The 230686-nt window shown below is 71.6% G+C and carries 188 protein-coding genes, 3 tRNA genes, 10 pseudogenes and 1 riboswitch (1 of these 202 cut by a window edge); of the genes and pseudogenes, 115 read left to right on the top strand and 86 right to left on the bottom strand.

The window, feature by feature from the left end; genetic code table 11:
* The 6 genes and pseudogenes from AC5WRT_RS01005 to AC5WRT_RS00980 form a co-directional block, all read right to left on the bottom strand.
* Positions 1 to 3727, bottom strand: the 5' portion of a protein-coding gene (locus tag AC5WRT_RS01005) for a DUF6531 domain-containing protein (protein WP_496099838.1). It extends 560 nt beyond the left edge of the window; the window shows 3727 of its 4287 coding nt (coding positions 1–3727); its start codon is at positions 3725 to 3727; its stop codon lies beyond the left edge, outside the window.
* Entirely contained in the window at positions 3717 to 4082 is a 366-nt protein-coding gene (locus AC5WRT_RS01000; protein WP_496091671.1) for a hypothetical protein, read from the bottom strand. Before AC5WRT_RS01000 ends, AC5WRT_RS01005 begins: the two co-directional genes overlap by 11 nt.
* Before the next feature lie 219 nt (positions 4083 to 4301).
* A pseudogene (locus tag AC5WRT_RS00995) lies at positions 4302 to 4604 on the bottom strand (glycosyltransferase); the annotation flags it as partial.
* Between the two features lie 284 nt (positions 4605 to 4888).
* Entirely contained in the window at positions 4889 to 5023 is a 135-nt protein-coding gene (locus tag AC5WRT_RS00990) for a hypothetical protein (RefSeq protein ID WP_496091670.1), read from the bottom strand.
* 159 nt (positions 5024 to 5182) lie between these two features.
* Positions 5183 to 6808 carry an IclR family transcriptional regulator domain-containing protein gene (locus tag AC5WRT_RS00985; RefSeq protein ID WP_496099837.1) on the bottom strand — a complete coding sequence of 542 codons (1626 nt, stop codon included), beginning with the start codon at positions 6806 to 6808 and terminating at the stop codon, positions 5183 to 5185.
* Positions 6809 to 6935: 127 nt separating this feature from the next.
* Positions 6936 to 8168: a M6 family metalloprotease domain-containing protein gene (locus AC5WRT_RS00980; RefSeq protein WP_496091668.1), complete on the bottom strand. Its 1233-nt coding sequence runs from the start codon at positions 8166 to 8168 to the stop codon at positions 6936 to 6938.
* 479 nt (positions 8169 to 8647) lie between these two features.
* On the opposite strand from AC5WRT_RS00980, the gene AC5WRT_RS00975 reads away from it, so the two are divergent.
* Positions 8648 to 9295, top strand: a complete 648-nt coding sequence (locus tag AC5WRT_RS00975) for a TetR/AcrR family transcriptional regulator (RefSeq protein WP_496091667.1) — start codon at positions 8648 to 8650, stop codon at positions 9293 to 9295.
* A 233-nt stretch (positions 9296 to 9528) separates the two neighbouring features.
* Positions 9529 to 11073, top strand: coding sequence for an MFS transporter (locus AC5WRT_RS00970; protein WP_496091666.1), 1545 nt, complete (start codon positions 9529 to 9531; stop codon positions 11071 to 11073).
* A gap of 214 nt (positions 11074 to 11287) precedes the next feature.
* On the opposite strand, the gene AC5WRT_RS00965 is transcribed toward AC5WRT_RS00970, so the two are convergent.
* Positions 11288 to 11797, bottom strand: coding sequence for a MarR family winged helix-turn-helix transcriptional regulator (locus AC5WRT_RS00965; protein WP_496091665.1), 510 nt, complete (start codon positions 11795 to 11797; stop codon positions 11288 to 11290).
* Positions 11798 to 11896: 99 nt separating this feature from the next.
* Here AC5WRT_RS00965 and AC5WRT_RS00960 point away from each other — a divergent pair, with 99 nt between their 5' ends.
* Positions 11897 to 12685, top strand: a complete 789-nt coding sequence (locus AC5WRT_RS00960) for a dioxygenase family protein (RefSeq protein WP_496091664.1) — start codon at positions 11897 to 11899, stop codon at positions 12683 to 12685.
* Positions 12686 to 12731: 46 nt separating this feature from the next.
* Here the strand turns inward: AC5WRT_RS00960 and AC5WRT_RS00955 are convergent, their stop codons facing one another.
* Positions 12732 to 13250 carry a GNAT family N-acetyltransferase gene (locus tag AC5WRT_RS00955; protein WP_496091663.1) on the bottom strand — a complete coding sequence of 173 codons (519 nt, stop codon included), beginning with the start codon at positions 13248 to 13250 and terminating at the stop codon, positions 12732 to 12734.
* Positions 13251 to 13442: 192 nt separating this feature from the next.
* Here AC5WRT_RS00955 and AC5WRT_RS00950 point away from each other — a divergent pair, with 192 nt between their 5' ends.
* The gene (locus AC5WRT_RS00950) at positions 13443 to 14441 is read left to right on the top strand and encodes a sigma-70 family RNA polymerase sigma factor (protein WP_496091662.1); all 999 of its coding nucleotides are present in this window, start codon (positions 13443 to 13445) and stop codon (positions 14439 to 14441) included.
* 852 nt (positions 14442 to 15293) lie between these two features.
* Positions 15294 to 16031: a TetR/AcrR family transcriptional regulator gene (locus tag AC5WRT_RS00945; RefSeq protein WP_496099836.1), complete on the top strand. Its 738-nt coding sequence runs from the start codon at positions 15294 to 15296 to the stop codon at positions 16029 to 16031.
* Positions 16032 to 16367: 336 nt separating this feature from the next.
* Here the strand turns inward: AC5WRT_RS00945 and AC5WRT_RS00940 are convergent, their stop codons facing one another.
* Positions 16368 to 17357, bottom strand: coding sequence for a helix-turn-helix transcriptional regulator (locus AC5WRT_RS00940; RefSeq protein ID WP_496091661.1), 990 nt, complete (start codon positions 17355 to 17357; stop codon positions 16368 to 16370).
* Positions 17358 to 17419: 62 nt separating this feature from the next.
* On the opposite strand from AC5WRT_RS00940, the gene AC5WRT_RS00935 reads away from it, so the two are divergent.
* The 5 genes from AC5WRT_RS00935 (at position 17420) to AC5WRT_RS00915 (ending at position 23544) form a co-directional block, all read left to right on the top strand.
* Positions 17420 to 18928 (top strand): MFS transporter, encoded by a 1509-nt coding sequence (locus AC5WRT_RS00935; protein ID WP_496091660.1) that lies wholly within the window; start codon positions 17420 to 17422, stop codon positions 18926 to 18928.
* A 205-nt stretch (positions 18929 to 19133) separates the two neighbouring features.
* On the top strand, positions 19134 to 19895 hold the full coding sequence (locus AC5WRT_RS00930; RefSeq protein ID WP_496091659.1) for a DeoR/GlpR family DNA-binding transcription regulator: 762 nt from the start codon (positions 19134 to 19136) through the stop codon (positions 19893 to 19895).
* Positions 19892 to 20839: a 1-phosphofructokinase gene (pfkB, locus tag AC5WRT_RS00925; protein WP_496091658.1), complete on the top strand. Its 948-nt coding sequence runs from the start codon at positions 19892 to 19894 to the stop codon at positions 20837 to 20839. The genes AC5WRT_RS00930 and pfkB overlap by 4 nt, the downstream gene beginning before the upstream one ends.
* A 166-nt stretch (positions 20840 to 21005) precedes the next feature.
* Complete coding sequence (locus tag AC5WRT_RS00920; RefSeq protein ID WP_496099835.1) at positions 21006 to 23177, top strand: PTS fructose transporter subunit IIABC; 2172 nt, start codon at positions 21006 to 21008, stop codon at positions 23175 to 23177.
* 115 nt (positions 23178 to 23292) lie between these two features.
* Positions 23293 to 23544 carry a hypothetical protein gene (locus tag AC5WRT_RS00915; protein WP_496091656.1) on the top strand — a complete coding sequence of 84 codons (252 nt, stop codon included), beginning with the start codon at positions 23293 to 23295 and terminating at the stop codon, positions 23542 to 23544.
* A 124-nt stretch (positions 23545 to 23668) separates the two neighbouring features.
* On the opposite strand, the gene AC5WRT_RS00910 is transcribed toward AC5WRT_RS00915, so the two are convergent.
* The 4 genes and pseudogenes from AC5WRT_RS00910 to AC5WRT_RS00895 form a co-directional block, all read right to left on the bottom strand.
* Positions 23669 to 24415 (bottom strand): DUF6227 family protein, encoded by a 747-nt coding sequence (locus tag AC5WRT_RS00910; RefSeq protein ID WP_496091655.1) that lies wholly within the window; start codon positions 24413 to 24415, stop codon positions 23669 to 23671.
* Positions 24416 to 24572: 157 nt separating this feature from the next.
* A complete protein-coding gene (locus AC5WRT_RS00905) occupies positions 24573 to 25790 on the bottom strand; it encodes a L,D-transpeptidase (RefSeq protein ID WP_496091654.1) in 1218 nt (405 codons plus the stop codon).
* Positions 25791 to 25939: 149 nt separating this feature from the next.
* Positions 25940 to 26965 carry a P1 family peptidase gene (locus AC5WRT_RS00900; protein WP_496091653.1) on the bottom strand — a complete coding sequence of 342 codons (1026 nt, stop codon included), beginning with the start codon at positions 26963 to 26965 and terminating at the stop codon, positions 25940 to 25942.
* 37 nt (positions 26966 to 27002) lie between these two features.
* A pseudogene (locus tag AC5WRT_RS00895) lies at positions 27003 to 27340 on the bottom strand (low temperature requirement protein A); the annotation flags it as partial.
* 269 nt (positions 27341 to 27609) lie between these two features.
* On the opposite strand from AC5WRT_RS00895, the gene AC5WRT_RS00890 reads away from it, so the two are divergent.
* Positions 27610 to 27786 carry a hypothetical protein gene (locus AC5WRT_RS00890; protein ID WP_496091652.1) on the top strand — a complete coding sequence of 59 codons (177 nt, stop codon included), beginning with the start codon at positions 27610 to 27612 and terminating at the stop codon, positions 27784 to 27786.
* A 191-nt stretch (positions 27787 to 27977) separates the two neighbouring features.
* Here the strand turns inward: AC5WRT_RS00890 and mscL are convergent, their stop codons facing one another.
* From mscL to AC5WRT_RS00860, 6 genes are all read right to left on the bottom strand, one after another.
* Positions 27978 to 28433 (bottom strand): large conductance mechanosensitive channel protein MscL, encoded by a 456-nt coding sequence (mscL, locus tag AC5WRT_RS00885; RefSeq protein WP_496091651.1) that lies wholly within the window; start codon positions 28431 to 28433, stop codon positions 27978 to 27980.
* A gap of 138 nt (positions 28434 to 28571) precedes the next feature.
* Positions 28572 to 29261: a hypothetical protein gene (locus AC5WRT_RS00880; RefSeq protein ID WP_496091650.1), complete on the bottom strand. Its 690-nt coding sequence runs from the start codon at positions 29259 to 29261 to the stop codon at positions 28572 to 28574.
* A gap of 119 nt (positions 29262 to 29380) precedes the next feature.
* Positions 29381 to 30214, bottom strand: coding sequence for an S-methyl-5'-thioadenosine phosphorylase (locus AC5WRT_RS00875; RefSeq protein WP_496091649.1), 834 nt, complete (start codon positions 30212 to 30214; stop codon positions 29381 to 29383).
* A gap of 102 nt (positions 30215 to 30316) precedes the next feature.
* Positions 30317 to 30619: an FmdB family zinc ribbon protein gene (locus AC5WRT_RS00870; protein WP_496091648.1), complete on the bottom strand. Its 303-nt coding sequence runs from the start codon at positions 30617 to 30619 to the stop codon at positions 30317 to 30319.
* Between the two features lie 67 nt (positions 30620 to 30686).
* Positions 30687 to 31985 carry an MFS transporter gene (locus AC5WRT_RS00865; RefSeq protein ID WP_496099834.1) on the bottom strand — a complete coding sequence of 433 codons (1299 nt, stop codon included), beginning with the start codon at positions 31983 to 31985 and terminating at the stop codon, positions 30687 to 30689.
* Positions 31986 to 32264: 279 nt separating this feature from the next.
* Positions 32265 to 33770, bottom strand: a complete 1506-nt coding sequence (locus tag AC5WRT_RS00860) for a potassium/proton antiporter (RefSeq protein WP_496091998.1) — start codon at positions 33768 to 33770, stop codon at positions 32265 to 32267.
* A gap of 266 nt (positions 33771 to 34036) precedes the next feature.
* On the opposite strand from AC5WRT_RS00860, the gene AC5WRT_RS00855 reads away from it, so the two are divergent.
* Complete coding sequence (locus tag AC5WRT_RS00855) at positions 34037 to 36880, top strand: penicillin acylase family protein (RefSeq protein WP_496091646.1); 2844 nt, start codon at positions 34037 to 34039, stop codon at positions 36878 to 36880.
* 64 nt (positions 36881 to 36944) lie between these two features.
* Here AC5WRT_RS00855 and AC5WRT_RS00850 read toward each other — a convergent pair whose 3' ends face one another.
* Positions 36945 to 37565 carry a 5-formyltetrahydrofolate cyclo-ligase gene (locus tag AC5WRT_RS00850; protein ID WP_496099833.1) on the bottom strand — a complete coding sequence of 207 codons (621 nt, stop codon included), beginning with the start codon at positions 37563 to 37565 and terminating at the stop codon, positions 36945 to 36947.
* A 94-nt stretch (positions 37566 to 37659) separates the two neighbouring features.
* Between AC5WRT_RS00850 and galU the strand changes: the two genes are divergently transcribed.
* The 7 genes from galU to AC5WRT_RS00815 all read left to right on the top strand — a co-directional run bounded on the left by galU (position 37660) and on the right by AC5WRT_RS00815 (position 43270).
* Positions 37660 to 38571, top strand: a complete 912-nt coding sequence (galU, locus tag AC5WRT_RS00845) for a UTP--glucose-1-phosphate uridylyltransferase GalU (protein WP_496091644.1) — start codon at positions 37660 to 37662, stop codon at positions 38569 to 38571.
* A complete protein-coding gene (gene glp / locus AC5WRT_RS00840; protein WP_496091643.1) occupies positions 38568 to 39890 on the top strand; it encodes a molybdotransferase-like divisome protein Glp in 1323 nt (440 codons plus the stop codon). The genes galU and glp overlap by 4 nt, the downstream gene beginning before the upstream one ends.
* A 133-nt stretch (positions 39891 to 40023) precedes the next feature.
* Positions 40024 to 40536 (top strand): cyclic pyranopterin monophosphate synthase MoaC, encoded by a 513-nt coding sequence (gene moaC / locus AC5WRT_RS00835; protein WP_496091642.1) that lies wholly within the window; start codon positions 40024 to 40026, stop codon positions 40534 to 40536.
* The gene (locus AC5WRT_RS00830) at positions 40533 to 41033 is read left to right on the top strand and encodes a MogA/MoaB family molybdenum cofactor biosynthesis protein (protein WP_496091641.1); all 501 of its coding nucleotides are present in this window, start codon (positions 40533 to 40535) and stop codon (positions 41031 to 41033) included. The genes moaC and AC5WRT_RS00830 overlap by 4 nt, the downstream gene beginning before the upstream one ends.
* Before the next feature lie 20 nt (positions 41034 to 41053).
* Complete coding sequence (locus AC5WRT_RS00825; protein WP_496091640.1) at positions 41054 to 41686, top strand: GNAT family N-acetyltransferase; 633 nt, start codon at positions 41054 to 41056, stop codon at positions 41684 to 41686.
* 198 nt (positions 41687 to 41884) lie between these two features.
* Entirely contained in the window at positions 41885 to 43105 is a 1221-nt protein-coding gene (gene sepX, locus AC5WRT_RS00820; protein WP_496091639.1) for a divisome protein SepX/GlpR, read from the top strand.
* Between the two features lie 91 nt (positions 43106 to 43196).
* A tRNA-Ala gene (locus AC5WRT_RS00815) sits at positions 43197 to 43270 on the top strand.
* Between the two features lie 49 nt (positions 43271 to 43319).
* Here AC5WRT_RS00815 and AC5WRT_RS00810 read toward each other — a convergent pair.
* Positions 43320 to 43796 carry a GNAT family N-acetyltransferase gene (locus AC5WRT_RS00810; protein WP_496091997.1) on the bottom strand — a complete coding sequence of 159 codons (477 nt, stop codon included), beginning with the start codon at positions 43794 to 43796 and terminating at the stop codon, positions 43320 to 43322.
* Positions 43797 to 43885: 89 nt separating this feature from the next.
* Here AC5WRT_RS00810 and AC5WRT_RS00805 point away from each other — a divergent pair, with 89 nt between their 5' ends.
* Positions 43886 to 44680 carry an exodeoxyribonuclease III gene (locus AC5WRT_RS00805; protein ID WP_496091996.1) on the top strand — a complete coding sequence of 265 codons (795 nt, stop codon included), beginning with the start codon at positions 43886 to 43888 and terminating at the stop codon, positions 44678 to 44680.
* A gap of 602 nt (positions 44681 to 45282) precedes the next feature.
* Here the strand turns inward: AC5WRT_RS00805 and AC5WRT_RS00800 are convergent.
* Positions 45283 to 45903 carry a MerR family transcriptional regulator gene (locus tag AC5WRT_RS00800; RefSeq protein WP_496091995.1) on the bottom strand — a complete coding sequence of 207 codons (621 nt, stop codon included), beginning with the start codon at positions 45901 to 45903 and terminating at the stop codon, positions 45283 to 45285.
* A 189-nt stretch (positions 45904 to 46092) separates the two neighbouring features.
* Here AC5WRT_RS00800 and AC5WRT_RS00795 point away from each other — a divergent pair, with 189 nt between their 5' ends.
* The 4 genes from AC5WRT_RS00795 to AC5WRT_RS00780 all read left to right on the top strand — a co-directional run bounded on the left by AC5WRT_RS00795 (position 46093) and on the right by AC5WRT_RS00780 (position 49846).
* Positions 46093 to 47661, top strand: coding sequence for a flavin-containing monooxygenase (locus tag AC5WRT_RS00795; protein WP_496099832.1), 1569 nt, complete (start codon positions 46093 to 46095; stop codon positions 47659 to 47661).
* Positions 47658 to 48659 (top strand): alpha/beta fold hydrolase, encoded by a 1002-nt coding sequence (locus AC5WRT_RS00790; protein WP_496091637.1) that lies wholly within the window; start codon positions 47658 to 47660, stop codon positions 48657 to 48659. The genes AC5WRT_RS00795 and AC5WRT_RS00790 overlap by 4 nt, the downstream gene beginning before the upstream one ends.
* Positions 48656 to 49540, top strand: coding sequence for an SDR family oxidoreductase (locus AC5WRT_RS00785; RefSeq protein WP_496091636.1), 885 nt, complete (start codon positions 48656 to 48658; stop codon positions 49538 to 49540). Before AC5WRT_RS00790 ends, AC5WRT_RS00785 begins: the two co-directional genes overlap by 4 nt.
* A gap of 93 nt (positions 49541 to 49633) precedes the next feature.
* Positions 49634 to 49846 (top strand): hypothetical protein, encoded by a 213-nt coding sequence (locus AC5WRT_RS00780; protein WP_496091635.1) that lies wholly within the window; start codon positions 49634 to 49636, stop codon positions 49844 to 49846.
* A 93-nt stretch (positions 49847 to 49939) separates the two neighbouring features.
* Here AC5WRT_RS00780 and AC5WRT_RS00775 read toward each other — a convergent pair whose 3' ends face one another.
* On the bottom strand, positions 49940 to 53443 hold the full coding sequence (locus tag AC5WRT_RS00775) for a S41 family peptidase (protein ID WP_496091634.1): 3504 nt from the start codon (positions 53441 to 53443) through the stop codon (positions 49940 to 49942).
* A gap of 230 nt (positions 53444 to 53673) precedes the next feature.
* Here AC5WRT_RS00775 and AC5WRT_RS00770 point away from each other — a divergent pair, with 230 nt between their 5' ends.
* From AC5WRT_RS00770 to AC5WRT_RS00755, 4 genes and pseudogenes are all read left to right on the top strand, one after another.
* Positions 53674 to 54279, top strand: a complete 606-nt coding sequence (locus AC5WRT_RS00770; protein ID WP_496091633.1) for a TetR/AcrR family transcriptional regulator — start codon at positions 53674 to 53676, stop codon at positions 54277 to 54279.
* Positions 54280 to 54399: 120 nt separating this feature from the next.
* A pseudogene (locus AC5WRT_RS00765) lies at positions 54400 to 55101 on the top strand (MMPL family transporter); the annotation flags it as partial.
* 419 nt (positions 55102 to 55520) lie between these two features.
* A complete protein-coding gene (locus tag AC5WRT_RS00760) occupies positions 55521 to 56417 on the top strand; it encodes an NAD(P)-dependent oxidoreductase (protein ID WP_496091632.1) in 897 nt (298 codons plus the stop codon).
* Between the two features lie 83 nt (positions 56418 to 56500).
* On the top strand, positions 56501 to 56776 hold the full coding sequence (locus AC5WRT_RS00755) for a DUF1876 domain-containing protein (protein ID WP_496091631.1): 276 nt from the start codon (positions 56501 to 56503) through the stop codon (positions 56774 to 56776).
* 43 nt (positions 56777 to 56819) lie between these two features.
* On the opposite strand, the gene AC5WRT_RS00750 is transcribed toward AC5WRT_RS00755, so the two are convergent.
* A complete protein-coding gene (locus AC5WRT_RS00750; protein WP_496091630.1) occupies positions 56820 to 57980 on the bottom strand; it encodes a serine hydrolase domain-containing protein in 1161 nt (386 codons plus the stop codon).
* Positions 57981 to 58053: 73 nt separating this feature from the next.
* Positions 58054 to 58161, bottom strand: a pseudogene (locus AC5WRT_RS00745) (organic hydroperoxide resistance protein); the annotation flags it as partial.
* A gap of 302 nt (positions 58162 to 58463) precedes the next feature.
* Between AC5WRT_RS00745 and AC5WRT_RS00740 the strand changes: the two are divergent.
* Positions 58464 to 58802, top strand: a complete 339-nt coding sequence (locus AC5WRT_RS00740; protein ID WP_496091629.1) for an SsgA family sporulation/cell division regulator — start codon at positions 58464 to 58466, stop codon at positions 58800 to 58802.
* On the opposite strand, the gene AC5WRT_RS00735 is transcribed toward AC5WRT_RS00740, so the two are convergent.
* The 3 genes and pseudogenes from AC5WRT_RS00735 to AC5WRT_RS00725 form a co-directional block, all read right to left on the bottom strand.
* On the bottom strand, positions 58803 to 60473 hold the full coding sequence (locus tag AC5WRT_RS00735) for a penicillin-binding transpeptidase domain-containing protein (RefSeq protein WP_496099831.1): 1671 nt from the start codon (positions 60471 to 60473) through the stop codon (positions 58803 to 58805).
* A gap of 1055 nt (positions 60474 to 61528) precedes the next feature.
* A complete protein-coding gene (locus tag AC5WRT_RS00730) occupies positions 61529 to 63040 on the bottom strand; it encodes a chymotrypsin family serine protease (protein ID WP_496091627.1) in 1512 nt (503 codons plus the stop codon).
* A gap of 231 nt (positions 63041 to 63271) precedes the next feature.
* Positions 63272 to 63844, bottom strand: a pseudogene (locus AC5WRT_RS00725) (tyrosine-type recombinase/integrase); the annotation flags it as partial.
* Between the two features lie 192 nt (positions 63845 to 64036).
* Here AC5WRT_RS00725 and AC5WRT_RS00720 point away from each other — a divergent pair.
* Positions 64037 to 65218: a PP2C family protein-serine/threonine phosphatase gene (locus tag AC5WRT_RS00720; protein WP_496091626.1), complete on the top strand. Its 1182-nt coding sequence runs from the start codon at positions 64037 to 64039 to the stop codon at positions 65216 to 65218.
* Positions 65219 to 65389: 171 nt separating this feature from the next.
* On the opposite strand, the gene AC5WRT_RS00715 is transcribed toward AC5WRT_RS00720, so the two are convergent.
* Complete coding sequence (locus AC5WRT_RS00715; RefSeq protein ID WP_496099830.1) at positions 65390 to 67138, bottom strand: dolichyl-phosphate-mannose--protein mannosyltransferase; 1749 nt, start codon at positions 67136 to 67138, stop codon at positions 65390 to 65392.
* Between the two features lie 143 nt (positions 67139 to 67281).
* Here AC5WRT_RS00715 and rsmI point away from each other — a divergent pair, with 143 nt between their 5' ends.
* The 6 genes from rsmI (at position 67282) to AC5WRT_RS00685 (ending at position 73411) form a co-directional block, all read left to right on the top strand.
* Entirely contained in the window at positions 67282 to 68130 is an 849-nt protein-coding gene (gene rsmI / locus AC5WRT_RS00710) for a 16S rRNA (cytidine(1402)-2'-O)-methyltransferase (protein ID WP_496091624.1), read from the top strand.
* A gap of 334 nt (positions 68131 to 68464) precedes the next feature.
* Positions 68465 to 68863 carry a hypothetical protein gene (locus tag AC5WRT_RS00705; RefSeq protein ID WP_496091623.1) on the top strand — a complete coding sequence of 133 codons (399 nt, stop codon included), beginning with the start codon at positions 68465 to 68467 and terminating at the stop codon, positions 68861 to 68863.
* 46 nt (positions 68864 to 68909) lie between these two features.
* A complete protein-coding gene (locus AC5WRT_RS00700; protein WP_496091622.1) occupies positions 68910 to 69854 on the top strand; it encodes a TatD family hydrolase in 945 nt (314 codons plus the stop codon).
* A 282-nt stretch (positions 69855 to 70136) separates the two neighbouring features.
* Positions 70137 to 71462 carry a resuscitation-promoting factor gene (locus tag AC5WRT_RS00695; protein ID WP_496091994.1) on the top strand — a complete coding sequence of 442 codons (1326 nt, stop codon included), beginning with the start codon at positions 70137 to 70139 and terminating at the stop codon, positions 71460 to 71462.
* Positions 71463 to 71630: 168 nt separating this feature from the next.
* On the top strand, positions 71631 to 72521 hold the full coding sequence (gene rsmA, locus AC5WRT_RS00690) for a 16S rRNA (adenine(1518)-N(6)/adenine(1519)-N(6))-dimethyltransferase RsmA (protein ID WP_496099829.1): 891 nt from the start codon (positions 71631 to 71633) through the stop codon (positions 72519 to 72521).
* Positions 72518 to 73411, top strand: coding sequence for a 4-(cytidine 5'-diphospho)-2-C-methyl-D-erythritol kinase (locus AC5WRT_RS00685; RefSeq protein ID WP_496091620.1), 894 nt, complete (start codon positions 72518 to 72520; stop codon positions 73409 to 73411). The genes rsmA and AC5WRT_RS00685 overlap by 4 nt, the downstream gene beginning before the upstream one ends.
* A gap of 5 nt (positions 73412 to 73416) precedes the next feature.
* Here AC5WRT_RS00685 and AC5WRT_RS00680 read toward each other — a convergent pair.
* A pseudogene (locus tag AC5WRT_RS00680) lies at positions 73417 to 74008 on the bottom strand (Uma2 family endonuclease).
* 156 nt (positions 74009 to 74164) lie between these two features.
* On the opposite strand from AC5WRT_RS00680, the gene AC5WRT_RS00675 reads away from it, so the two are divergent.
* The 4 genes from AC5WRT_RS00675 to AC5WRT_RS00660 all read left to right on the top strand — a co-directional run bounded on the left by AC5WRT_RS00675 (position 74165) and on the right by AC5WRT_RS00660 (position 80808).
* A complete protein-coding gene (locus AC5WRT_RS00675; protein WP_496091619.1) occupies positions 74165 to 75973 on the top strand; it encodes an ABC-F family ATP-binding cassette domain-containing protein in 1809 nt (602 codons plus the stop codon).
* Between the two features lie 330 nt (positions 75974 to 76303).
* Positions 76304 to 78073, top strand: a complete 1770-nt coding sequence (locus AC5WRT_RS00670; protein ID WP_496099828.1) for an outer membrane protein assembly factor BamB family protein — start codon at positions 76304 to 76306, stop codon at positions 78071 to 78073.
* A gap of 82 nt (positions 78074 to 78155) precedes the next feature.
* A complete protein-coding gene (locus AC5WRT_RS00665; RefSeq protein ID WP_496091617.1) occupies positions 78156 to 79892 on the top strand; it encodes an outer membrane protein assembly factor BamB family protein in 1737 nt (578 codons plus the stop codon).
* 232 nt (positions 79893 to 80124) lie between these two features.
* Positions 80125 to 80808: a helix-turn-helix transcriptional regulator gene (locus AC5WRT_RS00660; protein ID WP_496091616.1), complete on the top strand. Its 684-nt coding sequence runs from the start codon at positions 80125 to 80127 to the stop codon at positions 80806 to 80808.
* A gap of 111 nt (positions 80809 to 80919) precedes the next feature.
* Here the strand turns inward: AC5WRT_RS00660 and AC5WRT_RS00655 are convergent, their stop codons facing one another.
* A complete protein-coding gene (locus tag AC5WRT_RS00655) occupies positions 80920 to 81279 on the bottom strand; it encodes a hypothetical protein (protein ID WP_496099827.1) in 360 nt (119 codons plus the stop codon).
* A 21-nt stretch (positions 81280 to 81300) separates the two neighbouring features.
* Positions 81301 to 82992, bottom strand: coding sequence for a sodium:solute symporter family protein (locus tag AC5WRT_RS00650; RefSeq protein WP_496091614.1), 1692 nt, complete (start codon positions 82990 to 82992; stop codon positions 81301 to 81303).
* Positions 82993 to 83172: 180 nt separating this feature from the next.
* Here AC5WRT_RS00650 and galT point away from each other — a divergent pair, with 180 nt between their 5' ends.
* From galT to AC5WRT_RS00630, 4 genes are all read left to right on the top strand, one after another.
* Positions 83173 to 84234, top strand: a complete 1062-nt coding sequence (gene galT / locus AC5WRT_RS00645) for a galactose-1-phosphate uridylyltransferase (protein WP_496091613.1) — start codon at positions 83173 to 83175, stop codon at positions 84232 to 84234.
* Positions 84231 to 85193: a UDP-glucose 4-epimerase GalE gene (gene galE, locus AC5WRT_RS00640; RefSeq protein ID WP_496091612.1), complete on the top strand. Its 963-nt coding sequence runs from the start codon at positions 84231 to 84233 to the stop codon at positions 85191 to 85193. Before galT ends, galE begins: the two co-directional genes overlap by 4 nt.
* Entirely contained in the window at positions 85193 to 86347 is a 1155-nt protein-coding gene (galK, locus tag AC5WRT_RS00635; protein WP_496091611.1) for a galactokinase, read from the top strand. Before galE ends, galK begins: the two co-directional genes overlap by 1 nt.
* 343 nt (positions 86348 to 86690) lie before the next feature.
* Entirely contained in the window at positions 86691 to 87458 is a 768-nt protein-coding gene (locus AC5WRT_RS00630) for a LuxR C-terminal-related transcriptional regulator (RefSeq protein ID WP_496091610.1), read from the top strand.
* Here the strand turns inward: AC5WRT_RS00630 and tamR are convergent.
* Positions 87417 to 87914, bottom strand: a complete 498-nt coding sequence (tamR, locus tag AC5WRT_RS00625) for a MarR family transcriptional regulator TamR (protein ID WP_330339505.1) — start codon at positions 87912 to 87914, stop codon at positions 87417 to 87419. The two genes, AC5WRT_RS00630 and tamR, sit on opposite strands and share 42 nt — an antisense overlap.
* Before the next feature lie 89 nt (positions 87915 to 88003).
* Between tamR and AC5WRT_RS00620 the strand changes: the two genes are divergently transcribed.
* Both AC5WRT_RS00620 and AC5WRT_RS00615 read left to right on the top strand, forming a co-directional pair.
* Positions 88004 to 88816, top strand: a complete 813-nt coding sequence (locus tag AC5WRT_RS00620; RefSeq protein WP_496099826.1) for a trans-aconitate 2-methyltransferase — start codon at positions 88004 to 88006, stop codon at positions 88814 to 88816.
* Positions 88817 to 88818: 2 nt separating this feature from the next.
* Entirely contained in the window at positions 88819 to 89181 is a 363-nt protein-coding gene (locus AC5WRT_RS00615) for a VOC family protein (RefSeq protein ID WP_496091608.1), read from the top strand.
* Between the two features lie 11 nt (positions 89182 to 89192).
* On the opposite strand, the gene AC5WRT_RS00610 is transcribed toward AC5WRT_RS00615, so the two are convergent.
* Entirely contained in the window at positions 89193 to 89870 is a 678-nt protein-coding gene (locus AC5WRT_RS00610) for a TetR family transcriptional regulator (protein ID WP_496091607.1), read from the bottom strand.
* Positions 89867 to 90874 carry an acyl-CoA desaturase gene (locus tag AC5WRT_RS00605; protein WP_496099825.1) on the bottom strand — a complete coding sequence of 336 codons (1008 nt, stop codon included), beginning with the start codon at positions 90872 to 90874 and terminating at the stop codon, positions 89867 to 89869. Before AC5WRT_RS00605 ends, AC5WRT_RS00610 begins: the two co-directional genes overlap by 4 nt.
* A 303-nt stretch (positions 90875 to 91177) precedes the next feature.
* On the opposite strand from AC5WRT_RS00605, the gene ppc reads away from it, so the two are divergent.
* Positions 91178 to 93910, top strand: a complete 2733-nt coding sequence (ppc, locus tag AC5WRT_RS00600) for a phosphoenolpyruvate carboxylase (protein WP_496091605.1) — start codon at positions 91178 to 91180, stop codon at positions 93908 to 93910.
* A 71-nt stretch (positions 93911 to 93981) separates the two neighbouring features.
* On the opposite strand, the gene AC5WRT_RS00595 is transcribed toward ppc, so the two are convergent.
* The 8 genes from AC5WRT_RS00595 to AC5WRT_RS00560 form a co-directional block, all read right to left on the bottom strand.
* Positions 93982 to 94698 (bottom strand): LPXTG cell wall anchor domain-containing protein, encoded by a 717-nt coding sequence (locus AC5WRT_RS00595; RefSeq protein ID WP_496091604.1) that lies wholly within the window; start codon positions 94696 to 94698, stop codon positions 93982 to 93984.
* 125 nt (positions 94699 to 94823) lie between these two features.
* Positions 94824 to 95339, bottom strand: coding sequence for a hypothetical protein (locus AC5WRT_RS00590; protein ID WP_496091603.1), 516 nt, complete (start codon positions 95337 to 95339; stop codon positions 94824 to 94826).
* A 52-nt stretch (positions 95340 to 95391) separates the two neighbouring features.
* Complete coding sequence (pth, locus tag AC5WRT_RS00585; RefSeq protein ID WP_496091602.1) at positions 95392 to 95997, bottom strand: aminoacyl-tRNA hydrolase; 606 nt, start codon at positions 95995 to 95997, stop codon at positions 95392 to 95394.
* Between the two features lie 77 nt (positions 95998 to 96074).
* Entirely contained in the window at positions 96075 to 96671 is a 597-nt protein-coding gene (locus AC5WRT_RS00580; RefSeq protein ID WP_496091601.1) for a 50S ribosomal protein L25/general stress protein Ctc, read from the bottom strand.
* 198 nt (positions 96672 to 96869) lie between these two features.
* Positions 96870 to 97850 (bottom strand): ribose-phosphate diphosphokinase, encoded by a 981-nt coding sequence (locus tag AC5WRT_RS00575; protein WP_496091600.1) that lies wholly within the window; start codon positions 97848 to 97850, stop codon positions 96870 to 96872.
* Between the two features lie 154 nt (positions 97851 to 98004).
* Positions 98005 to 99453, bottom strand: a complete 1449-nt coding sequence (gene glmU / locus AC5WRT_RS00570) for a bifunctional UDP-N-acetylglucosamine diphosphorylase/glucosamine-1-phosphate N-acetyltransferase GlmU (protein WP_496091599.1) — start codon at positions 99451 to 99453, stop codon at positions 98005 to 98007.
* A 131-nt stretch (positions 99454 to 99584) separates the two neighbouring features.
* Positions 99585 to 99660: transfer RNA gene (locus tag AC5WRT_RS00565), tRNA-Gln, on the bottom strand.
* 15 nt (positions 99661 to 99675) lie between these two features.
* Positions 99676 to 100536: a hypothetical protein gene (locus AC5WRT_RS00560; protein WP_496091598.1), complete on the bottom strand. Its 861-nt coding sequence runs from the start codon at positions 100534 to 100536 to the stop codon at positions 99676 to 99678.
* 167 nt (positions 100537 to 100703) lie between these two features.
* Between AC5WRT_RS00560 and AC5WRT_RS00555 the strand changes: the two genes are divergently transcribed.
* On the top strand, positions 100704 to 102005 hold the full coding sequence (locus AC5WRT_RS00555) for a sensor histidine kinase (protein ID WP_496091597.1): 1302 nt from the start codon (positions 100704 to 100706) through the stop codon (positions 102003 to 102005).
* Positions 102006 to 102014: 9 nt separating this feature from the next.
* On the opposite strand, the gene AC5WRT_RS00550 is transcribed toward AC5WRT_RS00555, so the two are convergent.
* The gene (locus AC5WRT_RS00550) at positions 102015 to 102560 is read right to left on the bottom strand and encodes an SUKH-3 domain-containing protein (protein WP_496091596.1); all 546 of its coding nucleotides are present in this window, start codon (positions 102558 to 102560) and stop codon (positions 102015 to 102017) included.
* Between the two features lie 52 nt (positions 102561 to 102612).
* A complete protein-coding gene (locus AC5WRT_RS00545) occupies positions 102613 to 103128 on the bottom strand; it encodes a YwqJ-related putative deaminase (protein WP_496091595.1) in 516 nt (171 codons plus the stop codon).
* 263 nt (positions 103129 to 103391) lie between these two features.
* Here AC5WRT_RS00545 and AC5WRT_RS00540 point away from each other — a divergent pair, with 263 nt between their 5' ends.
* The 4 genes from AC5WRT_RS00540 (at position 103392) to AC5WRT_RS00525 (ending at position 109256) form a co-directional block, all read left to right on the top strand.
* The gene (locus AC5WRT_RS00540) at positions 103392 to 104387 is read left to right on the top strand and encodes an SMI1/KNR4 family protein (protein WP_496099824.1); all 996 of its coding nucleotides are present in this window, start codon (positions 103392 to 103394) and stop codon (positions 104385 to 104387) included.
* Positions 104388 to 104397: 10 nt separating this feature from the next.
* Entirely contained in the window at positions 104398 to 107193 is a 2796-nt protein-coding gene (locus AC5WRT_RS00535) for an SUKH-4 family immunity protein (RefSeq protein ID WP_496091593.1), read from the top strand.
* Positions 107194 to 107258: 65 nt separating this feature from the next.
* Positions 107259 to 108179 (top strand): dihydrofolate reductase family protein, encoded by a 921-nt coding sequence (locus AC5WRT_RS00530; protein WP_496091592.1) that lies wholly within the window; start codon positions 107259 to 107261, stop codon positions 108177 to 108179.
* A gap of 189 nt (positions 108180 to 108368) precedes the next feature.
* Entirely contained in the window at positions 108369 to 109256 is an 888-nt protein-coding gene (locus AC5WRT_RS00525; protein ID WP_496091591.1) for a DivIVA domain-containing protein, read from the top strand.
* A 16-nt stretch (positions 109257 to 109272) separates the two neighbouring features.
* Here the strand turns inward: AC5WRT_RS00525 and AC5WRT_RS00520 are convergent, their stop codons facing one another.
* The 3 genes and pseudogenes from AC5WRT_RS00520 to AC5WRT_RS00510 form a co-directional block, all read right to left on the bottom strand.
* Positions 109273 to 110853, bottom strand: a complete 1581-nt coding sequence (locus AC5WRT_RS00520) for a sodium/solute symporter (RefSeq protein ID WP_496099889.1) — start codon at positions 110851 to 110853, stop codon at positions 109273 to 109275.
* 59 nt (positions 110854 to 110912) lie between these two features.
* Complete coding sequence (locus AC5WRT_RS00515) at positions 110913 to 111392, bottom strand: DUF485 domain-containing protein (protein ID WP_496091590.1); 480 nt, start codon at positions 111390 to 111392, stop codon at positions 110913 to 110915.
* Positions 111393 to 111593: 201 nt separating this feature from the next.
* Positions 111594 to 112031: pseudogene (locus AC5WRT_RS00510) on the bottom strand (MFS transporter); the annotation flags it as partial.
* A gap of 395 nt (positions 112032 to 112426) precedes the next feature.
* On the opposite strand from AC5WRT_RS00510, the gene AC5WRT_RS00505 reads away from it, so the two are divergent.
* From AC5WRT_RS00505 to AC5WRT_RS00490, 4 genes are all read left to right on the top strand, one after another.
* Positions 112427 to 113215: an ABC transporter ATP-binding protein gene (locus AC5WRT_RS00505; RefSeq protein WP_496091589.1), complete on the top strand. Its 789-nt coding sequence runs from the start codon at positions 112427 to 112429 to the stop codon at positions 113213 to 113215.
* On the top strand, positions 113212 to 115794 hold the full coding sequence (locus AC5WRT_RS00500; protein ID WP_496091588.1) for an ABC transporter permease: 2583 nt from the start codon (positions 113212 to 113214) through the stop codon (positions 115792 to 115794). Before AC5WRT_RS00505 ends, AC5WRT_RS00500 begins: the two co-directional genes overlap by 4 nt.
* Positions 115795 to 116083: 289 nt before the next feature.
* Positions 116084 to 119617, top strand: a complete 3534-nt coding sequence (mfd, locus tag AC5WRT_RS00495) for a transcription-repair coupling factor (protein WP_496091587.1) — start codon at positions 116084 to 116086, stop codon at positions 119615 to 119617.
* Between the two features lie 225 nt (positions 119618 to 119842).
* A complete protein-coding gene (locus AC5WRT_RS00490; RefSeq protein ID WP_496091586.1) occupies positions 119843 to 120559 on the top strand; it encodes an HNH endonuclease family protein in 717 nt (238 codons plus the stop codon).
* Between the two features lie 90 nt (positions 120560 to 120649).
* On the opposite strand, the gene AC5WRT_RS00485 is transcribed toward AC5WRT_RS00490, so the two are convergent.
* A complete protein-coding gene (locus tag AC5WRT_RS00485) occupies positions 120650 to 121369 on the bottom strand; it encodes a hypothetical protein (protein ID WP_496091585.1) in 720 nt (239 codons plus the stop codon).
* A gap of 170 nt (positions 121370 to 121539) precedes the next feature.
* The gene (locus tag AC5WRT_RS00480; RefSeq protein ID WP_496099823.1) at positions 121540 to 122250 is read right to left on the bottom strand and encodes an Rv1352/Rv1906c domain-containing protein; all 711 of its coding nucleotides are present in this window, start codon (positions 122248 to 122250) and stop codon (positions 121540 to 121542) included.
* 189 nt (positions 122251 to 122439) lie between these two features.
* On the opposite strand from AC5WRT_RS00480, the gene AC5WRT_RS00475 reads away from it, so the two are divergent.
* From AC5WRT_RS00475 to AC5WRT_RS00410, 14 genes are all read left to right on the top strand, one after another.
* Positions 122440 to 124842, top strand: a complete 2403-nt coding sequence (locus AC5WRT_RS00475; protein ID WP_496099822.1) for an N-6 DNA methylase — start codon at positions 122440 to 122442, stop codon at positions 124840 to 124842.
* Positions 124843 to 125008: 166 nt separating this feature from the next.
* The gene (locus tag AC5WRT_RS00470) at positions 125009 to 125644 is read left to right on the top strand and encodes a hypothetical protein (protein ID WP_496099821.1); all 636 of its coding nucleotides are present in this window, start codon (positions 125009 to 125011) and stop codon (positions 125642 to 125644) included.
* 38 nt (positions 125645 to 125682) lie between these two features.
* The gene (locus AC5WRT_RS00465; RefSeq protein ID WP_496099888.1) at positions 125683 to 127176 is read left to right on the top strand and encodes a protein kinase domain-containing protein; all 1494 of its coding nucleotides are present in this window, start codon (positions 125683 to 125685) and stop codon (positions 127174 to 127176) included.
* A 63-nt stretch (positions 127177 to 127239) separates the two neighbouring features.
* On the top strand, positions 127240 to 128067 hold the full coding sequence (locus tag AC5WRT_RS00460; protein WP_496091581.1) for a glycoside hydrolase domain-containing protein: 828 nt from the start codon (positions 127240 to 127242) through the stop codon (positions 128065 to 128067).
* 146 nt (positions 128068 to 128213) lie between these two features.
* Positions 128214 to 128867, top strand: coding sequence for a SurA N-terminal domain-containing protein (locus AC5WRT_RS00455; protein ID WP_496091580.1), 654 nt, complete (start codon positions 128214 to 128216; stop codon positions 128865 to 128867).
* Between the two features lie 85 nt (positions 128868 to 128952).
* Positions 128953 to 130014: a nucleoside triphosphate pyrophosphohydrolase gene (locus AC5WRT_RS00450; RefSeq protein WP_496099820.1), complete on the top strand. Its 1062-nt coding sequence runs from the start codon at positions 128953 to 128955 to the stop codon at positions 130012 to 130014.
* 134 nt (positions 130015 to 130148) lie between these two features.
* Positions 130149 to 131381 (top strand): cytochrome P450 family protein, encoded by a 1233-nt coding sequence (locus tag AC5WRT_RS00445; RefSeq protein WP_496091991.1) that lies wholly within the window; start codon positions 130149 to 130151, stop codon positions 131379 to 131381.
* Positions 131382 to 131548: 167 nt separating this feature from the next.
* Positions 131549 to 132628, top strand: a complete 1080-nt coding sequence (locus AC5WRT_RS00440) for a transglycosylase family protein (protein WP_496091578.1) — start codon at positions 131549 to 131551, stop codon at positions 132626 to 132628.
* A 177-nt stretch (positions 132629 to 132805) separates the two neighbouring features.
* Positions 132806 to 132978, top strand: a riboswitch (cyclic di-AMP (ydaO/yuaA leader).
* 4 nt (positions 132979 to 132982) lie between these two features.
* On the top strand, positions 132983 to 133669 hold the full coding sequence (locus AC5WRT_RS00435) for a transglycosylase family protein (protein WP_496091577.1): 687 nt from the start codon (positions 132983 to 132985) through the stop codon (positions 133667 to 133669).
* 348 nt (positions 133670 to 134017) lie between these two features.
* The gene (gene eno / locus AC5WRT_RS00430) at positions 134018 to 135304 is read left to right on the top strand and encodes a phosphopyruvate hydratase (protein ID WP_496091576.1); all 1287 of its coding nucleotides are present in this window, start codon (positions 134018 to 134020) and stop codon (positions 135302 to 135304) included.
* 136 nt (positions 135305 to 135440) lie between these two features.
* Positions 135441 to 135917: an FtsB family cell division protein gene (locus AC5WRT_RS00425; RefSeq protein WP_496091575.1), complete on the top strand. Its 477-nt coding sequence runs from the start codon at positions 135441 to 135443 to the stop codon at positions 135915 to 135917.
* Positions 135918 to 135969: 52 nt separating this feature from the next.
* Complete coding sequence (locus tag AC5WRT_RS00420; protein WP_496091574.1) at positions 135970 to 137532, top strand: DUF501 domain-containing protein; 1563 nt, start codon at positions 135970 to 135972, stop codon at positions 137530 to 137532.
* A 445-nt stretch (positions 137533 to 137977) separates the two neighbouring features.
* The gene (locus tag AC5WRT_RS00415) at positions 137978 to 139357 is read left to right on the top strand and encodes an NAD(P)/FAD-dependent oxidoreductase (protein WP_496099819.1); all 1380 of its coding nucleotides are present in this window, start codon (positions 137978 to 137980) and stop codon (positions 139355 to 139357) included.
* A gap of 234 nt (positions 139358 to 139591) precedes the next feature.
* Positions 139592 to 140884, top strand: coding sequence for a class I SAM-dependent methyltransferase (locus tag AC5WRT_RS00410; protein ID WP_496091572.1), 1293 nt, complete (start codon positions 139592 to 139594; stop codon positions 140882 to 140884).
* Positions 140885 to 141097: 213 nt separating this feature from the next.
* On the opposite strand, the gene AC5WRT_RS00405 is transcribed toward AC5WRT_RS00410, so the two are convergent.
* Both AC5WRT_RS00405 and AC5WRT_RS00400 read right to left on the bottom strand, forming a co-directional pair.
* A complete protein-coding gene (locus tag AC5WRT_RS00405) occupies positions 141098 to 143626 on the bottom strand; it encodes an ABC transporter permease (RefSeq protein WP_496099818.1) in 2529 nt (842 codons plus the stop codon).
* The gene (locus AC5WRT_RS00400) at positions 143626 to 144396 is read right to left on the bottom strand and encodes an ABC transporter ATP-binding protein (RefSeq protein WP_496091570.1); all 771 of its coding nucleotides are present in this window, start codon (positions 144394 to 144396) and stop codon (positions 143626 to 143628) included. Before AC5WRT_RS00400 ends, AC5WRT_RS00405 begins: the two co-directional genes overlap by 1 nt.
* Before the next feature lie 438 nt (positions 144397 to 144834).
* On the opposite strand from AC5WRT_RS00400, the gene AC5WRT_RS00395 reads away from it, so the two are divergent.
* Positions 144835 to 144921 (top strand) — tRNA-Leu (locus AC5WRT_RS00395).
* A 33-nt stretch (positions 144922 to 144954) separates the two neighbouring features.
* Here AC5WRT_RS00395 and AC5WRT_RS00390 read toward each other — a convergent pair.
* Both AC5WRT_RS00390 and AC5WRT_RS00385 read right to left on the bottom strand, forming a co-directional pair.
* Positions 144955 to 145206 carry a hypothetical protein gene (locus AC5WRT_RS00390; RefSeq protein WP_496091569.1) on the bottom strand — a complete coding sequence of 84 codons (252 nt, stop codon included), beginning with the start codon at positions 145204 to 145206 and terminating at the stop codon, positions 144955 to 144957.
* 142 nt (positions 145207 to 145348) lie between these two features.
* Positions 145349 to 145756, bottom strand: coding sequence for a helix-turn-helix domain-containing protein (locus AC5WRT_RS00385; RefSeq protein WP_496091568.1), 408 nt, complete (start codon positions 145754 to 145756; stop codon positions 145349 to 145351).
* A 232-nt stretch (positions 145757 to 145988) separates the two neighbouring features.
* Here AC5WRT_RS00385 and AC5WRT_RS00380 point away from each other — a divergent pair, with 232 nt between their 5' ends.
* The 5 genes from AC5WRT_RS00380 (at position 145989) to AC5WRT_RS00360 (ending at position 151389) form a co-directional block, all read left to right on the top strand.
* Positions 145989 to 146204, top strand: a complete 216-nt coding sequence (locus AC5WRT_RS00380) for a hypothetical protein (protein WP_496091567.1) — start codon at positions 145989 to 145991, stop codon at positions 146202 to 146204.
* A gap of 98 nt (positions 146205 to 146302) precedes the next feature.
* Positions 146303 to 148234: a zinc metalloprotease gene (locus AC5WRT_RS00375; RefSeq protein WP_496091566.1), complete on the top strand. Its 1932-nt coding sequence runs from the start codon at positions 146303 to 146305 to the stop codon at positions 148232 to 148234.
* A 59-nt stretch (positions 148235 to 148293) separates the two neighbouring features.
* Positions 148294 to 148983, top strand: a complete 690-nt coding sequence (locus tag AC5WRT_RS00370; RefSeq protein ID WP_496091565.1) for a hypothetical protein — start codon at positions 148294 to 148296, stop codon at positions 148981 to 148983.
* Positions 148984 to 149148: 165 nt separating this feature from the next.
* Positions 149149 to 150363: a 4-hydroxybenzoate 3-monooxygenase gene (locus AC5WRT_RS00365; RefSeq protein WP_496091564.1), complete on the top strand. Its 1215-nt coding sequence runs from the start codon at positions 149149 to 149151 to the stop codon at positions 150361 to 150363.
* A 165-nt stretch (positions 150364 to 150528) separates the two neighbouring features.
* Positions 150529 to 151389 carry a Bax inhibitor-1/YccA family protein gene (locus AC5WRT_RS00360; RefSeq protein WP_496091563.1) on the top strand — a complete coding sequence of 287 codons (861 nt, stop codon included), beginning with the start codon at positions 150529 to 150531 and terminating at the stop codon, positions 151387 to 151389.
* A 58-nt stretch (positions 151390 to 151447) separates the two neighbouring features.
* Here AC5WRT_RS00360 and AC5WRT_RS00355 read toward each other — a convergent pair whose 3' ends face one another.
* Positions 151448 to 151678 carry a DUF4287 domain-containing protein gene (locus AC5WRT_RS00355; protein WP_020940491.1) on the bottom strand — a complete coding sequence of 77 codons (231 nt, stop codon included), beginning with the start codon at positions 151676 to 151678 and terminating at the stop codon, positions 151448 to 151450.
* A gap of 99 nt (positions 151679 to 151777) precedes the next feature.
* Here AC5WRT_RS00355 and AC5WRT_RS00350 point away from each other — a divergent pair, with 99 nt between their 5' ends.
* Complete coding sequence (locus tag AC5WRT_RS00350) at positions 151778 to 152089, top strand: hypothetical protein (protein ID WP_496091562.1); 312 nt, start codon at positions 151778 to 151780, stop codon at positions 152087 to 152089.
* A gap of 22 nt (positions 152090 to 152111) precedes the next feature.
* On the opposite strand, the gene AC5WRT_RS00345 is transcribed toward AC5WRT_RS00350, so the two are convergent.
* The 3 genes from AC5WRT_RS00345 to AC5WRT_RS00335 all read right to left on the bottom strand — a co-directional run bounded on the left by AC5WRT_RS00345 (position 152112) and on the right by AC5WRT_RS00335 (position 155551).
* Complete coding sequence (locus AC5WRT_RS00345) at positions 152112 to 152894, bottom strand: hypothetical protein (protein ID WP_496091561.1); 783 nt, start codon at positions 152892 to 152894, stop codon at positions 152112 to 152114.
* A gap of 283 nt (positions 152895 to 153177) precedes the next feature.
* Positions 153178 to 154398: an acetyl-CoA C-acetyltransferase gene (locus AC5WRT_RS00340; protein WP_496091560.1), complete on the bottom strand. Its 1221-nt coding sequence runs from the start codon at positions 154396 to 154398 to the stop codon at positions 153178 to 153180.
* 136 nt (positions 154399 to 154534) lie between these two features.
* Positions 154535 to 155551, bottom strand: coding sequence for an SGNH/GDSL hydrolase family protein (locus AC5WRT_RS00335; protein ID WP_496091559.1), 1017 nt, complete (start codon positions 155549 to 155551; stop codon positions 154535 to 154537).
* 161 nt (positions 155552 to 155712) lie between these two features.
* Here AC5WRT_RS00335 and AC5WRT_RS00330 point away from each other — a divergent pair, with 161 nt between their 5' ends.
* Complete coding sequence (locus tag AC5WRT_RS00330; protein WP_496091558.1) at positions 155713 to 157104, top strand: cystathionine beta-synthase; 1392 nt, start codon at positions 155713 to 155715, stop codon at positions 157102 to 157104.
* Between the two features lie 706 nt (positions 157105 to 157810).
* Here the strand turns inward: AC5WRT_RS00330 and AC5WRT_RS00325 are convergent.
* Positions 157811 to 158242, bottom strand: a complete 432-nt coding sequence (locus tag AC5WRT_RS00325; RefSeq protein WP_496091557.1) for a hypothetical protein — start codon at positions 158240 to 158242, stop codon at positions 157811 to 157813.
* 580 nt (positions 158243 to 158822) lie between these two features.
* On the opposite strand from AC5WRT_RS00325, the pseudogene AC5WRT_RS00320 reads away from it, so the two are divergent.
* From AC5WRT_RS00320 to AC5WRT_RS00310, 3 genes and pseudogenes are all read left to right on the top strand, one after another.
* Positions 158823 to 159329: pseudogene (locus AC5WRT_RS00320) on the top strand (histidine ammonia-lyase); the annotation flags it as partial.
* The gene (locus tag AC5WRT_RS00315; protein ID WP_496091556.1) at positions 159326 to 160195 is read left to right on the top strand and encodes a MurR/RpiR family transcriptional regulator; all 870 of its coding nucleotides are present in this window, start codon (positions 159326 to 159328) and stop codon (positions 160193 to 160195) included. The pseudogene AC5WRT_RS00320 and the gene AC5WRT_RS00315, both read left to right, overlap by 4 nt.
* Before the next feature lie 99 nt (positions 160196 to 160294).
* A complete protein-coding gene (locus AC5WRT_RS00310; RefSeq protein WP_496091555.1) occupies positions 160295 to 160879 on the top strand; it encodes a hypothetical protein in 585 nt (194 codons plus the stop codon).
* On the opposite strand, the gene AC5WRT_RS00305 is transcribed toward AC5WRT_RS00310, so the two are convergent.
* From AC5WRT_RS00305 to AC5WRT_RS00285, 5 genes are all read right to left on the bottom strand, one after another.
* Positions 160880 to 161254 (bottom strand): roadblock/LC7 domain-containing protein, encoded by a 375-nt coding sequence (locus AC5WRT_RS00305; protein ID WP_496091554.1) that lies wholly within the window; start codon positions 161252 to 161254, stop codon positions 160880 to 160882. It lies immediately after the preceding gene.
* Between the two features lie 10 nt (positions 161255 to 161264).
* Positions 161265 to 161756, bottom strand: a complete 492-nt coding sequence (locus tag AC5WRT_RS00300; RefSeq protein WP_496091553.1) for a roadblock/LC7 domain-containing protein — start codon at positions 161754 to 161756, stop codon at positions 161265 to 161267.
* A gap of 31 nt (positions 161757 to 161787) precedes the next feature.
* Positions 161788 to 162579 (bottom strand): transcriptional regulator, encoded by a 792-nt coding sequence (locus AC5WRT_RS00295; protein ID WP_496091552.1) that lies wholly within the window; start codon positions 162577 to 162579, stop codon positions 161788 to 161790.
* On the bottom strand, positions 162576 to 162959 hold the full coding sequence (locus AC5WRT_RS00290; protein ID WP_496091551.1) for a roadblock/LC7 domain-containing protein: 384 nt from the start codon (positions 162957 to 162959) through the stop codon (positions 162576 to 162578). Before AC5WRT_RS00290 ends, AC5WRT_RS00295 begins: the two co-directional genes overlap by 4 nt.
* Positions 162960 to 163137: 178 nt before the next feature.
* Entirely contained in the window at positions 163138 to 164577 is a 1440-nt protein-coding gene (locus AC5WRT_RS00285) for a type III PLP-dependent enzyme domain-containing protein (protein ID WP_496091550.1), read from the bottom strand.
* 107 nt (positions 164578 to 164684) lie between these two features.
* On the opposite strand from AC5WRT_RS00285, the gene hutU reads away from it, so the two are divergent.
* The 4 genes from hutU (at position 164685) to hutI (ending at position 170261) form a co-directional block, all read left to right on the top strand.
* The gene (gene hutU / locus AC5WRT_RS00280) at positions 164685 to 166349 is read left to right on the top strand and encodes a urocanate hydratase (protein ID WP_496091549.1); all 1665 of its coding nucleotides are present in this window, start codon (positions 164685 to 164687) and stop codon (positions 166347 to 166349) included.
* Between the two features lie 179 nt (positions 166350 to 166528).
* Complete coding sequence (locus AC5WRT_RS00275; protein WP_496091990.1) at positions 166529 to 167731, top strand: allantoate amidohydrolase; 1203 nt, start codon at positions 166529 to 166531, stop codon at positions 167729 to 167731.
* The gene (locus AC5WRT_RS00270; RefSeq protein WP_496099817.1) at positions 167728 to 169065 is read left to right on the top strand and encodes a formimidoylglutamate deiminase; all 1338 of its coding nucleotides are present in this window, start codon (positions 167728 to 167730) and stop codon (positions 169063 to 169065) included. Before AC5WRT_RS00275 ends, AC5WRT_RS00270 begins: the two co-directional genes overlap by 4 nt.
* 20 nt (positions 169066 to 169085) lie before the next feature.
* On the top strand, positions 169086 to 170261 hold the full coding sequence (gene hutI, locus AC5WRT_RS00265; protein WP_496091547.1) for an imidazolonepropionase: 1176 nt from the start codon (positions 169086 to 169088) through the stop codon (positions 170259 to 170261).
* Between the two features lie 52 nt (positions 170262 to 170313).
* Here hutI and AC5WRT_RS00260 read toward each other — a convergent pair whose 3' ends face one another.
* Positions 170314 to 171861, bottom strand: coding sequence for an RICIN domain-containing protein (locus tag AC5WRT_RS00260; RefSeq protein WP_496099816.1), 1548 nt, complete (start codon positions 171859 to 171861; stop codon positions 170314 to 170316).
* Positions 171862 to 172169: 308 nt separating this feature from the next.
* The gene (locus AC5WRT_RS00255; protein ID WP_496091989.1) at positions 172170 to 173066 is read right to left on the bottom strand and encodes an RNA polymerase sigma factor SigF; all 897 of its coding nucleotides are present in this window, start codon (positions 173064 to 173066) and stop codon (positions 172170 to 172172) included.
* Between the two features lie 246 nt (positions 173067 to 173312).
* On the opposite strand from AC5WRT_RS00255, the gene AC5WRT_RS00250 reads away from it, so the two are divergent.
* From AC5WRT_RS00250 to AC5WRT_RS00220, 7 genes are all read left to right on the top strand, one after another.
* Positions 173313 to 173690: an STAS domain-containing protein gene (locus AC5WRT_RS00250; RefSeq protein ID WP_496091545.1), complete on the top strand. Its 378-nt coding sequence runs from the start codon at positions 173313 to 173315 to the stop codon at positions 173688 to 173690.
* A gap of 502 nt (positions 173691 to 174192) precedes the next feature.
* Complete coding sequence (locus AC5WRT_RS00245; protein ID WP_496099815.1) at positions 174193 to 174762, top strand: ATP-binding protein; 570 nt, start codon at positions 174193 to 174195, stop codon at positions 174760 to 174762.
* 411 nt (positions 174763 to 175173) lie between these two features.
* On the top strand, positions 175174 to 175431 hold the full coding sequence (locus AC5WRT_RS00240; RefSeq protein WP_496091988.1) for a hypothetical protein: 258 nt from the start codon (positions 175174 to 175176) through the stop codon (positions 175429 to 175431).
* A 186-nt stretch (positions 175432 to 175617) separates the two neighbouring features.
* Entirely contained in the window at positions 175618 to 176304 is a 687-nt protein-coding gene (locus tag AC5WRT_RS00235; RefSeq protein ID WP_496091543.1) for an LPXTG cell wall anchor domain-containing protein, read from the top strand.
* A 53-nt stretch (positions 176305 to 176357) separates the two neighbouring features.
* A complete protein-coding gene (locus AC5WRT_RS00230) occupies positions 176358 to 177269 on the top strand; it encodes a COG1470 family protein (RefSeq protein ID WP_496091542.1) in 912 nt (303 codons plus the stop codon).
* A gap of 14 nt (positions 177270 to 177283) precedes the next feature.
* A complete protein-coding gene (locus AC5WRT_RS00225) occupies positions 177284 to 178348 on the top strand; it encodes a hypothetical protein (RefSeq protein WP_496099887.1) in 1065 nt (354 codons plus the stop codon).
* Positions 178345 to 179619, top strand: coding sequence for a hypothetical protein (locus AC5WRT_RS00220; protein ID WP_496091541.1), 1275 nt, complete (start codon positions 178345 to 178347; stop codon positions 179617 to 179619). The genes AC5WRT_RS00225 and AC5WRT_RS00220 overlap by 4 nt, the downstream gene beginning before the upstream one ends.
* 181 nt (positions 179620 to 179800) lie before the next feature.
* Here the strand turns inward: AC5WRT_RS00220 and AC5WRT_RS00215 are convergent, their stop codons facing one another.
* On the bottom strand, positions 179801 to 181306 hold the full coding sequence (locus tag AC5WRT_RS00215; RefSeq protein ID WP_496091540.1) for a peptide MFS transporter: 1506 nt from the start codon (positions 181304 to 181306) through the stop codon (positions 179801 to 179803).
* A 540-nt stretch (positions 181307 to 181846) separates the two neighbouring features.
* Here AC5WRT_RS00215 and AC5WRT_RS00210 point away from each other — a divergent pair.
* Both AC5WRT_RS00210 and AC5WRT_RS00205 read left to right on the top strand, forming a co-directional pair.
* Positions 181847 to 182524, top strand: a complete 678-nt coding sequence (locus AC5WRT_RS00210; RefSeq protein WP_020940464.1) for a response regulator transcription factor — start codon at positions 181847 to 181849, stop codon at positions 182522 to 182524.
* 50 nt (positions 182525 to 182574) lie between these two features.
* A complete protein-coding gene (locus tag AC5WRT_RS00205; protein WP_496091539.1) occupies positions 182575 to 183846 on the top strand; it encodes a sensor histidine kinase in 1272 nt (423 codons plus the stop codon).
* A gap of 26 nt (positions 183847 to 183872) precedes the next feature.
* On the opposite strand, the gene AC5WRT_RS00200 is transcribed toward AC5WRT_RS00205, so the two are convergent.
* A complete protein-coding gene (locus tag AC5WRT_RS00200; RefSeq protein WP_496091538.1) occupies positions 183873 to 184379 on the bottom strand; it encodes a GtrA family protein in 507 nt (168 codons plus the stop codon).
* A gap of 182 nt (positions 184380 to 184561) precedes the next feature.
* On the opposite strand from AC5WRT_RS00200, the gene AC5WRT_RS00195 reads away from it, so the two are divergent.
* From AC5WRT_RS00195 to AC5WRT_RS00185, 3 genes are read left to right on the top strand one after another with little or no spacing between them, the layout of a single operon-like run.
* Positions 184562 to 185701, top strand: a complete 1140-nt coding sequence (locus AC5WRT_RS00195; RefSeq protein ID WP_496099814.1) for a 5-(carboxyamino)imidazole ribonucleotide synthase — start codon at positions 184562 to 184564, stop codon at positions 185699 to 185701.
* The gene (gene purE / locus AC5WRT_RS00190) at positions 185698 to 186219 is read left to right on the top strand and encodes a 5-(carboxyamino)imidazole ribonucleotide mutase (protein WP_496091536.1); all 522 of its coding nucleotides are present in this window, start codon (positions 185698 to 185700) and stop codon (positions 186217 to 186219) included. The genes AC5WRT_RS00195 and purE overlap by 4 nt, the downstream gene beginning before the upstream one ends.
* 5 nt (positions 186220 to 186224) lie before the next feature.
* Positions 186225 to 187412 (top strand): dipeptidase, encoded by a 1188-nt coding sequence (locus AC5WRT_RS00185; RefSeq protein ID WP_496091535.1) that lies wholly within the window; start codon positions 186225 to 186227, stop codon positions 187410 to 187412.
* 387 nt (positions 187413 to 187799) lie between these two features.
* Here the strand turns inward: AC5WRT_RS00185 and AC5WRT_RS00180 are convergent, their stop codons facing one another.
* On the bottom strand, positions 187800 to 188192 hold the full coding sequence (locus AC5WRT_RS00180; RefSeq protein ID WP_496091534.1) for a VOC family protein: 393 nt from the start codon (positions 188190 to 188192) through the stop codon (positions 187800 to 187802).
* Between the two features lie 20 nt (positions 188193 to 188212).
* Complete coding sequence (locus AC5WRT_RS00175; protein WP_496091533.1) at positions 188213 to 188584, bottom strand: VOC family protein; 372 nt, start codon at positions 188582 to 188584, stop codon at positions 188213 to 188215.
* Between the two features lie 83 nt (positions 188585 to 188667).
* Here AC5WRT_RS00175 and AC5WRT_RS00170 point away from each other — a divergent pair, with 83 nt between their 5' ends.
* Positions 188668 to 189174 carry a CGNR zinc finger domain-containing protein gene (locus AC5WRT_RS00170; RefSeq protein ID WP_496091532.1) on the top strand — a complete coding sequence of 169 codons (507 nt, stop codon included), beginning with the start codon at positions 188668 to 188670 and terminating at the stop codon, positions 189172 to 189174.
* 99 nt (positions 189175 to 189273) lie between these two features.
* On the opposite strand, the gene AC5WRT_RS00165 is transcribed toward AC5WRT_RS00170, so the two are convergent.
* Positions 189274 to 190617 carry a UDP-glucose dehydrogenase family protein gene (locus tag AC5WRT_RS00165; RefSeq protein WP_496091531.1) on the bottom strand — a complete coding sequence of 448 codons (1344 nt, stop codon included), beginning with the start codon at positions 190615 to 190617 and terminating at the stop codon, positions 189274 to 189276.
* A 181-nt stretch (positions 190618 to 190798) separates the two neighbouring features.
* On the opposite strand from AC5WRT_RS00165, the gene AC5WRT_RS00160 reads away from it, so the two are divergent.
* Complete coding sequence (locus tag AC5WRT_RS00160) at positions 190799 to 191956, top strand: acyl-CoA dehydrogenase family protein (protein WP_496099813.1); 1158 nt, start codon at positions 190799 to 190801, stop codon at positions 191954 to 191956.
* Positions 191957 to 192256: 300 nt separating this feature from the next.
* On the opposite strand, the pseudogene AC5WRT_RS00155 reads toward AC5WRT_RS00160, so the two are convergent.
* Positions 192257 to 192439, bottom strand: a pseudogene (locus AC5WRT_RS00155) (hypothetical protein); the annotation flags it as partial.
* A 626-nt stretch (positions 192440 to 193065) separates the two neighbouring features.
* On the opposite strand from AC5WRT_RS00155, the gene AC5WRT_RS00150 reads away from it, so the two are divergent.
* Positions 193066 to 193428: a four-helix bundle copper-binding protein gene (locus AC5WRT_RS00150; RefSeq protein WP_496091529.1), complete on the top strand. Its 363-nt coding sequence runs from the start codon at positions 193066 to 193068 to the stop codon at positions 193426 to 193428.
* A gap of 61 nt (positions 193429 to 193489) precedes the next feature.
* Here AC5WRT_RS00150 and AC5WRT_RS00145 read toward each other — a convergent pair whose 3' ends face one another.
* Entirely contained in the window at positions 193490 to 194818 is a 1329-nt protein-coding gene (locus tag AC5WRT_RS00145; protein ID WP_496091528.1) for an LCP family protein, read from the bottom strand.
* A 118-nt stretch (positions 194819 to 194936) separates the two neighbouring features.
* Between AC5WRT_RS00145 and AC5WRT_RS00140 the strand changes: the two genes are divergently transcribed.
* Positions 194937 to 195485, top strand: coding sequence for an acyl-CoA thioesterase (locus tag AC5WRT_RS00140; RefSeq protein WP_496091527.1), 549 nt, complete (start codon positions 194937 to 194939; stop codon positions 195483 to 195485).
* A gap of 86 nt (positions 195486 to 195571) precedes the next feature.
* On the opposite strand, the pseudogene AC5WRT_RS00135 reads toward AC5WRT_RS00140, so the two are convergent.
* Both AC5WRT_RS00135 and AC5WRT_RS00130 read right to left on the bottom strand, forming a co-directional pair.
* Positions 195572 to 195823: pseudogene (locus AC5WRT_RS00135) on the bottom strand (helix-turn-helix domain-containing protein); the annotation flags it as partial.
* 119 nt (positions 195824 to 195942) lie between these two features.
* Positions 195943 to 197481, bottom strand: coding sequence for an LCP family protein (locus AC5WRT_RS00130; protein ID WP_496091526.1), 1539 nt, complete (start codon positions 197479 to 197481; stop codon positions 195943 to 195945).
* 128 nt (positions 197482 to 197609) lie between these two features.
* Here AC5WRT_RS00130 and AC5WRT_RS00125 point away from each other — a divergent pair, with 128 nt between their 5' ends.
* Positions 197610 to 198632: a glycosyltransferase family 2 protein gene (locus AC5WRT_RS00125; protein WP_496091525.1), complete on the top strand. Its 1023-nt coding sequence runs from the start codon at positions 197610 to 197612 to the stop codon at positions 198630 to 198632.
* A 400-nt stretch (positions 198633 to 199032) separates the two neighbouring features.
* Here the strand turns inward: AC5WRT_RS00125 and AC5WRT_RS00120 are convergent, their stop codons facing one another.
* From AC5WRT_RS00120 to AC5WRT_RS00105, 4 genes are all read right to left on the bottom strand, one after another.
* Positions 199033 to 200673, bottom strand: coding sequence for an LCP family protein (locus AC5WRT_RS00120; protein ID WP_496091524.1), 1641 nt, complete (start codon positions 200671 to 200673; stop codon positions 199033 to 199035).
* Between the two features lie 83 nt (positions 200674 to 200756).
* Positions 200757 to 202505, bottom strand: coding sequence for an LCP family protein (locus AC5WRT_RS00115; protein ID WP_496099812.1), 1749 nt, complete (start codon positions 202503 to 202505; stop codon positions 200757 to 200759).
* A gap of 229 nt (positions 202506 to 202734) precedes the next feature.
* Positions 202735 to 203925, bottom strand: coding sequence for an LCP family protein (locus AC5WRT_RS00110; RefSeq protein WP_496091522.1), 1191 nt, complete (start codon positions 203923 to 203925; stop codon positions 202735 to 202737).
* Between the two features lie 141 nt (positions 203926 to 204066).
* A complete protein-coding gene (locus tag AC5WRT_RS00105) occupies positions 204067 to 204822 on the bottom strand; it encodes a TIGR03089 family protein (RefSeq protein ID WP_496099811.1) in 756 nt (251 codons plus the stop codon).
* A 902-nt stretch (positions 204823 to 205724) separates the two neighbouring features.
* Here AC5WRT_RS00105 and manB point away from each other — a divergent pair.
* Positions 205725 to 206807, top strand: coding sequence for a mannose-1-phosphate guanylyltransferase (manB, locus tag AC5WRT_RS00100; RefSeq protein WP_496091520.1), 1083 nt, complete (start codon positions 205725 to 205727; stop codon positions 206805 to 206807).
* A gap of 326 nt (positions 206808 to 207133) precedes the next feature.
* Here the strand turns inward: manB and AC5WRT_RS00095 are convergent, their stop codons facing one another.
* From AC5WRT_RS00095 to AC5WRT_RS00080, 4 genes are all read right to left on the bottom strand, one after another.
* Positions 207134 to 208153: a DNA-3-methyladenine glycosylase family protein gene (locus AC5WRT_RS00095; RefSeq protein WP_496091519.1), complete on the bottom strand. Its 1020-nt coding sequence runs from the start codon at positions 208151 to 208153 to the stop codon at positions 207134 to 207136.
* A gap of 87 nt (positions 208154 to 208240) precedes the next feature.
* Entirely contained in the window at positions 208241 to 209524 is a 1284-nt protein-coding gene (locus AC5WRT_RS00090) for a coenzyme F420-0:L-glutamate ligase (RefSeq protein ID WP_496091986.1), read from the bottom strand.
* Between the two features lie 188 nt (positions 209525 to 209712).
* On the bottom strand, positions 209713 to 210672 hold the full coding sequence (gene cofD / locus AC5WRT_RS00085) for a 2-phospho-L-lactate transferase (protein ID WP_496091518.1): 960 nt from the start codon (positions 210670 to 210672) through the stop codon (positions 209713 to 209715).
* A gap of 33 nt (positions 210673 to 210705) precedes the next feature.
* Positions 210706 to 211200, bottom strand: coding sequence for a cysteine dioxygenase (locus tag AC5WRT_RS00080; protein ID WP_496091517.1), 495 nt, complete (start codon positions 211198 to 211200; stop codon positions 210706 to 210708).
* A gap of 604 nt (positions 211201 to 211804) precedes the next feature.
* Between AC5WRT_RS00080 and AC5WRT_RS00075 the strand changes: the two genes are divergently transcribed.
* From AC5WRT_RS00075 to AC5WRT_RS00065, 3 genes are all read left to right on the top strand, one after another.
* Positions 211805 to 212068: a WhiB family transcriptional regulator gene (locus AC5WRT_RS00075; protein ID WP_003975777.1), complete on the top strand. Its 264-nt coding sequence runs from the start codon at positions 211805 to 211807 to the stop codon at positions 212066 to 212068.
* Between the two features lie 193 nt (positions 212069 to 212261).
* A complete protein-coding gene (locus AC5WRT_RS00070) occupies positions 212262 to 215930 on the top strand; it encodes a glycosyltransferase (protein ID WP_496099810.1) in 3669 nt (1222 codons plus the stop codon).
* Positions 215927 to 217471 (top strand): DUF5719 family protein, encoded by a 1545-nt coding sequence (locus AC5WRT_RS00065; RefSeq protein ID WP_496091515.1) that lies wholly within the window; start codon positions 215927 to 215929, stop codon positions 217469 to 217471. Before AC5WRT_RS00070 ends, AC5WRT_RS00065 begins: the two co-directional genes overlap by 4 nt.
* 242 nt (positions 217472 to 217713) lie before the next feature.
* Here the strand turns inward: AC5WRT_RS00065 and AC5WRT_RS00060 are convergent, their stop codons facing one another.
* Positions 217714 to 218166, bottom strand: a complete 453-nt coding sequence (locus tag AC5WRT_RS00060) for a metallopeptidase family protein (protein WP_496091985.1) — start codon at positions 218164 to 218166, stop codon at positions 217714 to 217716.
* A 431-nt stretch (positions 218167 to 218597) separates the two neighbouring features.
* Between AC5WRT_RS00060 and AC5WRT_RS00055 the strand changes: the two genes are divergently transcribed.
* From AC5WRT_RS00055 to AC5WRT_RS00030, 6 genes are all read left to right on the top strand, one after another.
* Complete coding sequence (locus AC5WRT_RS00055) at positions 218598 to 219020, top strand: DUF3499 domain-containing protein (RefSeq protein WP_078967596.1); 423 nt, start codon at positions 218598 to 218600, stop codon at positions 219018 to 219020.
* 127 nt (positions 219021 to 219147) lie between these two features.
* Positions 219148 to 220512, top strand: coding sequence for a phosphomannomutase/phosphoglucomutase (locus AC5WRT_RS00050; protein ID WP_496091514.1), 1365 nt, complete (start codon positions 219148 to 219150; stop codon positions 220510 to 220512).
* A gap of 220 nt (positions 220513 to 220732) precedes the next feature.
* Positions 220733 to 220903, top strand: coding sequence for a Trm112 family protein (locus tag AC5WRT_RS00045; RefSeq protein ID WP_405821024.1), 171 nt, complete (start codon positions 220733 to 220735; stop codon positions 220901 to 220903).
* A 68-nt stretch (positions 220904 to 220971) separates the two neighbouring features.
* Positions 220972 to 222099 (top strand): SIS domain-containing protein, encoded by a 1128-nt coding sequence (locus AC5WRT_RS00040; RefSeq protein WP_496091513.1) that lies wholly within the window; start codon positions 220972 to 220974, stop codon positions 222097 to 222099.
* A gap of 98 nt (positions 222100 to 222197) precedes the next feature.
* On the top strand, positions 222198 to 223349 hold the full coding sequence (gene manA, locus AC5WRT_RS00035; protein ID WP_496099809.1) for a mannose-6-phosphate isomerase, class I: 1152 nt from the start codon (positions 222198 to 222200) through the stop codon (positions 223347 to 223349).
* 184 nt (positions 223350 to 223533) lie between these two features.
* A complete protein-coding gene (locus tag AC5WRT_RS00030; protein WP_496091511.1) occupies positions 223534 to 224514 on the top strand; it encodes a cation diffusion facilitator family transporter in 981 nt (326 codons plus the stop codon).
* A 37-nt stretch (positions 224515 to 224551) separates the two neighbouring features.
* Here AC5WRT_RS00030 and lepB read toward each other — a convergent pair whose 3' ends face one another.
* Positions 224552 to 225220, bottom strand: coding sequence for a signal peptidase I (lepB, locus tag AC5WRT_RS00025; protein WP_496091510.1), 669 nt, complete (start codon positions 225218 to 225220; stop codon positions 224552 to 224554).
* A 729-nt stretch (positions 225221 to 225949) separates the two neighbouring features.
* On the opposite strand from lepB, the gene ahcY reads away from it, so the two are divergent.
* Both ahcY and AC5WRT_RS00015 read left to right on the top strand, forming a co-directional pair.
* Positions 225950 to 227407, top strand: a complete 1458-nt coding sequence (gene ahcY, locus AC5WRT_RS00020; RefSeq protein ID WP_496091509.1) for an adenosylhomocysteinase — start codon at positions 225950 to 225952, stop codon at positions 227405 to 227407.
* 199 nt (positions 227408 to 227606) lie between these two features.
* Entirely contained in the window at positions 227607 to 228221 is a 615-nt protein-coding gene (locus AC5WRT_RS00015) for a hypothetical protein (protein WP_496091508.1), read from the top strand.
* Between the two features lie 87 nt (positions 228222 to 228308).
* Here AC5WRT_RS00015 and AC5WRT_RS00010 read toward each other — a convergent pair whose 3' ends face one another.
* Positions 228309 to 229235 (bottom strand): RDD family protein, encoded by a 927-nt coding sequence (locus AC5WRT_RS00010; protein WP_496091507.1) that lies wholly within the window; start codon positions 229233 to 229235, stop codon positions 228309 to 228311.
* 142 nt (positions 229236 to 229377) lie between these two features.
* Here AC5WRT_RS00010 and AC5WRT_RS00005 point away from each other — a divergent pair, with 142 nt between their 5' ends.
* Entirely contained in the window at positions 229378 to 230385 is a 1008-nt protein-coding gene (locus AC5WRT_RS00005) for a stage II sporulation protein M (protein WP_496091506.1), read from the top strand.
* The last annotated feature ends 301 nt before the right edge of the window (positions 230386 to 230686 follow it).

Below are 230686 nucleotides of genomic sequence, written 5' to 3'. Positions count from 1 at the left end.
GGGGGGTACCCCACACGCTGGTACGACGCTGCCAGACCAGATCGCCTGTGACGGAGACCAGCTCTGTGGGCGTACCGAGGGAGTCGGTGACGACGGCGTGGAACTGAGCGCCTCGCTCGGGATGTGATTCCGCTGCCAACTGCGCCAGGAACGACGTATTGGCGGCTGCCGCGGTCGGTTTGTGGCGCGTCTGGGCGACTGGGCGAGGGCTGTCCGGCGCGTAGTCCCAGGTTGTCACCCAGCCGTCTGCTGTGGTCTGCTCGGCCAGGCACAGGTCATCCCAGACGAAGTCCGTACGGTCGGCCACGGAGCCGTCGTCGGCGACCCGGTGTTTGGAGATGCGTCGCCCGAGCGGGTCGTACGCGTACTGCCACTGAGTTCCGTCTGGGGCGATCACCTCCGTGAGACGGTCCTCGGCGTTCCACGTGTAGGTCCAGGTACGGGTCTGGCCGTTCAGAAGCTTGCGGGTCCTGCGCACTAGGCGGCCTTCGCCGTCATGCTCATAGGAGGTGCGACCGGCCGAGCGGACGAGCGTGCCCTCGAACCGCAGCTCACCGGGTGTCTCATGGGCAGGCGACGCGGCGTGCGTCAGGTGGCCTGCCGGGGCGTACGCGTACGTCTCGCTCCAGCCGTGGGCGCGCGTCCGGGTGACGCGGCCCATGCCATCCAGGTCGAAACGACGGGTGCCCGACGTCAGCTCCCGGATTTCGGTGAGGTAGCCGTCGGCTCGGTGCGAGTACGTCCGATGCTGGAGGAGGCGGTCAGGGGAGGTGGCGGTCAGGGTCTGCCCGGTCAGTAGACCCGCCGCGGTCCACGTCTGGGTGAGCGTCACCTCCGTACCGAGGTTGCGCTGCGTCTCACGGCCGACAGCGTCGTGGGAGAAGTACAGCGCGCCATCGGACGATCGCAGGGTGAGCGGGTGCCCCGCCAGGTCGTAGGTCCATTCGGAGACCAGCCCTGAAGGTGTCGTACGTCGGGTCCGGCGGCCGACGGCATCGTGGACATAGGTGGTCGTCTGGCCGTTCACGGTCTCCGACAGCACTCGGCCGAGCGGGTCACGCTCCAGTGTGACCTCGGCATCCGCGTTTGCCGCACGGCACAGGTTGCCGTCGGAGCCGTAGGCGAAGGTGGTGACGTCACCGGTGTCGGCGTGCTGTTCCACTACCCGGCCGAGCGGGTCCCGCACGAAGCGCAGCGTCTGTCCGGCGCCGTTGGTGCGCGTGGCCAGGCTGCCAGCAGCATCGCGGGTATAGGTGAGGGTACGACCGTTGAAGTCCGTTTCCTCTGTCGTCCAGCCCGCGTCGTCATAGGTGTACGTCCAGGTCATGCCCTGCGGGTTCGCGACGGAGGTCAGACGGAGTTCGGTGTCGTAGCCGAACGCGTACCGCGTGCCGTCGGGATCGGTACGGGTGGCCGGCACGCCGAAGTGGCCCACCGAATGGTGGGTTGTGTTCCCAGCGACGTCCGTATGGCAGAGCAGGTTGCCCTCGGCGTCCCAAGTCCAGGACTCACGCGTCCCGTCGGTCATTTCGCGCCAGGCCGGCTTGCCCTCCGTGGTCCACCCCAGGCGGGTGGTGTGGCCGAGAGGGTCGGTCGCCTCGACGACCCGACCGAAGGGATCGCGGCGGACCGTTGTCGTGTGGCCCAGTTCATCCGTCAGGACGATGGGCAGGCCGGCGTCGTCGTACGCCACCGTGCGGGTGTGGCCGAGCGCGTTCGTGATCGCCGTCGGACGGCCCGCATCGTCGTACACGTACCGGGTTTCGGCGCCGGTCGGGTCAACCGTCGTCAGCAGGTTGCCCCGCTCGTCGTACGTGTGCCGCCAGACCGCCCCTCCTGACTCGACCACCTCGGTCGGGAGGCCGAGTGCGTTGTACTCCGCCCGGGCCGCAGTGCCGTCGGGGAGAGCGAGGCCGGTGAGGTTGCCGGCGTCGTCGTACGTGTACCGCGTGGTGTGGCCCAGCGGGTCCGTCACCGCGAGTGGCCGGGCCCCGTGCTCGTCCCATTCTGTGCGGGTGACATGCCCGAGCGGATCCGTCTCTTCCACCACCCGGCCCCCGGCGTTGTACCGGTGGACCGAGACATGACCCTGCGAGTCCGTGTAGGTCGTCGTGCGGGCGGTGTCGTCGTAGGTCAGGCTGCCGGAGAGGATGCCGTCGACGCCCTCTGTGCGGACGACCCGGCCGCGCTCGTCGTAGACATAAACGAACCAGGTGCCGTTGCGGTCGGTCCAGCGGGTGACGCGGCCCTCGGCGTCGTAGGTGAACCGCAGGGGCTCGCCGCTGGAGTTGATGACCTCGGCGAGGTTGCCGGCAGCGTCGTATCCGTAGCGCATCACGACCGTGCCCTCGTCCGGCGCGGCGCCGGGGCGGTAGCGGGAGGGCGGCTCGTCCAGCAGGCGCAGGGCCGTGATGCGCGGGCCCTGGGTGTCGACGGCGACGTAGTAGCCAGCGGAGTGGCGGATGCCGAAGGGGACGCCTTCGTCGTCGCGTTCGACGTCGACGTGGTTGCCGTTTCGGTCGGTCCAGGAGTCCAGGGCCAGGTGGAAGACGCCGAAGGATGGGGAGGGGACGGGCGCGGCGAAGGTGCGGGTCACGCCCGTCGCCGGGTCGGTGACCGTCATCGCGCCGTCCGGCTTGCCGTCCCACTCCAGCGGCCAGCGGGCACCCTTCACCGGCATCGTGGGGACGCCTGGTTCGGGGATCGGGTAGACCAGGCGCATGCCGTCGGCCGCGGCGAAGACGACGCCCTCTCCGTCGATCTGGAGACACTCATCCAGGGTGGATATCCAGGTCGGGCCGAAACGGACGCCGCCCCGGTACGAGGAGAGGTGGGTGCGGGTGAACTCGAAGGGGAGCGCGGCCGGCAGGGTGAGGTCCGTCTGGGTCATCAGCATGGCGCCGGTCGCCACGTCGATGGGTTCGCCCACGCAGGGGGTGTCGTCGGCGTTGCGTGCCGCCGGGCCCAGATCGACCAGATCGGGTCGGAGCGACGGCGGGCGCAGCAGCAGCGGGGTGGTGTCGGTGAGCCCGCCTTCCATGCTCGCCTTCAGCAGGCCGCCGCCCGCTCCCAGGGCTCCGCCGAAGATCATGCCGTCCTTGGCGGCCTGGTTGACCTCGTCCAGGCTGAAGCCGTGCTGCAGGCCGGTCGCCATCTGCAGCGGCTGGGCGATGGCGAGGTCGACGGTGATCGACTCCACCCCGCCGAACGCGGCGGCGACGAAGGCACCTCCGATGATGTCGGCCACCACGGCGGAGACCCCGACGCCGATCGTGGCGCCGAACTCGATGACCGCGTCCGCCGCAGCTGCCGCCGCACCCGAGGCGATGCCCGCGGTCATGATGGCCAGCGCCACGCCACCCGCGATCACGGCCGCGTCGATGGCTATCCGCGTCCACAGCTTGTTGATCGCGTCGTCGATGGCGTCGGCGAACTTCTCCAGCGCGCCGGCCATCTCCCGCGAGGACTTCGCCAGATCGCTCAGCCAGCCGCCGTCCTTGCCCTGGGCGTAACGGCCCCAGAACTTGCGGAACGCCTCGACTGACTCACCCGTGTTGTTGTGGATGATCCCGGACGCGCTGCGGTGCACGGGAGCGCGCACGTCGTCCACGGACTCGGCGAACGCACGCCACGCCTTCGCCGCGTCCCGCAGCTTGCCGGAGTCTGCCTCCGGCCACCACAGGCCCATGTCGAGAAGGATGTGGCGGGCCTTGTCCTCAATGCTCACCGGAACCGCCGCCCTGCTTGCCGGTCTTCACTTCCGTGAACATGCCCGCGACCAACTCGTCGTGATCCACGTGCCCGTCGGCCATGTCGACCAGGGCCTCGTGAATGCTCGTCAGGCCGAGCACCAGGATGCCTGCCGCGCTCTCGATCTTCTTCTGGTGCGGCTTGTAGACGCCGCCGAACTGGTTGCCCTGCTTGTCGTGGCCCCAGGGCTCGCCGAGGCCGTCCAGGGTTTTGATGAGAGTGGTCAGGGCTTTGCTCAGATCGATGGCGCCCTGTTGGAAGGCCGGCGCCGCTGCCTTGATGTCGGCGGTCTTGATGTCCAACACCTTGCCGGGGACCTTGCCGTCGCCCATTGATACCCCCGCCCCGTTCGCAGCTGCGGCTTCCGACCCTAGGGCTGCAAGTTCAAGGAAGACCCATGCCAGGGTAATTCCGCAGTAACGCTCCCCTGTTAGGCGTGACTTAAGGCCAAGGTATCGACCGTCGCCGACCACTACGCGATCTCCGGTGGCATGCGCCTCGGGTCCCCGTAGTCGCTGCGACGCGGCCCGTGTGAGGTGCAACCCCCGGATTCAAGTGGTGGTCACGTTCAGCGACACCTCCGCCAAGCGGTCGGCGGCATCCGGGCGTCCCAGGGATCGGGCCTGCTGTGCCGTGCGCTGGCGCTCATCAGGTGAGGAGATGAGCGGGGCGACTGCGGCCCGCAGCCCTTCAGGCGTGACCGTGTCCCCCAAGAGGGCGACGGCTGCTCCGGCCTCCTGAAGGTGCAGGGCGTTGTGCTCCTGCTCGTTGCCCGCCGACGTCGCGAGCGGGATCAGGACGGACGGCTTGCCCATGGCCGTCAGCTCGGCGATCGTGCCAGCGCCGCTGCGGGAGGAGAAAGTCGCCCAGGCTGTCCAGCAACTGGACCACCGAAGGGCAGGTCATCATCCCTTGATCGGGGGCGTGCCCGGCCGAGTCCGCCGTGCCGAGGTCCCCGGTGACGGTCATGTCGCCCGGATCGAACCCGCTGGCGTCGCCCTGGCCGGGCCGTACGGTGAACTGCACGGTGATCACCGGATGTAGATCTCTTGCGCGGGATGAAGATGTTGACGTGCTTCCCGTCCGCCCAGTCGACGATGGGCCGATGCCTTGTGGGTCGGTGATCCCGGTCGACTCCTCAGCCCACGTCCCCCCAAACGGCTTGCAGGTCCTTGCAGCGGACGGTGATCGACGCGTCGGTGAGCGCGATCTCGTGCACGCAACCCCCGTCTTCGCCCGGGAGGATCTCGTCGAGGAGCAGGTCGACGTACAACCCGCCGTCGTTCCCAAACGGCTGTCACGTACCTCACGAGATGTCTTCGGTTCCCTTCGGGCCGATGCGGCCGACTTTCCGCAACTCGTAGATGACTCGTCCCTTGGTGGCATGTGTGTAGTGGGTGGGCGTCTCGGTACGGCAGGGTGCGGGGACGGGTCAGGAGGTGGGGACGGGGGTGAAGCGGGCGGCCGTGTGGAGGTCGGACTCGATGTGGGCGGCGGTCGCGCGCAGGGCGGGGAGGACGTCGTGGACGCAGTCGTCGAGTGTGCGGCGGGCCGCGTGGGTGGCGACGTTCAGCGCGGCGACCGCGCGGCCGGTCCGGTCCCGTACCGGTACGGCGATGGAGCGCAGGCCCGACTCCAGTTCCTCGTCGACCAGGGCGTACCCCTGGGTGCGGATCTCGGCGAGGGCCGGGGGAAGGGGAGCGCCGGTGTCGGCCAGGAGGACTCGGCCGAGGGAGGTCTGCGCGGCGGGCAGGCGCGCGCCCACCGTGATGTGCACGGTCAGGACGCGGCTCGTGCCCGCCCCGGCCGTGTACTGGATCTCCGCGCCGTCGGGGGTGAGGACCGCCAGTGCCGTCGGCTCGTGCAGCCGGGTCGCCAGCGCGCGGAGGTGGGGCTCGGCGAGGCGCGGCAGGGTGGTGCGGGACAGCGGCGGGAAGCCGAGGTCCAGGACACGCGGGGTCAGGGCGAAGGTGCGGTCGGGGCGACCCCGTACCAGGCCGAGGTGCTCGAGGGTGAGCAGGGCGCGGCGAGCCGTCGCCCGGGCCAGGCCGGTCGCCTGTGCCACCTCGCTCAGGGACAGCGCCGGGCGGCCCTCGCCGAACGCGGTCGGCACGGTCAGTCCCCGGGCCAGGGATTCCACGAAGTCCCGGCCCAGCTGGTGCTTGGACGCCGTCGTCCAGGCCGCCAGGCCCGACGGCGGCGGGCCTGGCCGCGGTGGTGGCGCGGTGCGCAGCTCGGTCTCCATCGCCGTGACCGCCGTACGAAGGCGGGGCAGCAGGCTCGTGCGCAGGTCGGCCGCGGAGTGCCGACTGGTGTGGCTGACCACACTCGCGACGCAGGCCAGGCGGCCGGTGCGCGGATCCCGTACCGGCACGGACACGGCGACCAGGCCGGGTTCGATCAGCTGGTCGTCCACCGCCCAGCCGTCCCGGTGCGCCCGTTCCACCCGCCGCGCGAAGGCGGGTGAGTCGACCGCCGGTCCCTCGGCCGTCGGCCGGCGGGGCGGGACGGCGGGAAAGGCCGCGTCCGTGGGATCCGTCGCGCGGCGGGTGTGCCAGCGGGTCCAGTCCGGTTCGGTCCACTCGGTCGCGAACAGTGCGCCCGGCGCGGTGCGTTCGGCCGGGAGCAGGTCGCCGATGCGGAAGCTCACGGACATCGCGCGGCGGCGGGTGGCCTGGTGGATGAAGCGGATGCCGTCGAGGTCGCCGACCGCGAGCGACACCGATTCGTCGAGCTCGTCGGCGAGGGCGTCGGCGTGCGCGCCGAGCAGTTCGGGCAGGCGGAGGGCGGCCAGGTAGGCGTTTCCCAGTTCCATCGCGCGAGGGGCGAGGACGACGTCCCGGCCGTCGAGGCGGACGTAGTCCATGCGGGCCAGGGTCGCGGTGATCCGGTCGACCGTGGAGCGGGCCAGTCCGGTGGCCCGTTCCAGCGCGCTCGGGCTCAGCGTGCCGCCCGCCTCGGTCAGCCGCCGCAGCACCCCGACCCCGCGCAGCAACGGCCCGACCGTTTCCCCCGCCTCGACAGGGGCGTCGGTCTCCACTGCGCTCTTCGCGGGCATGGGCTCTCCGGTACGGCAATCAGGCACGCCTACGGTAAACCCCGCCCGGTGTCGCCCTTGCCGGAAAGCGTCCGGCGGGGTCTGCGGTTCCGGGCGGTAGCGCACCCGCGGGCGCCTTCCCCGCCGCCTACTCCCGGGAAACCCGCACCCGGTAGGCCCCCTCCTCGTCCCGGCTGACCACCTGGACGGTGATCCCGTGGCGGGGGTCCCTGAAGGTCTCGCCCGGGGCGAAGGGGGCGTCGGAGAGTTCGGCCTGGACGTTGGGGCTGTGGGTGCAGCCGCCGCTGTGGGGGTGGCTGTCGTAGACGGTGATCGGGCCGCGGCCGGTGTCGATGCCGCCGTCCACCTTGTAGATCAGCAGGCCCGGCCGGCAGACCAGTTCGTCGTTGCCGCCCTGCTCCCGCACCTCGAGGGCGTACGTGCTCCGGGCGTTGAGCGGGATGAGGATCAGTTTGCCGCCGCCCGGCCGGTACAGCGGTGTCAGCTGGTACTCGACGGTGCCCCGGGCGGCCACGCAGCCCACTTGGGAGCCGTCCAGCCAGCCCAGCTTCCACTTGTGCCAGCCGAGCAGGTCGTTGCCGGCCCCCCAGTCCTCGCTCATGATGTCCCAGTGCCCCACCGCGCCCCCGCCCTCCTGCGTGTACAGGTCGGGAAGGCCGAAGGTGTGGCTGTTCTCGTGCGGCAGCACCCGGTAGCCGGTGCGGGAGTAGGAGCCGGAGCCGTCGTCCTGCCGGGAGTAGACGAAGGACGCGTTGGCGATGGGGACGCCGTCGGCGACCGGGGCCTCGCCGTTGCCCGCGAAGGTGACGGACAGGACCGTGTCCAGCGCGGAGGGGCCGGCGTTCGGGGTGACCAGGACGTTGAGGATGTCGTAGTCGCGGAAGTTCACCATCGGGTCGGCGGTGGTCACGATGTCCTGCACCAGCTGCCGGTAACCGGGTTCGAAGGGTGCGCCGCGCTGTATGCCGTACCCCTTGAAGGGTCTCGGCATCCGCAGCCAGGTGGCGATCGGTGCCTCCGGCCGGTAGTCCAGGCGGCCGTACGACGCGGTGCGGAACCACTCCTGGGTCCGCGGGAAGAACTCGTGGAAGCGGTTCATCGCGCTGCCTCGACCGGGCGCGTCGGAAAAGTCGATCATCAGGGTCAGGGCGCGCAGCGCGCCCGTGGAGCGGGCGTAGCCGTGCGGGGTGGGCATGCCCTCGGTCATCTGCACGTCGACACTGCCGTGGACGGCGCAGGGGACGAGGACGGAGCGGGCCGAGCCGATGGGGCCGGCGGTGGTGGGCGCCGTCAGGTGTCCGGTCCCGGCCGAGGTGCCGACCGCAAGGGTCAGTGCGGTCACCACGGCGAGGGCGGCCACCCGGCGCCGGCGTATGCGACGGCGTGCGCGCCGGCACACTTCGCCCCCTTCACACCCCTCGGCCCCTTCGCTCTTGTCGCGGCCCGCTCCGCCCGTGCAGCGCCCGCCGCGCACATCGCGCGCGAAGCCGCCTCGGAGGGCTCCTGTGGGAAGGGATGTGCGGCGGGGCGGCTGCGGCTGCATGCATGGACCCTTCGCTCCACGGCAGCCGCAGGTCTCCGGCTGCACCCTTGCGCTCACCCTGTGTCGGCGGGATGCGGGGCCGCGCGCTGGAGGAGACCGATCGTGGGAATCCGGACCTGCACCGGGGTGAATCCCGGCGGGACGTGAATGTGTCTCAGGTCACAGGAGTTCTTCTCCGGGGTGGGAAATAACCGGGGACCGTTTCCCCGTTTGGACCTGTGTCCGAGCGAAACGGGGACTGCTTCCCCGGATCCTCAGGGCGCCATGCCATCAGCCCCACACCCGAGGAGTACGCCGTGCCGACCGCGACCACCCCCGCACCGCGCAAGGTGTCCCGGCCCCGTGCCGACGCCGTGCGCAACCGGGAGCGGATCGTCACCGCAGCCCGGGAGATGTTCGTCGAGCACGGCCCGGACGTGCCGCTGGACGAGATCGCCCGCCGGGCCGGTGTCGGCAACGCCACGGTGTACCGCAACTTCCCCGACCGCGACGCCCTCGTCCGCGAGGTCGTCTGCTCCGTGATGGACCGTACGGCCGAGGCGGCCGAGGTGGCCCTCGCGGAGACCGGGGACGCCTTCTCCGCACTGGAGCACTTCGTGCACGCCGCCGCCGACGAGCGGATCAGCGCGCTGTGCCCGATGGTCTCCAGTACCTTCGACCAGCACCACCCGGACCTGGAGGCCGCCCGCGAGCGCTGCGAGAAGCTCGTCGAGGAGGTCATGGGCCGGGCCGTGGCGGCCGGGCAGCTGCGGGCCGACGTCGGGGTCGGCGATCTGCTCATCGCCGTCGCCCAGTTGAGCCGGCCCCCGGCCGGCACGGACTGCCTGCGCGGCGACCGCTTCGTCCACCGCCACCTCCAGCTCTTCCTCGACGGCCTGCGGGCCCCCGCCCGCTCCGCCCTGCCGGGCAGGGCCGTCACCGTCCAGGAGTTGCGCGCGTGCTGACCGATTAGTTCGGCCCCCGACCCGAGTCCACCCCTGTGCCCGGCTGCCGGCCGTCAGTGTCGACGAGCCACCGAGCCGGTGCGCCGCTGCCCGTCCACCGCCGATCGCCGGCCGCTGGTCCGCCGCCGTTCGCCGCTGACCCACGTCCATCGATTCATCCGACCGGTCCGATCTCTCCGTCACGACGTCCCGATCCGACTTTTCCGTCACGAAGTCCCGAAGTGGGTACCTCCATGTCCGAAACAGCCCTCAAGGCTCCCGGCGCCGTCGCACCGAGCGGCGACGCCAACCGCTGGAAGGCGCTCGTCTTCATCGCGCTGGCCCAGCTGATGGTCGTCCTCGACGCCACCATCGTGAACATCGCCCTGCCCTCCGCCCAGACCGACCTCGGCATATCCGACGGCAACCGGCAGTGGGTCGTCACCGCCTACGCCCTCGCCTTCGGTGGTCTGCTGCTCTTCGGCGGACGCATCGCCGACAAGTGGGGCCGCAAGCGCGCCTTCGTCACCGGCCTGGCCGGCTTCGCCCTCGCCTCGGCGCTGGGCGGCGCCGCCACCTCCGGCCCGATGATGTTCGGCGCCCGCGCTCTCCAGGGCGTCTTCGGCGCGCTGCTCGCCCCGGCCGCCCTGTCGCTGCTCGCGGTGATGTTCACCGACGCCAAGGAGCGCGCCAAGGCGTTCGGCATCTACGGCGCGATCGCCGGTGGCGGCGGTGCCGTCGGCCTGATCCTCGGCGGTTTCCTCACCGAGTACCTGAACTGGCGGTGGACCTTCTTCGTCAACGTCCCGTTCGCCGTCGTCGCCGCGGCCGGCGCCTACTTCGTCATCCGTGAGCCCGAGGGCGGCCGCAACCGCTCCCCGCTCGACATCCCCGGCGTGGTCCTGTCCTCCCTCGGCCTGATCGCCCTGGTCTACGGCTTCACCCGCGCCGAGTCCGACGGCTGGGGCGACGGCGTCACCGTCTCGATGTTCGTGGCCTCGGCGGTGCTGCTGACCGCCTTCGCCTTCGTCGAGTCCCGGGTCAAGGCTCCGCTGCTGCCGCTGCGCGTGGTGACCGACCGCAACCGCGGCGGGATCTACCTCTCCCTCGGCCTCGCGATCATCGGCATGTTCGGCCTGTTCCTGTTCCTGACCTACTACCTGCAGGTCGTGAAGGGCTACTCGCCGGTCAAGACCGGCTTCGCGTTCCTGCCGATGGTGGCCGGCATGATCACCGGCTCCACCCAGATCGGCACCCGTCTGATGACCCGGATCCCGGCCCGCTTCCTGATGGGCCCCGGCTTCCTGGTCGCCGCGCTCGGCATGCTGATCCTGACCCAGCTGAAGACCGACTCCTCGTACGGCACCCAGCTGCTGCCCGCGATGGTGCTGCTCGGCCTCGGCATGGGTACGGCCTTCATGCCGGCGATGTCCCTGGCCACGGCGGGCGTCCAGCCCCGGGACGCCGGTGTCGCCTCCGCGATGGTCAACACCTCGCAGCAGGTGGGCGGCGCGATCGGCACCGCCCTGCTGAACACCATCGCCGCCTCGGCGACCACCTCGTACGTCAAGGACCACATCGCCGCGGCCGCCACCAAGCCGCAGCAGCAACTGGTCGGGCTCCAGGGCATGGTGCACGGCTACAGCACCGCGATCTGGTTCGCCGTCGGCATCCTCGGCCTCGCCTCCCTGATCGCCTTCACCTTCGTCAACGCCGGCCGTCCGGGCTCCACCACGGTGGCCTCCGGCCGGGGCGAGGACATCGAGGACCAGGTGCCGGTGCCGGTGGTGGCCCACTGAGCGGCCGTACGGTGAACTGGTGCCGCAACAGGCGACGTTCGCCCCGTCGCGACGCCCGGCACGCTCCCCCACTGCCTCAAGGGCGTGGGAGGTGCCCCCACTCGCCGCACCGGGCACAGACCCAAGTACCTCCAGTACGAGGGCTTGCACCCGGCACGCCGAGAGCGCACACCGGACGCCGCTCCTCGACGGGCAAACGTTGCCTGCCGCGGCACTAGCGGAGCCAGGGCAGGTCCGCACCCGCTTCCTCGGGCTGGAGGCCCTCGGCGACGATCTCCATGATCGCGCCGAGGGCCTTCTGCTGTTCCGGGGTCAGCCGGTCGAACAGCGCCTGGCGTACGGCGGTCACATGGCCGGGCGCGGTGCGCCGCAGCACCTCGGCGCCCTCGTCGGTGAGCACCGCGAACTGGCCGCGCTTGTCGGACGGGCAGTCCTCGCGGCGTACCCAGCCGTTCTTCTCCAGCCGCGCGATCGCGTGCGACAGCCGGGAGCGGGTGATCTTCGCCTGCATCGCCAGCTCGGTCATCCGCAGCCGGCGCCGGGGCGCCTCGGCGAGGCCGACGAGCAGGCCGTAGTAGATGTGCGGCATGCCCGCGTCCCGCTGCAACTGCCGGTCGAGGTGGTCCTCCAGCAGGGTGGTGGCGTGCAGATAGGCGTGCCAGACGCGCTGTTCCTCGTCGGTGAGCCAGCGGTCCTGCGCGGCGGGTTCCGGTGCCGTGTTCATGTGTTCCACTGTACGAGGCGGCTCCTTGAAAATTGAACAAGTCTGGCGTAGTCTCGACGGAAAGCTTGAGAGTTAAAGCAATGGAGCAGGGGAGCCGTCATGACCGACACCGGGGAGCGCATGCCCGCCCTGTACCTCAGCCACGGCGCCCCGCCGCTCGCCGACGACCCCGTCTGGCCCGGTCAGCTCGCCGCCTGGTCCGCGGAGCTGCCCCGGCCGAAGGCGATCCTCATGGTCTCCGCCCACTGGGAGGAGGCTCCCCTCGCGCTGGGCGCGGTGGAGACCGTCCCGCTCGTTCATGACTTCTGGGGCTTCCCGGAGCACTACTACCGCGTCCGCTACGCCGCCCCCGGTGCCCCCGAGCTGGCCGATTCCGTGCGCAAGCTGCTGCGCGCGCCCGGGACCCCCGTGCAGGACCTCCCCGGCCGCGGCCTCGATCACGGTGCCTACGTCCCCCTCGTCGAGATGTTCCCCGACGCCGACGTCCCCGTGCTGCAGATCTCCATGCCCACCCTCGACCCGGTGCGCCTGATGGACATCGGCCGCAGGCTCGCCCCGCTGCGCGACGAGGGCGTGCTGATCGTCGGATCCGGCTTCTTCACCCACAACCTGGCCGCCCTGCGCTATGCGGGGCAGGGCGTGCCCGGCTGGTCCGCCGAGTTCGACGACTGGGGCCGGCGCGCCCTGGAGGCCCGTGACTGGGACGCCCTGCTGGACTTCCTGGACAAGGCCCCGGCCGGCCGTTACGCCCACCCGCGCACCGAGCACTTCGCCCCGCTCTTCGTCACCATGGGCGCGGCGGAGGCGGGCGGCGAGCAGGACGCGCAGAAGTCCGTGATCGACGGGTTCTGGATGGGCCTGGCGAAGCGCTCCGTGCAGTTCGGGTGACCGGGTCCGGGGTGAGCGGTCCGAGTGGGCCATGGAGCCCCGCGGGTCACAGCTCCTTCTCGAACCAGGCCACGTCCCAGTAGCGGCCGAACTTGCGGCCCACCTCGCGGTACGTGCCGACGTGCCGGAAGCCGAAGCGGGCGTGCAGCCGCTCGGAGGCCTCGTTGGGCTGGGCGATCCCGGCGTAGGCGCGGTGCACGTCCTCGCCCGCGAGCGCCTTGAAGAGGGCGTCGTAGAGCAGTGTGCCGACGCCGCGCCGGCCCGCGTCCGGGCCGACGTACACCGAAGTCTCCACGGAAGTGACGTACGCGGGCTTCGTCCGGTAAGGGCTTGATGTGGCGTAGCCCAGAATCTGCTGTGACCGGGCGTCCGTGGCAACCATCAGGCGGTGCGGGCCGTCTTCCGGGTGGGAGAGCAGCCAAGGGCGGCGCTCCTCCGGAGTGAAGATCGCGGTATCGAATGTGATGGCCGTCTCACGTACATAGTGGTTGTAGATCGCCGTGAGGGCGTCGAGATCTTTCTCGATTCCCGGCCTGACCTGCACTTCTGTACGTTGCGTCGGCATCACGCCTCCCCGTGTGGCGGACAGGGTACTGCATGATCAGAAAAATTGGGGGGCGGGTTGGGAATTCTGTCCGGATTCCAGTCGTTGTTTCCCACGGATGCAGGGCACTCGGAGAGAGTCCCAGAGACCCTCCCCTCGGTGCCGAGCGTTCAGCAGGACCACCCGCCAGCCCACCATCGCAAGGGAGCACGCATGGCAACCCGTGCCGTCGCCCGTCGTCAGTCCGCCACCGGCGAGACGGTCGACTCGGCAAGCAGTGTTCGCGCTCATGGCGGCGAGATCGCGGACCGCGACCTGGTCGGCATGTACCTCGACGAGATCGCGCGTACGCCGCTGCTCGACGCCGCAAAGGAGGTCGAGCTGTCCCAGACCATCGAGGCGGGTGTGTTCGCGCAGCAGATCCTCGACGGTGAGGAGGAGTCGGCCTCGGACGCCTCCCGCGAGGAGCTGGAGGCCCTGGTGGCCGCCGGTGAGCGGGCCAAGGATGTCTTCATCCGCTCCAACCTCCGGCTGGTCGTCGCGGTGGCCCGGCGCTACCCGCGCAGCGGTCTGCCCCTGCTCGACCTGATCCAGGAGGGCAACGCCGGCCTGGTGCGCGCGGTCGAGAAGTTCGACTACCGCAAGGGCTTCAAGTTCTCGACGTACGCCACCTGGTGGATCCGTCAGGCCATCACCCGTTCCATCGCCGACCAGTCCCGCACCATCCGGCTCCCCGTCCACCTGGTGGAGGAGCTGGGCCGTATCCGCCGCGTGCAGCGCGAGTTCAACCGTGAGAACGGCCGCGACCCGGAGCCCGCGGAGATCGCCAAGGAGCTGGGCGCGACGCCGGAGCGCGTGATCGACGTGCTCGACTGGGCCCGTGACCCGGTCTCGCTGAACATGTCGGTGGACGACGAGGGCGAGACCCAGTTCGGCGACCTGCTGGAGGACACGTCCGCGGTCAGCCCCGAGCAGTCCGTCCTCACCCTCCTGCGCAGTGAGGAGCTGGACGACCTGATCGGCCGCCTGGACCAGCGCACGGCCTCCATCATCAAGATGCGGTACGGCATCGAGGACGGCCGCGAGCGCACCCTGACCGAGGTCGGCAAGGAGCACGGCCTCACCCGCGAACGCATCCGCCAGATCGAGAAGCACGCCCTCCTCGAGCTGAAGAAGCTGGCCCGCCAGACCGGCTTCGACGCGGCGGCGTAGCGCGGGAGAGCCGGGCCCTTCCCGGCGCGGGTGAGGTGTGAGGGGTTCGGCGCGCTCGGGGGCGCGGCCCCAGGGCGCAGGGCGTCAGGGGGCGCGACGCCTGGGGCCTCCGGGTCCCCGTGGTGCGACGGCGCCCAGGGGCACGTGATGCCGCCGGGTGTACGGCGTCCGGGGCGGGTGTTGCCCGTGAGCGTAGGGTGTCCGGGGCGGGTGTTGCCCGTGAGCGTAGGGTGTCCGGGGGAGGCGCACGCCGGTGGCGGAAGACGGCGCAAAGTGGCGCAGTCCCGTCGCTTCAAGTGCCGGGCCCGCGGGAACAACCCTTCCGGGCCCCACGCAGCAGCCAGGCCCGGGAACCGCACTCCCCACGCACCGCACCGACTGGGCCGACCCCACGCGCCCACACCGCACCACCCAGGTCACAGAGCCAGGTCCCGCCGCACATCCCCCCCGGCGCCGGGACCTTCCCTGCCGGGTCTCGGCACCTATCCCCCCCGGGTGCCGAGGCCCGGCTTCATCGTGGACCCGCCGCCGGGCCGTTTCGGCGCGGCTGAACCACCGACTGCCGTTCGCCGCCTGACACTTGGGCCTCACTGATCGCGCGCCGCGGGCTGTCGGTCGACCGCGTGGTGCACCCCGGGACGTTCACATCAGGCCAGCGCCCGCGACAGCGGCACCGCGGTGGCCGGTCACCGTGGTCATCGGCTCGCAGCGGTGGGCCCCCCTTCGCGGAGGCCCGGTTCCGCGCGGGCGGTACAGGTGCGGCGCGTCGTGGAACGACGGCCCACCCCGTACCTGAACCCCGGGGTGGACCGTCGGATGGCAGAGTCTGCCACATGGGCATAGCCTGACGGGATGAGCACCACCCCCGGCCCCACCTCCGGCACCTTTGATCAGCCGCATTCCGTCCCCGCACCGGTCTCGCTGACCGAACGCCGGAAGGCCGAGACCCGGATGGAGATCGCTCGGGCGGCGGCCGCCCTGTTCGTCCGCCAGGGCCTGCGGGCGACCCGCGCCGAGGACATCGCGCAGGCCGCGGGCATCGCACCGCGCACGTTCTACCGCTACTTCGCCACCAAGGAGGAAGCGGTCGCCCCTCTCTACGCGGCAGGCGCCCAGCGCTGGGCGGAAGCGGTCCGCTCCGCCCCGGCCCGTCTCGGCGTTCCCGAGGCCCTGGAACACGCCGCCCGGCACACCTTCAGCGCGGGTGCCGTCTCGGCGGCGTCCTGGGAATGGGTCCGCACCCTGATCCGCCTCGCCGACGCCAGCCCCGCCCTGCGCAAGGTGTGGGCCGAGGTGTGCCAGGCATCGGAGCGCACGCTGGCCGAGATCCTCGCGATCCGGCTCGCGTCGAGCAGGGAGCACGGGGGGCACGGAGGTCGTGACAGTGATGTCCCGGCGCCTGCGCCTCCCGCACCGTCCACCCCTGACCTCCGCTTCGCCGCGGCCGTCGCCGGTGCCGCCGTCCGCGTGGCCGTGGAGTCCTGGGCCGCCACCTCCTCCCCGCCCACCGGGCCGGACGGCCCCGCGGCTCTGGCGCTGCGCAACCTCGCCTCTCTGCGGAACTTCCGCTGGGACGGCGAGCAGGACTAGTGCCGCAACAGGCAACGTTCGCCCCGTCGCGACGCCCGGCATGCTCCCCCACTGCCTCAAGGGCGTGGGAGGTGCCCCCACTCGCCGCACCGGGCACAAACCCAAGTACCTCCAGTACGAGGGCTTGCACCCGGCACGCCGAGAGCACGCACCGGACGCCGCTCCTTGACGGGCAAACGTTGCCTGCCGCGGCACTAGAGAGCCTGGCTGACAATTCCCGTCTGCCGCGCGACGCCGTGCACGCACTCTCGCCGGCACCCCGAGAGCACGCACCTGACGCCGCGCGGCCGCCCTTCGGGCAACGACGCGAATGGTCGGAAGACCCTGGCTGAGCCGTCACCCGACAGTCGCCTGCCCGGCCTCGCCCGCCCCCGCCCGGCTCAGCCGCCCACCCAATTCCCCTGCACACGCCACCAGTTCATCCGGCCCCCGGACCGCGAACTCGTACCCCGCCATCGCCAGCCGTACCGCCAGCCACTCCATGGGACCGTCGAAGGCGCCCCGCAGCACGCAACCTCCCTCCCCGTCGTCCTCCGGTGCTCCGAGCCATGCCGGCACCCGCGCGGAGACCTGCTCCGCCGAGGCGGCGAACCGCACCGCGAACTCGTAGGTCTCCTGCCGCCCCCGGATGGAGCGCCGCAGATACTCCGCGGCGCTCCCGGTCGGCAACTCCCGTGGTGCGAACCGGACTCCGGTCGCGAACGGCTCGCTCACCCGGTCCACCCGGAAGGTCCGCCAGTCGGCGCGGTCGAGGTCGTAGGCGACGAGGTACCACCGCCGTCCGGTCGACACCAGCCGGTGCGGCTCGGTCAGCCGCCGCGACGCACCGCCGTCCTTGTCGCGGTAGGCGAACCGCAACCGCTCGTGCCCCGCCACCGTCGAGGCCATCACGGTCAGCGTCTCCGGGGCGATGCTCGGCCCGTCGCCGCTGGTCAGCGCCGTGGTCGCCGTCTGTAGCGTGGACACCCGGCGGCGCAGCCGGGAGGGCAGCACCTGCTCCAGCTTGGCCAGTGCCCGCACCGAGGCCTCGTCCACCCCCTCCACGGCATGCCCGGCGCCGGCCCGCAGCCCCACCGCGATCGCCACCGCCTCCTCGTCGTCCAGCACCAGCGGCGGCAGCGCCTTGCCCGCGACCAGCCGGTACCCGCCGTCGGAGCCCTTCGTGGCCTGCACCGGATAGCCCAGCTCACGCAGCCGGTCGATGTCCCGCCGCACGGTCCGCCGCGACACCCGGAGCCGCTCGGCCAGCTCGCCGCCGGGCCACTCACGGGGTGTCTGGAGGAGGGAGAGAAGCTGCAGCAGCCGTGCCGGTGCGTCCGTCGTCATGTCGTCGAGGATGCCGCACCTCTAGGACGTGTTCTGTCCTAAGGCCGCCCTAGCCTCAGGGCATGACCTCCACGGAACAGACCCTCAGTGCTCACCAGGACCCCGGTGACCGCCGCCGCTGGTTCGCCCTGGCGATCGTCATGGCCGCCGCGTTCATGGACCTCGTCGACGTCACGATCGTCAACATCGCCATCCCCTCCATCGAGCGGACCGCCCACGCCTCGGTCAGCCAGATCCAGTGGACAACCGCCGGCTACGCCCTGGCCTTCGCCGCGGGTCTCATCACCGGTGGCCGTCTCGGCGACATCCACGGCCGCAAACGGCTGTTCCTGCTCGGTGTCGGCGGCTTCACCCTCGCCTCCGCCCTGTGCGGCTTCGCCGCGAACCCGGAGATGCTGGTCGCCTCCCGCATCCTGCAGGGCGGCATGGCGGCGATGATGGTGCCGCAGGTGCTGTCGATCGTGCACGCCACCTTCCCGGCGCACGAACGCGGCAAGGTCTTCGGTCTGTTCGGCGCGATCGTCGGCCTCGGCGCGGTCTCCGGGCCGCTGCTCGGCGCCCTGCTGACGGAGTGGAACCTGTTCGGCCTCCAGTGGCGGCCCGTCTTCCTCATCAACCTCCCCGTGGGTGTCCTGGCCTGGCTGCTCGGACGCCGTTTCATCACCGAATCGAAGGCCCCCAGGGCGTTGAAGCTGGACCTGGTCGGTGTCGCCCTGGTCTCACTGGGCCTGCTGATGCTGCTGTACCCCCTCACCCGCGGGCGGGAGCTGGGCTGGCCGTTGTGGGGCCACCTCTGCATGGCCGGAGCGCTCGTGGTCTTCGCCGTCCTGGTGTCGTACGAGAAACGGAAGGCAGCCAAGGACGGTTCCCCGCTCGTCGAGTTGTCCCTCTTCCGGGTGAAGAGCTTCGCCGCGGGCATCGCCGTACAGACCGTCTTCGGTGTCGCGCTCGGCATCTTCTTCCTGGTCTGGACGCTGTACATGCAGATCGGTCTGGGCTGGAGCCCGCTGCGGGCCGGGCTGACCGGTGTGCCGTTCTCGCTTGCGGTGTCCACGGCGGCCGGGTTGTCGGTGCAGAAGCTGGTCCCGAGGTTCGGGCGGAAGGTGCTTCAGGCAGGCGCGCTGATCATGGCCGTGGGCGTCCTGCTCTATCTGTGGGAGGCGCACCGGTACGGCCTCGCCGTCGCGTCCTGGCAGATGGCCCTGCCGCTGGTCGTCATGGGTGCGGGGATGGGGCTGATCGTCGCCCCGCTGACGGACGCGGTGCTCTCGGAGGTGCCGCGCGAGCACGCGGGCTCCGCGTCCGGGCTGATCAACACGGTGCAGCAGATGGGCAACGCGCTCGGCCTGGGTCTGGTGTCGGTGGTGTTCTTCGGTGAGATCGGCGACCGGCTCGCCCCGGCCCAGGTCGGCCCGGCCTTCGTGCACGCCTTCCAGCTCGCGCTGTGGTGGGTCGCCGGCATCATGGCCGCGATCTTCCTGCTGATGTCCGCCCTGCCGAAGCGGCCGGCGCAGCAGATGGAGGGAGCGGGGGCTCGGACGCCGGCGAGGGAGCCGGAGCCGGTGCACTGAAAACCGCGCCCCGTCAGGGCCCGGCATCCGCGGCCGCGGATGCCGGGCCCTTCGCACACCCCTCTGCCTGGACGGACGCCCGATCGTGCCCGATTCAGGCCCGAACCTGTTTACTTTCCGGAAATCCAGGCGTAGCCTCTCGACTGAAACCACACGTTCGGGCATCGGTCAGGAATGAACGGACTTCGAGTCGGAGGCCAGCGAGATGTACGCACCGGAACGGCAGCAGGAGATCCTCCGGCTCGCGCGTGACGGCGGCCGGGTGGACGTCCTGTCGCTCGCCGAGGAGTTCCAGGTCACCGCGGAGACGATCCGTCGCGATCTGAAGGCCCTCGACCGCGCCGGCCTCGTCCGCCGGGTGCACGGCGGTGCCATCCCGGTCGGCCGTCTCGACTTCGAACCGGACCTCGCCGAGCGCGAGTCCACCGCGGCCGACGAGAAGGACCGCATCGCCAAGGCGGCCCTCGCCGAACTGCCGGCCGAGGGCACGGTGATCCTCGACGCCGGTACGACGGTCGCCCGGGTCGCCGCCGCGATCCCGCTGGAGGCCTCCCTGACCGTCGTGACGCACAGCCTGCCGATCGCCGCCCGCCTCGCCGACCATCCGGGCATCCAGCTCCACCTGGTCGGAGGGCGCGTACGGCACCGTACGCGCGCCGCCGTGGACGCATGGGCGCTGCGCGCGTACGGCGAGATCCGTGCCGATGTGCTGTTCGTGGCCGCGAACGGCTTCTCCGCCGAGCACGGGCTGACCACCCCCGACCTCGCCGAGGCCGCGGTCAAGCGGGCCGCGCTCGCCGCCGCCCGCCGCGTGGTCCTGCTGGCCGACTCCTCCAAGCACGGCCAGGAGCACTTCGCCCGGTTCGGCGACCTGGGCGACGTGGACCTGCTGATCACCGACCACGGACTGAGCCCCGAAGACACCGCCGTCATCGAGCGCGGCGGCACGGAAGTAGTGCGCGCATGATCCTCACCGTCACCCCCAACCCCTCCCTCGACCGCACCTACGAGGTCCAGACACTCAGCCGCGGCGAGGTCATCCGTGCCGAGACCGAGCGCATGGACCCGGGCGGCAAGGGGGTGAACGTCTCGCGCGCCGTCGCGGCCGCGGGCCGGCGCACGGTCGCCGTTCTGCCCCTCGGTGGTGCACCCGGAGCGCTCGTCGCCGACCTGCTCGACGCGCAGGGCATCGAGGTCGCGCCGGTCCCGGTCACCGGAGACACCCGCTCCAACATCGCGCTCGCGGAGTCCGACGGAGTCCTCACCAAGATCAACGCGCCGGGCCCGGAACTGTCGGCGGCCGAGCAGTCCCTGCTCCTGGCCACCATCCGTGAGCACTCGAGCGACGCCGACTGGATCGCGTGCTGCGGCAGCCTGCCGCGTGGGCTCGCGCCCTCCTGGTACGCCGACGTCGTCACAGAGGCGCACGCCGGGGGCGCGCGCATCGCGCTGGACACCTCGGGACGCGCGCTGACGGAGGCGCTGCGCGCTCGGCCCGATGTGGTGAAACCCAACGCCGAGGAGCTCGCGGAAGCCGTCGGGCGCCCCCTGGTGACCGTGGGCGACGCGTTGAAGGCGGCCGAGGAGGTGCGCGCCATGGGCGCGCGCGCCGTGCTCGCGAGCCTGGGCGCCGACGGGCAGCTCCTCGTCGAGGACGAGGGAGCCTGGTTCGCCACCGCGCGCGTGGACGCCGTCCGCAGCAACGTCGGTGCCGGCGACTCCTCCCTCGCCGGCTTCCTGGTCGCCGGCGGCAGTGGCCCCATGGCCCTCGCCTCCGCCGTCGCCCACGGCGCCGCCGCCGTCCGGCTGCCCGGCAGCGTGATGCCGACCCCCGCCGACCTGGACCCGTCGGCGGTGACCGTCACGGCCGAGATCCCCCTCGACCGCGAGCTGACGGAGCCGGTGCCGTGAACGCCCCGGCCCGACGCCGTACGACCGCTCCCCACCGGCCGTGGCGGGGCTCCCCGCCGCTGACCACGGCCACCGCACCGCCCCCCACCGTCTCCCCCCACCGCACCCCCGTCCCCACCTCCGCCCACCCCTCTCCCCGGGCGATACGCGTGCAGAGGAGCCCGCGATGAGCGACATGATCACGGCGGACCTGGTCGACCTCGACCTGTCCGCCGGTACCAAGGAAGCGGCGGCGCGCGCCCTCGCCGAGCGCATGGTGGCCCAGGGCCGGGTGACCGAGCTGGAGGGCTTCCTCGCCGACGTGGCGGCCCGCGAGGCGCAGATGCCGACCGGCCTCGACGGTGGCATCGGCATCCCGCACTGCCGCAGCGTCCACGCCACCGAGCCGACCCTCGCCTTCGGCCGCAGTACCGCCGGCATCGACTTCGGCGCCCCGGACGGCCCGGCCGACCTGATCTTCCTGATCGCGGCACCGGCGGGCGCCGACGACGCCCACCTGACGATCCTCTCCTCGCTGGCCCGCCAGCTGATGAACACCGAGTTCACCTCGGCGCTGCGCGCGGTCACCGACGCGGGGACCGCTGCGGCGCTGATCCGTGGGGACGAGACGCCGAGCACGGCGCAGGCGGCGGCTTCGCCCGCGCAGGGCGCGGGCGCCGGCGCGGGCGACGTGAAGAGCGCCGGGAGCGCGGGCGCCGCGGCTGCCGGGAGCGCCTCCGAAGACACCGCTGCGGCGTCGGTGGCGGCCTCCGCCGGCGCCGCGGCGGGCACCACCGCGCCTGCGCCGGGCGCATCCGCCCCGGCGCAGGCGACCCCGGGTGCCGGCTCCGTCGGGCGCCCCTTCCGTATCGTCGCCGTCACCTCCTGCCCGACCGGCATCGCGCACACCTACATGGCGGCCGAGTCCCTGGAGAACGCGGGCCGTGAGGCGGGTGTCGACCTCGTCGTCGAGACTCAGGGCTCGGCCGGCTTCACCCGGCTGGACCCGGCGGTGATCGCGGCGGCGGACGCCGTGATCTTCGCGCACGACGTCCCGGTCCGCGACAAGGACCGCTTCGCCGGCAAGCCGACCGTCGACGTGGGCGTGAAGGCGGGCATCAACCGCCCCGCCCAACTCATCGCCGAGGTGCGCGAGAAGGCGGCGCGCGGCGAGACGAGCGCGCCGGCGACCGCGTCGGGCGGCACGCCGGTCGAGCGCGCCGGCGACTCCACCGAGGGATACGGCACCAAGCTCCGCAAGTGGCTGATGAGCGGCGTGAGCTACATGGTTCCGTTCGTCGCCGCAGGCGGCCTGCTCATCGCCCTGGGCTTCGCGATCGGCGGCTACAAGATCAACAAGGCGCCGTCGGTGATGGACCACTTCGTGTGGACCCAGGCCGACAGCTGGGGCGCCCTGCTCTTCCAGATCGGCGCTGTCGCCTTCGGCTTCCTCGTCCCGGTCCTGGCCGGCTACATCGCCTACGGCATGGCCGACCGGCCGGGCCTCGTCCCCGGCTTCGTAGGCGGCGCGATCTCACTGACCATCAACGCGGGCTTCCTCGGTGGCCTGGCGGCCGGTCTGATCGCCGGTGGCGTGGTGATGGCCATCCAGAAGGTCGCCATCCCGCCGGCCCTGCGCGGCATCATGCCGGTGGTGGTGATCCCACTGATCTCCTCGGCGATCGTCGGCTTCCTGATGTTCGTGGTCGTCGGCAAACCCATCGCCACCGCTCAGCGGAGCCTCACCGACTGGCTGAACGGCCTCACCGGCACCAACGCGATCCTGCTCGGCGCCCTGCTCGGCCTGATGATGTGCTTCGACCTCGGCGGTCCGGTCAACAAGGTCGCCTACACCTTCGCCACCGCCGGCATCGCGGTCTCCAACCCCAGCGACTCCGCGATGAAGATCATGGCCGCGGTGATGGCGGCCGGCATGGTCCCGCCGCTGGCGATGGCGCTGGCCACCACCGTGCGCGGCAGGCTCTTCACCCGGGCCGAGCGCGAGAACGGCAAGGCCGCCTGGGTCCTGGGCGCCTCGTTCATCTCCGAGGGCGCGATCCCCTTCGCGGCGGGCGACCCGCTGCGCGTGATCCCGTCGTCGATGGTCGGCGGCGCGCTCACCGGCGCCCTGTCGATGGCCTTCGGCGCCACCCTGCGCGCCCCGCACGGCGGCATCTTCGTGGTCCCGCTGATCGGCAACCCGTTCCTGTACCTCATCGCGATCGCGGCCGGCGTATGCGCCACCACGGCCCTGGTCGTGCTCCTCAAGGGCATGCGCAAGCAGACGCCGGAGCCCACGGCCACCGACCCCGCCGCGAACACCACGGCGAAGGAGACCAGGCAACCGGTCGCGGCCTGACCCCCGCCCCCTGCGACACCTTGTCCCTTTAGTTCGCTGTGAGTTGTTCACGGCACCTGCGAGATACGTCACGGTCCGGGACCAAAGTCCCGGACCGTGGTGTGTACTGGGACGCATGCCTGAGCACGTCCCGACTCTCCAGCTGATCGGCGTGACCGTCCTCGCTGTGGCGGCCGTCGCGTGGGCCGTCGTCCTGATCCGCCTGCTGCGCATGGGCCCCCCGACCCCGCCCCGGCGCGCCACCGCGCGCTCCCTCCCCGCCCTGCCGCGGCAGAGAGACACCGGTCCGGAGCTGGAGTCCGTCGAGCTGACGCCCGCGGAACAGGACGCCTTCGCGGGCCTGGCCCGCCAACTCACGGGCGGCTGACGGCGCGACGACGCCGAAGCCCTCAAGCGCCCGCGAGCCGGGCGCACGCCGCCGTACGCGCAAGGGGTTGTCGTCACATTCCGGTCTGCACCGGCCGCGTCCCCAACCTCACGGGTCAGTACACCTAGCCCTGCCGTGCCGCGCGCCGCTCCATGGCGTCGCGGGCCGCGTCCTCCGACATGTACACCTCGCACATGTGCCGCCCGTCGGGCGTCGCCGTGTGCTCGACCTCCCACAGGGAGACCTGACCGCCGTCCGGCAGCAGGAACGCGTGCTCGTACAGCGCGTAGCTCAGCCCCGCGCGACCGGCGCGCCCCGGACGCCCGAACGCCTGCGTGATCTCGTGCGCCGTGGCCGTGGCCAGCAGCGCCGCCGTCCTTCCATCGGGGCGGTCCGGGTTCTCCGCACGGCGCAGCAGCCGGCGCGCGTGGTCCGCCGAGTCCTCGGACGCGAACTCCTGCCTCGGCTCAGGGATCGCCCACAGCCCCATCAGCGCGGGCAGCTCGAACTCCGGCGTCTGCGGCGGCATCCCGAGCCGGGCCGTGGCCGCCTGCAGCTCCTCCTCGTCGACGTACACCTCGCTCTCGGGGGCGCTGCCCGGCGTGGGATTGTGCACCAGCTCCCACAGCGTGACCGCGGAGCCGTCGACGAGCAGCCAGGTGTGCCGGTACGTCTCCCGGTGCAGTCCTGCGCTGTGGTACGCCGAGTACAGCGAACCGTCGTGCGCCAGTGCGCAGTCGAGCTGCCGTAACACCTCGTCGGGCAGTTCGAAGGAGTTCAGGGCACGGCCGAGGAGCCGCGCGAGATGCTCCTCAGGAGACTCGGGCGACTCGGCTGGTTCGTACGCTGCCGTCTCGTACGGAACGCTCAAGGTTTCTCCCGGCGTTGCTGCATGTCACCTTGTGGGTGCATACCGTAGCCCCTCGGCCGGACATCATGTCCGGGAACCGAGAAAACGTGCGCCTGGAAAACGCGCGGGCCACGCGAAAAGTTTCCGCGCGGCCCGATGTGGCATCAAAACATGCCGGTCAGAGGGCACTTCCGGCGGTCCAGGCGCTCCATGACATGTTCCAGCCGTTGAGCCCGTTGTCCGGGCTGACCGTCGAGTCGGGGGAGTTCTTCACGACGACCACGTCACCGATGAGGGAGTTGTCGAAGAACCACTTGGCCGGCGTGGCGCCCTGTCCGCCCTGTACGTCCGCGAGCCCGACGCAGCCATGGCTGGTGCCCATGTGACCGAAGGGCGGATTGCCCTTGTTGTACCAGTAGTTGCCGTGTATGAAGGTGCCCGAGCCGGTCAGGCGCATCGCGTGCGGCACGTCCGGGATGTTGTAGGCGTTGCCGAGGCCGACCGTCCGGCTGTCCATGGGTGTCTGCTGGAACTTCTCGGAGATCACCATCTGTCCGTTGTACGTGGTGTGCTGGGCGTCGCCGGTGGAGATCGGGATCGTCTTGACCGTCGTGCCGTCCCGCACCACGGTCATGGTCTGGGTGTTGGCGTCGACCGTGGAGACCTGTGAGCGGCCGATGGTGAAGGAGACGGTCTTCTTCTGCACTCCGTAGACGCCCTGCGCGCCCTGGACCCCGTCCAGGTCGATCTTCACGGTGACCCTGGAGCCGGACTTCCAGAACTGCTGCGGCCGGAAGTCCAGCCGCCGGTCCCCGAACCAGTGCCCGACCACCTGCTGACCGCTGCTGGAGCCGACCGTGATGTGCGACTGCACGGCCTTCTTGTCGCTGATCGACTTGTCGAACGTGAACGACACCGGCATGCCCACGCCGACCGTGGTGCCGTTGTCCGGGGTGTAGGTGCCGATGAAACTGTTCGCCGTCGTGACCGTGGTGAAGACCGACTTGGTCACGGTGGCGCGTCCGCCCGCGTCCTTCGCGGTCGCGTCGATCTCGTACTTCGTCCCCCGCTCCAGCTGCTCCTTCGGCTTCCAGTCGGTGCCGTCCGCCGATATCGCCCCTGGCACGGACTGTCCCGTCCCCGCGACGGTCATCCTCACATCGGTCAGCTTGCCGCCGCTGGCCTTCACGCCGGTCGCGTTGATGGACGCGCCGGTCGAACCGTCCCTGGCCGAGATCACGATCCGCGCCGCCGACGCCTTGGGGGAGTCCTTGCCGCCCTTGCCGTCGTCGGTGGCGTTGGCGCTGCCACCGCAGGCGGTCAGGGTGAGGCTGCCGATCATCAGGGCGGCACACGCCCCCAGTACGCGCCGCGCTGCAATGTCCGGCGTTGTCACGGGCTGCTCCCAGTTCATGTGATGTGCGTGATCCGTTCCAGTGCGTGGAGAAAGAGTGCACGGGCGCCCGCGGAGGTTCCCGTCGACTCCCGTTGACGCCGTCACGTGACAGAACCGCGACAATCGAGGCCGGAACGAGCCGGTCCGCCTCACGCCTCCCCGTACAACTCCCCGTACGACGGCCACACTCCGCCCACCGAGTCGACCGACTCGGCGGCGCGCACACCCCGGACGATCGCGCGGGTCACCACGTCCGCGCCGGCGGCGAGGACGCCGTTCATCTCCAGCGGGTGCTCGGCGAGGGGTCGCGTGCCGGTCGCCAGTGCGAACACCGTGTCCCCGTCGTTCATGAGGTGCACCGGCCGTACGGCGCGGGCGATCCCGTCGTGCGCCGTGCCGGCCAGCTTCTGCGCCTGCGGCCTGGAGAGGTGCGCGTCGGTGGCGACCACCGCCAGCGTCGTGTTGAGCGGGGGCGGCGTGTTCCTGGCGGCGGTCTCCTCCAGACGCCGCTGAGCGGCCTCGTGCACGCACCTCTCCGGGTAGGTCACCCGCCCCTGGCACAACTCCCCGTACAGCGCCCCGGTCTCGGGCTCGATCACCGACCCCGCCGAGTTCACGACCACCAGCGCGGCCACGGTGATCCCCGACGCGAGCACCGTGCTCGCTGTGCCCACCCCGCCCTTGACCCGCCCCGCCACGGCCCCCGTACCCGCCCCGACACACCCCTGTCGCACCGGGGCGCCCGGCGCGCTCGCCGCGGCCGCCTCCACGGCGGCCCGGCCCGTCGCCGCCTCGGGCCGCGCGCGGAAGTCCCCGCCGCGGCCCAGGTCGAAGACGCACGCGGCTGGCACGACCGGCACGACATGCGCCGGGTCCGGCCCCACCCGCACCCCGCGTCGTTGCTCCTCCAGCCAGGCCATCACCCCTGCGGCCGCGTCGAGCCCGTAGGCGCTGCCGCCGGTCAGCACGACCGCGTCGACCCGCTGCACCACGTTGCGCGGGTCGAGCGCGTCGGTCTCCTTGGTGCCGGGGCCGCCGCCGCGCACGTCCACGGCGGCGACCACACCGCCCTGCGGAGCGAGGACGACCGTGGTGCCGGTGAGCCGGCCGCTTCCGCCGCGGGTGGCGTGCCCCACGCGCAGCCCGGCGACGTCCGTGATCGCGTCAACTGTCATGGGGGCCAGTCTGGCCCGTCCCCGCGCCCGCCAGGAGTCAGCCGGCCGGCGCGGTGGCGCTCGCCGTGCGCTGACGGCCCACCATGCGCGCCGTCAGCGTCACTCCGGTCGCGACCGTGGCTGCGGACACCAGCCCCGCGGTGAGCACCGCCCGGTCGCCCAGGAAGGTGCAGCAGATCACCGGCAACGCCGCGACCGGCAGCACCAGCTGCTGGGCGAGCCGACCTTGAAGTGCCGCGGGTGCAGCGCCCAGACGGTCAGCAGATACAGCGTCGCGGCCGCGGACGCGGACGCGGACAGCGTGGAGACGTGCGTCCTGCCGACCGCGTGCTCCAGGGCCACTTCCAGGCCCGCGCCGATCGCGGCGGCCGTAGCGTTCGGCGATGTGGTGCGGATGCCAGATGGAAGAAGAGCTCCAGCGGCGAGGAGACCTGGTGCGTCTCGTCACGCCCGCGTGCGGTGGGCCTTCGCAGCGGTCCCGAGGGCTGTGGCGCGCCCGGGGAGGCGGGCGGCGGAGCGGAACTCGACGTCATGCCTTCCAGGACAGCAGAAAACAGCCCCGAAATCTTGTGAATGCGTTCACAAAACGGGTGGGGGCGGGCACTCTCATCGGGCGAGGTTCCCCCGGGCCGTACCCTTGAGGCATGAGCACCGCCCCCGCATCCGAGCCCCGCGACCCGAAGCCCGCGCTGGTCTTCGACGACCCCCTGGACCGGCAGTCCTCGGACGACACCGACCGCGGGTGGGGCGAGCGGACCGACGGCGACGGCGCCGCCGACCTCAAGCGCTTCCTCGACGAGAAGCCGCCCCACCACCTCTGAGCCGTCCGCGGCGGCTGGGGCGTGTTTCGAAAGTGGCGTCGTCCGCCCGGAGGGCGGGGTCCGCGGCGTCCGGTGCGGTGCATCGCAAGGCGGAGGGTCGTCCTCGTACCGGGCGTACGGGGACGATCCCGACAACGCGGCGAGGTGCCGTGCCAGGCGTCGGGGACCAGACGGGACTTTCGAATCACGCCCTAGTGGTCGTGCCCCGCCCCGCGCTGTGCGACCAGCGCGTCGCGGATCTCCTTGAGCACCTCCAGTTCGGTCACCTCGATGACCTCCTTGGTGCCCTCCCGCGCCGCCTTGCGGGCCGCCTGGCGCGCCAGGTACTTCGACATCGGCAGGACCATCAGGAAGTAGACGACGGTCGCGGTGATCAGGAAGGTCAGTGCGGCGCCGAGGACGGAGCCCCACATCAGCTGGATGCCGTGCGTCCCCTTGCAGGAACTGCTCAGGCACGAGCTGTAGTTGTCCAGGTTCTGCGTCCCGATCGCGCCGACCAGCGGGTTGATGATCCCCTTCACCACCGAGTTGACGATGTTCGTGAAGGCCGCGCCGATGACCACCGCGACTGCCAGATCGACGACGTTGCCGCGCATCAGAAAGGCCTTGAAGCCATGCCAGACGCTCGGTTGACTCTTCTCGCTCACCTCGGGGACTCTCCTCGCACGCACAGGCTGTGGAACAAAGCGCTCCGCAACCTACGGCACGGTGAGGCCGTCCTGTCCAGTCCGGTCCACCGGTCGGGCATCCCGACGGCGAGCCGCCCGGCACGTGTCCGAGCCGGTTCAGCACAGCGTCACCGCCAGACGCGCCGTGGCGCTCGCCCCCACGAGACGGGCCGCCGTGGCACGCGGCACCGACAGCACGACCAGCGCCCCGCTCTCGGCGCCGCCCTCCAGCGGCTCGGGGACCTCGGTCACCCGCACACCTCGCGCGAGCACCCGGGCACCACCGGCCGACGGGTCCTCGGCGGCGATGACGTCGACGCGGTCGCCGGGCCGGAGCAGCCTGACCGTGGCCGCGTCGGCGATCCGCACCGGCGCCGTCACCACGTCCATGCGTGCGGGCCGGCGTGCGGGCGCCGTGACCGGGTGACCGCGGGCCCGGTCCCCGCGGTGCGGCGCGGTCCCGGTGCGCGGTCCCGCGGCGACGAGCGCGGCGGCGGTCACCGCGAGGCCGGCCGCGACGGCCCGCCTGCGGTGCCGGACGAGCCGCTGCAGCCGATACCGCCCGCCGCGCACCCGCACCGGCGGGAACTGCGGGACCTCGCAGGTCGCCGGGGCGTCCGTGCCCAGCGGACGCGGGAGCCGGAGGGGAGGTGGGAAAGAGGGCGAGGGCGGACGAGTGGACGCGTCCGGGAACGCCGAGGACGGGCGAGGGGACGGATTCGGGGACGACGAGGACCACGGCACGGAAATCACCGCCTGCGACGAGGAGTTCGGCTTGCCATGCCACGATGAGGCCTCGCGCCGCATCCCGCCGGAGACGGTGGATCACGGACGGATTGTGGACAACTCGGCCACCCGAACGGGGAACCCCACATGCCCGTCCCCGGCCCGCCCTCACAGCCGCCGCGGGGGTGCGGAGGGCAGCGTTACGGCAGCTCGAACCCCGGATCCATGCCGCCGAGCGCGTTCACGCACAGGCAGTCCCGTGCGCCGGTCTCCGGGAGTGCCGCCACCGCGTCGAACAGCACGCCGCGCAGCCGGTCCACGTTGGCCGCGAACACCAGCAGCACCTCCTCGTGCGAGACGCCCTCGCCGGTCTCCGCACCGGCGTCCAGGTCGGTGACCAGGGTCAGCGAGGTGTAGCAGAGCTCCAGTTCCCGGGCGAGCGCCGCTTCCGGGTGACCGGTCATGCCCACGATCGACCAGCCCTGCGCCCGGTGCCACAACGATTCGGCACGGCTCGAGAAGCGCGGTCCCTCGACGACGACCAGCGTGCCGCCGTCCACCGCCTCCCAGTCCCGCCCCCGGGCCGCCTTCAGGGCGACGGCCCGCCCGGTGGGGCAGTAGGGGTCGGCCATGGAGACGTGCACGACGTTCGGCACGGTGCCGTCGGGCAGCGGCAGCCCGTCGAAATACGTCTGCACCCGGGACTTCGTACGGTCCACGAACTGGTCCGGCACGAGCAGGGTGCCGGGGCCGTACTCGGGCTGCAGTCCGCCCACCGCGCAGGGGCCGAGCACCTGCCGGACACCGACGGAGCGCAGTGCCCACAGGTTGGCGCGGTAGTTGATGCGATGCGGCGGCAGGTGGTGGCCCCGGCCGTGCCTGGGCAGGAAGGCGACCCGTCGGCCGGCGATCTCGCCGAGGAAGAGGGAGTCGCTGGGCGGCCCGTAGGGGGTCTCCACCTGGACCTCGGTCACGTCGTCGAGGAACGAGTAGAAGCCCGAGCCGCCGATTACGCCGATCTCTGCGTTCGCCATGACCAGCACATTAGCGGGCGGCGCCCGCGTGGGGGAGCGGTGCCGGAAGGCACCGGGGACCCTGCGGTCGTCGTACGACGGCAGGGTCCGGGAAGAACGGTGTCAGGCCGCGGGGCTGCTGGCGGAGCTCGCCGTGGACGACCCCGAGTCGGACGAGGAACTCGACGACTTCGAGTCGGACGACGACGTGCTCGACGACTTCGACGCCGGGCTGCTGCTCGACGTGGAGCCGCGGGAGTCGTTGCGGTAGAAGCCGGAGCCCTTGAAGACGATGCCGACCGCGGAGAACACCTTCTTCAGGCGGCCACCGCAGCTCGGGCACTCGGTCAGGGCGTCGTCGGTGAACTTCTGCACCGCCTCGAGGCCCTCGCCGCACTCGGTGCACTGGTACTGGTAGGTCGGCACTGTCTTCCTCCTGGCACTCTCACTCAATGAGTGCTAACGACCATCCATAGTGACGTATTCCCGGGGATCAGTCCACCGTCATCGGTACGCGGTGACCGACGCCACGTGCCACGGTGCGGTTCTGCGGCCTCGGGACCAGTCGCGACCGCAGCGCCAGCAGGGTCGCCAGCGCGAGCAGCGTGCCGGCCATCGGCACCAGGAAGCCCGCACCGCCCCACAGCCGGTCCTCCAGCTGCCCGGCGACCGTCACGGCGGCCGCCTGTCCGAGGGCGACCGCGCCGGTCAGCCAGGTGAAGGCCTCCGTGCGGGCGCCGGCCGGGACCAGGTCCTCGACCAGGGTGTAGCCGGTGATCAGCGCCGGCGCGATGCACATGCCGACGAGCAGGCCGACCCCGGCGAGCAGCAGCGCCGAGTGCGCCGTCCACAGGGCGGACGAGGCGATCGCGAGCGCCGAGTAGCCGACGACCAGGCGGCGCTGTGGGGCGGCCTTCCAGGCGATGGCGCCGCAGACGATGCCGGACAGCATGTTGCCGGCGGCGAAGACGCCGTACAGGACGCCGTTCAGGCCGGGCTCGCCGATCGACTCGGTGAACGCCGCCAGGGAGACCTGCATGCCGCCGAAGACGGACCCGATGCCCAGGAAGGTCACGACCAGCACGCGCACGCCGGGGACGCGCAACGCGGAGGCGTGCCGCACGTGCGCGTGCCCGCGCTCCCGCCTCACCGGAGGCTGGGTGCCCTTCCGGGCGGCGAACAGCAGACCGCCGACGAGGGTCAGCGCGCCCTCCGTGACCAGACCGGCCGCCGGTGCGACGGCGGTGCACAGCGCGGTCGCGAGCAGCGGGCCGAACACGAAGGTCAGCTCGTCCGTGACGGACTCGAAGGCCGCCGCGGTGGCCATCAGCGGCGACCCCTGCAGCTTCACGCCCCAGCGGGCGCGCACCATGGGGCTGATCTGGGGTACCGAGGCACCGGTGGGCACGGCCGCCAGGAACAGCGCCCACAGGGGTGCGTGGGCCAGTGCGAGCGCCGTCAGCGACAGGCCCGCCAGGGTGTGCGCCAGAACGCCGGGGACCAGCACGGCGCGCTGGCCGTGGCGGTCGGCGAAGCGACCGCTGTAGGGCGCGAACAGCGCCATGGAGACACCGGTGACGGCCGCGGTGGCGCCCGCGGCGCCGTACGAGCCGGTGGTGTGCTGCACCAGCAGCACGATGGAGAGGGTGAGCATCGCGAACGGCTGGCGTGCCGCGAAGCCGGGGAGCAGGAAGGTCCAGGCGCCGCGGGTGCGCAGCAGCGGCCCGTATCCCGGGCGGGACGAGGCCGGCGAGGTCTTCTCCGGTTCGGTGGTGGTGACCGTGGATCCCACGGCCGTGCCTTTCTGCCGCCTGGTAGCGCGGGCCGTGTGTGGGGCCGGGCGCCGAGAGCTGTCCTCTTGCGCGGACTGCGGTAGATGCCGGCGCCCACTGCGGGTGGGAGCGACCCGGCCGCCATACGGTCGCGCCAGCTCTGCGTCAGGCAGAGTTGGTTCGATCAGGGTGCGGCTTCATCGTACAGGGATCAACGGCTGCCACGGCTGTGAAACGGGGCACCACGCGGGTGACCGGCCTGGGATTTCACGGAGAGGCGGACCGCGTGCCCTGTGCCGTCAACGCGTGCTTCCCGCGCCGTCCGTGCCGAGCCAGCCCGCCAGCTTGCCGCCGTGGGCGACCGCGCGCAGCCGCCGTTCCGCGGCGTCGCGGACCGGGTCGGTGGCGACGACGAGCAGTTCGTCGCCCCGGCGCAGCACGGTCGAGGGCAGCGGAACGAACGATTTTCCTTCGCGGACGACGAGGGTGACGGCGGCCCCGGACGGCAGGCGCAGCTCGCTGACCTCCACCCCGTGCATCCGCGAGCCCTCGGGGACCGAGACGGACAGCAGGTGGCCGCGCAGCCGCTCCAGGGGCGCCGACTCGATGCCGAGGTCGGCCGCCTCGCCCTTCTCGCCCAGCCGCAGGGTGCGGGCCAGCCAGGGCAGCGTCGGTCCCTGGAGCAGGGTGTAGACGACCACGAGCACGAAGACGATGTTGAAGATGCGGCGGCTGCCGGTGACGCCGTTCACCATGGGGATGGTGGCCAGGATGATGGGGACCGCGCCGCGCAGCCCCGCCCACGACATCAGCGTCTCCTCCTGCCACGGCACGCGGAACGGCGCCAGGCTGAGCACCACGCTCAGCGGGCGGGCCACCATGGTCAGGACCAGCCCGATCACCAGCGCGGGCCAGACGTCGTCGCCGAGTTCGTGCGGGGTGACCAGCAGGCCGAGCAGGACGAACATGCCGATCTGGGCGATCCAGCCGAGCCCCTCGGCGAAACCGCGGGTGGCCGGCCAGTGCGGCAGTTTGGCGTTGCCGAGCATCATCGAGGCCAGGTAGACGGCCAGGAAGCCGCTGCCGTGCCCCAGCGCGCCGGCGGCGTACGCGGTGACGGCGATCGCCATCACCGCGATCGGATAGAGGCCGGACGCGGGCAGGGCGACGTGCTTGAGGCCCCAGGAGCCGAACCAGCCCACCCCGAGCCCCACGGCCGCGCCGATGGCGAGCTCCAGGACGATCTTGCCCAGCAGCAGGTACCAGTGCTCGACCGGGCCGGCCACGGAGAAGGCGACGACCAGGATGACCACCGGTGCGTCGTTGAAGCCGGACTCCGCCTCCAGCGTGCCCGTCACGCGCGCGGGGAGGGGAATGCGGCGCAGCACGGAGAAGACCGCCGCCGCGTCCGTCGACGACACCACCGCGCCGATGATGAGCGCCTGGCGCCACCCCAGCCCGACCAGGTAGTGCGCGCCCGCCGCGGTGACGGCCACGCTGACGGCGACTCCGAGGGTGGCCAGGACGGAGGCGGACGGCAGGACCGGCCTGATCTCCTTCCACTTCGTGCCGAGACCGCCCTCGGCGAGGATCACGACCAGTGCGGCGTACCCCATGACCTGGGTCGCCGCGACGCCGTTGAAGTGGATGTGGCCGACGCCGTCCTGGCCCATGAGGACGCCGATGGCCAGGTAGACGAGCAGGCTGGGGAGCCCGCTGCGGGAGGAGATGCGCACGGCCGCGACGGCGACGAGCAGGACCACGGAGCAGACGAGCAGGAGCTGGTTGAGGTGGTGAACGGTCAGCGGCGGTTCCCTTCCTCGGCTCGCACCGGAGGCGCGAGCACACGTTCACAAGACCCGGGGCTGCGGCGCACCGCACCCAAGTACTTCATTACCTTACCTAACTCTTGACGCTTCCTTGACGCTCGGCGGGGCAAGATCGAACGTCCGTGCGCGCCGGTTCCCGACTCCGCGTCAAGCGGCGCGGGGCCCTGCGCCTATGGTTGCTCCAGCGCTCATTCAAAGTCACAGCCCGACCTGCCGCTCGCGTTAGGACAGCAAGGACAGCGATGCCCCCCAACACCACCGCCACAACGGGAGACACCGCCACCACCGGTGCCGCGCCCGCCGAGTCCGGCAGGAAGAAGGGGCGCAGAGCCCGACTGATCGTGCTGGTGCTGGTCCTGGCCGTCGTCGCAGGCATCGCCTACGGCGGCTACTGGTCGGTCAGCACCGTCCGTGCCTCCTTCCCGCAGACCAAGGGAACGATCACGCTTCCGGGTCTGTCGGGACCCGTCGACGTCAAGCGGGACGGCAACGGCATCCCGCAGATCTACGCGTCCTCCGACGCGGACCTGTTCATGGCGCAGGGTTACGTCCAGGCGCAGGACCGGTTCTGGGAAATGGACGTGCGCAGGCACATGACGTCCGGTCGCCTGTCGGAGATGTTCGGCACGAGCCAGATCAAGAACGACGAGTTCCTGCGCACGCTCGGCTGGGACCGGGTGGCGAAGCAGGAGTACGACACCAAGCTGTCGGCCTCCACCAAGAGGTACCTCCAGGCGTACGCCAACGGCGTCAACGCCTACCTGAAGGGCAAGGACGGCAAGGACATCTCCCTGGAGTACGCCGCCCTGGGTTTCACCAACGACTACAAGCCGCAGCCGTGGACCCCGGTCGACTCCCTGGCCTGGCTGAAGGCGATGGCCTGGGACCTGCGCGGCAACATGCAGGACGAGATCGACCGCGCCCTGATGACCAGCCGCCTCGGCCCGCAGCAGATCCAGGACCTGTACCCGGAGTACCCCTACAGCCGTAACAAGCCGATCGTGCAGGAGGGCCAGTACGACACGCTGACGCAGTCCTTCCGGCAGGGCGGTGCCTCGGGCACGTCCACGGCCGCAGGCGGCACCGGCACGACGGGCACGGCGGGCACCGCCGGGGGTGCCACGGGCGCCTCCGGGGCCACGGCGGGCACGACCGGCTCCTCCGCCTCGGCCGCGACCGGATCGTCGCTCACGAGCCAGCTGGCGGGTCTCCACAACATCCTGGACGATGTCCCGACCGCCGTCGGGGTGAACGGCCAGGGCATCGGCTCCAACTCCTGGGTGGTGGCCGGGAAGTACACCATCACCGGCAAGCCGCTGCTCGCCAACGACCCGCACCTCGAGGCGTCCCTGCCGGGCGTCTGGTACCAGATGGGCCTGCACTGCCGCACGGTCTCCAGCGCGTGCCAGTACGACGTGACCGGATACACCTTCGCAGGCATGCCCGGTGTGATCATCGGCCACAACGCGAACATCGCCTGGGGCATGACGAACTCCGGCGTCGACGTCACCGACCTCTACCTGGAGAAGGTGACCGCGAACGGCTACCTGTACGACGGCAAGGTCCGGCCCTTCAGGACCCGCGAGGAGACCATCAGGGTCGCCGGCGGCTCCTCCAAGACGATCGTCGTGCGCCAGACCCAGGACGGCATGCCCCTGCTGTCCGACCGCGACGACGAACTCGTCCAGGTCGGCAAGCGGGCCACCGTCAGCACCGCCGCCCCCGACCGCGGCGACGGCTACGGCATCGCGCTGCGGTGGACCGCGCTCGACCCGGGCACCTCCATGGACGCCGTCTTCGCCCTCGACAGGGCTTCGGACTGGCACGAGTTCCGCCAGGCGGCCGCCCTGTTCGACGTGCCCTCGCAGAACCTCGTCTACGCCGACACCGAGGGTCACATCGGCTACACGCTGCCCGGGAAGATCCCGACCCGCTCCTCGGTGGACGACGGCTCCGTCCCGGCGCCGGGCTGGGACTCCAAGTACCGCTGGACCGGCTTCATCAAGCAGAACGAGCTGCCCTACGAGTTCGACCCCAGGCGCGGCTACATCGTCACCGCCAACCAGGCCGTGGTCGACAAGGACAAGTACCCGTACACCCTCACCACCGACTGGGGCTACGGAACCCGCAGCCAGCGCATCACCGACCTGATCGAGTCCAAGATCAAGGACGGCGGCAAGATCTCGACCGACGACATGCGGCAGATGCAGCTGGACAACAGCAGCGAGATCGCCAAACTCCTGGTGCCGAGGCTGCTGAAGATCAACCTCGACGACAAGGACGTGCGCGACGCGCAGAAGCTGCTGGAGGGCTGGGACTACACCCAGGAGTCCGACTCCGCTGCGGCCGCCTACTTCAACGCGGTCTGGCGCAACATCCTCAAGCTCGCGTTCGGCAACAAGCTCCCCAAGGAGCTGCGTGTCCAGGGACAGTGCCTGTGGGTCGACAGGATCGACAGCACCGGCCCGGTCGACGACGACACCAAGGTGCGCGAGTGCGGCCAGCGCGACGCCGACCAGGCGCAGCCGGACGGCGGCGACCGCTGGTTCGAGGTCGTGCGGAACCTGATGGACAAGCCGAACAGCGACTGGTGGAAGACGCCACGCTCGGGCACCCGCCCCGCGGCCCACGACATGGACCAGCTCTTCGCCCGCGCCATGATCGACGCCCGCTGGGAGCTGACCGCCAAGCTCGGCAAGGACATCGACACCTGGAGCTGGGGCCGGCTGCACCGCCTGTTCCTGAAGAACCAGACGCTCGGCACCGACGGCCCCCAGGCGCTGCAGTACATCCTCAACCGCGGCCCCTGGAAGCTCAGCGGCGGCGAGGCCACGGTCAACGCGACCGGCTGGAACGCCGCCGGCGGCTACGGCGTCGTGTGGGTGCCGTCCATGCGGATGGTCGTCAACCTCGCCGACCTGGACAAGTCCAAGTGGATCAACCTGACCGGTGCCTCCGGGCACGCCTTCAGCGCGCACTACACGGACCAGACGAGCCTGTGGGCCAAGGGCGAGCTGCTGCCCTGGTCGTTCACGGCCAAGGCGGTCGACGACAGCACCAGCGACAGCCTCGTCCTCAAGCCGTGACCGGCTGACGGAACGGAGAACGGCCCTCCACGCCCGCGTGGGGGGCCGTTTCGCGTATGAGCCGTCAGGCCTCCGGGAAGCGGCGCACGCCGGACGGGGTCACCACGGCGTGCACGGGCTTGTCGTGCGCCTCCGCCGGGACGTGCGCGACGACTTCCGCGTCGTACAGCAGCACCACGAGCCGGGGACGGACGCCCGCGCGCTCCAGCCGGGCCAGCACGCGGTCGTACGAGCCTCCGCCCCGCCCCAGCCGCATCCCGCGCGCGTCGACGGCGAGCCCGGGCAGCAGGACGACGTCCGCGGCCGTCACGGCGTCCGGGCCGAGCCGCGCACCGAGGGGTTCGAGGAGTGCCGTCCTTCCGCCGTGCCGGACCCGGGCGAGGGAGCCCGGGCCGGTGTACTCGCCCCAGTCGAGGTCGTTGTCGGGCAGGAGCGCGGGGAGCAGCACCCGTACGCCCCGCGTGCGCAGCGCGTCCAGCAGCGCGGGGGTGCCGGGCTCTGTCCCCACGGAGACGTACGCCGCCACGGTGTGCGCCCGCGCCAGTTCGGGCAGCTCCAGGGCGCGCTCGGCCAGCGCGCGGGCCGTTTCGTCGACGTCATCGTCCGTCAACCTGTTCCTCACCGAGAGGAACTCCCGCCGCAACGTTCGCTTGTCAGGCTCGCTCGTGCGTCCGTCGTGTTCCACGGGTCGTTCTCGCACCCTTCTTGAATGCAGTCATAAAGGGTCAACCAATCTGAGCCACAGATTCCGCACAAAGGCACCGGATATGGTTGCGGGCATGACTCAGTCGCACCCCAGGATCAGCAAGGCTGTCATTCCCGCGGCCGGCCTCGGCACCCGGTTCCTGCCGGCCACCAAGGCCACTCCCAAGGAGATGCTGCCGGTCGTCGACAAGCCCGCGATCCAGTACGTGGTCGAGGAGGCCGTTTCGGCGGGGCTCGACGATGTTCTCATGGTCACCGGACGCAACAAGCGCCCCCTTGAGGACCACTTCGACCGCAACTACGAACTGGAGTCGGCCCTCGAGAAGAAGGGCGACGCCGAACGGCTCGCGAAGGTGCAGGAGTCCAGCGACCTGGCGACCATGCACTACGTCCGCCAGGGCGACCCCAGGGGCCTCGGCCACGCCGTGCTGTGCGCCGCCCCGCACGTCGGCCACGAGCCCTTCGCCGTGCTCCTGGGCGACGACCTGATCGACCCGCGCGACCCGCTGCTCCAGCGCATGATCGAGGTCCAGGAGCGGCACGGCGGCAGCGTGATCGCCCTCATGGAGGTCGCGCCCGAGCAGATCCACCTCTACGGCTGCGCGGCCGTGGAACCGACCGCCGACGGCGACGTGGTGCGGGTGACCGGACTGGTCGAGAAGCCGGACCCGGCGGACGCCCCGTCGAGCTACGCGGTCATCGGCCGGTACGTCCTCGACCCGCACATCTTCGACATACTGCGCAAGACCGAACCCGGCCGCGGTGGGGAGATCCAGCTCACCGACGCCCTCCAGCAGCTCGCGGAGGACGAGAAGATCGGCGGTCCGGTGCACGGTGTCGTCTTCGAGGGCCGCCGTTACGACACCGGCGACCGTGGCGACTACCTGCGTGCCATTGTCAGACTCGCGTGCGAACGTGAAGACCTGGGCCCGGACTTCCGGACCTGGCTTCGCAGTTACGTAGCCGAGGAGATGCAGCAACGTTGAGCACCGCCGCGACCCGCCCCGTCGGCCCGGACCACCTGTGGTCGGTGGACGAGCACCTGGAGGACGTCCTCACCACCGTCCGCCCCCTCGAACCCATCGAGCTGCAACTGCTCGACGCCCAGGGCTGCGTCCTGGTCGACGGCATCACGGTGCCGGTGTCCCTGCCGCCGTTCGACAACAGCTCCATGGACGGGTACGCGGTGCGGGTCGCGGACGTCGCGGGCGCCGGCGAGGAGTTCCCGGCCGTCCTCGAGGTCGTCGGCGACGTCGCGGCGGGCGCGGCCGACCCGGTCCGGGTCGGCCCCGGCCAGGCCGCCCGCATCATGACCGGTGCCCCGCTGCCGCCCGGCGCCGAGGCCGTCGTCCCGGTGGAGTGGACCGACGGCGGGCTCGGCGCGGGCCCCGTGAGCGGCATGCGGGCCCGCAGCCTGGCACCCGAGGGCGCCCGGGGACAGGTGCGCGTGCACCGCCCCGTCGAGGCACGCGCGCACGTGCGCGCCGCGGGCAGCGACGTGCAGGCCGGCGACCGCGCCCTGGAGGCCGGCACGATCCTCGGACCCTCGCAGATCGCGCTGCTCGCCGCGATCGGCCGCGGCACGGTGCACGTGCGCCCGCGCCCGCGCGTGGTCGTCCTGTCCACCGGCAGCGAACTCGTCCAGCCCGGCGAGGAACTGGGCCGCGGCCAGATCTACGACTCCAACAGCTTCGCCCTCACCGCCGCCGCGCGGGACGCGGGCGCCATCGCCTACCGGGTCGGCGCCGTCGCCGACGACGCCGAGACCCTCCGCTCCACCATCGAGGACCAGCTCGTCCGCGCCGACCTGCTGGTGACCACGGGCGGGGTGAGCGTCGGGGCGTACGACGTCGTCAAGGAGGCCCTGGCGCACGTCGGCGACGAGGACGAGGCGGGTGGCGGCGTCGAGTTCCGCAAGCTCGCCATGCAGCCCGGCAAGCCCCAGGGCTTCGGCTCCGTCGGCCCCGACCACACGCCGCTGCTGGCCCTGCCGGGCAACCCCGTGTCGTCGTACGTCTCCTTCGAGCTGTTCGTCCGCCCCGTCATCCGCACCCTGATGGGCCTCCCCGACGTGCACCGCCCGCGCACCCGGGCCACGCTGAGAGCCGACGGGGCACTGCGCTCGCCCAAGGGACGCCGGCAGTTCCTGCGCGGCGCGTACGGCGACGGCGAGGTGACCCCCGTGGGCGGTGCCGGCTCGCACCTGATCGCGGCGCTGGCGCACGCCGACGCCCTGATCGTCGTCCCCGAGGACGTGGAGTCCGTCGCGCCCGGCACCGAGGTGGAGGTCGTGCTGCTCGGCTGAGGTCCGGGCACGGGCGTGCGTGCGCCCGACGGGGTCCTCGGCCGGTGCGTGCGCGGACAGGGCGGTACCGTGTCGCGCACAACAGGCCCGAGCCGCGCAGTGCGCCGGGCCCGAACCGGGAGCGGCACACAGCATGACTGAGTCCTTCCGGGGGGAGACCCCCGGATCCCCTGTGCAGGACCGCCTGACGCACATCGACGAGTCGGGCGCGGCCCGCATGGTCGACGTGTCCGGCAAGGAGGTGACCGCGCGCACCGCCCGTGCCCGCGGCCGCGTCCTCGTCTCCCCGCGCGTGGTCGAGCTGCTGCGCGGTGAGGGAGTGCCCAAGGGCGACGCCCTCGCCACCGCCCGCATCGCCGGCATCATGGGCGCCAAGCGCACCCCGGACCTGATCCCGCTGTGCCACCCGTTGTCGGTGTCCGGTGTGAAACTGGATCTGTCGGTCGCGGACGACGCCGTGGAGATCCAGGCCACCGTGAGGACCACGGACCGCACGGGCGTCGAGATGGAGGCCCTCACCGCCGTGACGGTCGCCGCGCTCACCGTGATCGACATGGTCAAGGCTGTCGACAAGGGAGCGGTCATCACGGACGTGCGGGTGGAGGAGAAGACGGGCGGCAAGTCGGGCGACTGGAGCCGGGCATGACCTACCGGGCTCTGGTGGTCACCGCCTCCAACAGGGCTGCCGCGGGCGTCTACGAGGACAAGGGCGGTCCCTTGGTCGCCGACGGCCTCAGGCGCTTCGGTCTCACCGTCGACGGCCCCCGGGTCGTCCCGGACGGGGAGCCCGTGGAGGCGGCCCTGCGCGCGGGGGTCGCCGCCGGCTACGACGCGATCGTCACCACCGGCGGCACCGGCATCTCGCCGACCGACCGCACACCCGAGGCGACCCGCGCGGTGATCGACCGCGAGGTGCCGGGCATAGCGGAGGCCATCCGGGCGTTCGGACGGGAGAAGGTGCCGACCGCGGCGCTCTCCAGGGGCCTGGCCGGGGTGGCGGGCCGGACCCTGATCGTCAACCTGCCGGGTTCCACGGGCGGTGTGAAGGACGGACTCGCCGTGCTGGAGCCGCTGCTGGTCCACGCCGTCGACCAGATCCGCGGCGGCGACCACCCCGGACCCATGAGCGGGGGTGCGAGCTGAACAGCCCATCATGGCCCGTCGTGCTGGCGGACGGCGATGTCGTCCTCCGGCCGATACGGCTGCGCGACCAGCGGGCCTGGCGCGAGGTGAACCGGCGCAACCGCGACTGGCTGCGCCCCTGGGAGGCAACCATTCCGCCGCCCACCCCCAGCGGGCCGATAGCGCACCGGCCGACCTACCGGCAGATGGTCCGGCACCTGCGGTCCGAGGCCGGCGCCGGCCGGATGCTGCCGTTCGTCATCGAGTACCAGGGTCGGCTCGTCGGGCAGCTGACGGTCGCCGGGATCACCTGGGGATCGATGTGCTCGGGCCACGTGGGCTACTGGGTGGACGAGGCGGTGGCCGGACGCGGGGTGATGCCGACGGCGGTCGCGCTCGTCGTGGACCACTGCTTCCGCACGGTCGGACTGCACCGCGTCGAGGTCTGCATTCGCCCCGAGAACCGGCCGAGCCGCCGGGTCGTGGAGAAACTCGGATTCCGCGAGGAGGGGCTCCGGCCGCGCTATCTGCACATCGACGGCGCCTGGCGGGACCACCTGGTGTTCGCGCTCACCGCCGAAGAGGTGCCCGACGGTTTGCTCGCCCGGTGGAAGCGGGCACGCCCCCGGGCGGAGCGCCGCAATGCCCAGAACACGCCGGAGAATCACGCCTAGCCGTGTGCCGGCCGACGTAAATTGAATATGTGTTCGAAATTGACCGACTGTTGACCGTCTCGGGAGCATTGAATTCCCGTCTGCGGCGGTCCACTGATCGCATGGGTCGCAAAAAAAGCTGGAAATATCAGCCGGATCGTGCGACACACCGGCCCAATTGGCGGATGGCCTCGCGTAAACCCCTCTACGGTGTGAGACGTGAGCAGCAGCGGCCTCATCTACGCAGTCATTGTCGGGGCCTGGGCCGCCTACTTGGTGCCGATGTGGCTCCGTAGGCAGGACGAGCTGAACGAGGCCCGTCCGACGGAACGCTTCAGCACCGCCATCCGGCTGCTGTCCGGACGGGCGGGAATGGAGCGCCGATACGCCAGGGACCTGCGGGCACGCTCCGCCCAGGAGGGGGAGCCGGACGCCGGCGAACCGGACGCCGTCACCGACTCGGTGGACGTCCGGGCCTTCGCCGTGCCTCCGACCCGCCGCCAGGCGGACTCCGGCATCGAGTCCGAGTCACCCGGCAGGGTGGACCCGGCGCGCGAGCAGGTCGCAGCGCCGTCGCCCAAGTCCCTTTCCGCGCCCGCGCGGGAACGGGTGCCGTCCGCGCGGTCGGCGCCCTCGGCGCAGGCGGCCGCAGCACGCGCCCGGCGCTCGAAGGTCCTCGCGCGCCGCCGGCGTACCACCGTGGTCCTCTTCCTCGCCTTCACCCTCGGCGCGATCGTCGCGGCCGTCGGCGGACTCGCCTTCCTGTGGGCGCCCGCCGCGCCGGCCGTGCTGCTCAGCGCGTACATCGCGTACCTGCGCTCCCAGGAGCGCCGCCGCTTCGCCTACCAGATGGACCGCCGCCGCGCGGAGGTCGCCGCCCAGCGGCTGCGGGAACGCGAGCGCCAGCCGCGCCGCCGCCCGCCGCTGGACGCGGTCCCCGGCGCCGACGAACCGGAGGAGGCCCCCAAGACCGGGACGGACCCCGGGCTCGCCGCGCTCGCCGCCGACCGGCGCGCCCTGGTCGAGCAGACGGACCACGCCGAGTGGGTCGACCAGCAGCGGGAGCGGCAGCGGCGGCCCGGCGGCGACAGCTGGGACCCGGTGCCGGTACCCCTGCCGACGTACGTGACCGCACCGGTCGCGCCGCGTGCCACGTCCGACGTGGATCTCGGGGCGCCCGACACCTGGAGTTCGGCGCGTTCCAGCTCGGTCGCGCCGGAGCAGGAGACGCGCCACGCGCCGGGGGCGGAGACCGACGAGCAGGCGCCCGCGTCCGGGGACACGCCGACGGCCGGCCGCGCAGACGCCCGCCCCCAGGCCCGGACCCGCTCCCGCGGAGGCAACCCCGCCGCCTCCGCCCGCCGGTCGCGCGAGCGCGGCCGCACCCCCCTCTTCGACCAGTACGAGGACCGCGACCGCCCGCGCGCGGCCAACGAGTGACGCCCGCCATACTCCGGGAAGGCGCGCTGACCAGTCCGGGAACGGATTTCCAAGCACCCCGATCGGGATGCTAAAGTTTCACTCGTTGCAAGGGCCTGTGGCGCAGTCCGGTAGCGCACCTCGTTCGCATCGAGGGGGCCAGGGGTTCAAATCCCCTCAGGTCCACGCAGCATGAAGCCCCGGTCGGTGAAAGCCGACCGGGGTTTCATCGTCTCTACAGCCGCTTGGCGAAACAGCGGCTGTCCTCGTGGTGGCGGTAGTGGCCGAACTTGGCGCACGGCTCGTAACCGCTGGAGGTGTACAGGGCGATGGCCTCCGGCTGCTTGGTGCCCGTCTCCAGGACCATGCGCACGCGGCCGGCCGCGCGGGCGTCCTCCTCCAGGGCCGCCAGGATGCGGCGGGCCAGGCCGCGGCCGCGCATCTGCGCGACGACGAACATGCGCTTCAGTTCGGCGTCGCCGTCCTCATTGCCCACGTCGTTGCGGTCCTGGCTGCGCCAGCCGCCGGTGGCCACGGGGCGGTCGAACGCGTCGTACGCGATCAGATACACGCCGTTCGGCGGGTCGAAGTCCGTGGCGGCGAGGACGGTGGCGTCGCCTTCGTCCCCGTAGCGCTCGGCGTACTCGGCCTGGACCTCGTCGTTGAGCTTCACGGCGTCGGGGTGATCGAAACGTACGCGGCGTACATACATGCTGGGCATCGTACTTCTATGCAGTCGGCGGGTGCCCCGGACTTTGCGGGCTCCGACCAGCGTGCCGGTATCGTGCCCGGGTGCTGACTGTGACCTCGGTGAACGTGAACGGCCTGCGAGCCGCCGCCAAGAAGGGCTTCGTGGAGTGGCTCGCGCAGACGGACGCGGACGTCGTCTGCCTGCAGGAGGTGCGCGCGGAGCCGCATCAGCTGCCCGAGGAGGTGCGCCGGCCCGACGGCTGGCACGTCCTGCACGCCCCGGCCGCCACCAAGGGCCGCGCGGGCGTCTCCCTCTACACTCGGCGCGAACCCGACGCCGTCCGGATCGGTTTCGGCTCGGCCGGGTTCGACGCCGGCGGGCGCTACGCCGAGGCCGACCTGCCCGGCGTCACGGTCGCCTCCCTCTACCTTCCCTCCGGCGAGGTCGGCACCGAGCGGCAGGACGAGAAGATCCGTTTCATGGACGAGTTCCTCACCTATCTCAAGGCGCTGCGCGAGCGGGCCGCCGCCGAGGGCCGCGAGGTCGTCGTCTGCGGCGACTGGAACATCGCCCACCAGCAGGCCGACCTCAAGAACTGGCGCGGCAACACCCGGAACTCCGGCTTCCTGCCCGAGGAACGCGCCTGGCTCAGCCGGGTGTTCGCCCCCGGGGACGGCGGCTACGTCGACGTCGTGCGCACCCTGCACCCCGAGACCGAGGGCCCGTACACCTGGTGGTCCTACCGGGGGCGGGCGTTCGACAACGATGCGGGGTGGAGGATCGATCTTGCCGTGGCGACGCCCGGCCTCGCTCGGCGTGCGGTCAAGGCGGTGGTGGAGCGAGCGGCCAGTCATGAGCAACGGTGGTCCGACCACGCTCCGGTGACAGTGGTCTTCGACATCTGACGCCGACCGCGCGTGCGTGCCCGTTCCGGCGACGAGGCCCACGTGCGGTCACCCGGTGGTCGCGTCGGTGTCCCGGCCGCGTGGCGCCTTCCCCGATCGTGAGGGTCGGGCGTGATGTGTCCGGCCCGTCGGTTCGTTCGGGCCCACCGCCGCGTCGGCCCTCGGCGGCGACGACGCGGACTCCGACTCCGTCGCGCAGCAGGTCCTCGCGGGTGGCAGGTGCCGCCCTCCCTGTCGCTCGGCGGTGGCGGTCGAGCGTACCGCTGTGGTCCGAGGCCTCGAGTGCTGTGTTCCGTTCGAGCGGGTCCGAAGAACCCTGGTGGCGCAGCCGCCGGAGCCTTTTCGATTTCACTGTCGAAGGTCGAATCGACATTCGCCGACGCTTGCCGGAAAGGTGCCCGATGGAGTGAACGATCGGCGAGCCTAGGGCGTGTTTCGAAAGTGGCGTCGTCCGCCCGGAGGGCGGGGTCCGCGGCGTCTGGTGCGGTGCATCGCAAGGCGGAGGGTCGTCCTCGTACCGGGTGTACGTGGACGATCCCGACAACGCGGCGAGGTGCCGTGCCAGACGTCGCGGACCAGACGGGACTTTCGAAACACGCCCTCTAGCCCCGCTTGCTGATCCGTCGGTCGAGGGCCAGGGACAGTTCCGCCTCCACCACGTTGCGGGCCAGGGGACGCAGGCGGTGGAGGTCCTCCTCGGGGGCGTGGCGGAGGACCAGGTCGGTGAAGAGTTCGGCCAGGGCGTCGGCGTGTTCGCGGACGCGGGCGCCGGCCGTGAGGACCTCGGCGAGCGGGATGCCCTCACGGACCAGTGCGGAGGACACGTCCAGCAGGCGGCGGCTGATGTGGACGATCTCGTCGCCGTCGGTGCCGAGGTAGCCCAGTTCCATGGCGGCGGCGAGGTTCTCGGGGGTGACCTCGCCCTCGAAGCGGGCGGCGAGTTCCTCGGGGGTGAGGCGGACCGGTTCCTCCTCGGTCGGGGTGCCGACGCCGAGGAGGTCGGCGACGTCGCGGCCCTGGTCGAGGGCCTCGGCGAGTTCCGCGATGCCGCTGAGGGTGTGGCCGCGCTCCAGCAGGGCGGCGATGGTGCGCAGACGGGCCAGGTGGTGGTCGTCGTACCAGGCGATACGGCCCTCGCGGCGGGGCGGCGGGATCAGCTTGCGCTCGCGGTAGAAGCGCAGCGTGCGCACGGTGATGCCGGCCAGTCCGGCCAGCTCCTCCATGCGGTACTCGCGCCGTGCCGGCGGCCCTGCCTCCGGGTGTTCCGTGTCCTCTGCCACGCCCGAAGCCTATGTTGTACCGCCGGTAACTTTCCTTCTCCCGACCCCTACCGTGCGGTACGGAGCTGCTCTACAGTCCCATTGCGCCAGTGTTCACTGGCAGAGTCCAAGGCGATGCGTGGAGGCTTCGGGATGGCCGAGCACGAGCATGTACGGGTGGCGGTGATCGGGTCCGGGTTCGGCGGTCTGGGGGCCGCCGTGCGGCTGCGCCGCGAAGGGATCACCGACTTCGTCGTCCTGGAGCGGGCCGACAGCGTCGGCGGCACCTGGCGGGACAACAGTTACCCGGGGTGTGCCTGTGACGTCCCCTCCCACCTGTACTCCTTCTCCTTCGCGCCCAACCCCGACTGGCCGCGCGCCTTCTCCGGGCAGCGGCACATCCGCGCCTATCTGGAGCACGTCACCGATCTGTACGGGCTGCGGCCGCACATCCGCTTCGACTCCGAGGTCAAGCTGATGAGGTGGGACGGCGAGAAGCTGTGGTGGGAGATCGAGACCGCGCGGGGCACGCTCACCGCCGACGTCGTCGTCTCCGCGACCGGGCCGCTGTCCGACCCGAAGATCCCCGAGGTCCCGGGCCTGGAGACCTTCCCGGGCAAGGTCTTCCACTCCGCCCGCTGGGACCACGACTACGACCTGCGCGGCAAGCGCGTCGCCATGGTCGGCACCGGCGCCTCCGCCATCCAGATCGTGCCCTCCATCCAGCCGAAGGTCGGCCGGCTCATCCTCTTCCAGCGGACCCCGCCATGGGTGATGCCCCGCATGGACCGCGCCATCAGCGGCGCGGAGCGCCAGCTGCACCGGTCCCTGCCCTTCACCACCCAGCTGCGGCGCGGGCTGCTGTGGGGCATCCGGGAGCTGCAGGTGCAGGCGTTCACCAAGCACCCCGACGAACTCGGTCTGGTCGAACAGCTCGCCAAGCGCAACATGGCCCGCGCGGTCAAGGACCCGGCCCTGCGCGCCAAGCTCACCCCCGACTACCGCATCGGCTGCAAGCGGATCCTGCTGTCCAGCACGTACTACCCCGCGCTGGCCAGGCCGAACGTGGACGTCGTGGCCAGCGGGCTCAGCGAGATCCGCGGGTCGACCGTCGTGGCCGCGGACGGCACGGAGACCGAGGTCGACGCGATCATCTTCGGTACGGGCTTCCACGTCACGGACATGCCGATCGCCGAGCGCGTGGTGGGGACGGAGGGCGTCACCCTCGCCGAGTCCTGGAAGAACGGCATGCAGGCGCTGCGCGGCGCCGCGGCCGCCGGGTTCCCCAACTGGATGACGATCATCGGGCCCAACACCGGGCTCGGGAACTCCTCCATGATCCTCATGATCGAGTCCCAGCTGAACTACATGGCCGACTATCTGCGGCAACTGAACGTCCTCGGCGGCCGTACGGCCCTCGATGCCCGGCCGACGGCCGTCGAGGACTGGAACCGCAAGGTCCAGGAGCGGATGAAGCGCACGGTGTGGAACACCGGCGGCTGCACCAGCTGGTACCTCGACGAGAGCGGCCGCAACACCACCATCTGGCCCGGTACGACGTCGGAGTTCCGGCGCGCGACCCGGCGGGTGGACCTGGCGGAGTACGAGGTCGTCCGGGTGCCCGCCGAGTCGTCCGGCACGGCAGCACCGCATGCCGAGTCGTCCGGCGCCGCCGCGCCCGGGGCCGTGGCTGCCGCCCGGCAGAGCGAGGGTGCCGCATGAGCCGCCCCGCCCCGGTGGCCTTCGTCACCTCCGGGCCGTACGCCCCGCCCGCTCCCGTCCGCGAACTCACCGTCGTCTCCGCCGACGGCGCCCGGCTGCACGTCGAGGTGCACGGCCCCGAGGACGCGCCGCCCGTCGTCCTCTCCCACGGCTGGACCTGCTCGAGCGCCTTCTGGGCCGCGCAGATACGGGACCTGGCGACCGACCACCGGGTGATCGCGTACGACCAGCGGGGGCACGGGCGCAGTCCTGCGAGCCCCGCGTGCACCACCCAGGCGCTGGCGGACGACCTCGAAGCGGTGCTCGCGCAGACGCTCGCGCCCGGGGAGAAGGCACTGATCGCCGGCCATTCCATGGGCGGGATGACGGTCATGGCCGCCGCCACGCGCCCGCGTTTCCGGGAACACGCCGCCGCCGTCCTGCTGTGCAGCACCGGCAGCTCGCGGCTGGTCCCACAGGCGCGTGTGGTGCCGCTCGGCGCCGGGCGGGTGCGCACCTGGGTCACCGGGCGCATCCTCGGCTCGCGAGCCCCGCTCGGGCCGGTGACGCCGGTGGCGAAGAGCATCCTCAAGTACGCCACCATGGGCGCCGGTTCCGCGCCGCACATGGTGGAGGCGTGTGCCCGGATCGTGCACGCCTGCCCGCGCGCCGTACGCCACGCCTGGGCCGTCGTACTCGAGGTGCTCGATCTCGACCACGGCGTACGGGAGTTGGGCACGCCCACCGCGATCGTGCACGGCGTGTCCGACCGGCTCACGCCTCCCGTGCACGCCCACGCGCTGGCCGCCGCGCTGCCGCACTGCATCGGCCTCACCGAGCTGCCCGGCGTCGGCCACATGACCCCGATCGAGGCCCCCGACCAGGTGACCGGCCGGATCCGGGAACTCGTCACCACGTACGTCGCGGGGACGCGCACCGAACGGAACACGGCGCGGACCGAGCAGGTCGAGCAGATCGAACAGACCGAGCAGGCCGAGCAGATCAAGGAGGGCGCATGAGCAGGGTCAGCCTCGAAGGGCAGGTCGCGGTCGTCACCGGGGCGGCGCGCGGGGTCGGTGAGCTGCTGGCGCGCAAGCTGTCCGCGCGCGGCGCGAAGGTCGCGCTGGTCGGGCTGGAGGAGGACGCCCTCAAGGACGTCTCCTCGCGGCTGCACAGCGAGAGCGCCCACTGGTACGCCGATGTCACCGACCACGAGACCATGAGCCGGGTCGCCCGGGAGGTGAAGGCACGGTTCGGGAAGGTCGACATCGTGGTCGCCAACGCCGGTGTGGCGACGGGCGGTCCGTTCATCGACTCCGATCCGCAGGCGTGGCGGCGGGTGATCGAGGTGAACCTGATCGGCTCGGCGGTGACCGCGCGGGCGTTCCTGCCGGTGCTGGTGGAGAGCCGGGGCTACCTGCTGCAGATCGCGTCCCTCGCCGCGATCACCCCGGCGCCGATGATGACGGCGTACTGCGCGTCCAAGTCGGGCGTGGAGGCGTACGCGCACAGCCTGCGCGCCGAGGTCGGCTACCAGGGCGTGCGGGTCGGCGTCGCGTACCTGTCCTGGACCGACACCGACATGGTGCGCGGCGCCGACCAGGACGACGTCATGCGGGAGCTGCGGCAGCGGCTGCCGTGGCCGTCCAACAAGACCTACCCGCTGGGCCCGGCGGTGGACCGGCTGGTCGCCGGGATCGAACGCCGCTCGGCGCATGTGTACGGGCAGTGGTGGCTGCGCGGCATGCAGGGCCTGCGCGGCTATGTGCCGGCGCTCATCGGGACGGTCGGGCAGCGCGAGATGAAGCGCTTCGCGCCGCGGCTGCAGGGCATGCGCTCCGGGCTCGTCGGTGCGGGTGGGGCGGCCGACGAGGCGGCGCGCGCTACGCAGGGTGACTGATCCACATGCGTTCCGTGGTGGCCCGTGTGAATCTGGGTGAGGCCCCACTGAGGGGCCGATCCCCCACCTCACCCACCACGGGAGTGAACCCACATGGGTATGAAGGACAAGGCCAACGAGTGGCAGGAACAGGGCAAGCAGAAGCTCGGTGAGGCTCGCGAGCGGGCCGGCGGCCAGCAGCAGCCCCAGCGCGGCCAGCAGCCCTCTCGCGGTCAGCAGCCGCAGCGCGGCCGCGAGAACCTGCGCGACATGGAGGACACCGAGTCGGAGATGGAAGACCGCTTCGACCGGGACTACGACGCGTAGCCGCTGCCCTCGGCTTTGGCCGGTTGGCGTGGGGCGCCCTTCTCTGCGGAGGGTGCCCTGCGTCTTTCGCCCGCGTCGGTCGGTTCGCCCGCGTCAGCCGGGGCGTGGGGGGAGCTCGGGGCGGGTTCGGTCGGGGACCTCGCTGTAGTCGGGGGGGACGGCAGCGGGCGTGGATTCCAGGAGTTCCAGGGCGAGTTGGATCGCGTCGTCCATCTGGGCGTGGCGGCCCTCGGCCCAGTCCAGGGGGGTGCGCATGATCTCCAGGTCGGGTGCGACGCCCTGGTTCTCCACGGCCCAGCCGTAGGCGTCGAACCAGGCCGCGTTCATCGGGACCGTGATGACCGTGCCGTCGCCCAGCCGGTGCCGGCCGGTCATGCCGACCACGCCGCCCCAGGTGCGCGTCCCCACCACCGGGCCGAGCTTCAGCAGCTTGAAGGCGGCGGTGATCATGTCGCCGTCCGACGACGTGGCCTCGTCGGCGAGGGCCACGATCGGGCCCCGCGGCGCGTTCGAGGTGTACGAGACCGGCTGCGCGTCCCTGGTCAGGTCCCAGCCCAGGATCGTCCGGGTCAGCTTCTCGATGACGAGTTCGCTGATGTGCCCGCCCGCGTTGCCGCGCACGTCCACGATCAGGGCCGGCCGGGACACCTCCATGCGCAGATCGCGGTTGAACTGGGCCCAGCCGGAGCCGCCCATGTCGGGGATGTGCAGATAGCCGCACTTGCCGCCGCTCAGCTCGCGTACGACCTCGCGGCGTTTGGCGACCCAGTCCTGGTAGCGCAGCGGCCGTTCGTCGACGAGCGGGACGACGGCGAACCGGCGGGCCCGGCCCTGCTCCCCTTCGGGTGGGACGAACGTCAGCTCCACGGTCGTACCGCCGGAGCCGGCGAGCAGCGGGAACGGCCCGGTCACCGGGTCGACCGGGCGGCCGTCGACATGGGTCAGGATCCAGCCCTCGCGGATGCCCGTGCCGGCCAGCGGTGAACGGGCCCTGGAGTCCGACGAGTCGCCCGGCAGGATGCGTTTGACCGCCCAACCCGCGTCCCTGCGGACGAGGTTGGCGCCGAGGAGGCCCTGCCAGCGCTGGTAGTGGGGCGGGCCCTCGTTGCGGCGGGCGGCGGTGACGTAGGCGTGCGAGGTGCCCAGTTCGCCGAGGACCTCCCGCAGCAGATCGGCGAACTCGTCCGGGGAGGCGACGCGTTCGACGAGGGGACGGTACTGGTCGAGCACCGCGTCCCAGTCGATGCCGGACATCCCGGGGTCCCAGAAGTAGGCGCGGATGATCCGGCCGGCCTCGTCGAAGGCCTGGCGCCACTCGGCGGGCGGGTCGACCACGTGCAGGATGCGGCGCAGGTCGATCCAGACGGTCGTGTCGCTGTCGCCCATCTCCGTGGCGGGCACCGCGCGCAGGTCGCCCTCGTCCACGACGACGAGCCGGGTGCCGTCGCCGCTCACCGCGAACCAGTCCAGATGGTCGACCAGTTCGGACTTCTTCGCCTTGGTGATGTTGAAGTACTCCAGGGTCGGGCGGCCGCTGACGTCCGAGGGGTTGGCGAAGGTCTCGCCGAGCGCGCCGGAGATCGGCCAGCGCAGCCAGACGAGTCCGCCGCCCGCCACCGGGTGCAGCGCGGAGTACTTGGAGGCGATCACCGGGAACGGTGTGACCCGGTTGGCCAGGCCCTCCACCTCCACCGTCACCGTGCCGGCCTCGCCCGTCTCCTCCTCCTCGACCGGGTCGAGCCCGCCGGCCGCCGGACGGCCCTCGGGGTTCAGGGCGAAGGGGGAGGGGGTCGCGGAGCTCAACGGGACGAGGTACGGGCGGCAGCCGAGCGGGAAGGACAGGTCGCCGGTGTGGACGTCGTACACCGGGTCGAAGCCGCGCCAGGAGAGGAAGGCGAGATAGCGGCCGTCGCGGGTGAAGACCGGGTTCTCGTCCTCGAAGCGCCCGTTGGTCACGTCCACGACCAGCCGGTCCTTGATCCGGGCCAGCTTGATCTGGCGCAGTGAGCGGCCGATTCCCGGGTGGGACCAGGCGAGCCAGGTGCCGTCCGGGGAGAAGGCGAGGTCGCGGACGGGACCGTTGATGGAGCGGATCAGCTCGGTGACCTGGCCTCCGGCGGTCTCGCCGGGGGCCGGGGGCCGGGGTCCGGGTCCCGTGGACGGCGGGGCCTGGGCTTCGGGGGTTGCTGCGGGTTCGCAGGGCTGGGCTGCGGCGCTCTCGGTGGGATCGGCCGACCGGTCCGCGGGCGTTCCCGTGGTTTCGCCGGCCCGGCCGCCGGTGGTCTCTGCCGGGCCGGTTCGTTGATCGGCGGTGTCCGCCGCAGGCCCGGTCTCCTTGTCGCCCTCCCCGGCCGCCGCCAGGATCTCCCCGGCCTCCAGCGTCTCCTCACCCCCCTCCGCCGTCACGTCGATCAGCAGCAACCGGCCGTCGTGGGATGCGACCGCCAGCCGTTCGCCCAGCGGGTCGCAGACCATCTCCAGGACGCGGCCCAGGTGGCCCGAGGCCAGTCGGCGGGGCGCGCGGTCGCCGGTCGCGCGGGGGAGCTGAGCGATCTCGACGGCGTCCTCGCCCTCCGCGTCGGTGATGTACGCGACCTGCCCGGTGGTGCCCAGCATCTCCGGCAGCCGTACCCGGACGCCGGGCGTGTCGGTGATCGTACGGGCGGGGCCGTCGCGGTGGGTGAGCCAGTACAGGCTGCCCCGGACGACGACGGCGCTGGCCCGGCCGGTCTCGTCCACGGAGATGCCGTCGACGTTCTGCGCGGCCGGCACCTGGTAGTGGCGGCGCCCGTTGGCCGGCCCGGCGAGGCGGACGTCCAGCTTGCGCGGTACGGCGCCGGGGGAGAAGTCGTCGGCCAGCCACAGATCGCCCGCGCACTGGTAGACCACCCGCGTGCCGTCGCTCGAGGCGTGCCGGGCGTAGAAGGCGTCGTGATCGGTGTGGCGGCGCAGGTCGGTGCCGTCGTAGGCGCAGGAGTAGAGGTTGCCGACGCCCTCGTGGTCGGAGAGGAAGGCGATCCGGCCGGCGACGAACATGGGGCAGGCCAGATGGCCGCCGATGTCGGGCACGAGTTGCTGACCGTGCAGCCACAGGCGGCCCATGGCGCCGCCGCGGTACCGCTTCCAGGAGGCCGGTTCGTGCGGCGGGGTGCCGGTGAGCAGCAGGGTCTTGTGCACGCCGTCGAGGTCGGCGACCTGGATGTCGGCAACCGGGCCCCAGGGGAGCTTGCGGCCGGGGTCGCCGTCGGTGGACACCTTGTAGGCCCACGTGAAGTACGAGAAGGGCTGGCCGTGGGAGGCGACGGCGAGGATGTCGTTCTCCGGGGTCCAGCCGCAGACCTGCGTGTCGGAACTGCCCCAGTACGTCAGTTGCCGCTCCGGTCCGCCGTCGACACCGACGAGGTGGATCTCGGGCATGAGGCTGTGCCAGTTCGTGTAGGCGATGCGGCGTCCGTCCGGCGAGAAGCGGGGGTGCCCGGCCTTGGTGCGGTCCGCCGTGAGCCGCCAGGCCCGGCCCGGGGCGTCGAGCGGGGCCAGCCAGAGGTCGTCCTCGGCCACGAAGCACAGCAGGTCGCCGCTGAGGTGCGGATGGCGCATATAGCTCACCTCCCCATGCTTTTCCGGTCCAAGGGCACCAGCAACTCGTGCGCCGTCGGCGGCCGCGGCCTCGCGCACGACCCGCACCGGCCGCTTGCGCGTCCCGCACGCTTGTACGGCTCCGACGTCCGTGAGCCGGAACACGTACGAAACGGTTTCGTTTCGCAGCTTCTCGGGGTATGTTCATGATGTACACAAGCAGGAGGCTCCGGAGCGTGGAGGTGGACGGCATGACCGACGTCGTCGCGACGGGGCGTCGCAGTCGGATCACGCCCGAGCGGGAGGCCGAGCTGTACGAGGCCGTGCTCGACCTGCTCCGGGAGGTCGGCTACGACGCCCTCACCATGGACGCCGTCGCCGCCCGCACCCGTTCCAGCAAGGCCACGCTCTACCGCCAGTGGGGCGGCAAGGCCGAACTGGTCGCCAGGGCGGTGCGGCACGGCAAGCCGGGCGGCTTCGCCGACGAGGTCGACACCGGGTCGCTCAGAGGCGACCTGCACGCCCTCACCCTGCGCTCCGACGACTGCGAGATGGAGCAGAACTCCGCGCTGATGCGGGGTCTGGCGATGGCCGTCCACGGCAACCCGGACCTGCTGCGGGCGTTCAAGGAGCATCTCGTCGAGCCGGAGCTGGCGGCTTTGCGCCGTGTGCTGCAACGGGCGATCGACCGGGGCGAGGTCCGCGCGGACAACCCGGCGATCGACTACGTGATGCACATGATGATCGGCGGGTTCGCCGCCCGCACGCTCATCGACGAGCAGCCGCCGACGCAGGCCTTCCTCCTGTCGTACATCGACGCCGTGGTCCTCCCCGCCCTCGGCGTCACCACCGGCTGATCACCACCCGATCGCCTTCCCGTCCCCGAGCAAGCCCACCATCTGACGTCACCGCTCACGTCGTCGGGCTGATCACCCCTGCCCTGATGAACCCACGACCTGACCGGGAGTAGGTCCGACGTGGCCACATTTCTGTACGGACTCGGCCGTCTCGCCTTTCGGCGACGGCACTTCGTCGCCCTGACATGGGTTGCGCTGCTCATCGTCGCCGGGGTGGGGGCCGCCTTGGCTCCGCCCGCCGGCAACACGTCCTTCTCCATCCCGGGTACCGAGGCGCAGAAGGCCTTCGACCTGCTGGAACAGCGTTTCCCCGGCATGAGCGCCGACGGCGCCACCGCGCGCGTGGTCTTCAAGGCGCCCGACGGCGAGAAGATGACCGACCGCGACAACAGGACGACCGTCGAGAGGACGGTGAAGGAGCTGCTGAGCGGCTCCGAGGTCGCCTCCGTCGCCGACCCCTACGCCGGGCACGCGGTCAGCAGCAGCGGCACGATCGCGTACGCCTCGGTGAAGTACAAGGTCTCCGGCATGGAGCTGACGGACTCCTCCCGGAACGCCCTCAAGAAGGCCGCGCGGCACGCGCGGGACGCCGGACCGACCGTCGAGGTCGGCGGTGACGCACTGAACGCCACCCCGGAGACCGGATCCAGCGAGGTCATCGGCATCGGGATCGCCGCCGTCGTCCTCGTCGTCACCTTCGGATCGCTGCTCGCGGCCGGTTTCCCGCTGCTCACCGCGATCGTCGGGGTCGGCATCGGCGTCTCCACGATCACCGCGCTGGCCGACGCCCTGGACCTGGGCTCCACGAGCTCCACCCTGGCGTCGACGGGAGTTGAGAAGTGCCTGCGCTCCGGAGACGGATAGCCCGTACGTATCCGGATCGACGAGAGCGCTGTCTTGCTGGGCGGAGCCGGTGGGGAGCGGCCGATTCCGAGATGCGTGCCCGTGCGGTGTGTGATCGGAGGACGTGCACTCCGACGCCCTGATCCCCCGACTGCCCGCCTTGATCGGCCGGACGCCGCAAGGCGCCCGCACCGTGGTCAACGCCTGCAGTAGCCCGCTGGATGACATCGCCCCTCGTCGGGGCCGCGATCGGCGCCGTGTTCTTCACAGAGCGTTTCGGGGCACCCAGGATCGCGGCGGCCGGGTTGCTCGTGGCCGGCATCGGGTTGATGCTGCACGCCGGGTGGCCCGGCAGGGCAGAACCACCCGGCAGCAACCGGACGACAGGGAGCCGTTCAATGACCGACAAGCCGACCGTCAGCGTTCTGGGCACCGGGATCATGGGGGCCGCGATGGCCCGGAACCTGTGCCGCGCCGGACTGGAGGTCCGCGCGTGGAACCGCACGCGGGAGAAGGCCGAGCCGCTCGCAGCCGACGGCGCGCGGATCGCCGGCACGCCGGCGGAGGCCGTCGAGGGCACCGACGTCGTCCTGACGATGCTGTACGACGGCGCCACCGTCCTGGACGTCATGCGCGAGGCCGCGCGCGCCCTGCGCCCCGGCATCGTGTGGGCGCAGTGCACCACCGCCGGGACCGAACTGGTCGGCGACCTGGCGGCGTTCGCCCGCGAGCACGGGCTCGTCTTCTACGACGCCCCCGTCCTCGGCACCAAGCAGCCCGCCGAGGCCGGCCAGCTGACCGTGCTGGCCGCCGGGCCCGAGGAGGGGCGGCAGACGGTCGTGCCCGTCTTCGACGCGGTCGGTGCGAAGACCATGTGGACCGGGTCCGACGGTGCCGCGGGCAGCGCCAGCCGGCTGAAGCTGGTCGCCAACATCTGGGTGCTCGCGGCCACCGCCGCCGCCGGTGAGGTCCTCGCCCTCGCCCGGGCCCTGGACGTGGATCCGCAGGCGTTCTTCGAGCTGATCGAGGGCGGCCCGCTCGACATGGCCTACCTGCGCACCAAGGCCGGGCTGGTCCTCGACGGCAGGCTGACCCCGCCGTCGTTCGCGGTCGCCACCGCCGAGAAGGACGCCCGGCTCATCGTGGCCGCGGGCGAGCGCGGCGGCGTACGGCTGGACGTGGCCGCCGCGGCGGCGGAGCGGTTCGCCCGCGCCGCCGCTCAGGGGCACGCGGACGAGGACATGGCCGCCGCCTACTTCGCCAGCTTCGAGGAGGCCGGGGACGACAAGGGGTGACCCATGCCGCCGAGGTGACGTTCCCCGCGCGCGGGAGCACCCTGGAAACAGCTGGAAATCAGCGGTTCCCGGAGGTGATCGTCATGATGCACACCACTGTCGGATGGCATGTCGAGCTGGAGTTCATGGAAGACGATCAGCACACCAGGGCGGCGGCGCTGGTGCGCTTGCCCGACGGCACCGAGGTGCGGTCGCACGGCCACGCCACCCGGCATCGCGTCGACTCCAACCAGCCGAGGGTCGGCGAGGAGATCGCCGGCGCGCGTGCCCTCAACGAACTGGCCATGCAGCTGCTGACCAAGGCCCACGACGAGATCGACTCGGCGTCCGGACGGACCTCGCACACGATCAACGTGTGAGCGTCCGGGGCGTACGGCTCCCCGGGCGCGGCGGCACGCGGCGCTACGCGAGGGCCGTGCGGACCGCCCGGACCAGCGCCTGCGCTCTCGGATCTGCCGTCACACTCTTGCGGAAGCCGTTGGTGACATAGCCGAAGGCGATCCCCGTCTCCGGGTCGGCGAAGGCGAGGGCGCCGCCCCGGCCCGGGTGGCCGAAGGAGCCGGGGGAGAGCAGCGGGGACGCGGCGCCGTGCAGCATGTAGCCGAGGCCGAACCGGGTGCCGACCGCCAGGACCCGGTCGGGTCCGGCGGACTGTTCGGTGCGGGCGAGGCGCGCCGTCTGCGGGGTGAAGAGCCGGGCGCCGCCGTCCAACTCGCCGATGAGAGAGGCGTAGAAGCGGGCCAGCCCGTCGGCGGTGGCGATGCCGTTGGACGCGGGCAGGACGGCCGCGCGGTAGGCGGGGTCGTTCTCGTCGGGCAGCGGGGTGATGGCCGCGAACGCGCGGCGGGTCAGCGAGTCGGGGTCGGCGTAGGCCTCGGCCACCGCGCGCTTGGGGCGGGTCTTCAGGGCTCCCGAGGCCTCGGGAGCCTCGACAGGTCCGACGCGGCCCACGCGGGCGTGCTCGGACTCCGGCAGGCCGAGCCACAGATCCGCGCCCACGGGGCGGGCGATCTCGTCCGCGATCCACGCTCCGGCCGGGCGGCCGGTGATCCGCCGGATCAGTTCGCCGGTGAGCCAGCTGTAGGTCTGGGCGTGATAGCCGTGGTCGGTGCCCGGCTCCCACACCGGCGCCTGCGCGGCGACGGCCGCGGCGCCCAGGTCGGGGTCGGCGGCCTCGGCGGGGGTCAGCGGGCGGTCCAGTACGGGCACGCCCGCGCGGTGGGCGAGCAGGTGCCGAACGAGGGTGCGCTCCTTGCCGGCCGCCTTGTACTCGGGCCAGTACGCGCCGACCGGGGCGTCCAGGTCCAGGTCGCCTCGCTGGTGCAGGAGCAGCAGCGCGGCGGCCGCCACGCCCTTGGTCGCGGAGCGCACGGTCTGCGCGGTCCCGGGCCCCCAGGGGGCCGAGCCGTCCACGTCCCGGGTGCCGGCCCACAGGTCGGCGACCTTGCGCCCGTCGCGGTAGACGGCGACGGCCGCGCCGCGTTCCCCGAGCAGCGCGAAGTTCGCTGCGAACGCCTCCCTGACCGGCTCGAAGCCGTCGGCCACTGTGCCGTTCACGTCCACGTCCGCCGCCCCTTTCGATCGCCTGCGACAGTGCGTGCAACGTCGGCCGTGTGCCTGCGATTCCTTGGTGGGATCAGCCCAGCAGGATCGTTACATCGATGTTGCCTCGGGTGGCGTTGGAGTGCGGGCAGACCTCGTGCGCGGCGTCCACCAGGTGGTCCGCCACGTCCGGGTCCAGCACCCGTCCAGCCGCAGTGACCCCTCGGTGGGGCGGGGCGGTCCTCGTTCGTCACGCGCCCATGGTCACGGACGCGCCCGCGCCGTCGGCACGGTGACGTCCGCCTCACCGGGGCGGCCGGCCGCGTGGCCCGGGCGGCGACGGGGAAGCCGAGCACGTGTACGGCGAAGAGGACACGGGGTCACTGCGCGGGCGCCGACATCTCTCTGCGAGGCGCAAACCAGAAAATATGGGACATTAGGGGTAAAGCGGAAAACAGGCTCGTGGTTTTCGCGCAGGGTGACTCAGAGTGAAAGGGCGGTCCGATGTCTGTGGTCGAGCAGTACGCACGCGCCCATATCGTCACGGACGAGGAGGACCCGGGGGCCGTGCCCGTCGTGCTGCGGTACGACCCCGACTCCGATCCACGGTCGGTCCGGGTCGGCCTGCCGGGCCCGCAGGAGTGGACCTTCTCCCGCACGCTGCTGGAACGGGGCCTGCGGGCACCGGCCGAGAGCGGCAAGGTACGGGTGTGGCCGTGCGGCCGGGTCCAGGCTGTCGTCGAGTTCCATTCCGACAACGGTGTCGAGGTCGTCCAGTTCGAGTCGAAGGCGCTGCTGCGCTTCCTCCGCCGCACCTACACCGCCGAGCCCGTGCGCAGCTGATCAGCCGCCCATCTTCAGCAGGGCCGCCACGATCGGACCGGCCGTGTCGCCGCCGTGGCCGCCCGCCTGCACCACACCCGCGGCCGCGAGATCACCCTTGTAGGCGGTGAACCAGCCGTTGGGCTTCTTCTGCCCGTCGACCTCCGCGGAGCCCGTCTTGGCGCCGTAGTCCCCGCTCATGCCCGCCATCGCCTTGGCCGCCGTCCCGTAGTCCGCGGTGAACCGCATGACGTCCTTCAACTGGGACTGTGTCTTCGCCGACATCGTGCGTGCGGCCTTCGCCAGCGTGCGGTGGTCCACGTCGGGGGAGACCAGGTAGGGCTGACGGAAGGTGCCCGACTCCACGGTGGCCGCCACCGCCGCCATGTTCAGCGGGTTCATGCGGACTCCGCCCTGCCCGATCAGCGAGGCGCCCATCTGCGCGCCACTCTGCACCGGGACGGAACCGTCGAAGGAGGGCACGCCGATGGCCCAGTCGTCCATGCCGAGGCCGTAGACCTGCTGGGCCTCCTTCGTCAGGTCGCTGTTCGACAGCTTCGGCGCGAAGTCGATGAAGGCGTTGTTGCAGGAGGCCCCGAAGCTCTGCCGGAACGTGCCCTTCTTGATCTCGGAGTTGTCGTCGTTGTGGAACGTCCAGCCGGCCAGCTTGTACGTCTTGGGGCAGGGGTGCGACGCGTCCGGGGTGACGAGCTTCTTCTCGAAGAGCATGGTCGATGTCACGATCTTCATCGTGGAGCCGGGCGCGAGAGAGCCCTGGAAGGCGACGTTGAAGCCGTGGTCGGTGTTGGCGACCGCGAGGATCTCGCCGGTCGAGGGCCGCACGACCACCACGGACGCCCGCTTCTGCTTGGCCACCTGCTGCTCGGCCGCCGCCTGGAGGGCGGGGCTCAGCGTCGTCTTCACCGTGCCCGGCGTGCCCTTGCTCAGCTCCACGAGCGTCTTGTCGGACAGCCCGGCCTTCTGCGACGCCTTGCCGCGCACCACCCGCAGCTCGATGCCGGCCCTGCCACCCGCCGTCTTGCCGTACTTCTCCCGCAGCCCGTCCAGCACCGTGCCCAGCGACGGGTACTTGGCGGCCGTCACCTCGCCGCCGTCACGGTCCAGCGCCTTGATCGGCGGGGTGCCCGACTCGCCGGTGACGAGCGTGTCGCCGTCCTTGAGACCCGGGTGGACGACCGAGGAGTGCCAGGCGACCAGCGGCTTGCCGTCGCTCGCCCGCCGCACCACGGTCAGGGAACTGCCGTACGCCAGCGGCTTGCTGAGCTTCTGGTACGCCACGGTCGCCTTGACGGTGAACGGCACCGTGTCGCCCTCGGCCGCACCGGGGGTGAGGGCGACGTCCTTCAAGTGGGCGTCCTGGACCACCCCGTTGAGCAACCGGGTGGCGGCGGAGGCGTCGTCGGTGGCGGCGGCCGCCTCGGCGATCCTGCCCTGCTGCCACGCGCTCAGGAAGCGGGTGGAGGCCGTGCGGACCTCGGCGGCGGTGAGCGAGCCGGTCTTGACGGTCTTGTGGTCGGCCGTGGCGGCGGTCCGCTCGTCGGCGGCGGCACCGCCGCCGGTCAGCGCGTAGACGGCGAACCCGGCGCCGCCGACGACCAGGGCGATCACCCCGCCGACCAGCACGGGCCCGGTCGTCCTCCGTCGCTCGGCGACGCGCCTTCTCTTGCCCACAGCCTCAGTTCCTCCGTGCCTTCCCCGGGGTCTCCGCAGCCCTCACACTCCCCAACGACGCCACTCACCTTATGGTCCCCGCCCCGGCGGGTGACGCCGGCGGCCGATCCGTAGCACGGTTGCGACATTCCGCGCGGCCCGGACGCCCCCGCACGCGCGCGTCGCGCGATCAGACCCACGTGTCCAGCCACATCCGCGACCGCCACGAGTCGATCGGGATGGCGGTGCCGGTGTACAGGGGCCAGAAGTAGATGAAGTCTGCCGGATCTGGCCTTATGGGACCCTGACCAGCCTGTTTGCGTCTGGCCGGGGGTGGAACAGGCGGCCTGGGCCGTCTCTGGGCCGTGATCAAGTTGGCTGGTCGCTAGGACTTCGTCGCTGCTCGTGGACTGCGCTCGCGCGCGAGCCCTGCCTCTGTGTGCCTTGCCCGTGATTCCTGCGGAGTTCCCTTGCGGGGAAGAACTGCGCGACAGTGCGTCTGGTTCCTGGATTCCGCCTGCGGCCGTTGACCTCCGCCTCCCTGCCCTGAAGCACGGGAGGCGGAGGCCAAAGCGGTCAGGGCGCGGTCCTGAAGGGGATAGGACGCCCGGTGAACTTGTCTGTCAACGTCCTGTCGCCAAGCGGAGCGTCCAGGCGGACGCTGATCCTCTCACCGGCGTTGTGGCCACAGGTGACCTCGTCGCCACGTCCTCCCCACAGTGGCCACGTGCGTTTCAGTAACAGTGTCACAGTGTGAGTGGATTCGTGGGCTTCGAGGCGAGGGCGGTTCTCGCACGAACCCCACCTCTCGACCGCGCTGATCGTACGACCGTTATCGCTCACGATGACGCTCTGCTCTCGCGGGTTGTCCACCGCCGAGGCGTCTTCAGTGTGCGAACGCTCCAAACGGTTCCAGAAGTGCAGCCCCACCATCGCGAAGACTGCCAGGACCAGGACAGAACAGCCCATACGCCGGAACAGTTGGGATCTACTTCCGTACACAGCAGTCTCCTCCGTGTTGATGCGCCACAGAATGCTGGTGGGAGACGCTTCAGCGTCTTCCACCAGCTGTTACGTCACTGACCGGTGACGAGAGTCCAGCTCATCGTGGCGAGAGTCTGCCGAATCGGAACATAGTAGAGGCCCGGGAAACACCACGGCGTTCCGCTGCTCGTGGTCGTGTCCACTACATCCGATTTTTCGGACGCGGAACAGCTGTTTTCGTGGTGGTCGGCCGAGGATCCCGGCATTTCCCCGTCGAAGGCGGTGAGCGTTCCGCGTGCCTCATCGGCCGTGAAGTTGTTGACGCCACGGAAGACGGGAGCCCCGCTGTCACCGTTGACCCCAGCGATGTCGTCCGTGCTCGACGGAGTGGCGCACCCACTCTTGTCGGACGTCAGCCCGCTGGTGCAGGCGAGGTCTGCGATGGGACGCCACCATCCTCCGGAACCGCTGGTCCCGACATCAGTCTTTTCGATCTTGAGCTGGCAATGGACGCCGCCATTGGCACCGTCCTCGCACACGTAGTCACCGATGAAGTTCTGCGCCGGGCCAGTGATCGGCTTCGCGTAGTGCCAGTTGGCCTTAGCAGGCCCGTCGAACAGATAGCCGGTGACCTCCGGCACCGGAAGGTCGATCCCCTGGACGTCCACACGCGTGTCGTACTCTCGGCCGTCGCTGCTGCCGACAGCGGTATTGCCCCCGTACGTGCGCCAGAGGCCGTCGTTGCCATTGCAGTGGAGAGCGGTGGTCAGCATGTTCTGACCCTTTTCGTTCTTGATGCCGAATCCACTGGAACACAGGCTTCCCGAAGGAGTCCTGAGCGCGGCTCCTCCAGTCCAGGCCGGTATGTCCCACAACCTGGTGCCCTGCACCGCAGAGCCGTCTTTGACCGAGGGGGCACGGTCAGCCGGTGCTGCGGCCGGCGGGGCCACATCGAGTGCAGGCTTGTAGTGCGCCGTGGTGCTGATGCCGGTCAGCCGGTCGGTCAGGGCCTTGACCTCGCGCGAGCGCTCCTCGCGGACAGCCGGCGCCAACGATTCCCGCGCTGCCGTGCCCGAAGCGCTGGCATAGGTGATCTCCAGGCCGCTGCCGTCGACAGCACCGCCCATACTCGTGATCCGGACCGGCGTGGACTCCGACCGGATATGCAGGTCGATCGGCTTGCCCCCGCGCATCAGCCTGTCGCGTGCCGCGTGGAGATCGGCCTTGGAGTAGCGGGCGGGAATGACCTTGGCGGTGACCCCGTTGGGTAGGTGGGCCAGGATGTCAGTGACGCGTTTTGGCGGGGTGCCCTTCCAGTGCAAGCGGAGCTGGTTGTGGATCGGGTCGACCTCGATCTCCGTGAAGCCGGGGATCTTCGCACGGTCACCCTCGGTGAGGTTCTGTGTGATCTGTGTCGCTATCTTGTCGAGGACTCCCTGCTTGTCCCCAGTGGTGAGTGCCAGGGGTCTGGTGACGGGATGCGTCGGCGCACTGCCCTTCGGGGGCAGGGGTAAGGCGTTGACCGGCCAAGCCAGGCTGGTGATGACTCCCGCAGCAAGAGCTGCCGTAGCGGCAGCAGCACCGGTAGATCGTGCAAAACGCAAGAAACTTCCCCTCTTCTCGCATGAACGCGTCGGGGAAGTGGCCAACATTGCAGACGCGCACCCGGACACGTGACGGACAGTCGCGGGAGGAAGGGTGGTCTAGTCCTTCGCCCGCGGCCTGGCCACCTTACGCACGGCATGGACATGTCGATCAAGGGCTTTACCGAAAGTGGATCATCCCTTCAACGTCCCCATGTGAGGGACACATCACTTCCAGCCCACTTTGTGCTCTCAGGCGGCCTCGGCTGTCTGTTTGCGGAAGGCGGACGCCAGGAAGAGGTTGTCGACGGCCTTCCGGGTGCGCCCCTCACTGCTCGGCATGAGGTGCGTGTAGGTCCGCAGAGTGAACCCCGGATCCGCGTGACCGAGGTACTGGCTCAGGGCCCGGATGTTCTCGCCCGCGTCCAGCAGCACCGACGCGTAGAAGTGCCTGAGAGCGTGCATGCCGTGCTCCGGGGCCGACGCGTACCGCTCGCCTGCCTCGCGCGCCGGGATGATGCCGGCGGCGGCCAGGGCGGGCTTCCAGTGGTGGTCGTTGAAGTTGCTCACGCGGACGTGGTTGCCCTCCGGTCCGCTGAAGAGGAGCAGCTTCTTCACAGGCGGGCCGTCAGGCGTGCGCCAGGGAAGCGTCACTTCGATCGGTTCGAACTCCTTCGAGTGGTCCCGGAGCGCGGTGGCCACGGCCTTGGGAAGCGGCACGTCCCGGACCTTGCCGCCTTTCGGCAGGGCGAAGACGTACTTGCCCCGGATGCGCTTGAGTTGATGGCCGACGGTCAGCCAGCCGGTTTCGTAGTCGAGTTCTTCCTGGCGCCGCCACACGACCGAAAGGGTCCGTGACCAGCCCGAGTGCTGGACGCGGACCCTTTTGTCGTTCAGGTCGCCGTGGGGGCGTTTCGAGTAGCCGTTGTGCTGCTCGTAGTTCTCGAGCGTCAGACGGCGGGGGTGTCGTGAGGGCGGCGAGTGGAGGCGTGAGCTTCAGCAAGGCAGGCTGAAGGTATGCAGGTGATCCTGCGCTCGTTCCTTCGGCTAGGAGCCGGCGACCATGGCCGGCTCCTCTTGGCCCTCATGCAGGGTGTGCCCTTCTTGATCGGGTTGGCCGTGCTGGTCATCGAGCTCACGCCTGCCCACTTCATCTACACCGGCCCCTTTCTCACGGCGATCCCGGCGTTGGCGGCGGTGACGTTGGGTCCCAAGGGGACCGCCGCGGCAGCTGCTCTCGCGCTTGTGATCAGCGTGACCACGGCTACCTACAACCAGGTGTGGGGCACCTTGCAGGTCTATACCAACTTTCTGGCCCTGGCCCTGGTGTCGGTGGCTGGCTTCATCACGAGCAGCGCCATGCAGACGCGCCGGCAGAGAGAGTTCGACCGGGTTCGCCAGATCGCCGTGGCGGCACAGGAGGTCGTGCTACGGCCTGTACCCGCGCGCCTGGGCCCAGTGCGGGCGGCCAGCATGTGCCTTGCGGCTGGGACGGGCGCACAGGTGGGCGGTGATCTGTACGAGGCCGTACAGACCCGGTATGGCGTCCGGATGATCGTGGGGGACGTCCGGGGGAAGGGGCTTGCTGCGGTGCGAGCCGTCGCAGTGGCGGCGGGCGCGTTTCGGGAGGCCGTGCACTACGAGGAGGATCTGGTGGAGGTGATGAACCACTGTGCGGCTGCGTTGCGACGGGAACTCGCCGTGCCGGGCGCATACGACGAGGAAGTTCTGCTGGAAGGTTTCACTACGGTGCTCATCGCGCAGGTGCCCGACGAACCCGTGGTGCAGTTGGTCAACCGTGGGCATCCGCCGCCGCTGCTGTTGCACCAGGGCGGCCGGGCCGAGACGCTGATGCCGACCTCTCCCTTGCCGCCCGTCGGCATGGAAGACCTTGTCGCCGGCTTTCCCCCCAAAGCGGAGAGCTACCCGTTCCTCCCCGGTGACCGCCTGCTGCTGTACACCGATGGCGTGATAGAGGCCCGCAACCGCGACAGCGAATTCTTCGCTCTGCCGGAGGCCATGGAGGGGATACGCCTCAGCACCACCCCGCCGGAGTTCCTGGAACTTCTGCACGAGGCATTGGTCCGCCACACCGAGGGCGACTTGGCGGACGATGTGGTGATGCTCCTCGTTGAACGGCTCAACGGCGAACCAGAGCCGCCTTCCGGTGGGGCGGACGTGGGGCAGCGGTCGCCGTGAGCCGCGAAACCGCAGTTCAAGGGGTACCCGTCGCGTGGTCCGTAAATCTGCCGACCGCGCTGGCTGGGCCGTCTACGGGCCGTCCGACGCCGGCCGATGACGACCTCGGACACCCAACAACGACCAGGACGGCCCGGCATCCCGCCGAGCCGCCCTGACGTGTGTGTCCAGCTAGACCCACGTGTCCAGCCACATCCGCGACCGCCACGAGTCGATCGGGATCGCGGTGCCGGTGTACAGGGGCCAGAAGTAGATGAAGTTCCAGGCGATGAGCAGCACCAGGACGCCGGCCGCCGTCGCGCCGATCACCCGGCGGGTGTCGGAGGAGCCCGGTGGGCCGATGATCGCGCCGATCATCATCGCCACCGCCAGGCACAGGAACGGCAGGAAGACGACGGCGTAGAACAGGAAGATCGTCCGCTCCTGGTACAGGAACCACGGCAGGTAGCCCGCCGCGATGCCGCAGGCGATGGCGCCGGCGCGCCAGTCGCGGCGGAACGCCCACCGCCACAGCACGTACAGGATCGCGAAGCAGGCCGCCCACCACAGCAGGGGTGTGCCGATCGCCAGCACCTCACGGGCGCACTTCTCGCCCGCGTTCACCGGGCAGCCGTCGGCGCCGGGGTTCGGGGACTCGTAGAAGTACGACACCGGGCGGCCCAGCACGATCCAGCTCCACGGGTTGGACTGGTAGGTGTGCGGGGAGGTCAGGCCGATGTGGAAGTCGTACACCTCGTGCTCGTAGTGCCACAGGCTGCGCAGCCAGTCCGGCAGGAAGGTCCAGCTGCCGCCCCTGCCGTCGGTGGCCGCCCAGTTGCGGAAGTAGCCGCCGGTGCCGTTGGTCGGCGAGAGGATCCAGCCGAGCCAGGAGAGCAGATAGACGGCGATCGCCACCGGGATCGTCGCCACGAAGGCGATCCCCGTGTCGTACTTCAGGGCCGCCGCGTACGGGTGCATGGCGCCGGCCGTCCTCCGGGCGCCGACGTCCCACAGCACCGCCATCAGGCAGAACGCGACCAGGATGTACAGGCCGTTCCACTTGGTGCCGATGGCCAGGCCCAGCATCAACCCCGCCGCCCAGCGCCAGGGCCGCAGTCCGAAACGGAACGTGTCGGCCACGCGCGCGTCCGGGCGGACCCGACCGTCGCGGTCGGCCGGCAGCGCGGCGGCCAGCCGCTCCCGCGACCGGTCCCGGTCGATGACCAGACAGCCGAACGCCGCCACGACGAAGAACATCAGCACGCCGTCGAGCAGCGAGGTGCGGCTCATCACGAAGTGCAGGCCGTCCACCGCCATCAGCGCGCCCGCCAGGCAGCCGAGGAACGTCGAACGGAACATCCGGCGCCCGATCCGGCACAGCAGCAGCACGCTCAGCGTCCCCAGCAGCGCCGTCATGAACCGCCAGCCGAACGGGTCGAACCCGAAGACCAGTTCGCCGAGCCCGATGACGTACTTGCCGACCGGCGGGTGCACGACGTACGACGCGTCCGTCGGGATCGGGAGGTGTCCGTGCGTCCGCAGGACCAGGTCGTTGGCGTTCTTGTCCCAGTTGACCTCGAAACCGCGGTGGACGAGCGCCCACGCGTCCTTGGCGTAGTACGTCTCGTCGAATATCACCGCGCGTGGGCTGCCCAGGTTCCAGAACCGCATCAGGCCCGCCATCAGCGTCACCAGCAGCGGACCGCCCCAGCCCGACCAGCGCGTGATCCGCTCGGCCAGGACCGGCGGCACGCCGAGCACCTGCCACAGCCGGGGTGCGGGCCGCGCGTACGGCGGCACCAGCCGGTCGCGTACGTCGCCCGAGGGCGCGTCCTTCGCCGGTACGTACCCGAATCGGCGCAGCCGCTGCTGCCACGGCGGCCGCTGGTCGTGCGGCGCCTGGCCCTGCCGGAGGTCCATGGAGGACGCGGTACTGGTCACCCGCGCCATGGTAGGGAACCGTTCTGTGCGAGTCGCGTGCATGTGGCGTAGCGGTCGCAATACGGTCGGTCTGCGGACCCGGTACGGACCGCCCGCCCGTCGCCGCCGGCCGGGCTGCCAGTGGCTCCTGGGAGGATGGGGGCGTGACTGGAACCCTTGTCCTGGCAGGTACCCCCATCGGCGACATCGCGGACGCGCCGCCCCGGTTGGCCGAGGAGCTGGCCGGCGCCGACGTGGTCGCCGCCGAGGACACCCGGCGGCTGCGTCGGCTCACCCAGGCCCTCGGCGTCACTCCCCAGGGCCGCGTGGTGTCGTACTTCGAGGGCAACGAATCGGCGCGCACCCCGGAGCTGGTGGAGGAGCTGCTCGGCGGCGCGCGCGTGCTCCTGGTGACCGACGCCGGGATGCCGTCCGTCTCCGATCCGGGCTACCGGCTCGTCGCGGCCGCGGTGGAACAGGACATCCGGGTCACCGCCGTACCGGGGCCGTCCGCCGTGCTCACCGCCCTCGCCCTGTCCGGGCTGCCCGTCGACCGGTTCTGCTTCGAGGGCTTCCTGCCGCGCAAGGCCGGTGAGCGGCTCTCCCGGCTGCGGGAGGTCGGGACCGAGCGGCGCACCCTCGTCTACTTCGAGGCCCCGCACCGGCTCGACGACACCCTCGCCGCGATGGCCGAGGTCTTCGGCGCGGACCGGCGGGCCGCCGTGTGCCGCGAGCTGACCAAGACGTACGAGGAGGTGCGGCGCGGTCCGCTGGCCGAGCTGGCGCGGTGGGCCGCGGAGGGGGTCCGCGGGGAGATCACCGTGGTGGTCGAGGGAGCGCCGGAGCGTGGCCCCGAGGAACTGGACGCGGAGGAGCTGGTACGCCGGGTACGCGTGCGTGAGGAGGCGGGGGAGCGGCGCAAGGAGGCGATCGCCGCGGTGGCGGTCGAGGCGGGGGTGCCCAAGCGGGTCGTTTTCGATGCGGTGGTTGCTGCGAAGCGTTCGGGCGAGTGACGGGCGTTCGCTCCCCTGAGGACTCAGGGCGGGCGGGGAGCGGCGACCGGGGGCGTGCGGGGGCCTTGCGCGCAGCTCGGGCGGGTCGCGCGCGACGCTGCGCACGCCCCTGCTGAGCAGGGACGTTCTCGGCTGAGCGAACGGGCCATGGGACGGCAAAGGGCTGTCGCCGAGGGCAAAGGGAAACGCCGCCGATCGGGGCCCTTTCTGCAAGGAAGCCTCAAATCGCCTCCAACACTCGACAGCCCTGGTGCATTCGCGTCGGCGAAGGCGTCCACTGGTTGAAGAGACGCCCTGTCGCGGGGTGTCTGTCCAGCGGACAAGAGGAGCTGGCATGAGCGAGATCGCAGGGCAGACCGGCCTCCGTGGCACGCCCACCGCCGTCGTTCACGAGTCCTATGCGTTCGCCTGCATGCGATGCGGGTACGGCTGGGAGCAGTCGTACGAGATAGAGCACCACAAGGACGGCGAAGGGCAGGAGTTCGTGCTCTACGTGGCCGACGGCCGGCTCGTGCCGTCGCCGCTGAGCCGGCCGCGCTGCCACAACTGCGACGGTCATGACGTGCGGATCATGCGGGCGGGGCAGGTCTCCTCGGTGCGCGGCGCCGACCCGCACCACACCGTGCCGCAGGCGGGCCCGGTCGAGGCGCCGCAGATGCCCGCGCGGCCCGAGGAGACGCGCCACTGGCATCTGTCGGACCTCCTCCGCTCCTTCCACCGCAAGGTCGGCTGAGCGGATCGTCGGACAGGGCGGGTGTGCCTCTTTCGTAGGATGAGGCATGCCTTCGAACGCCGGCCGGACCGCCAAGGGTGACAAGAACGCCGCACCGCCGCTTCCGGCGCCGCTGCGGGTTCCGGTCGCCGACTCGCACACCCACCTCGACATGCAGTCCGGCACCGTCGAGGAGGGCCTCGCGAAGGCCGCGTCGGTGGGGGTGACGACCGTCGTCCAGGTCGGCTGCGACATCAAGGGCTCGCGGTGGGCCGCCGAGATCGCCGCCGCCCACGACAGCGTCCACGCCGCCGTCGCGCTGCACCCGAACGAGGCCCCGCGCATCGTGCACGGCGACCCCGTCGAAGCTGCGTCGCACGGCGACTCCGACAAGGGTGGTGGGCGACGGGCGGGACGGTCCCGGCACGGCGCCCGCGAGGCGGGCGGTGACGCCGCGCTGGACGAGGCCCTCGCCGAGATCGACCGGCTGGCCGCCCTGCCCCAGGTGAAGGGCGTCGGCGAGACCGGCCTGGACCACTTCCGCACCGGCCCGCAGGGCAGGGTGGCCCAGGAGAGGTCCTTCCGCGCCCACATCGAGATCGCCAAGCGGCACGGCAAGGCCCTCGTCATCCACGACCGGGAGGCGCACGCGGAGGTCCTGCGCGTGCTGAAGGAGGAGGGCGCCCCCGAGCGCACCGTCTTCCACTGCTACTCGGGCGACGCCGAGATGGCGGAGATCTGCGCCCGCGAGGGCTACTACATGTCCTTCGCGGGCAACGTCACCTTCAAGAACGCCCAGAACCTGCGGGACGCCCTCGCCGTCGCCCCGCTGGAGCTGGTCCTCGTGGAGACCGACGCGCCCTTCCTCACGCCGGCGCCGTACCGCGGCCGGCCCAACGCGCCGTACCTCGTCCCGGTCACGGTCCGGGCGATGGCCGCCGTGCGAGGCATCGACGAGGACGCGCTGGCCACGGCCCTGGCCGCCAACACGGCCCGCGCCTTCGGCTACTGAGCTCCTACCGGCCGCGCATTCGTTCGAGAGTGGGCCATATGCTCGATGCGCGACAGTGCGTGGTCGAGTCGCTTTGGAGAGTGACGACCGCTCCGCTAGGTTCTGTGGGCCCGATCCGGACCTCTCCGGACCCCTCTGGCACCTCTGGAGCGTGTCGGCGTGAGAAAGTCGCATCACGAGACGTTCGGGACCGATGAGCCTCAGCAGCGGCACCGGCAGGCCGGTGCGCCGTCCCACCAGCCGCCCGGGCCCCCTGAGCCGCACGAGCGGTCCGGCCCCGGCATCTGTCTGCACACCGCCGAGACCCTTACGGCCGGGCTGTACCCGGACACCTATCGGCCGGCGTACGAGGCGCAGGCCTACCTCGTCCAGGAGCCTGCCCGGCCCCGGCGGGGGGTGGGCGTGACGCGCGCCGCGGCCGCCCCGGACCCGGAGGAGGCCGACGAGCGCGAACCGGCCGCCGAGGTGAGCGGGCGGGGCGCACGCCGACGCAGGGCCCGTGGCATCGAACGTCCGGAGTCCGCCGTGCGGCGGCTGCTGCCGCAGGCGCTGGTCGTGGCCTTCCTCGCCGGTGGCACCACCGCTTTCGTCGCCCAGGACAAGGCGGTCGAGCTGACCGTCGACGGCCATCAGCGCACCCTGCACACCTTCGCCGGCGACGTGCGCGAGCTGCTCGCCGAGGAGGGCGTGCGCGTGGGAGCGCACGACATGGTCGCGCCCGCCCCCGACACGGCCCTCGCCGGCGGTGACGCGGTCGCCGTGCGCTACGGACGCCCGGTACGGCTCACTCTCGACGGCCGGCGGCGCGAGGTGTGGACGACGGCGCGCACGGTCAAGGGGGCGCTGGACGAGCTGGGGGTGCGCGCGGAGGGCGCATACCTGTCCGCCTCACGCAGCCAGCCCATCGGACGCACCGGGCTGGCGCTCGACGTACGTACCGAACGGGCCGTCACGATCATGGCCGACGGCCGCACCCGGACCATCCGCACCAACGCCGCCACCGTCCGCCGGGCCGTCGAGGAGGCGGGGATCGGCCTGCGCGGTCAGGACACCACTTCCGTCCCGCCCGACAGCTTCCCGCGCGACGGGCAGACGGTGACCGTCCTGCGGATCAGCGGCACCCGGGAGGTCCGCGAGGAGGAGATCCCGTTCGAGGTCGAGCGGGTCAAGGACCCCACCCTGTCCCGGGGCTCCGAGGTCGTCGTGCAGGCCGGACAGGTGGGGCTGCGGCGCGACACCTACCTCCTGCGGATCGTCAACGGGGTGAGGGACAAGGTGCGCCGGGAGACCTCCGAGGTGGTGCGCGGGCCGCGCAAGCAGATCGTGAAGGTGGGCACCAAGGCGCTGCCGAGGACCGTGGCCGGCACGGAGGACCTGAACTGGCACCGTCTCGCGACCTGTGAGTCCGGCGGTCGGCCGCACGCGGTCGACGCCTCGGGGACGTACGGCGGGCTCTACCAGTTCGACACCCGTACCTGGCACAGCCTCGGCGGCAGCGGCCGCCCCCAGGACGCCCCGGCGGCGGAACAGACCTTCCGCGCGAAGAAGCTCTACATCCGGCGGGGGACGACACCCTGGCCGCACTGCGGGACGCGGTTGCACGGGTAGCCGGGCTCGCCGGCCGTGGGCGGGTGCGTCGTGGCCGGTCGCTCCCCGAGTTCTCGGCCTCGCTCGCATCAGGGCCCCGTCGCGGCGGAGCCGTATGCCGGCACGGCCCCGCGTCCCGCGGTGCGCTCCGGGGACCGCCGGCCCATCACCTCCCCGTACTCTTGTCCCGTGAGCAGCCCCACCCCCGACGCCCTTCTCGGACCGGCCGACATCCGTGAGCTCGCGGCAGCGCTCGGTGTCCGTCCCACCAAGCAGCGCGGCCAGAACTTCGTGATCGACGCCAACACGGTCCGCCGTATCGTGCGCACCGCCGAGGTCCGCCCCGAGGACGTGGTCGTCGAGGTCGGCCCGGGGCTCGGCTCCCTCACGCTCGCCCTGCTGGAGGTCGCCGACCGGGTGACCGCCGTGGAGATCGACGACGTGCTCGCAGGGGCCCTGCCCGCGACCGTCGGGGCGCGCATGCCGGCGCGCGCCGACCGGTTCGCGCTGGTGCACTCCGACGCTATGCACGTCACCGCACTGCCCGGCCCCCCGCCGACCGCCCTGGTGGCGAACCTTCCCTACAACGTCGCCGTACCCGTGCTGCTGCACATGCTCGACACCTTCCCGAGCATCGAGCGGACCCTGGTCATGGTGCAGTCCGAGGTCGCCGACCGGCTCGCCGCCGCCCCCGGCAACAAGGTGTACGGCGTCCCCTCGGTGAAGGCCAACTGGTACGCCGAGGTGAAGCGGGCCGGCGCCATCGGCCGCAACGTCTTCTGGCCCGCGCCGAACGTGGACAGCGGGCTGGTGTCGCTGGTGCGGCGGGCGGAACCGGTCAAGACCACGGCCTCCAAGGAGGAGGTCTTCGCGGTGATCGACGCGGCGTTCGCGCAGCGCCGCAAGACCCTGCGGGCGGCGCTCGCCGGCTGGGCCGGATCCGCCGCCGCAGCCGAGGCCGCCCTGCTTGCCGCCGGTGTCTCACCGCAGGCGCGGGGCGAGTCGCTGACGGTGGAGGAGTTCGCGCGGATCGCCGAGCACAAGGACACGGTCACCGACCACGAGGAGCACGCCGAGTGAGCGTCACGGTACGGGTGCCGGCCAAGGTCAACGTGCAGCTCGCGGTCGGCGCCGCCCGCCCCGACGGGTTCCACGATCTCGCGAACGTCTTCCTCGCCGTCGGCCTCTACGACGAGGTGACGGTGACTCCCGCGGACGAACTCCGGATCACCTGCGAGGGCCCGGACGCCGACCGGGTGCCGCTGGACCGCACCAACCTCGCCGCGCGCGCGGCGCTCGCGCTCGCCGGGCGCCGGGGCATCGAGCCGGACGTCCACATCCACATCGCCAAGGACATCCCCGTCGCCGGCGGTATGGCGGGCGGCAGCGCGGACGGCGCGGGCGCGCTGCTCGCCTGTGACCGGCTGTGGGGTACGGCGGCGTCGCGGGCCGAGCTTCTCGCGATCTGCGCCGACCTGGGCAGCGACGTGCCGTTCAGTCTGGTCGGCGGGGCCGCTCTCGGCACCGGCCGGGGGGAGCTGCTGACCGCCCTGGAGGTCGGCGGCACCTTCCACTGGGTGTTCGCGATGGCCGGTCGGGGGCTGTCCACGCCGGCGGTCTTCCGCGAGTTCGACCGGCTGACTCGGGGGTGGCAGATCCCGGAGCCGGTGGCTTCGGCGGAGCTGCTGCAGGCGCTGGCGAAGGGGGACGCGGAGGCGCTGGCCGAGGCCGTGTCCAATGATCTTCAGCCTGCGGCACTGTCCCTGTTCCCTGAGTTGGCGGACACGCTGGACGCGGGGCGGGGGGCAGGTGCGCTGGCGGCGCTGGTCTCCGGTTCCGGGCCTACGACGGCGTTCCTCACACGCGATGCCGAGTCGGCGGAGAAGGTGGCGGCGGCGCTGCGGGCGTCGGGGACGTGCGCTTCGGTGCGGGTGGCCTCCGGCCCAGCGGCTGGGGCGACGGTGGTCTGACGGGATCAGAGCTTGTCGATGGTGGTCAGGTCGATGTCGATGTCGTACGGGACGCTGACCTTGACGTGGTCGTGATCGATGCCGGTCGGTGCGCAGGTGCCGGTGGCCTCACCGCGTTCGTGGACCTGGACCACCGGGTGGTCGTCCTGGCCCGCCAGTCGACCGGCCAGTAATGCGGGATGCCCGCCGCGGCGTACTTGTGCGGCTCGTAGTCACGGTCGCGGGCCTCGGAGTCCGGCGAGACCACTTCGACGGCGAGCAGAACATCTGCCGCCTTGAAGTGGGTCTGCCGTCGGTCGGTGAGGGCTTCTGCACGGACCACGGAGATGTCCGGTTCTGGGCGTTACGCCGATCCAGCACCACCGTCATCCCGCGCGCCACCTCGAGGCCGGACGGCACCGTGCAGCGCAAGCCGCCGACCAGCAGGTCGATCGCGGCGAAGTGGAAATAGCGCTGCGGACCCGCGAAAAACCAGGCTCCCGTCGATCGGCTCGGTGTGCGGCGGAGATCCGGCAGCGTGAACAGGTCGTCCACGGTGTAGCCGTCCTGCGGCGGCACCGGCCATTGGACGCGGTGCCTCACGGACTCGGCGGTCATGGTTCCTCCCATGGACGGGATCCTGCTGCCCGCCCTGCACGGGTGCGGCCCGTTCCCGATCACGTCATCACGAAGAGTGACAATCCTCTCGCGCCCCGACCCCGTCCCCGAGGGCCTAGGCTAGAAGGCTGACCGATCCCCGCACACAGGAGTGAAATGGCCGTCAACCTCGTCAATGTCGAGAACGTCAGCAAGGTGTACGGCACCCGTGCCCTGCTGGACGGCGTCTCGCTCGGCGTGTCCGAAGGGGACCGTATCGGGGTCGTCGGGCGCAACGGTGACGGCAAGACCACCCTCATCCGGATGCTCGCCAAGCTGGAGGAGGCGGACACCGGGCGGGTCACGCACTTGGGCGGTCTGCGGCTCGGCGTGCTCACCCAGCACGACTCCCTCGACCCGGCAGCCACCGTCCGGCACGAGGTGATCGGCGACATGGCCGACCACGAGTGGGCCGGCAACGCCAAGGTCAGGGACGTGCTGACCGGTCTGTTCGGGGGGCTGGACCTGCCGGGCTTCCCGAAGGGGCTCGACACCGTCATCGGTCCGCTCTCCGGCGGCGAGCGACGCCGTATCGCCCTCGCCAAGCTGCTCATCGACGAACAGGACCTGATCGTCCTCGACGAGCCCACCAACCACCTCGACGTCGAGGGCATCGCCTGGCTCGCCGGGCACCTGCGAAACCGGCGCTCGGCGCTCGTGTGCGTGACGCACGACCGGTGGTTCCTCGACCAGGTCTGCACCCGCATGTGGGACGTGCAGCGCGGTGACGTGTACGAGTACGAGGGCGGCTACTCCGACTACGTCTTCGCCCGTGCCGAGCGCGAGCGGATCGCCGCCACCGAGGAGGCCAAGCGGCAGAACCTGATCCGCAAGGAGCTGGCCTGGCTGCGGCGCGGCGCACCCGCGCGCACGTCCAAGCCGCGCTTCCGGGTCGAGGCCGCCAACGAGCTGATCGCGGACGTGCCGCCGCCCCGGGACAGCAGCGAGCTGATGAAGTTCGCCTCCTCCCGGCTCGGCAAGACCGTCTTCGACCTCGACGACGTCACCGTGCAGGCCGGGCCGAAGGTGCTGCTCAAGCACGTCACCTGGCAGCTCGGCCCCGGCGACCGGATCGGTCTCGTCGGCGTGAACGGCGCCGGCAAGACCTCGCTGCTGCGCGCCATGGCCGCGGCCGCGTACTCCGAGGGCGAGGAGCAGCCGGCCGGCGGCCGCATCGCCGTCGGCAGGACGGTCAAGCTCGCCCACCTCTCCCAGGAGGTCAGCGAACTCGACCCCGCCTGGCGGGTGCTGGAGGCCGTGCAGCGGGTCCGCGAGCGCGTCGACCTCGGCAAGGGGCGCGAGATGACCGCCGGGCAGCTGTGCGAGACGTTCGGCTTCAACAAGGAGAAACAGTGGACGCCGGTCGGCGACCTGTCGGGCGGTGAGCGGCGGCGGCTGCAACTGCTGCGCCTGCTGATGGGCGAGCCCAACGTGCTCTTCCTGGACGAGCCCACCAACGACCTCGACATCGAGACCCTCACCCAGCTCGAGGACGTGCTCGACGGCTGGCCCGGATCGATGATCGTCATCTCCCACGACCGGTTCTTCGTCGAGCGCACCACGGACCGGGTCCTCGCGCTCCTCGGCGACGGCACCCTGCGGATGCTGCCGCGCGGCATCGACGAGTACCTGGAGCGCCGGCAGCGCATGGAGGAGGCGGTCGCGGCGCAGACCGCCGCCGCGGCGCCCAAGCCGGCCACCACGGAGAGGAGCGCCGCCGACCAGCGTGCCGCGAAGAAGGAACTCCAGAAGATCGAGCGCCAGTTGGACAAGATTTCCGAGAAGGAGTCCAGGCTGCACGCGCAGATCGCCGAGAACGCCACCGACTTCGCGAAGGTCGCCGACCTGGACGCCCAGCTGCGCGACCTCACCGGTGAACGCGAGGAACTGGAGATGCGCTGGCTGGAGTTGGCGGAGGACGCGTAGTCGGCGCGCGTCCCGGCGGCAAGACGCCCGGCCGCCCGACGCGAACAGGCCACCGCGCGCGTCCTGTTCGCCGCCCCGCTCTCGTCCCGCCGTCGAACCTCCCCGGCGCGCGGGGCGGTTGCACGCGCCGCGTGAGGGGGGGCGTGAAGGCGCGTAACGGTGGCATCACGGGCCGGTCGTCCCTTGGGAACAGCGGCGCATCCGGGCCCGTGCGCTGTCGGTACCGGGTGATAGAAAGAGCCGTCTGAGAACTGTCTGAGTAACGACCCAGGGTCCGTCAAGAACCTCAGGGCGTGGCTAAAAATCAGTGAACGAGGGGGAAGAGCGCTGATGACGCAGCCGCCCAATCAGCCGCCGCAGGGCGGATTCGGAGCGCCGCAGGAGCAGCCACCGCAGGGTGGCGGATTCGGAGCGCCCCAGCCGCCTTCGGCCCAGGGCGGCTTCGGCCCCCCGAGCGTCCCGCAGAACCCCCCGGGCGTCCCTGCCGCGCCCCCGCAGCCGCCCACCGCCCCGCCGTCACCCCAGCCCGGTTACGGCCACCCCCAGCAGCCGGGCCCGTACGGCGCCCCGGGTCCCTACGGCCATCCGCAGCTGCCGGGCCCCTACGGGGCCGCGCCCCAGCCCGGTTTCGGTCATCCGCAGCAACCGCCGTACCCCGGCGCGCCCGCCCCGGCCCCCGCGCCCGGCAGGAAGAGGACCGCGCTGATGATCGGTGGCGCGGCGGCCGCACTGCTCGTCATCGGCGGCACGGTGTACGCGGTCACGAGCGGTGGTGACGGCGGCGGCAAGAAGAAGCCGGTCGCACAGCAGAGCGACGACTCCAAGCACTTCTCCTCCGGCTCGCCGAGCCCGTCGAGCGGGGGTGGCGACGACCCGGAGAACCTCAACGCGGGCCGCAAGGCCGGTGAGGCGAAGGTGCTCTGGTACAAGCCGGCCCCGGACGCGCCCGGCGGCGGCGCCGACGCGCCCGGCATGTGGGTCTCCGGCAAGGCGGTGGTGAAGGCGGCGTACAAGCAGGTCTTCGCCTACGGGGTCGGCGACGGCAGGCCCGCCTGGAGCCCGATCTCCTTCCCGCAGAAGATCTGCGCGGTCACCCCGCAGAAGTCGGCGGACGACAAGGTCGTCGTGGCGTACATGAGCGGCGCGGACGACCACGCCAAGTGCAACCAGCTGCAGCAGATCGACCTGGGCACCGGGCAGAAGGGCTGGAGCGCCAAGGTCGCCGACGGCGGGCTGTTCGACAGCGCGCTCAACGTCGAACTGACCGTGAGTGGCAGGACCCTGATGGTGGGGCGTTCGGAGTCGGGCACGGCGTACGACATCGACAGCGGCAAGAAGCTGTACGACAAGACGAAGTACGGCGCCGCCTGCTTCCCGGCCGCGTACGCGGGCGGGGACGACCGGCTGATCCAGGTGTCCTCCTGCGGTGCCGGCGGCAGCAACGAGCACGACGAGATCCAGGAACTGGACCCGGCCACCGGCAGGGTGCGCTGGTCCCAGCCGGTCAAGAAGGGCTGGCAGGTCACCCGGACGTTCTCCGTGGACCCGCTGGTGGTCTATCTGACCAACCAGGACAAGAAGGCCTGGAACATCTCCACGTTCACCAAGGACGGCAAGTTCCGCTCGGAGGTGAAGGTCGACGAGAAGTTCGGCCCGCGCTGCGGCTGGGCGATCCTGGAGCGCGATCTGCAGGGCTGCCAGGGTGTGGCCGCGGACGCCGACACGCTGTACCTGCCGACGAACACCACCAGCAGCGCCAACGAGATCGTCGCCGTCAGCCTGACCGACGGCAAGGCCGAGTGGCGGGTGAAGTCCCCGGCGGACGAGCCGATGTACCCGGTGAAGGTCGAGGGCGGCAAGCTCGTCGCCTATGTGCAGCCGTCGTTCGATGCCGGCGGCCAGGTGGTGTCGGTCCCGGTCACCGGCTCCTCCCACGGCATCACCAAGCTGCTGCAGAACCCGCAGGGCACCGCCGAGATCGAGGACACCTTCTACGACAGCGTCGTGGACTGGGCCGACGGTCGGTTCTTCATCTCCTCCGGCCGGCTGTCCGGCAACGACCAGGCGAAGGAGAAGCTGATCATGGCCTTCGGCAACTGAGCCGCCGCCCCGGCGTCCTCCCCGTCCGTACCAAGTCCCCGTCCCCGTCAGGCTTTCCGAGCCTCACCGAGGTACCCGCGCCATGACCCAGCCGCCCCCTCCGCCGCCGAACCAGCCCCCGCAGCCGCCCGGCTACGGCCCCTCGAACCCGAACCAGCCCACTCAGCAGCCCCCTCAGCCGCCGCCCGGTTACGGCTACCCCCAGCCGCCACAGCCCGGTTACGGCTACCCCGGCCCGCAGCAGAACCCGTACGGCCAGACCCCGGCCTACGGCCGGCAGCCCGCCGCCGGCTACGGGGGCCAGCCGCAGAACCCGTACGCACAGCCCGGTTACGGCTACCCGGGCCAGCCGCCGACGGTGCCGATGGAGCCACAGCCGGGGCAGGGCGGCGGCGGGCGGAACACCACCGCGCTCGTCATCGTCGTCGCCGCCGTCGTGGCGATCGCCCTGATCGTCGCCGGCGGCTTCTGGTACGCCAACTCCTCCGGGGACGGCGGCAAGAAGCACGACACCGCCTCCTCCAGCGGCGGCACCGGCGGCAAGAACGGCAGCGGCGGCACGGGCGGCGGCAAGGAGAAGGTGCCGGCCGACCCGGCGGCGAAGGTGCTGTTCAAGGTGCCGCTGCCCACCACCGACGACGTGGTGAGCACCGTGGGCTCGTGGCTGACCGACAAGGTGTACGCGAAGAGCGGCGTCGCCGAGATCGTCGGCTACGACCCGGCCAAGGGCACCAAGCTGTGGACGATCAAGCTGCCCGGCCCGGTCTGTGCGGCCAGCAAGCAGGCCACGTCGGACGGCAGGACCGCGATCACCTACCAGCCGAAGTGGGACACGAAGACCCACTTCGCCGGGTGCACGCAGATCGCCGCGATCGATCTCGACGCCGGCAGGAAGCTGTGGACGAAGACGGTCAAGTCCGGTGACTTCCCGGTCAGCTACCAGAATGTGACGGTCGGCCAGCGCACCGTCGCGGTCGGCGACACCAGCGGCGGCGCCGCCTTCGACATCGACTCCGGCAAGCCGCTGTGGCTGCCGAAGCCGGGCGACGACTGCTACGACGCGGGCTACGGCGGAGGAGCCAAGCTGGTCGCGGTACGCAACTGCGGAGACGCCGACAACGCGCGGCTGCTCATCCAGACCCTCGACCCGAAGACGGGGAAGGTGATCTCCGAGTACCGCATGGACCAGGGCATCGACGAGGCCTCCGTCGTCTCCACCGACCCGCTGGTGGTGGCCGCCGCCGCGGGCGACAGCAGCCGGATCACGGACTACTTCTCCATCGACAACAAGACGGGGAAGCTGCTCGCCCACATCTCCGCGCCGGCCGACGCCTACGGCGGCAGGTGCGAGGGCATCACCCGCTTCGAGGACTGCCACGGGATCGTCGTCGGGAACGGCAGGCTCTACCTGCCGACCGCGGAGCACGACGGCTCCTCCGGTCTGGGCCAGACCAACTCGATCGTCGCCTTCGACCTCACCACCGGGAAGCCGACCGGCCAGCGGGCCGACGCCGGAGACGACACCACGCTCGTGCCGTTGCGCATGGACGGGAGCAATCTGCTCGCCTACAAGCCGCCGACGTACAAGGACGGCGGTCAGGTCGTCAGCATCGACGGCGGCAGCTTCAAGGCGACCAAGCTGCTGGTGAACCCCGCCGACACGAACGTGCGGGAGGCGGAGAGCAACTTCCTGCCCGACAGCAACGAGTTCCTCTTCCGCGACGGCCGGCTGTACATGGCGCAGGTCTTCGCCCGCCGCAAGGGAATCTCGTCGATCGGCGAGGCGGACCTGGTGCTGGTGTTCGGCGCGAGAGGCTGACCGTTTCACCGGCCCGTCGTCGCGGGTCCCGCCCGAATGGGTGACTTGCCGAGAAGTGCCCCGGATTTCATCGATCCGGGGCACTTCTCATCGAGAGGGGCAGCGCGACGTCGAACAAGCGTGTAGCTTCCGGGGGCATATGGAGGGCGGAGGTGCCGGGGGGCCCTCTGTCCTTGCGGACCGGTGGGCGTCCATAGTGGGGCATCCATGGGGGGGACTGGGGGGTTGCTCTATGGGAGTGCGGCTCATGGTCGTCGACGACCATCGCCTGCTCGCGGAGGCGCTCGCGTCCGCGCTCAAGCTGCGCGGGCACCGGGTGCTCGCCGCGGCGGCGCCGGCGGCGGGCGCGGCGGACCTGGTGATCGCGCGGGCGCCGGAGGTGTGCCTGCTGGGCACGGCGGTGCCGGCCGAGCCGGGTGTCTTCGACCCGGTGGTGAAGATCAAGCGGGAGCGGCCGCAGGTCGCGGTGCTGGTGCTCGGGCCGGTGCCGTCGCCGCGCGGGATCGCGGCGGCGTTCGCTGCGGGCGCGTCGGGGTACGTACGGCACGACGAGCGGATCGAGGGCGTCGAGCGGGCGATCATGAAGGCCCGGGCGGGGGAGGCTGCGGTCGCCCCGCAGTTGCTGCAGGGCGCGTTCGGTGACCTGCTCAACCCCGCCGCGCAGCCCGACGACGAGGCGCAGCGGCTGTTGGCGGTGCTGACGCCCCGTGAGGTGGAGGTGCTGGTCCGGGTGGCCGACGGCGAGGACACCCGGGTGATCGCGGCGGGCATGGGCATCGCCCCGAGCACGGCCCGCACCCACGTCCAGCGGGTGCTGATGAAGCTGGGGGTGGGATCACGCCTGGAGGCGGCGGCGCTGGCGGCGCGCACGGGGTTGCTGGACCGGGCGGGGCCGCTGGGCTCCGGCTCCGAGTAGGCGGTGGCGCCGCTGCGGGTGCGCTGACGGGCGCCCCGTGAGGGGCGCGGGGCCGTGTCGACGTGCGGTTCCGCCACGCGTGCGTGACCAGCCCCCATGCCCCGCGGAGGACTACGGCGTCTGCTCGTCCTGCCCCTCCTCCGGCAGGCCCTTTTCGGGCAGCGGCGGAGGAGTGGGCCGCAGCCTCAGCCAGACCAGGAAGAAGATGCCCAGCAGGAGCATGCCGATCCCGGTCCAGAGGTTGATGTCGACGCCCTGGGCCTTGTCGATGGCGGCCTTGGAATCGGTGATGCCGGTGATCGTGACGATGACGCCGTACAGCACGAACAGGCCGCCGATGATGCGGCGCAGGTCGAAGATGCGGGCCGCGGTCGCGGACTTGCCCTCCAGGTCGGTGACCTCCCGCAGGACGTCGTTCTCGCTGTAGTGGAAGCCCTCGTGCGGGCGGTCGGAGTGCGCGTTGTCGTTCATGGTTTCCTCGATCCTCCCGCGTCAGAACGAGAACGGGATGTAGCAGACGGCGGCCAGTACGACCGCGCCCCAGCCCAGCAGGGCCGGCTTGCGGTACCAGGCCTCGTCCCCGGGCGCGGCCGGCTCGGACATGCCCGGGGAGCGGGTGCCGTAGACCAGGCCCTGGAGTTCCTGGGCCGGCTTGGGCTCGGTGAACAGGGACACCGCGACCATCACGACCGCGCCGGCGACGAAGCCCGCGATCGCGGAGACGAAGTTGGCGCCCTGGTCGGAGGGGATGGCGATGATCCCCTTCTTGTAGAGGACGAAGTAGTTGATCATCGCGGTCACGGTGCCCGCGAGCAGGCCCCAGAAGCCGGACTTGGCGGAGGCGCGCTTCCAGAACATGCCGACGATGAACACGACGAACATCGGCACGTTGAAGAAGGAGAACAGCGTCTGCAGGTACGCCATGATGTTCGAGAACGAGGACGCCAGGAACGCCGTGCCGATGGAGGCGAGGACGCCGATCACGGTGATCAGGCGGCCGAACCTGACGTAGTACGCGTCCTCACGGCCCCGCGCCACGTACTTCGCCCAGATGTCGTTGGTGAACACGGTGTTGAAGGACGACACGTTGGCCGCCATGCCGGCCATGAAGGCGGCGAGCAGGCCGGTGACCGCGATGCCGAGCACGCCGTTGGGCAGCAGCTCCTGCATCAGGAACGGGATGGCGTCGTTGTACTGGTAGCCGGAGCCGGCGGTGCCGAACTTCGGGATGAGCGCGGCGGCGACCAGGCCCGGGATCATCACCAGGAAGACGATGAAGATCTTCGGGTAGGCGGCGATCAGCGGGGTGCGCCGGCCGGCGGAGAGGTTCTTCGCGGACAGGGCGCGCTGCACCTCGGCGAAGTTGGTCGTCCAGTAGCCGAAGGAGAGGACGAAGCCGAGGCCGAGGACGATGGTCAGCCAGTTGGCGCCCAGCGGGTTGACGTGACCGATGCCGGTGCCGCCCCAGGCGGTGGTGAAGTTCGCCCCGTGACTCGCGGTCAGCTTGTGGGTCAGGCCGTCCCAGCCGCCGACCTTCTTCAGGCCGAGGGCGGTGATCGGGATCAGGGCGGCGAGGATCACGAAGAACTGCAGGACCTCGTTGTAGATCGCCGAGGACAGACCGCCGAGGGTGATGTACGCGAGGACGAAGGCGCCGGCGACGACGATGGCGACCCACTGCGGCCAGCCGAGCAGGGCCTCGACGACGATCGCGAGGGCGTAGAGGTTGACGCCCGCGATCAGGATGGCGGCGAACGCGAACAGGATCGAACTGAGCAGGTGGGCGGCACGGTCGAAGCGCAGCAGCAGGAACTCCGGTACCGAGCGCACCTTGCTGCCGTAGTAGAAGGGCATCATCACCAGCCCCAGGAAGACCATGGCCGGGACGGCGCCGACCCAGTACCAGTGCACGGTGTACGCGCCGTACTGGGCGCTGTTCGCGGCCATGCCCAGGATCTCGGTGGCCGCCAGGTTCGCCGAGATGAAGGCGAGGCCGGTGATCCAGGCGGGCAGCGAGCGTCCCGAGAGGAAGAAGTCGAGGCTGGTCCTGACCGAGCGCCGGGCCGCGAAGCCGATGCCGAGCACGACGACGAAGTAGATCGCCAGGATGGTGTAGTCCAGCCAGTTGGTGGGGAGCCGTAGCTGCGCCGCCAGGGACACGGGGCTGTCTGTGGGGGTTTGCATGGGTACTCGCTTCGTTGCGCGAACTGATCCAGAGCGGAACCTACGCCTCCGCCTTCAGTGTTTGAACACTTCTGTTGGTGTCCTTTGTTTGATTGTGATGATCCAAGGTGTTGTCGAGTTGTGGTTTGTTATGTTTGGTTGTGTTGAGTGATTGGGTGCGGGACGTAGAGGAGTCCGGCGTTGAAGAAGACCTCGACACGGCTGGCCGACGGTCGTGAGCTGATCTACTACGACCTGCGGGACGACATCGTGCGGGACGCCGCGGACCGCCGCCCGCTGGAGCGGACCCACACGACGTCCGAGATCCGCCGTGACGTGCTGCTCGGCGACGCGGTCGCCGTCGCCTCCCATCGCCAGGGACGCACCTATCACCCGCCGGCCGACGAGTGCCCCCTGTGTCCGACGCAGGGCGACCGGCTCAGCGAGATCCCGGACTCGTCGTACGACGTCGTCGTCTTCGAGAACCGGTTCCCCTCCCTCGCCGGGGACTCCGGCCGCTGCGAGGTCGTCTGCTTCACCTCCGACCACGACGCCTCCTTCGCCGACCTGAGCGTCGAGCAGGCGCGCCTGGTGCTGGACGCCTGGACGGACCGGACGTCGGAGCTGTCGCATCTGCCCTCCGTCGAGCAGGTCTTCTGTTTCGAGAACCGCGGAGCCGAGATCGGTGTGACACTGGGTCACCCGCACGGACAGATCTACGCCTACCCGTTCACCACCCCCCGCACCGCGTTGATGCTCCGCTCACTCGCCGCGCACAAGCAGGCGACCGGCGGCGAGAACCTCTTCGACGCCGTCCTGGAGCGGGAACGCGCCGGTGAGCGGGTCGTCCTCGAGGGTGAACACTGGGTCGCGTTCGTGCCCTACGCCGCGCACTGGCCGTACGAGGTCCACCTGTATCCCCGGCGCCGCGTGCCCGACCTGCTCGCCCTGGACGAGGCGGCGCGCACAGAGTTCCCCCAGGTGTATCTGGAACTCTTGAGGCGCTTCGACCGGATCTTCGGTGAGGGTGAGCCGCCGACGCCGTACATCGCGGCCTGGCATCAGGCCCCGTTCGGCGCGCTGGAGGAGTCCGACGGGGTCACGCGCGACGACTTCGCGCTCCACCTCGAGCTTTTCACCGTCCGCCGCACTTCCGGCAAGCTGAAGTTTCTCGCGGGTTCCGAGTCCGGCATGAACGTGTTCATCAACGACGTGCCGCCGGAGCGCGCGGCCGAGCGACTGCGAGAGGTAGCGAGTTCATGAAGTACCTGGTGACCGGTGGCGCCGGTTACGTCGGCAGTGTCGTGGCCCAGCACCTGCTGGAGGCCGGTCACGAGGTCACCGTCCTCGACGACCTCTCCACCGGCTTCCGCGAGGGCGTCCCGGCCGGTGCCGCGTTCGTCGAGGGCGACGTCCGCGACGCCGCCAAGTGGCTCGACCCCTCCTACGAAGGCGTGCTGCACTTCGCCGCGTCCTCGCAGGTCGGTGAGTCGGTGGTGAAGCCGGAGAAGTACTGGGACAACAACGTGGCCGGCTCCCTCGCGCTGCTCGGCGCGATGCGCGAGGCGGGCGTGCGCAGGCTGGTGTTCTCCTCCACGGCGGCCACGTACGGCGAGCCGGAGCAGGTCCCGATCACGGAGAGCGCCTCGACGAGGCCGACCAACCCCTACGGCGCCACCAAGCTGGCCGTCGACCACATGATCACCAGCGAGGCGAACGCCCACGGCCTGGCCGCGGTCTCCCTGCGGTACTTCAACGTGGCCGGCGCGTACGGCGCGTACGGCGAGCGTCACGACCCCGAGTCGCACCTCATCCCGCTGGTCCTCCAGGTCGCCCAGGGGCGCCGCGAGGCGATCTCCGTCTACGGCGACGACTACCCGACCCCGGACGGCACCTGCGTGCGCGACTACATCCATGTCGCCGACCTGGCCGAGGCGCACCTGCTGGCCCTCGGGGCGGCCCGCCCGGGCGAGCACCTGATCTGCAACCTCGGCAACGGCGAGGGCTTCTCGGTCCGCCAGGTCATCGAGACCGTCCGGCAGGTCACCGGACACCCGATCCCCGAGGTGGTCGCCCCGCGCCGGGGCGGCGACCCGGCGGTCCTCGTCGCCTCCGCGGAGGCCGCCCGCGAGAAACTGGGCTGGAACCCGTCCCGCGCGGATCTCGCGGGCATCGTCGCGGACGCGTGGCAGTTCGCACAGCACATCGCAAGGGGGCAGTAGTGGGGGCACAGCAGGTCGCGCAGCGCTTCACCGAGCTGTACGGGGCCGCGCCGGACGGCGTCTGGGCGGCACCGGGCCGGGTCAACCTGATCGGTGAGCACACCGACTACAACGACGGCTTCGTGATGCCGTTCGCCCTGCCGCACCGGGCGGTCGCCGCGGTCTCCCGCCGCACCGACGGCGTCCTGCGCCTGCACTCGGCGGACATCGAGGGCGGCGTGCGGGAACTGCGGCTGGACGCCCTGGCGCCGCAGAGCGACGACGACTGGACCGCGTACCCGGCGGGCGTCGTCTGGGCGCTGCGCGGGGCGGGCCACGCCCTGACCGGCGCGGACGTCCACCTGTCCTCGACGGTCCCGACCGGCGCCGGGCTGTCGTCCTCGGCGGCCCTGGAGGTGGTGATCGCCCTCGCCCTGAACGACCTGTACGACCTGGGACTTCCGGGCTGGAAACTGGCGCGCCTGTGCCAGCGCGCGGAGAACGTCTACGTCGGCGCCCCGACCGGCATCATGGACCAGACGGCGTCCGCCTGCTGCGAGGCCGGCCACGCCCTCTTCCTCGACACCCGCGACCTGTCCCAGCAGCAGATCCCCTTCGACCTCGCGGCCGAGGGCCTGCGCCTGCTGGTCGTCGACACCCAGGTCAAGCACGCGCACAGCGGCGGCGAGTACGGCAAGCGCCGGGCCGGCTGCGAGAAGGGCGCGGCCCTGCTCGGCGTGGACGCCCTGCGGGACATCTCCTACGACGGACTCGACGCGGCGCTCGAGCGGCTCGGCGACGAGGAGGAGGTGCGCCGCCTGGTCCGGCACGTGGTGACGGAGGACCAGCGGGTCGAGCGGGTCGTCGGCCTGCTCCGCGCCGGCGACACCCGCGCCATCGGCCCCGTCCTCACGGAGGGACACGCCTCCCTGCGCGACGACTTCCGCATCTCCTGCCCGGAGCTGGACCTGGTCGTCGACACCGCCCTGGCGAACGGCGCCCTCGGCGCACGCATGACCGGCGGCGGCTTCGGCGGCTCGGCGATCGTGCTGGCTGAGGCGACGGACGTCGACACCCTCACCAAGGCGACCGAGGAGGCCTTCGCCTCCGCGGGCCGCACGGCCCCGCGCGTGTTCGAGGCGGTGCCGTCGGCGGGGGCGGTCCGGCTGATCTGACGCCGACGCGGTCCGCCCCGAGCAGATCGCGTCCGGCTTTGTCGACTTTCGTCTCACAACGAAACCCGTGGCTCACGACACGCGCGCGGGACGGCCAGTTCTGCAAATCCGCTTCCGCTGCGTGCCGGCATCCGTACTCTGAGGAGCAGCGCCGGTGGGGGCCGGTGCTGATCAGGGGGCGAGACAGGCGGGTACGGCGCCCGCGGTGGGGTATCTGTTTCCGTGACGGCAGCGGCCGTGCGGCGCATGCCCTTTTCCGTGGGTGCCATGTCCGTTCCGTGGGCGACATGCCCGTGCGGCGTCTCGTTCTCCACAGGACCAGGCCCGGTCCGGGAGGGGTTTCGTGGTTCGTATCCGAGTCCTGGTCGTCGACGACCACCGCATCTTCGCCGAGTCGCTCGCCGCCGCCCTGGCCGCAGAGCCGGACGTCGAGGTGTCCGCCGCCGGCAGTGGCCCCGCCGCGCTGCGCTGCCTGGAGCGGGCGGCCGGGGAGGGCCGCCGCTTCGACGTGCTGCTGGTCGACGCCGACCTCGGCGGCAGCGTGCCCGGCGGCCGGTCGGCCGTGCCCGTGCAGGACGGCGACGCGGAGGGCTTCGTCGACGGGATCTCACTGGTGGCGGGCGTGCGCGCCGCCCAGCCGGGCGTGCGGATCGTCGTGCTCGCCGAGAAGGACGACTCCCGGCGGGCGGCGCTCGCGCTGCAGGCCGGCGCCTCGGGCTGGGTCGCCAAGGACTGCTCGCTGTCCCGGCTGCTGACGGTGATCCGGGGTGTGCTGCGCGACGAGACCCATCTGCCTCCCGCGCTGCTCACCGGCGTCCTCAGGGAGCTGACGGCCGCCCGCCGGCACCGCACCGAGAGCGAGCGGCTGGTGGAGTCCCTCACCCCGCGCGAGCGTGAGGTGCTGCGCTGCATGGTCGCGGGACTCGGCCGCAAGGCCGTCGCCGAGCGGCTCTTCCTCTCCCCACACACCGTGCGCACCCATATGCAGAACGTCCTCGGCAAGCTGGGCGTCCACTCCACGCTGGCCGCCGTCGCCCTCGCCCGCCGCGCGGGGGTCGGACCGGCCGACCTAACCGGGGATGTTGTCGAACGGGGCGGTCAACTGGCGTAGCAGCCCGGCCAGTTCCGCGCGCTGGGCGCTGGACAGCTCGCCGAGGATCGCCCGCTCCTGCTCCAGCAGGCCGGCCAGCGCCTGGTCCGCGCGGTCCCGGCCGGTGTCGGTCAGCCGGACCAGCACGCCCCGCCGGTCGCTCGGGTCCGGCAGTCGCTCCACCAGGCCCTTCTTGGCCAGCCGGTCGATCCGGTTGGTCATCGTGCCCGAGGTCACCAGGGTCTGCGTCAGCAACTGGCCGGGGGAGAGCTGGTACGGCGTACCGGCGCGCCGGAGCGCGGTCAGCACATCGAACTCCCACGGCTCCAGTTGATGCTCGGCGAAGGCGAGCCGCCGGGCACGGTCCAGATGCCGGGCGAGCCGGCTCACCCGGCTGAGCACTTCCAGCGGCTCCACGTCGAGGTCCGGACGTTCCCGGCGCCACGCTGCGACCAGCCGATCGACCTCGTCCTCCATGGAGATCAGTGTAGTGGTTGTGTCGACATGAAGTCTCTTGATGTCGAGCGTCTTGACATCGAGATAAATGCGTGGTGACAGTGGTGCCCATGACGACACCCATCTGGGACCCCGGGCAGTACCTGCGGCACGCCGGTCACCGGGCCCGTCCCTTCGCCGACCTCCTCGCCCGTCTGCCCGCCCTGCCCACACCGGCGCCCCGCATCGCCGACCTCGGCTGCGGCCCGGGCAACGTCACCGCCCACCTCACCGAACGCTGGCCCGCCGCCCACGTCACCGGCTACGACAACTCGCCCGCCATGCTCGACAGGGCCCACACCGAGCACGAGGGCCCCGCGACGGGCGGCGGACGGCTCGACTTCGCCCACGCCGACGTCCGCACCTGGGCGCCCGAGGAGCCGTACGACCTGATCGTCTCCAACGCGACCCTGCAATGGGTGCCGGGGCACGCCGACCGCTTCGCCGACTGGATCACCGGCCTGAAGCCCGGCGGCACCCTCGCCTTCCAGGTACCGGACAACATCGACGCCCCGCTGCACTCCCTCATGCGCGACCTCGCCGCCACCCCCCGCTGGAAGTCCCGCCTCGGCGACGTGCTGCGCCGCACCGACTCCGTGCACACCCCCGGCGCCTATCTGGACCACCTCGCCCGCCTGGGCTGCGCCACCGACGTGTGGCAGACGACCTACTTCCACGTCCTGCAGGGCGAGGATCCCGTCCTGGACTGGGTGAAGGGCACCGGGCTCAGGCCCGCGCTGACCGCGCTCGCCGACGACCCCGAGGGACGGGAGCGGTTCCTGACCGAGTACCGGGACCTGCTCCGGCAGGCCTACCCCAGTGCGCCGTACGGCACCGTGCTGCCCTTCCGCCGCCTGTTCGCCGTCGCCGTGAAGGAGGCCTGAGCGTGCTCACCGCGATCGACCATGTGCAGCTGGCGGCCCCGCCCGGGTCGGAGGACGCGCTGCGGGCCTACTACGCCGACGTGCTGGGCATGACGGAGATCCCGAAGCCACCGGCACTGGCGGCACGCGGCGGCTGCTGGTTCCAGGCAGGTGCCGTGCAGTTGCACCTGGGCGTCGAGGCCGACTTCCGGCCCGCGAAGAAGGCCCATCCGGGGCTCAGGGTGACGGGCATCGAGGCGTACGCCGCCCGGCTGGCCGCCAGGGGCGCGAAGGTGACCTGGGACGACAACCTCCCCGGCCATCTGCGCTTCTACTCGCAGGACCCGGTGGGCAACCGGCTGGAGTTCCTCGAGCCGACGGGATAGTCCCGCTCGGGTCAGCTCTTCCGGTGCCCGATCAGCCGCGGCTTCTGCTCCAGACCGTCCAGGCCGTGCCACGCCAGGTTCACCAGGTGCGCGGCGACCTCCGCCTTCTTCGGGCGGCGTACGTCCAGCCACCACTGGCCGGTCAGCGCGACCATGCCGACCAGCGCCTGCGCGTACAGCGGGGCCAGCTTCGGGTCGAAGCCGCGGGACTTGAACTCGCGGCCCAGGATGTCCTCCACCTGCGTCGCGATGTCGGAGATCAAAGAGGCGAAGGAGCCCGTGGACTGGGGAATGGGGGAGTCGCGGACCAGGATGCGGAAGCCGTCCGTGTACTCCTCGATGTAGTCCAGCAGCGCGAACGCCGCCTGTTCGCACAGCTCCCGGGGGTGTCCGGCCGTCAGGGAACTCGTCACCATGTCCAGCAGGCGGCGCATCTCGCGGTCCACCACCACCGCGTACAGGCCCTCCTTGCCGCCGAAGTGCTCGTACACCACCGGCTTGGACACCCCGGCCCTGGCGGCGATCTCCTCCACCGAGGTGCCCTCGAAACCCTTCGCCGCGAAGAGGGTGCGGCCGATCTCCAGCAGCTGCTGGCGGCGCTCGGCACCGGTCATACGGGTCCGGCGGGTCCGCCGCGGCTTTTCGTTGCTGGAGGTGCTGCTGGAGTCGGTCGCCACGGCGTCAATCATGCCGCCTTCGCGGTCTCCCTCTGGCGCCGGGAGCCGTCATCACCGGGGCTGCGGCGAGAATCGATACGCGAGCGTGACGGCCAGCGCACGTCGTACGCCCACCCGAGCAACTCGAAGATGCGGATGAACCGCGCCGAGGAGTCGATCTGGCCGCGCATCACCCCGTGCCGCGCCGAGGTCGGGTCGGCGTGGTGCAGGTTGTGCCAGGACTCACCGCACGACAGCACCGCCAGCCACCACACGTTGCCCGAACGGTCCCGCGACTTGAACGGCCGCCTGCCGACCGCGTGACAGATCGAGTTGATCGACCACGTCACATGGTGCAGCAACGCCACCCGCACGAGTGAACCCCAGAAGAACGCGGTGAACGCACCCCACCAGGACATCGTCACCAGACCGCCGATCAGCGGTGGCAGGAGCAGGGACGTCGCCGTCCACAGGACGAACTGGCGGGAGATCGCCCGGATCGCCGGGTCCTTGATCAGATCCGGCGCGTACTTGTCCTGCGGGGTCTGCTCCTCGTCGAACATCCAGCCGATGTGAGCCCACCACAGGCCCTTGATCAGCGCCGGAACCGTCTCGCCGAACCGCCACGGCGAATGCGGGTCGCCCTCCGCGTCGGAGAACTTGTGGTGCCTGCGGTGATCGGCCACCCAGCGCACGAGGGGCCCCTCGACGGCCAGCGACCCCATGATCGCCAGCGCGATCCGCAGCGGCCGCTTCGCCTTGAACGAACCGTGGGTGAAGTACCGGTGGAAACCGATCGTGATGCCGTGGCACCCCAGGAAGTAGAAGAACACCAGCAGGCCCAGATCGAGCCAGCTCACCCCCCAGCCCCAGGCCAGCGGCACAGCCGCCACGAGCGCCAGGAACGGCACGGTGATGAACAAAAGCAGCGTGATCTGCTCGATCGAACGCTTCTGCTCGCCACCCAGCGTGGCGGAGGGAGAGGAGGTGTCGGTGGCCTTACGGGCTTCTTCGATCACATCGGAACTTGAGGTCATGCGCGTCCCCTGTGGGGTCGAGGGTCGAGGCAGGTGCCGGGCCGAGGGAACCGCACGGGAGCGGACGGCCCTTCCCTACGGTTCCGTAACCTACGGCGTCGTAAGTATGGCAGCGTGTCGTGCGGCGGCAAGAGCCCCGGAGCCTGCGCGTCCTCATCGACACCTATCCTTGAACTCGGTCGGACAGCGCGGTCCGCTGAAGTTTCCTTCCCGGACGCTCCGGCCCGTATGCGGCACCCGCCGCCGCGGCAGCCGGCCGGGTTCCCCTCCAGCCGAGCTTCAACACTGCAAGGAGCCGCACCTGTGAGCAGTGCCGACGACCAGACCACCACGACCAGCAGCGAGCTGCGCGCCGACATCCGCCGGCTGGGTGATCTCCTCGGCGAGACCCTCGTACGGCAAGAAGGACCCGAGCTCCTCGACCTCGTCGAGAAGGTCCGCCGCCTCACCCGCGAGGACGGCGAGGCCGCCGCCGAGCTGCTGCGCGGCACCGAACTGGAGACCGCGGCCAAGCTGGTCCGCGCCTTCTCCACCTACTTCCACCTCGCCAACGTCACCGAGCAGGTGCACCGCGGCCGCGAACTGCGCGCCCGGCGCGCCGCCGAGGGCGGCCTCCTCGCCCGCACGGCGGACCGGCTGAAGGACGCCGACCCCGAGCACCTCAGGCAGGCCGTCCAGAACCTGAACGTCCGGCCGGTGTTCACCGCGCACCCCACCGAGGCCGCGCGCCGGTCGGTCCTGAACAAGCTCCGGCGCATCGCCGCGCTCCTGGAGACCCCCGTCCAGGGCTCCGACCGCCGCCGCCACGACGTCCGCCTCGCCGAGAACATCGACCTCGTCTGGCAGACCGACGAGCTGCGCGTCGTACGCCCCGAACCCGCCGACGAGGCCCGCAACGCCATCTACTACCTGGACGAACTCCACGCGGGCGCCGTCGGCGACGTCCTGGAGGACCTCACCGCCGAACTGGAACGCGTCGGCGTCAAGCTGCCCGACGACACCCGCCCCCTCACCTTCGGCACCTGGATCGGCGGCGACCGCGACGGAAACCCCAACGTCACCCCCCAGGTCACCTGGGACGTCCTCATCCTCCAGCACGAACACGGCATCAACGACGCCCTGGAGATGATCGACGAACTGCGCGGCCTGCTCTCCAACTCCATCCGCTACACCGGCGCCACCGAAGAGCTCCTGGAGTCCCTGAAGGCGGACCTGGAGCGGCTGCCCGAGATCAGCCCCCGCTACAAGCGCCTGAACGCCGAGGAGCCCTACCGGCTCAAGGCCACCTGCATCCGGCAGAAGCTGGAGAACACCAAGCAGCGCCTGGCCAAGGGCACCCCGCACGAGGCGGGCCGCGACTACCTCGGCACCAGCCAACTCCTCGCCGACCTGCGGATCATCCAGACCTCCCTGCGCGAGCACCGCGGCGGCCTTCTCGCCGACGGACGCCTCGCCCGCACCATCCGCACCCTCGCCGCCTTCGGCCTCCAGCTCGCCACCATGGACGTCCGCGAACACGCCGACGCCCACCACCACGCCCTCGGCCAGCTCTTCGACCGCCTCGGCGAGGAGTCCTGGCGCTACGCCGACATGCCACGCGAGTACCGCGCGAAGCTCCTCGCCAAGGAACTGCGCTCCAGAAGGCCGCTGGCCCCCACCCCGGCCCCGGTGGACGCCGCGGGCGCCAAGACCCTCGGCGTCTTCGAGACCGTCAAGCGCGCACTGGCGGTCTTCGGCCCAGAGGTCGTCGAGTCCTACATCATCTCCATGTGCCAGGGCGCCGACGACGTCTTCGCCGCCGCCGTCCTCGCCCGCGAGGCCGGCCTCATCGACCTGCACGCCGGCTGGGCGAAGATCGGCATCGTGCCGCTGCTGGAGACCACCGACGAACTGCGCGCCGCCGACACCATCCTCGAGGACATGCTCTCCGACCCGTCCTACCGGCGCCTGGTCGCGCTGCGCGGCGACGTCCAGGAGGTCATGCTCGGCTACTCCGACTCCTCCAAGTTCGGCGGCATCACCACGAGCCAGTGGGAGATCCACCGCGCCCAGCGGCGGCTGCGCGACGTGGCGCACCGCTACGGAGTACGGCTCAGGCTGTTCCACGGCCGCGGCGGCACCGTCGGCCGCGGCGGCGGCCCCTCCCACGACGCCATCCTCGCCCAGCCCTGGGGCACCCTCGAAGGCGAGATCAAGGTCACCGAACAGGGCGAGGTCATCTCCGACAAGTACCTCATCCCCTCCCTCGCCCGGGAGAACCTGGAGCTCACCGTCGCCGCCACCCTCCAGGCCTCCGCCCTGCACACCGCGCCCCGCCAGTCCGACGAGGCCCTCGCCCGCTGGGACGCCGCCATGGACGTGGCGTCGGACGCCGCGCACGGCGCCTACCGCCGCCTGGTGGAGGACCCCGACCTGCCGGCGTACTTCTTCGCCGCCACCCCGGTGGACCAGCTGGCGGAACTGCACCTGGGGTCGCGTCCGTCGAGGCGCCCCGACTCCGGCGCCGGCCTCGACGGCCTGCGTGCCATCCCCTGGGTGTTCGGCTGGACCCAGTCCCGGCAGATCGTCCCCGGCTGGTTCGGCGTCGGATCAGGACTCAAGGCCCTGCGCGAGGCCGGCCTCGACACCGTCCTCGACGAGATGCACCAGCAGTGGCACTTCTTCCGCAACTTCATCTCCAACGTCGAGATGACCCTCGCGAAGACCGATCTGCGCATCGCCCAGCACTACGTCGACACCCTCGTCCCCGACGACCTCAAGCACGTCTTCGACACCATCAGGACCGAACACGAACTGACCGTCCGCGAAGTCCTCCGCGTCACCGGCGAGAAGGAACTGCTCGACGCCCAGCCCGTCCTCAAGCAGACCTTCGCCATCCGCGACGCCTACCTCGACCCCATCTCCTACCTCCAGGTCACCCTGCTCAAGCGCCAGCGCGACGCCGCAGCCGCCGGCAGCAGCCCCGACCCGCTGCTCTCCCGCGCCCTGCTCCTCACCGTCAACGGCGTCGCGGCAGGCCTGCGCAACACCGGCTGACAGCCACCCCACGAAAAAGGTGCCCCCGAGGCCGTACGGCCCCGGGGGCACCCCCGTTTCTCCGGCTCCGGTCAGGGTCGGCCACGCGCCTTGCGGCGCCGCACCACCAGATAGCCGCCCGCGCCGACCAGCACGGCCGCGGCCCCCGACAGCGCGCCCAACGGAACACCGTTACCGGTCTCGGCGAGACCGCCACCGCCCTGCGCGGACGGCGAGGAGGACGGAGCGGGAGCGGCCGAGGACGACCCGCCGGACGCAGGCGAGGACGGCGACGCGGACGCAGACGCAGAGGCGGAGGAGGACGAGGACGGTGCGGGGGACGCGCTCGACGTCGTACCCGTCGACGGACCCGACGACGGGACGCCGCCACCGCTGCCGGAGTCCTGGCAGTTCGTCCAGAACACCTTGTGCTTGGCCGCGCCCTTCTCGCCGTCGAAGTTCCAGAACAGTTTGTAGTGCCCGTCCGGCAGCGTCATGTCCTGCGTACGGCCGTGCCCGTCGGAGTCCAGGGACAGGGCTCCCGACTTCACCGTCGTGCCCTTCGTCCCACCGGTCGGCGCCCACACCTCGATCCGCCAGTCGACCTGCTGGCCGCCGTCGAAGTGGAACGCGTCGAGATAGAACGAGCACACATGCGGCTCGTTGCGCTCGTCGTGCTCGTCCGTCGTGGACTTGTGGATCTTCACATCGCCGTTGTCACCCGGCGGAGCGGCGTGCGCGGCGGGCGCGAGGAACAGCGCCGCCGACAGACCGGCGGTCAGCACGCCGGCACGAATGAGGGTACGCATGGGGCTGGTCCATCTTCGAGAGGCCTACGGGAAGGATGTGGAGGGGGCGGCCCAGCTTCCAGCGACCGTTGACCCAGCGTCAATCACAAAGACACAACACCTGCGCCGCCCACCCGCGCGTGGCGTCACGAACCGGCGGACACCGCAAGAAAAGCCCCCGTCAGCAACGCCGCCCCGCACCCCGCAAGCACCCACGCCACCCGCGTCAGCCGCATCCCGCCGGCCACCACCACCGACGCCAGCAGCAACGCACCGCCCAACGGCACCCACGCATACAGGATCCCCGCAGGACCCGAACGCACGGCGACCGCCGTACCCGGCTTCAGCACCACGTCGTACGTCTGCCCCTTGCGCACCGCCACCGACTTCGCCAGCTCCACCCGCGCGCGTGCCCGCGCACCCGCCGACACCGGCGTGAACGCACCTGTGCATGTGTCACCCGCACACGAGGTCACCCGCACCGTGCCCCGCTCCCGGCCCTTCGTCAGCATCACGTGCTGCGCGGTCCCCCAGGAACCCCACACCCCGGCGAACAGAATCAACGCGGCGACCGCGCCCATCGTCGCGACCCGCCCGAACCGCAACGCGGTCACGGAGGCCCGGCGAGCAGTGGTGGCTGAGGCAGGCATGGCCGGGATCATTGGCCATACCGCCACGCCCGGTCAACTCGCCTGCCCGCCGTACCAGCACATGTCAGGAGTTGTACGCGCTCTGCGCCCGCTCGAGACCCTCCGTCACCAGACACTCCACCGAGTCCGCCGCACGGTCCACCAAGTAGTCCAGCTCCTTGCGCTCCGCCGACGAGAAGTCCTTCAGCACGAAGTCCGCCACCTGCATACGACCCGGAGGCCGCCCGATCCCGAACCGCACCCGGTGATAGTCCGGACCCATCGCCTTCGTCAGCGACTTCAGACCGTTGTGCCCGTTGTCCCCGCCGCCCAGCTTCAGCCGCAGCGTCCCGTAGTCGATGTCCAGTTCGTCATGCACCGCGACGATGTTCGCCACCGGCACCTTGTAGAAATCCCGCAGCGCGTTCACCGGACCGCCGGACAGATTCATGTACGACATGGGCTTCGCCAGGACCACCCGGCGGCCGGCCGGCCCCGCCGGACCGATCCGCCCCTCCAGCACCTGCGCCTGCGCCTTGCCCGCCCGCCTGAACTTCCCCCCGATCCGCTCCGCGAGCAGGTCCACCACCATGAAACCGACGTTGTGCCGGTTCATGGCGTACTCCGGCCCGGGATTGCCGAGCCCGACGATCAGCCAGGGATCAGTGCTGGCGGGGGTGGTCACGTCCATGTCTCCTTGATACGCGCCAGCCGCCGTCGCCCGCGAGGGGCAGCGGCGGCTGAACCGATGACGACGACGGTCGAGGATCAGGCCTCGGCCGCCTCCTCGCCCTCCTCGGCGGCCTCGCCCTCGGTCTCCTCGGCCTGGGCCTGCAGCACCTGCAGAACGACCGCGTCCTCCTCGACGGCCAGGGTCACACCGCTCGGCAGGGTGATGTCCTTGGCGTGGATCGAGGCACCGGCCTTCAGACCCTCGACGGAGACCGTCACGGCCTCGGGGATGTGGGTCGCCTCGGCCTCGACCGGCAGCGCGGCCAGGACGTGCTCCAGCAGGTTGCCACCCGGGGCCAGCTCGCCCTCGGTGTGCACCGGGACCTCCACCGTGACCTTCTCGCCGCGCTTGACCAGCAGCAGGTCGACGTGCTCCAGGAAGCCCTTCAGCGGGTCACGCTGCACGGACTTCGGGATCGCCAGCTCGGTGGTCTTGCCGTCGATGTCCAGGGAGATCAGGACGTTCGGCGTACGCAGCGCCAGCAGCAGGTCGTGACCCGGGAAGGTCAGGTGCAGCGGCTCGGAACCGTGGCCGTACAGGACACCCGGAACCTTGCTGTCACGGCGGATGCGACGGGCGGCACCCTTGCCGAACTCGGTACGGGTCTCGGCGGTGAGCTTGACCTCGGACATGATGATCACTCCTCGTAGGAACTCGGAACGGACGTGGTCACCCGGCCACGAACGGCCTGCTACGAAGAGCGCGTCGATAACGGACCGCCGTACACGAGTACGGCCTCCCTCGCCGAGCAACTGCAGCAGTCTACTCGGACGGGGAGGCCGTACCCAAAACGATCTTCAGCCGCGGTCAGCGCGGCCCCTGCGGAAACCTCACTGCTCGTCGAACAGGCTCGTCACCGAGCCGTCCTCGAACACCTCACGCACCGCACTCGCGATCGTCGGAGCGATCGACAGCACCGTGATCTTGTCCAGATCCCTGCCCAGCTCCGCCGGCGTCGGCAACGTGTTCGTGAACACGAACTCACTCACCCGCGAGTTCTTCAACCGGTCCGCGGCAGGACCCGACAGCACACCGTGCGTGGCCGTGACGATCACATCCTCCGCGCCATGCGCGAACAGCGCGTCCGCCGCCGCGCAGATCGTGCCACCGGTGTCGATCATGTCGTCGACCAGGACACACACCCGGCCCTTGACCTCACCCACGACCTCGTGGACCGTCACCTGGTTCGCCACGTCCTTGTCGCGCCGCTTGTGCACGATCGCCAGCGGCGCACCCAGCCGGTCACACCACCGGTCCGCCACCCGCACACGACCCGCGTCCGGCGACACCACCGTCAGCTTGTCCCGGTCCACCTTCTGCCCCACATAGTCCGCCAGCAGCGGCAGCGCGAACAGGTGGTCCACCGGACCGTCGAAGAAGCCCTGGATCTGATCCGTGTGCAGATCCACCGTCAGGATCCGGTCCGCACCCGCCGTCTTCATCAGATCCGCGATCAGACGCGCCGAAATCGGTTCACGACCCCGGTGCTTCTTGTCCTGCCGCGCGTAACCGTAGAACGGCACGATCACCGTGATCGAACGAGCCGAAGCACGCTTCAGTGCGTCGATCATGATCAACTGCTCCATGATCCACTTGTTGATCGGAGCCGTGTGGCTCTGGATCAGAAAACAATCCGCACCACGAGCCGACTCCTGGTAACGGACATAGATCTCACCGTTCGCGAAGTCGAAGGCCTTCGTCGGGACGACCCCGACACCCAGCTGCTGGGCGACCTCCTCGGCAAGCTCGGGGTGGGCGCGGCCGGAGAAGAACATCAACTTCTTCACGCCGGTCGTCTTGATCCCGGTCACAGCACAGTCTCCTCAGAGGTTGTCTCAGCCAGCCGACTGCTCACGCAGCCTCGCCTCTGCGCAACGGAGGCCGAATCAGCTGGTAAGGGTGCGGGTGCACGCGTGCGGATGTGCACTTATCACGGTACGCCGACTTCGGCGCACCCGTTTCCGGTCAGTCCTCGTTCTCGCCCCTCCGGGACGCCGCCTCGGCCGCCCTCGCGGCCGCGCTCCCCGGACGCTTCCGAGCCACCCAACCCTCGATATTCCGCTGCTGACCGCGGGCCACGGCCAGCGAACCGGGCGGCACATCCTTCGTGATCACAGACCCGGCGGCGGTGTAGGCACCGTCCCCGACCGTGACAGGAGCCACAAACATGTTGTCCGAACCCGTCTTGCAGTGCGAGCCCACCGTCGTGTGGTGCTTGTGCTCTCCGTCATAGTTCACGAACACACTCGCCGCCCCGATGTTCGTGTACTCACCGATCGTCGCATCGCCCACGTAGGACAAGTGCGGCACCTTCGTGCCCTCACCGATGCTGGCGTTCTTCGTCTCGACATACGTCCCGATCTTGCCCTTGAGACCCAGACGAGTCCCGGGACGCAGATACGCGTACGGCCCCACGGACGCCTCGGGCCCCACGACCGCCCCGTCCGACACGGTGTTGTCCACCCGGGCCCCCGCACCCACCTGCGTGTCCCTCAGCCGGCTGTTCGGACCCACCTCGGCACCCTCACCGATGTGCGTCGACCCCGTCAGCAGCGTGTTCGGATGCACGACCGCGTCCCGCTCGAAGGTGACGGACACATCCACCCAGGTCGACGCCGGATCCACCACAGTGACCCCGTCCAGCATGGCAGCGGTCAGCAACCGCTCGTTCAGGATCCGGCGCGCCTCGGCCAGCTGCACCCGGTTGTTGATCCCCGCGATCTCCCGGTGATCACCCGCCACCGACGCACCGACACGGTGACCGGCCTCGCGCAGGATCCCGAGCACATCGGTGAGGTACTCCTCACCCTGACTGTTGTCCGTGCGCACCTTCTTCAACGCGTCCGCCAGCAACTGACCGTCGAACGCGAACACCCCGCTGTTGATCTCCCGGATCGACCGCTGGGCGTCGGTCGCGTCCTTGTGCTCCACGATCGCGGTGACGGCACCGGTCGCCTCGTCCCGGACGATCCGGCCGTACCCGGTGGCGTCCGGCACCTCGGCGGTCAGCACGGTCACGGCGTTGCCGTCGGCCGCATGGGTCCCGGCGAGCTGCTCGAGCGTCTCGGCGGTCAGCAGGGGTGTGTCCCCGCACACCACCACCACGGTCCCGTCCACGGACCCGCCCAGCTCCTCCAGCCCCATGCGCACGGCGTGCCCGGTGCCGTTCTGCTCCGCCTGCACGGCGGTCCTGACGGCCGGGTCGATCTCGGCGAGGTGGGCGGTCACCTGCTCACGGGCGTGTCCCACGACGACGACCAGGTGCTGGGGGTCCAAGTCACGGGCGGCGGCCAGCACATGGCCCACGAGGGAACGACCGCAGATCTGGTGCAGGACCTTCGGTGTGGCCGACCTCATACGGGTGCCCTCACCCGCTGCGAGAACGACGACGGCTGCCGGGCGGATGGCGCTCACGGGGTTGCCCTTCGGCTGTGGGTGAGTGGGGATGACAGCCGCAGGATACCGGGGGGACTTCTGGCGGACATGAGAGCGGGCCCTGACGGGGGTTTCACCGGTCAGGGCCCGAACCTAGGTCTTGGGTGCTATGGCTCCCCCGCAAGGATTCGAACCTTGTCCTGCTGGTACCAAAAACCAGTGTGCTGCCAGTTACACCACGGGGGAACAGCGCTTCAGACCTTACCCGAGACGTGCCTCAGCCTGAGCCACGATTCCGTTCCACCAGCCTTCGATGCGGTTGTACAAGTGGGCGCTCCGGGCAACCCCGATGACCAGGCACCCGTGGTAGCCGTCCCCGGTGTTCTTGCGGACCGTTTTCGGGTTGTGCTTCTTCAGCGTGGGCTTGGCGAAGACCGATGTGTCGATGTCGGCTACGGCCGCCCAGAAGCGGTGGGCCCTGTCGACGTCCGCCGACTCGTGGATGAGGAGCCGGAAGGTCAGGCGCTCGCGATCCACCTCGAGCAGATCCAGCCAAGCAAGGTAGGTCTTGATCACGCCGGGGTCGCTGTTGACGAAGATCGTGCGTTCACGGCGGTCGTACGGCTTGCTCTTCGAGCCCTCTGCCCAGGACAGCGCGATGCCCACCATGAAGAGTTCACGATCGGTGAGTCCGCTGATCTCTCGCAGCGCGGCCACCTTGGTCTCCTCGCGCCTCTCCCTCTCTGCGGCTCGGCGCCTTGCCAGCCCCTCTCGCATGAGCGCGCGCTGCTCCTCCGGTGTGTACCGCGGCCCGGGCTTCGGAAGGTCCCGGACCCACAGTGAAACCGAACTCCTCGAGCACTCCAGCTCCGCCTCGATCCGGTCGTAGGTCCAGCCCTGGAGTCGTAGCTCCCGGGCCTTCGCCCGCAGGTCGTCCTTCGCGTTCGGGCGCTTTGTCCACTCCGGCGGCGGCTCTCCCTTCACGAGTTGATTGAGGATGTCGTTGTTGAAGATCTTCAGCTCGTCCCGGATCTGCCGGAGGCTGAGCCCCGCCCGCCGCAGTGCGACCGCCCGCTCCCGCAGGCTCTCGAAGTCGGCGTATTTGCTGGATGAATGTGCCATGGGCATACCGTCCGGCTGGAATGACCGGTTCCGGGATCGGATGGGACGGGTTCACCAGTTCGAGTGATTCTGGTGGGTTTCGATGTCGTTCGGTTACGGGCCGAGGGCTGTGGAGGTCGGTGAAAGTCACCGGAAAAGGCGCAGGCGTCGCCCGTAGGCTGGAGGGCATGACCACGACGGGGGAAGAGCACGCCAGGGCCGGGAGCGGGCCGTGGTGGTGGGCCAGGTGGCGCAGCGCGGCGCTGGACGGGAGTCTGGCGCTGGTGTCTGCCGTGGAGTGCGGTGCGGAGGGTGTGCCGTTCGCGCGGGACGCGGGCGTTCCGGTGGCGGTGGGGATCGTCTTCGGGGTGGTCGCCGGGTCGGTGTTGCTGGTGCGGCGGAAGTGGCCCGTCGCGGTGGTGCTGGTCGCCATCGCGATCACGCCGGCGCAGATGGGGTTCCTGCTGGGGATCGTGGGTCTGTACACGCTGGCGGCGTGTGAGGTGCCGCGCCGGGTCATCGGTGCGCTTGCGGGGATGTCGTTGGTGGGCACGGCGGTGGTGACGTTCGTGCGGGTGCGGCAGGACATGGCGCGCGGTGATCTGACGCTGGGCGACTGGTTCGTGCCGTTCGCGGCGGTGACGACGGCGCTGGGTCTGACGGCGCCGCCGGTGCTGCTGGGGCTGTATGTGGGGGCGCGGCGGCGGTTGATGGAGAGCCTGCGGGAGCGGGCGGACAGTCTGGAGCGGGAGCTCCAGCTGCTGGCCGAGCGTGCGGAGGAGCGGGCCGAGTGGGCGCGGAACGAGGAGCGGACGCGGATCGCTCGTGAGATGCATGACGTGGTCGCGCACCGGGTGAGTCTGATGGTGGTGCACGCGGCGGCGTTGCAGGCGGTGGCGCGGAAGGATCCGGAGAAGGCGGTGCGCAACGCCGCGCTGGTGGGGGACATGGGGCGGCAGGCGTTGACGGAGTTGCGGCAGATGCTGGGGGTTCTGCGGGCGGGGGAGGATCCGGGCCGGCGTGTGCCGGGGGTGCCGTTGGCCGCGGTGCGGGAGGTGGCCGCGGTCGCGGCGTCGCGGGCGGGCGAGGAGGAGGGGCCGTCGTTGTCGGAGCTGGAGGAGTTGATCGGGCAGTCGGCGGCGGCGGGGATGGTCGTGGATCTGTCGGTGGAGGGGGAGGCGCGGTCGTATGCGGCTGCGGTGGAGCAGACGGCGTACCGGGTGGTGCAGGAGGCCTTGACGAACGTCCACAAGCACGCGGCGGGCGCGAAGACGCATGTGCGGTTGGCGCATCGGGTGTCGGAGATCGCGATGCAGGTGGAGAACGAGCCGCCGCCGGAGCCGGGGTCGGCGTCGGCGGCGGGGTTGCCGTCGGGTGGTAACGGTCTGGTGGGGATGCGTGAGCGGGTCGTGGCGCTGGGCGGTGTGTTCGTGTCGGGGCCGACGGATGCGGGGGGTTTCCGGGTGTCGGCGGTGATTCCCGCGGCGTAGGAGCTCTGGTCAGCCGGCGGTGAGGCGTACGGGTTCCATGCCGGTGATGAGGGTGGTGAGGGCGTGGTCGATGTCGGGGCCGACGTACCAGTCGCCGGTGTGGTCGACGGTGTAGACGCGGCCTTCGGTGTCGATGGCGAGGACGGCGGTGGTGTCGGTCTCCTGGCCGAGGGGACAGAGTTCGGTACCGAGGGCGCGGCCGAGGTCGCCGAGGGTGCGGGCGTGGTGGAGGCCGTGGAGGGGGTCGAGGTGGAGGGTGGTGGGGGCGATCTGGCGGCCGGGGCCGTGGGGGGTGATGCTGAGGCCGCCGAATTCGGCCCAGGCTTCGACGGCTGCGGGGAAGACGGTGTGCCGGTGTCCGGCGGGTGAGGTGTGGTCGCGGAGGGCGTCGGCCCAGATTTCGGCTTGTTTTATGTCCCAGCGTCCGGGTTGCCAGCCGGCGGTGCGCAGGGCGGCGTCGACGGGGACGGGGAAGCGGGGTGGGGCGGTCCCGGCCCCGGTCGCGTACTCGTGGCCGGCGGGGAGCTTGGGGGTGGTGGCGTTGTCGGGGTGCATCTGCCCTTCGTTCGTCGTGTCGGCGGGGTGGTACTCGGGGTGACGGTGGTTTTCAGCCGTCGGTTGCCGTGGGGTCGACGATGCGGACGCCGAAGTGGGCGCTGAGGGCGGTGCAGGCGCGGCAGGGGGTGGCGAAGCTGCCGTGGAGGGGGTCGCCGTCCTCGCGTATGCGGCGGGCGGTGAGTTTGGCGTGTTTGAGGGCTTTGCGGGCTTCGCCGTTGGTCATGGGTTTGCGGGCGGCGCGTCTGCTGCGGGTGGCGTCGGCGGCGGTGAGGTGGCGGGAGATGAGGATGGTTTCGGCGCAGCGGCCGGTGAAGCGGTCGCGTTGGGCGCTGGTGAGGGTGTCGAGGAAGTCCTGGACGAGGGGGTGCAGGGGTGGGGGCTGGTCGCCGCGGGCGGCGGTGCCGGTGAGGGTGGCGCCGCGGACGGAGAGGGCGGCGGCGACGGTGGGCAGGATGCCGTCGCGGCGGTGGCGGAGGGTGGGGGCGGGGTGTGTGTCGGTGCTGCTCCAGCCGATGCGTGGGTCGCCGGCCCGCACGTCCGTACCTCCGGTTCGCAAGGTATTCATGATCGTTCTTCCCTCCCCGGGCATCCCCCCGAAGGACACAGGGTGCCAAAGGGCGTGGCTGGTGCGGAAGCTGGGGCGGTGCGACACGCCCGGGTCGGGGGTGGTCGTCACGGTGGGGTGACGGCTGGTCACGGTGTGCGGAGGGGTGGTTTCGCCGGGGTCTGGTGGGCCGGTGACCGGGGTGGGCGTACCGCATAGGCTGTCGGCGTTCGCGATCGACACCGCCGTTCAGGCCAGAGATGACGCCGCAGGGGGCTACCGCCATGACGACAGGTCGGCTCGGGCAGCAAGCCGCGCCGCCGAACGCGGCTTATGCCGGGCAGGTCGTGCACTTTCCGGATCCGGTGCGGGCGGCGCGTCACCCGAGAGGGGTACGGGTCGATGAGTGTGGTTACCCGGATTTCTCTCCGTACGCGCGTGTGGCGGTGGAGATCGCCGAGCCGCCGGAGGGTTTCGGTGTCGACGAGTTGCGGCTGACGGACTACGTGTCGGCGAACGCGGCGTTGGCGGCGGCGGGGCACGAGTTGTGGGACACGGTGCCGGGTGTGGCGACGCCGCATGGCTGGACGTGGCATCACGTGGCGGGTTCGCGGCGGCTGGAGTTGGTGCCGGTCGAGGTGAAGGCGTTGTTGCGGCATCACGGTGGGGTCGCGACGGCGCCGGTGGACCATGGCAAGCGGGGGACGCGGCCGTTGCAGGAGACGCGGCCGGCGCATTTCGGGCTGCCGAAGTCGGGTGTGGCGGTGTCGGAGGCGCAGGTGCAGGGGGTCGAGGAGGACCTGGGGTACCGGCTGCCGGGTGCGTATCGCTCGTTCCTGAAGGCGGCGGGCGGGTGTGCGCCGGTGGGTACGGCGCTGGACGCGGAGCTGGGTCTGTTGTTGGACCAGCCGTTCTTCACCGTGCGTGACGAGGCGGCGGTCAACGACCTGGTGTATGTGAACAAGTGTCTGCGCGACCATCTGACGAAGGATTATCTCGGGGTGGCGTTCGTGCAGGGCGGGTTGCTCGCGGTGAAGGTGAAGGGCGAGCGGCTGGGTTCGGTGTGGTTCTGCGCGTACGACGATGTGCGGGACGTGGATCCGTCGTGGGCGCCGGCGGAGCGGGTGGAGCGTCTGCTGCTGCCGTGCGGTGAGGATTTCGACGCGTTTCTCACGCGGTTGGCGGGCAGTCCACCGGAGTTGGAGACGGTGGCGCATCTGATGGTCGACGGTGGTTTCGCGCGCGTCGTTCCGGTGTCGTCCGGCGTGGTGGGGGAGTGAGCTTCAGGCGATGGTGACCTACGCGCAGGCGCAGGAGCGCGCCGAGGAGTGGATCAACGGCGAGGTCCCGGCGTACCAGCATCGTGAGGTGCGGGTGCGGGAGTTCGAGCTGGGCTTCGTGGTGTGGGGTGAGGACCGGGCGGAGGGTCCGCGTTCGGACGCGGGTGCGCAGCGGCTGGTGATCGCCCGGGACAGCGGGGAGGCGACGCTGTGGCCCGGTCTGCCGGTGGGTGAGGTGATCCGCCGGTACGAGGAGGAGTACGGCCGTGGTGAGGAGCCGCAGGACGCGGTTCCGGCGCCGGCGGCGGCCCGGGTGGATCTCAATCAGACGTCCTTCCTGCTGACGCCTCCGGAGTGGTTGCAGGAGGCGGCGGACAAGCTGGGTGTCGGGGAGCGGAGGCCGCAGGGCGGGGACGGTCCGGGCTCCGGTGCGGAGTCGTCGGGTGCCGGGCCGTCGGGTGCCGCCGGCGGGGTTTCGGCCGGTGGGGCGGGGCTCGCCCGGACGCAGGCCGGGGCGCCGGCGGGTTCCGGGGCGCACGGGGCTTTTGGTGGGGCTTCGGGTGCGCCGGCTCCTTCGGATGCGCCGCCCGTGGCGGATGTGCCGGTGGGGGCCACGCCCTGGGCCGGTACGGACACCAACGCGGGCCCGGCTGAGGACGACCGGTCGGTGCCGTTGCCGGCGACGGTGTTCGCACCGCCGCTGAGCGATTCCGACGAGGCTCCGCGGCCGCCGGCCAGCGCACCGGACGCCAAGACCGCGCTGATGTCGGGGGGCAGCCAGTTGCCGGCCACGGCGGTCGCGCCGGCCCTCGACCCCTCGCACGCGCCGGGCGGCCCGTCCGCACCGGGTGGTGCGCCGGGGGCTGCGCAGGGCACGCCTCCGCGGCCGGCCGGTACGCCGCCGTACGGTTCTCCGCAGCAGCCTGCGGCTCCCGGTGCGCCCGAGCCGGGGGTGTCCGGGTACCCGTCGGCACCCGGCACCCCGCCCCCTGCTGTTCCGGGGGCTGCGCAGGGCGGCACGCCGATGTCGGCCCCGGGTGCCCCGACGTACGGCTATCCGCCCGGTCCCGGCGCTGTGCAGGGTGCTCCGGGGTACGGCTATCCGCAGGCGACGGCGGACGCGGGGGGGTCGGCGCGGCGGCTCGCGCCGAACGCCGGGGACATCGCCGATGCCGCGACGAGCAAGGCCGCGCCGCCGCCGAGGAAGGCGCGGGGTGGTGCGGGTGCGCCGCCTCCGCCGCCGGGGGCCCCTGGTACCCCGGGCGTGCGCCCGGGGGGCGCGGCGACGCCGCCCGCGCCGGGTGCGCCCGCCGGCGGGTATGTGCCGACGCAGCTGGTGTCGGCGCTGGGTCCGGAGGGTCCCGGGGGACAGGGCGTGCCGGGTGCGCCTAACGCTCCGGGTGCCCCCAATCCGCCGGCCGCGCCTCCGGGCGACGTGCACCACGCCGCGACCGTGTTCGCCGACCCCGGCCTGCTGGGCGGCGGCACCCCGCAGTCACCGGGTGCCCCCGGCATGCCTCCCGGGCCGGGCGCTCCCGCGGCTCCGGGCGCCCCGGGCACTCCCATGGCTCCCGGCGACCCAGGCACGCCGCAGCCCGCGGGTGTGCCTGCCGGTCCCGGCGCCCCCGGTGCTCCGGGCGGGGCCGTGCATCACGCGGAGACCGTGCTGGCCGGGCCCCCGGTGGCCGGTCCGGGCGCGCCCCCGCCGCCGCCCGCCCCCGGCGCGCTCGGCATGCCGGGCGCCCCGCAGCCGATGCCGCCGGGTGCGATGCCGCCGCCGGGCATGCCCGCGCCGGGTCAGGCCCCGGCGTACGGATATCCGCAGCAGGGGCAGCCGACGGTGGGCCCCGGCTATCAGGCCGTGCTGCGCTACCGGGCGCAGGACGGTTCGGAGCAGCAGCTGATCCGGCGTTCGGCGCCGGGCACGCCGCACCCTGAGTGGCAGATCTTCCACGAGCTGCGGGCGATGAACGTACCGCCGGACCAGGTGCTGGAGCTGCACACGGAGCTGGAGTCGTGCGAGCTGCCGGGTGCCTACTGCGCGCGGATGATCCGCGAGCAGTGGCCGCAGGCGCGGATCACGAGCATCGCGCCGTACGGCACGGATCACGCGAGCCGGCAGCAGGGCATGCAGCAACTGCTGGCGCACCAGGGCGAGTTGCACCAGGTGGCGGACGGGCCGGCGCGGCCCGCACCGGTGCGGGCGCCGCTGCCGCCGGTGCAGGCGGTGCCGCCGGTGCCGCCGGAGGGCATCGCGCAGGAGCTGGCGGCGGCCTTCGGACCGGGGATCTTCCGGTTCGAGCAGCAGGCGGTGTCGCGGCAGGGTGTGCCGCCGATCGTGGCGCACACGCTGGTCGTGGCCGGTCTCCCGGTGGACATGGGCCCGTTCTTCTGGGCGCAGGCCCAGCCGGGCCGGCCGGTGCCGACGCTGGCGGAGCTGGCGGCCGAGCGCGGGGTGCAGCCGGCGGCGGACGCGGGCTCGTATTTGGTGATGGGCACGGACTTCGGCAAGGCGATCTGTGTGCAGTACGGCACCGCGAACATCGTGGCCGTGCCGGTGGAGGCGGGGCCGGGCGGCGCTCCGGTGCCGCCGCAGTTCGTGAACACCGGGCTGCCGGAGTTCGCGCGCTGTCTGGCGCTGCTGGGCCGGATGTGGCGGCTGCGGTTCGGGCTGAACCAGGAGCAGGCGGGCCGCTGGACCGTCGACTTCCAGGCGCAGCTGGCCGCGCTGGACCCGGCGGCGCTGGGTTCGCCGGAGACCTGGTGGTCGGTGCTGCTGGAGCAGATGTGGGACGGGCTGCTGTAGGCGAGCCGGACGGCAGGTGAGCCGATCATGCCCTCCACGCACGCGTGGAGGGCATGATCGGGCCGGTGGACTTCGAGCCGTACCGGGGCGAGCTGGTGGCGTACTGCTATCGCATGCTGGGCTCGTTCCACGAGGCCGAGGATCTGACGCAGGAGACGATGCTGCGGGCCTGGAAGGCGCGGGACCGTTACGACCCCGCGCGCGCCTCCGTGCGGACCTGGCTGTACCGCATCGCGGCCAACGCCTGCCTGAACGCGCTGGAGAGCCGTGCGCGCCGCCCGTTGCCGTCCGGTCTCGGGGCACCCTCGGACGATCCCGGGGCGCCGCTGACGCCCGCGTGGGACGTGCCGTGGCTGGAGCCGTTCCCGGATGCCCGGTTCGACGTGGAGGCGCGCGCGGATCTGCGGCTGGCGCTGGTGGCGTCGTCATCGAGTTCGTCACCCTGGACGGGATCGTGTCCGACCCGGACGGGTCCGTGGGTACGCCGTACGGCGGCTGGGCCTTCCGGCACGGCCCGGAGGCGGTCGCGGGGGACAAGTTCCGGCTCGGCCGGGTGCTGGAACGAAGGGGTCCTGCTGCTGGGCCGTACCACCTGGGAGCTGTTCGCGCGGCTGTGGCCGGGGCGGGACGACGTGTTCGCCGCGCGGATGAACGCCGTACCGAAGCTGGTCGTCTCCCGCGGCACCCCGGACGTGTCGAAGTGGTCCCGTTCGACGCAGCTGAAGGGCGGTTCGGCGGACGCCGTGCGGGCCGAGCGGCGGGACGTGGTGGTCACCGGCAGCCTCGCCGTCGTGGACGCGCTCAGGGAGGAGGACCTGGTCGACGAGTACCGGCTGCTGACCTTCCCGGTCGTGCTGGGGCAGGGCCGGCGGCTGTTCCCGGCCGGGGGCCCGCCGGCCGAGCTGGAGTGCCGGTCGGCCGAACGGGTGGGCGCCGCCGTCCTCACCCGCCATGCGCGAGCGGCACGAAACGGTGCCGTTGCCTGACCGCCGCCGCCGCGTCGGACGTGCTGCAGTCGGTGCGCCCGGCGTCCGCCGATCGCGGGGTGTGGGATCCGGAGCGTTCGGAGCGTGACGCGACTGCGGAGTGTCGCGTTATGAACGTTTACGTCCGATCCATCAGGATATGCGCGAAATCATCCTGTCGTGCATGTCCGGTGGAGAGGGGTCCCCAGGGTGGGCAGCGCATCGATGTCACCGCACGGCTTCGTGACGGTCCGGGGGCGCGGCTACCGCCCCGAGCAGGTCGACGCGTTCCTGGCGGAGCTGTCGGACGACCGCGACGCCGCTTGGGAGCGGGCCGCGCGGCTGACCGTGCTCGCCAAGGACATGGAGGCGGAGGCCGCGCGGCTGCGCGAGACCGTCGCCCAGCTCCCGCCGCAGACGTACGAGTCGCTCGGGGAGCGCGCGCACCGGGTGTTCCAGCTCGTGCTGGAGGAGGCGGCGCAGCTGCGCGAGCGCACGCGACGCGAGGCGCACCAGCACGTCGAGGACGCGCGGGCGCATGCGGAGGAGGTACGGCGGGAGGCGCGGGAGACGGCGCAGGCGCTCCGCGCGGAGGCAGACGAACGCGCCCGCCGCCGGCTCCTGGCCGCGCGCGCCGAGGCCGACGACCTGCGCACCGGCGCCCGGCGCGAGGTGAAGGAAGGCCGCTCGGAGGTGCTCGCCGCGGTGCGGGAGGTACGGCAGCACACCACCGGCATGCTCGCCGAGCAGTCCCGGGAGCTGGCCGAGCGGTGGGCCGGGGCCGAGCGCGAGGAGGCCGGCCGGGCCGCCGCGCTGCAGGCCCGGCTCGCCGAGCGGATGTGCCGGGCCGAGAAGGAACTGTCCGACGCCGAGCGGGCCCTGCAGGAGGCGGAGGAGTACACGCTGCGCAGCCAGGAGGAGGCGCACGCGCGTGCCGCCGGGATCATCGCCGACGCGCGTCTGCGCGAGGAACACATCGCCCTGGAGACGGAACAGGTGCTGCGCGCGCACGGGGAGGCCTGGGACGTCGTACGGGAGCACATGGACCACGCGCGCAGCCGGCTGCACTCGCTGACGGGCCGGGCGGCCCCGGAATGACGCCCCGCCGCGCCCGTCAGCCGCCCCTGCGCACCGCACCGGCCAGGATCCACCCCTCCACCGCCTCGTACTGGCGTCGCTGCCGCTCCGCCTTGGCGCGGCCGGAGACCACCGTGCCGAGCCAGCCGAAGAAGAAGCCGGCCGGGATGGAGACGATGCCGGTGGTGGTGAACGGGAACCAGTTGAAGTCGGCGTGCGGGAAGGCGGAGACGGGTGATCCGGAGACCAGGTTGGTGCCCGGCATGAGCAGCAGCACGGTCAGCGTGCCCCCGATCAGCGTGGCCAGCAGTCCGCTGCGGGTGTAGCGGCGCCAGAAGAGCCCGTACACCAGGGCGGGCGCGATGGCGGAGGCGCCCAGGCAGAAGGAGAGCGTCACCAGGGGCTGCAGGCTGTGGTGCTGCACCAGGGTGGCGAGCAGGATCGTCGGCACGCCTGTGGCGAGCGCCGAGAGGCGGGCGAGGGCCATCTCGCGCCGGGCCGGCATCTCCTGCACGCGGGCCGCGAACACGTCGTGGGCGAGCGAGTTGGCGCAGGCCAGGATCATCCCGGCGACCGAGGCGAGCAGGGTCAGGAAGATCGCCGTCGTCACCATGGTGAACAGGAACGTCTCGGCCGCGGACACGTCGGCGCCGAACACCGCCCGCGAGCCGAGCAGGTAGGCGGTGTTGCCCTGCGGATCGGCCGCGGCGATCGCGGTGCGGCCCACCAGCGCCGTGGCGCCGAACCCGACCACCGTGATGACCAGCACGAACAGGGCGACGATCGACACCGCCCAGGACATGGAGCGGCGGACCTGTCGGGCGCTGGAGGCGGTGTACATGCGCATGGTGACGTGCGGCAGGCAGGCGCCGCCGAGCACCACGGTCAGCTCCGAGGCGACCATGTCGAGACGGGACGTGCCCGAGGTGCCGAACTCGACGCCGGAGTGCAGGAAGGCGGGCCCGGTCCCGCTGTTGGCCGCGGCCGCGGCCAACAGGGCGCCCGGGTCCCAGTCGTAGCGGCGCAGGATCAGCAGGGCGACGACGGCGCCCGAACCGACCAGCATCACGATCTTCAGGATCTGGATGAGCGCGGTGCCCTTCATGCCGCCGATCGCCGCGTAGGCGATCATCAGCGCGCCCAGGCCGACGACGCACGCGGTCTTCAGGGGACCGTCGGTGAAGCCCAGGATGAACGCCATCAGCTGCCCGGTCCCGGCGAGCTGGACCAGCATCAGCGGCAGCAGCGCGGTGATGGTCACCGCGCAGGCCGTGATGCGCACACAGCGGCCCGGCAGCCGGCGGGCGAGCGCGTCGCCCATGGTGAACCGGCCCGCGTTGCGCAGAGGTTCGGCCAGCAGGAACATCAGCAGCATCAGCGAAAGCGCCGTGCTGAGGGCGAGGACGACGCCGTCGTAGCCGCACAGGGCGATCACTCCGCCGGTGCCGAGGACGGTGGCCGCGGAGATGTAGTCGCCGGCGATCGCCAGGCCGTTGCGCAGCGGGGACAGGGAGCCGTAGCCGGTGTAGAACTCGTCGAGGTCGTCGTGGTCGGGGCCGGTCATCACGCACAGCAGCAGGGTGACGGTGGCGACGGTGGAGAAGGCGACCAACGACATGGACTGGGCCGAGCCGCTGAATCCGGTGAATCCTCCCACGGCGGGTGTGCCTGCCGCGGTCACCGGAGCGCTCCCCGGCGTGCGTTCAGTTCGGCCTCCTTGCGGATGCGGTCCGCGAGCGGATCGACGTGCCGGCGGGCGGTGTGCTCGTACAGGGCGATCGCCAGCCAGGTGACCGGCAGTTGGGCCACGGCGAGCAGCAGGCCGACGGGGATGCCGTCGGCGACCGTGCGCGTCATCACCCCGGGCGCCCACGCCGACAGGACCAGGAACAGGGTGAAGTAGCCGAGCGCGGTGAGGGTGGCGGTGCGCCGCTGCCAGCGGTAGGCGCTGCGCAGCACCCGCAGGTCGCTGTGGTGGCCGACGGGGCTGCGGTCGATCCGTCGCCCCGGGCGGGGCGGCGGCGGGGGAGCCGGCTGCCAGGGGTAGGTGAGGTGCGGCGGGCCGTACGCGGTGGGGGGCCGGTCGCGGGCGGAAGGGAAGGCGTCGGCATACGGTTGGGACGGGTCGTACGACGGGTGCGGCGGGTCGTGTGACATCCCGGGGCTCCTTGCGTGGCTCGGGTCCGTGGCGGCGGACCGCAGGGAGGTGGGGGGCGGAGCCACGCACGGTACTCGCGGGTCCGGTCGGTGCGCGGCGTTTTCACCGAACTGGCCGGTCGGTATGCGCTTGCTGCCCGCAAACCCGCCGTCACCGGAAGTGTTACCCGCGTTAACCTGCGCTTCCCGGTGGGCCGTTCAGCGTGGGCGCTCCGCCAGCCGGTACAGATCGGCGGCCAGCGTCTGCACGGTGCCCTGCAGCGCCCCGCCGCCCAGGCCCTGCACGATCCGGAACGCGATCAGTGCCGCCATGTTCCAGGCGCCCGCGCACAGCAGCGAGCCCGCGAGGAACAGCGCCGCGCCCGTCACCAGCACCGGCTTGCGGCCGAAGGTGTCCGACAGCTTTCCGTGGACGGGGAGCGTGACGGTCGCGGCGAGCAGATAGCCGGAGAACGGCCAGAAGAACACCGAGAACCCGCCGAGGTCGCCGACGATCTGCGGTACGGCCGTGGCGACGACGGTGGAGTCCAGCGCGGCCAGCGCCATCGCCGGCATCAGCGCGCCGACGACGGCGCGCCGGCGCCGGGTGCCCCGCTCGCCGACGGCGCCGTCGCGTGCCGCGGGTGTCGTCCTGCCCACCGGATCCCCTCCCGTGCCCCCTGCACCCGTCCGCCGGTACGACAGCTTCCCGCGCCCCGCGGAACTTGCCCCTGACGCGACGGGAGGGTGGAGGCTCACTGGGTCGAAGGGTGGAGCCGTCCCCGAGGACGACTCCACCCGACGGTGGACGCCCCCTAGGGGTTCCTCCGTACTACGGCTCGGGGAGGGTTCGTACCGCCGGAGGACGAGACGGGGCCGGTGTCGTCCTTAACCTGGCTTTACGCCGCTGGGAGACGGCCGGTCGCACCGGCGGGGTGGGGTTATCCCCCGGGAAAGAGGGGGCTTCGCACCAGCGCGCGACGGCCCCGCCGACCGCGAGACTCGACGCCGTACCGACCACTCACCGACTCGCTGACCGACATAGGAGACATACCGTGACATCGGCTGTGACCATTCCCAGGCACGGGGGCACTGGAGGGCCTACGGCCGTTGCCGCGCGGGCGCGGCAGGTCGTGAAGGCGTACGGGTCCGGCGAGACCCGTGTCGTCGCCCTCGATCACGTCGACGTGGACATCGCGCGGGGCCAGTTCACCGCCATCATGGGCCCCTCGGGGTCCGGCAAGTCCACGCTGATGCACTGCCTCGCCGGCCTCGACACCGTGACGAGCGGTCGGATCCATCTGGCCGAGACCGAGATCACCGGCCTGAAGGACAAGAAGCTCACCCAGCTGCGCCGGGACCGGATCGGCTTCATCTTCCAGGCGTTCAACCTGCTGCCGACGCTGAACGCCATGGAGAACATCACGCTGCCCATGGACATCGCGGGCCGCAAGCCGGACAGGGCCTGGCTGGACCGCGTGGTGGAGACCGTCGGCCTCGCCGGACGCCTCAAGCACCGGCCCGCCCAGCTCTCCGGCGGCCAGCAACAGCGCGTCGCCGTGGCCCGCGCACTCGCCGCCCGCCCCGAGATCATCTTCGGCGACGAGCCCACCGGAAACCTCGACTCGCGCGCCGGCGCCGAAGTCCTCGGCTTCCTGCGCCACTCGGTGGACGAGCTCGGCCAGACCATCGTGATGGTCACCCACGACCCCGTCGCCGCCTCCTACGCCGACCGCGTGCTCTACCTCGCCGACGGCCGGATCGTCGACGAGATGTACCAGCCGACCGCCGATCAGGTCCTCGACCGCATGAAGGACTTCGACGCCCGGGGGCGCACGTCATGACCGTCGTGAAGACCTCGCTGCGCAACTTCTTCGCGCACAAGGGCCGGATGGCGCTCTCGGCGGTCGCGGTCCTGCTGTCGGTGGCGTTCGTGTGCGGCACCCTGGTGTTCACCGACACGATGAACACCACCTTCGACAAACTCTTCCAGGCCACTTCCTCGGACGTGACCGTCAGCGCGAAGGACTCCTCCGACACCGGAGAGACCACCTCCCGCACCGGCAAGCCGCCGGTCATGCCGGCCTCCGTCGTCGGCACGGTCCGCGGCGCCCAGGGCGTCCGGAAGGCCGAGGGCACGGTGTTCTCCACCTCGGTCACCGTCGTCGACGCCACGAAGGACAAACTGTCGCCCAGCAGCGGCGCGCCGACCATCGTCGGCAGCTGGAACGGCAACGACGCCCGCACCATGAAGATCGTCTCCGGTGCCGCGCCCAAGGGCCCGGACCAGGTCATGGTCGACGAGGACACCGCCGACAAGCACCACCTGAAGCTCGGCGACGACATCGGCATGATCTCGGTCGTCGGCACGCACCACGCACGCGTGTCCGGCATCGCCGCCTTCAAGGTGACCAACCCCGGCGCGGCCATCTTCTACCTGGACACCAGGACCGCCCAGCAGACCCTGATCGGCCGCACCGGCGTCTACACGAACGTCAACGTCACCGCCGCCAAGGGCGTGAGCGACGACAGGCTGAAGCAGAACGTGACCGCAGTCCTCGGCCGCGGCTACAAGGTGCAGACCGCCAAGGAGGTCGCCGACGCCAACCAGAAGAGCGTCGAGAGCTTCCTGAACGTCATGAAGTACGCGATGCTCGGCTTCGCCGGGATCGCCTTCCTCGTCGGCATCTTCCTGATCATCAACACCTTCTCCATGCTGGTCGCCCAGCGCACCCGGGAGATCGGCCTGATGCGCGCCATCGGCTCCTCCCGCAAACAGGTCAACCGGTCCGTGCTCATCGAGGCGCTGCTGCTCGGCGTGATCGGCTCGGTGCTCGGTGTCGGCGCGGGCGTCGGCATCGCCGTGGGCCTGATGAACCTCATGGGCAAGATGGGCATGCACCTGTCCACCGACGACCTGACCGTCGCCTGGACCACCCCGGCCGTCGGCCTGCTCCTCGGTGTCGTGGTCACCGTCCTCGCCGCCTACCTGCCCGCCCGCCGCGCCGGCAAGGTCTCCCCGATGGCCGCCCTGCGCGACGCCGGCGCCCCGGCCGACGCAAAGGCCGGGACCGTCCGCGCCGTGATCGGCCTGCTCCTCACCGCCGTCGGCGGCTGGAGCCTGTACGTCGCCGCCGGCGCCGACAAGGCCGAGGCGGGCTCCGGCTGGCTGGGCCTCGGCGTGGTCACCACGCTGATCGGCTTCGTCGTCATCGGCCCGCTGCTCGCCGCCGGACTGGTCCGGGTCCTCGGCGCGGTCATCCTGCGGATCTTCGGACCCGTCGGCCGCATGGCCGAGCGCAACGCGCTGCGCAACCCGCGCCGCACCGGCGCCACCGGCGCGGCCCTCATGATCGGCCTGGCCCTGGTGGCCTGCCTGTCGGTGGTCGGCTCCTCCATGGTCGCCTCCGCCACCGACCAACTCGACAAGACCGTCGGCACGGACTTCATCATCCAGGGCGACAACGGCCAGCGCGTCGTGCCCCAGGCGGTCAAGCTCATCAAGGACACGCCCGGGCTCGCCCGGGTCACCGAGTACAAGCCCACCCAGGCCGACTTCACCACCCCGGACGGCCGGACCCTCAAGGACACCGACATCACCGCGGCCGACCGGACCTACGCGACCGACCTGCGCAAGAAGACCGTCGCCGGGAACCTCGCCGACGCCTACCTGCCCGACTCGATGTCCGTCCCCGAGAAGTTCGCCAAGGCCCACGGCATCCACGTCGGATCGGAGATCACCGTCGCGTTCAAGGAGGGCTCCACCGCCCACCTGATGGTCCGGGCCGTCACCAGCAGCGACGACGTGATCGACAAGGGTGCCATGTACACGTCGATCAGTACCCTCGCCAGGTACGTGCCCGCCGCGAAGATGCCGCTCGACCAGCTGGTCTTCGCCACCGCGAAGAACGGACAGCAGGCCGCGGCCTACAAGTCCCTGAAGTCGGTCCTGCACGACGACTACCCGCAGCTCACCGTGCGCGACCAGACCGACTACAAGAAGGCGCTGAAGGACCAGATCGGCCAGCTCCTGAACATGATCTACGGCCTGCTGGCCCTCGCGATCATCGTCGCGGTCCTCGGTGTCGTGAACACCCTGGCCCTGTCGGTGGTCGAACGGACCCGGGAGATCGGCCTGATGCGGGCCATCGGTCTCTCCCGCCGCCAGCTGCGCCGCATGATCCGCCTGGAGTCCGTGGTGATCGCCGTCTTCGGCGCCCTGCTCGGCCTCGGCCTGGGCATCGGCTGGGGCGCCACCGCCCAGAAGCTCCTCGCCCTGCAAGGCCTGAAGATCCTCGAGATCCCCTGGCCGACGATCGTCACGGTCTTCGTCGCCTCGGCCTTCGTGGGCCTGTTCGCCGCACTGATCCCGGCGTTCCGGGCGGGCCGGATGAACGTCCTGAACGCGATCGCCACGGACTAGTACCGAGGACCGGCCGACACCACGACCACCGCATACGGGGGTTGCGGGGGAGACCCGGTGCCGGGAAGTCACCAGGACTTCCCGGCACCGGGTTCTTCTGGTGGGCGGGTGGGGAACGGGGGTCCAGGGGCCGGAGCCCCGGGAAGACCCGCCGAGGCACCGGCACCGGAAACGCGGAGGTTGTCCACAGCCCCGACGCCACCCCCCGACGGAGTCGTAGGCTGGACACCCCCGGCCGCCCCCCGCGCCGGGCTGCTTGCGTTGCCCACCCCTGGACGGAAAAAGCCCCATGAGCCTGCACGGTCTGCTCGACGCCGTCGTCAAGGACCCCGCCCTCGCGGAAGCGATCTCGGCGGCCGCGGACGGCAACCGCATGCACATCGACCTCGTCGGCCCCCCGGCGGCCCGCCCCTTCACGGTCGCCGCCCTGGCCCGCGAGGCCGGCCGTACGGTGCTCGCGGTCACGGCCACGGGCCGCGAGGCCGAGGACCTGGCGGCGGCCCTGCGCTCCCTGCTGCCCGCGGCGGGCGTCGTCGAGTACCCCTCCTGGGAGACCCTCCCGCACGAGCGGCTCAGCCCGCGCAGCGACACCGTCGGCCGCCGCCTCGCCGTCCTGCGGCGTCTGGCCCACCCCAGCGCCCACGACCCGGAGACCGGGCCGGTCTCCGTCGTCGTGGCCCCCGTGCGTTCGGTGCTGCAGCCGCAGGTCAAGGGCCTCGGTGACCTGGAACCGGTGTCCCTGAGAACGGGCCGGACCGCCGACCTGGACGATGTCGTGGAAGCCCTCGCGGCCGCCGCCTACGCGCGCGTGGAGCTCGTCGAGAAGCGCGGCGAGTTCGCCGTGCGCGGCGGCATCCTGGACGTCTTCCCGCCCACCGAGGAACACCCCCTGCGCATCGAGTTCTGGGGCGACGACGTCGAGGAGATCCGCTACTTCAAGGTCGCCGACCAGCGCTCCCTCGAAGTCGCCGAGCACGGTCTGTGGGCGCCGCCGTGCCGCGAGCTGCTGCTCACCGACGACGTCCGGGCACGCGCGCGTGCCCTCGCCGAGGAGCACCCCGAGCTGGGCGAACTGCTCGGCAAGATCGCCGAGGGCATCGCCGTCGAGGGCATGGAATCCCTGGCCCCCGTCCTGGTCGACGACATGGAACTGCTCCTCGACGTCCTCCCCGAGGGCGCCATGACGGTGGTCTGCGACCCGGAGCGAGTACGCACGCGTGCCGCCGATCTCGTCGCGACCAGCCAGGAGTTCCTGCAGGCCTCCTGGGCGGCCACCGCGGGCGGCGGCGAGGCCCCCATCGACGTCGGCGCCGCGTCCCTGTGGTCCATCGCCGACGTCCGCGACCGCGCGCGCGAGCTGGACATGATGTGGTGGTCCGTCTCACCCTTCGCCGCCGACGAAGAACTCGACGCGGACACCCTCAAGCTCGGCATGCACGCGCCCGAGAGCTACCGCGGCGACACCGCCCGGGCTCTCGCCGACACCAAGGGCTGGCTCGCCGACGGCTGGCGCACGGTGTTCGTCACGGAGGGCCACGGCCCGGCCGCCCGCACCGTCGAGGTGCTCGGCAACGAGGGCATCGCCGCCCGCCTGGACGCCGACCTCGGCGAACTGAGCCCGTCGGTGGTGCACGTCTCCTGCGGCTCGATCGAGTACGGCCTCGTGGATCCGGTCCTCGGGCTCGCCGTGCTCACCGAGACCGACCTGTCCGGCCAGCGCACCGCCGGCCGCGACGGCGCCCGCATGCCGGCCCGCCGCCGCAAGACCATCGACCCGCTCACCCTGGAGGCGGGCGACTACATCGTCCACGAGCAGCACGGCGTCGGCCGTTACATCGAGATGGTGCAGCGCACCGTGCAGGGCGCCACCCGCGAGTACCTGGTCGTGGAGTACGCGCCCGCCAAGCGCGGCCAGCCCGGCGACCGCCTCTACATCCCGACCGACCAGCTGGAGCAGATCACCAAGTACGTCGGCGGCGAGGCACCCACCCTGCACCGGCTCGGCGGCGCTGACTGGACGAAGACCAAGGCACGCGCGAAGAAGGCCGTCAAGGAGATCGCCGCCGACCTGATCAAGCTCTACAGCGCGCGCATGGCCGCCCCCGGCCACGCCTTCGGCTCCGACACGCCCTGGCAGCGCGAGCTGGAGGACGCCTTCCCCTACGCCGAGACCCCCGACCAGCTCACCACCATCGCCGAGGTCAAGGAGGACATGGAGAAGTCGGTCCCCATGGACCGCCTGATCTGCGGTGACGTGGGCTACGGCAAGACCGAGATCGCGGTGCGGGCCGCCTTCAAGGCCGTACAGGACGGCAAGCAGGTCGCCGTCCTCGTGCCGACGACCCTGCTGGTGCAGCAGCACTTCGGGACGTTCTCCGAGCGGTACGCGCAGTTCCCGGTGAACGTGAGGGCGCTCTCCCGCTTCCAGACCGACACCGAGGCCAAGGCCGTCCTGGAGGGCCTCAGGGAGGGCTCGGTGGACGTCGTCATCGGCACCCACCGCCTGTTCTCCTCCGAGACGAAGTTCAAGGACCTCGGCCTGGTCGTCGTCGACGAGGAGCAGCGCTTCGGCGTCGAGCACAAGGAGCAGCTGAAGAAGCTCCGCGCCAACGTCGACGTGCTCACGATGTCCGCGACGCCGATCCCGCGAACCCTCGAGATGGCCGTGACCGGCATCCGCGAGATGTCGACCATCACCACCCCGCCGGAGGAGCGCCACCCGGTGCTCACCTTCGTCGGACCGTACGAGGAGAAGCAGATCGGCGCCGCCGTCCGCCGCGAACTGCTGCGCGAGGGCCAGGTCTTCTACATCCACAACCGCGTCGAGTCCATCGACCGCGCGGCCGCCCGGCTCCGCGAGATCGTCCCCGAGGCGCGCATCGCCACGGCTCACGGCCAGATGTCGGAGTCCGCGCTGGAGCAGGTCGTCGTCGACTTCTGGGAGAAGAAGTTCGACGTGCTGGTCTCGACCACGATCGTCGAGTCCGGCATCGACATCTCCAACGCCAACACCCTGATCGTGGAGCGCGGCGACACCTTCGGCCTGTCCCAGCTGCACCAGCTGCGCGGCCGCGTCGGCCGGGGCCGCGAGCGCGGGTACGCGTACTTCCTGTACCCCCCGGAGAAGCCCCTGACGGAGACCGCGCACGAACGGCTCGCCACCATCGCCCAGCACACCGAGATGGGCGCCGGCATGTACGTGGCGATGAAGGACCTGGAGATCCGCGGCGCCGGCAACCTCCTCGGCGGCGAGCAGTCCGGCCACATCGCGGGCGTCGGCTTCGACCTGTACGTCCGCATGGTCGGCGAGGCCGTCGCCGACTACCGACGCCAGCTGGAGACCGGCGAGATCGAGGAGGAGCCGCCGCTCGAGGTCAAGATCGAGCTGCCCGTCGACGCGCACGTCCCGCACGACTACGCGCCCGGCGAGCGTCTGCGCCTCCAGGCCTACCGCGCCATCGCCTCCGCCAACTCCGAAGAGGACGTCAAGGCCGTGCGCGAGGAACTCACCGACCGCTACGGCAAGTTGCCCGAACCGGTGGAGAACCTGCTGCTGGTGGCCGGGCTGCGGATGCTGGCGCGCGCCTGCGGCGTCGGCGAGATCGTCCTCCAGGGCGCGAACATCCGCTTCGCTCCGGTGGAGTTGCGCGAGTCGCAGGAACTGCGGGTCAAGCGCCTCTACCCCGGTACGGTCATCAAGCCGGCCGTGCACCAGGTGCTGGTCCCGCGCCCGAAGACCGCGAAGGTCGGCGGCAAGCCGCTGGTCGGTCGTGAACTGCTTGGCTGGGTGGGCGAGTTCCTCGCCTCGGTCCTGGGGTCGTGACGCGGGGGAGGCGGAGCAAGCGGAGCGGCGCGGTGTGAGCGGGCGCGGACGCACACCGGCCGCGCCACCCCGCACGGCACCGCCACGCCCCCGTTCCACCGCCCGTCGCCCCGAACTGCCGCTCTCCTCCCCATCCGCTGTCGGCCGCGCGGCGGTTACGGTAAGGGACGGAACGATTCCGCCCGAGTCCGACGGGCGGACCTGGGCGGCAAAGGGGGACGTACCGTGACGCGTCTGAGGGGCGGGGCGGTCGCCGCCGCGGCCGTACTGGTCGCCGTGGCCGGCTGCAGGACGGACAAGACCGGCGGGTCCTCCGACCCCGCGTCGACCGGAGGCCCCGGCGCGACCCTGGCCGCCGTCGACTCACTGGCCGTCAAGGGCCGGGCGCCCAGGACCGGTTACTCGCGGGAACGGTTCGGCACCGCCTGGGCGGACACCGACTCCAATTCCTGCGACACCCGCGACGACATCCTCAAACGCGACCTGAAGGACGTGAGGTTCACCGGCGGGACCTGCAAGGTCTCCTACGGACTGCTCGATCCCGACCCCTACTCCGGCAAGGACATCACCTACCGGCGCGGCAGCAGCCAGGTCGACATCGACCATGTCGTCCCCCTCTCCGACGCCTGGCAGAAGGGCGCCGAGTACTGGGACGCCGCAAAGCGCATAGCCCTGGCCAACGACCCCCTCAACCTCATCGCCGTCGACGCGAGCACCAACCGCGGCAAGGGCGACGGCGACGCTGCCACCTGGCTCCCGCCGAACAAGGCCTATCGCTGTACCTACGTGGCCGACCAGGTCGCGGTGAAGAAGAAGTACGGTCTGTGGGTCACCGCCGCCGAGAAGGCCGCCATGAAGAAGGTCCTCAGCGGCTGCCCCGGCCAGAAACTCCCCGCGGGCGGCAACCCCACCAAGGCCCCGGCCCGCTTCCGCGCGCGCTGAGCGGCGTCTCGCGCGACGCCCGGCGGCCACATGCGGATGCGGCACCCGCTGCGAGGCGAGCGGGTGCCGCGTTCTCCTACGGGGCGCCGGTCAGGCGGTCTTGAGGGCCTTGAGGGCGCTCAGGATCTGCGTCGTCACCTTCTTCGCGCTGGCGGCACCGTTGTCGGCGCCCGCCGTGGACAGCACGGTGATCACCGAGTTCCCGGAACGAACCGCCATGAGCGTGGTGCCGTTCTGCCAGGAGCCGCTCGTCAGCGTCATCGTGTAGGCCTCGTCCCCGAGCCCGGCCGCGGATGTGCCAGTGAGCTTCACCTTGGCGTGCGCGTCGGTGTCCGTGAAGGTGGCGCACTCGGCTGCGACGGCCTGTATCCGCTTCAGCACCGCGGTCGCGGTGCCGCCCTGGAACGCGTCGATCTCCTGGGCGATCTCCTCGGTCTTGCCGTGGTTCACGTAGTCGTTCTGCGCGAACGACACGCCCCCCTTGTAACCGGTCACCTGGATCCAGGACGTGGCCTCCAGCCGGGTGCAGTCCGGCTTCGCCGTGCTGCGGCCCGAGGGGTCGAGGAACGTGCCGCCGGTGTCCGAGGCGCCGTCGGCCTCGGGGGCGAACCCGGCCGGGAGGACCGACGCGGGCGCCAGCGCCTTCTTCAGCTGCGTGCCGGTGGGGAGCCCGGCGTCGGGGTCCTTCGCCTTGGTCGGCGCGGTGCTCGCCCCGCCGGCGTCGGAGGAGGAACCGGAGGAGCAGGCGGTGAGGGCCAGCGGAAGCGCCGCGACGGCGAGCAGCGTGGCGACACGGGGGGCGAGACGCATGACAGTCCTTCAGGTGCTGGGTGTACGGGGATGTGTGTACGGCGTTCCGTACGGTGTCCGGAGCCGGTCCGGCCACCCGGGTTCGAGCCCGGACAGCCGGCTCCAGTGGGACAGTTCGGTGAGCGGTGAGCGGTGAGCGGTGAGCGGTGAGCGGGCGTGAGGCGGGGGGCTCAGGCCGTCTTCTTCCAGGTGCCGCAGCCGGTGGTCTTGAAGTAGGCGTCACCCGGGCTGATGGTGACGATGGCCGTGCCGGTCACGTTGTCGTTGGCGATGACCGAGTTCGGCCCGTGCTCGGCGTCCTTGGCGCGCTCCCAGTAGCAGTTGTCGTCGGCGGGGTTGCCGGTGGACCTGTAGGTGCCCGGAGCGATGTCGGTGCCGACCTTGTACATGCCGCCGTCGCCGTCCATCGAGGAGGCGGGCGCGCCCTTCGCCTTCGGGTCGACGGCCTCCCAGTCCGCGCAGCCGCTGGACTTGAAGATCTTGTCGGTGGGCTCGATGGTCACGTAGCTGGTGCCGGTGACGTTGTCGTTGGCCAGCGTCGACTCCAGTTCGCCCTTGGCGTCCTTGGCGCGTTCCCAGTAGCACCCGTCGTCTGTGTTGCCGGTCGTGCGGTAGGTGCCCGGCTTCACGTCCGAGCCGACCCGGTACTGGCCGTCCCCGGCGAACGCGGCCTTCTTCTTCCCGGCCGCCTGCCCGCCGCCCGAGCCCTTGTCGGCCTTCGTGTCCTTCGTCCCCCCGGTGTGCTCGGCGGAGGCGGAAGAACCCTTGCCACTGCCGCCGGAACGACCGTCCTTGCCGTTGCCTCCGGCGTTCGCGGACACGGCACCGATGACGACGATCCCCACGACGGCCCCCAGGGCGACCTTGGCCTTCATGCCCATGGCGAATCCCTCCCCACAGCGGCGGCCTCCCCCTCCGGTGGCCGCTCGTTCGCTTGGTCAATAACAGCAGATGCTGTGAACCGAGTCAACACGGTTCACATAACCAAGTGAGTACACGCCGTGAATGCACTGCTCCTGTGTACGCCGGTATGCTCGGCAGCGCACACACGGGACGAGGGGAGCGAGCCGGTGCAGGACAACGCGACAGAGGTGACCGCAGCCGGAATCGCCCGGCTCGCCGGAGTGGGCCGGGCCGCCGTCAGCAACTGGCGCCGCCGGCACGCCGACTTCCCCAAACCGGTCGGCGGTACCGAGACCAGCCCGTCCTTCGCTCTCGCCGAGGTCGAGGCCTGGCTGCGCAAGCAGGGCAAACTCGCCGAGGTCCCGCTGCGGGAACGTGTCTGGCAGCAACTCGTCGGACACCCCGAGGGCCCGCTGACCGCCCTGGTGCACGCGGGCTGCGCCCTGCTCCTGATCCACGAGCGCCCCACGGTCTGGCTCGACGCGAGCGCCGGTTCGGACGCCCGCCTCGCCGCGATCCTGCCGGGCGCGCTGGAGCAGGTACTGACTCCGCGCTTCGGCAGCGCGCCCGGGCGGGGGGTGCGCGGCGGTCGGTCGGTGCGGGCGGGGGCCAGTGTGAACACGGCCGGCCAGAGGGACGGCGTGAACGACGGCCCGACGGGGGGCGGTGTGAATCCGGAAGCTGTGACACCCGGTGTGAACACCGACGTCAGGACACCCCGTGTGAACGAAGGCCCAGCGGCGTCCGGTGTGAACAGGGGGCACAACACTTCTGGTGTGAACCCCGTCTCCGAACCTCCCGGTGTGAACGCGGGCCCCCCGGCAGCCGCCGTGAACGCGGCAGTCGCACCCGCCGCTGTGAACGCCGCACCCCCCGCCCGGCCTGTGAACACCGGAAGCCCTGTTCACACCCCGGCCTCCGCCCCCGCCCACGCCCCCGCCGCCCCCGCCCTGCGCACTCCCACCGGCCCCCAACTCCTCGCCTCCGCCCCCTTGCTGCGCGGCGCGGCCGAGCTGGCCGCCGAGATCGGGGCGCGGCAGGCGTTCGAGTTCCTGCTGGGGCGGCACCTGGACGCCAACCCCCGCCAGTACACGCTCACCCCGGCCGAACTCGCCGGTCTCATGGCCGACCTCGCCGGTCCGGCCCATACCGTCCTGGACCCCGCCTGCGGCACCGGCGCGCTGCTGCGGGCCGTGGAGACCCGCCCCGGCCAGCAGCTGTACGCCCAGGACAGAGCCCCCGAACTGGCCGCGCTCACCGCGCTGCGGCTCGCGCTGCACTCCCGGGCCGACGTGCGCGGCGCGGCCGGTGACACCCTGCGCGCCGACGCCTACCCGGGGCTGCGGGCGGACGCGGTGCTGTGCCATCCGCCGTTCAACGAGCGCAACTGGGGCCACGACGAACTCGCCTACGACCCCCGCTGGGAGTACGGTTTCCCGGCCCGCACCGAGTCCGAACTGGCCTGGGTGCAGCATGCGCTGGCCCGACTGACCGACGGCGGCGCCGCCGTCCTGCTGATGCCGCCGGCCGCCGCCTCCCGCCGTTCCGGCCGCCGGATCCGCGCCGACCTGCTGCGCCGGGGCGCGCTCAGGGCCGTGGTCGCGCTGCCGGTCGGGGCGGCGCCGCCGTACAACATCCCGCTGCACGTGTGGGTGCTGCGCCGGCCCGACCGTACGCCGGCGTCGCCCGAGGTGCTGCTCGTGGACACCGGGAGGTTCGCCGGAGAGGGACGCGGCGGCCCGGACTGGCCGGCCGTGCGCGAGGCCGTCCTGGACGCCTGGCGTGACTTCGAACGCGCGGGACGGCTGACGGAGCGGCCCGGACTCGCCCGTTCCGTGCCGGTCATCGAACTCCTCGACGACGACGTCGACCTCGCTCCCGCCCGTCATCTGCCGCCGGCGGCCGTGGCCGACGGCGCGGAGCAGCTCACGGCGGTGCGCGAGCGTCTCGGCGAGACCCTGCGCCTGACCACCGACCTCACTCCGCCGCCCGCCGTCCCCGCGCCCGGCGCGCGCTGGCCGCTCACCACCATCGGTGAACTCGCGCGCGGGGGAGCGCTGATGATGCGCACCGGCGGAAACGGCGGTCGCGCGCGTGTGCCCGTGCTCACCGACCATGACGTCCTCGCCGGTACCGAGCCCTCGGGGACGCTCCCGGAGAGCGAGGAGGAGGCCGTGCTGACCGAGCCGGGCGACGTCGTCGTACCGGTGCTGGGCGGCGGTTCGGTGGCGCGCGTGATCGACGACGTCACGAAAGGCGCCGCCCTGGGGCGCAACCTCGTGCTGCTGCGCCCCGATCGGGCGGCGCTCGACCCGTGGTTCCTCGCCGGGTTCCTGCGCGGTACCGCGAACAACCGGCAGGCCAGCAGCTACGCCTCCACCGCGACCCGGCTGGACGTGCGCCGCCTGCAACTGCCCCGGCTCACGCTGGACGACCAGCGGCGCTACGGCGCGCGTTTCCGCGCGCTCGACGAGTTCGAGCGGGCGCTGCGCCAGGCGAGCCGGCTCGGGGAGCAGCTCGTGCGCGGGACGTACGACGGCCTGACGGACGGCACGGTGGCGCCCGGCTGACCGCCGGCACGGACAGGACAACGGTTCGGTACAGCCGGGGGGCTTGTCCGTGCCCTCGTCGGTCCCGGGTCATATGCTCGAAGCGACAATCGCACGACCGGCGTTCTCCTCCCGGGGGAGCACGCCGGTCGGACGTGTACGCCCACTTCAGGCATCAGGAGCAGTCATGCAAGGCCTCGGCTACGGACAGCCGGTGAAGCAGCCGCCGCACACCGCGTGGCTGGTTCTGCTGCGTGTGCTGTTCATGGCGACCGGGTTTTTCAGCATGGGCCTGCTGGCCTGGGTGATGCCGCTGCGGCTGGCGGCCGTCACACGGCGGGCGGTGGACTGGTGCCTGTTCGGCGCCGCGCTGGTCGCCGACATCCTCAGCCTGGTGCTCATAGGCACCGAATCCGGCGACGACATACACACCCCGCTCGGCTACTTCGGCCTGGTCCTGCTGCTGGGCACCCTGGTGGGCACGATGGTGTACTACCTCGCCGCGGAGATCCGCCACTACGCGCGCCGGCGGCAGGCGTACGCGGCCCAGGCGTCGGCGCACGGCGGCTACGCCTTTCCGGGCCCGGTGAACCCGTACACGGCGGCGACCGTCCCGATCGGCAGGGCGGCCCACGACACGCCGTTCCCGCCGGCTCCGGTCGCCCCGCACACCCCGCCGCCGGTACCGCACGCGCCCGCGCCCCAGCCGCCGCAGCGCCCGGCGCCCAGCCACATCGAGCAGGTGCGCGCCGAACTGGACGAGCTGAGCGACTACCTGCGCAAGCACGAGGGCCGTGACGACGGCTCCGAGGGCGGAAGGTGAGCGTGGCGACAGGACGTGTCGTCGCCGGCCGGTACGAACTGTCCACCCTCATCGGGCAGGGCGGCATGGGCCAGGTGTGGACGGCGTACGACCGGCGGCTCGACCGGCGCGTGGCGGTGAAGCTGCTGCGCCCCGACAAGGTGGCGGGCCAGGAGGCGGAGGAGCTGCGCCGCCGGTTCATGCGCGAGTGCCGGGTGACCGCGCAGGTGGACCACCCCGGCCTGGTGACCGTGCACGACGCGGGCAGCGAGGGCGAGGAGCTGTTCCTCGTCATGCAGTACGTCGACGGCGCCGACCTCTCGGACCATCTCGCCGAGCACGACCCCTACCCGTGGCAGTGGGCGGTCGCGGTGGCCGCGCAGCTGTGCGCCGTGCTGAGTGCCGTGCACGCCGTGCCGATCGTGCACCGTGACCTCAAGCCGCGCAACGTGATGGTGAAGCAGGACGGCACGGTCACCGTGCTGGACCTGGGCGTGGCGTCCGTGATGGACACCGACACCACGCGGCTCACCCACACCGGCTCCCCGATCGGCTCGCCCGCCTACATGGCGCCGGAGCAGGCGATGGGCGGGGCGGTCGGCCCGTACACGGACCTGTACGCGCTGGGGGTGCTGATGCACGAACTGCTCAGCGGGGACGTGCCGTTCGCGGGTTCCACGGCGCTCGGGGTGCTGCACCGGCACCTGTACGAGCCGCCGCTGCCGGTGCGCCGTGTCCGCTCCGAGGTTCCCGAGGCGCTCGAGGCGCTGGTCCTGCGCCTGCTCGCCAAGGACCCGCAGCACCGGCCCACGTCCGCGCAGGAGGTGTACGAGGACCTGGCGGCGCTCCTGCCCGCGCGCGGGACGCCCACCGGGGCCCCCTTGGACCCCACGCGCCCCTTCCTGCGCCCGCACGCTCCCTGGCCGGACCGCGCGCGGACCCCCGCGCCCCAGCCCGTCCCCGTCGCTCCGGCGCCGCCGGTGGCCGAGAAGCCCGATGTCGCCGCTGCCGTCGAGGAGGTCAAGCGGCTGCTGGGGGAGGGGCGCATCACCCAGGCCGTGGACATTCTCGGCGCCATCCTGCCGGCCGCCGCCGAGCAGCACGGCGAGCACTCCCCGGTCGTGCGCACGCTGCGCAAGCAGTACGCGGCCACGCTCATGGACGACGGGCAGTACCGGCGCGCGCTGCCCGAACTGCGCCGGCTCGCGGACGAACGCGCCGCCGAGGCCGGCCGGGCCGACCCGCAGTCGCTGCGCTACCGCTACGAGGCCGCGCAGTGCCTGGAGCAGCTGGGCCAGCCGGCGGCGGCGCTCGCCGAGTACCGCACGCTGCTGCCGTACTACGAGAACCAGTACGTCTCCGGCGACCCGCAGCTCGCCCACGAGGTGCGCCGGCGCATCGGCCATCTGCTGCTCGCCCTCGGTGACCGTACGTCCGCCCACGACACCCTCGCCCGGCTGCTGATGGACGTGGAGAGGCTGCACGGGCCCGGCTGGCCGATGGCCCTGGAGATCCGGCGCACCCTCCAGTGGCTGGGCCAGGTGCGGGGCTAGCGGCGGCAGTTGATACGTTGCGCTTCGCTCAACCAGGCGACGTACGACAACAGGGGTGGGATCATGGCCGGCCATCGTCAGTCCAAGAAGCGCAGATACCTGACATGGGCGGTGGCCGGCGCGGCCGTCGTCGCCGGTGCCGGGATCGCCGCGCAGACCTCCATGGCCGCCACCGGCTGGCCCGCGCAGAAGACCTTCACCGGCCGCGCGTTCGACACCTGCGCCGCGCCCTCGCTGTCCGCGATGAAGGCCTGGCACACCGGCTTCTACGGTGCCGCCGCCGTCTATGTGGGCGGCAGGAACCGCGGCTGCTCCCAGCCCAACCTCACCGCCTCCTGGGTGAAGTCGGTCAGTTCCGTGGGCTGGAAGCTCATCCCGATCTACGTCGGCGCCCAGCCGCCCTGCCGGTCCGGCTCCAACCCGGAGAAGATCACCGCGTCCACGGCCGCCTCGCTCGGCGCCTCGGACGCCACCGACGCGGTGGCCAAGGCCTCCGCGCTCGGCATGAAGGCGGGCAGCGCGATCTACCTCGACATGGAGGCGTACGACATCACCAACACGTCGTGCAACGACGCCGTGCTCACGTACGTGCGCGCCTTCGACAAGGGGCTGCACGCCAAGACGTACCGGGCCGGCTACTACGGCTTCACGAGCTCCAGCGCCAAGGCCATCGCCACCGCCAAGGACAAGACGGACCTGCCGGGCAACCTCTGGTACGCGCTGTGGGACAAGCAGAACACGACGACCGCGGACTGGCCGTGGGGGTCGACCCAGTTCACCGACCACAGCCGCGGCCATCAGTACATGGTCAACAGCAAGGAGACGCACGGCGGCGTCACGTTCACCGTCGACCGTGACGCCTGGGACGGGCCGGTGGCCATCACCGGCTGAGCCGGGACCGTCCGGCCGGGGCGCGGCGGTGCCGTAAGTCGTGGTGAATCGTTGGTCGAATGGGTTGGCCTGAGCCTGGGCGCTGCCTAACATCGATCACCGCAAGACTTTGTGCACCGCCGCACAATCTCCCCCTGGAGGTCCCCTTGCACCGCCGCCGTCGCACCGCGCTCGTCCTCACCGCCGCGATCGCCGCCGCGGCACCCCTGCTGACCGCCTGCGGAAACGACGCGCACCCCGGCGCCGCGGCCGTCGTCGGCGGGCAGCGGATCACCGTCGCGCAGCTGGAGAGCCGGGTCGACGAGGTCCGCGCGGCACAGCGGTCCGCGGTGCCGGACGAGACCCAGTACCAGCAGGTCCTCGCCTCCACCAGCAGCCTGACCCGGGACACCCTGTCCAACATGGTCCTCGACCGGGTGCTGCACCGCGCCGCGCAGGACGCGGGCATCACGGTCACCCGCGAGGAGGTCCAGCAGATGCGCACGGGTCTGGAGCAGCAGGCCGGCGGCGCCAAGGGCCTGCAGACCGCCTGGCTGCAGAAGTACGGCATCGCGCCCGCCCGCCTCGACGACAACCTCAGGCTCCAGCTGGAGGCGCAGAAGCTGGCCCGGCAGCTCGGCACCGACACCACCCAGCCCGCCTTCTGGAAGGCCCTGTCCAAGGCCTCCCAGGAACTGCGCATCGACCTCAACCCGCGCTACGGCACCTGGGACGTGCAGAAGAGCAGCCGTGTGGACGCCAAGACGCCCTGGGTTCGGGAGGTCACGACGGCGTCGGGCGGTCAGCCGCTGACCGCATAGGGCAGCCGGTCGTACGATCACACGACCGCCCCCGCCCTGTGGACAACCAGATCCACTCCTGGGCGGGGTGGGTTACGTTCGGATCGTGAACGCATCCAGTCCCGACCTCGTCCCCGCCGCCGGTCCCGGCCGCGTCGTCCTGCTCACCACGAGTCACCGTGTCGCCCCCGGCCTGCTGTCCTGGCCCGCCTGGCAGGCCCTGCGCGACGCCGACGCCGTGCTGTGCGCGGACGGCACGCATCCGCAGCTGCCGTATCTGCGCGAGGCCGGGATAGCGGTCCGGGAGGCGTCCCCCACGGCGCAGGAGCTGGTCGACGCGTGCGCCGGCGGGCGCACGGTCGTGGTCGTGACCACCGGCGAGGGGGAGCCCGCGCTCACCGACGGCCTGGCCCGGCTGGCCGGCTCCGGCCGCGTGGCCATGCCGGACCTGGAGCTGCTGCCCGCCTCCTACGACCTGCCCGGCGCCCGCCTGCTGGACCTCGTGCAGGTCATGGACCGCATCCGCGCCGAGTGCCCGTGGTCCTCCCGGCAGACCCACGAGGGCCTCGCGAAGTACGGCATAGAGGAGGCGTACGAACTGGTCGAGGCGATCGAGACCGGTGACCGCGAGGAGCTGCGCGAAGAGCTGGGCGACGTGCTCCTCCAGGTCGTCTTCCACTCCCGGATCGCCGAGGAGCATCCGGACGCTCCGTTCTCGGTCGACGACGTGGCCGGCGGCATCGTCGCCAAGCTGGTCCACCGGCACCCGCACGTCTTCGGGGACGAGAAGGCGGAGACGCCGGACGACGTCAAGGAGCACTGGCTGCGCACCAAGGCCGAGGAGAAGCGGCGCGCGTCGGTGACCGAGGGCGTCCCGCTCGGCCAGCCCGGCCTGGCCCTCGCCGCCAAGCTCGTCTCCCGCGCGCGTACGGCGGGCCTGGACGTGCCGCTGCCGCAGGGCGAGGGCGTCGGCTACCGGCTGCTGGCCCTGGCGGCCCGCGCCGATGCGGAGGGCGTGGACCCGGAGGCGGCCCTGCGCGCGGCGGCACGGGCGTACCGGGACGCCATCCGTGAGGCGGAGGGAGTCGCCCCCGGGGCGATACACCGCACCCGCACCGGCCACCGTGACGCGGAGGGCCACGAAGCCCCGGATACGGTCGACCCGTGACCGACCGGCCCCACCCCCACCCGAGCCCTGCCGAGGGCTCGGCCCTCGGCTCCGCCCCGGCACCGGCCGGGGACCCGCCCCCCGGCCCCTCCCCGGCCCTCGCCGAGGGCTCCGCCGGAGGTCCCGTACCCGCCCTGTTCACCTGGGAGTTCGCCACCGACCCCTATCCCGCCTACGCCTGGCTGCGTGAGCACGCGCCGGTGCACCGGACGCGGTTGCCCAGTGGGGTGGAGGCCTGGTTGGTCACGCGGTACGGAGATGCCAAGCAGGCCCTCGCCGACCAGCGGCTGAGCAAGAACCCGGCGCATCACGACGAGCCCGCGCACGCCAAGGGCAGGACCGGCATCCCGGGCGAGCGCAAGGCGGAGTTGATGACGCATCTGCTGAACATCGATCCGCCGGACCACACCCGGCTCAGAAGGCTGGTCAGCAAGGCGTTCACACCCCGCCGGGTCGCCGAGTTCGGGCCGCGCGTGCAGGAGCTGACCGACCGTCTCATCGACCGGTTCGCCGGGGAGGGCTCCGTCGACCTCATCCACGAGTTCGCCTTCCCGCTGCCCATCTACGCCATCTGCGACCTGCTCGGCGTCCCTCGCGAGGACCAGGACGACTTCCGGGACTGGGCGGGAATGATGATCCGGCACGGCGGAGGGCCGAGGGGCGGGGTCGCGCGGTCCGTGAAGAAGATGCGCGGCTACCTCGCCGAGCTGATCCACAAGAAGCGCGAGGCGCTGCCCGTTGAGCCCGCGCCCGGTGAGGACCTCATCTCCGGTCTCATCCGCGCCTCCGACCACGGCGAGCACCTCACCGAGAACGAGGCCGCGGCGATGGCCTTCATCCTGCTGTTCGCCGGCTTCGAGACGACCGTCAACCTCATCGGCAACGGCACCTACGCCCTGCTCACCCACCACGGGGAGCGCGAGCGGCTCCAGGCCTCCCTGGCCGAGGGGGAAAGCGGCCTGCTGGAGACCGCAGTGGAGGAGCTGCTGCGCTACGACGGGCCGGTGGAGCTGGCCACCTGGCGGTTCGCCACCGAGCCGCTCACCGTCGGCGGACAGGACATCGCGCCGGGCGACCCGGTGCTCGTGGTGCTCGCGGCTGCGGACCGGGATCCGGAGCGGTTCGCCGACCCCGATGTGCTGGATCTCGCCCGCCGCGACAACCAGCACCTCGGCTACGGCCACGGCATCCACTACTGCCTCGGCGCGCCGCTCGCCCGGCTGGAGGCCCGGACCGCGCTGGCCACCCTGCTCACCCGCCTTCCCGACCTGCGGCTCGGCGCCGATCCGGCCGACCTGCGGTGGCGCGGCGGGCTCATCATGCGGGGCCTGCGCACCCTCCCCGTGGAGTTCACACCCACCGCCTGAACACACTCCGTGCGGGTAAAAGTGACGGACGTTCAATTATGTGATCTTCACGTGATCTACGCGGCATTAACTTGTGACAAGTGATCGTCTGGCGCTACGTTCACCCATCAGCGTGGCGAGGGCACTGTTCGCCGCGCCGGTTCCGCAGTCGCACGAAAGGCTTCCGCATGCTCTCCGGGAACGGTCGTCACCGTCGCCCCCGTCAGGCTCCGGCCCTCCTCGTCGCGGCCGGAGTGACCGGCTCCGCCATCGCCATCCCGCTGCTCGGCGCCGCGAGCGCCAACGCTGCCGACGGCACCACGTGGGACAAGGTCGCCGAGTGCGAGAGCGGCGGATCCTGGAGCGCGGACACCGGGAACGGCTACTACGGCGGTCTGCAGATCTCGCAGGAGGACTGGGACAAGTACGGCGGCACGCAGTACGCCGCGAGTGCGGACCAGGCCAGCCGCAACCAGCAGATAGCCGTCGCCGAGAAGATCCTCGCCGACCGGGGCACCGCGCCGTGGGCCATGTGCGCGCTGACCGCCGGGCTGACCTCCCACTCCGCTTCGCTCGACGTCGACACCGGTGTCGGCGGCTCCGCATCCGGCGGCAGTGGCGGTTCGAACGACACCTCCGGCTCGGCGGACGGCTCCGGCTCGTCCGGTCTGCCGGATTCGTCCTCCAGCGGCGCCGGTTCGGGCCACGCGCCCGGCTCGGACTCCTCCGGCTCCGACTCCTCCAGCCCCTCCTCGGGCGCGAGCGGCACGCCCGCCCCGAGCCCCGGTGGCGATGCCACCGGGACCCCGGATCCGACCGGTTCCGCCGGAACCAGTACCCCCAAGCCGGACAAAACTCACGAGTCCGCCTCGCAGGGCGACGGAAGCTCAGAGGGGGGCGCCGGGTCTTCCACCGCGATGCCCGGTGCTGACAACTCGGACAATTACCAGCAGAGTGCCGGTTCTTGGAGCCTGGTCGACACCGGAGCGCTCGGCAGTGGCGGACGTCACCGTGGCGCGAGTGCGGACGAAAGCGTGACAAACGGTCAGGGCGACGCCTCTTCCGGCCGTCACGCCGGCCACGGACCGGACACGTACACCGTCCGCGAGGGCGACTCCCTCGCCTCCATCGCCGACTCGCTCGGTGTCGACGGCGGCTGGCACGCGCTCTACGAGAGCAACAAGAAGGTCATCGGTGCCGACCCGGACCGCATCGCCGCCGGTCAGACCCTGAAAATCGACGGCGAAAAGGGCGCGGAACAGGACTAGTTGACGCCCTACTTGATCAGTGATGTCCGGTTTGGCGAAAGTGTGGGATGAGTCTCAGAAGCCCTGATCGTCTTTGAAATTCCGCCGACGGCATGTCTACGGTCAGGACCGCTCGTCACCACGAGCCCCGGCAGTCGCACACGCCGAATCCTGCCAGCGGTTGCCCGGGAACAGTCGTCGCGTCAAGCGCCGTAGGCAGGAGCGGGGGACCCAAGGTAAGTGCCGCGCCCAGCAGTTCAGTCTGGACCGGCTAGGGGTGAAGCCGCACCTCGCGCAAGCGGGTGTGCGGCCGGGCAACTCAACCGGCCCGAACCCGACAGCTCACCTCGCAGGCGTCGGTGAGGGGATCGATCCATGCTGTTTTCCGCCAAGGGCAAGCACCGCCGCCCGTCCAAGGCCGTCCGCGTCGTCGCTCTCGCCGGTGTCACCGGCGCCGCCGTCGCCGCCCCGCTGATGGCGGCGGGCAACGCCTCCGCCGCCACCGCCTCCCAGTGGGACGCCGTCGCCCAGTGCGAGTCCGGCGGCAACTGGTCCATCAACACGGGCAACGGCTTCTACGGCGGCCTGCAGTTCACCAACTCCACCTGGGCCGCCTACGGCGGCACCGCCTACGCCCCGCGCGCCGACCTGGCCGGCAAGGCGCAGCAGATAGCCGTCGCCGAGAAGGTCCTCGCGGGTCAGGGCAAGGGCGCCTGGCCGGTCTGCGGCACCGGCCTGTCGAGCACTCCGTACAACGGCTCCGCTCCCGCGGCCTCCACGAAGTCCTCGAGCGGCACCACCACCCGCTCCACCGGCCAGCAGGCCGCCACCCGTTCCACCACGCGCACGGCCCCGTCGGCGAACAAGACCGTCACCACCGCGACCGGCACGAAGGTCAAGAAGGGTGACGGCGAGTACAAGGTCGTCAAGGGCGACACCCTCAGCTCCATCGCCGCCAAGCACGGCGTGCAGGGCGGCTGGCAGAAGCTGTTCCAGCTGAACAAGGACATCGTGAAGAACGCCGACCTCATCTACCCGGGCCAGCAGCTGCACCTCAAGTGACAGCCGGGGAGTGACACCCGGCTCTCCGGCCGGGCCCACGGCGCCCTCACAGCCGCCGCCCCGCACGGGAGGCCTCGTGAGGGCCACCCCCCTCCCCACGGGCTCCCCGCCCCGGCGCGTGTTCCCCCGTACGCGCCGGGGCGGGGCTTTTCTTTGCCCGGCCGTTCCCCGCTTTTCTTCCGCACCCCCTTTGTTCCGGCGGTGAACAATGGGTACCGTCTGCGTGTCCCTCCTGTCCACGGGACGGTCGGTCGGTGGCCGGCGCCCCGGGGACGGTTAGGCTCTAGTCGCACGGCGCAGCCGCAAGGCACACGCCCCGCACTTCCAGCGTCACATCCCAAGAAGGAGATGCTCGTGCCGTCCATCGACGTCGTCGTAGCCCGGGAAATCCTGGACTCCCGAGGCAACCCCACGGTCGAGGTCGAGGTCGGCCTCGACGACGGCAGCACGGGTCGTGCCGCCGTCCCGTCCGGCGCCTCGACGGGCGCCTTCGAGGCCATCGAGCTGCGCGACGGTGACCCCAACCGCTACCAGGGCAAGGGTGTCGAGAAGGCCGTCCTCGCCGTCATCGAGCAGATCGGCCCGGAGCTGGTCGGCTACGACGCCACCGAGCAGCGGCTGATCGACCAGGCCATGTTCGACCTGGACGCCACCGACAACAAGGGCTCCCTCGGCGCCAACGCCATCCTCGGCGTCTCCCTCGCCGTCGCCCACGCCGCCTCCGAGGCGTCCGACCTCCCCCTCTTCCGCTACCTGGGTGGTCCCAACGCGCACCTGCTGCCGGTGCCGATGATGAACATCCTCAACGGCGGCTCGCACGCGGACTCCAACGTGGACATCCAGGAGTTCATGATCGCCCCGATCGGCGCGGAGTCCTTCTCCGAGGCCCTGCGCTGGGGTGCCGAGGTCTACCACACGCTGAAGAAGGTCCTGAAGAGCAAGGGCCTGGCCACCGGCCTCGGCGACGAGGGCGGCTTCGCCCCGAACCTGGAGTCCAACCGCGCCGCCCTGGACCTCATCCTCGAGGCCGTCAAGCAGGCCGGCTACGTCCCGGGCGAGCAGATCGCGCTCGCGCTCGACGTCGCCGCGTCCGAGTTCTACAAGGACGGCAAGTACGAGTTCGAGGGCAAGTCCCGCTCGGCCGCCGAGATGACCGAGTACTACGAGGAGCTCGTCGCCGCCTACCCGCTGGTCTCCATCGAGGACCCGCTGTTCGAGGACGACTGGGCCGGCTGGAAGGTCATCACCGACAAGCTCGGTGACAAGGTCCAGCTCGTCGGCGACGACCTGTTCGTGACCAACCCGGAGCGCCTGGCCCGCGGCATCGAGGAGGGCACCGCCAACGCCCTGCTGGTCAAGGTGAACCAGATCGGCTCGCTGACCGAGACCCTGGACGCCGTCGAGCTGGCCCAGCGCAACGGCTACAAGTGCATGATGTCCCACCGCTCCGGCGAGACCGAGGACGTCACCATCGCCGACCTCGCCGTCGCCACCAACTGCGGTCAGATCAAGACCGGCGCCCCGGCCCGCTCCGAGCGCGTCGCCAAGTACAACCAGCTGCTGCGCATCGAGGAGATCCTCGACGACGCCGCGGTGTACGCCGGCCGCAGCGCCTTCCCGCGCTTCAAGGGCTGAGAGGCCTCACGGGCTGAGCCAACGTGGAGTAAGGCCTAGCCAGTCGTACGTACGTCCCCGTACTCGGTCCCGTACCGTGTCCGGGGACGTACGCACGTGTGAAGCCACACCGGCGAAGGGGAGGCGGAGGAGCCAGATGGCCGTGAAGGACCGGGACCGTTTCTCCACCGCGACCAGGCTGCGGCTGCTCGGCGAGCAGACGGCGGCCCGGGTGTACCGCTCCCAGAGCAGGCGTCAGGCCCGCCGCTCCCGGCTCACCGGCCGCGCCGCGCTGCTCGCGCTGGTGCTGTGCTCGCTGGTCGTCGCACTCGCCTATCCGATGCGGCAGTACGTCTCCCAGCGTGCGCAGATCTCCGACCTCCAGCGTCAGCAGCAGCAGGCCCGCAAGCGGGTGGAGCAGCTGCGCGACCTCAAGGCGCGCTGGCAGGACGACTCCTACGCCGAGCAGCAGATCCGGCGCAGGCTGCACTATGTGATGCCCGGTGAGACCGGGTACACGGTGATCGCTCCGGGCCCGGCCAAGCAGTCCCGCGCCGACCGCGGGGGCGCCCGGCGTCCCTGGTACGCGAACGTCTGGGACGGCGTGGACAAGTCCGACGCCTCCGACCAGTAGTCGATGCAGTCATCGATGCAGTGATCGACAGAAAGCCAATCCGAAAGCAGTCATGGAAACGCCCCCGCCGCCCACTCCGCGCACCGAGCCCACCGACGCGGACGTCGAGGCCTTCAAGCAGCAGCTCGGCCGCCCGCCGCGGGGCCTGCGGGCCATCGCGCACCGCTGCCCGTGCGGCCAGCCGGACGTCGTGGAGACCGCGCCGCGGCTGCCCGACGGCACGCCCTTCCCGACGACGTACTACCTGACGTGCCCGCGCGCCGCCTCGGCGATCGGGACGCTGGAGGCGAACGGCGTCATGAAGGAGATGACGGAACGCCTCCAGAGCGACCCCGAGCTGGCCGCGGCCTACCGGGCCGCCCACGAGGACTACATCGCGCGCCGGGACGCCATCGAGGTCCTGGAGGGCTTCCCCAGCGCCGGCGGCATGCCGGACCGTGTGAAGTGCCTGCACGTCCTGGTCGCCCACTCGCTGGCGGCCGGACCGGGGGTCAACCCGCTCGGCGACGAGGCGATCGCGATGCTGCCGGAGTGGTGGCGCAAGGGGCCGTGCGTGCAGCCGCTGGCGGCGCCCGACCCGGCGGACGAACACCCCGGGGAGCAGGGTGCCGTCCTGGACCCGGCCGAGGCGCGCCGCGGCTCCTTCGCGGCCGGGCCGCCGGTTTCGGAGGGCTTCTCCCGGGTCGCGGCCGTCGACTGCGGCACGAACTCCATCCGGCTGCTCGTCGCCGACGTCAACCCGGCCACCGGCGAGCTGTTGGAGCTGGACCGGCGGATGACGATCGTGCGGCTCGGCCAGGACGTGGACCGCACCGGCCGGCTGGCGCCCGAGGCGCTGGAGCGGACCTTCGCTGCGTGCCGGGAGTACGCCGGGGTGATCCGTGGACTCGGCGCCGTCAAGGTGCGCTTCGTCGCCACCTCCGCCTCCCGCGACGCCGAGAACCGGGACGACTTCGTGCGCGGGGTGCTGGACATCCTCGGGGTCGAGCCGGAGGTGATCAGCGGCGACCAGGAGGCCGAGTTCTCCTTCACCGGCGCGACCAAGGAGCTGACGGGGCGGGACGACCTGGCCAGGCCCTACCTCGTGGTGGACATCGGCGGCGGCTCAACCGAGTTCGTGGTCGGCGACGACCGGGTGCGGGCGGCGCGCTCGGTGGACGTCGGCTGCGTGCGGATGACGGAACGTCACCTGGTGCACGACGGCAAGGTCTCCGACCCGCCCGCCGAGGACGAGATCGCCGCGATGCGGGCCGACGTCGAGGCCGCCCTGGACCTCGCCGAGGAGACGGTCCCGCTGCGCGGGGCGCGCACCCTGGTGGGGCTCGCCGGGTCCGTCACCACCGTCTCCGCCATCGCCCAGGACCTGCCGGAGTACGACTCCGCGCGCATCCACCACTCCCGGATCTCCCGCGACCGCGTCCGCGAGATCACCGAGTGGCTGCTGCGCTCCACCCACGCGGAGCGCGCGGCGGTCCCGTCCATGCACCCGGGCCGGGTCGACGTCATCGGCGCGGGCGCCCTGGTGCTGCTCGCGATCATGGAGCGGACCGGTGCCGAGGAGGTCGTGGTGAGCGAGCACGACATCCTCGACGGCATCGCGTGGTCGGTGGCGTAGCTCTCTCTTGTTACTGATGGGTAGCGGTCTGCTGAGCAGGTCGGATAACGTTTGAGCGGCATGGAGGGGCCCTTCGGCGCCCCTCCGGTGCAACCGCCCCCGGAAAGTTCGTGAAGTTCTTCACAAGGAATTCGGCCCGGTCGGTCCGTGAAAGGGGCCCGGTTGGCCCTTCCGGGGGGTCAAAGACCGGTTGAACATGTTCAGATGAAGGGTGCCGGGGTGCTGCGGAAAGGGGTGTTCCGAACGCGTTCCGGCATCCTCACGGATGCCTCACCGACCCGGAGAGGCAGCTCACGCGGCATTGACAACGGTCCAAAGGGGACCGTGGTTCCGCTCGTCGCTCATGATCTGGATCACGCGGGCCGCGGAGTGTAGCACAGGGTCTGCCATACCTTGTGAAGGGGCGCACGAGCACCCCCCTGGGAGCGGGTGGATACTCGATGGCATGAGCACCACGGAGCGTCCCAGGATCCTCGTAGTAGGCGGTGGGTACGTAGGCCTGTACGCAGCTCGGCGCATTCTCAAGAAGATGCGCTACGGCGAGGCGACCGTCACGGTCGTCGACCCCCGGTCGTACATGACCTACCAGCCCTTCCTCCCCGAAGCCGCCGCCGGCAACATCTCCCCACGCCACGTCGTCGTCCCGCTGCGGCGCGTGCTGCCGAAGGCGGAGGTCCTCACCGGTCGGGTCACCACCATCGACCAGGACCGCAAGGTCGCCACGATCGCCCCGCTGGTGGGCGAGGCGTACGAGCTGCCCTTCGACTACCTCGTCATCGCGCTCGGCGCCGTCTCCCGCACCTTCCCGATCCCCGGCCTCGCCGAGCAGGGCATCGGCATGAAGGGCATCGAGGAGTCCATCGGCCTGCGCAACCACGTGCTGGAGCAGTTGGACAAGGCCGACTCCACGACCGACGAGGAGATCCGCCGCAAGGCGCTCACCTTCGTCTTCATCGGCGGTGGCTTCGCGGGCGCGGAGACCATCGGCGAGGTCGAGGACATGGCCCGGGACGCGGCCAAGTACTACAGGAACGTGTCCCGCGAGGACATGCGCTTCATCCTCGTCGACGCCGCCGACAAGATCCTCCCCGAGGTGGGTCCCAAGCTCGGTCAGTACGGCAGGGAACACCTGGAGAGCCGGGGCGTGGAGATCTACCTCTCCACCTCCATGGACTCCTGCGTCGACGGCCACGTGGTGCTGAAGAACGGCCTCGAGGTCGACGCCGGCACGATCGTGTGGACCGCCGGCGTCAAGCCGAACCCGGCGCTCGCCCGCTTCGGTCTGCCGCTCGGCCCGCGCGGCCACGTCGACTGCGAGCCCACGCTCCAGGTCAAGGGCACGGACTACATCTGGGCCGCCGGTGACAACGCGCAGGTCCCGGACCTCGTCGGCCGCAAGGCGGGCAACGAGAACGCCTGGTGCCCGCCCAACGCCCAGCACGCGCTGCGCCAGGCCAGGGTGCTCGGCGACAACGTGGTCTCCGGTATGCGGGGCTTCCCGCAGAAGGAGTACGAGCACGCCAACAAGGGTGCGGTCGCCGGTCTCGGCCTGCACAAGGGCGTGGCGATGATCGTCATGGGCAAGATGAAGATCAAGCTCAAGGGCCGCCTCGCCTGGTACATGCACCGCGGCTACCACGGTCTGGCGATGCCGACCTGGAACCGCAAGATCCGCGTCTTCGCCGACTGGACGCTCGGCATGTTCCTCAAGCGCGAGGTCGTCTCCCTGGGCGCCATGGAGAACCCGCGCGAGGAGTTCTACGAGGCCGCCAAGCCGGCGCCGGTCGCCGCCGCGAAGACCGAGGAGAAGGCCAAGGCCTCCTGACCCCGGTCGTCCGAACGCCCCGAAGGGGCCGCCTGCCATCCGTGGTGCGGGCGGCCCCTTCGGCGTGCTGCGGCACTTCCGGATCCGGGCGCCGACACACGGATCCCGCCTCCATCCGTGTGGCACCTGCAACTGTTTTGCTCAGTTGTAACTCCTTTGCGGGACTGCGCGAGACAGCGGACGGTGTTTACGTGGTTACCGGCATCCGGGATCGTCGTCTTGGAGGTGTGCGCCATGGCCGACGCCGCGTCGCGGCTGAGGAGTCTTGCCGAGCAGCTGCTGGGAGTTCCGCTCCCGGTGCGGATCCGCGCCTGGGACGGGTCGCAGGCCGGCCCGCCGGGCGCGCCGACGCTGGTCGTGCGCAACCGCCGCGCCCTGCGCCGCATGCTGTTCAAACCGGGAGAGCTGGGCCTCGTCCGCGCCTGGGTCTCCGGGGACCTGGACATCGAGGGCGACCTGTACGCCACGCTGGACGCGCTGGCGGGACTGGTGTGGGAGCGAGGGGAGGACGCCCGCGGCCTCCTGGACGCCGTGCGCGATCCCGCCGTACGGGCCGCCGCACGCGACCTGCTGAAGCTGGCCGGGCCGCCGCTCCCGCCCGCCCCACCGCGCGAGGAGGTCCGCAGACCGCGCCGGCATCTGCACACCCGGCGCACCGACAGACGGGCCATCAGCCACCACTACGACGTCGGCAACGACTTCTACGAGCTCGTCCTCGGTCCTTCCATGGTGTACTCCTGCGCGTACTGGGAGGAGGGCGGCACCCTGGAGACCGCCCAGCGGGACAAGCTCGAACTCGTCTCCGTCAAGCTCGGCCTGACGCCCGGTCAGCGGCTGCTGGACGTCGGCTGCGGATGGGGCTCGATGGCCGTCCACGCGGCCCGTGAGCACGGCGTGAGCGTCGTGGGGGTCACGCTGTCGCAGGAGCAGGCGGCGCACGCCCGCAAGCGCGTCGCCGACGAGGGGCTGACCGACCGGGTGGAGATCCGTGTACAGGACTACCGGGACGTCACCGACGGGCCGTTCGACGCCATCTCCTCCATCGGCATGGCCGAACACGTCGGCGCCGAACGCTACCTGGAGTACGCCAGGCAGCTGTACGGCCTGCTCGAGCCCGGCGGAAGGCTGCTCAACCACCAGATCGCCCGCCGCCCGCAGCGCAACGAATCGACGTACGAGGTCGACGAGTTCATCGACGCGTACGTCTTCCCCGACGGTGAACTCGCTCCGGTCGGCACCACCGTGACCCAGTTGGAGCGCGCCGGGTTCGAGGTACGGGACGTGGAGTCCCTGCGTGAGCACTACGCCCGTACGCTGCGCCGCTGGGTGGCCAATCTGGAGGGGGACTGGGACCGCGCGGTCCGCCTCACCAGCCCCGGCCGGGCCCGCGTCTGGCGGCTGTACATGGCCGCCTCCGCGCTCGCCTTCGAGCACAACCGGATCGGTGTCAACCAGGTGCTGGCCGTCCGTACCCCGGAATCCGGTGTGTCCGCACTGCCGCTGCGCGCCAGGACCTGGACCGCCTGAGCGCCGGCTGGGGGGTTTCGTTCGGATCAGGTCGGACGGGCCGCGGCGTCCGGTGCGGTGCGTCGCAAAGCGGAGGAACACCCGCGCACTGGGCGAACTCGGGTGGTCCGACAACACGGCGAGGTGCCGTGCCGGGCTCGCGGACCCGGGCTGATCCGGACGAAACCCCCTGGGGACCCCGCCCCGGCGGGGCTCCTCGCCGGTGTCGTACGGCTACTCGGCCTTGATCGCCGCCAGCATGTTCAGCCGGGCCGCGCGCCGGGCCGGCCACAGGGCGGCGAGGACGCCGACCGTGGCCGCCAGCAGCAGGAACACCGCCATCCGGCCCCAGGGCAGGACCAGTTCGTACGTCGGGATCTTCGTGCCCAGCAGCTGACCGGCGGCCCAGCCGAAGAACACGCCGAGGCCGATGCCGAGCACCCCGCCGAACAGGGAGATCACGAGGGACTCCAGGCGGACCATCCGCTTGACGGCCTTGCGGTCCAGGCCGATCGCGCGGAGCATGCCGATCTCCTGGGCGCGTTCGAACACGGACATGGCCAGGGTGTTGATGACGCCGAGGACCGCGACGATCACCGCCATGCCGAGCAGGCCGTAGAGCATGTTCAGCAGCGTCGTGAACATCTGCGCGATGCTGTTGGAGATGTCCTGCTTGTCCTGGATCTTGATGGCCGGGTTGGTGCCGAGCGCCTCGGCCAGCCGGTCCCTGGTCGCGCCGGAGGCGCCGCCCGCCGTCTTGACCATGACCTGCATGTCGGCCGGGTTCTTCAGATGCGGGGTGAGGACCGTGTTGTCGAGCATGATCCCGTTGATCATGTCGTTTCCCTCGTAGACACCGGCGACCGTGAGGGTGCGCGCCCTGCCGTCCTCGAAGTGCGCGGTGAAGTGCGAGCCGGGCGTCCAGCCGTAGTCCTTGGCACGGTCCTTGTCGACGACGACCCGGGTGCCGCTCACCGTGAACGAGCCCTCGTCCACCTTCAGGTCCGTCAGTTTCCCGATGGACGAGCCGTCGACGCCGGTCAGGAACTCGGTCTTGCCGTCGATGCGGGACTCGGCGTTGCGCAGGGGGCTGCTGGCGGTGACGCCCTTGGCGGTGGCGAGCTTGTGCGCCACGTCGGGGGAGAGCGGGGAGCGGTTGGCCATCGAGACCACGTAGTCCGCGCGGATGGCCGAGGAGGCCATCTTGTCGATCGCGGTCTGCAGGCTGCCCGCCATCACCGTCATGCCGGTGATCAAAGTCAGGCCGATCATCAGCGCGGAGGCGGTGGCCGCGGTACGGCGCGGGTTGCGCACCGAGTTCTGCCGGGCCAGCTTGCCGGAGACGCCGAAGGCGCGCAGCACCGGGGCGGCGGCCGCGATCAACGGGCGGGACAGCAGCGGGGTCAGGATGAACACGCCGATGACCAGCAGGACCGCGCCGATGCCCATCGGGCCCTGGGCGGAGTCGGCGTCCATCGTCGTGGCCGCGAGGACCACCGCGACACCGGCCCCCGCGAACAGCGCGCCGAGGGTGTTGCGCAGTACCAGCGACTTGGTGGTGGCCTTGGCGTGGATGCTGCTCATCGCCGCCACCGGCGGGATCTTCGCGGCGCGCCGGCCGGGCAGCCAGGCGGCCAGCATGGTGATGAGGACGCCGACCGCCAGCGCGGCCACCACCGTGCCCGGGGTGATCACCAGTGGCCCGTCGGGCACGCTCGCGCCGAAGGAGCCCAGCAGCGAGCGCAGGCCGGCACCGATGCCGATGCCGGCGGCGAGACCGGCCACGCCGGCTACCGCGCCGACCGCGAACGCCTCGAGAAGCACCGAGCGGGTGACCTGGCGGCGGGAGGCGCCGACCGCGCGCAACAGGGCCAGCTCCCGGGTGCGCTGGGCGACCAGCATGGTGAAGGTGTTGGCGATGATGAACGTGCCGACGAACAGCGCGATGCCCGCGAACACCAGCAGCGCCTGCTTCAGGCTGCTCATCGAGTCGGCGATCGTCTTCGCCTGGTCGTCGGCGAGCTGCTTGCCGGTGGTGGTCCTCACCAGATGCGCGGGCAGCGCCTTGTCGAGCGCGGCCTTCAGCGCGGTCTGGCTGGTGCCGGGCGCGGCCTTGACGTCGATCTCGTCGTAGCCGCCCTTCTTGCCGAACAGCGCCTGCGCGGTGGGCGTGTCGAACAGCGCGAGGCTGCCGCCGGCGGAGACGTTGCCGTCGTCGGTGGTGAAGATGCCGGTGAGCCTCGGGGTGAGGACCGGGCCGTTCACGGACAGGCGCACGGTGTCGCCGACCCGGTAGCCGGCCCGCTTCGCGGTCCTGGAGTCCAGCAGCACCTCGCCGCTGCCGTGCGGGGCGTGGCCGCTGACCAGCGGATACCGTGCGTCCTGGGGGCCCCAGTAGTTGCCGCCGTTGGACTGCCAGTCGCCGCCGACGAGCTTGCCGTGCCGGTCGGCGACGGCGGTGAAGCCGCTGACGACACCGGTCGCTGAGGCGGCGCCGGGGACCCCGGCGGCCTTGTCCAGCGTGGCCTGCGTCAGGTCGGACAGCTTGCCGACGCTGTCGCCCCTGGACTTCTGGTACTCGGACTGCACGGCGACGTCGACCTGGTCGAAGCCCTTGGCGGAGCTCTTCTGGTAGGCGTCGGAGATGGTGTTGGTGAAGACGAGCGTCCCGGAGACGAAGGCCACGCCGAGCATGACGGCGAGGACGGTCATCAGCAGCCGGGCCTTGTGCGCGAGGACGTTGCGCAGGGCGGTGCGGAACATCAGGAAGTACGGCCCTTCGCGTCGAACTGCTTCATCAGGTCGAGGACGGAGTCGGCCGTGGGGCCGTACATCTCGTCCACGATGCGGCCGTCCGCGAGGAAGATCACGCGGTCGGCGTATGCGGCGGCCACCGGGTCGTGGGTCACCATGACCACGGTCTGGCCCAGCTCGCGCACGGAGTTGCGAAGGAAGCCCAGCACCTCGGCGCCGGAGCGCGAGTCGAGGTTTCCGGTCGGCTCGTCACCGAAGATGATCTCGGGCCTGGAGGCGAGGGCGCGGGCCACGGCCACGCGCTGCTGCTGGCCGCCGGAGAGCTGGGCGGGCCGGTGGCCGAGCCGCCCGGAGAGGCCGACCATCGAGATCACCCGGTCGAGCCAGGCCTTGTCCGGTTTCCGTCCGGCGATGTCCATCGGCAGGGTGATGTTCTCCAGGGCGGTCAGCGTCGGCAGCAGGTTGAACGCCTGGAAGATGAAGCCGATCTTGTCGCGGCGGAGCTTGGTGAGCTGCTTGTCCTTCAGCGAGCCCAGCTCTGTGTCGCCGATCCGCACGGACCCGGAGGAGAAGGTGTCGAGGCCGGCCACGCAGTGCATCAGGGTGGACTTGCCGGAGCCGGACGGGCCCATGATCGCGGTGAACTCGGCCTGCCGGAAGTCGACGGAGACCCGGTCCAGGGCGACCACCCGGGTCTCACCCTGCCCGTAGATCTTCGACAGCTCCGTGGCGCGTGCGGCCACGGCGGTGGTCCGGTCGGCGGTGGGGGTGGTGGTCACGGGACGGTGCTCCTGTCGGGACGACGTGTGTTCCATGGGGACCGCTCCATCGTCCCGGCACCACGAGCGTGTGTAGTCAGTCGCTGTTCCGGTTCCGGGTGGCGACTCGGGTCGGACGGGAGAGCGCCGTGTCATACCTGGGGAGGACGGGGGACCCTGAGAGGCGGTGGCTGCCGGGACCGCCCCGGGGCCGTCGTCGAACCGCGCTCGAACGGTGTCGAGAACGGGTGGAACACCCTCGTTCGGACGGTGAAATTCCGTCATTCCACGTACGCGCGCATGCCCGTCACGTCACGCTGTTGGCAAGTGCGGATGGCCCGTTCCGCGGGCTGATGCACCCTCAGACATCAATAAAATAAGACAACATCGGTCCGCCCGCGCGCAGTTCGGGGGATGCGTCCCGATAGGCTCGAACCTCGAAGCGGAGCCCCATGGCCTGCCCGGATGGTGGAATGCAGACACGGCGAGCTTAAACCTCGCTGCCCCTTCGCGGGCGTGCCGGTTCAAGTCCGGCTCCGGGCACCACCGCGCCCCGTCGCCGGGGCTTCGGCGCGCGGCTCAACCCTCGTACACCGTCAGCACCGCGCCGTCCACCTCGATGCGCCGGCCCGCCCTCAGGCCGTCCGCGCGCAGGGTGTGCAGGCAGGTGTGGAACAACTCCAGTTCGTCCGCGTCCAGGATCGCGGCGGCCAGGTCCAGCAGTTCGGTCACCGCGTCCTCGGTGAGCACCCGGGGCAGCTCACCGGAGAGCAGGACGACCGATTCACCGGCGGGGCCCCGGACCACCGCGGTGGTCGGCCCGCCATGCACGAACAACACGTTCCCCCCAAAGAGCCCGGGTGGTCGTACGGCTCTCGCTCCTCGGGCAGACGAGAGACTAGCGGGGGATGTGGCACCGTTCGGGTGCAGTTGCATGATTTTTTCCGGCGTGGCCGGGAAACGGGCCTTCCGGTCACTTCTCCGGTGCGGATCGCGCCGAGCGGCCGAGCAGCGACTCGACCAGGGCGGCGACATGCCTGCGGTCGTCGGCCGACAGCTGCTGCACGCTGGCGATGAGCACCTCCACCTCGGGGTCGGTGCTGCGGGTGGCCGCTGCGGCCGGGTCCTCGTCGGCCGGGCCGCCGTAGACGTGGATGCCGCAGGCCTCGGCCGCGGCCCGGCGCACGGTGTCGAGCGGCAGCTCGAGTCCCTTGGCCAGGCCTTCCAGGGTGGTGGCCTGGGGCATGCGGACGACCCGGTCGGCGGTGGCCAGGTGGTGGACGGTGGAGCGGGGCACTCCGCCGCGCCGAGCCACGTCGCCGTAGGACCAGCCCTGACGGTCGAGACGCTCACGGATCAACTGCTGCAGTGCGTTGGCCACCGAAGTCCACTTCCTGCTCGCCGCTCGACCGAACCGTCCCTGTCGGCGCCGATTCTACGGTCGGGTAGCGGGGCCGCCGAAAGGGTGATTCACCGAACGGGTTGCGCGGGGGTGCCGCGAGGCCCTAGTGTCCAATCTCGTTGGACAGCTCGTCCGACCAAGTTGGACAGAGTCCGGGGGGAACCTGACTCTCTCCGACCGGAACCGCCTGTTTCCCGAGGGGGAATCGATCATGTTGAACGCCCATGAGCTCGACGCCGAGTCCGCGGAGCTGCTGCCGGGCCGTGAGGCCCTGGGCCGGCTGAAGTTCAGCTTCGGCAAGACGGTCACCGTCACCAAGCACGTCGCGCACATCAACGCGCACAACGAGTCCGCCGCTGTGAACGACCACTCCTCGTGGTCGGACGCCGAGTCGTCGGCCCAGCAGACGATCAGCGTCAAGCAGTAACGGCACCGCCGCGACAACGGCCGCGGGGCGGATCGCACGCGTGCGGGGCGGTCCGTCCCGCGGCCCTTGGGGGGGAACAGCGTGGGGGGAGACCACGGATGACGGTGCTCGACGACGGCACCAGCGCGCTGTACGACACCGGTCCGGTGCCCGGGCCCGGCGGCTGGCCGGTGACGTACGAGCAGGTGACGACCGGCAGCCTGCCGGCCGTCGGAACGCCGGTCCGGCCGGCCCCGCGGCTCAGCGCGGGACTGCGGCTGCACGGCGAGTACCAGGGCTCGGGCTTCACCGAGCCGAAGTACATCGCCCGTCGGGGGGACGGGCAGGTCGTACAGCTGTCGCGGTTGCTGTACCTGGTGGCATCGTCGGTCGACGGGATCCGTGACGCCGAGACGATCGCCCACCGGGTCAGCGCCCGCTACGGCCGCGAGGTCAGCGGCGAGAACATCCGCTACCTGCTGGAGAACAAGCTCCAGCCGCTCGGCGTGACCGTGCCCGAGGGCCAGGAGGACGACGAGGTCGACGCCCCGCGCTCCGACCTGCTGCTCGCCCTCAAGGGTCACCGGGTGATCTTCGACGAGCGCCGCACCGGGCGGATCGCGCGAGGCCTGGCCTGGCTGCACCGCCCGGCCGTGGTCGCCGCCGTGCTGCTCGCGGCGCTCGCGATGGACGTCTGGCTGTTCGGCTTCTTCGGAGCGATCGAACCGGTGCTGGAGGTCCTGGACCAGCCGGTGCTGATCCTCATCGTCTTCGGGCTCACCGTGGCCTCGCTCGTCTTCCACGAGTTCGGCCACGCCTCCGCCTGCCGGTACGGCGGCGCCCGGCCCGGCTGCATCGGCTGCGGGCTGTTCCTCATCTGGCCGTCGATGTACACCGACGTCACCGACGTCTACCGGATCTCGCGCGGGGGCCGGCTCCGCACGGATCTCGGCGGGGTGTACTTCAACGTCGTCTTCATGCTCGCCATGGCCGGCGCCTACTTCGCGACGGGAGCGCAGTTCTTCCTGGCCGCCGTCTACCTCGGGCACTTCGAGATCCTGGAACAGCTGATGCCGGCCGTCCGTCTGGACGGCTACTACATCCTCGGCGACCTCGCAGGAGTGCCGGATCTCTACGGCAAGATCAAGCCGATCCTGCTCTCGCTCGTGCCCGGCGCCAAGGGCCGGGCGGCGCGCACCGAGGTCGCCGGGCTCAAGCGGTCCGCGCGCACCGTCGTGGCCACCTGGGTGCTGACCATGGTGCCGCTGATCGCCGGCGAGATGGGATACGCGCTGTGGAACCTGCCCCGGATCCTCACCACCATGGTGCGCTCCCTGACCGCGCAACTCATCGGCACCGGCGAGGCGTTCGCGCACGGGCAGGTCGTCACCGGGCTCGTCGGGGTGATCGGCAGCGTGATGCTGCTGTGCCCGATGGCCGGTGTCGTCTACCTGTCCGTGAAGATCGGCGGCCGGCTGTTCCGGGCCGCGAAACGCTCCACCGCAGGACGGCCCCGGCTGCGCCTCGCGCTGTGCGTGCTCGCCCTCGCCGGACTGACCGGGCTCTCCTACGCCTGGGTGTCCGGCATGACCCCGAAGCCGCTGCCGAAGAAGCCCCCGATCGCACCGATCCTGCAACCCGGGGTGCCGACCGAGGCACCGTCGCCGAGGGACGCCTCGACCCCGGGCCACGACGGGCAGGGCGGGTACGGCACCGGTGGCGCCTCCGCGTCGCCGTCGGCGGTGCCGGGGGCCTCCGCCTCCGCGCCGGGGGACGCGCCGTCGCCGGGCGTCTCGGGGAGCGCGTCCGTCTCGGCGCCCCCGTCGTCGGCGTCGGGCCCGGCGGCACCGGGCGCTCCGACCGGATCGGGAACCCACCAGCCGGAGTCCTCCTCCGGCGGCACCACCGCGGATCCCACCCCGCCCGCCGGCCAGGGCTCCGGGACCCCGGCCTCTCCGACCTCGACTCCGTCGGAGAGCGTCCCCGCGTCGACGGCCGGGAGCCCCACGGCGACGCCGACCGCCGGCTCGCCGGCACCGGCGTCCTCCTGACACCGCATCAGCCACACTCTCGGCCCTCGCGGGCCGCCCGAACCATGTACGGAGACCCCATGAGCAGCCACCGCAAGGCACGCTCCAGCAACCATCCCTTCGCCCGGCACGCCCTGCGCATGGGCCTGTTCGCTGCCGGAGCCGCCGGAGTCGCCGGCGCGGCCACGGCCGTACCGGCGCAGGCCGTGACCGGTGCGGCGCACGCGGCCTTCGCGTCCGACCACGTCTTCAGCCACGCCGACCGGGCCCACCACACGCGGGCCGAGGACTCCTTCACCATCCGCCAGTTCGGCACCGTGAACGCGGCCGGGGTCCGCAACCAGGCCAACGCCGTCTCCTCCGGTTGCTCGGCCGACGACCACTGCCGGTCCGTCGCGCTGTCCTTCCAGATCGTCACGATCGCCGGTGAGCGCACGCACCTGAACGCCGTGAACCTCAGCGACGCGGCCAACAAGGAGTGCACCGGCTGCCAGACCCTGGCCGGCGCCTACCAGTTCGTCGTGTCCACCCCGGCCCCGCTCACCCTGGACGCAGGCGCCCGGCAACAGCTCGCGGACATCCACCGCCGGCTGGACGCGCTGACCCGCTCCGCGCTGCCGGCGGCCGAGCTCAAGCAGCGGGTCGACGGCCTGGCGGGCGAGGTCGGCGCGGTTCTGCGGGACGCGGTGGCCCACGCGCCGAAGGCGGCCTCCTCGGCCCGGCCCGGTGTCACGCTCCACCGGCACCTGGACGGCTGGCCGGGGAACTGAGACCAGGGGCGCGGAAACGGTGCGGCCGCCGGGTGTCGTGGCTGGTCGCGCGGTTCCCGCGCCCCATTGACATCGGTCGGCCTCCGGCGCAGACTCAGCGGCGCACGTTCGTGAAGGAAAGTTCACCAGACGAACGCCTAGAGTCGAACCGGAAGGGACGAACCGATGCGCACCACCGTCGGGATCATCGGAGCCGGGCCGGCCGGACTGCTGCTCGCGCGGCTGCTGCACCGCGCCGATATCGACTCGGTCCTCCTGGAGAGCCGCGACCGTGCCTACGTGGAACATCGGCAGCGCGCCGGAATCCTGGAGCAGGGCACGGTCGACGTGCTGCGCGCGGCCGGCGCCGGGGAGCGGATGGACCGGGAGGGGCTGCGGCACGACGGCATCGAACTGCGCTTCGACCGCCGCCGGCACCGGATCGACTTCCCCGGCCTGACCGGCGGCCGGTCGGTGACGGTGTACGCCCAGACCGAGGTCTGCAAGGACCTGATCGCCCTTCAGCTGAAGGAGGGCGGGCCGCTGATGTTCGAGGCGGAGGCGCTGGCCGTGGAGGACGCACAGAGCGGCCGGCCGCGCATCCTGTTCCGGCACCAGGGCCGCGAGGACGTGCTGGAATGCGACTACGCCGTCGGCTGCGACGGCTTCTGGGGCGTGGCCCGCGAGGCCTTCCCCGCCGCCCTGTCCCGCGGCTTCGAACGGACGTACCCCTACGCCTGGCTCGGCATTCTCGCCGACGTCGCGCCCTCGCACGAGGAACTCGTCTACGCCCGCCACGACCGCGGCTTCGCCCTCCTGTCCATGCGCTCCCCGTCCGTCTCCCGGCTCTACCTCCAGGTGCCCGCCGGTGCGAACGCGGACGACTGGAGCGACGACGCGATCTGGTCGGAGCTGGAGCGCCGCTTCGAGACGGACGACGACTGGCGGCTGGAACGCGGCCCCGTCACCCAGAAGTCGGTCACGCCGATGCGCTCCTTCGTGCACGAGCCGATGCGGCACGGCCGGCTCTTCCTCGCCGGTGACGCCGCCCACATCGTGCCGCCGACCGGCGCCAAGGGGCTGAACCTCGCCGTCGGTGACGTCGTCACCCTCGCCCGTGCCCTCGCCCACGAGAAGGAGACCGGCTCGGCGGACCTCCTCGACACCTACTCCGCGACCTGCCTGCGCCGCGTCTGGCAGGCCGAGCGGTTCTCCTACGACATGACGACGATGCTCCATCCGGCCCCCGGGGGCACCCCCTTCGACGCCCGCCTCCAGCTGGCGCGCCTGGAGCGGATCGCCTCCTCCCGAGCGGCCGAGACCGACCTGGCCGAGGCGTACACCGGGTTCCCGCTGGACCGACCGGGGCAAGCGGGTCAGGAGCGGGTCTCGGCGAGGTAGCAGGTTCGTCATGGAAACCGATCACCCATGGCCGGGAATCACCGGTACGCGTAGCGTGTTGGGCAGCACGGCAGGGGAAAGATCCTCCTCAGGTATCATGGTCGATCCTTTGCCAATCCATTACTCTTGAGCCAAGGCTGCGCACGGCAGCCATGGAGGAGTGAAATGAGGAGCAGCAACCCGGTCTTCTCGCGACGGGGGTTCAGCCGCGCCGGCGGTTACGCCGGTTTCAACACCGCGCCGCAGGCCGGGTACGCACAGGGCAACCCGTACGCGCAGAACCCTTACGCCCAGAACCCGTACGCCCAGCAGGGTGTCCAGTTCGGCGCGCCGCCGCAGGCCCCCGCCACCACCGACCGGATGACGATGGACGACGTCGTCGTCCGCTCGGCCATCACGCTCGGCACCGTCGCCGTCGGCGCCGTCCTCGCCTGGGCGCTGCTGCCGGTCACGGCCACCAGCTACGGCCTGGCCATCGGCTCGGCGATCGTCGCCTTCGTCCTGGCGATGGTCCAGAACTTCAAGCGCACGCCGTCGCCCGCGCTGATCCTCGGGTACGCCGCCTTCGAGGGCGTCTTCCTCGGCGTCATCAGCGAGATGTACAACAGCCGCTGGAGCGGCGCCCCCTTCCAGGCGGTGCTCGGCACCATGGCGGTCTCGGCCGCGACCCTGCTGGTCTACAAGGCAGGCTGGATCCGCGTCACCGCCCGCTACGCCCGCATCGGCATGTCCATCGCGTTGGCGTTCCTGGTGGTCATGGCGGTGAACCTGCTGCTGGTCGCCTTCGGCGTCGCCGAGAACGGCGGTCTGCGCAGCTTCGGTCCGCTGGGCGCGCTCGTCGGCATCGTCGCCGTCGTGCTCGGCGCGTTCTTCCTGACCCTCGACTTCAAGCAGATCGAGGACGGCATCGCCTACGGCGCCCCGCGCAACGAGTCCTGGCTGGCCGCGTTCGGTCTCACCGTGACGCTGGTCTGGATCTACCTGGAGATGCTGCGCCTGGTGGCGATCTTCACCAACAACGACTAGCGCGCTCACCGGTCGTGAAAAAGGGTCCCGGAGTTCGGCTCCGGGACCCTTTTCGTGTCTAGAGCAGCTTGCGTGCTGCCCTCCTCAGGTCGTACTCGTGGACGATCGCCTTCGCGTGGCCGTACGCGAGGTCGTACTCGTGCCGGAGCCAGCTGACCTTCTCCTCGAAGCGGAACAGGGCGGGGCCTTCTTCGACGGTGCGCAGCCAGTCGGAGACTTCACGACCGGTGCAATGGGGGATGCGGGCGAGCAGATTGCGGTGGGTCTCCTCCGAGAAGAGCTGGGACATCGGCGCCTCCGAACGCAAAGGGGATGTAAGCCGGTCCTTCACGTCACGGTGCCTGAGCGTTCGCGTATTGGCAACAGTGCGGCGCGTTACGCTCGGCGCGTGGTTGATACGACGCCCTTGACCCGAGCCGTGGATCACTTCGCCGACAGATTGCGCGCCGCGCCGCAGAGCCGGCTCCAACGCAGCGCCGCCGCGGAGGCGCTGGCGCTGGCCAGGTCGTTGGCACGGTGGGCGCAGGCCGTCGAGGAGCCGGGGACGGAGCCCCGGGAGATGCCGGACGCGGGGATGTTCGCCGCGGCGGACCAAATCCTCGTGGCGGCGCACGACTTGTCGCTGGTGCTGGAGAGTGACGATCAGGTCGCCGAGGCGGTGCGGTTGGTGGAGGAGGCGCGGGAGAGAGCCGGGGTCTGAGGCGCCCCTTCGGGGCGCTGCCCTACAGCGACGCGATGACCCTGTCCGCCAGGATGTAGACCATGTCCTCGCCGCAGGCGAAGGTCAGGGTGTAGGCGCCGGAGATGCCGGAGCCGCCCAGGAGGTAGGGGGCCTCGCCCGCCTCGACCGCTGCCGCGAGGCGCTCGGCGGTCTCGCGGTGGCCCGGGGTCATGCACAGCGTGGTGCCGTCGGCGAAGACGTAGACGTCGAGGGTGCCGAGGGGGCCCGGACGGACGTCGGCGAGTTCGACGCGCTCCGCGGACAGCTGCTCCAGCATGGTGACGGTGCGTTCGTGGTCGTTCACCGCCGACGACTGCACCGGGACGAAGTCGGGGTGCGAGGGGTGACGGCGACGGGCCGCGGCCAGTTCCGGGGACTCCCCGGCGAACTCGTCGGCCTCGACGGTCGGCTCGGACACCGGCTCAAGGCCGGCGAAGTCGGTCTGCCGAGGCAGGAACAGGTCGTGCTCGGGCAGACCGAGCAGGGTCGGCGCGTCGGAGGCGTCACGGGCCTCCTGCGCCGCCCAGAACGCACGCGCCTCGGCCAGCTCGCGCTCCCGCTCCTCGGCGAGCGCCTCGGCCACGGCCGCGCGTATCCCGTCGGTGTCGGCGCTGCCGCGCGCGCTCGGCAGCAGCGCGCCCAGGGCGGCCGCCTGGTTCTCGGCGAGCTGGGCCTGAAGCTCCGCCAGCTGCCGGCGCAGCTTCAGAACGGTGCGCAGGACGGCGACGCCCACGGCGCCCGTGGCGGCCGTGGTGAGCAGCAGGGCGATCGGCATGGCGCTCACTGACGTACTCCCGGTTCAAAGTCGACCCCCGACTTCCTACATCAGCTTGAAGGGCGGACTAAGCAGCTGTCAGTGCGTAACGTCACGAAAGGGACAGGGCTTTGGCTTCGGGGGTGCGTCCTGTGCTGCGCCGGCCTGCGCTGACCTGCAGCGATGCGGTCGGCGAGTCAGATAGGTCACATCCTGGGCGAGATTGGATCACGGAAAGGCCCAGAACCTTGGGCTTTCCCCGGTTCTGGGCCGTTCTCCGACGTTACGTGTCCGGTTCGCTACCGAACGTGCGTCAGCTGAGGCGCTCGATGACCATGGCCATGCCCTGGCCGCCGCCGACGCACATCGTCTCCAGGCCGAACTGCTTGTCGTGCCACTGCAGGGAGTTGATCAGGGTGCCGGTGATGCGGGCGCCGGTCATGCCGAAGGGGTGGCCGACGGCGATCGCGCCGCCGTTGACGTTCAGCCTGTCGATGTCGATGCCGAGGTCGCGGTAGGAGGGGATCACCTGGGCGGCGAAGGCCTCGTTGATCTCGACCAGGTCGATGTCGTCGATGGTCAGGCCGGCGCGCGCCAGGGCCTGCTTGCTCGCCTCGACCGGGCCGAGACCCATGATCTCGGGGGAGAGGCCGGAGACGCCGGTGGACACGATCCGGGCGAGCGGGGTGAGGCCCAGTTCGCGGGCCTTGGTGTCGCTCATGATGACGACGGCGGCGGCTCCGTCGTTGAGCGGGCAGCAGTTGCCGGCGGTGACCAGGCCGTCCGGGCGGAAGACCGGCTTGAGGCCGGCGACGCCCTCCAGGGTGACGCCGGCGCGCGGGCCGTCGTCCTTGGAGACGACGGTGCCGTCGGGGAGGGTCACCGGGGTGATCTCGCGCTCCCAGAAGCCGTTCTTGATGGCTTCCTCGGCGAGGTTCTGCGAGCGGACGCCGAACTCGTCCATCTCCTGGCGGGTGACGCCCTTCCAGCGGGCCAGGTTCTCCGCCGTCTGCCCCATCGCGATGTACGCGTCCGGCACCAGGCCGTCCTCGCGCGGGTCGTGCCAGGTGGTGCCCTCCTGCTCCGCGACGGCGGCGGTACGGGCCTCGGCCTCGGCGAAGAAGGGGTTGTGCGTGTCCGGGAGGCTGTCGGAGTTGCCCTTCACGAACCGGGAGACCGTCTCGACACCGGCCGAGACGAAGACGTCGCCCTCGCCGGCCTTGATGGCGTGCAGAGCCATGCGGGAGGTCTGCAGGGACGAGGAGCAGTAACGGGTGATCGTGCAGCCCGGCAGGTGGTCCATGCCCATCTGCACGGCGACGATCCGGCCGAGGTTGTTGCCCTGCTCGCCGCCGGGCAGGCCGCAGCCGAGCATCAGGTCGTCGATGTCCCTCGGGTCCAGCTCGGGGATCTTGGCGAGCGCCGCCTGGATGATCGTGGCGGTGAGGTCGTCGGGGCGCAGGTCCTTGAGGGAGCCCTTGAAGGCGCGGCCGATGGGGGAGCGGGCGGTCGAGACGATGACGGCTTCGGGCATCACGGCTCCAGTGGACAGTTTGCTTTTCGGGCAGGGCCGGTTGGGAAGTTACCGCTACGTATGGTCCAGGTCACCGGTGTCGCGGTGTGACACTGGCCGCAATTTACTAAGCGCTTGCTTGGGTGTGCGGGCTCGATCACGTGGCCGGCCGTGCGGGCTCGGCTTCCGGCACGCGCCGCCGCCTGCGCCGTTTCAGCAGTGCCCACGGGCCGCGCGGCCCCGTCGGCATGGCCGCCGTGACCTCGGTGCCGGCCTCCGACGCGGCCTCGGCGGCCGCGCGCGCCACCGGCAGGAAGCCCTCGTGGCGTGCCACGTCCGGCCGCTCCTCCTCCGGCCACAGCCCCAGCGCCGCGCACACCGTCGGCAGCACCGCCATCGCCGCCGTCGCGTAGCCCTCCGCCGAGGGGTGGTAGTTGTCGGGGCCGAACAGCTCCCGCGGATTCGCCTCGAACTCCGGGCCCAGCAGGTCGCCGAGGGACACGGTCCGTCCCCCCTGCTCCACGACCCCGATCGTCTGTGCCGCCGCCAGCTGCCGGGAGGCCCGCCGGGCCAGCCAGCGCAGCGGCTGCTGCACCGGCTCGATCGTGCCGAGGTCCGGGCAGGTGCCCACCACCACCTCCGCACCGGCCGTGCGCAGCCGCCGTACCGCCGCCGCCAGGTGGCGCACCGAGCGGGTCGGATGCATCCGGTGGGTCACGTCGTTCGCGCCGATCATGATCACGCAGACGTCCGGGACGGGAAGCCCGACGGACAGCACCAGCCCCACCTGGCGGTCGAGGTCGTCCGACTGCGCCCCGGGCAGGGCGACGTTGCGCAGCTCCACCGGGCGTTCCGCCACCGCCGCCAGGCCCGACGCCAGCAGCGCCCCCGGCGTCTGGCCCGTCCGGTGCACGCCCTGTCCGGCCGCCGTGGAGTCGCCGAGCATGGTCAGGCGCAGGGGTGGTTCCCCGGGGATGTCGTAAGCGTGGCCGTACACGCCGTCGGCGACCGGAACCCGGCCGCCGCTGCCGTTGCCCACATGGCGTCTGGCCAGCCGCATCTCCGCCAGCAACAGGCCGACCGCCGCGGCGCCGGCCAGCCCGACCCCGCCACCGCCGTACGCCGCCCCGGCCGCGATACGCCGGGCCACTCTCGCCCTCGACATGCGCGTCATGCGTCGCCGCCACCTCCTCGTAGCCGTACACCCACTCCTTGCCCCGTACCGACCGTGCGCCAATCTCGACGGGGAGTGAACGACCGCCCCGGCCACGTACCTGGCCTTAGGCTGGCTGCACCACCACGACCACTTCTTTTTGCAAGCAACCGGAGACAACGGTGCAATTCCACGACTCGATGATCAGCCTCGTCGGCAACACCCCGCTGGTGAGGCTCAACAGCGTGACCAAGGGCATCCAGGCGACCGTCCTGGCCAAGGTGGAGTACTTCAACCCGGGCGGCTCCGTGAAGGACCGCATCGCCCTGCGCATGATCGAGGCGGCCGAGCAGAGCGGTGAGCTGAAGCCGGGCGGGACGATCGTCGAGCCGACCAGCGGCAACACCGGGGTGGGCCTGGCCATCGTGGCGCAGCAGAAGGGGTACAAGTGCATCTTCGTGTGCCCCGACAAGGTGTCCACCGACAAGATCAACGTGCTGCGCGCGTACGGGGCCGAGGTCGTCGTGTGCCCGACCGCCGTCGCTCCGGAGCACCCGGACTCCTACTACAACGTCTCCGACCGGCTCGTCCGTGAGACCCCGGGCGCGTGGAAGCCCGACCAGTACTCCAACCCCAACAACCCGCTCTCGCACTATCACTCCACCGGTCCCGAGCTGTGGGAGCAGACCGAGGGGAAGATCACCCACTTCGTGGCGGGCGTGGGCACGGGCGGCACCATCTCCGGCACCGGCCGCTACCTGAAGGACGTCAGTGACGGCCGCGTCAAGGTCGTCGGCGCCGACCCCGAGGGCTCGGTGTACTCCGGCGGCTCCGGGCGGCCGTACCTGGTCGAGGGCGTCGGCGAGGACTTCTGGCCGACCGCCTACGACCGCACCGTCGCCGACGAGATCGTCGCCGTCTCCGACAAGGACTCCTTCCAGATGACCCGCCGGCTCGCCAGGGAGGAGGGCCTGCTGGTCGGCGGCTCCTGCGGCATGGCGGTCGTGGCGGCGCTGCGGGTGGCCGAACGGCTCGGCCCGGACGACGTCGTGGTGGTGCTCCTGCCGGACAGCGGGCGCGGCTATCTCAGCAAGATCTTCAACGACGAGTGGATGGCCGACTACGGCTTCCTCGAGGACGAGGGGCCGAACGCCCGCGTCGGCGACGTCCTGAGCGACAAGGCGGGCGGCACCATTCCCTCCCTGGTGCACATGCACCCCGAGGAGACCGTCGGCCAGGCCATCGAGGTGCTGCGCGAGTACGGCGTCTCGCAGATGCCGGTCGTCAAGCCGGGCGCCGGTCACCCGGACGTGATGGCCGCCGAGGTCGTCGGCTCCGTGGTGGAACGTGAGCTGCTGGACGCCCTGTTCTCCAAGCGGGCCTCCCTCGACGATCCGCTGGAGAAGCACATGTCCGCCCCGCTGCCCCAGGTCGGCTCCGGCGAGCCGGTCGGTGACCTGATGTCCGTGCTCGGCTCGGCCGACGCGGCGATCGTCCTCGTCGAGGGCAAGCCCACCGGCGTGGTCAGCCGGCAGGACCTGCTGGCGTTTCTCGCCAAGGGCGGAAAGCAGTAGCGAACCCCCGGTGAACTGCCGTGTACCGCTACTCCTTGATGTGAGCCGGGGTTCGCGGAAGTGGTACGAGCGTGTCACGTGCGCGCAGCACCGGCTTAACACGGGTCCGGCAGATTGAAGGGCGTCGGCAGGGGTGAGGGTTCCTCCCAGGCGTAAGGCGCTGGGGGAGGCTCCCCGCCTTGGTCGGCGCCGAACGGCGCCAAGGACCTCCGGAGCGGCTCCCGGACCTCCATGGACGCCACGGACGCGTGATGCCCGGCCCTGACCCGGCCCGCGTCCCTCGCGGGGACCGCCGTCGTCCCGCCCCCCGGAGACGGGGGTGCGGCGGTCCCCGCGACAGTCTTTTCCAGGGGGTTCGGCGCGCGGTGCCGAATTCCCGGCAACCTGGCACCCTCGTACGAGAACTGTCCGGCCGTACCGCCGCCGGCCTCGTCGTCGGCACGCGTGCGTCATGCTGCCGGACCCGATCGGACCTGCGCTCAGTGTCCGGGCCGCGTGACGTGCGGGTGACGAACACCGAGCCGGGCCTGACGAACCGCGCGGGCGTCCCAGGCGCGCAGCCAGGAGCTGCCCGGGCAGCCGGACGAGATGGTCGGGGCGATCGGCGGCCTCTCGGGCGGAGGTCGCGGACGTCGTCGCCCATGCCACCAGTCGGCCCCGGCACGTCGACCTGCGCCGGGCCCTGGGCCTGCCGACCCGGCCGGCGTCAGGAAGATCGGTCCTCGGACGAGGTGCGCCGCCGCCCGGTGAAGAGGTCCGGGTTGGTGCGCACCGCCTGGGCGAAGTTGACGCCGACGATGCCGACCCACGTGGCCACCGTCCCGGCCGTCCCCGCGATGCCGCCGCCGACGGCGGTCAGCGGGACGGCCAGGACCAGCGAGATGACGGCGAGTCCGAAGCGCTCCGCCCAGGTGTCGGTGTTCTTCGGGCGCCGGGTGTCGCGCGCGGTCGACATCCGCTGTTCGGCCAGATGGCGCCGCACCCGGCGGTCCACCACGTCGTCGATCCGCTGCTCCACCTTCTCCAGGAAGGAGTCGACCAGCGCCGACTCGTACTCCTCGCCCAGCTCCCCGCGGGTCTGCAGGGTGGCGTCGAGTTCTCTTCTCAGGTCGGTGTCCCGCCCGTCCACTCCGGTCATGGCCCCTACGGTAGGGAGCGCTCACGCCCTCCGCACTGGGGACAACCCCCCTCTTCCCCCTCGGGTTCCCGGGCCGGTACGCGGCGTTCCGCCGTCCGATCAGCCGGTACAGCAGCCCCGGTACGGCGAGGCCGACGGCCCAGCAGACGTCTGCGCCGCCCAGCCGGTCCACCAGGGGGCCGGTGCAGAAGCGCGGTGGCGAGGAAGGGCAGCTGGGCGAGCGGGCCCAGCGCGTACACCGCGAGGGCGTCCCAGCGCCAGGCGCCGCAGGTGGCCGAGGCCGTCGCCTGCTGAGGTGCCGTTCGGGAAACGCTCGTGGACCGCATCGAACTGGATCCGAGATGTCCCTTGCCGGGCTGTATAACGTCATGCAGAGTTCTTGGTGTGTGAATAGCTTGTCAACGGGCTGGTGCGAATCGGCCGTGACGGATGACCGAGGGCAGGGCCGGATGTCCGGGTCGAGGGGAGTCTGGGCGTGATGTTGCCACGCAACGTGGATGCGCCGTCGTCGGTGCAGTCGGCCGCGGTGGTCCTCGACGGCACCGGGCCCGGCGTCGACGACGCCGTACCGGCCCTCGCCGCCCTTGACCACTTCGGGGCCGCCCTCGCCCAGGTGCCCCGGCCGTCCACCTCCCGCCTGTCCAGCCGCGACGAGCCCGCCCACACCCTGATCCGCACCGTACTTGCCGGCAGCGAACCGGCCTCCCCCGGCGTGGTGATCCCGGAGGACGCGGCCGGGGCGGCCCTCGGCGATCGACGTGCCTTTTCCGCGCCCGCCTCGCTGGGCCACCCTGTACTCTCCCGGGGCGTCGAGGAAAAGGCGGGCTTCGCCTCGCTCGCCGCGCGGCAGACCCCGCGCGCGTGCGGTGCGTATCGTCTGGTGGTCGGCCGCCTGGTCGCCGCCGTCCGCGCGCCGCGCCGGCGCGACCTGCGGCCCGGCCCGGGGCTGCCGGCCGGCCGGGCGTTCGCGCTCGCCGAGCCGGTCCTGGACGCCGACCCGGCCGACCGGCCGCTCACGGACGACGTGACGGAGGCGGCCGTACTGCTGGACCGGTTCGCGGACATCTGGAGGGGGAGCGCGTCATGAGCGTGGACAGGAGTACCGAGGCGACGGGCGTGCCCGACAGCCCCGCGGGTCGGCTGCAGGCTCTGTTCGAGGGGCACCGGCTCACCCCGACCCAGCGGCGGATCGCGCACAGCATGGTCCGCCGGGCCGCGGACGTGCCGTTCCTGTCCAGCGTGGAGCTGGCCGAACTGGCGGGGGTCAGCCAGCCGTCGGTGACCCGGTTCGCGGTCGCGCTCGGCTTCGACGGCTACCCGGCGTTGCGCAAGCACCTGCGCGAGGTCGTCCCGGCCGAACCGGCCGCCGAGGCGGTCGCCTTCAACGAGTACCAGCAGGCCGTCGAGGCCGAGATCGAGAACCTCAGGCACCTCGCCGACCTGCTCGCCGACCCGCGCCCGGTGCAGAAGGCCGGCCGGATCCTGGCCGCCTCCCGTCCGCTGCCGGTGCTCGGCCTGCGCGCCGCCGCCTCCCAGGCGTACGGCTTCTGCTACTTCGCCGCCAAGGTCCATCCGGACGTCCGGCTGCTCGACGAGGGCGGCACGATGCTCCAGGACCGGATCGACGCCGCCGTACGCGCGGGCGCCTCCGCACTGCTGTGCTTCGCGCTGCCCCGGCATCCGCGTGAGGTCGTCGACACCCTCGCCTACGCCAAGGACCTGGGCCTGACGACCGTCACGGTCGCCGACTCCGCGTTCGCGCCGGTCGCCAAGTACTCCGATCTGCTGCTGCCGGCCGCCGTCGGCACCGGACTCGCCTTCGACACCGCGTGCGCGCCGATGCTGCTCGGGCGGGTGCTGCTGGAGGCGGTCTGCGACGACCTGCCCGAGGCGCAGGCCCGGCTGGAGGAGTTCGACGCGAAGGCGGCGGCGCGGGGCCTGTTCGTGGAGTGAGCCCCTCGCACAGGTGCTCTCAGATTCGTCTCACGTTCGCGCGTTAAATTTCCCCTCCGGACACAGGCGCTCTACGGACACGTGAGACGGGAGGCTGACGTGGCGCGCGGAGGACAGGGGTTGGCCCGGGTGGCCGTCGTCGTACGGGCGGGAGCCGCACCGTTGTGGTGGTTCGGGGTCTTCGCGGCGGGGATCGGGGTGCTGCCGCCCGGGCTCACCGGGCGCCGGATCGGGGTGCTCGCCGGGGCCGCACTGTTCCTCGTGGGCGCGGCGGTGGTGGCGCTGGCGCGGCGGGGCCGGTACGGCGCCCTCGCCCGCGGCGCGGCCCGCGCGGGCAAGTACGACGTGCTGCAGGACCGGGCGGTGACCGTGCGCAACTGGCGCCGTGGCCACCGCTGGTGGCTGCTGCTGGCCTTCGCCGTGGCGCTCGGCTCCTCCTTCGCGGTGCCCGCGGCCGGCGGCATGCTGCTGGCCGGGCTCGGCACCGGGCTGCGGCTGAAGGCCGCCTGGATCGGGCGGCGCGAGCGCGCCGAGGAGACGCTGCTGTGGGTGCGCGTCGACTGGCTCGACAAGCGCGGCGGGCGCCCGGCGGGCAAGACCGTCAGAGGCCTGCGCGGTACGGGCATCGCGGCCGGCGACGCGGCCCCGGGCGGGGCCCGCCGCCGTACCGCACAACTGGTGTGACTACACCTCCAGTTCCTCCTCGATCCGCTTCAGCTGGTGCCGGGCCATCGCCAGGTTGGCCCGGGCGGAGTCCAGGACCAGGTAGAGGAAGAGGCCGTTGCCGCCGCGGCTCTTGAGCAGGCGGATCAGGTGGTACTGGTCGGACAGTGTGATCAGGATGTCCTCGATGTCGGCCTTGAGGCCGAGCATCTCCATCGTGCGCATCTTGGCGCGGATCACGTCGGTGTTGCCCGCGGCGGCCACGTTCAGGTCGAAGCTCTTGCTGCCCCCCATCGTGCCCAGCGCCATCCCGCTGGTGTAGTCGACGAGCGCGACGCCGGTGGCGCCCTCGATGGACGTGAGGGCTTCCTTCAGCGCGGTTTCGGTGTTGGCCATGGTGGTCCTCTCAACTGTCGGTTGCGGTGCGCGCCTCGGCGGCCGTGGTGCGGGGCGCGCGGGTGGTGCGGGTGCGTGCGGGTGCGGAGCGGGGGGTCTGGCGTGCGGCCCGGGCGGCGGCCTCGGCGGCGTCGAGCAGCTCCCCGATGCGGGCGCCGGAACGGCGGCCCTCCAGGTGCAGCCGACCGACGTTGACCCGGCCTTCGGCGAGCAGGGTCAGTACGGCGGTCCGGCCGGCCGCGTAGGTGGCGATGCAGCCGCGCTCGCCGCGTACCAGCAGTTCCCGGAAGCCACCGTTTCCGGTGGCGTCGGTCATCCGGACGGCGACGCCGAGCGCGGCGGCGGTGAGCGCGGAGAGGCCCTCCGGGTCGACCCCGGGGGTGTCATGGGCGACGACGAGGCCGTCGACGCCGGCCGCGAGGGCCCCGGTGAGCTGCGGGACCCGGTTGCGCAGCCGGTGCAGCTCGTCCAGGACCGCCTGGAGATCTTCCTCGGACACCATCAGCTCTCTCCTCTCGGCGGGGCGGTGCCGTTCAAAGCGCCTCCAGCGCATCCCTGAGCCTCTTCAGCAGCGCGATGTCGGGGTCGGTGACCGGGAACGGGGGCGGCGCGGCGGGTGCCGTCGGCAGCGGGGCGACCTGGCCGGCCGCCGCGAGCCGGCGTACGTCGACCAGCGTGTGGAAGGCCTGCCGGCCCAGGTTCCGGGCGATGGCGGTGGCCGTGCGGACGCCGTCCACGCGGTCCAGGACCGCTCGCTGCCGGGAGGTGAGCGGCGCGGCGGCCAACGGGGCGGCGCGGATCAGCGGGGCCGTGTCCGCGGCCGGGTCGGGCCACAGCCGGTGCAGCAGCAGTCGGCGGCGCAGCGTCTCGCGTTCCAGGGCGACGACCGGCACCGAGGGCAGCGGGCCGAGCCGGGGCGCGCGGTCGTAGTGGAACCGGCCCGGGGCGCTGCTCGGGGCCAGCGCGAAGTACCCGGCGTCGTACAGCGCGTCCAGATGGCACAGCTCCAGCGCGCCGGTGGGCAACAGCCCTGCCCCCAACAGGAGTTCGGCGGCGTGCAGCGGGCCGGAGGCGTCGGCGACGGCCCGCTGCCAGGCGGTGGCCGCGAGGGTGCCGTGGGCCGTGAGGAGCACGTCGAGGCCGGGGGCGAGCGGGCTCTCGGCATGCACCACCCGGCCCTCGGCGAGGTACAGGGTGCCGTGCTCGCGGACCAGGACGCCGGTGGCCCGCTCCTCGGCGAGCCGGGTCAGCATCGGCGACAGCGCCCGGGGTTGCGAGGTGTCCCGCACCGGCAGCGGCGGCGGAGGTGTCTGCACCACGCTCATCCCAGGACCAGCCGGTCCGCCATCTCGCCGAGCCGGATGCGGGCGAGCGCGAGATTGCCCTCCTCGCGGCCGAGCCACAGATGCAGGAAGACGCTGCTGTCGAACGACGTGTCCACGAACCGCAGCAGGTGGTAGCTGTCGCGGTTGCTGACGATCACGTCCTCGATGGGCGGGTGCCCGTCGCCCTGGGCGGCGAAGGCGCCGTGCTCGGCGGCCATCCGGGCCAGCTCGGCGGTCTCGGCGGCGGTCCTCTCGTGATCGCCGCCGGGCGCCTCCCCGACCGTGCCGAGGGCAAGGCCGCTGGTCCAGTCCACCAGCGCGGCTCCCCGGGCACCGGGCAACCGCATCGCTTCCAGCAGGCACTCGTCGATTCCGGGCACCGTGGCTCCCCTCCCGCCTGGGACTCCGGCTGAGTGACAGTGACACTACGCACGGTGCGGGCAGGATGTGAGGCCTTCGGCATTTTCCCGTGGAACATGCGTCCGGCGTACTAGTGTGGGTCAACTAGGCACTGACCCGGGCGAGTTGATCCATTTGTTCGACGGTACCGGGGGTCCGTCAACGGCTCCCGGGTGCTCTGAGGGTGGTGAGCGCGTCCGCGTGCGCCCCGCCGGACTCCGTCACCACCTCGGCGATGGTCTGCGGCTCCCGTACGGCCGCGAACGTCATGCCTCCCGCACCGTTGGGTGCGAAGCCGTAGATGCCCGGCCGGGCAAGGGAGTTGTAGGCGTAGTGGTGGGCGAAGTAGTACGCGCCCGTGTCCAGCGCCGCCGCGTAGTCGCCCTGTTCCAGCAGGGGCAGCGCGCGGCCCTCCGCCAGCAGGTCGCCGGAGAAGCAGGCCGGCCCGGCCACGTCCTGCACGACGTCCGGCCCTGGCTTCGGTCGCCCCTTGGCGTCGTACGCGGCGATCCTGAGCGGCCACGCCCCTGGCGCGTACACGGTCCGCGTCGCCACCTGCACGCCCGCGTGCGTCACCGCGATCCGCCGCCCGCCCGCGCTCTTGGCGTACTCCACCCGGGCCACCACCGTCCCCTGCTTGGCCAGCAGCGACCGCCCGAACTCGGTCACCAGCCCGTACCGCCCGTCGAACAACCCCGGCACCTGCTCGGCCAGCAGCCGGGCGTACTGCGCGTACGAGGGCGCCGTCGCCTCGGCCGCGAAGTTCACCGGCAGCCCGCCGCCGATGTCGAGCGTGTCGATCTGCCGTCGCCCCGCCCGCTCGTTGATCTCCTCGGCGAGTGCGTACGTCTCCGCCGCGCCCTGCGCCAGCAGCGCCAGCGGGATGCCCTGGGAGCCGGTGTGCGCGTGCAGCCGGGTCAGCCACGGCCGGTCCAGACACGCCCGTACGACCCACTCGCGCGCCCCCTCGTCGCGCAGCGCCACCCCGAACTTCGAGGTCTCCGTCGCCGTCGACGTGGCCCCGATCGAGCCGCCGCCGACCTGCGGGTTGACCCGGATGCCGAGCGGGGAGGCGGTGGCCGACGTGCGGACCAGGGCGTCCAGGCGGTCCAGCTCCTGCGGGTTGTCGGCGTTCACCGCGATGCCCAGCGCCAGTGCCTCCCGCAGCTCGGCCGGGGTCTTGGCGGGCGAGTCCAGCACGGTCCGGCCGGCCGGCACGCCCGCCGCGCGGGCCAGCGCCAGCTCGCCCGGACTCGCCACTTCGGCGCCGATGTCCGCCTCGTGCAGCAGCCGCAGCACCGGCACCAGTGGGGTCGCCTTCACCGCGAAGGCGTGCAGCACCGGCGTCCCGGGCGGCACCATCGCGTCGAACGCCGCCCGCAGCGCCGCCGCCGACTCCCGGATCCCGGTCACGTCCAGCAGTCCGACCACCGCCGCGTCCGGCCCCAGCAGCCCCTGCTCCACGGCCGCCCGCACCGCCTCGTCCCGCCGCGCGGCGCGCTCCCGCGCCTCCGCCCGTCCCGCCTCGGCCTCGTCGTCCCGGATGTCCCGCTCCACGGTCTCTCCCCTCGTGTCCGGTCGTCTCCGTCTCGCGTGCATCCAGCCAAACACCGCCGGCGCGCCGACGGGGACGCCCCGATGTATTGACTAGTTCTATTCAGAAAGTCAGGATGTGAATAGACAGAGCAACATGGAGGAGGCAGACGATGTCGGGACCCCGCCCCGTACGAGCACCGCGCGGCACGGAACTGAGCGCCCTGGGATGGCAGCAGGAAGCCGCCCTGCGCATGCTGCAGAACAATCTCGACCCCGAGGTCGCGGAGCACCCCGACAAGCTCGTCGTCTACGGCGGCACCGGCAAGGCCGCCCGTGACTGGCGCTCCTTCGACGCGATGGTCCGCACCCTGAAGACCCTCAAGCAGGACGAGACCATGCTGGTCCAGTCCGGCCGCCCGGTCGGCGTCATGCAGACCCACGAATGGGCGCCGCGCGTCCTGATCGCCAACTCCAACCTCGTCGGCGACTGGGCCAACTGGGAGGAGTTCCGCCGCCTGGAGGCCCTCGGCCTGACCATGTACGGCCAGATGACCGCCGGCTCCTGGATCTACATCGGCACCCAGGGCATCCTCCAGGGCACCTACGAGACCTTCGCCGCCGTCGCCGCGAAGAAGTTCGGCGGGTCACTGGCGGGCACGGTCACCCTGACCGCCGGCCTCGGCGGCATGGGCGGCGCCCAGCCGCTCGCCGTGACCATGAACGACGGCGTCGCGATCTGCATCGACTGCGACCCGCGCGCCATCGAGCGCCGCATCGAGCACCGGTACCTCGACGTGAAGGCCGACTCCCTCGACCACGCGCTCCAGCTGGCCGTGGAGGCCCGCGACGCCCGCCGCCCCCTGTCCATCGGCGTCCTCGGCAACGCGGCCGAACTGGTCCCGCAGCTGCTCGCGATGAACGCCCCCATCGACATCGTCACCGACCAGACCTCCGCCCACGACCCGCTTTCCTACCTGCCGGTCGGCGTGGCCTTCGAGGACATGGCCGACGCCGCCGCCAAGGACCCGGCCGGCTTCACCACGCGGGCACGTGAGTCCATGGCGAGGCACGTCGAGGCCATGGTGGGCTTCATGGACGCCGGCGCCGAGGTCTTCGACTACGGCAACTCCATCCGCGGCGAGGCCCAACTGGCCGGGTACGACCGCGCGTTCGCCTTCCCCGGTTTCGTCCCCGCCTACATCCGGCCGCTGTTCTGCGAGGGCAAGGGCCCCTTCCGCTGGGCCGCGCTGTCCGGCGACCCCGCCGACATCGCCAGGACCGACAAGGCCATCCTCGACCTCTTCCCGGAGAACGAGTCCCTGGCCCGCTGGATCAAGATGGCCGGTGAGCGCGTCCACTTCCAGGGCCTGCCCGCGCGCATCTGCTGGCTCGGCTACGGCGAGCGCGACAAGGCCGGTGAGCGCTTCAACGACATGGTCGCCTCCGGTGAGCTGGCCGCGCCACTGGCGATCGGCCGCGACCACCTCGACTGCGGCTCGGTGGCCTCGCCGTACCGCGAGACCGAGGCCATGCTCGACGGGTCCGACGCGATCGCCGACTGGCCGCTGCTGAACGCCATGGTCAACGTGGCCTCCGGTGCCTCGTGGGTGTCCCTCCACCACGGTGGTGGCGTGGGCATGGGGCGGTCCATCCACGCGGGGCAGGTCACCGTGGCCGACGGGACGAAGCTGGGCGGCGAGAAGATCCGGCGCGTGCTCACCAACGACCCCGGTATGGGCGTCATCCGCCATGTGGACGCGGGGTACGACATCGCGGAGTCGGTGGCGCAGGAGCGGGGCGTGCGCGTGCCGATGCGTGAGGGAGACGGCGCGTGACCGTCGACGAGCGCGGGCACGGCAGCTCGTCGGCCGGGGCCGAGGTCTCGTCGCCCGACGCGGGTTCGGCCGTGCCCACCCGTCCCCGGCAGGGTGACGGGGACGCCCCCGGTCGAGCGAAGCCGGGACCTGGACGGACCGACGGCTCCCAGCCTGGGGGCGGCGGCTCCTTCCACGCGATGTGGCGAGAGCTGCTCCCCATCGGGCGGCACCCCGACTCCGGCGGTTACCGGCGTTACGCCTGGACCGGGGCGGACACGGAATGCCGGGCCTGGTTCAAGGAGCAGGCCGAGGCGCGGGGGCTGGCGTACGAGGCCGACCGGAACGGGAACCAGTGGGCCTGGCTCGGGGACCCGGCGGCCGGGGATGCCGTGGTCGCCGGGTCGCATCTGGACTCCGTGCCGGACGGAGGGGCCTTCGACGGGCCCCTCGGGGTCGTGTCCTCGTTCGCCGCCCTGGACGAACTGCGCGGGAGGGGAGCGCGGTTCACCAAGCCCCTGGCCATCGTCAACTTCGGGGACGAGGAGGGGGCCCGGTTCGGGCTCGCCTGCGTCGGGTCGCGGCTCACCGCCGGGCAGCTGACGGTCGAGCAGGCACACCGGCTCACCGACGGGGACGGGGTCACGCTGCCGCAGGCCATGGAGGCCGCCGGGTACGACCCCGAGGGCATCGGGGCCGACCCGGAGCGGCTGGCCCGGATCGGCGCGTTCGTCGAACTGCACGTCGAGCAGGGACGTGCCCTGGACCTGTCCGGGGACCCGGTCGGCATCGCCAGTGCCATCTGGCCGCACGGCCGCTGGCGGTTCGACTTCCGGGGCGAGGCCAACCACGCCGGCACCACCCGGCTGGTGGACCGCCGCGATCCGATGCTGTCCTACGCCGAGACCGTGCTCGCCGCCCGCCGCGAGGCCGAACTCGCCGGTGCCGTCGCCACCTTCGGGAAGATCGCGGTGGAACCCAACGGGGTCAACGCGATCCCCTCGCTGGTGAGAGGCTGGCTCGACTCCCGCGCCGCCGACCAGGACACCCTGGACACGGTGGTCGGGGGCATCGAGAAGGCGGCGCGGGAGCACGCCGACGCCCACGGCGTCGACCTGGACGTGGTCCGGGAGTCCTTCACCCCGGTCGTCGAGTTCGACCACGCCCTGCGCGACGAACTCGGCCGCATCCTGGGCAGGGACACCGGCCTGACGGTGCCCGTCCTCGGCACCGGTGCCGGACACGACGCCGGAATCCTCTCCGGCAGCATTCCGACCGCCATGCTGTTCGTGCGCAACCCCACCGGTGTCTCGCACTCCCCGGCCGAGTTCGCCGCCGAGGACGACTGCGTGGCCGGGGTGCGCGCGCTCGCCGACGTACTGGAAGGGCTGGCCTGCAGGTGACCAAGCGGACCTACTGGTTGGAGCACGCCTGGCTCGGCACGCACGTCGAGCCGGGGGTCGTCGTCGAGGCGGAGGGCGGCCGGATCGGCGCCGTGCGCACCGGGACGCCCACCCCGCCGCCCGGCGCTGAGGTGCTGCGCGGGCTCACCCTGCCGGGGCTCGCCAACGCCCACAGCCACGCCTTCCACCGGGCGCTGCGCGGCACCGTCCAGGTCGGCTCCGGGACCTTCTGGACCTGGCGCGAGGTGATGTACTCCGTCGCCGACCGGCTCACCCCGGACAGCTACCACGCCCTGGCGCGCGCGGCGTACGCCGAGATGGCCCTCGCCGGCATCACCTGCGTCGGCGAGTTCCACTACGTCCACCACGCGCCCGGCGGCACCCCTTACGCCGACCCCAACGCCATGGGGGAGGCGCTGGTCGCGGCCGCCGCCGAGGCCGGCATCCGGATCACCCTCCTCGACACCTGTTACCTGTCCTCCGGCTTCGGAGAGGCCCCGAACACCCACCAGCTGCGGTTCTCCGACGGCAGCGCGGAGGCCTGGGCCGAACGCTGTGCAGTTCTCAAGGAACGGGATCACGCACGGATCGGGGCGGCGATCCACTCCGTACGGGCCGTGCCCGCCGGGCAGCTGGCAACCGTCGCGGGGTGGGCCGAGGAGCGGCGGGCCCCGCTGCACGTGCACCTTTCGGAGCAGACCGCCGAGAACGACGCCTGTCTCGCCGCGCACGGCCGCACCCCCACCCGGCTCCTCGCCGACCACGGTGTCCTCGGCCCGCGCACCACCGGGGTGCACAGCACCCACCTCACCGACGAGGACATCGCCCTGCTCGGCGGCTCGCGCACCGGCACCTGCATGTGCCCGACCACCGAGCGGGACCTGGCCGACGGCATCGGCCCCGCCGTGGCCCTGCAGCGGGCCGGCTCCCCGCTGTCCCTCGGCTCCGACAGCCACGCCGTCATCGACCTGCTCGAGGAGGCTCGCGCGATGGAGCTGAACGAGCGGCTGCGCACCCGCACCCGGGGCCACTGGACGGCCGCCGCCCTGCTCCGGGCGGCCACCGCCGACGGCCACGCCGCGCTCGGCTGGCAGGAGGCGGGCGCCATCGAGACCGGCGCGCTCGCCGACCTCACGACCATCGCACTCGACTCGGTCAGAACGGCAGGACCGGTGCCGCGACTGGGCGCGGAGACCGCCGTCTTCGCCGCGACGGCAGCGGACGTACGGCACACGGTCGTGGGCGGGCGGCACGTCGTACGCGACGGGGCGCACACCCTCGTGCCCGACGTGCCGCAGGCACTGGCGCGGGCCGTCGAAGCCCTCCGCTCCTGACGACCACCCACGAGGACACCATGAGCAGCAGCACCGTCATCACCAACATCGCCACGCTGGTCACCAACGACCCCTCCCTCGGCGAGAACTCCCCCCTCGGTCTGATCCAGGACGCGGCCGTCGTCATCGACGGCGACCGCGTCGCGTGGACCGGTGAATCCAGCAAAGCACCCGTCACTGACAATCGGGTCGACGCGGGCGGGAGGGCGGTGCTGCCGGGCTTCGTGGACTCCCACTCGCACCTGGTCTTCGCCGGTGACCGCACGCAGGAGTTCAACGCTCGCATGTCCGGCCGCTCCTACACCGCCGGCGGCATCCGCACCACGGTCGCGGCCACCCGAGCCGCGACCGACGCGGAGCTGGAGGCGAACCTGACCCACTACCTGGCCGAGGCCCTGCGCCAGGGCACCACCACCTTCGAGACGAAGTCGGGCTACGGCCTGACCGTCGAGGACGAGTCCCGCGCCCTGCGCATCGCCGGACGGCACACCGCCGAGGTCACCTACCTCGGCGCGCACATCGTCCCCCCCGACTACGCCGACGACCCGGCCGCGTATGTCGCCCTGGTCACCGGCGAGATGCTGGAGGCCTGCGCGCCGCACGCCCGCTGGATCGACGTGTTCTGCGAGAAGGGCGCCTTCGACGGCGACCAGGCCCGCGCGATCCTCACCGCCGGCAAGGCGAAGGGCCTGCACCCCCGCATCCACGCCAACCAGCTCTCCTACGGCCCCGGCGTCCGGCTCGCCGTCGAACTGGACGCGGCCAGCGCCGACCACTGCACCCACCTCACGGACGCGGACGTCGACGCCTTGGCCAACAGCCGTACGGTGGCCACGCTCCTGCCCGGCGCGGAGTTCTCCACCCGCGCCGAATGGCCGGACGCGCGCCGACTGCTGGACGCGGGGGTCACGGTCGCCCTCTCCACCGACTGCAACCCCGGCTCGTCCTTCACCTCGTCCGTCCCGTTCTGCATCGCCCTGGCCGTCCGCGACATGCGGATGACCCCGGACGAGGCGGTCTGGTCGGCCACGGCGGGCGGCGCCGCGGCCCTGCGCCGCACCGACATCGGACGCCTCACCCCGGGCGCGTACGCCGACCTGACCCTCCTGGACGCCCCCAGCCACGTCCACCTCGCCTACCGTCCGGGTGTGCCCCTGGTCAGCGGGGTGTGGCGGCGGGGCGTGCGGGTGGTCTGAGCGAGGCGGACCGCCGACGGGCAACGGGCCTCGGCGCGCCCGGAGCATCGGCTCACCGCGCCCCCGCCCGCCACCGCTGGTCCCCGCCGTCCTCCAGGGGCTGCAGGGACACCCCGTACCTGCCGTCCGGCGTCACCGCCGTCCCGGTGTCGATGTCCGGGCGGATCGTGCCGTCGGGGTCGACGGTGAAACGGAGGTTCTCGCCGTTGTCGCCGTAGACCGAGTCGCAGGGCCAGATGCCCACGCCCCGGTCGGTCGCACCCCGGCTGTCCAGGCAGAAGCCGTCGTCGGCCGCGGAGCGGAGCACGCCCAGACCGGTGTCCACCCGCCAGCGCTGCGTCGAGGAGCCGTCGCAGGGTGCCGTGACCACGTCGTTGCCCCTTTCCAGATCGCCGTCGCGGATGTCCAGGCAGCGGCCCGTGACGAGGTTCACCACCTGGGTGAAGGAAGAGCCGGGCGGGCTGAAGGACGGCGACGGCGACGGCGACCGCGTGGGCTTCTGGGTGGGCCGCGACGTCCGCGTGGTCGGGGACGGTGAAGTGGAGGCCGGAGACGGGGATTCGACCGCCGGCCCGGTGAGGGAGGGAGTGACGGAGATCGTCGCCGTCACCGTCACCGAGGGGGGTGAGGGGGGCGCCGCTGTCGGCTGCCGGTCGTCGGAGTGCGCCGGGATGAGCACGAACACCAGGAGCGGTGTCACGGCCACGCCCAAGGCCGTCGAGGCCAGCAGGACCCGGCGCCGGGGCGGCCAGGCCTGCCGTACCGCCGGGGGTTCAGGGGCGGGCCGTGGTTCCCCGGCGCGGATGTACGCCGTTCCGCGCCACGGCAGCAGGCCCTCCGCCAGGGCCTGACGGGGCGCGTCGCGCAGGGCCCGCAGATCCTCGAACGCGGCGGTGCAGTGCGGACAGCGGGCCATGTGCGCGTCCAGGTCGGCACTTCGGCGCGGGCCGTCCGGCCGTACCGCCTCCTCGATCAGCCGGCGGAAGTCGGCGCAGCGCGCGTCGTCGGAGGCGGCGAGGCGCTCCCGGAGGCAGGCCTGCGCCATGGCCTTGAGGGCCTGCGGGGTGCCGAAGGACACGTCGGTGCGGCTCAGGCCGAGGAAGGAGGCGGTCCGGCGCTCCGGCTCCTGCTCCAGCACGCCGTACCAGAGCAGACCCTGGGCGCGGGAGGGCAGCGAGCGGAAGGCCGTGAGGAGCGGCGGGGTGGGGCCCCCGGGCAGTCCGGAGCTGTTCAGCACGAGCAGCAGTCCGGGGTCGAGTCCGGCGGAGCGCTCGTCGCGTGCCCAGCTCGCCGCCACCCTGGAGGTCAGCAGCAGGAGCCGGTGGCGCAGCGGGACGGCAGGGTCGACGCCCCGTGCCGTCTCGCGGGCCGCCCCGGTGACGGTCTCGGCCGCCAGCCGGCGGGCGGCGGACTCGCTCGCCGCACACAGCCGGGCATAGGCGAGGACCGCGGGAAGATGCCGGCGGCGCAGCTCCAGCAGGGCCGGGTACGCCGTGGCCATGGAGGAGCGCAGCAGTTCGGTCAGCCGGGCGTCCGGCGCGTCCTGATGCTCCGCGGCCGCGTCCTGCGTACCCGTGTCGGCTCCGTCCCCCTGAGCCATCGTCCAGCCTCCTCGCACCACCGGGGGCCGCGCCGTTGCGGTCCCGGTCCGGCACACCAGCCGGTTTGGGGGGCCATAGTGGTGGAGGCGGACTGCCGGGAAAAGACGTTTCCCCGGGTAACCGGATAACGGTTGGTATCACGGGCCCGGTTGGCCGGAATCATGTGCAACAACCGGGAATGGCGGGCGGATTCACGGATACCCGCACCACTCGGAGAGGTGGGCGTGGCGACGCCGCAGCGGTCCGGCACGGTCGGCCGGGCCGCTGCGGCGTCGTCACCGCGACGGGAGCGCGGAGGACGCGGAGGTCACTCCTCGATCGTCAGACCCTTGCGCAGCCGTACCAGCGTGCGCGACAGCAGGCGGGAGACGTGCATCTGGGAGATGCCGAGTTCCTCGCCGATCTCGGACTGGGTCATGTTCGCCACGAACCGCAGGGAGAGGATCTTCCGGTCCCGGGGCGGGAGTTCGGCGATGAGCGGCTTGAGCGACTCCACGTACTCGATGCCCTCGAGGCCGTGGTCCTCGTACCCGATGCGGTCCGCCAGCGCGCCCTCGGTCTCGTCCTCCTCGGGCTGTGCGTCCAGCGAGGAGGCCGTGTAGGCGTTCGAGGCGGCCATGCCCTCGACGACCTCCTCGTTGGAGATGCCGAGTTTCTCGGCCAGCTCCGGGACGGTCGGGGCCCGGTCCAGCCGCTGGGCCAGCTCGTCCCCGGCCTTGGCCAGGTCCAGGCGCAGCTCCTGCAGCCGGCGCGGGACCCGCACGGACCAGGAGGTGTCGCGGAAGAACCGCTTGATCTCGCCGATGATGGTCGGCATCGCGAACGTCGGGAACTCCACGCCGCGGGCGAGTTCGAAGCGGTCGATCGCCTTGATCAGGCCGATGGTGCCGACCTGGACGATGTCCTCCATCGGCTCGCTGCGGGAGCGGAAGCGGGAGGCGGCGAACTTGACGAGTGCGAGGTTGAGCTCGACGAGGGTGTTGCGGACGTACGAGTGCTCGTGCGTCCCTTCCTCCAGCGACTCCAGGCGCTCGAAGAGGGTTTTGGACAGGGCCCGCGCGTCCACCGGGCCGATCTCGTCGTACGGGGGGATCTCCGGGAGTCCCTCGAAGGGGTCGAGGGCATCGATGGGATGATCCAGTTGTTCCGGTGGGGGTGTCGACGTCGCGATCGGGGTATGCGATGCGTCGAGCCGGGGTGACATGGTGTCCTCCATCGTTCTCGGCATATGGCTGCCGAAGCCAGTGCTTGCACTGCGGTGTGCGGCGCCTCCGAAGCCGGCGTGTAGGGGTAGGTGTCCCTACTAGGCCTACCCGGTCGAGCAAGCCGATCGCAAGTGCGTTCTGTGTGGTTATGTCCACTTATGTGAAGTTCTTCGGGTGCCGGAGTTCGCTTGGAGGGCGTAGTGTTCGAGAGCAGTCAGCGTCCACGACCTCGGGAGAGAGACGGCATGGACCACGGGACGGTCGGCAGCGCACAGTCGGGCCGGCTTCTGGTGGAGGTGCGGGAAGAGGGCTCCAGCGCCGTTGTGACACCAGCGGGTGAGCTCGATCACCACACCGCCGATCTTTTGCGCGAGCCCCTCGACGACCTCCTGGACAAGGGCTTCTCGCGCCTTGTCGTGGATTGCACCCGCCTGGAGTTCTGCGACTCCACGGGACTGAACGTCCTGCTGGGAGCCCGGTTGAAGGCGGACGCCGCCGGCGGCGGGGTCCATCTGGCCGGGATGCAGCCGGTCGTCGCCCGCGTGTTCGAGATCACCGGGGCCGAGGCGGTCTTCACCGTGCACGACTCCGTGGAGGCGGCCCTGGCCGAAGGCGGCGACTGAGTCCGCCGTCCCTGCCCTCCCGCACCCGTGAGCCGAAAACAGGGGTGTCGTGCCGGATCGGTCGGGCAGGAGAGGGCAGGAGAAGGCGGGAGACCCCCTGACGACCGCCGGCCCGGACGACCTCGGGAGCCGGCGAAAACCACTGGACGGGACGCGCGTGCGACGGACCGGCGGGCGGGACGCTCCGCGCGGACGACCGATGGACGGTGTGGACCGGACGGCCGGGTCGGCCGGGGTGCACAGCACGGGCAGGACCGGCGCGTCGGACGGCGAGCGGGACCGCGGACGGACCAGGCCGGTCGGGTCGGCCGGAGGGACGGCGAGCGGGACCACGGACCGTCGGCGGACGACACGAAGGACGGACGGCGGGTGCGGGACGGACACGCGGACGACGGACAGACGGAAGACGGACAGACGGAAGAGGACGATGTACGGGCCGGTCGGCGCTGACCGGTGCCGGACTTTCCATCGTGAACTGGTGAATCGGTGAGGTGAAGCGCTGATGAGCACCACCCGGCCTTGCTCGCCGGGCGACCGCGGCCCGGAGCCCAGCGGCGCTTCCGGGGGCTCCGACGAGGGTGCGCCGACGGCAGGCGGGCCCATGGGGGCGGCCGCACCGTCCGCGCCGTCCGGGTCCGCCGGCGGCGCGCGGGAGACCCGGGGCCCTCAGCTCCGCAGAATCGGCCTGCGGGGCGAGAGCGGTGTCGTCCCGCTGGCCCGCGACTTCACCCGCCAGGCGCTGTACGCCTGGGGCTGGTTGCCCGCATCCGGAGCCGACCAGCGGGCCGCCGCCGAGGACGTGCTGCTCGTCGTCTCCGAACTCGTCACCAACGCCTGCCTGCACGCCGAGGGCCCCGACGAACTCCTCCTGGCCTGCGACAACAAGGTGATCCGGGTGGAGGTCTCCGACCGCGGCGCCGGCCAGCCGGCCCCCCGCACCCCGCACCGCGCCGGCCGCCCGGGTGGCCACGGCATGTTCATCGTCCAGCGGCTCTGCCTGGACTGGGGTGTCGTCCGCGCCGCCGGCCGGCCGGGAAAGACGGTGTGGGCAGAACTGGGCGCACCGGCTTAGTCCGGCCCGGTTCCCGTCGGTCCGCCGGATGCACGGACACGGTTCGCGGGTTCCCGCACGAACCGCCACCGGATCCAGCACCACGACGTCGACGCCGGCCGTCCGCGCCGGTGACGGTGGCCCCGGGTGCGCGCGGTCCGGCGGTGACGACGGCCGTTCGTGTGGCAGCCGTCGGTCGTCCGCGCGGTGACGGTGGTGTCGGTCGTGCGCGTTCCTGCGGCGGTGCGGGTCCCTGCGCGGTGACGAACTGTTCCAGCTCACCCGGCCCGCCGACTCGGACACCGCCCAGCTCGAACTGCTGGCCGCTGCCGAACAGCTGGTGGCCGAGCTCGGCCTGCACCACCGGGTCACCCGGTCGGCGCCGGGGACACCGGCGCCGCGCAGGCCAGGACGTACGACGTCGAGGTCTGGCTGCCCAGCCTCGGTGCCTACGTCGAGGTCAGCTCGGTGTCGAACGCCCGCGACTACCAGGCCCGGCGCGGTGGCATCCGGTACCGGCCGACGGGCGGTGGCCGGGCGCTGTACGTCCACACCCTGAACGCCTCGGGCCTGGCCACCAGCCGTCTGGTGCCGGCGCTCCTGGAGCAGCACCAGCGGCCCGACGGCACGGTGACCATGCCCGAGGTGCTGCGGCGCCGGGGCCTGCCGGAGGGGCTGCGCGGGCCGTGAGGGCCGGGCCCACCCTGCACTCCGGCCACGCGACACACGCCGGATCGCCGCAACTGAGGCGTGTGACGCGTCTTCCTTCCTCACGGCGCCCGGCGTACCTTGACGGCCAAATCTGATGTGCCGTCAGGAACGCCGTACGGGCGCGGCCGTCAGCGCCTGTCCCGGAAGGATTGGGGTGGACCGACCGTGTCGTACCCGAAACGAACCGCCGTGCTCGCGTCCGCCGCGGCCCTGGCCGGCTCGGCGGTGCTGCTGTCGGCGCCGGCCGCCCACGCCGATGTCGTCGACGTGAACTACCGTTGCCAGACGCCGATCGGTGTCAAGAGCGCCGTCTCGCCCATCGACATCAGGGGCGTCGAGAGCGGTGGCGGCTACCGGATCACCATGTCCTGGCAGAAGGGGGTCTCCTCCAGCCCGGTCGAGCTGGGCAGGGGCGCGATGACCCCGAGCGCCACCGTCGTGGTGGGCGGGGCCGACAGCGGCACGCTTCCGGTCAGCGGGCCGCCCAACGCGGCCGCGATCCCCGCCGACACGCCCATCAAGATCAGCGACCTGGCGGGCACCTACACGCCGAGGAGGACCGGCAAGGTCACCTTCACCCCGGGCACGCTCGTCATCAAGGCGCTGGGTACCACGACGACCTGTACGCCGACCAACCATCCGGGACCGGGACTCACGCTGGACGTGACGGCGGCCGGCGGCACCTCGTCCTCGTCCTCGGCACCCTCGTCCTCCTCTGCGGGCGGGCAGCTCCCGCAGACAGGGCCGGACGACGACGTGATCGCCCTCGGCACCCTCGGCGGCACGGTCCTCCTCGCGGGCGCGGCCGGCACCCTCTGGCTCACCCGCCGCAGCCACCCGACCCGCCACTGACGACAGCCGAAGCCCAGGTGATCGCCAGCCCAGGCCAACCGCTGGAGCCGCCCATGCCGTCCCCCGCCCGCGCCTTGCTCCGTGCCGCCCTGTGCCTCTGTGCCGTGCCGGCCGCCGTGCTGGGCGCCGCGCCGAGCACGTCCGCCGCCTCCAGCGGGTGGTCCGTCGCGCCCGTGGGCGACGGCCGGCCGGCCTTCTACGCCGAGGGGACGCCCGGGGCGGTGCTGCAGGACACGGTGGCCGTCAGCAATCCCGGGGGGACGGCGGTGGTCGTGCGGCTGTCCGGGACCGGTCTGCGGACCGTGTTCGCATGCAGGGCGGAGCACGGGATACGCGTCCCGGCCCGTACCCGGGCCGAGGTGCCGTTCATGCTGACCGTACCGGCCGGCGCCGCGCCCGGCGACCGCTCCGGGGCCGTCGTCGCACGGGACGCGCGGGGGCGTACGGCGACCGTTGCGATCCGGCTGCGCGTCGGCGGCCCGGCGCTCGCCGCGCTGACCGTCGAGCATCTCGCCGTGCGCGCCGACCGCATCACGTACGAGCTGGTCAACCGGGGTACGACCGTCCTCGTGCCGAGACTCGCGGTGCGCGCCGACGGCGTCCTCGGCCGGGTTCTGGACCGGGCACCGCGCACCCTGCCCGTCCGCCTGAGCCCCGGCGCCCGCCTGGAACTCACCGAGCCCTGGCCCGGCCGGCCCGCGCTGGACGCGGTCGACGTACGCCTGACGGTCACCGCCCCGGGCGGAGCCCATGACACGGCGACCACCTCGGTGCGGTTCGTCCCCTGGGCGGCGGTGACGGAGGCGGGCGGAGCGCTGCTCACGGCGGCGGGCGCCCTGGTCGCCGTACGCAGGTGGCGGGGCCGTACCCCGGACGGCCGTCCGGGGAGCGCGAGCCGGCGGGCTTCCGTTGCCGACGAAGTGCCCCGGTGCGATCACGAGTTGGCGGAAGGCGCGGTGAAGTGAGCGGAAAGGCGGGGATGCTGCGGCTGGTGGCGGTGGCTTCGGTGCTCGCGTGGCTCGTTCTGTTGCCCGGCGGCGGACGGGCGTACGCGGCGGGCGGGCCGGCCGTCCGGCTGTCCGTCTCCCAGGCCGGCGCCGGGGGCTCGGTCACCGTCAGCGGGAGCGGTTGGCGGTCGCGCACGTTGCTCATGCTGCTGGTGTGCGGGCGTGCCACACCGGCGCGGGGTGTCATCGGCGGCACCAACTCCTGTGCCAACAGCGACGGGCGGGCCGTGACCACCGACGCCCACGGCGGTTTCAGCAAGAAGCTGCCGGTCGCCGAGCCGCCCGTGCCCTGCCCCTGCGTGGTGCACGTGGCCACCGTCACCGGCGCAACGGCGCAGGCGGACGCCGTCCTCCGGGTGGCCGGGCATCCCGTGGCCCCGCTGCCTGCCGAGCCGTCCGGGGGCCGGCTGGCGATCCTCTCCGACACCCGGCTCACCGGTTCCAGCGGCCTGCTGACCTGGTTCGGGGCTCCGCCCGGCCGCACCCTGGTCTTCACCGTCGGCAACACCGGCACGGGCACGATCAAGGACCCCGTCTTCCAGGTCGGCTCCGCGCACGGCGTCTTCGCCCCCCAGTGGGACGACCGCCAGTGGCACGGCACCCTGGCGCCCGGCCGGAAGGCCGAGGTCAGCCTGCCGGTCGAGCTGTCCGCCGGGGCGCACGGCGACTACACCGTCTCCCTGAAGTACGACGGCAGAGTCCTTGCCCAACAGCCGTGGGGCGTCGGCCGCCCCTGGGGCGTGACGCTGTTCTGGCTGCTGCTCGGCGTGGTCGTCCCGGCCGCAGTGTTCCGCGTCGGCATGGCCGTGGTGGACCGGGTACGGCCGCGGCGCCCGGCCGGTCCCCGTCGCACCCGCGCCCTGAGCCTGCCCCGGCTGCCGCGCGACCGCGGCCACGGGCAACCGCCCCCCTCGACCCTGGCCCTGCCGTGGTTCGCCCCGGACTCCGTCCCCGGCGACCCGGCCGGCCGGCTCTCCGCACCGCACACCGACAGCCCGACGAGTCCGACGACTCCCACCAGGAAAGGACCGACGTGAGCATCCGAAGGAGAGGTACGGCCGCGGGCGCCGCGCTGGCGCTGAGCGGTGCGGGCGTCCTGCTGGGCGTCGCCGCCGGCCCCGCGCAGGCGGCCGAGGTGTCGTACGCCACCCACTGCGTGCCCCCGGCGGGCATCAGTCCGATCGACGGCACCACGAAGGTCGAGATCACCGCCCCGGCCACGGCCAGGGTCGGCGACACCGTGGACGTCGTGTGGAAGTTCGTCCAGGCCGCCTCCAAGAACCCCGACATCATCGACCTGCCCGCGAACTCGGTGCAGCCGTCCGGCGTGCTGAAGGCGGCCGGTGCGCAGGTCGCCGACATCGCCATGCAGGGGCCGCGGCAGAACCCGGCGATCCCCAGGGGCGCCGCCATGGTGCTGTCCGACATGAAGGGCAGCCTGAAACTGACCACGGTCGGTGAGGTGACGCTCACGCCGGACGCGTACACCGTCAACGCGATGTCGACGGACACCAAGTGCACGCCCAAGGAGACGGTGCAGAAGGCGGCGACCATCCAGGTGACGGACGGCAGTGGCGGCGGGGGCACCTCCAGCGGCACGCCCACGCCGCCCGCGACACCGACGGGATCGGGCACCCCCACCCGGTCGGCCACACCCACCGCCACCGGCGGCCAGACCGACTTCACCGGCAAGGAGGTGCAGATCCCCTACGCCTGCAAGACCCCGATCGGCGACAAGAACGCCACCTCGCCGGTGCAGATCGACGCCAGGAAGGACGGCGCGGACTTCGCGCTCACCGTGCAGTTCAAGAAGTCGGTGATGAACAGCCCCGCCGACATCCCGAAGGGCTCCGTGAAGCCGTCCATGGAAGTGGTGCTCGGGGGCGCCGACAAGGGCACGGTGCACGTCGAGGGCCCGACGAACGCGCACGACATCAAGTCCGGCGACCCGATCGAGATCCCCGATCTCACCGGCACCTACAAGCCGGGCGCGAGCGGCACCTCCACGCTGTCCCCGGGCGTCCTGACGGTCAAGGCGCTCGGTACGACCACGACGTGCACGCCGACGAGGACCGAGGTCTCGCTCACCCTGGACACCACCGGGCAGCCGGGCGGCGCGTCCGGAGGCACCTCCACCTCCGGCGGTACGACGAGCGGCGGCAGCACCGGCGGCAGCGGCTCCGGAGGCCTCGCCCAGACCGGCGCCGACGACCATGGCGCTCTGCATGCCCTGGGCCTGGTGGCGGGCACAGCGATCCTGCTCGGCGGCGCGATCTTCACGTTCATGCCCCGACGAAGGGCACGGTAGCCGACCCGAGGGGCGCGGGGCCCTGTCGATGGGCGGCTCCGCCGCGTGGGCGCAACCAGCGACGGTCTCCCGCAAGCCGCCGATGCACCATCGCACCACGGCGCTCGGCGCCCGCCCCGGACCAAGAGGGCCACCACACCCCCAAGGGTGCGGTGGCCCTCCGTCGGCCGGGTCCGAGCGACTAGCGGACGTCGCCCATCAGCTCGTTGACCTTCTTGCGGTACATCCACACCGCCGCACCGGCGAGGACGGCGAGCCCCGCCTCCAGCGCGACATAACCCATCTTGTCGAGGTTGACGCCGCCGATGGCCGGGTTCGACATCAGCGCGGTGATGGAGTCGCCCGCGGTGACCGCGAGGAACCAGACGCCCATCATCTGCGAGGCGTACTTCTTCGGCGCCATCTTCGTGGTCACGGACAGACCCACCGGCGACAGCGTCAGCTCACCGACGGTCTGCACGAAGTAGATCGCGACCAGCCACAGCGCCGCGGCCTTGTGTCCGCCCTCGGCGATCGACAGCGGAGCGAGGAAGAGGAAGAAGGACGCACCGATCAGCACCAGGCCGGAGGCGAACTTCACGATCGTGCTCGGCTCCTTGCCGCGGCGGTTCAGCCACAGCCACAGCCAGGCGAAGACCGGCGCCAGCGCCATGATCATGACCGGGTTGACCGACTGGTACCAGGAGACCGGGAACGTCCAGCCGGCGATCGAGTTCTTGGCCGAGCTGTCCGCGAACAGCGACAGGGTCGAACCGCCCTGGTCGTAGATCATCCAGAACACGGCGGCGGCGGCGAAGAACCAGACGTAGGCCCGCACCTTCGACTTCTCGGTCGAGTCCAGGTCCTTGTCGCGCAGCATCCGCGTGATGACCAGGATCGGCACGATCAGGCCGACGAGCGTCAGCGGGATCAGCGCCCAGTTCAGGGTGAAGTGACCGGTGCCGCCCACCAGACCGTAGAAGACGGCCGCGACGGCCAGCCAGATCAGGCCCTTGCGCAGGGTCGCGGCCTTCTCCTCGCGGCTGAGCGGGGTCGGGACCTCGCTGCTCTGCGGGCTCAGGTGGCGGCCGCCGAGCAGGTACTGGGCCAGACCCAGCGCCATGCCGAGCGCGGCCAGCGCGAAGCCCAGGTGCCAGTTGACGTTCTCACCGACGGTGCCGATGACCAGCGGCGCGGCGAAGGCACCCAGGTTGATGCCGATGTAGAAGAGGGTGAAGCCACCGTCGCGGCGCGGGTCCTCCGCACCCTTGTAGAGGTGGCCGACCATCGTGGAGATGTTGGCCTTCAGCAGACCGGAACCAATGGCGACCAGGCCCAGGCCGACGAAGAAGCTCGCGGACACCGGCAGGGCCAGGCACAGGTGGCCGAGCATGATGATCAGGCCCGAGACGGCGACCGTCTTGCGAGGGCCGAGGAAGCGGTCGGCGACCCAGCCGCCCGGCAGGGCGAGCAGGTACACGAGCGACACGTACACCGAGTAGATCGCGGTCGCCGTGCCCGCGCTCATGTGGAGGCCACCCGGGGCCACCAGGTACAGCGGGAGCAGAGCCCTCATGCCGTAGTAGGAGAACCTCTCCCACATCTCGGTCATGAAGAGAGTGGCCAGGCCGCGGGGGTGGCCGAAGAAGGTCTTCTCGGACCCGGGGGTGCCCGGGCGGACCGAGTCCTTCGTCAGGCTGGACGCCATGGTCGTTCCTTGCTGGTCGGGGCGCGCGGTGGGGGACCCCCGGCTCGAGCGAAGCCGAGAGTTGGGGGAGTTGCGCGCCCGTGGGGGTGCGGCCGGCACCGGCGGGGTCGGCCGTCCGCCCCCAACGCCCGAGGGGAGTCCGTCTCCGGGTCGCGGAGGCGGTGGACGGCGACCACCGGGATCCACGCCCCGTCGCGCGGCGATGCGCTGCGGAGCCCGGCCAGAGGTCGTTCCTTTCAAGGCTGATCTTGATCAGCCCGCACACAAAAGAGACCTTCAGCCCACGTGCCCGCCGAAGGTCCCCTGGTGTACTACAGGCGTTCAGGTCACTGTAAGGCAGGACACTGCCGGATATGGAAGGACTTGAGACACGGATCACAGGTGTCGGCGGAACCGCAGGACCGGAATCGAAGGTCCTTCCTACGATCGCATCCCCAGAGCGATGGTTCGTACCAGCGGCGCGCGACCGGCGCGCGAAGGTAAGAGATCCTGAAACCGATCACACCCCAGCACCGCACGCGGGCGGTCTACCATCACCTCATGACCCGTGTACTGCTCGCCGAGGACGACGCGTCCATCTCGGAGCCGCTGGCCCGCGCCCTGCGCCGGGAAGGTTACGAGGTCGAGGTGCGCGAGGACGGACCCACCGCGCTCGACGCCGGGATGCAGGGCGGCGTCGATCTGGTCGTGCTTGACCTGGGCCTGCCGGGCATGGACGGCCTGGAGGTCGCCCGCCGCCTGCGGGCCGACGGCCACACCGTGCCGATCCTCATCCTGACCGCACGGGCCGACGAGGTGGACACCGTCGTCGGCCTGGACGCGGGCGCCGACGACTACGTCACCAAGCCCTTCCGGCTCGCCGAACTGCTCGCCCGGGTACGGGCGCTGCTCCGGCGCGGCGCCGCCGAGCCCCAGCAGCCGCCCGCTACGCACGGGGTGCGGATCGACGTCGAGTCGCACCGGGCGTGGATGGGTGACGAGGAACTCCAGCTCACCGCCAAGGAGTTCGACCTGCTGCGGGTGCTGGTGCGGGACGCCGGCCGGGTCGTCACGCGCGACCAGTTGATGCGCGAGGTCTGGGACACCACGTGGTGGTCGTCCACCAAGACCCTGGACATGCACATCTCCTGGCTGCGCAAGAAGCTCGGCGACGACGCGGCGAACCCCCGTTACATCGCCACGGTGCGCGGGGTCGGCTTCCGCTTCGAGAAGAGCTGAGCCACGCCCGGGACCCTCCCGGGACCAGCGACCACCTCAGGTAACGGAACATGCGCCGACGTCTCATCCAGTCCACCCTCGCCGTCGTCCTCGTGGTGATCGCCGTCTTCGGCGTCTCCCTGGTGATCGTCGAATCCCGGACGATCAGCAACAGCGCCCAGGAGCGGGTGGACTCCGAGGCGATCCGGCTGGCCAGCATCGTGGACAGCAGGATCCTCGCTTCGGAGAACGTCAACGCGGACGTGCTGCGCAACCCGGTGAGCAGGGAACAGTTCGCGGTCATCCGCATGCCCGGAAAGCCGCCGATCGAGATCGGCACCCGGCCGCACGGCGACGTGATCCACGCCACACAGCAGGGCGAGGAGGGCGAGACCGTCACCGTGCAGGAGCCGCGCTCCGCGGTGACCCGCGAGGTCGGCCGCACCCTGTTGATCATCGGCCTGGTGGCGCTGCTCGCGGTGGTCGCGGCCGTCCTGCTCGCCGTACGGCAGGCCAACCGGCTCGCCTCCCCGCTGACCGATCTCGCCGAGACCGCCGAACGGCTCGGCTCCGGCGATCCCCGTCCCCGGCACAAGCGGTACGGCGTCCCCGAGCTGGACCGGGTCGCCGATGTGCTGGACTCATCCGCCGAGCGGATCGGGCGCATGCTGACCGCCGAACGGCGCCTGGCCGCCGACGCCTCCCACCAGCTGCGCACTCCGCTGACCGCGCTCTCGATGCGCCTGGAGGAAATCACCCTCACGGATGACCCGGACACCGTGAAGGAGGAGGCGAACGTCGCGCTCACCCAGGTCGAGCGGCTCACGGACGTGGTCGAGCGGCTGCTGACGAACTCCCGCGACCCGCGCACCGGCTCCGCCGTCACCTTCGACCTGGACGAGGTCATCCAGCAGCAGCTCGCCGAGTGGCGCCCGGCCTACCGCAGCGCCGGCCGGGCCATCGTCAGCTCGGGCAAGCGGCATCTGCAGGCCGTCGGCACGCCCGGGGCGGTCGCCCAGGTGCTGGCGGCGCTGATCGAGAACTCCCTCATGCACGGCGGCGGCACGGTGGCGCTGCGCACCCGTGTCACCGGGAACCAGGCCGTGGTCGAGGTCACCGACGAGGGTCCCGGCGTCCCGGCCGACCTCGGCGCGCGAATCTTCGAGCGGACCATCAGCGGCCGCAACTCCACCGGGATCGGCCTGGCCGTCGCCCGCGACCTCGCGGAGGCCGACGGGGGGCGGCTGGAGCTGCTGCAGGCCCAGCCGCCGGTGTTCGGCCTGTTCCTGTCACGCACACCGCCGGCCCGCAAGCCGGCCGAGGATCAGCCGACGGTCCGTTGAGGAAGTGCGGCCAGGGGGTGCGGCGCCTACGGAACGCGCTGGGACTTCGGCTCCGATCCCGAGTGGGACCTCTGCGACTCGGCCACCAGGATCGACTCCGCCTCCTTGGCCGGCTGGACCCGGAACACCCAGGTGCGGTACGACCAGAAGCGGAACAGGGTCGCCACGCCGATGCCCACGAACTTGAAAGCGTTGCTCTGCAGCGGACTGTCCCAGCCGAAGCCGTAGGTCGCCAGGTAGAGCACGCCGTTCTCGATGACCAGGCCGATCGCACTGAAGAAGAGGAAGAGCGAGAGTTCCTTGGTGCGCCCGTTCTTTTCGCGGTCCCGGTACGTCCAGTAGCGGAAGCCCACGTAGTTGAAGGCGATCGCGACCACCGTCGCGATGATGCTGGCACGCACCACCGGGAGGTCGGAGACGTGGCGGACCAGGTTGAACACGCCGAGGTTGACGAAGATGCCCGCCACGCCGACGGTGCCGAACTTGGCCACCTCGCGTACGAGCCGTTGCAGCCCCGAGGAACGAGGTTCCATGGCTGTGCAGCTCCCGTCGGTAGGTTTCGTCAGCCCAGCCATGCTATCCGCGCGGACCCCCCGCCGCCTGCGCACCAGGCCAAGACCGGGAAACAGATCGGAAAGAGGGCGGAAAGCGACCGGTAAGAGATCGGGAGAGGGACGCGATCCGGTCGTCCCGGCGCGGCCGATACGCTAGGGGTGTGACGTTCCCGGTAGTCGGCATGGTCGGCGGGGGGCAGCTCGCGCGTATGACGCACGAGGCAGGCATCCCGTTGGGCATCAGGTTCAAGCTTCTCAGTGACACTCCTCAGGACTCTGCGGCGCAGGTCGTGAACGATGTCGTCGTCGGCGACTATCGCGACCTCGACACGCTGCGCGAGTTCGCGCGCGGTTGCGACGTGATCACCTTCGATCACGAACATGTGCCCACCGAGCACCTCAGGGCCCTGGAGGCGGACGGCATCCCCGTGCGCCCGGGCCCCGACGCGCTGGTGCACGCCCAGGACAAGGGTGTGATGCGCGCGAAGCTCGATCTGATCGGCATCCCGTGCCCCCGGCACCGGATCGTCAGCGACCCGGAGGACGTCGTCCGCTTCGCGGCGGAGGGGGACGGCTTCCCGGTCGTCCTGAAGACCGTGCGCGGCGGCTACGACGGCAAGGGCGTGTGGGTCGTGGAGACCGCCGAGGAGGCCACCGACCCCTTCCGGGCCGGCGTCCCGGTGCTCGCCGAGGAGAAGGTCGACTACGTCCGCGAGCTCGCTGCCAATGTCGTACGCTCCCCGCACGGCCAGGCCGTCGCCTACCCGGTGGTGGAGTCCCGGCAGGTGAACGGCGTGTGCGACACGGTCATCGCCCCGGCCCCCGGCCTGGACGAGGCCCTGGCGCTCCAGGCCGAGCGGATGGCCCTGACCATCGCCAAGGAGCTGGGCGTCGTCGGGCACCTCGCGGTGGAGCTGTTCCAGACCCGCGACGGCCGCATCCTCGTCAACGAGCTGGCGATGCGCCCGCACAACTCCGGGCACTGGACCCAGGACGGCGCGATCACCTCGCAGTTCGCCAACCACGTCCGCGCCGTCCTCGACCTGCCGCTCGGCGACCCGCGCCCGCGCGCCGAGTGGACGGTGATGGTCAACGTCCTGGGCGGCGACTTCCCGGACATGTACTCCGCGTACCTGCACTGCATGGCCCGCGACCCCAAGCTCAAGATCCACATGTACGGCAAGGACGTGAAGCCCGGCCGCAAGGTCGGACACGTCAACACTTACGGCGACGACCTGGACGACGTGCTGGAGCGCGCCCGTCACGCAGCCGGCTACCTGAGAGGCACGATCACCGAATGAGCCCTGTTGTTGGCATCGTCATGGGGTCGGACTCCGACTGGCCCGTCATGGAGGCCGCCGCCAAGGCCCTGGACGAGTTCGAGATCGCCTACGAGGTCGACGTCGTCTCCGCGCACCGCATGCCGCGCGAGATGATCGCGTACGGCGAGCAGGCCGCCGACCGCGGCCTGAAGGTGATCATCGCCGGGGCCGGTGGCGCAGCGCACCTGCCCGGCATGCTCGCCTCCGTCACCCCGCTGCCGGTCATCGGCGTGCCGGTCCCGCTGAAGTACCTCGACGGCATGGACTCCCTGCTGTCCATCGTGCAGATGCCGGCCGGCGTGCCCGTGGCCACCGTCTCCGTCGCCGGCGCCCGCAACGCCGGGCTCCTCGCGGCCCGCATGCTCGCCGCGCACGACGAGGACCTGCTGCACCGGATGCGCGACTTCCAGCAGGACCTGAACGACCAGGCCACCGAGAAGGGCAAGCGGCTGCGCTCCAAGGTCGAGGGCCAGGGCCACTTCGGCTTCGGGAAGTGACGGGGATGACGTCTGTGGAGGGGGCCCGGGAACTGCTGCGCGAGTTCCCGGTGGTCGACGGCCACAACGACCTGCCGTGGGCGCTGCGCAAGGCGGCCGGCTACGACCTGGACAGGCTGGACATCGCCGGCCACCAGGGCGAGCACCTGCACACCGACATCCCGCGGCTGCGCGAGGGCGGGGTCGGCGCGCAGTACTGGTCGGTGTACGTGCCGGCCGAGCAGCCCGACCCGGTCGCGGCGACGCTGGAGCAGATCGACTGCGTCCGGCGGATGCTGGCCCGTTACCCGGCGGACCTGGCCCCCGCACTGACCGCCGCCGACATGGAGACGGCCCGCGAGGACGGCCGTATCGCCTCCCTGATGGGTGCCGAGGGCGGCCACTCCATCGCCAACTCGCTGGGCACCCTGCGCGGTCTGTACGCGCTCGGCGTGCGCTACCTGACCCTCACCCACAACTCCAACGTGGACTGGGCGGACTCCGCGACCGACGAGCCGAGGGCCGGCGGCCTGACCGCGTTCGGCCGCGAGGTCGTCCGTGAGATGAACCGGCTCGGCATGCTGGTCGACCTCTCGCACGTGGCGCCGACGACGATGCGCGACGCGCTCGACACGTCCGAGGCGCCGGTGGTCTTCTCCCACTCCTCCGCCCGCGCGGTCTGCGACCACCCGCGCAACATCCCCGACGACGTCCTGGAGCGGCTGCCGGCCAACGGCGGCGTGGCGATGGTGACGTTCGTGCCGAAGTTCGTACTCCAGGCGGCCGTCGACTGGACCGCCGCAGCCGACGACAACCTGCGTGCCCACGGTCTGCACCACCTGGACACCAGTCCCGAGGCGATGAAGCTCCACCGCGCGTTCGAGGAGCGCAACCCGCGCCCGGTCGCCACGGTGTCCACGGTCGCCGACCACCTGGACCACATGCGCGAGGTCGCCGGAGTCGACCACCTGGGCATCGGCGGCGACTACGACGGCACCGCGTTCACCCCCGACGGCCTCGGCGACGTCTCCGGCTACCCCAACCTCCTCGCCGAACTCCTCGACCGCGGCTGGTCCAGGGCCGACCTGGCCAAGCTGACCTGGCAGAACGCGGTGCGGGTGCTGGGTGCGGCCGAGGACGTGGCCCGCGGCCTCCAGGCCACGCGCGCGCCGTCCGTCGCCACGATCGAGTCGCTGGACGGCACGGACGGCTGACGGTCCAGGACGCGAGGGTCGTGGTGGCCGTCCGCCCCCGCGCGCAGGAAGTACCGGTCGAGCGGTGCGCCGAGGCGTAGCCCGGTGACCCGCTCCGGGCGGGCGAGGAGCGGCCGGCCGAGCACCACCCGCTCGGCGCCGGCGGCCGGGCAGCAGCCGGGAGGCCCTGGTGACGCCGGCGGTCAGGTCGGTCGGGCCAGGGCCGCCGGTCGGGACGCCGGACCGGCCGGACCGCACCAGACGCCGCGGACCCCGCCCTCCGGGCGGACGACGCTACTTTCGAAACACGCCCTAGTGGTGCCCTGGTAGTGTTTCGTCACGGCGAGCTCACTCGACGTGACGAAGTACTGCCAGCCCCTGGTCACGCGTGTTCGACAGACCCCCGGGTCACGGATGTTCGATCCGGCACAGGCAGAACGGATGCCCGGCAGGGTCGGCGTACACCTGGAAGTCCTTCTTCTCGCGGTCCCGAAGGTCCAGCGGCCGGGCGCCCAGCGCGAGCACCCGCTCATGGGCTGCGTCGACGTCCGCCCAGGTCGGGCCCGCGTCGAAGTCCAGGTGGAACTGCTGGCCGTTGCGGTCGGCGCGCGGCCACTCCGGCGGGGTGTGTCCCTCGGCCCGCTGGAAGGCCAGCCGCGGACCGTCAGGCACCTTGAGCACGACCCAGTCGTCGTCCTCCGCCTGCGGGGTGCCCCCGGCCACCGCGGCGTAGAAGCCGGCCAGCGCGTGCGGATCGGGGCAGTCGAGCACGACGGAACGGAAACGGGCGACGGACGCCATGGGATCCTCCTTCGGGACGCTCAGCAGGCGCACAGGCAGAACGGGTGCCCGGCAGGGTCGGCGTACACACGGAACGTCCGCTCGCGGTCGTCGGCGTCCAGCGGCTTCGCGCCCAGCTCCAGCACCCCCTTCTCGGCCGCGTCCAGGTCCTCCACCACCAGGTCCAGGTGGAACTGCTGCGAGTGGTCGGCGGCCGGCCAGCGCGGCGGCACGTACCCCGGCGCCTCCTGGAAGGCCAGCGCCGGGCCGCCGGGCACCTTCAGATCCACCCACTCGCCGCTGTCGTCGGAGTTCGCCTCCACCGTGCCGCCCAGCACCGCGGCGTAGAAGCCGGCCAGCGCACGGGGATCGGGACAGTCCAGCACCACGACAGCGAATTTGGCGAGAGCCATGACTACCTCCTCGGGTTACCCCTAGGACCGGGTAACCGGTAACGGTTACTGCATGCTCCCGCATTGGGGGTAACGTCGCAAGCATGAGCGAGAGATCGGCCGCCCCCGCAGCGCTCGGGCTCGTGGAGTCCCTGGTCAACAGCCTGAGCGTGGATACCGGCGCCGACGCGCTCGACACGGCCGACGGACGCGCGCGCTTCGGGATCCCCGAGGCCGGGCTGGCCGAGGCGCGGGAGCTGCGCGAGTCGCTGCGCGCCGCGCTGCTGGCGCACGCCGGGCACGGGCCGCACCGCGTGGTCACCCCGCTCGGCGAGCTGCTGGCCCGTGCCCCCCTGTACGTCACCGTCGACCCCCGGGACGGCTCCGCCGCGCTCGCCTGCGCGCCGGACGCCCCGCTGCTCACCCGGGTCGCCGCCGCCGTGGCCGAGGGGGTCGTCGAGGGCACCTGGATGCGGCTGAAGGCCTGCGAGGCCGCAGACTGCCACTGGGCCTACTACGACCGCAGCCCCGCCGGGCGGGGCCGCTGGTGCTCGATGCAGGTGTGCGGGGCGCGCGCGAAGATGCGGCGCTACCGGGCGAAGGGGCCCTGACTCACAGGGTCTTGGTGCAGAATGCGGAAAGACGCCGGTTCGGCCGACTGAGCCTCGGCCGAACCGGCGTCGCCGTACGCCTGTCGTGCCGTCGGTCCGTTACGCGGTCGGACGGCCCATCGCCCGGTAGGTCCAGCCCGCCCGGCGCCACAGCTCCGGTTCGAGCGTGTTGCGGCCGTCCAGGATCACCCGGGCCGCCGCGACGTCGCCGAGCGCCGCCGGGTCCAGCTCGCGGAACTCCCGCCACTCGGTCAGGTGCAGGACGACCTCGGCCGAGCGCGTCGCGTCCAGCGCGGAGTCGGCGTACCCGAGCGTCGGGAAGACCTTGCGGGCGTTGTCCATGCCCTTCGGGTCGTACACCGTGACCTGGCCGCCCTGGAGGTGGATCTGCCCGGCCACGTTCAGCGCCGGCGAGTCGCGGACGTCGTCGGAGTCGGGCTTGAAGGTGGCGCCGAGCACCGCGACCCGCTTGCCGAGGAAGGAGCCGCCGCCGAGCGCCTCCCGGGTCATTTCGACCATCTGGCCGCGTCGGCGCATGTTGATGGAGTCGATCTCGCGCAGGAACGTCAGTGCCTGGTCCGCGCCCAGCTCACCGGCCCGAGCCATGAACGCCCGGATGTCCTTCGGCAGACAGCCGCCGCCGAACCCGATCCCGGCGCGCAGGAACTTCTTCCCGATCCGGTCGTCGTGTCCGATGGCCTCCGCCAGCTTCGCCACGTCACCGCCCGCGGCCTCGCACACCTCCGCCATCGCGTTGATGAAGGAGATCTTCGTGGCGAGGAAGGAGTTCGCGGCCGTCTTCACCAGCTCCGCGGTCGGGAAGTCGGTCACCACGAACGGCGTGCCCTCGCCGATCGGGGCCGCGTAGACCTCCCGCAGCAGCTTCTCGGCGCGCTCGCCGCGCACGCCGACCACGATGCGGTCCGGGTGCAGGGTGTCCTGCACGGCGAAGCCCTCACGCAGGAACTCCGGGTTCCAGGCCAGCTCGGCGTCCCCGCCCACCGGCGCATGCTCGGCGAGATACGCCGCCAGCCGGTCCGCCGTGCCCACCGGCACCGTCGACTTGCCGACCACCAGGGCCGGTCCGTGCAGGTGCGGGGCGAGCGAGGAGATCGCGGAGTCGACGTACGACATGTCGGCCGCGTAGTCACCGTGCCGCTGCGGGGTGTTCACGCACACGAAGTGCACGTCACCGAAGGCACCGACCTCGGCCCAGTCGGTGGTGAAGCGCAGCCGCCCGGTCGACCCCTCGAAGCCCGCCACGTGCCGGCGCAGCAGGTCCTCGAGCCCCGGCTCGTACATCGGGGTCTCGCCGCGCTCCAGCAGGGCGATCTTCTCGGGCACTGCATCGAGTCCCAGCACTTCGAAACCGAGCTCGGCCATGGCTGCGGCATGCGTGGCGCCGAGGTAGCCGGTGCCGATCACGGTGATCTTCAGGCTCATGGATGCGCTCCAGCTCGGGTACGTCGGTGCTGCGGCCCCTGAGCATAGTCGGGCCGCTCGCCGGGCAATTTCACCGCTGTCGTGTAGCTCACGTATGCGTGCCACGTACGGCCCCCTAAAATTTGAGTTACTTAACGGTAATTAGCGTCAGTATCACTGCGTCTTTGGAGCGTGAGAGACCGTGGCCGGATCGGCTGACTTCGACCTGTACCGCCCGTCCGAGGAGCACGACATGCTCCGGGACGCCGTCCGCTCCCTGGTCGAGGCGAAGATCGCGCCGTACGCCGCGGCGGTGGACGAGGAGGCCCGCTTCCCGCAGGAGGCCCTCGACGCCCTGGTCGCCGGCGACCTGCACGCCGTGCACGTCCCCGAGGAGTACGGCGGCGCCGGCGCCGACGCGCTCGCCACGGTCATCGTGATCGAGGAGGTGGCCCGTGCCTGTGTCTCCTCCTCCCTCATCCCCGCGGTGAACAAGCTCGGCTCGCTCCCGGTGATCCTCTCGGGCTCCGAGGAGCTGAAGAAGAAGTACCTGGCACCCCTGGCCAAGGGCGACGCGATGTTCTCGTACTGCCTCTCCGAGCCGGAGGCGGGCTCGGACGCGGGCGGCATGAAGACCAAGGCGGTCCGCGACGGCGACCACTGGGTCCTCAACGGCGTGAAGCGCTGGATCACCAACGCGGGCGTCTCCGAGTACTACACGGTCATGGCCGTGACCGACCCGGCCAAGCGCACCAAGGGCGTCTCCGCCTTCGTGGTCGAGAAGTCCGACGAGGGCGTCTCCTTCGGTGCCCCCGAGAAGAAGCTCGGCATCAAGGGCTCCCCGACCCGCGAGGTCTACTTCGACAACGTCCGCATACCCGCCGACCGCATGATCGGCGAGGAGGGCACCGGCTTCGCGACCGCGATGAAGACCCTGGACCACACCCGCATCACCATCGCCGCCCAGGCGCTGGGCTGCGCGCAGGGCGCCCTCGACTACGCCAAGGGCTACGTCCAGGAGCGCAAGCAGTTCGGCAAGCCGATCGCCGACTTCCAGGGCATCCAGTTCATGCTCGCCGACATGTCGATGAAGATCTCGGCGGCCCGCGCCCTCACCTACCAGGCCGCCGCCGCCTCCGAACGCGGCGACGCCGACCTCACCTACCTGGGCGCCGCCGCCAAGTGCTTCGCCTCGGACGTGGCCATGGAGGTCACCACGGACGCCGTCCAGCTCCTCGGTGGCTACGGCTACACGCGGGACTACCCGGTGGAGCGGATGATGCGCGACGCGAAGATCACGCAGATATACGAGGGCACGAACCAAGTTCAGCGGATCGTGATGGCCAGGAACCTTCCCTAGCAGGATTTTTGCAGGTCAGAAGCTGTTTCGACGGTCCGGAGAGGCGCCCTCGGGTTTCTGTCCATTGCGGCCCGATCAGGGCCGTTCCTGAGCGTCACGCTGGGGGAATCCTGGGCAGATGCCGGGCTGGAAGTGGCCGCTGACCTGCACAAACAACACAGCCCCCGGCGCGACGCCGGGGGCTGTTGTCGTACACGGTCAGGCGACTTCTGACGCCTCCGTGGGGTCGTCGGCGTCGGGCGTCAACATCGTGGCGATGGCGGCCCGGCCGCGCTGCTCGGCTCCTTCGATGCAAGGGCCCCTGAGAATCGCCTCCGGAATTTCCACAAGCCCCTTCCCCAGTGGGCGGGGTGAAGGCGTTGGACACGTCGCCCTGCACGACGAACGACCCCGTGACCGTGCGGTACACGTTCGGCGGTCCTTCTCCCCGCACTCGCCGTTGCCGTTGCCCGTGAGCCGGGTGAGTGCCGAACGTTCGGACATGCCGAACCCCTTGCTCTGGCCCCGTTTGGGCCGCCTGACCAACGACAGGAGAAGGGGCGGCGCTACGCGTCTATGCGTGAACGCGACTATGCATGTCCTTGCACAAAGTGGGCCCGGACCACTCCGGGACGTGGTCATGCTCCCGTGCCTGCGCAGACTGGGCGGACCTGGTCGCCGTCGGATATGGCTGACGGCAGCCCCGAGGGCGGACGCCTGGGAGAAGGGTTGGTCACATGACCCACGGCGGCCGGGAACCGGCAGAAGCAGCAGGTGAGCATGACCAGCCATCACAGCTGAGCATGACCAGCCATCACAGCCTCGAAGGGCGCCGGGCCTGCTCGTCTACTGCGCGACGGGTGGTGCCTCCAGCGCGCCTCCTGCCTGCGCAGGCTGTTGGTGATCATGGGGAAATGCTGGGGAGGCCCCCCTCTGGGAGGGGTGTTCGTGCAGGCCGGAGCCGTATGGCCTGTAAAGCACGCAGATGTCAGGAAAGGCGCCCCCCCCGGGCGCCTTTCCGCTGTCGCGGCGCACCTTACGACCGGTCGGTCACATGCGGGCGGGACCGGGGCGTCGTAGGACGGAAGCACCCGGGGTCCGCCCCGGGCCCCCGGGTTCCAGGAGGAGCCATGCCCCAGTCCCAGATGATGCCGGCCCTGTCCCAGCAGATGCAGGACTGCATCGAGGCCTGCATGAGCTGCCACAGCATGTGCGAGGAGACCATGAGCTCGTGCATGCAGAAGGGCGGCCAACAGCAGATGCAGGTCATGCGGGCGCTGATGGACTGCTCCGAGACGACCCGTGTGTGCGCCGACATGATGATGCGGCGCTCGCCCATGTCCGCCGACATGTGCACGATGTGCTCGAAGGTGTGCGAGATGTGCGCCGAGGCGTGTATGTCCATGCCCGACGACCAGCAGATGATGCGCTGCGCGGAGGCGTGTCGCCGCTGCGCGCAGACGTGCCGGGCGATGGCGGGAGCCGGCATGTGAGCCGGTGAAACGGTCGAGGGCACCCGCGCAGGGTGCCCTCGACCGTTTCACCGGAGCCGGGTCAGGTGCCGGAGACGGTGACCTTCTGGTCGTTGTTCAGCTCGTCCACCAGCGTCTTGACCTTCGCCTTGTCCCAGACGAGGTTGCCGCCGACGGAGCCGGAGATCGGCATGTTCATGGAGGTGCCGTCACCGCCCTGGACGCCCTTCATGGCCCAGAACATCGAGGCCAGGTCCCACAGGGACATGTCCTTGTCGACGATCAGGGAGTCCAGGCCCGCGCCCATGGTCGGGTAGAGCTTGAACGGGTTAAGGACCGTCGACGGGGTGGCCACCTGGTGGGCCAGCGCCGACAGGAACTTCTGCTGGTTCTTGGTGCGCTGCAGGTCGGAGGCGGCGAACGCGTGCCGGGTGCGGACGAAGGCGAGGGCCTGCGGGCCGTTCAGCTTCTGCTTGCCGGCCTTGAAGTCGGCGCCCGAGTACGAGTCCTTGAAGCCCTTGTCGATGTCGATGGTGACACCGCCGACGGCGTCCACGATGTTGGCGAAGCCCTGGAAGCCGATCTCCACGTAGTGGTCGATGTGCAGCCCGGTGTTCGCCTCGATCGTGCGGACCAGCAGCGTCGGCCCGTCCTCGGCGTAGGTCGCGTTGAGCTTCGCGTGCCGGCCCTGCGCCGGGTAGACCTTCCCGGAGGTCGAGCCCTTGTACGACGGGACGACGACGTCCGAGTCACGTGGCAGCGATATCAGCGTGTCCCCGTTGCCGCCGACGTGCAGGATCATCATCGAGTCCGTGCGCTTGCCCTGGGCGCTGCCGGTGTGCAGCTTCTTCTCGTCCGCCTTGGACATGCCCTCGCGGCTGTCCGAGCCGACGATCAGGTAGTTCGTGCCGGAGCCGGACGCCGGCCGGTCGATGACCTTCGACAGGTCGACCTCACGGCGCAGCTTGGAGTCGGCCCAGAAGTAGGTCGCGACGGAGGCGACGACCAGCACGGTCGCCAGCGTGATCGCGGTCCACTTGATCCGGCGCCGCCAGTTCGGGCGCGGCCGGTACCGGTCGAGCTCCGGGTCAGGGTCGTTGTCGTTGGGGACGAAGCCGCCGCCGCGCCGCCCGCCGCCGTACACGTGCCCCGTGCTGTAGCCGCTGTCGTAGCCCGAGCCGTCGTCGTATCCCTGGCCGTCCACGTACGACGGCTGCTGCGGGACCCCGGCCGCACCGTACGGCGGCGCCGCCGGGCCGGGGTCGCCGTAGGAGCGCTGACCGGGCGGTACCGCCGGGCCGCGCCGCACCTGACGCATCACGCGGGCGCCCTCCGGCTGTGCGCCGGCACTGCCGCGTCCGTAGCGCGGGCCGCGGTTGTCGTCGGACCATCCCTCGGGCCAGTCATTCATGCGACCAGTGTGCCGGGCGCCGGTGTGGGGCTTACAAGGGCTGTCGGAAAATAGGGGCGGCGCTGTTGCGAAGCTGACACAAATTCCACGAATGTCACTTCGGCATAAGGTGGAGGGCATGACAGACCAGGTCACGGACGTGGAACCGGACATCCCCGGCAAGCCGACGTCCGCCTCGCGCACCACCCTCAGCCACATCATGACCCACAACGACACCAACCTGCTGGGGACGGTGCACGGCGGCGTGATCATGAAGCTGGTCGACGACGCGGCCGGCGCGGTGGCCGGCCGGCACTCCGGCGGCCCCGCCGTCACCGCGTCCATGGACGAGATGGTCTTCCTGGAGCCGGTCCGCGTCGGTGACCTGGTCCATGTGAAGGCGCAGGTGAACTGGACCGGCCGGACCTCCATGGAGGTCGGCGTCCGGGTCCTCGCGGAGCGCTGGAACGAGTCGACGCCGCCCACCCAGGTCGGCTCGGCCTACCTGGTCTTCGCGGCCGTCGACGCCGACGGCAAGCCGCGCCGGGTGCCGCCGGTGATCCCCGAGACCGACCGCGACCGGCGCCGCAACCAGGAGGCCCAGATCCGCCGCACCCACCGCCTGGCCCGCCGCCGCGCGATCCGCGAGCTGCGCGAGAAGCGGGCGGCGGAGGGATTCGAGGATTAGGGCGTGTTTCGAAAGTCCCGTCTGGTCCGCGACGCCTGGCACGGCACCTCGCCGCGTTGTCGGGATCGTCCACGTACGCCCGGTACGAGGAGGCGGACCTTGATGATCCGTCGCTCGGTGCGGGTGGGGGTACGGCGCGGGCTTGTGCGCGGACGGCTGGAGCGGTCGGCCATGCCGGCCTCGCCGAGCCGGCGGTAGCGGTCGGCCCACCGCTGGGCGGTGGTCGGCGAGACCTGGAAGCGTTCCGCGGCCCGCCGCAGTGGCCAGCCGTCGTCCACGACGCAGCGGGCCAGACGCAGGCGTCCGGTCTCGGTCAGGGGTGCATTACGGTGGACCACGAGGGCCTTTCTGTCGGTGCAGATGTCGCAATCCACACCGAACCGGAAGGCCCTCACCCGTTCAAGATCCCTCAGCCGAGATCTGGCTCACCCGTCCACAACCTCCCGAGACAGAACAGCTAGGCGCCGGCGCAGGTCACCTCGCTGCCCCGCACGGCCGTCTGCTGCGGAAGGGCGGGATCCTCGTAGCGCACCTTGCGCACGTCCTTGAAGTCGGCCCCCGCGGTCACCTTCAGCAGCGGCCCCTGGCCCGGCACGGCGCGCAGCTGGGCGCCGGGGATGGCCACGGCCAGGGCGCGGGCGGAGCGGTCCCAGCGGGGGTCGTACGTGATCACCGTGTGCGGCACATGGGCGGGGGCGGTCACCGGCCGGTGGGTGGTGGCGAAGCCGGCCGCCGCGAGGGAGGCGTCGACGCGCTTGGCGAGCCCCGTCGTGCCGTTGCCGTTCACCACCTGGACCTGGATCTGCCGCGGGTCCACCTCGATGGGCGTCGAAGGCCGCGGGTGCGCCTGTGCGCGGTGCGCGGGTGGCGGCGCGGTGAGCGGCTTGTCGTCGCGGAGGGCCGCGAACAGCTGGTCCGCCTTGCCCTGGTCCCACTTCAGCGTCGAGCCGATGCCCTTGACGCCGAAGTTCAGCTGCCCGATGGGCACGGTGGCGAACTCCGAGGAGGACGCCGAGAAGTTCCGCATGGCCCGGCCGAGGTCGAGCAGTTCGTCGACGCCGAAGCCCTCGTCGGCCCGGACCGAGCCGAGCACCGCCCGGGTCACGTCCCGGAACCGCATCGGGTTCAGCAGTACCCCGGAGGAGGTGATCCGCTCGATCAGTGCCGCCAGGAACCGCTGCTGCCGCCGCATCCGGCCCAGGTCGCTGGTGGCGTCGACATGCCGGGCCCGCACGTACTGCAGGGCCTGCCCGCCGTTGAGCGTGTGCGTGCCGGGCGAGAGGTCGAGCCCGCTGTACGCGTCCTTCAGCGGGGTCGTCGTACAGATGCTCACCCCGCCGAGGACGTCCACGGTCTTCATGAAGCTGGTGAAGTCGACCTCCAGATAGTGGTCGATCTTCAGATGGGTCATGTTCTCGACCGTGCGGACGGTCAGCTGGGGGCCGCCCTCGGAGTAGGCCGCGTTGAGTCTGATGGGGTGTGCCGGGTGCCGCTTGCCGGTGGCCGGGTCGGTGCTCGCGGGCACCTCGGCCAAGGAGTCGCGCGGCAGGCTGACCACGGTGGCCCGGTCCCGGTTCTCGGAGACGTGCACGATCATCATCGTGTCGGTGCAGTGGCAGGGCGCCCCGCCCAGCCGGTACCGCCGCCGTTCCTGCGCGGTGATCTTGTCCCGGCCGTCGGTGCCGACCAGCAGGATGTTCGTGCCGTGGCCCGCTTGCGGCCGGTTCCCCATGTCCTTGAAGGCGTCCACCCGGGCGATACCCCCGTCCAGGCTGCTGACCACCGCGTGCCCGATCCCGGCGGAGGCGAGCACCACGACGGACAGCGTGCTCACCGCCCGCATGGCCCAGCGGGGCCGCCGGGGCGGCCGTACCGACCGCACCGGCCGCTCGGGCGGGCGCGGCACACGGCGGGGGGGCTGTGGTCGGCGCTGCGGAGCGGGGGCACCACCCACGCTCTTGGCAGTGGGGGAGGGGGACCGAGGCGGGCTGACCAAGGGGAGCACCTCCGGACGACGCCGTACGTGGGATCCGTGAGCACGGTAGGCCGATACGATCTCCAGCCCGGCCCGTGGCCCCGGCGGCGCGCACCGGTGTCCCCCGTTCGCGGTAACGTGAGCCCCCTATGAACGCCAAGCCCGACGTGCGGCACCCCGCTGTTTCCGTGATCATGCCCGTCCTCAACGAGGAACGGCATCTGCGCGGGGCCGTCCAAGCGATCCTCGCGCAGGAGTACGCCGGCGAGATGGAGGTCGTGATCGCCCTCGGTCCGTCCACGGACCGCACGGACGAGATCGCGGCTCAGCTCGTGGCGGAAGACGCGCGCGTGCACACCGTCCCCAACCCGACCGGCCGTACGCCCGCGGCGCTGAACGCGGCGATCAAGGCCTCCCGGCACCCGATCGTGGTCCGCGTCGACGGCCACGGCATGCTCTCGCCGAACTACATCGCGACCGCCGTGCGGCTGCTGGAGGAGACCGGCGCGCAGAACGTCGGCGGCATCATGCACGCCGAGGGCGAGAACGACTGGGAGCGCGCGGTCGCCGCCGCCATGACCTCGAAGATCGGCGTCGGCAACGCGGCCTTCCACACCGGTGGCGAGGCCGGGCCCGCCGAGACGGTCTACCTCGGTGTCTTCCGCCGTGAGGCCCTGGAGCAGCAGGGCGGCTACAACGAGGAGTTCGTCCGCGCCCAGGACTGGGAGCTGAACTTCCGGATCAGGGAAGCGGACGGGCTGATCTGGTTCTCGCCGGAGCTGAAGGTGTCGTACCGGCCGCGGCCGAACGTGCGGGCGCTGGCCAAGCAGTACAAGGACTACGGCCGTTGGCGGCACGTGGTGGCCCGCTACCACTCGGGCTCCATCAACCTGCGCTACCTCGCCCCGCCGACGGCGGTGTGCGCGATCGCGGCCGGGATCGTGGCCGGCGCGGCGCTCACCCCGTGGGCCTTCCTCGTCCCCGGCGGCTATCTGGCGGCGATCGTCGCGGGCTCGTTCCCTGCGGGCAGGGGCCTGCCGGTCAAGGCCCGGCTGCAGATCCCGGTGGCCCTGGCCACCATGCACATGTCGTGGGGCTGGGGCTTTCTGACCAGCCCGCGGTCGCTGGCGAAGAGGGTCGTCGCGTCGCGGCGGCCGGCGGTGCCGGCGTAATACGCACGCTGCCCGAAGGGCCTCACCCCAGGCTGGGGGGAGGCCCTTTTTCGCGTACGCAACCGCGCTCGGTCGTGTCCTGACGGTGAAGCAGCCGTGGCTCTTTCGCCCGAAGGGCCGCGGTGCGGGGATCTCGGGGGACCGCTGCCCGCTGCGCAGGAGAGGCCGGAAGACCCGGTTGCTGCCCGTCCGGTTCGACGCCGAGGCGCGCATCCAGGCCTGCGCCGAGCGGCAGGCAGGCCGGGGCGCCGGCGGGAACTGCGGCGGATCCACCGGGCCCGGGTGGGCGCGACCAGAGCCGTCCTGCGGGGGACCGCTGCCCGCTGACGTGTGGGGAGGGGCCGCCGCACGAATGGCGGGCCCCTCCTCGTGTCCGTGCCGTCACGCGGCCGTCGGGCCGTCACCACCGGTAGGGCTTGTACACGTCCATGCACTTGCTGGTGTCCGCGGCGTTGATCGAGTCGGTGTTGCCCGGGAGGTCCCCGGCCTTCGACCTGGTCTGGCGGGGATAGCTCGTGCCCGTGCGCCAGTCCGCGCCGACGACCACCGTGACACCGGACACCTCGGTGGACTGCTTCACCGAACTCAGCGGGATGCCGAGCGCCTTGGCGACGGCCTGGGCATCGCCCGCCAGGTCCGCGCTCGGGTACTGCACGACCGTGCCGTCCTCGGACAACGCCCCCGAGGTGTCGGCGGCCGCCTTGGTGTAGCCCTTCTGCGCCAGCACCTGGCTGATGGCGTTCGCCCGGCCCTGAACCGCGCTCTGCGCGGAGGACCGGGTGCCGTTGCGCACCAGCACCCCCAGCCGGCCGGGGTCGGTCGAGGGGGTCCTCGTCGTCTCGTCCTTGGTCGCGACCTGCTTCGTCTCCGACTTGGTGCCGTTCTTGTCGAGCGGCACGTCGTCGCGGAGCATCTCCCAGAGCTTGTCGGCGTTGGCCGGGTCCGGCACGACGTGCTGGTCGTTCTGCGAGTCCGCGATGTTGGGCATCGTCACGCTCGTGATGCGGTTCGTCGGCACCGACTTCAGCTCCATGGCCAGGTCGTACAGCTTCTTGACCGAGCCGATCTCCTCGGAGACCTGGAGCGACTTGGTGGCCGCCTCGGCGAGGTCCATCAGCCGTCCGCTGTCGGTGAAGACGTTCTGGTGCTTCAGTGTGCGGATCATCGAGTTGAGGTACATGTGCTGGGCGCGGGCCCGCAACGGGTCGCTGCCCCAGGCATGCCGCGTGCGCAGCCACTGCAGGGCCTGCTCGTGGTAGATCTTCCGTGTCCCGGCCCTCAGCTTCAGCCCGGAGCCGCCGGGTTGGTCCGGTGTCGGATGGTCCCAGACGTTCTGTTTCACACAGACCTCGACGCCACCGATGGCGTCAGCCATGCTCACGACACCCGCGAAGTCGATCATCATCCAGTGGTCGATGTAGACCCCGGTCAGGTTCTCCCAGGTGGCCAGCGTGCAGCCGGCCCCGCCCCGGGCCAGGCTCACGTTGATGATGTCGTTGGTCGGCGGATAGACCTTGCCGGTCTTCGGGTCCGTGCACTTCGGGATGTCGACGCGGGTGTCCCGGGGGATGCTGACCAGAGCGGCGCTCTTGCGGTCCGCGGACAGATGGATGAGCATCTCCACGTCGGCCAGCGGCGGGCTGCCGACCTTGTCCCTGCTGCCGCCGAGCTTCACGTCCTCCGCGGAGTTACGGCTGTCGGAGCCGATCAGCAGAATGTTCACCGGCGTCTGGCCCGCCGCGTTGGGCGCGGTCTTGTGCGCCTTGGCGTCGCCGCTCTCCCGCTGCCCCTTGCGGATGTTGGCGTTCAGATGTTGGTAGTACAGGTAACCGGCGCTAGCCGTGCCGAGTATGACCACCGCCAGCACGGTCGCCGACCAGCGCAGAGCGCGGCGTCTGCGACGGGGCCGCTCGCTCGACCCGCCCCTGCGCCGCCCCCCGCCGTGCCGACCGGACCCCTCCGGCGTCACCCGGTCCCACGGTGCGGGCGACGTTCTGTCGCCGACCGCAGGATCCTGCCCCCGCACATCACTCTGCGCCAATCGTCCTGCCCTCCCCTACCCTTGCGCCATGAAACGGGCCCGTCCCGCGTCCGGTTAGACGCACGACGGGCCCGTCGGGTTACCTACGATGCGCACTTCACCTTGTCCGCCGTGGACTTGTCGACCGCCGGCGCCTTCGTCGGAGCGGTGAGGGAGACCCCCGCGCCCTTGAAGTCCTTGCCCAGGGTCAGCGTCATCGCCGGCAGCCCCTGGGAGTTGGTCACGCTCTTGCCGGGCTTGAGCGCCGAGCCGGGCAGGCCCATGAGATGGGCCAGCTCCCGGGCCTGGGCCGCCTGGTCGGGCGCGTACTCCAGCGTGGTCCTGCTCAGCGCCGTCGGCGCGTTGCCCGCGTTCTCCGACTTCAGCACACCCTCCTGGTTCTGCAGCCAGTCCAGGGTCTCCTGCGCGCTGCCGGCGACGGCGCCGCCGTTGAGGATCCGCACCCGCACGTCGGAGGGCGCGGACCTGCTGCCGTTCAGGCGCGCGGCCTGCGCGTCCTTCTCCGCCTTCTGCTTCTTCTTCACCTCGGTGAAGGAGACGTCGTTGTTGATCGCGTCGAACACCTGCGGAGCCAGCGCCGGGTCGACGATCACCGTCTTGTGGACGACGCCGTCCGCCGGGTTGTCCTTCACCGGCACGGTGAGGAAGGTGATGTTCTTCGTCGGCACCTTCTTCAGCTCGAGGGCGATGTCCTTGAGCGTGGTCACGGAGCCGATGCCCTTGTCGACCGTGAGCGCCTTCGTGGCGGCCTCGGCGAGGTCGAGCAGTTTCCTCGGGTTGGTGAGCGTGTCGCTGGAGGACATCTTCCGCATCAGCGAGGCCATGAACTGCTGCTGCACCTTGATGCGGTCGAGGTCGCCCTGGTTGCCCCAGCTGTGCCGGGTCCGCACGAAGGCCAGCGCCTGCTCGCCCTGGATCTTGTGCTCACCGGCGGACAGGTGCAGGTGCGACTCCTTGTCGTCGACAGCGTGGGCGAGACACACGTTCACGCCGTCGACCGCCGTCGTCAGCGTCTTCACGGCGTTGAAGTCCACCATCATGAAGTGGTCCGGCTGGATGCCGGTGACCTCCTTCACCGTGCGCATGGTGCAGCCCGGGTCCCGGCCGTCCTGCCCGAGGCTGGTGTTGAAGCGCACGTTCTCCGTGCCGGGGATGATCTTGGTCGAGCCGTCGGCCTGCCTGGTCGGGCAGTCCGGCACGTTCACGATCAGATCGCGCGGGATGCTGAGCGCGGTCGCGTTCGAGCGGTCCTTGGCGACGTGCAGCAGGATGTTGGTGTCGGCGTGCCCGACGCTGCCCTTGTCGCCGTAACCCGTGTTGCCCTTGCCGGTGCGCTTGTCGGTGCCGATGATCAGGATGTTGAAGGCGTCGTCCTTGCTGAAGCCGTTCTTGGCGGCGCCCTCCACGTCCGTCGTGGTGACGTTGCCCTCGAGATGCTTGATGTACAGATAGCCGGCGGTGCCGATGGCGACCAGCAGGAACGCCGTGCCACCGGCCGTCCAGGCCAGGGCCCTCTTGACCTTCGACTTCTTCCCCGGCCGCCGCGCCGCCCGCCTGCCCTGCGGGCTCTCCGGCTCGCCGCCCCGGCGCCGGGCCGACCGCGGCGGGGGTACGTCGCCGCCGCGCACCGGGCCCGTCTCGCCGGGCGCCGTGTCGTCACGGCGGGGCGGTGCGCCCGCGCCCGCGCGAGGGGCCGGTCTGCGGGGACCGGGAACCGGTGACTGCGTTGCGGAAGGGCCCAGTCGCAGTTCGTATTCGCCGGTGTTCGGATTGAGCACCCACTGGTCTGCGGGGTCGATGTCGTCCGCCCGCCCACGGCCTTGCGCGTCCACGGTTGTCCGAATCCTCCGTCGGGAACGCGGCGCCTTCCCCCTCAAAGGCGCTCGGGTCTCGGTGAAACAGTGCACGACCCCAGGACGGACCTCGCGGCCGGGTGCACCGGATCGCTCACACTATCCGGCCAGTTCAGCGTCCAGCGACGCCGGTGACAAATTCCGCATGCCTACACCTGGGCAATCCGGCTCATTTCCCGGACGGAAGTACGGTGTTTTGCCGTGCGGATCACGCGCAGGCGTGTTCGGCGGCCGTATTCCCGCGGAACGTCGGGGTGGGGGAGGGGGCACGGTCGGCGGGTGAGCGATCGCCCTTCCCTTCCGTCTGCGTGGTCTCCCTCGGCGCCAGGGGGGCCACCGCCACCGGCTGGTCCGCCCGCAGCCGGGCGAACAGCTTCTGGGCCTGCGGTTCCACGAGTTGGTCACGGTTGACGTCGTAGACGTACGACTCCCTCGGCACGGTCAGGAACTGCACCCGTCCGATGGGGATGTCGCGCAGCCCGCGCACCAGTTGGTACATGCCGTGCAGGCTCGCCAGTGCCGGATCGGTGGTCAGCGAGGAGGTCGCCGCGTCCAGCACCGGGTACAGCTTCGCCGGGTTCAGCAGCACGTCGTTGCTCTGCATCTTGTTCACCAGCGCGCCGAGGAACCTCTGCTGGCGTTCCATCCGTTCGGTGTCGCTGCCGTCGCCGAGCGACTTGCGGGCCCGTACGTACCCGAGCGCCTGCTCCCCGTCGAGCGTGACCTTGCCCGCGGGCAGTTTCAGCAGGGCCGCCTTGTCGTCCATGGGCTCCTTCAGACACACCTGCACGCCGTCGACGGCGTCCACCATCTGCTTGAACCCGCTGAAGTCGACGACCACGTGATGGTCGATCCGAATGCCCGTCAGCTTCTCGACGGTCCGGATCGTGCACGCCGAACCACCCACCTGGAAGGCGTGGTTGAACATCGCGAACACCGGCTCGCTGCGGCTGCCGTCCTTCTGGCGGCAATCGGGTATGTCCACCATCAGGTCCCTCGGCAGGGACACGGCGGTGGCGCTGCGCCGGTTCGCGGCCAGATGCAGCAGGATCGTCGTGTCCGACCGCTCGCTGCCCAGGTCCCGCCCGTACGCGCCGTTGCCGGCCCCCGCCCGGGTGTCCGACCCGATCAGTAGGATGTTCTGCGCGCCCCGCACCAGTTCGGTGGGCCGCTCCCGTTCGTACCGCTCCAGTTCGCGGGCGGCCGCGTCGTCGGCGGTGATGTTGTCGCTGAGCTTGGCGTACACCGCCCAGCTGCCCGCGACGCCCGCCACGACCAGGGCGGCCAGGCCGAGCGCCGCCCCCCGTGTCCAGCGCCGCCGGCGCCGCCGCACCAGCCCGTGGCCGGTGGCCGAGGCCCCCGGGCCGGGACCGGGGGCCTTGCCTGCGGTGTCGGTCACGGGCGGGGCACCCCCTTGAGGCGTACGAGCGTCGTGTTCTGCTCTTACGACCATGGCGGGGGGAGGGGGCCGGCAGCGCCTTCAGCTACTCCGTCCGGGGGAACCGCACCTTCTCGTGGGCCGGGGGAGGACGCACGCCTCTCAGCGGCGCACCGACGTCACCCGCTCGCTCTCGATCCGCTTGGCGAGGGCCTCCTCACCCAGCCGGTCCAGATGCCGGCAGAGCACCACGGACCCCCCGACGGCCAGCGGCGACAGCAACCCGGCGCTGACCCCCTCCCAGGTGTCGTACGGCAGTCCCGAGAGCAACCTCGATCCGGGGCCCGTCAGGCCGAGCGAAGGCGCGTCCGCGAGCGCCCGCTCGACCACCCCGGTCCCGCCGAACTCGACTCCGGCGACGATCAGCGCGGGCTCCTCCGGGTCCACCGGGGCGAACGGAACGAACCGGTCCCCCTGGCCCGGCACCTCCACGGCGTAGTCCGCAAAGCCCTCGGGGGCCTGCGGGAACCGCCCGCCCAGCGGCCGCAGCGCCAGCGCCACCCGCTCCCCCCGGCAGGCCCGCGCCGCCTCCAGGGCGTCCGGCCCGCTGACGACCACGTCCGCGGCCGCGGGGTCCCCGTCGAGGTCCGCCACCGCGCCCACCGAGGAACAGGCCAGCACCCACACGGCCGTCTGCCAGTGCGCGGGCAGCAGCAGCGCCACCCGGTCACCGGGCCCGGCGGACAGGTCGCCCTGGAGGAGGTTCGCGGTCTTGGCCACCCAATTGGCGAAGGTGGCCACGGACAGTTCGACGCGTTCGCCCGTGGCGTCGTCGTAGAAGGTCACCAGCGGGCGGCCGGGGTCCGCGGCGAGCGCGGAAGCCAGCAGGTCGACAGGGGTGCGATCGGTGGCGTTCACCCGGGAAAGGGTACGCGCGGGCGGGCGCGCGGAGCGCCGGGACCACCGGCAGGCGGAAGGCTTCCCGACGCCCCGTCAGATCGCGCGGTGTCGGCCTGGGGGAGAACCGTACGCGCATGTGAAAGATCGCAGGCTCCCGGAACTGGGCACGGTGCCCACCGAGCGGGAACTCGCCCGCCTGCAGGGGCCCTCGCGGGCGAAGACGTACATCCGGCCGCGCCCGGCGGCCGTCGCACGCCGCGGCCGGGGCGCTCTGCCGAGGCTCCTGCGTCATCCGCGGTATCCACCGCCACCGCGTCAAGAGCATGGGCCGGCGGGACCATCGGCCACGGTTTCCTCGTCCACGGGTGTGGAACCACCTACGGCCGGGCCGGCACCGTGCCGACGGCGGTGCCCGGCGCGCACGCCCCCGGCTTCGGCACCGGCGGCAGGGGCCTCGCCGCGATCGGCGGCAACAGCGCGACGAAGCCGCCGAGCCCCGCGGGGACGGCCCTGACCCGGCTTCCCCGCGTGGAAGCTCGGGCTCTGTGGCGCCGACCCGCGCGGCGGGACATATCTCACGTCGGGCGGTGGCAACCTGTACCCGAAGGGTAAGAACGTGCGACTGAACGGGATCTCCGGCCATCGGGACGGGTTCGCCACCCACTGCCCCGGCAAGTGGCCTTGCGCCGAGTTCGGTACGGTCCGTGCCGGCGCGGCGCGCCACCAGGGGTGCTGAGCCGGCCGGGGTGCCCGTCCGGTGCCGTCGCGGGAGCTCGCCGCACTCACACCGTTCTCTCACCGATCTCGTGGGAAACAGCGTGGTTGTCAAGGGTGCCGCCGCTACGGTCTGCGTACACTGACCGGCCGAAACGAGTGAAACGAGAAGTTCGGCCGGTCCCGGCAGGAAGCAGAGACGACAGGTGACAGAAGCGATCCTCCTGGTCGGCGGCAAAGGCACCCGGCTGCGTCCGCTCACGGTGCACACGCCCAAGCCCATGGTCCCGGCCGCCGGGGTGCCGTTCCTCACGCACCAGCTGGCGCGCGCCAAGGCCGCCGGCGTGGACCACATCGTCCTCGCCACGAGCTATCTGGCCGAGGTGTTCGAGCCGTACTTCGGCGACGGCTCCTCCCTGGGGCTGCACATCGAGTACGTGACGGAGGAGGAGCCCCTCGGCACGGGCGGTGCCATCCGCAACGTCGCCTCACGCCTGCACTCCGGGCCCGACGACCCGGTGCTGATCTTCAACGGCGACATCCTGACCGGCCTGGACATCAGGGCGCTGGTGAACACGCACCAGACCGCGGGCGCGGACGTGTCGTTGCACCTCACCAAGGTCACGGACCCGCGTGCCTACGGTCTCGTCCCCACGGACGGGAACGGCCGTGTCCTCGCCTTCCTGGAGAAGCCGCAGACGCCGGAGGAGATCGTCACCGACCAGATCAACGCGGGGGCCTACGTCTTCCGCCGCTCGGTGATCGACACGATCCCGCTGGGCAGGCCGGTGTCGGTGGAACGCGAGACGTTCCCCGATCTCCTCTCGACGGGCGCCCACCTCCAGGGCATGGTCGACTCGACCTACTGGCTGGACCTGGGGACCCCCGCGGCCTTCGTCCGCGGCTCGGCGGACCTGGTCCTGGGCCGCGCCCCGTCCCCCGCCGTCCCCGGCCGCTGCGGCGACCGTCTGATCCTTCCCACGGCCACGGTGGCGCCGGATGCCAAGCTGACCGGGGGCACCGTGGTCGGCGAGGGCGCGTTCGTGGCCGAGGGCGCGCGGGTCTTCGGCTCCACGATCCTGCCGGGCGCCGTCATCGAGCCCGGCGCCGTCATCACCGACTCCCTCATCGGGACGAGGGCCCGCGTCGGCGAACGCACCGTCCTCACCGGAGCGGTCATCGGCGACGGCGCTGTCATCGGCGCAGACAACGAACTCCGCGAGGGCGTGCGCGTCTGGTGCGACGCCCACATCCCGGCGGGCGCGGTGCGTTTCTCTTCGGACCAGTAGGTGCAGGATGCCCCGGGGGACGCCGCCCCACGCGGGAGCTGCGCCCCCGGGTCCCCTCAGGCACACGACCGCCGGTCCTGCACCAGCGGGCGTGCCGTGCCTGTTCGCCCGGTTCCCCGTGCCTCTTTCGCGGCGCTCGCCGCATCTCGCACGCAGCCGCGGGCAGTCGTCGTCTCCCCCACTGCCCCGAGGGCCTGGCCCCCAGGCGGGACGGGCGAGCGGGCTGCGCGAAAGGTCCTCGGGCGGGGCAGCACCGGGCACTTCGCCGACACCGGCGGACCGAACGCCCGGTGGCGGCCGCGGCCCAGGGCGCCGTGACGCGCCGCTCACAGCAACCCGATGTCCACCCGAGGCATCTTCGGCGCCCGGCGCGCCGGTACATGACCGCTCAGCAGGATGAACCGGACCGCGCGATGCCGCTGCCCGGAGTAGGGCTCCAGCAACCGCAGCATCACCTCGTCGTCGGCATGCCGGTCCCCCGCGAGAGCCCACCCCACGATCCCCGGCAGATGCAGGTCCCCGACCGTCACCGCATCCGCCGCCCCGTGACTGCGCTGCACGACCTCCGCCGACGTCCACGGCCCCACCCCCGGCACGATCTCCAACCGCGCCCGGGCCTCGACCGCCGGCATCCCCACCGCCTGCTCCAGCCGCGCAGCGACCCGCACGGCCCGCAGAATCGTCGACGCCCGCTTGTCGTCGACGCCGGCCCGATGCCACTCCCAGGACGGGATCAACGCCCAGGTCCGCGGCGCAGGCATCACGAACATCGGCCGCTGGGACGCGCCCGCGGGTCCCGGCGCCGGTTCCCCGAACCGCCGTACCAGCAACCGCCACGCCCGATACGCCTCGTCGGTGGTGACCTTCTGCTCCAGCACCGACGGGATCAACGACTCCAGCACCAGCCCGGTCCGCGTCAGCCGCAGCCCCGGCCGCCGATGCCGCGCCAGCGCCACCACCCGGTGCCGCGGCACGAACGCCTCCGGCTCGTCGGCCGCCCCGAGCAACTCGGGCAACCGGTCCAGCAGCCACTCCGCCCCCGGCCCCCACGCCTCGCCGAGCGCCTCCGGGCCGTACGCCCGCACCCTCAGCGTGCCCGGCCCGGCGGGCGTACGGCAGGCCCGCCACACGGAGCCGTCCGCTGTCGCCCGGAACGTGGGGTCGGCGGGCCCGCGCCGCAGCGGTCCGAGCACCAGCCCGAGATCGAGCGGCCCGTCCGGCACCCACCGTCGTACCCGAGCGGACGCCGAGGCCTGCCGCGGTATCCCGGCGGCGCCCGCGGGCACGCCGACCTGGCCGCCGCGCACCGTGGTACGCGTGGGGCGCTGAGCGAAACGTCCTGCCACGAAGGGGTCCTGTGGGGTCTTGGGGGAAGCGGTGCCGGTGTCGTCCCTAAGAGACTAGGCGCTCACGGGCGAGCGGGTGGCCCGAACTCAGCGCACCTCGACGAACGCCGCCGCGTCCCGCTCCGGCCGCGGTCTCGGCTCCTCGGCCGGATGCCCGACCGCCACCGCGCCCATCGGGTCCCAGTCCGCGGGCAGCGCCAGCACCTCGCGCACCACGTCGCGGCAGAACATCGTGGACGACACCCACGCCGAGCCCAGCCGCTCACCGGCCAGCGCGACCAGCAGGTTCTGCACGCCGGCGCCCATCGCGACGACGAACATCTCCCGCTCGGCGCCGTCCCGCCGCGCGTCCCCGTAGTGATGCGAACCGTCCATGGCCAGGCACGGCACGACCAGATACGGTGCGCCCCGCAGCACGTCGCCGCGCCGCACCCGCTTCGCCACGGACTCCTCGCTCCTGCCGTCCCGGCGCAGGTCGGCGATCCAGGCGTCCCGCATCGCGTCCAGCAGCCGGGTCCGGGACTCCGCCGACTCCAGCAGCACGAACCGCCAGGGCGTGGTGTGGTGCGGGGCCGGCGCGGTGACCGCCGCGGCCACCGCGCGCCGTATCGCGCCGGGGTCCACGGGCTCGTCGGTGAACGCGCGCACCGTACGCCGCTGGGTCACCGCCTCCCGGACCGCCTCGGACGTGCCGAGGCGGAACATGTCGTCCCGCGCGGTCCGCACCAGCGCCCGCGCGCCCTCGCCGTCCTCGGGGGCCAGTACGTGCGACAGGCCGCGCACCACGGCGACGGGCCGCCCGGCCGCCTTGCCCTTCACCAGGTCGCCCGCGGCGGCCAGTTCGTCCGCCGTGGCGACGACGGTCGCGCTGAGCGGATTGCCGTACGCGTCCGTGCCGCCCCGAAGATCGTCCAGCACGTGCACACCGGCCGCCCCGATCGCCACGTCCGTGAGCCCCGAGCGCCATGGCCGTCCGAAGGTGTCGGTGACGAGCACGCCCACGTCGACGCCGAGGGCCGCGCGCAACCCGTCGCGGATCGCGCGCGCGGACGCGTCCGGGTCCTTGGGCAGCAACAGCACCGTCCCGGCAGGGGTGTTGGAGGCGTCGACCCCGGCGGCGGCCATGACCAGGCCCTGCCGGTTCTCCACGATGCGCAGCGCGCCGCGCCGGGCCACGACCCGGACGGTCTCGGCGTCGATGGCAGTCTCCCGGTCGGCCGCCCGTACGATCCGCCCCTCCGCCTTGGAGACGATCTTGGAGGTGACGAGCACTACGTCCCCCTCGGCCAGCCCCGGCTCGGCGGCGGCGATCAGCTTGGCGAGGTCGTCCCCGGTCCGCACCTCGGGAATCCCCTGCACCGCCCAGACCAGGAACCTGGCGCTCTCACCGGGACCCGGTCCGGACGCCCTGACGGCGGCCGTCCCCGCGTCGGCCACCGCTGCATCCGGTGCCGCCGGGCCGGCCGCCTGTGTCCGCACTGCCCGCGAGCCGGCCACGGCGCCCGCCCCGGCCCTGCCTTCGACCGCCTCGGTGCCCGTCCTGCCGGCCCCCGCCGTGCTCACGCTCCCCGCACCTCCTCGGCCAGCGCCAGGGCCTCCCGTGCCATCTGCGCGGCCGCGTCGACGTCGGTCATCATCAGTGGTACGGCCCGGCAGCGGATGCCGTCCGCCTCGACCCGCTCGACCGCGGCCGCGTCCACGGTGTCCACCAGCCAGCCGTCCAGCAGTCCGGAGCCGTAGTGCTCGGCGACCGCGGCGGCCGTGGACTCCACGCCGATCGCGGCGAGCACCTTGTCGGCCATGCCGCGCACGGGCGCGTCCCCGACGATGGGGGACAGGCCGATCACGGGGACGCCCGCGTCCGCGATGGCCTCCCGGACGCCGGGCACGGCGAGGATGGTGCCGATGGACACGACCGGGTTGGACGGCGGGAAGAGGATGACGTCCGCCTCGGCGATGGCCTCCAGCACACCGGGTGCCGGCTTGGCCTGCTCGGCGCCCACCGGCACGACCGCCTCCGCCGGGACCGAGGCGCGCAGCCGTACCCAGTACTCCTGGAAATGGACCGCCTTGCGCTCGCCGTCGACCTCCACGGCCACGTGCGTCTCGACACGGTCGTCGGTCATCGGGATCAGTCTCACGCCCGGCTTCCAGCGGTCGCACAGCGCCTCGGTGACGGCGCTGAGCGGATAGCCCGCGCCGAGCATCTGCGTGCGCACTATGTGCGTGGCGAAGTCCCGGTCGCCGAGGCCGAACCAGTCCGGCCCCGCCCCGTAGGCCGCCAGCTCCTCCTTCAGATGGAAGGTCTCGTCGTCCCGCCCCCAGCCCTGTTCGTCGTTGATGCCGCCGCCCAGCGTGTACATCACCGTGTCCAGGTCCGGGCAGACCTTCAGCCCGAAGAGGTGGATGTCGTCGCCGGTGTTGCCGATCACCGTGACGTCCGCGTCCGGCACGGCCCGCTTCAGACCGCGCAGGAACCGGGCACCACCGATGCCGCCTGCTAGAACCACAATGCGCATGACCCAAGTCTTGCAGGCGGGTACGACAACGCGTCAGGCAGTCACCGGACGAGCCTCGCACTGCGGGGCCGGGTGCATCGGCATCGCGGTCAGGCCCGGGTGGTACACGTGCAGGCTGACCGCCGGCTCCAGGGTGTCGTTGACGACCTCGTGGACGTACCCCGGCGCGAACACCCGCTGCGCACCCGCCGTCAACGCGCGCGTGGCGCGTTCCGTGTGCTCGGTGAGGGTGCCCTCGAGGACGGTGAGGACACCGCAGGAGCGGCCGTGGTCGTGCAGCCCGCTGCCCTGCCCCGGCACCCAGGACAGCAGCCACACCTCGTATCCGGGGCCGGTGCGCAGCCGGTGGTACCAGCGGGTGGTCGCGTCGTAGCGCACCAGGTGGGCCCACTGGGAGCGGTCGGCGGCGATCGAGCGGGCGAGCCCGGCGAACTCGGCCACGGTCACCGGGTGCTCGCGCGGCGGCTGCAGCAGGTGCGGGACCTCGAGGATGTCGCCGGCGATCTGGAGGTCGTTGTCGCTGTTCATGGGGTGCCTGGTCCTCGGGGCGGGAAAGTCGGAGGGAACGGGCGCCGGGCCGCGGGGGACCCGGCGGACAGCTGGAGCGGGTATGGCTCAACAGCTGGAACAGCGACAACAGCTACAGCGACCCCGGGCAGCACCGAAGGACCCGGCGGTGCGGGTCGAGGTGGGTGCCGAGTGCGCGAGCATGCCCACTAGGACATCGGTTCACACCTGTGCTGTCAACTTCGGGCCCGGCATGTGGGACGGGTTTCACCTCTTCCGGTTCATCTGTCGGGTGAAAGGTTTGTTCATCGGGAACCCGGGACACATGGCGCACATCCGAGCGTTCAAGTTCGTGCAACGCGATCGAACGCGGGGACGTCTTTCTTCGTACAGAGTTCTGTACGAGGTTCGACCGCCCTTCCGGGCCTCGCCTGCGTGTCAAGGTTTATGGCGATTTGAACACTTTCCGCATGGCCTTGGTTCCGCAGAGTGAATAACGGGCTCAATAGCAGATCTCGGCTTGACTCGCCCGGAGCAGCACACTTGTAATTTCACTCGTGTCGTTCAGCCGAAATCGGTAGCGACGGCTACACACGGGGACGCGAAAGACAGACGAGGGGCGCACATGACCGAGCTGGTGCAGCAACTGCTGGTCGACGACGCGGACGAGGAACTCGGCTGGCAGGAGCGCGCGCTGTGCGCCCAGACCGACCCCGAGTCCTTCTTCCCCGAGAAGGGCGGCTCCACCAGAGAGGCGAAGAAGGTCTGCCTCGCCTGCGAGGTCCGCTCCGAGTGCCTCGAGTACGCCCTCGCCAACGACGAGCGCTTCGGCATCTGGGGCGGCCTGTCCGAGCGGGAGCGCCGTCGCCTCAAGAAGGCCGCCGTCTGAGTGCGCCCGGGCACGCCCATCCACACCAAAACGTCACGAACGGCCCGTCACCGGTGGGTTATCCACAGGCGGCGGGCCGTCGTCATGGTCAGCCGATAGTGTGGTCGCTCGTCCGAGACGCCCCGCTGTCCCCTCGGCCCCCGAGAGGGCACAGGCGTCCACCGCAGTCCATCGAACCGGGGCCCGTACCTCGATGTCCGTGCACAGCCAAACGGCAGCCCAAGACGGCGCCGCCACACCTGAGTTCCCGCGTCATGTGGTGACCGCGGTCCTCGTCTCCCACGACGGCGCCCGCTGGCTGCCCGACGCCCTCGCCGGCCTGCTCGGCCAGGAGCGCCCCGTCCAGTACGCGGTGGCCGCCGACACCGGCAGCGCGGACGACTCCGCCCGGCTGCTCGGCGAGTCCCTCGGCGACGCGAACGTGCTGCACCTCGCCCGCCGCACCGGCTTCGGCCAGGCCGTCGAGGAGGCGAGCCGCACCGCCCCGCTGCTCACCCCCGAAGAGCTGCCCTACCTCAAGCGCCCCAGCGGCTGGGACCCTGTCACGCGCACGTGGCGTGACGACGCGTACGACCTGCCCGACCTGCCGTACGGCGAGCCCGTCCAGTGGCTCTGGCTGCTGCACGACGACTGCGCCCCCGAACCCGACGCCCTCGCCGAGCTGCTGCGGGTCGTCGACAACGAACTGGAGCTGGGCCGCGACGACGTTGCGGTCGTCGGCCCCAAGCTGCGCGGCTGGTACGACCGCAGGCAGCTGCTCGAGGTCGGCGTCACCATCGCCCACTCCGGCCGCCGCTGGACCGGCCTGGACCGCCGTGAACAGGACCAGGGCCAGCACGACCACGTGCGCACCGTGCTCTCCGTCTCCACCGCCGGCATGCTCATCCGCCGCGACGTCTTCGAACAGCTCGGCGGCTTCGACCGCCGGCTGCCCCTGATGCGCGACGACGTCGACCTGTGCTGGCGCGTCCACACCGCGGGCCACCGCGTCCTGATCGCCCCCGACGCCGTCGTACGGCACGCCGAGGCCGCCTCCCGGGAGCGCCGCACCGTCGACTGCGTCGGTCGCACCGCCGCCTCCCCCCACAAGGTCGACAAGGCCGGCGCCGTCTACACCCTGCTCGTCAACACCCGCGGCGCCGCCCTGCCCTGGGTGTTCCTGCGGCTCGTGCTCGGCACGCTCCTGCGGACCGTCGCCTATCTCGTCGGCAAAGTGCCCGGCCAGGCCGTCGACGAGATCCGCGGCCTGCTCGCCACGCTGCTGCGCCCGGGCCGGATCATCGCCGCCCGGCACCGCCGAGGCCGCCCGCAGATCGACAAGGCCGAGCTGCGCCGGCTCTTCCCGCCGCCCGGCGCCACCATCCGGGCCACCGTCGAACAGCTCGCCGCGAACTTCACCAGCGGCACCGACGACACCTCCCCGGCCGGCCGGCACGGCGGCGGCGTGGAGTCCGGGCCCGGCGGCGACGACGCCGACTTCCTGGAGGTCGAGCAGTTCGCCCGGCTCAAGCGGATCGCCCGCAGGCCCGGCCCCGTGCTCTTCCTCGCCCTGCTGCTGATCTCCCTGGTGGCCTGCCGCGCCCTGCTCGGCGGCGGCGCCCTCGCGGGCGGCGCCCTGCTGCCCGCCCCGGCCGGCGCCGGCGACCTGTGGTCCCGCTTCGCCGACAGCTGGCATCCGGTCGGCGCGGGCGGCACCTCGTCCGCCCCGCCCTACCTCGCGATCGTCGCCGCCCTCGCCACGATCCTGTTCGGCTCCACCGGACTGGCCGTCACCGTCCTGCTGGTGGCCTCCGTGCCGCTCGCCGGATTCACCGCCTACTTCGCGTCCCGGCCGCTCGTCACCTCCCGGCTGTTGCGCGCATGGACGGCCGTCGTCTACGCCTTCCTGCCCGCCATCACCGGCGCCCTCGCCGGCGGCCGCATCGGCACCGCCGTCCTCGCCGTGCTGCTGCCGCTCATCGCGCGCGCCGGCGTCGCCGCGAGCGGCCTCGCGAACCGCTCGGGCACACGCGGCAGTTGGCGGGCCACGTGGGCGTACGCCCTGCTGCTGACCATCACCACCGCCTTCACGCCGATCGTCTGGCCGATAGCGCTGGTCCTCGGCATCGGTGTGCTCGTGCTGCGCCGCGGCGACCTGGTCGCCCACGCCCTGCGCTTCCTCGCCCAGCTCGGCACCCCGCTGCTGGTGCTCGCCCCCTGGTCGCTGGCCCTGTTCCCGTCCGGCTTCCTCAAGGAGGCCGGCCTGACCTACGGGCCCTCGGCCGCCTCCGCGCTCGACCTGCTCGGCGCCAGCCCCGGCGGCCCCGGGACGGTGCACGGCCTGATGCTGATCGGCATCGTCCTCGCCGCCCTCGCCGCCCTCCTGCGCTCCGCACGCCGGCTGGCCGTCCGCACCGCCTGGGCCGTCGCCCTGCTGGGCCTCGTCTTCGCCGTCCTGTCCAACAGGTCCGCCTGGGCCGGACCGGCCACCCTCGTCTACGGCATCGCCCTGCTGGCCGCCGCGGCCCTCGGCGCCGACGGCGCACGCGCGCGTGTGGCCGAGCAGAGCTTCGGCTGGCGCCAGCCCGTCGCCGCCCTGATCGCCCTCGCCTCGGCCGCCGGCCCGCTGCTCGTCGCCGCCGGCTGGATGATCCGCGGCGCCGACGGCCCCCTGGAGCGCCGCGACCCGACCCAGGTGCCCGCTTTCGTCGCGGAGGACTCCACCACCGGCGACCGGGCCCGCACCCTGATCCTGGACAGCGACTCCACCGCGCGCGTGCGCTACACCCTGGTCCGCGGCTCCGGCGCCCGCATGGGCGACGCCGAGGCCGGTGCCGCCGACGGCGAGAACACCCGGCTGGACCAGGTCGTCGCCAACCTCGTGGCCGGCTCCGGCGCCGACCAGACCGACGAACTCGGCGGCTTCGCCGTGCGGTACGTCCTCGTCCACAAGGGCGCGCCCCGCGACATCACCCGCGTCCTCGACACCACTCCCGGCCTGACCCGGCTCAGCCAGCAGCAGGGCAGCGCGCTGTACCGCGTCGACCAGGAGGTCTCCCGCGCCACCATCGTCCCCGCCGGCGGCTCGGGCACCCCACGGCCGGTCAGCGCCGGACCGGTGGAGATCCACACCACCGTTCCGGCCGGCTCCGCGGGCCGCGTCCTGCGCCTGGCCGACGCCGCGTCCGACGGCTGGACGGCCACCCTCAACGGCAAGCCGCTCACGCGCACCACCGTCGACGGCTGGGCCCAGGGCTTCCAACTGCCCTCCGACGGCGGAAGGCTGGACGTCACCTACGACGACCCGATCACCCACACCGCCTGGCTGTGGGCCAAGGGCGCGCTCGCCGTCGTCCTGGTGGTCCTCGCCCTGCCCGGCCGTCGCCGCGACGTCGACGACGACCTCCCCGAGGAGGAGCCGCTGCCCGCCCAGGCCACCGCCGGCGAGGGCCGCCGCGCGCGCCGCCTGCGTGCCCAGGCCGAGGAGCAGGCCGGCGACGAGCAGCCCACGGCACCCCCCCTGCCGGAGGAGCCCCCGGCCGCCGTACCGCACCAGCAGGCGTACGGCGAGTGGGAGCAGGACTCCTGCGCGAGCGCCGAATACGCGGCCTACGCCGCCGACCAGTACCAGGACGACGGCGCCCAGTACCAGCCCTCCGGCTACGACCAGCAGACGTATCCGGCCGCAGACCCCTACCAGCAGCCGGGCCGGTACGACCCGTACGCCTTCGACGGCACGGCGGGCCGGATGGCGTACGACCCGACGGGCTATCAGCAGGGCTACCACCCGGCGTACGACCCCGCCCAGCAGGACTACGACCCGGCCGCGGCCCAGCACCCCCACGGCACCGGCAGCGAGCGCCCCGACGGGAGCCAGCAGTGAACCGCCCCACCCTGTCCCTGATCGCCGGCACCGGCGCACTGGCCGCCGTCACGGCGTTCGCCGCGTTCGCCGGCCCGTCCGCGTCCGGCGCCTCCGCCCCCAAGGCGGCCGCCGAACTCCCGGTGCAGCGCACGAGCCTGCTGTGCCCGGCCCCGAGCATCTCGGACATCGCCGACACGTCGTACACGTCGTTCACGCCCGTCACCCAGGGCACGGCGAGCACCGGCAAAGCCCAACTGCAGGCGGCCGACGGGCAGTCGGCGGACAGCACGAACACCTCCCCGGCGGGCAAGGGCGCCAAGGGCGCCAAGGGGAACAAGGGCTCCAAGGGAGGCAAGAAGACGGCGGACCAGCCGGTACTCACCCCCAAGGCGCCAGGCACCCCGGTCACCGGCGACACCTCCGGCGCCGACGCGCCCGCGCTCATCGGCACCGCCGACGGGAAGTTCGCGCCCGGCTGGACCGTCCAGGAGACCACCGAGGTCGCCGCCGGTACCGGGCGCGGCCTCCAGGGCGTCAACTGCACCCCCGCGGACACCGACTTCTGGTTCCCCGGCGCCAGTACGGCCGCCGACCGTACCGACTACCTCCACCTGACCAACCCCGACGACTCCGCCGCGGTCGTCGACATCGAGCTGTACGGCAAGGACGGCGCGATCAAGTCCTCGCTCGGGGAGAACCAGACCATTCCGCCGCACGCGAGCAAGCCGATCCTGCTCTCCACGCTCACCGACGAACAGCAGGCCGATCTGACCGTGCACGTCAGCGTGCGCAGCGGCCGGGTCGGGGCGTCGGTGCAGGCCCTGGACGACAAGGCGGGCGGCGACTGGCTGGCAGCGGCCGCCGACCCGGCCGGCAGCCTGGTCCTGCCCGGTATCCCCAAGGACGCCACCGACGTCCGCCTGATCGCCTTCACCCCCGGCGGCGACGACGCCGACCTGAAGGTCCGCCTGGCCTCGCCCGACGGCCTCATCGCCCCGGCGGGCAACGACACCCTGCACGTGAAGTCCGGCATGACGACGACGGCCGACCTCGGCGACGTCACCAGAGGCGAGGCCGGCTCGCTCGTCCTGACCCCCACGGACCAGTCGGTGCCGGTCGTGGCGGCCCTGCGGGTGGTCCGGGGCAAGGGCGACAAGCAGGAGACGGCGTTCATCCCGGCCACCGCGCCCGTCGGCACGCGCGCGACCTCGGCCGACAACAGCGCCAAGGGCACGACCCTCTCCCTGACCGCGCCTACCGCCACGGCCACGGTCAAGGTCACGGCGTCGGCGGGCAGCGACGGCGGTACGGCGTCGACGAAGACGTACACCATCAAGTCCGGCACCACCCAGGACGTGGCCGTCCCGGTTCCCTCCGGCCTGCAGGGCACCTACGCCCTCACCGTCGAAACCGTCTCGGGCGGCCCCGTCTACGCCTCCCGAACCCTCTCCGCCACCGAATCCGGAGTCCCGGGTTTCACCATCCAGATCCTCCCGAACGACCGGGGACTGGTGGCGGTACCGAAGACGTCGGAGGACCTGTCGGTGCTGCAGAAATAGAGCCGAGACGGGCCGGGGGCACAAGAAGCGCCGACACGACGGGGGCGGCGCGGAAGAACCCTCGGTCCGGACGCGCGTGTGACCAGGGGCAGCGGTGCTGCTGGGGCGGCTCCCATCCAGCAGCGGCGGGCGTATCCACAGCGGGGCGGGTACCACCCGGCGGCGGGACGCACGTCGTACGCAGTTGCCGGCCGCGGGCGGTGACGCGGCGGGACGGTGTCCACCCGGCAGCGGCCGCCGTGTCAGTCCTCCCCGTACCGAGGATCCACAGTCTCCGGAGTCAGCCCCAGCAACTCCGCCACCTGCTCCACGACCACCTCGTGCACCAGCGCGGCCCGCTCGTCCCGTCCCTTGGTCCGGATCTCCACCGGCCGCCGGTACACGACCACCCGCGCCCGCCGCCCGTCCCGCGCGGGTACCACCCCGCCCAACGGCACGGCCTCGTCGTTCCACGCCTGCTCGCCCCGTCCGTCCAGCCGGGGCACCTCCAGGACGAGGAAATCGATGTCGGCCAGTTGCGGCCAGTTGCGTTCGAGACGGTCCACGGAGTCCTGCACCAGGTCCGCGAACACATCGGCACGGCTGGCCGCCAGCGGCACCTGCGGCGGCGCGATCGGCCCCCGCATGCCCCGCCCGTGACGATCACGGCGACGGGGCCCGGGGCCGGCGGCACGGGGCGGTACACGGTTGTCCATCACTGGGGAAGCGTAGTCCCCGCTCGCCCTCCCCGCCCGACCCCACACGGCAACCGTCCCCGCCGTCCGACCAGCCACCCCACCCTGTGGGGACCAGCCGGCCGCGACCCACCGGACCAGCCACACCGCCGCCCGCCACGGCCCCGACCGATCAAGATCCCCGCCGATCAGCCCGCCCCCGATCGGCCGCACCCTGTTTCGACCGGTCCTCTCCGCGCCGTGTCGCAGGATGACCATTCCGGCCAAGGTCTGGCTCGTTTCCGTAACCCTCCAAGACCGGCGAACTCAAGGCAATTGACGGTGTTTGTACTGACTCATGACCGTATCGAGTCCCGCACAAAACCCGCCGAGAACCCGTCCACGCAGGTCAGCGAGGGGTCCCCGAAGGGGTGTGTGGGGCGTTTCACAGCACGACACGGTGGAGTGACCTGGTGGAGAGTCGTCGCGGCCCGCTCAAGAGTGCGGTACCGTCCAACGTCGTGAGCCCTGTACGTCGCTGTTCGCGCACCGCCTGCGGCCGACCCGCCGTCGCGACGCTGACGTACGTCTACGCCGACTCGACCGCGGTCCTCGGCCCGCTCGCCACCTACGCCGAGCCGCACTGCTACGACCTGTGCGCCGAGCACTCCGAACGCCTCACCGCCCCCCGCGGCTGGGAGGTCGTCCGCCTCCTCGACGGCTCGGCCCCCGCGCGGCCCAGCGGGGACGACCTGGAAGCGCTCGCCAACGCCGTGCGCGAGGCCGCCCGCCCCCAGGAGCGCGCGGCCGAGGCCGGCGGCGGAGCCCGTACGGCGGACCCCATGGAAGTCGCCCGCCGGGGCCATCTGCGCGTCCTGCGCTCCCCGGACAACTGAGCCGGCCCGAACCCAGGCGGTCCCCACCGGCCGTCACGACCCGGCGTCCACCAGGTGTCCGCACACCACGCCCTTACCCCGGACGGGTAGTTTGTGGGCACCCATAGAACTTTCAGGAGGGTTGGCCGTGGTTGCTGATCTGTCGCAGATCGTGAAGGCGTACGACGTACGCGGAGTGGTTCCGGACCAGTGGGACGAGTCACTGGCCGGGCTCTTCGGCGCCGCCTTCGCGGAGGTGACGGGCGCGGCGGCCATCGTCGTCGGCCACGACATGCGGCCCTCGTCCCCCGGCCTGTCCCGCGCCTTCGCACGCGGCGCCGCGGACCGCGGTGCGGACGTCACCGAGATCGGCCTGTGCTCCACGGACCAGCTGTACTACGCCTCGGGCGCGCTGGACCTGCCCGGCGCGATGTTCACCGCCTCCCACAACCCGGCCCAGTACAACGGCATCAAGCTGTGCCGTGCGGGCGCGGCCCCGGTCGGCCAGGACACCGGCCTCGCGCAGATCCGCGAACTGGTCGAGCGGTGGCTGGAGTCGGGCGCTCCCGAGCCGGTCGACCGGCCGGGAACCCTCTCCTCCCGCGAGACGTTGGAGGATTACGCGGTGCACCTCCGTTCCCTCGTGGACCTGACCTCCGTCCGCCCCCTGAAGGTCGTGGTCGACGCGGGCAACGGCATGGGCGGCCACACGGTCCCCTCGGTCTTCTCCGGCCTGCCCCTGACCCTCGTGCCGATGTACTTCGAACTGGACGGCACCTTCCCCAACCACGAGGCCAACCCGCTCGACCCGGCCAACCTGGTGGACCTGCAGAAGCGGGTCCCCGCGGAGGGCGCCGACCTCGGCATCGCCTTCGACGGCGACGCCGACCGCTGCTTCGTGGTGGACGAGCACGGCGACCCGGTCTCCCCGTCCGCGATCACCGCGCTGGTCGCCGCCCGCGAACTCGCCCGCCACGGCGGCGAGGGCACGATCATCCACAACCTGATCACGTCCCGTACGGTGCCGGAGGTCGTGCGGGAGAACGGCGGCACCCCGGTCCGCACCCGCGTCGGCCACTCCTTCATCAAGGCCGAGATGGCCCGCAGCGGAGCGATCTTCGGCGGCGAGCACTCCGCGCACTACTACTTCAAGGACTTCTGGAACGCCGACACGGGCATGCTGGCCGCCCTGCACGTCCTCGCGGCCCTCGGCGGCCAGGACGGTCCGCTGTCCGCCCTCGTCGCCCAGTACGACCGCTACGCCGGCTCCGGCGAGATCAACTCCACCGTCGCCGACCAGGCGGACCGCCTCGTCGCGATCCGCTCCGCGTACGAGGGCCGCGCCGACGTCACCCTGGACGACCTCGACGGCCTCACGGTCGCCGCCGCGGACTGGTGGTTCAACGTCCGCCCCTCCAACACCGAGCCGCTCCTGCGCCTGAACGCCGAGGCGAAGGACGAGGCGACGATGGCGAAGATCCGCGACGAGGCGCTGGCGATCATCAGGGCGTGACACGACGCCTGCCGGTGCCGGGCACGACGCAGGGAGCGGGGCGGCACCCGGTCCCTCGCCCCTCCGTCGTCCCCTCGCGGCGCCGCCGCCTCGCTTCCGGGACCGGCGGGCGAACCTGCCGCCCAGGGGACGCTGCCGCCTGGGCGGCAGCCCGGCTCGGCCCGCCCACCAGCGGTACGCTGACCACCGGCCAGAGAAACGACCCCTGAAGGGACACCCCATGCCGCTCGAAGCCGGCCTCCTGGAGATCCTCGCCTGCCCGGCCTGTCACGCCTCCCTCAAGGAGCAGGACACCGAGCTGATCTGCACCGGCCAGGACTGCGGCCTCGCCTACCCCGTCCGCGACGGCATCCCGGTCCTCCTCGTGGACGAGGCCCGCCGCCCCGCGTGACGAGGCGCTTCGCGTCGTAGACGAACGTCGTAGAAACCCGCACAGGACCCCGGCGATCGGAGCCGCCCATGCTGGACGAATCGCTGCTCGACACCCCGGAGGGCCTCGCCGAGGCCGACCGCCGAGGCCTGCTGCGCGGCGCCGCCGAGGCCGGCGCCCGCGTCCGCACCGCCGCCCGGCACGCCGCCGAGACCGGCGTCGGCGACCTCAAGCCCGACGGCCGCCCGCGCGCCGTCCTCATCGCCGGCCCCGGCGCCGCCGCCGCCCACACCGCCGACCTCCTCGGCACCCTGGCCGGTCCCGGCAGCCCCGTGGTCCGCCTGGCCCCCACCGGCGTCGCCCCGGCCGCGGGCGCCCTGCGCTGGGAACTGCCGGGCTGGGCCGGGTCCGTCGACCTGCTCCTGATCGCCACTCCGGACGGCACCGAGCCCAGTCTCACCCTCCTCACCGACCAGGCCTACCGCCGAGGCTGCTCGGTCGTCGCCGTGGCCCCGGTCGGCACCCCCCTCGCCGAGGCGGTCGGCGGCTCCCACGGCCTGTTCGTACCGATGGCGAGGGCGCCGTACGACCAGGAGGAACCGCTCGCCGCGTCCGCCCCTGGCGTGTTCTGGGCGCTGCTCACCCCGTTGCTGGCGCTGCTCGACCGCGTCGGGCTGATCAGCGCTCCGCCGGACGCCCTGCAGAAGGTCGCCGACCGCCTGGACCACATCGCCGAGCGCTGCGGCCCGGCCATCGCCACCTACAGCAACCCGGCCAAGACCCTCGCCGCCGAACTCGCCGACGCGCTGCCCGTCGTGTGGACGGAAGGGACCTCGGCGGGCCCCGCCGGACGCCGTTTCGCCGCCGCCCTCGCCGAACTCGCCGGCCGCCCCGCGCTCGTCGCCGAGCTTCCCGAGGCGCTCTCCGCGCACAGCGCCCTGCTGGCCGGTCCGCTGGCCGCCAGCGCCGACCCCGACGACTTCTTCCGTGACCGGGTCGAGGAGCCGCCCGCGCTGCACGCGCGCGTAGTACTCCTGCGCGACCGCCCGATCGGCGGCCTCACCGCCGCTCCCGCCGCCCGTGATCTGGCCCTCAGCCACGACACGCCGATCAGCGAACTCGAACCGGAGGAGGGCGGCGAACTGGAGACCCTCGCGGAACTGATCGCCGTCACGGATTTCGCCGCCGTTTACCTGGCGCTCGCTTCGAGGGCCTGATCTGGCTGCGGGCCGGACCACCCGCGCCCACACCAGCACGGCCCGCGGCACCGCGTGCGCCGGCTGGTCAGCTGTACGTACGGAGACAGAGAAGACACATGGACCGCCTCGACAACACCGTCCGCCCCTACGCCTGGGGTTCTCCCACCGCCATTCCGCAGCTGCTCGGCGTCGAGCCGACCGGTGAGCCGCAGGCCGAGATGTGGATGGGCGCGCACCCGGGCGCACCCTCGCGCACCGCGCGCGGTAGCCTCGCCGACCTGATCGACGCGAAGCCGGAGGCCGAACTGGGCGAGGCGGCCGTGGCGAAGTTCGGCCCGCGGCTGCCCTTCCTCCTCAAGATCCTCGCCGCGGGCGCCCCGCTCTCCCTCCAGGTGCACCCCGACCTTGAGCGGGCGAAGGAGGGGTACGCCGACGAGGAGCGCCGCGGCATCCCGGTCGACGCCCCGCACCGCAACTACAAGGACGCCAACCACAAGCCCGAACTGATCTGCGCCCTCACCGAGTTCGACGGCCTGTGCGGCTTCCGCGCCCCGGACCGGGCCGCCGACCTGCTCGAAGCGCTCGGCGTCGCCTCCCTCAAGCCGTACGTCGACCTGCTGCGCGCCAAGCCGGAGGACGCGGCCCTGCGCGAAGTCCTCACCGCGATCCTCACCGCCGACCCGGAGGCGATGGCGCAGACGGTCGCCGAGACCGGCGCGGCCTGCGCCGGCCTGGGCGGCGACCACGCCCCCTACGCCGACATCGCCCAGCACTACCCGGGCGACCCCGGCGTCATCGCGGCCATGCTGCTGAACCACGTCCGCCTGCAGCCCGGCGAGGCACTGTTCCTCGGCGCCGGCGTCCCGCACGCCTACCTGAACGGCCTCGGCGTCGAGATCATGGCCAACTCCGACAACGTCCTGCGCTGCGGCCTGACCCCCAAGCACGTCGATGTCCCCGAGCTCCTGCGCATCGTCCGCTTCGAGGCGGCCGATCCGGGCGTGCTGCGCCCGGAGGCGTCCCCGGCCGGCGAGGAGATCTACGACACGCCGATCGACGAGTTCCGCCTCTCCCGGTACGTCCTCTCCGAGGGCGGCCCCTCCCGCGACCTCACCCTCGGCGCCCCGCAGATCCTGCTCTGCACCGCCGGCTCGGTCCGGGCCGGCGAACACGACCTCGGACCCGGCCACTCGGTCTTCGTCCCGGCCGGTGAGACGGCGGAGGTCTCGGGCACGGGCACGATCTTCCGCGCCACTGTGATCGTATGACCGGGGTTGTGGATACCTGAAGCCGCGGAGCCCGGCCGGGCTGCAAGAATGGCCCACCGGCAAAGGCCGGGCAAAGCCGGGCACGCGCCCGGACGGCGTGGCCGTACGTGGGAGGGCCTCCGCGGGCTCCGACAGGCTTCGCGGGGTCCGAGGGGCTTCAGAGGCGAAGGGACAACGCGAACACATGAGCGCGTCAGGCGGTACCAGGGCGATCGTGGCGGCACTGGGGGCCAACCTCGCGATCGCGGCGTCGAAGTTCGTGGCGTTCGCGTTCAGCGGCTCCTCGTCGATGCTGGCCGAGGGCGTCCACTCGCTCGCCGACTCCGGCAACCAGTTCCTGCTTCTCGTCGGCGGCAAGAAGGCCCAGCGCGAGGCGACCCCTCAGCACCCGTTCGGCTACGGCCGCGAGCGCTTCATCTACGCCTTCCTGGTCTCGATCGTCCTGTTCTCCATCGGCGGCATGTTCGCCATCTACGAGGGCTACGGGAAGATCAGCCACCCGCACGAACTGGAGCACTGGTACTGGCCGGTGGGCGTCCTGGTCTTCGCGGTCGTCGCCGAGGGCTTCTCGTTCCGCACGGCCATAAAGGAGTCCAACGAACTACGCGGCAGACTCTCCTGGGCGCAGTTCATCCGCCGCGCCAAGGCCCCCGAGTTGCCGGTCGTCCTGCTGGAGGACTTCGGCGCGCTGATCGGTCTGGTCCTCGCCCTGCTCGGCGTCGGTCTCGCGGTACTCACCGACGACGGCGTCTGGGACGGCATCGGCACCGTCTGCATCGGTGTCCTGCTCGTCTGCATCGCCCTGGTCCTGGCCGCCGAGACCAAGTCGCTGCTGCTCGGCGAGGCTGCCGGCGCCGACGTGGTCGAGCGGATCGAGACCGCGATGGTCGACGGCGACACCGTCACCCGCGTCATCCACATGCGCACGCTCCACCTCGGCCCCGAGGAACTGCTCATCGCCGCCAAGATCGCCGTCCGGCACGACGACACGGCCGCCGAGGTCGCGAGCGCCATCGACGCGGCCGAGGCCCGCATCCGCGCCGCCGTCCCCATGGCTCGCGTCATCTACCTCGAACCGGACGTCTACAGCGAGGCGGAGGCCGCCAAGGGCCCGGACCCGGAGGCCACCCCGGGCGGACCGAATCCCCACGCGGCCGGGCACTGACGGCTCCGCTCCCTCAGGTCCCCATGGGCGGCGCCGGTCAGGGCATCGGCGGCACCGGCGGCGCCTTCCGCCGCCGCACGGCGAGGAAGCCGATGCCCAGGCCGACGCCGACGAGGAACAGCACGACACCGAGGACCAGGGCCGTCCCCAGCAGCGCCGGGACCGTGCGGTCGTCCGTCACCCGGCCGCGCACCGCCTCCGCGGACACCGTCCCGCTCTGCTCGTCGAGGTGGAAGCGCGAGTCCTGGGAGTTCGCACGGTAGTCGCCGAGGAGGAACAGCCGCCCCTGCGGGACCCTCACGTCGTACGGCCTGTGCGCGCCGTCGGCGTCACCGCCGTACACGTACGGCTCCTCGATCGGCCTGCCGTTCACGGTCACCCGCTCCCGCCCACCCACGAGCGTGCAGCACTTCACCCGGTCCCCGCCCACACCGACGACCCGCTTCATGAGAGGGCCGCCGACCCCGTAGGACTCCGGCGGCGTGAACACCACGACGTCACCGCGCCGCACCTGGCCGCCGTCGACCCTCTCCCAGACGACCTTGTCGCCCCGTTCGTACGACGGCCGCATACTGTCACCGCCCACGCTCGAGACCCCGTACGCGGCCCGCCCGTAGACGAAGGCGCCGATTCCCAGCACCAGCCCCAGCAGCCCCACCACGAGCGCCGAGATCCCCAGCCCTCGTCCCCGCCCTCTGCCCGCCATACCGCGCCCTCCCCATGCTCCTGCCGACGCCGCGGAGAATAACCCCCGTTCGCCCAGCCGCTGCGCGGGGAGCCCCCCCGGCGTCCGGCCGACAGTGCCGGAGCGGCGGGCTCTGCTCACCCCGCCTTGGCCGGCTCCTCGAGCACGACCGCCCGCGATCGCCTCCGGTGCGACGATCATGAACACGAGGCGGTCACCGTCGGCGGCTCCGCCCGCCGGCGCGCGCCGGCGCCGCCACCCGGGGAGGGCGGGCCGACCTGGCCGGTCACGTCGATCCCCCGGCCCTCTTCGCCGTAGGGGCCGTCCCGGACGCCCCGTGAGCGAAACCGGACGTTCCCGGTTCCCCTGCATGCGCAATCCCACCCCGCCCCAAGCTGCGTGAGTGGCCGTTCGCCCTGTTCCGCGAGCTGCCGTCCGACGCAGTCCGCACACGTGTCCGCGCGGCTCCGCCCACGCACCCACCCCGGGACCGTCCCGCGGGCGGCCGGAAGCGGCAGGAGGCGGACTGGGGCCGACCGGGCCGTCCGGTGTAGCTTGGGACGGAGCCAGACGTCGCTGCTGATGGCGGTCGGGCGGTCCGGTGCGGACCGACCGAGGGAGAGAGGGCCTCCGACGGACTGCGCTGCGCGTACGTGGGCATGCCAGTGTCCTCTTCTCGGGCATTCCTGTGTCCGCCGCCGCGCAGACCAGCCGTACCCACCTCGACCCAATACCGAGGAGCAGCTCGTAATGACGACTGTCGAGAACCGACAGGACTTCAAGGTCGCCGACCTCTCGCTGGCCGAGTTCGGCCGCAAGGAGATCACCCTCGCCGAGCACGAGATGCCCGGCCTGATGGCGATCCGCAGGGAGTACGCCGAGGCCCAGCCGCTCGCCGGCGCCCGCATCACCGGCTCCCTGCACATGACCGTGCAGACGGCCGTCCTGATCGAGACCCTGGTCGCCCTCGGCGCCCGGGTCCGCTGGGCGTCCTGCAACATCTTCTCCACCCAGGACCACGCGGCCGCCGCCATCGCCGTCGGCCCCAACGGCACGCCCGACGACCCGCAGGGCATCCCGGTCTTCGCCTGGAAGGGCGAGACCCTCCAGGAGTACTGGTGGTGCACCGAGCAGGCGCTGACCTGGCCGGACAGCTCCACCGGCGGCCCCAACATGATCCTGGACGACGGCGGCGACGCCACCCTCCTCGTCCACAAGGGCGTCGAGTACGAGAAGGCCGGTGAGGTCCCGGCCCTGGACACCGCCGAGTCCGACGAACACCGCGTCATCCTCCAGCTGCTGCACCGCACCCTGGGCGAGAACCCCCAGAAGTGGACCCAGCTGGCCTCGGAGATCCGTGGCGTCACCGAGGAGACCACCACCGGTGTCCACCGCCTGTACGAGATGCAGCGCGACGGCTCCCTCCTCTTCCCGGCGATCAACGTCAACGACTCGGTCACCAAGTCGAAGTTCGACAACAAGTACGGCTGCCGGCACTCGCTGGTCGACGGCATCAACCGCGCCACCGACGTCCTGATCGGCGGCAAGACCGCCGTCGTGTGCGGCTACGGTGACGTGGGCAAGGGCTGCGCCGAGTCGCTGCGCGGCCAGGGCGCACGGGTGATCATCACCGAGATCGACCCGATCTGCGCGCTGCAGGCGGCGATGGACGGCTACCAGGTGACCACCCTCGACGAGGTCGTCGAGACCGCCGACATCTTCATCACCACCACCGGCAACAAGGACATCATCCTCGCCTCGGACATGGCGCGGATGAAGCACCAGGCGATCGTCGGCAACATCGGCCACTTCGACAACGAGATCGACATGGCCGGCCTGGCCAAGGTGCCGGGCATCGTCAAGGACGAGGTCAAGCCGCAGGTCCACACCTGGACCTTCCCGGACGGCAAGAAGATCATCGTGCTGTCCGAGGGGCGCCTGCTGAACCTCGGCAACGCCACCGGCCACCCGTCGTTCGTGATGTCCAACTCCTTCGCGGACCAGACCCTGGCCCAGATCGAGCTGTTCACCAAGCCCGATGAGTACCCGATCGGCGTGTACGTGCTGCCCAAGCACCTCGACGAGAGGGTCGCCCGTCTCCACCTGGACGCCCTCGGCGTCAAACTCACCAGGCTGCGCCCGGAGCAGGCGGCGTACATCGGCGTCGACGTCGACGGCCCGTTCAAGCCGGACCACTACCGCTACTGAGCCGACGACTCCGGCGAGTCCGTAGTCCCGCCCGCCGGGGAGCGCGCCGGTGCACCGCCGCGCTCCCCGGCAGCAGGCTCCCGAGGCAGGCCCCCGCACCCCCGTGCCGGGGGCCTGCCTCTTTGACCGGTCCGCCGGAACCGCACGGGGAAACCGGCAGCCCGGCCGGACCGTCAGCCCGTCAAGACCCAGGACCTCCATGCCCCGCGGCCGTTATTCGCTCCACGATCCGCACGATCACACCCCCCTCGGCGCAGAACACTTCCAGTGCGCGCCCGGCCCGTCCGGCTGGCGCTATGTCTCCCGGCTGACCGACTCCGCCGGCCGTCAGCGCGGCTCCGTCGACCTGGCCCTCGACGACCTGGGTCGCCCCATCCGCCTCGAACTCCACGCCGGGGAGTGGCAGGTGCGCGGCGCCGCCCTCGACGGCGTCACCTGGGTCCGCACCGACCCCACCGGAATCCATGCCACCGAAGGCAATGTGCGCGCCCACGCCTTCGCCGGCACGTCCCCGGCGTTCCTCGTCGCCACCGCCCGTCTCCTGCGCCTCACCCCCTCGTCCGGCGCGACCCGCGTACGGCTGGTCGCCTTCACGGACCCGGTCCTCGCCCCCCGCACCGTGGACCAGTCCTGGGCCCTCGTGAACAGCGAAGCACACGCCACTGACAACGCCCCCCTGATCGTGGACGAATACCAGGTCACAGCCCTGGACACCGGCGAACGGCACACCGTCCACATCGTCGGCGACGTCGTCCTGGCCGCCCCCGGAGTCGAGCTGGAGGACCTCGAGTCACCGCCGTCGACGTTCGGCTGAACGCCGCCGGACGGCGAGAACGCGGGGGCGCTGGACCGGCGTCGGCACGGCCGCCGGGCGGGTCCAGGGAAGCGCTCCGGGCGGCCCTTACACCGGCGGTACGAAACCGGTGCTCGGGTGATCGGCCGGTGAGTGAGCAGAAGGTGGCCGAGTGGAAGCGGGCGGCTGAGGAGAAGGGGGTTCGTGAGCGGAGGGCGGCTGCGCGGAGACGGGCGGCCGATACATGGCCGGTGTGCCGGGCGCGGCCGTGGGCGGGGCGTAGCCACCGGTGCCGTGGGCCTGCCGCGCCTCACGGGACTGCCGCTCGTGCACCACCGCGGCCAGGAAGGCGGCCGCGGGCAGGTCCGGCGGTACCGGGGCGCCCGTGCACGCGGCGAGGTCGGCTGCCAGCCGTTGCGCCATCCCCACCGAGACCTGCGGGTCGAGTTGCCCCATCCGGGTCAGGTACTGCCGGACCGCGAGCCACAGCCCGTCCGGCACGGCCGACAGGTCCAGCTGCGCGAACCGCCCCGCCAGCCACGCGGGCGGCGGCTGAACGAAGCCGATTCGGCCGGCAGGTATCCGCTCACGCACCACCAGGGTGCCCGCGAACACGTCCCCGAGCCGCCGGCCTCTCGCCGACACCAGCGAGGCGATGCACGCGATCACGCCGAACGTCAGAAGGATCTCGACCACACCGATCGCACCGCGCACCAGCGCGTGCCGGAACCGGATCGGGCCGCCGTCGTCCCGCACCACCCGCAGCCCGAAGGCCAGCTTTCCCAGCGAACGCCCATGACTGAGCGTCTCCACCGCGATCGGCCCGCCGACCAGAACCAGCAGGAACGTCGCGATCGACAGCGCCGTCTGCGCGGCCTCGTCCAGCGAAGCGGTCGACACCACCACACCGATACTGACGACGACGTACGCGATCACGGCCACCGCCAGGTCGAGCAACACGGCCAGCGCCCTGCTCGGCAGCTTCGCCGGCCGCAGTTCGAGCGCCACCGCCTCACCCGTCACCAGCTCACTCACGCCCGCCGTCCTTCCTCGATCTGCCCCCGGAAGCGCAAGTCTGCCAAGCTGTGAGCGCACCGCGCCGCAGTAGTACGCGCAGGACGCGATCGAGACCGTCCGCGACGAGAGTCGACGACCAGCCGAGGAGCAGGCAGACCCGATGGACCTGGACGTCTTCGTCTCCGTACACCGATCCGAATGGGACCGCCTCGACGCCCTGCTCCGCCGTCGGCGCCGCCTCAACGGCGCCGAAGCCGATGAACTCGTCGCCCTCTACCAGCGCACAGCCACCCACCTGTCCCTCATCCAGTCCAGCGCGCCGGACCCACAGCTGACAGGACGGCTCAGCCAACTCGTGGCACGCGCGCGTAGCGCTGTCACCGGCACCCGCCGCGCCTCGTGGCGTGACGTCACACGCTTCCTGGGCCAGGGCTTCCCCGCCGCCGTCTACCGTGCCCGTCACTGGTGGGTACCCACAGCACTCGTCTCCACGGTCCTCGCGATCCTCCTCGGCTGGTGGATCGGCACTCACCCGGACGTGCAGTCGTCGATCGCGGCGCCCAGCCAACTGCGTGACCTGACCCGACCCGGTGGCGAGTACGAGACGTACTACTCCAGCCATCCCGCGGCGGCCTTCGCCGCCCAGGTGTGGACGAACAATGCCCAGGCGGCCGCGATGTGCCTGGTCCTGGGCGTCTTCCTGGGGCTGCCCGTCCTCTGGATCCTGTTCGAGAACATGCTGAACCTGGGGGTCGGTTTCGGCCTGATGTCCTCCGCCGGCCGTCTCGACACCTTCCTGGGGCTGGTTCTGCCGCATGGCCTGCTGGAGCTGACCGCCGTCTTCGTCGCCGCCGGTACGGGACTGCGCCTTGGCTGGACCCTCGTGGACCCGGGACCCCGCACCCGGCGCACCGCTCTTGCGGAGGAGGGACGCGCGGCGGTGGGCATGGCGATCGGCCTCACCCTGGTCCTTTTGGTCTCCGGAGCCATCGAAGGCTTCGTCACGCCGTCCGGCCTGCCCACCTGGGCCCGCATCGGAATCGGAGTCCTGGCCGAGGTGGCCTTCCTGACCTACGTCTTCGTCCTCGGTGGCCGAGCGGTCCGCGCTGGTGAGACCGGCGATCTCGAGCCGCCGGACCGCAGCGCGTCGGTCCCCACCGCCGCGTGATGTGCGTTCCAGCCCTGTGAGCTGCTAGTCTCTCTTCGCCCCGCAAGAGCCGTTGACACGGATGGCGTGGGGAGGTAGATTCAAACAGTTGCCTGGAACTGGACAGGTTCACAGGACGCAACTAGACTCTATGAGCTTCCGGAGAGTGTCGAGAACGACTTCTCACAGAAGCACCTCCCGATGACTCAGAAATGAGTGACCGGTCTGACCGGTCAAAAGCTTCTGATAAAGTCGGAGTCGCCGGAAAGGAAAACCGCGGGACAAACGCGGTGCCTGGAAAGCACCGAGGAAATCGGATCGG

The organism is Streptomyces sp. NTD91 (genome assembly GCF_059510455.1).
The sequence above is the reverse complement of the archived record's forward strand: the minus strand, read 5'-3'. Positions and strand labels throughout refer to the sequence as shown.

Bases quoted from the DNA above. Each gene is read 5' to 3' on its own strand.
- AC5WRT_RS01000 (WP_496091671.1), bottom strand. From the start codon at position 4,082: ATGGGCGACGGCAAGGTCCCCGGCAAGGTGTTGGACATCAAGACCGCC.
- AC5WRT_RS00985 (WP_496099837.1), bottom strand. From the start codon at position 6,808: ATGCCCGCGAAGAGCGCAGTGGAGACCGACGCCCCTGTCGAGGCGGGG.
- AC5WRT_RS00970 (WP_496091666.1), top strand. From the start codon at position 9,529: ATGTCCGAAACAGCCCTCAAGGCTCCCGGCGCCGTCGCACCGAGCGGC.
- AC5WRT_RS00965 (WP_496091665.1), bottom strand. From the start codon at position 11,797: ATGAACACGGCACCGGAACCCGCCGCGCAGGACCGCTGGCTCACCGAC.
- AC5WRT_RS00960 (WP_496091664.1), top strand. From the start codon at position 11,897: ATGACCGACACCGGGGAGCGCATGCCCGCCCTGTACCTCAGCCACGGC.
- AC5WRT_RS00955 (WP_496091663.1), bottom strand. From the start codon at position 13,250: ATGCCGACGCAACGTACAGAAGTGCAGGTCAGGCCGGGAATCGAGAAA.
- AC5WRT_RS00950 (WP_496091662.1), top strand. From the start codon at position 13,443: ATGGCAACCCGTGCCGTCGCCCGTCGTCAGTCCGCCACCGGCGAGACG.
- AC5WRT_RS00945 (WP_496099836.1), top strand. From the start codon at position 15,294: ATGAGCACCACCCCCGGCCCCACCTCCGGCACCTTTGATCAGCCGCAT.
- AC5WRT_RS00940 (WP_496091661.1), bottom strand. From the start codon at position 17,357: ATGACGACGGACGCACCGGCACGGCTGCTGCAGCTTCTCTCCCTCCTC.
- AC5WRT_RS00935 (WP_496091660.1), top strand. From the start codon at position 17,420: ATGACCTCCACGGAACAGACCCTCAGTGCTCACCAGGACCCCGGTGAC.
- AC5WRT_RS00930 (WP_496091659.1), top strand. From the start codon at position 19,134: ATGTACGCACCGGAACGGCAGCAGGAGATCCTCCGGCTCGCGCGTGAC.
- pfkB (WP_496091658.1), top strand. From the start codon at position 19,892: ATGATCCTCACCGTCACCCCCAACCCCTCCCTCGACCGCACCTACGAG.
- AC5WRT_RS00920 (WP_496099835.1), top strand. From the start codon at position 21,006: ATGAGCGACATGATCACGGCGGACCTGGTCGACCTCGACCTGTCCGCC.
- AC5WRT_RS00915 (WP_496091656.1), top strand. From the start codon at position 23,293: ATGCCTGAGCACGTCCCGACTCTCCAGCTGATCGGCGTGACCGTCCTC.
- AC5WRT_RS00900 (WP_496091653.1), bottom strand. From the start codon at position 26,965: ATGACAGTTGACGCGATCACGGACGTCGCCGGGCTGCGCGTGGGGCAC.
- AC5WRT_RS00890 (WP_496091652.1), top strand. From the start codon at position 27,610: ATGAGCACCGCCCCCGCATCCGAGCCCCGCGACCCGAAGCCCGCGCTG.
- AC5WRT_RS00880 (WP_496091650.1), bottom strand. From the start codon at position 29,261: ATGCGGCGCGAGGCCTCATCGTGGCATGGCAAGCCGAACTCCTCGTCG.
- AC5WRT_RS00875 (WP_496091649.1), bottom strand. From the start codon at position 30,214: ATGGCGAACGCAGAGATCGGCGTAATCGGCGGCTCGGGCTTCTACTCG.
- AC5WRT_RS00855 (WP_496091646.1), top strand. From the start codon at position 34,037: ATGCCCCCCAACACCACCGCCACAACGGGAGACACCGCCACCACCGGT.
- galU (WP_496091644.1), top strand. From the start codon at position 37,660: ATGACTCAGTCGCACCCCAGGATCAGCAAGGCTGTCATTCCCGCGGCC.
- moaC (WP_496091642.1), top strand. From the start codon at position 40,024: ATGACTGAGTCCTTCCGGGGGGAGACCCCCGGATCCCCTGTGCAGGAC.
- AC5WRT_RS00830 (WP_496091641.1), top strand. From the start codon at position 40,533: ATGACCTACCGGGCTCTGGTGGTCACCGCCTCCAACAGGGCTGCCGCG.
- AC5WRT_RS00810 (WP_496091997.1), bottom strand. From the start codon at position 43,796: ATGTATGTACGCCGCGTACGTTTCGATCACCCCGACGCCGTGAAGCTC.
- AC5WRT_RS00800 (WP_496091995.1), bottom strand. From the start codon at position 45,903: ATGGAGGAGCTGGCCGGACTGGCCGGCATCACCGTGCGCACGCTGCGC.
- AC5WRT_RS00795 (WP_496099832.1), top strand. From the start codon at position 46,093: ATGGCCGAGCACGAGCATGTACGGGTGGCGGTGATCGGGTCCGGGTTC.
- AC5WRT_RS00790 (WP_496091637.1), top strand. From the start codon at position 47,658: ATGAGCCGCCCCGCCCCGGTGGCCTTCGTCACCTCCGGGCCGTACGCC.
- AC5WRT_RS00785 (WP_496091636.1), top strand. From the start codon at position 48,656: ATGAGCAGGGTCAGCCTCGAAGGGCAGGTCGCGGTCGTCACCGGGGCG.
- AC5WRT_RS00780 (WP_496091635.1), top strand. From the start codon at position 49,634: ATGGGTATGAAGGACAAGGCCAACGAGTGGCAGGAACAGGGCAAGCAG.
- AC5WRT_RS00775 (WP_496091634.1), bottom strand. From the start codon at position 53,443: ATGCGCCATCCGCACCTCAGCGGCGACCTGCTGTGCTTCGTGGCCGAG.
- AC5WRT_RS00770 (WP_496091633.1), top strand. From the start codon at position 53,674: ATGACCGACGTCGTCGCGACGGGGCGTCGCAGTCGGATCACGCCCGAG.
- AC5WRT_RS00760 (WP_496091632.1), top strand. From the start codon at position 55,521: ATGACCGACAAGCCGACCGTCAGCGTTCTGGGCACCGGGATCATGGGG.
- AC5WRT_RS00755 (WP_496091631.1), top strand. From the start codon at position 56,501: ATGATGCACACCACTGTCGGATGGCATGTCGAGCTGGAGTTCATGGAA.
- AC5WRT_RS00740 (WP_496091629.1), top strand. From the start codon at position 58,464: ATGTCTGTGGTCGAGCAGTACGCACGCGCCCATATCGTCACGGACGAG.
- AC5WRT_RS00720 (WP_496091626.1), top strand. From the start codon at position 64,037: ATGCAGGTGATCCTGCGCTCGTTCCTTCGGCTAGGAGCCGGCGACCAT.
- AC5WRT_RS00705 (WP_496091623.1), top strand. From the start codon at position 68,465: ATGAGCGAGATCGCAGGGCAGACCGGCCTCCGTGGCACGCCCACCGCC.
- AC5WRT_RS00700 (WP_496091622.1), top strand. From the start codon at position 68,910: ATGCCTTCGAACGCCGGCCGGACCGCCAAGGGTGACAAGAACGCCGCA.
- AC5WRT_RS00675 (WP_496091619.1), top strand. From the start codon at position 74,165: ATGGCCGTCAACCTCGTCAATGTCGAGAACGTCAGCAAGGTGTACGGC.
- AC5WRT_RS00670 (WP_496099828.1), top strand. From the start codon at position 76,304: ATGACGCAGCCGCCCAATCAGCCGCCGCAGGGCGGATTCGGAGCGCCG.
- AC5WRT_RS00665 (WP_496091617.1), top strand. From the start codon at position 78,156: ATGACCCAGCCGCCCCCTCCGCCGCCGAACCAGCCCCCGCAGCCGCCC.
- AC5WRT_RS00660 (WP_496091616.1), top strand. From the start codon at position 80,125: ATGGGAGTGCGGCTCATGGTCGTCGACGACCATCGCCTGCTCGCGGAG.
- AC5WRT_RS00655 (WP_496099827.1), bottom strand. From the start codon at position 81,279: ATGAACGACAACGCGCACTCCGACCGCCCGCACGAGGGCTTCCACTAC.
- AC5WRT_RS00650 (WP_496091614.1), bottom strand. From the start codon at position 82,992: ATGCAAACCCCCACAGACAGCCCCGTGTCCCTGGCGGCGCAGCTACGG.
- galE (WP_496091612.1), top strand. From the start codon at position 84,231: ATGAAGTACCTGGTGACCGGTGGCGCCGGTTACGTCGGCAGTGTCGTG.
- tamR (WP_330339505.1), bottom strand. From the start codon at position 87,914: ATGGAGGACGAGGTCGATCGGCTGGTCGCAGCGTGGCGCCGGGAACGT.
- AC5WRT_RS00620 (WP_496099826.1), top strand. From the start codon at position 88,004: ATGACGACACCCATCTGGGACCCCGGGCAGTACCTGCGGCACGCCGGT.
- AC5WRT_RS00610 (WP_496091607.1), bottom strand. From the start codon at position 89,870: ATGATTGACGCCGTGGCGACCGACTCCAGCAGCACCTCCAGCAACGAA.
- AC5WRT_RS00605 (WP_496099825.1), bottom strand. From the start codon at position 90,874: ATGACCTCAAGTTCCGATGTGATCGAAGAAGCCCGTAAGGCCACCGAC.
- AC5WRT_RS00595 (WP_496091604.1), bottom strand. From the start codon at position 94,698: ATGCGTACCCTCATTCGTGCCGGCGTGCTGACCGCCGGTCTGTCGGCG.
- AC5WRT_RS00590 (WP_496091603.1), bottom strand. From the start codon at position 95,339: ATGATCCCGGCCATGCCTGCCTCAGCCACCACTGCTCGCCGGGCCTCC.
- pth (WP_496091602.1), bottom strand. From the start codon at position 95,997: ATGGACGTGACCACCCCCGCCAGCACTGATCCCTGGCTGATCGTCGGG.
- AC5WRT_RS00580 (WP_496091601.1), bottom strand. From the start codon at position 96,671: ATGTCCGAGGTCAAGCTCACCGCCGAGACCCGTACCGAGTTCGGCAAG.
- AC5WRT_RS00560 (WP_496091598.1), bottom strand. From the start codon at position 100,536: ATGGCACATTCATCCAGCAAATACGCCGACTTCGAGAGCCTGCGGGAG.
- AC5WRT_RS00555 (WP_496091597.1), top strand. From the start codon at position 100,704: ATGACCACGACGGGGGAAGAGCACGCCAGGGCCGGGAGCGGGCCGTGG.
- AC5WRT_RS00550 (WP_496091596.1), bottom strand. From the start codon at position 102,560: ATGCACCCCGACAACGCCACCACCCCCAAGCTCCCCGCCGGCCACGAG.
- AC5WRT_RS00545 (WP_496091595.1), bottom strand. From the start codon at position 103,128: ATGAATACCTTGCGAACCGGAGGTACGGACGTGCGGGCCGGCGACCCA.
- AC5WRT_RS00540 (WP_496099824.1), top strand. From the start codon at position 103,392: ATGACGACAGGTCGGCTCGGGCAGCAAGCCGCGCCGCCGAACGCGGCT.
- AC5WRT_RS00535 (WP_496091593.1), top strand. From the start codon at position 104,398: ATGGTGACCTACGCGCAGGCGCAGGAGCGCGCCGAGGAGTGGATCAAC.
- AC5WRT_RS00520 (WP_496099889.1), bottom strand. From the start codon at position 110,853: ATGTCGTTGGTCGCCTTCTCCACCGTCGCCACCGTCACCCTGCTGCTG.
- AC5WRT_RS00515 (WP_496091590.1), bottom strand. From the start codon at position 111,392: ATGTCACACGACCCGCCGCACCCGTCGTACGACCCGTCCCAACCGTAT.
- AC5WRT_RS00500 (WP_496091588.1), top strand. From the start codon at position 113,212: ATGACCGTCGTGAAGACCTCGCTGCGCAACTTCTTCGCGCACAAGGGC.
- mfd (WP_496091587.1), top strand. From the start codon at position 116,084: ATGAGCCTGCACGGTCTGCTCGACGCCGTCGTCAAGGACCCCGCCCTC.
- AC5WRT_RS00485 (WP_496091585.1), bottom strand. From the start codon at position 121,369: ATGCGTCTCGCCCCCCGTGTCGCCACGCTGCTCGCCGTCGCGGCGCTT.
- AC5WRT_RS00480 (WP_496099823.1), bottom strand. From the start codon at position 122,250: ATGGGCATGAAGGCCAAGGTCGCCCTGGGGGCCGTCGTGGGGATCGTC.
- AC5WRT_RS00470 (WP_496099821.1), top strand. From the start codon at position 125,009: ATGCAAGGCCTCGGCTACGGACAGCCGGTGAAGCAGCCGCCGCACACC.
- AC5WRT_RS00460 (WP_496091581.1), top strand. From the start codon at position 127,240: ATGGCCGGCCATCGTCAGTCCAAGAAGCGCAGATACCTGACATGGGCG.
- AC5WRT_RS00440 (WP_496091578.1), top strand. From the start codon at position 131,549: ATGCTCTCCGGGAACGGTCGTCACCGTCGCCCCCGTCAGGCTCCGGCC.
- AC5WRT_RS00435 (WP_496091577.1), top strand. From the start codon at position 132,983: ATGCTGTTTTCCGCCAAGGGCAAGCACCGCCGCCCGTCCAAGGCCGTC.
- eno (WP_496091576.1), top strand. From the start codon at position 134,018: ATGCTCGTGCCGTCCATCGACGTCGTCGTAGCCCGGGAAATCCTGGAC.
- AC5WRT_RS00425 (WP_496091575.1), top strand. From the start codon at position 135,441: ATGGCCGTGAAGGACCGGGACCGTTTCTCCACCGCGACCAGGCTGCGG.
- AC5WRT_RS00420 (WP_496091574.1), top strand. From the start codon at position 135,970: ATGGAAACGCCCCCGCCGCCCACTCCGCGCACCGAGCCCACCGACGCG.
- AC5WRT_RS00415 (WP_496099819.1), top strand. From the start codon at position 137,978: ATGAGCACCACGGAGCGTCCCAGGATCCTCGTAGTAGGCGGTGGGTAC.
- AC5WRT_RS00410 (WP_496091572.1), top strand. From the start codon at position 139,592: ATGGCCGACGCCGCGTCGCGGCTGAGGAGTCTTGCCGAGCAGCTGCTG.
- AC5WRT_RS00405 (WP_496099818.1), bottom strand. From the start codon at position 143,626: ATGTTCCGCACCGCCCTGCGCAACGTCCTCGCGCACAAGGCCCGGCTG.
- AC5WRT_RS00380 (WP_496091567.1), top strand. From the start codon at position 145,989: ATGTTGAACGCCCATGAGCTCGACGCCGAGTCCGCGGAGCTGCTGCCG.
- AC5WRT_RS00375 (WP_496091566.1), top strand. From the start codon at position 146,303: ATGACGGTGCTCGACGACGGCACCAGCGCGCTGTACGACACCGGTCCG.
- AC5WRT_RS00370 (WP_496091565.1), top strand. From the start codon at position 148,294: ATGAGCAGCCACCGCAAGGCACGCTCCAGCAACCATCCCTTCGCCCGG.
- AC5WRT_RS00365 (WP_496091564.1), top strand. From the start codon at position 149,149: ATGCGCACCACCGTCGGGATCATCGGAGCCGGGCCGGCCGGACTGCTG.
- AC5WRT_RS00360 (WP_496091563.1), top strand. From the start codon at position 150,529: ATGAGGAGCAGCAACCCGGTCTTCTCGCGACGGGGGTTCAGCCGCGCC.
- AC5WRT_RS00355 (WP_020940491.1), bottom strand. From the start codon at position 151,678: ATGTCCCAGCTCTTCTCGGAGGAGACCCACCGCAATCTGCTCGCCCGC.
- AC5WRT_RS00340 (WP_496091560.1), bottom strand. From the start codon at position 154,398: ATGCCCGAAGCCGTCATCGTCTCGACCGCCCGCTCCCCCATCGGCCGC.
- AC5WRT_RS00335 (WP_496091559.1), bottom strand. From the start codon at position 155,551: ATGACGCGCATGTCGAGGGCGAGAGTGGCCCGGCGTATCGCGGCCGGG.
- AC5WRT_RS00325 (WP_496091557.1), bottom strand. From the start codon at position 158,242: ATGACCGGAGTGGACGGGCGGGACACCGACCTGAGAAGAGAACTCGAC.
- AC5WRT_RS00315 (WP_496091556.1), top strand. From the start codon at position 159,326: ATGAGCGTGGACAGGAGTACCGAGGCGACGGGCGTGCCCGACAGCCCC.
- AC5WRT_RS00305 (WP_496091554.1), bottom strand. From the start codon at position 161,254: ATGGCCAACACCGAAACCGCGCTGAAGGAAGCCCTCACGTCCATCGAG.
- AC5WRT_RS00300 (WP_496091553.1), bottom strand. From the start codon at position 161,756: ATGGTGTCCGAGGAAGATCTCCAGGCGGTCCTGGACGAGCTGCACCGG.
- AC5WRT_RS00295 (WP_496091552.1), bottom strand. From the start codon at position 162,579: ATGAGCGTGGTGCAGACACCTCCGCCGCCGCTGCCGGTGCGGGACACC.
- AC5WRT_RS00285 (WP_496091550.1), bottom strand. From the start codon at position 164,577: ATGCACGCGAGACGGAGACGACCGGACACGAGGGGAGAGACCGTGGAG.
- hutU (WP_496091549.1), top strand. From the start codon at position 164,685: ATGTCGGGACCCCGCCCCGTACGAGCACCGCGCGGCACGGAACTGAGC.
- AC5WRT_RS00275 (WP_496091990.1), top strand. From the start codon at position 166,529: ATGTGGCGAGAGCTGCTCCCCATCGGGCGGCACCCCGACTCCGGCGGT.
- hutI (WP_496091547.1), top strand. From the start codon at position 169,086: ATGAGCAGCAGCACCGTCATCACCAACATCGCCACGCTGGTCACCAAC.
- AC5WRT_RS00260 (WP_496099816.1), bottom strand. From the start codon at position 171,861: ATGGCTCAGGGGGACGGAGCCGACACGGGTACGCAGGACGCGGCCGCG.
- AC5WRT_RS00255 (WP_496091989.1), bottom strand. From the start codon at position 173,066: ATGTCACCCCGGCTCGACGCATCGCATACCCCGATCGCGACGTCGACA.
- AC5WRT_RS00250 (WP_496091545.1), top strand. From the start codon at position 173,313: ATGGACCACGGGACGGTCGGCAGCGCACAGTCGGGCCGGCTTCTGGTG.
- AC5WRT_RS00245 (WP_496099815.1), top strand. From the start codon at position 174,193: ATGAGCACCACCCGGCCTTGCTCGCCGGGCGACCGCGGCCCGGAGCCC.
- AC5WRT_RS00230 (WP_496091542.1), top strand. From the start codon at position 176,358: ATGCCGTCCCCCGCCCGCGCCTTGCTCCGTGCCGCCCTGTGCCTCTGT.
- AC5WRT_RS00225 (WP_496099887.1), top strand. From the start codon at position 177,284: ATGCTGCGGCTGGTGGCGGTGGCTTCGGTGCTCGCGTGGCTCGTTCTG.
- AC5WRT_RS00215 (WP_496091540.1), bottom strand. From the start codon at position 181,306: ATGGCGTCCAGCCTGACGAAGGACTCGGTCCGCCCGGGCACCCCCGGG.
- AC5WRT_RS00210 (WP_020940464.1), top strand. From the start codon at position 181,847: ATGACCCGTGTACTGCTCGCCGAGGACGACGCGTCCATCTCGGAGCCG.
- AC5WRT_RS00205 (WP_496091539.1), top strand. From the start codon at position 182,575: ATGCGCCGACGTCTCATCCAGTCCACCCTCGCCGTCGTCCTCGTGGTG.
- AC5WRT_RS00200 (WP_496091538.1), bottom strand. From the start codon at position 184,379: ATGGAACCTCGTTCCTCGGGGCTGCAACGGCTCGTACGCGAGGTGGCC.
- purE (WP_496091536.1), top strand. From the start codon at position 185,698: ATGAGCCCTGTTGTTGGCATCGTCATGGGGTCGGACTCCGACTGGCCC.
- AC5WRT_RS00185 (WP_496091535.1), top strand. From the start codon at position 186,225: ATGACGTCTGTGGAGGGGGCCCGGGAACTGCTGCGCGAGTTCCCGGTG.
- AC5WRT_RS00180 (WP_496091534.1), bottom strand. From the start codon at position 188,192: ATGGCGTCCGTCGCCCGTTTCCGTTCCGTCGTGCTCGACTGCCCCGAT.
- AC5WRT_RS00175 (WP_496091533.1), bottom strand. From the start codon at position 188,584: ATGGCTCTCGCCAAATTCGCTGTCGTGGTGCTGGACTGTCCCGATCCC.
- AC5WRT_RS00170 (WP_496091532.1), top strand. From the start codon at position 188,668: ATGAGCGAGAGATCGGCCGCCCCCGCAGCGCTCGGGCTCGTGGAGTCC.
- AC5WRT_RS00165 (WP_496091531.1), bottom strand. From the start codon at position 190,617: ATGAGCCTGAAGATCACCGTGATCGGCACCGGCTACCTCGGCGCCACG.
- AC5WRT_RS00150 (WP_496091529.1), top strand. From the start codon at position 193,066: ATGCCCCAGTCCCAGATGATGCCGGCCCTGTCCCAGCAGATGCAGGAC.
- AC5WRT_RS00145 (WP_496091528.1), bottom strand. From the start codon at position 194,818: ATGAATGACTGGCCCGAGGGATGGTCCGACGACAACCGCGGCCCGCGC.
- AC5WRT_RS00140 (WP_496091527.1), top strand. From the start codon at position 194,937: ATGACAGACCAGGTCACGGACGTGGAACCGGACATCCCCGGCAAGCCG.
- AC5WRT_RS00125 (WP_496091525.1), top strand. From the start codon at position 197,610: ATGAACGCCAAGCCCGACGTGCGGCACCCCGCTGTTTCCGTGATCATG.
- cofD (WP_496091518.1), bottom strand. From the start codon at position 210,672: ATGCGCATTGTGGTTCTAGCAGGCGGCATCGGTGGTGCCCGGTTCCTG.
- AC5WRT_RS00080 (WP_496091517.1), bottom strand. From the start codon at position 211,200: ATGAACAGCGACAACGACCTCCAGATCGCCGGCGACATCCTCGAGGTC.
- AC5WRT_RS00075 (WP_003975777.1), top strand. From the start codon at position 211,805: ATGACCGAGCTGGTGCAGCAACTGCTGGTCGACGACGCGGACGAGGAA.
- AC5WRT_RS00070 (WP_496099810.1), top strand. From the start codon at position 212,262: ATGTCCGTGCACAGCCAAACGGCAGCCCAAGACGGCGCCGCCACACCT.
- AC5WRT_RS00060 (WP_496091985.1), bottom strand. From the start codon at position 218,166: ATGGACAACCGTGTACCGCCCCGTGCCGCCGGCCCCGGGCCCCGTCGC.
- AC5WRT_RS00045 (WP_405821024.1), top strand. From the start codon at position 220,733: ATGCCGCTCGAAGCCGGCCTCCTGGAGATCCTCGCCTGCCCGGCCTGT.
- AC5WRT_RS00040 (WP_496091513.1), top strand. From the start codon at position 220,972: ATGCTGGACGAATCGCTGCTCGACACCCCGGAGGGCCTCGCCGAGGCC.
- manA (WP_496099809.1), top strand. From the start codon at position 222,198: ATGGACCGCCTCGACAACACCGTCCGCCCCTACGCCTGGGGTTCTCCC.
- AC5WRT_RS00030 (WP_496091511.1), top strand. From the start codon at position 223,534: ATGAGCGCGTCAGGCGGTACCAGGGCGATCGTGGCGGCACTGGGGGCC.
- lepB (WP_496091510.1), bottom strand. From the start codon at position 225,220: ATGGCGGGCAGAGGGCGGGGACGAGGGCTGGGGATCTCGGCGCTCGTG.
- ahcY (WP_496091509.1), top strand. From the start codon at position 225,950: ATGACGACTGTCGAGAACCGACAGGACTTCAAGGTCGCCGACCTCTCG.
- AC5WRT_RS00015 (WP_496091508.1), top strand. From the start codon at position 227,607: ATGCCCCGCGGCCGTTATTCGCTCCACGATCCGCACGATCACACCCCC.
- AC5WRT_RS00005 (WP_496091506.1), top strand. From the start codon at position 229,378: ATGGACCTGGACGTCTTCGTCTCCGTACACCGATCCGAATGGGACCGC.